This window comes from Sphingobium cupriresistens LL01, assembly GCF_001046645.1.
Classification (GTDB): domain Bacteria; phylum Pseudomonadota; class Alphaproteobacteria; order Sphingomonadales; family Sphingomonadaceae; genus Sphingobium; species Sphingobium cupriresistens.
Genome location: NZ_KQ130437.1, coordinates 1 through 230,686, shown reverse-complemented (window position 1 = coordinate 230,686; position 230,686 = coordinate 1). Strand labels below are relative to the sequence as shown.

The 230,686-nt window shown below is 62.3% G+C and carries 226 protein-coding genes and 3 pseudogenes (1 of these 229 cut by a window edge); 97 read left to right on the top strand and 132 right to left on the bottom strand.

What is annotated here, in order from left to right; all coding sequences use genetic code 11:
- The 6 genes from V473_RS19925 to V473_RS19900 form a co-directional block, all read right to left on the bottom strand.
- On the bottom strand, window positions 1-343 hold the beginning of the coding sequence (locus V473_RS19925; protein WP_066609059.1) for an efflux RND transporter permease subunit. The gene continues 2,759 nt to the left of window position 1, outside the view; 343 of the gene's 3,102 nt are visible here — the first part of the coding sequence; its start codon is at window positions 341-343; the stop codon falls past the left edge of the window.
- Complete coding sequence (locus V473_RS19920; protein ID WP_066609058.1) at window positions 343-1,332, bottom strand: efflux RND transporter periplasmic adaptor subunit; 990 nt, start codon at window positions 1,330-1,332, stop codon at window positions 343-345. The genes V473_RS19925 and V473_RS19920 overlap by 1 nt, the downstream gene beginning before the upstream one ends.
- Before the next feature lie 246 nt (window positions 1,333-1,578).
- A complete protein-coding gene (locus tag V473_RS19915; protein WP_066609057.1) occupies window positions 1,579-2,319 on the bottom strand; it encodes a phosphatase PAP2 family protein in 741 nt (246 codons plus the stop codon).
- Window positions 2,320-2,506: 187 nt separating this feature from the next.
- The gene (locus tag V473_RS19910) at window positions 2,507-3,772 is read right to left on the bottom strand and encodes a lipopolysaccharide biosynthesis protein (RefSeq protein ID WP_216628561.1); all 1,266 of its coding nucleotides are present in this window, start codon (window positions 3,770-3,772) and stop codon (window positions 2,507-2,509) included.
- Between the two features lie 175 nt (window positions 3,773-3,947).
- Window positions 3,948-5,129, bottom strand: coding sequence for a glycosyltransferase (locus V473_RS23160; RefSeq protein ID WP_082679248.1), 1,182 nt, complete (start codon window positions 5,127-5,129; stop codon window positions 3,948-3,950).
- Window positions 5,126-5,344 carry a hypothetical protein gene (locus V473_RS19900; RefSeq protein ID WP_066609055.1) on the bottom strand — a complete coding sequence of 73 codons (219 nt, stop codon included), beginning with the start codon at window positions 5,342-5,344 and terminating at the stop codon, window positions 5,126-5,128. Before V473_RS19900 ends, V473_RS23160 begins: the two co-directional genes overlap by 4 nt.
- Window positions 5,345-5,502: 158 nt before the next feature.
- Here V473_RS19900 and V473_RS19895 point away from each other — a divergent pair, with 158 nt between their 5' ends.
- Window positions 5,503-6,756 carry a hypothetical protein gene (locus V473_RS19895; protein ID WP_244884542.1) on the top strand — a complete coding sequence of 418 codons (1,254 nt, stop codon included), beginning with the start codon at window positions 5,503-5,505 and terminating at the stop codon, window positions 6,754-6,756.
- A gap of 728 nt (window positions 6,757-7,484) precedes the next feature.
- Here the strand turns inward: V473_RS19895 and V473_RS24470 are convergent.
- The 8 genes from V473_RS24470 to V473_RS19855 are packed head-to-tail and all read right to left on the bottom strand — an operon-like array spanning window position 7,485 to window position 12,740.
- A complete protein-coding gene (locus V473_RS24470) occupies window positions 7,485-7,703 on the bottom strand; it encodes a hypothetical protein (protein ID WP_244884541.1) in 219 nt (72 codons plus the stop codon).
- On the bottom strand, window positions 7,700-8,509 hold the full coding sequence (locus V473_RS19885; protein WP_066609054.1) for a TlpA disulfide reductase family protein: 810 nt from the start codon (window positions 8,507-8,509) through the stop codon (window positions 7,700-7,702). Before V473_RS19885 ends, V473_RS24470 begins: the two co-directional genes overlap by 4 nt.
- Window positions 8,509-9,291 (bottom strand): sulfite exporter TauE/SafE family protein, encoded by a 783-nt coding sequence (locus V473_RS19880; protein WP_066609053.1) that lies wholly within the window; start codon window positions 9,289-9,291, stop codon window positions 8,509-8,511. The genes V473_RS19885 and V473_RS19880 overlap by 1 nt, the downstream gene beginning before the upstream one ends.
- Window positions 9,288-10,511, bottom strand: coding sequence for an NAD(P)/FAD-dependent oxidoreductase (locus V473_RS19875; RefSeq protein WP_066609052.1), 1,224 nt, complete (start codon window positions 10,509-10,511; stop codon window positions 9,288-9,290). The genes V473_RS19880 and V473_RS19875 overlap by 4 nt, the downstream gene beginning before the upstream one ends.
- Complete coding sequence (locus tag V473_RS19870) at window positions 10,508-10,942, bottom strand: protein tyrosine phosphatase family protein (protein ID WP_066609051.1); 435 nt, start codon at window positions 10,940-10,942, stop codon at window positions 10,508-10,510. Before V473_RS19870 ends, V473_RS19875 begins: the two co-directional genes overlap by 4 nt.
- Before the next feature lie 18 nt (window positions 10,943-10,960).
- A complete protein-coding gene (locus V473_RS19865; RefSeq protein ID WP_066609050.1) occupies window positions 10,961-11,386 on the bottom strand; it encodes a DUF6691 family protein in 426 nt (141 codons plus the stop codon).
- On the bottom strand, window positions 11,386-11,802 hold the full coding sequence (locus V473_RS19860; protein ID WP_244884539.1) for a YeeE/YedE family protein: 417 nt from the start codon (window positions 11,800-11,802) through the stop codon (window positions 11,386-11,388). Before V473_RS19860 ends, V473_RS19865 begins: the two co-directional genes overlap by 1 nt.
- Window positions 11,803-11,822: 20 nt before the next feature.
- On the bottom strand, window positions 11,823-12,740 hold the full coding sequence (locus V473_RS19855; protein ID WP_066609048.1) for an MBL fold metallo-hydrolase: 918 nt from the start codon (window positions 12,738-12,740) through the stop codon (window positions 11,823-11,825).
- Window positions 12,741-12,825: 85 nt separating this feature from the next.
- On the opposite strand from V473_RS19855, the gene V473_RS19850 reads away from it, so the two are divergent.
- From V473_RS19850 to V473_RS19840, 3 genes are read left to right on the top strand one after another with little or no spacing between them, the layout of a single operon-like run.
- Window positions 12,826-13,449 (top strand): peroxiredoxin, encoded by a 624-nt coding sequence (locus V473_RS19850; RefSeq protein ID WP_066609047.1) that lies wholly within the window; start codon window positions 12,826-12,828, stop codon window positions 13,447-13,449.
- Window positions 13,446-13,856, top strand: coding sequence for an ArsR/SmtB family transcription factor (locus tag V473_RS19845; RefSeq protein ID WP_066609046.1), 411 nt, complete (start codon window positions 13,446-13,448; stop codon window positions 13,854-13,856). The genes V473_RS19850 and V473_RS19845 overlap by 4 nt, the downstream gene beginning before the upstream one ends.
- A 28-nt stretch (window positions 13,857-13,884) precedes the next feature.
- Window positions 13,885-14,430 carry a DsrE family protein gene (locus V473_RS19840; RefSeq protein WP_244884537.1) on the top strand — a complete coding sequence of 182 codons (546 nt, stop codon included), beginning with the start codon at window positions 13,885-13,887 and terminating at the stop codon, window positions 14,428-14,430.
- Window positions 14,431-14,622: 192 nt separating this feature from the next.
- Here V473_RS19840 and V473_RS19835 read toward each other — a convergent pair whose 3' ends face one another.
- The 4 genes from V473_RS19835 to V473_RS23710 form a co-directional block, all read right to left on the bottom strand.
- A complete protein-coding gene (locus tag V473_RS19835; RefSeq protein WP_066609045.1) occupies window positions 14,623-15,177 on the bottom strand; it encodes a cytochrome b in 555 nt (184 codons plus the stop codon).
- A gap of 87 nt (window positions 15,178-15,264) precedes the next feature.
- On the bottom strand, window positions 15,265-15,975 hold the full coding sequence (locus V473_RS19830) for a VIT1/CCC1 transporter family protein (RefSeq protein ID WP_244884532.1): 711 nt from the start codon (window positions 15,973-15,975) through the stop codon (window positions 15,265-15,267).
- A 247-nt stretch (window positions 15,976-16,222) separates the two neighbouring features.
- Window positions 16,223-17,152: an MlaA family lipoprotein gene (locus V473_RS23155; RefSeq protein WP_201785559.1), complete on the bottom strand. Its 930-nt coding sequence runs from the start codon at window positions 17,150-17,152 to the stop codon at window positions 16,223-16,225.
- 166 nt (window positions 17,153-17,318) lie between these two features.
- Window positions 17,319-18,482: an endonuclease/exonuclease/phosphatase family protein gene (locus tag V473_RS23710; protein ID WP_169793971.1), complete on the bottom strand. Its 1,164-nt coding sequence runs from the start codon at window positions 18,480-18,482 to the stop codon at window positions 17,319-17,321.
- On the opposite strand from V473_RS23710, the gene V473_RS23705 reads away from it, so the two are divergent.
- Entirely contained in the window at window positions 18,481-19,245 is a 765-nt protein-coding gene (locus tag V473_RS23705; protein WP_148648467.1) for a hypothetical protein, read from the top strand. The genes V473_RS23710 and V473_RS23705 overlap by 2 nt on opposite strands.
- A 99-nt stretch (window positions 19,246-19,344) precedes the next feature.
- Here the strand turns inward: V473_RS23705 and V473_RS19810 are convergent, their stop codons facing one another.
- The 5 genes from V473_RS19810 to V473_RS19795 all read right to left on the bottom strand — a co-directional run bounded on the left by V473_RS19810 (window position 19,345) and on the right by V473_RS19795 (window position 26,070).
- On the bottom strand, window positions 19,345-22,410 hold the full coding sequence (locus V473_RS19810) for an efflux RND transporter permease subunit (RefSeq protein ID WP_066609041.1): 3,066 nt from the start codon (window positions 22,408-22,410) through the stop codon (window positions 19,345-19,347).
- The gene (locus V473_RS19805) at window positions 22,407-23,444 is read right to left on the bottom strand and encodes an efflux RND transporter periplasmic adaptor subunit (RefSeq protein ID WP_082679246.1); all 1,038 of its coding nucleotides are present in this window, start codon (window positions 23,442-23,444) and stop codon (window positions 22,407-22,409) included. Before V473_RS19805 ends, V473_RS19810 begins: the two co-directional genes overlap by 4 nt.
- Window positions 23,432-24,667: a TolC family protein gene (locus V473_RS19800; RefSeq protein ID WP_244884530.1), complete on the bottom strand. Its 1,236-nt coding sequence runs from the start codon at window positions 24,665-24,667 to the stop codon at window positions 23,432-23,434. Before V473_RS19800 ends, V473_RS19805 begins: the two co-directional genes overlap by 13 nt.
- 375 nt (window positions 24,668-25,042) lie before the next feature.
- A complete protein-coding gene (locus V473_RS23700) occupies window positions 25,043-25,303 on the bottom strand; it encodes a hypothetical protein (RefSeq protein ID WP_148648466.1) in 261 nt (86 codons plus the stop codon).
- Between the two features lie 11 nt (window positions 25,304-25,314).
- Window positions 25,315-26,070, bottom strand: a complete 756-nt coding sequence (locus V473_RS19795; protein ID WP_148648465.1) for a hypothetical protein — start codon at window positions 26,068-26,070, stop codon at window positions 25,315-25,317.
- 361 nt (window positions 26,071-26,431) lie between these two features.
- Between V473_RS19795 and V473_RS19790 the strand changes: the two genes are divergently transcribed.
- The 11 genes and pseudogenes from V473_RS19790 to V473_RS23695 all read left to right on the top strand — a co-directional run.
- Entirely contained in the window at window positions 26,432-27,013 is a 582-nt protein-coding gene (locus V473_RS19790) for an RNA polymerase sigma factor (protein ID WP_169793970.1), read from the top strand.
- Window positions 27,003-27,959: a FecR family protein gene (locus V473_RS19785; RefSeq protein ID WP_066609036.1), complete on the top strand. Its 957-nt coding sequence runs from the start codon at window positions 27,003-27,005 to the stop codon at window positions 27,957-27,959. The genes V473_RS19790 and V473_RS19785 overlap by 11 nt, the downstream gene beginning before the upstream one ends.
- Complete coding sequence (locus tag V473_RS19780; RefSeq protein WP_169793969.1) at window positions 27,934-30,312, top strand: TonB-dependent receptor; 2,379 nt, start codon at window positions 27,934-27,936, stop codon at window positions 30,310-30,312. The genes V473_RS19785 and V473_RS19780 overlap by 26 nt, the downstream gene beginning before the upstream one ends.
- Window positions 30,299-31,078 (top strand): DUF2334 domain-containing protein, encoded by a 780-nt coding sequence (locus tag V473_RS19775; protein ID WP_066609034.1) that lies wholly within the window; start codon window positions 30,299-30,301, stop codon window positions 31,076-31,078. Before V473_RS19780 ends, V473_RS19775 begins: the two co-directional genes overlap by 14 nt.
- Before the next feature lie 34 nt (window positions 31,079-31,112).
- Complete coding sequence (locus V473_RS19770; protein ID WP_216628560.1) at window positions 31,113-32,291, top strand: glycosyltransferase; 1,179 nt, start codon at window positions 31,113-31,115, stop codon at window positions 32,289-32,291.
- Between the two features lie 56 nt (window positions 32,292-32,347).
- Window positions 32,348-33,292 (top strand): hypothetical protein, encoded by a 945-nt coding sequence (locus tag V473_RS19765; protein WP_066609033.1) that lies wholly within the window; start codon window positions 32,348-32,350, stop codon window positions 33,290-33,292.
- 32 nt (window positions 33,293-33,324) lie between these two features.
- The gene (locus V473_RS19760) at window positions 33,325-33,813 is read left to right on the top strand and encodes a DUF2141 domain-containing protein (RefSeq protein WP_066609032.1); all 489 of its coding nucleotides are present in this window, start codon (window positions 33,325-33,327) and stop codon (window positions 33,811-33,813) included.
- Window positions 33,814-33,817: 4 nt separating this feature from the next.
- Entirely contained in the window at window positions 33,818-34,993 is a 1,176-nt protein-coding gene (locus V473_RS19755) for a glycosyltransferase (protein ID WP_066609031.1), read from the top strand.
- Window positions 34,993-35,211 (top strand): hypothetical protein, encoded by a 219-nt coding sequence (locus V473_RS24205; protein WP_066609030.1) that lies wholly within the window; start codon window positions 34,993-34,995, stop codon window positions 35,209-35,211. Before V473_RS19755 ends, V473_RS24205 begins: the two co-directional genes overlap by 1 nt.
- A 65-nt stretch (window positions 35,212-35,276) precedes the next feature.
- Window positions 35,277-35,552 carry a metal/formaldehyde-sensitive transcriptional repressor gene (locus V473_RS19745; RefSeq protein WP_066609029.1) on the top strand — a complete coding sequence of 92 codons (276 nt, stop codon included), beginning with the start codon at window positions 35,277-35,279 and terminating at the stop codon, window positions 35,550-35,552.
- Between the two features lie 10 nt (window positions 35,553-35,562).
- A pseudogene (locus V473_RS23695) lies at window positions 35,563-35,703 on the top strand (cation transporter); the annotation flags it as partial.
- 62 nt (window positions 35,704-35,765) lie between these two features.
- Here V473_RS23695 and V473_RS19740 read toward each other — a convergent pair.
- Window positions 35,766-36,326 carry a recombinase family protein gene (locus V473_RS19740; RefSeq protein WP_004213255.1) on the bottom strand — a complete coding sequence of 187 codons (561 nt, stop codon included), beginning with the start codon at window positions 36,324-36,326 and terminating at the stop codon, window positions 35,766-35,768.
- 170 nt (window positions 36,327-36,496) lie between these two features.
- Window positions 36,497-36,919: a MerR family transcriptional regulator gene (locus V473_RS19735; protein WP_014072603.1), complete on the bottom strand. Its 423-nt coding sequence runs from the start codon at window positions 36,917-36,919 to the stop codon at window positions 36,497-36,499.
- A gap of 76 nt (window positions 36,920-36,995) precedes the next feature.
- On the opposite strand from V473_RS19735, the gene V473_RS19730 reads away from it, so the two are divergent.
- The 4 genes from V473_RS19730 to V473_RS19715 all read left to right on the top strand — a co-directional run bounded on the left by V473_RS19730 (window position 36,996) and on the right by V473_RS19715 (window position 42,250).
- Entirely contained in the window at window positions 36,996-37,391 is a 396-nt protein-coding gene (locus tag V473_RS19730) for a mercuric transporter MerT family protein (RefSeq protein ID WP_014072602.1), read from the top strand.
- A 12-nt stretch (window positions 37,392-37,403) separates the two neighbouring features.
- Window positions 37,404-37,733 carry a heavy-metal-associated domain-containing protein gene (locus V473_RS23145; protein WP_004213249.1) on the top strand — a complete coding sequence of 110 codons (330 nt, stop codon included), beginning with the start codon at window positions 37,404-37,406 and terminating at the stop codon, window positions 37,731-37,733.
- Between the two features lie 79 nt (window positions 37,734-37,812).
- Window positions 37,813-39,189 carry a mercury(II) reductase gene (gene merA / locus V473_RS19720; protein WP_021222959.1) on the top strand — a complete coding sequence of 459 codons (1,377 nt, stop codon included), beginning with the start codon at window positions 37,813-37,815 and terminating at the stop codon, window positions 39,187-39,189.
- Window positions 39,190-39,280: 91 nt separating this feature from the next.
- Window positions 39,281-42,250 (top strand): Tn3 family transposase, encoded by a 2,970-nt coding sequence (locus V473_RS19715; protein ID WP_014072601.1) that lies wholly within the window; start codon window positions 39,281-39,283, stop codon window positions 42,248-42,250.
- Window positions 42,251-42,357: 107 nt separating this feature from the next.
- Here the strand turns inward: V473_RS19715 and V473_RS23140 are convergent.
- Window positions 42,358-43,303 (bottom strand): IS630 family transposase gene (locus V473_RS23140; protein WP_161633889.1). Its coding sequence is split into 2 segments (ribosomal slippage): window positions 42,358-42,963 and window positions 42,965-43,303, totalling 945 coding nucleotides; the frame shifts between segments, so codons are not numbered across the junction.
- A 118-nt stretch (window positions 43,304-43,421) separates the two neighbouring features.
- Between V473_RS23140 and V473_RS19705 the strand changes: the two genes are divergently transcribed.
- On the top strand, window positions 43,422-44,444 hold the full coding sequence (locus V473_RS19705) for an IS110 family RNA-guided transposase (RefSeq protein WP_024018141.1): 1,023 nt from the start codon (window positions 43,422-43,424) through the stop codon (window positions 44,442-44,444).
- Window positions 44,445-44,901: 457 nt separating this feature from the next.
- Here the strand turns inward: V473_RS19705 and V473_RS19700 are convergent, their stop codons facing one another.
- Window positions 44,902-45,327, bottom strand: a complete 426-nt coding sequence (locus tag V473_RS19700; protein ID WP_024018143.1) for an Rrf2 family transcriptional regulator — start codon at window positions 45,325-45,327, stop codon at window positions 44,902-44,904.
- Window positions 45,328-45,442: 115 nt separating this feature from the next.
- Here V473_RS19700 and V473_RS19695 point away from each other — a divergent pair, with 115 nt between their 5' ends.
- The 11 genes from V473_RS19695 to ccoS all read left to right on the top strand — a co-directional run bounded on the left by V473_RS19695 (window position 45,443) and on the right by ccoS (window position 54,995).
- Window positions 45,443-45,892 (top strand): group III truncated hemoglobin, encoded by a 450-nt coding sequence (locus V473_RS19695; RefSeq protein WP_031308568.1) that lies wholly within the window; start codon window positions 45,443-45,445, stop codon window positions 45,890-45,892.
- The gene (locus V473_RS19690; protein WP_031308569.1) at window positions 45,885-46,160 is read left to right on the top strand and encodes a TehB family protein; all 276 of its coding nucleotides are present in this window, start codon (window positions 45,885-45,887) and stop codon (window positions 46,158-46,160) included. Before V473_RS19695 ends, V473_RS19690 begins: the two co-directional genes overlap by 8 nt.
- A 40-nt stretch (window positions 46,161-46,200) precedes the next feature.
- Window positions 46,201-47,412, top strand: coding sequence for an NO-inducible flavohemoprotein (hmpA, locus tag V473_RS19685; protein ID WP_024018144.1), 1,212 nt, complete (start codon window positions 46,201-46,203; stop codon window positions 47,410-47,412).
- Between the two features lie 11 nt (window positions 47,413-47,423).
- Complete coding sequence (locus V473_RS19680) at window positions 47,424-47,888, top strand: hypothetical protein (RefSeq protein ID WP_024018145.1); 465 nt, start codon at window positions 47,424-47,426, stop codon at window positions 47,886-47,888.
- Window positions 47,889-48,068: 180 nt separating this feature from the next.
- On the top strand, window positions 48,069-49,712 hold the full coding sequence (gene ccoN, locus V473_RS19675; protein ID WP_024018146.1) for a cytochrome-c oxidase, cbb3-type subunit I: 1,644 nt from the start codon (window positions 48,069-48,071) through the stop codon (window positions 49,710-49,712).
- Between the two features lie 3 nt (window positions 49,713-49,715).
- On the top strand, window positions 49,716-50,468 hold the full coding sequence (gene ccoO / locus V473_RS19670; RefSeq protein ID WP_066609028.1) for a cytochrome-c oxidase, cbb3-type subunit II: 753 nt from the start codon (window positions 49,716-49,718) through the stop codon (window positions 50,466-50,468).
- Window positions 50,469-50,483: 15 nt separating this feature from the next.
- Complete coding sequence (locus tag V473_RS19665) at window positions 50,484-50,654, top strand: cbb3-type cytochrome c oxidase subunit 3 (RefSeq protein ID WP_024018148.1); 171 nt, start codon at window positions 50,484-50,486, stop codon at window positions 50,652-50,654.
- The gene (gene ccoP, locus V473_RS19660) at window positions 50,645-51,523 is read left to right on the top strand and encodes a cytochrome-c oxidase, cbb3-type subunit III (protein WP_024018149.1); all 879 of its coding nucleotides are present in this window, start codon (window positions 50,645-50,647) and stop codon (window positions 51,521-51,523) included. Before V473_RS19665 ends, ccoP begins: the two co-directional genes overlap by 10 nt.
- A gap of 198 nt (window positions 51,524-51,721) precedes the next feature.
- Window positions 51,722-52,540 (top strand): DUF2189 domain-containing protein, encoded by an 819-nt coding sequence (locus tag V473_RS19650; RefSeq protein WP_031308570.1) that lies wholly within the window; start codon window positions 51,722-51,724, stop codon window positions 52,538-52,540.
- 20 nt (window positions 52,541-52,560) lie between these two features.
- Entirely contained in the window at window positions 52,561-54,798 is a 2,238-nt protein-coding gene (locus V473_RS19645) for a heavy metal translocating P-type ATPase (protein ID WP_235955077.1), read from the top strand.
- The gene (gene ccoS, locus V473_RS19640) at window positions 54,795-54,995 is read left to right on the top strand and encodes a cbb3-type cytochrome oxidase assembly protein CcoS (RefSeq protein ID WP_024018152.1); all 201 of its coding nucleotides are present in this window, start codon (window positions 54,795-54,797) and stop codon (window positions 54,993-54,995) included. Before V473_RS19645 ends, ccoS begins: the two co-directional genes overlap by 4 nt.
- Before the next feature lie 467 nt (window positions 54,996-55,462).
- Here the strand turns inward: ccoS and V473_RS19635 are convergent, their stop codons facing one another.
- On the bottom strand, window positions 55,463-56,023 hold the full coding sequence (locus tag V473_RS19635; RefSeq protein WP_011950653.1) for a recombinase family protein: 561 nt from the start codon (window positions 56,021-56,023) through the stop codon (window positions 55,463-55,465).
- A 131-nt stretch (window positions 56,024-56,154) separates the two neighbouring features.
- Here V473_RS19635 and V473_RS19630 point away from each other — a divergent pair, with 131 nt between their 5' ends.
- A complete protein-coding gene (locus V473_RS19630; protein ID WP_037555775.1) occupies window positions 56,155-59,169 on the top strand; it encodes a Tn3 family transposase in 3,015 nt (1,004 codons plus the stop codon).
- Here the strand turns inward: V473_RS19630 and V473_RS19625 are convergent.
- The 9 genes from V473_RS19625 to V473_RS19585 form a co-directional block, all read right to left on the bottom strand.
- Window positions 59,137-59,487 carry a hypothetical protein gene (locus V473_RS19625; RefSeq protein ID WP_066609026.1) on the bottom strand — a complete coding sequence of 117 codons (351 nt, stop codon included), beginning with the start codon at window positions 59,485-59,487 and terminating at the stop codon, window positions 59,137-59,139. The two genes, V473_RS19630 and V473_RS19625, sit on opposite strands and share 33 nt — an antisense overlap.
- Window positions 59,484-62,120, bottom strand: a complete 2,637-nt coding sequence (locus tag V473_RS19620) for an AAA family ATPase (RefSeq protein ID WP_066609025.1) — start codon at window positions 62,118-62,120, stop codon at window positions 59,484-59,486. Before V473_RS19620 ends, V473_RS19625 begins: the two co-directional genes overlap by 4 nt.
- Window positions 62,117-63,226 (bottom strand): metallophosphoesterase family protein, encoded by a 1,110-nt coding sequence (locus tag V473_RS19615; protein ID WP_066609024.1) that lies wholly within the window; start codon window positions 63,224-63,226, stop codon window positions 62,117-62,119. The genes V473_RS19620 and V473_RS19615 overlap by 4 nt, the downstream gene beginning before the upstream one ends.
- Window positions 63,223-64,425, bottom strand: a complete 1,203-nt coding sequence (locus V473_RS19610) for an ATP-binding protein (RefSeq protein ID WP_066609023.1) — start codon at window positions 64,423-64,425, stop codon at window positions 63,223-63,225. The genes V473_RS19615 and V473_RS19610 overlap by 4 nt, the downstream gene beginning before the upstream one ends.
- Before the next feature lie 183 nt (window positions 64,426-64,608).
- Window positions 64,609-65,409: a trypsin-like peptidase domain-containing protein gene (locus V473_RS19605; RefSeq protein ID WP_082679243.1), complete on the bottom strand. Its 801-nt coding sequence runs from the start codon at window positions 65,407-65,409 to the stop codon at window positions 64,609-64,611.
- Complete coding sequence (locus V473_RS19600; protein WP_082679242.1) at window positions 65,406-66,638, bottom strand: site-specific integrase; 1,233 nt, start codon at window positions 66,636-66,638, stop codon at window positions 65,406-65,408. The genes V473_RS19605 and V473_RS19600 overlap by 4 nt, the downstream gene beginning before the upstream one ends.
- 2 nt (window positions 66,639-66,640) lie before the next feature.
- The gene (locus V473_RS24200) at window positions 66,641-67,828 is read right to left on the bottom strand and encodes a hypothetical protein (RefSeq protein WP_169793967.1); all 1,188 of its coding nucleotides are present in this window, start codon (window positions 67,826-67,828) and stop codon (window positions 66,641-66,643) included.
- Window positions 67,829-68,001: 173 nt separating this feature from the next.
- The gene (locus V473_RS19590; RefSeq protein WP_006953933.1) at window positions 68,002-68,868 is read right to left on the bottom strand and encodes a recombinase family protein; all 867 of its coding nucleotides are present in this window, start codon (window positions 68,866-68,868) and stop codon (window positions 68,002-68,004) included.
- Window positions 68,869-69,010: 142 nt separating this feature from the next.
- Entirely contained in the window at window positions 69,011-71,920 is a 2,910-nt protein-coding gene (locus V473_RS19585; protein ID WP_048938210.1) for a Tn3 family transposase, read from the bottom strand.
- 235 nt (window positions 71,921-72,155) lie between these two features.
- On the opposite strand from V473_RS19585, the gene V473_RS19580 reads away from it, so the two are divergent.
- Window positions 72,156-73,181: a hypothetical protein gene (locus tag V473_RS19580; RefSeq protein ID WP_066609020.1), complete on the top strand. Its 1,026-nt coding sequence runs from the start codon at window positions 72,156-72,158 to the stop codon at window positions 73,179-73,181.
- Window positions 73,182-73,242: 61 nt separating this feature from the next.
- Here the strand turns inward: V473_RS19580 and V473_RS19575 are convergent, their stop codons facing one another.
- The 3 genes from V473_RS19575 to V473_RS19565 all read right to left on the bottom strand — a co-directional run bounded on the left by V473_RS19575 (window position 73,243) and on the right by V473_RS19565 (window position 76,793).
- Window positions 73,243-74,259 (bottom strand): ParB/RepB/Spo0J family partition protein, encoded by a 1,017-nt coding sequence (locus V473_RS19575; protein WP_066609019.1) that lies wholly within the window; start codon window positions 74,257-74,259, stop codon window positions 73,243-73,245.
- 46 nt (window positions 74,260-74,305) lie between these two features.
- Window positions 74,306-75,508, bottom strand: a complete 1,203-nt coding sequence (locus tag V473_RS19570) for an AAA family ATPase (protein ID WP_066609017.1) — start codon at window positions 75,506-75,508, stop codon at window positions 74,306-74,308.
- 190 nt (window positions 75,509-75,698) lie between these two features.
- Complete coding sequence (locus tag V473_RS19565) at window positions 75,699-76,793, bottom strand: replication initiation protein (RefSeq protein ID WP_066609071.1); 1,095 nt, start codon at window positions 76,791-76,793, stop codon at window positions 75,699-75,701.
- 750 nt (window positions 76,794-77,543) lie between these two features.
- Here V473_RS19565 and V473_RS19560 point away from each other — a divergent pair.
- The 18 genes from V473_RS19560 to arsH all read left to right on the top strand — a co-directional run bounded on the left by V473_RS19560 (window position 77,544) and on the right by arsH (window position 95,742).
- Window positions 77,544-77,864 carry a single-stranded DNA-binding protein gene (locus V473_RS19560; RefSeq protein WP_066609015.1) on the top strand — a complete coding sequence of 107 codons (321 nt, stop codon included), beginning with the start codon at window positions 77,544-77,546 and terminating at the stop codon, window positions 77,862-77,864.
- A gap of 82 nt (window positions 77,865-77,946) precedes the next feature.
- Window positions 77,947-78,846, top strand: coding sequence for a DUF7146 domain-containing protein (locus tag V473_RS19555; RefSeq protein WP_066609013.1), 900 nt, complete (start codon window positions 77,947-77,949; stop codon window positions 78,844-78,846).
- A gap of 69 nt (window positions 78,847-78,915) precedes the next feature.
- Window positions 78,916-83,133, top strand: a complete 4,218-nt coding sequence (locus tag V473_RS19550) for a strawberry notch-like NTP hydrolase domain-containing protein (RefSeq protein WP_066609012.1) — start codon at window positions 78,916-78,918, stop codon at window positions 83,131-83,133.
- 123 nt (window positions 83,134-83,256) lie between these two features.
- The gene (locus V473_RS19545; protein WP_066609011.1) at window positions 83,257-85,311 is read left to right on the top strand and encodes a ParB/RepB/Spo0J family partition protein; all 2,055 of its coding nucleotides are present in this window, start codon (window positions 83,257-83,259) and stop codon (window positions 85,309-85,311) included.
- A 139-nt stretch (window positions 85,312-85,450) separates the two neighbouring features.
- A complete protein-coding gene (locus V473_RS19540) occupies window positions 85,451-86,374 on the top strand; it encodes an ArdC family protein (RefSeq protein ID WP_066609010.1) in 924 nt (307 codons plus the stop codon).
- A gap of 131 nt (window positions 86,375-86,505) precedes the next feature.
- A complete protein-coding gene (locus V473_RS19535; protein WP_066609008.1) occupies window positions 86,506-87,141 on the top strand; it encodes a hypothetical protein in 636 nt (211 codons plus the stop codon).
- A gap of 25 nt (window positions 87,142-87,166) precedes the next feature.
- Window positions 87,167-87,778 carry a DUF6927 domain-containing protein gene (locus V473_RS19530; RefSeq protein ID WP_066609006.1) on the top strand — a complete coding sequence of 204 codons (612 nt, stop codon included), beginning with the start codon at window positions 87,167-87,169 and terminating at the stop codon, window positions 87,776-87,778.
- Window positions 87,771-88,694, top strand: coding sequence for a hypothetical protein (locus V473_RS19525; protein WP_066609004.1), 924 nt, complete (start codon window positions 87,771-87,773; stop codon window positions 88,692-88,694). The genes V473_RS19530 and V473_RS19525 overlap by 8 nt, the downstream gene beginning before the upstream one ends.
- 27 nt (window positions 88,695-88,721) lie before the next feature.
- Complete coding sequence (locus tag V473_RS19520; RefSeq protein ID WP_066609003.1) at window positions 88,722-89,168, top strand: hypothetical protein; 447 nt, start codon at window positions 88,722-88,724, stop codon at window positions 89,166-89,168.
- A 244-nt stretch (window positions 89,169-89,412) separates the two neighbouring features.
- Complete coding sequence (locus V473_RS19515) at window positions 89,413-90,360, top strand: DUF2493 domain-containing protein (RefSeq protein ID WP_066609001.1); 948 nt, start codon at window positions 89,413-89,415, stop codon at window positions 90,358-90,360.
- The gene (locus V473_RS19510) at window positions 90,302-91,216 is read left to right on the top strand and encodes a hypothetical protein (protein WP_244884521.1); all 915 of its coding nucleotides are present in this window, start codon (window positions 90,302-90,304) and stop codon (window positions 91,214-91,216) included. Before V473_RS19515 ends, V473_RS19510 begins: the two co-directional genes overlap by 59 nt.
- Window positions 91,217-91,698: 482 nt before the next feature.
- Window positions 91,699-92,112, top strand: a complete 414-nt coding sequence (locus V473_RS19505; protein ID WP_066608998.1) for a single-stranded DNA-binding protein — start codon at window positions 91,699-91,701, stop codon at window positions 92,110-92,112.
- Between the two features lie 98 nt (window positions 92,113-92,210).
- Window positions 92,211-92,543, top strand: a complete 333-nt coding sequence (locus V473_RS19500; protein WP_024020061.1) for an ArsR/SmtB family transcription factor — start codon at window positions 92,211-92,213, stop codon at window positions 92,541-92,543.
- 11 nt (window positions 92,544-92,554) lie between these two features.
- Window positions 92,555-93,082, top strand: coding sequence for an arsenate reductase ArsC (locus tag V473_RS19495; RefSeq protein ID WP_107125813.1), 528 nt, complete (start codon window positions 92,555-92,557; stop codon window positions 93,080-93,082).
- Window positions 93,082-93,513, top strand: a complete 432-nt coding sequence (gene arsC / locus V473_RS19490; protein ID WP_066608997.1) for an arsenate reductase (glutaredoxin) — start codon at window positions 93,082-93,084, stop codon at window positions 93,511-93,513. The genes V473_RS19495 and arsC overlap by 1 nt, the downstream gene beginning before the upstream one ends.
- Window positions 93,510-94,574, top strand: coding sequence for an ACR3 family arsenite efflux transporter (gene arsB / locus V473_RS19485; RefSeq protein ID WP_066608996.1), 1,065 nt, complete (start codon window positions 93,510-93,512; stop codon window positions 94,572-94,574). Before arsC ends, arsB begins: the two co-directional genes overlap by 4 nt.
- Window positions 94,547-95,002, top strand: a complete 456-nt coding sequence (gene arsN2 / locus V473_RS19480; RefSeq protein WP_244884519.1) for an arsenic resistance N-acetyltransferase ArsN2 — start codon at window positions 94,547-94,549, stop codon at window positions 95,000-95,002. The genes arsB and arsN2 overlap by 28 nt, the downstream gene beginning before the upstream one ends.
- A complete protein-coding gene (arsH, locus tag V473_RS19475; protein WP_024020066.1) occupies window positions 95,002-95,742 on the top strand; it encodes an arsenical resistance protein ArsH in 741 nt (246 codons plus the stop codon). Before arsN2 ends, arsH begins: the two co-directional genes overlap by 1 nt.
- A 174-nt stretch (window positions 95,743-95,916) precedes the next feature.
- Here arsH and V473_RS23130 read toward each other — a convergent pair whose 3' ends face one another.
- Window positions 95,917-96,345, bottom strand: a complete 429-nt coding sequence (locus tag V473_RS23130) for a thermonuclease family protein (RefSeq protein WP_082679239.1) — start codon at window positions 96,343-96,345, stop codon at window positions 95,917-95,919.
- A 28-nt stretch (window positions 96,346-96,373) separates the two neighbouring features.
- The gene (locus tag V473_RS19470) at window positions 96,374-96,634 is read right to left on the bottom strand and encodes a hypothetical protein (protein ID WP_148648464.1); all 261 of its coding nucleotides are present in this window, start codon (window positions 96,632-96,634) and stop codon (window positions 96,374-96,376) included.
- A gap of 170 nt (window positions 96,635-96,804) precedes the next feature.
- Between V473_RS19470 and V473_RS19465 the strand changes: the two genes are divergently transcribed.
- The gene (locus V473_RS19465) at window positions 96,805-97,200 is read left to right on the top strand and encodes a response regulator transcription factor (RefSeq protein WP_066608986.1); all 396 of its coding nucleotides are present in this window, start codon (window positions 96,805-96,807) and stop codon (window positions 97,198-97,200) included.
- A 42-nt stretch (window positions 97,201-97,242) separates the two neighbouring features.
- On the opposite strand, the gene V473_RS19460 is transcribed toward V473_RS19465, so the two are convergent.
- A complete protein-coding gene (locus V473_RS19460) occupies window positions 97,243-97,722 on the bottom strand; it encodes an RES family NAD+ phosphorylase (protein WP_066608984.1) in 480 nt (159 codons plus the stop codon).
- Window positions 97,719-98,153 (bottom strand): antitoxin Xre-like helix-turn-helix domain-containing protein, encoded by a 435-nt coding sequence (locus tag V473_RS19455; RefSeq protein ID WP_066609069.1) that lies wholly within the window; start codon window positions 98,151-98,153, stop codon window positions 97,719-97,721. The genes V473_RS19460 and V473_RS19455 overlap by 4 nt, the downstream gene beginning before the upstream one ends.
- A gap of 290 nt (window positions 98,154-98,443) precedes the next feature.
- Between V473_RS19455 and V473_RS24195 the strand changes: the two genes are divergently transcribed.
- Entirely contained in the window at window positions 98,444-98,608 is a 165-nt protein-coding gene (locus V473_RS24195; protein ID WP_169793966.1) for a hypothetical protein, read from the top strand.
- A 49-nt stretch (window positions 98,609-98,657) separates the two neighbouring features.
- On the top strand, window positions 98,658-99,191 hold the full coding sequence (locus V473_RS19450) for a hypothetical protein (protein ID WP_066608982.1): 534 nt from the start codon (window positions 98,658-98,660) through the stop codon (window positions 99,189-99,191).
- A gap of 106 nt (window positions 99,192-99,297) precedes the next feature.
- On the opposite strand, the gene V473_RS19445 is transcribed toward V473_RS19450, so the two are convergent.
- Entirely contained in the window at window positions 99,298-99,615 is a 318-nt protein-coding gene (locus V473_RS19445; protein ID WP_244884514.1) for a hypothetical protein, read from the bottom strand.
- Between the two features lie 335 nt (window positions 99,616-99,950).
- On the opposite strand from V473_RS19445, the gene V473_RS19440 reads away from it, so the two are divergent.
- From V473_RS19440 to V473_RS19410, 7 genes are all read left to right on the top strand, one after another.
- Window positions 99,951-100,346, top strand: coding sequence for a DUF3768 domain-containing protein (locus V473_RS19440; RefSeq protein WP_066608979.1), 396 nt, complete (start codon window positions 99,951-99,953; stop codon window positions 100,344-100,346).
- Window positions 100,347-100,400: 54 nt separating this feature from the next.
- On the top strand, window positions 100,401-100,694 hold the full coding sequence (locus V473_RS19435; protein ID WP_066608977.1) for a DUF7673 family protein: 294 nt from the start codon (window positions 100,401-100,403) through the stop codon (window positions 100,692-100,694).
- Between the two features lie 296 nt (window positions 100,695-100,990).
- Entirely contained in the window at window positions 100,991-101,170 is a 180-nt protein-coding gene (locus tag V473_RS19430) for a hypothetical protein (protein ID WP_066532566.1), read from the top strand.
- Between the two features lie 13 nt (window positions 101,171-101,183).
- Complete coding sequence (locus V473_RS19425) at window positions 101,184-101,948, top strand: ParA family protein (RefSeq protein ID WP_066608974.1); 765 nt, start codon at window positions 101,184-101,186, stop codon at window positions 101,946-101,948.
- Window positions 101,948-102,883, top strand: coding sequence for a ParB/RepB/Spo0J family partition protein (locus V473_RS19420; protein ID WP_066608971.1), 936 nt, complete (start codon window positions 101,948-101,950; stop codon window positions 102,881-102,883). Before V473_RS19425 ends, V473_RS19420 begins: the two co-directional genes overlap by 1 nt.
- A 304-nt stretch (window positions 102,884-103,187) precedes the next feature.
- Complete coding sequence (locus tag V473_RS19415; RefSeq protein ID WP_066608969.1) at window positions 103,188-103,724, top strand: plasmid mobilization relaxosome protein MobC; 537 nt, start codon at window positions 103,188-103,190, stop codon at window positions 103,722-103,724.
- Window positions 103,717-104,847: a relaxase/mobilization nuclease domain-containing protein gene (locus tag V473_RS19410; protein ID WP_066608967.1), complete on the top strand. Its 1,131-nt coding sequence runs from the start codon at window positions 103,717-103,719 to the stop codon at window positions 104,845-104,847. The genes V473_RS19415 and V473_RS19410 overlap by 8 nt, the downstream gene beginning before the upstream one ends.
- Before the next feature lie 126 nt (window positions 104,848-104,973).
- On the opposite strand, the gene V473_RS19405 is transcribed toward V473_RS19410, so the two are convergent.
- Genes V473_RS19405 through V473_RS19395 form a run of 3 tightly spaced genes read right to left on the bottom strand, consistent with a single transcriptional unit; the run spans window position 104,974 to window position 107,526 of the window.
- Window positions 104,974-105,630 carry a hypothetical protein gene (locus tag V473_RS19405; RefSeq protein ID WP_148648463.1) on the bottom strand — a complete coding sequence of 219 codons (657 nt, stop codon included), beginning with the start codon at window positions 105,628-105,630 and terminating at the stop codon, window positions 104,974-104,976.
- Between the two features lie 6 nt (window positions 105,631-105,636).
- Window positions 105,637-106,371, bottom strand: coding sequence for a type II toxin-antitoxin system PemK/MazF family toxin (locus tag V473_RS19400; protein ID WP_082679238.1), 735 nt, complete (start codon window positions 106,369-106,371; stop codon window positions 105,637-105,639).
- A 33-nt stretch (window positions 106,372-106,404) separates the two neighbouring features.
- Window positions 106,405-107,526 carry a hypothetical protein gene (locus V473_RS19395; protein ID WP_066608961.1) on the bottom strand — a complete coding sequence of 374 codons (1,122 nt, stop codon included), beginning with the start codon at window positions 107,524-107,526 and terminating at the stop codon, window positions 106,405-106,407.
- 371 nt (window positions 107,527-107,897) lie between these two features.
- On the opposite strand from V473_RS19395, the gene V473_RS19390 reads away from it, so the two are divergent.
- Entirely contained in the window at window positions 107,898-108,758 is an 861-nt protein-coding gene (locus tag V473_RS19390; protein ID WP_148648462.1) for a nucleotidyltransferase family protein, read from the top strand.
- Window positions 108,737-109,468 (top strand): DUF6602 domain-containing protein, encoded by a 732-nt coding sequence (locus tag V473_RS19385; protein WP_330219426.1) that lies wholly within the window; start codon window positions 108,737-108,739, stop codon window positions 109,466-109,468. Before V473_RS19390 ends, V473_RS19385 begins: the two co-directional genes overlap by 22 nt.
- A 117-nt stretch (window positions 109,469-109,585) precedes the next feature.
- Here V473_RS19385 and V473_RS19380 read toward each other — a convergent pair whose 3' ends face one another.
- The 17 genes from V473_RS19380 to V473_RS19305 form a co-directional block, all read right to left on the bottom strand.
- Window positions 109,586-110,416 carry a type IV toxin-antitoxin system AbiEi family antitoxin domain-containing protein gene (locus tag V473_RS19380; protein WP_066608953.1) on the bottom strand — a complete coding sequence of 277 codons (831 nt, stop codon included), beginning with the start codon at window positions 110,414-110,416 and terminating at the stop codon, window positions 109,586-109,588.
- A gap of 253 nt (window positions 110,417-110,669) precedes the next feature.
- On the bottom strand, window positions 110,670-111,620 hold the full coding sequence (locus tag V473_RS19375) for an LPD7 domain-containing protein (RefSeq protein ID WP_066608946.1): 951 nt from the start codon (window positions 111,618-111,620) through the stop codon (window positions 110,670-110,672).
- Window positions 111,601-113,613, bottom strand: coding sequence for a type IV secretory system conjugative DNA transfer family protein (locus V473_RS19370; protein WP_066608944.1), 2,013 nt, complete (start codon window positions 113,611-113,613; stop codon window positions 111,601-111,603). Before V473_RS19370 ends, V473_RS19375 begins: the two co-directional genes overlap by 20 nt.
- Window positions 113,579-114,583, bottom strand: coding sequence for a P-type DNA transfer ATPase VirB11 (virB11, locus tag V473_RS19365; protein WP_066608943.1), 1,005 nt, complete (start codon window positions 114,581-114,583; stop codon window positions 113,579-113,581). The genes V473_RS19370 and virB11 overlap by 35 nt, the downstream gene beginning before the upstream one ends.
- 2 nt (window positions 114,584-114,585) lie before the next feature.
- The gene (gene virB10 / locus V473_RS19360) at window positions 114,586-115,803 is read right to left on the bottom strand and encodes a type IV secretion system protein VirB10 (RefSeq protein WP_066608942.1); all 1,218 of its coding nucleotides are present in this window, start codon (window positions 115,801-115,803) and stop codon (window positions 114,586-114,588) included.
- Between the two features lie 5 nt (window positions 115,804-115,808).
- On the bottom strand, window positions 115,809-116,666 hold the full coding sequence (gene virB9, locus V473_RS19355) for a P-type conjugative transfer protein VirB9 (RefSeq protein ID WP_066608940.1): 858 nt from the start codon (window positions 116,664-116,666) through the stop codon (window positions 115,809-115,811).
- On the bottom strand, window positions 116,663-117,352 hold the full coding sequence (locus tag V473_RS19350) for a VirB8 family type IV secretion system protein (RefSeq protein ID WP_066609068.1): 690 nt from the start codon (window positions 117,350-117,352) through the stop codon (window positions 116,663-116,665). The genes virB9 and V473_RS19350 overlap by 4 nt, the downstream gene beginning before the upstream one ends.
- 2 nt (window positions 117,353-117,354) lie before the next feature.
- On the bottom strand, window positions 117,355-117,672 hold the full coding sequence (locus tag V473_RS23125; protein ID WP_082679253.1) for a hypothetical protein: 318 nt from the start codon (window positions 117,670-117,672) through the stop codon (window positions 117,355-117,357).
- A gap of 14 nt (window positions 117,673-117,686) precedes the next feature.
- Entirely contained in the window at window positions 117,687-118,631 is a 945-nt protein-coding gene (locus tag V473_RS19345) for a TrbL/VirB6 family protein (protein WP_024020098.1), read from the bottom strand.
- An 18-nt stretch (window positions 118,632-118,649) separates the two neighbouring features.
- Window positions 118,650-118,877, bottom strand: a complete 228-nt coding sequence (locus tag V473_RS19340; RefSeq protein ID WP_024020099.1) for an EexN family lipoprotein — start codon at window positions 118,875-118,877, stop codon at window positions 118,650-118,652.
- Window positions 118,874-119,584, bottom strand: coding sequence for a TrbJ/VirB5 family protein (locus V473_RS19335; RefSeq protein ID WP_024020100.1), 711 nt, complete (start codon window positions 119,582-119,584; stop codon window positions 118,874-118,876). Before V473_RS19335 ends, V473_RS19340 begins: the two co-directional genes overlap by 4 nt.
- A gap of 4 nt (window positions 119,585-119,588) precedes the next feature.
- Window positions 119,589-122,006 (bottom strand): VirB4 family type IV secretion/conjugal transfer ATPase, encoded by a 2,418-nt coding sequence (locus V473_RS19330; RefSeq protein ID WP_066608934.1) that lies wholly within the window; start codon window positions 122,004-122,006, stop codon window positions 119,589-119,591.
- Window positions 121,999-122,334, bottom strand: a complete 336-nt coding sequence (locus V473_RS19325) for a VirB3 family type IV secretion system protein (protein WP_056366786.1) — start codon at window positions 122,332-122,334, stop codon at window positions 121,999-122,001. Before V473_RS19325 ends, V473_RS19330 begins: the two co-directional genes overlap by 8 nt.
- A gap of 10 nt (window positions 122,335-122,344) precedes the next feature.
- Window positions 122,345-122,686: a TrbC/VirB2 family protein gene (locus V473_RS19320; protein WP_066608933.1), complete on the bottom strand. Its 342-nt coding sequence runs from the start codon at window positions 122,684-122,686 to the stop codon at window positions 122,345-122,347.
- Complete coding sequence (locus tag V473_RS19315) at window positions 122,683-123,357, bottom strand: lytic transglycosylase domain-containing protein (RefSeq protein ID WP_066608931.1); 675 nt, start codon at window positions 123,355-123,357, stop codon at window positions 122,683-122,685. The genes V473_RS19320 and V473_RS19315 overlap by 4 nt, the downstream gene beginning before the upstream one ends.
- A complete protein-coding gene (locus V473_RS19310) occupies window positions 123,354-123,716 on the bottom strand; it encodes a hypothetical protein (RefSeq protein WP_066608930.1) in 363 nt (120 codons plus the stop codon). The genes V473_RS19315 and V473_RS19310 overlap by 4 nt, the downstream gene beginning before the upstream one ends.
- A gap of 244 nt (window positions 123,717-123,960) precedes the next feature.
- Complete coding sequence (locus tag V473_RS19305) at window positions 123,961-124,719, bottom strand: autoinducer binding domain-containing protein (RefSeq protein WP_066608929.1); 759 nt, start codon at window positions 124,717-124,719, stop codon at window positions 123,961-123,963.
- Between the two features lie 264 nt (window positions 124,720-124,983).
- Here V473_RS19305 and V473_RS19300 point away from each other — a divergent pair, with 264 nt between their 5' ends.
- Window positions 124,984-125,550, top strand: coding sequence for a hypothetical protein (locus V473_RS19300; protein ID WP_066608927.1), 567 nt, complete (start codon window positions 124,984-124,986; stop codon window positions 125,548-125,550).
- A gap of 134 nt (window positions 125,551-125,684) precedes the next feature.
- On the opposite strand, the gene V473_RS19295 is transcribed toward V473_RS19300, so the two are convergent.
- The 18 genes from V473_RS19295 to V473_RS19215 all read right to left on the bottom strand — a co-directional run bounded on the left by V473_RS19295 (window position 125,685) and on the right by V473_RS19215 (window position 143,515).
- Complete coding sequence (locus tag V473_RS19295) at window positions 125,685-126,434, bottom strand: HAD-IIB family hydrolase (protein ID WP_066608924.1); 750 nt, start codon at window positions 126,432-126,434, stop codon at window positions 125,685-125,687.
- A complete protein-coding gene (locus V473_RS19290) occupies window positions 126,431-127,354 on the bottom strand; it encodes an NAD(P)/FAD-dependent oxidoreductase (RefSeq protein WP_066608922.1) in 924 nt (307 codons plus the stop codon). The genes V473_RS19295 and V473_RS19290 overlap by 4 nt, the downstream gene beginning before the upstream one ends.
- Window positions 127,351-129,891, bottom strand: coding sequence for a heavy metal translocating P-type ATPase (locus V473_RS19285; protein WP_066608921.1), 2,541 nt, complete (start codon window positions 129,889-129,891; stop codon window positions 127,351-127,353). Before V473_RS19285 ends, V473_RS19290 begins: the two co-directional genes overlap by 4 nt.
- Entirely contained in the window at window positions 129,891-130,496 is a 606-nt protein-coding gene (locus tag V473_RS19280) for a cation efflux transmembrane domain-containing protein (RefSeq protein ID WP_066608920.1), read from the bottom strand. Before V473_RS19280 ends, V473_RS19285 begins: the two co-directional genes overlap by 1 nt.
- Window positions 130,493-131,176 (bottom strand): ZIP family metal transporter, encoded by a 684-nt coding sequence (locus tag V473_RS19275; protein ID WP_066608911.1) that lies wholly within the window; start codon window positions 131,174-131,176, stop codon window positions 130,493-130,495. Before V473_RS19275 ends, V473_RS19280 begins: the two co-directional genes overlap by 4 nt.
- A gap of 31 nt (window positions 131,177-131,207) precedes the next feature.
- Window positions 131,208-131,579: a hypothetical protein gene (locus V473_RS19270; RefSeq protein WP_066608903.1), complete on the bottom strand. Its 372-nt coding sequence runs from the start codon at window positions 131,577-131,579 to the stop codon at window positions 131,208-131,210.
- 23 nt (window positions 131,580-131,602) lie between these two features.
- Entirely contained in the window at window positions 131,603-131,980 is a 378-nt protein-coding gene (locus V473_RS19265; RefSeq protein WP_066608900.1) for a hypothetical protein, read from the bottom strand.
- Window positions 131,981-132,084: 104 nt separating this feature from the next.
- Window positions 132,085-132,540 (bottom strand): MgtC/SapB family protein, encoded by a 456-nt coding sequence (locus V473_RS19260; protein ID WP_066608895.1) that lies wholly within the window; start codon window positions 132,538-132,540, stop codon window positions 132,085-132,087.
- The gene (locus V473_RS19255) at window positions 132,540-132,845 is read right to left on the bottom strand and encodes a hypothetical protein (protein ID WP_066608891.1); all 306 of its coding nucleotides are present in this window, start codon (window positions 132,843-132,845) and stop codon (window positions 132,540-132,542) included. Before V473_RS19255 ends, V473_RS19260 begins: the two co-directional genes overlap by 1 nt.
- 251 nt (window positions 132,846-133,096) lie before the next feature.
- Window positions 133,097-133,390, bottom strand: a complete 294-nt coding sequence (locus V473_RS19250; RefSeq protein ID WP_082679235.1) for a TFIIB-type zinc ribbon-containing protein — start codon at window positions 133,388-133,390, stop codon at window positions 133,097-133,099.
- A gap of 30 nt (window positions 133,391-133,420) precedes the next feature.
- A complete protein-coding gene (locus tag V473_RS19245; RefSeq protein WP_066608886.1) occupies window positions 133,421-133,924 on the bottom strand; it encodes an SRPBCC family protein in 504 nt (167 codons plus the stop codon).
- A gap of 144 nt (window positions 133,925-134,068) precedes the next feature.
- Window positions 134,069-134,416 (bottom strand): DUF190 domain-containing protein, encoded by a 348-nt coding sequence (locus V473_RS19240; RefSeq protein WP_066608884.1) that lies wholly within the window; start codon window positions 134,414-134,416, stop codon window positions 134,069-134,071.
- Window positions 134,416-137,670 carry an efflux RND transporter permease subunit gene (locus tag V473_RS19235; protein WP_066608879.1) on the bottom strand — a complete coding sequence of 1,085 codons (3,255 nt, stop codon included), beginning with the start codon at window positions 137,668-137,670 and terminating at the stop codon, window positions 134,416-134,418. Before V473_RS19235 ends, V473_RS19240 begins: the two co-directional genes overlap by 1 nt.
- A 3-nt stretch (window positions 137,671-137,673) precedes the next feature.
- Window positions 137,674-138,840, bottom strand: a complete 1,167-nt coding sequence (locus V473_RS19230; protein ID WP_066609067.1) for an efflux RND transporter periplasmic adaptor subunit — start codon at window positions 138,838-138,840, stop codon at window positions 137,674-137,676.
- Entirely contained in the window at window positions 138,840-140,192 is a 1,353-nt protein-coding gene (locus V473_RS19225; RefSeq protein WP_066608876.1) for a TolC family protein, read from the bottom strand. The genes V473_RS19230 and V473_RS19225 overlap by 1 nt, the downstream gene beginning before the upstream one ends.
- A 65-nt stretch (window positions 140,193-140,257) precedes the next feature.
- Complete coding sequence (locus V473_RS23120; protein ID WP_082679234.1) at window positions 140,258-140,608, bottom strand: hypothetical protein; 351 nt, start codon at window positions 140,606-140,608, stop codon at window positions 140,258-140,260.
- A gap of 241 nt (window positions 140,609-140,849) precedes the next feature.
- Window positions 140,850-141,515, bottom strand: a complete 666-nt coding sequence (locus tag V473_RS19220) for a cation efflux transmembrane domain-containing protein (RefSeq protein WP_066609066.1) — start codon at window positions 141,513-141,515, stop codon at window positions 140,850-140,852.
- Between the two features lie 89 nt (window positions 141,516-141,604).
- Window positions 141,605-143,515 carry a cytochrome c/FTR1 family iron permease gene (locus V473_RS19215; RefSeq protein WP_066609065.1) on the bottom strand — a complete coding sequence of 637 codons (1,911 nt, stop codon included), beginning with the start codon at window positions 143,513-143,515 and terminating at the stop codon, window positions 141,605-141,607.
- A 294-nt stretch (window positions 143,516-143,809) separates the two neighbouring features.
- Between V473_RS19215 and V473_RS19210 the strand changes: the two genes are divergently transcribed.
- Together V473_RS19210 and V473_RS19205 are read left to right on the top strand one after the other, a co-directional pair.
- Complete coding sequence (locus V473_RS19210) at window positions 143,810-144,223, top strand: MerR family transcriptional regulator (protein WP_066608873.1); 414 nt, start codon at window positions 143,810-143,812, stop codon at window positions 144,221-144,223.
- Between the two features lie 60 nt (window positions 144,224-144,283).
- Window positions 144,284-144,616 carry a YnfA family protein gene (locus V473_RS19205; RefSeq protein ID WP_066608871.1) on the top strand — a complete coding sequence of 111 codons (333 nt, stop codon included), beginning with the start codon at window positions 144,284-144,286 and terminating at the stop codon, window positions 144,614-144,616.
- 497 nt (window positions 144,617-145,113) lie between these two features.
- Here the strand turns inward: V473_RS19205 and V473_RS19200 are convergent, their stop codons facing one another.
- The 3 genes from V473_RS19200 to V473_RS19190 are packed head-to-tail and all read right to left on the bottom strand — an operon-like array spanning window position 145,114 to window position 150,766.
- Entirely contained in the window at window positions 145,114-148,350 is a 3,237-nt protein-coding gene (locus tag V473_RS19200; RefSeq protein WP_066608869.1) for an efflux RND transporter permease subunit, read from the bottom strand.
- The gene (locus V473_RS19195) at window positions 148,347-149,501 is read right to left on the bottom strand and encodes an efflux RND transporter periplasmic adaptor subunit (protein ID WP_066608865.1); all 1,155 of its coding nucleotides are present in this window, start codon (window positions 149,499-149,501) and stop codon (window positions 148,347-148,349) included. Before V473_RS19195 ends, V473_RS19200 begins: the two co-directional genes overlap by 4 nt.
- On the bottom strand, window positions 149,498-150,766 hold the full coding sequence (locus V473_RS19190) for a TolC family protein (protein ID WP_066608858.1): 1,269 nt from the start codon (window positions 150,764-150,766) through the stop codon (window positions 149,498-149,500). The genes V473_RS19195 and V473_RS19190 overlap by 4 nt, the downstream gene beginning before the upstream one ends.
- Before the next feature lie 196 nt (window positions 150,767-150,962).
- Here V473_RS19190 and V473_RS23690 point away from each other — a divergent pair, with 196 nt between their 5' ends.
- On the top strand, window positions 150,963-151,310 hold the full coding sequence (locus tag V473_RS23690) for a hypothetical protein (protein ID WP_140419430.1): 348 nt from the start codon (window positions 150,963-150,965) through the stop codon (window positions 151,308-151,310).
- Here V473_RS23690 and V473_RS19180 read toward each other — a convergent pair.
- Window positions 151,273-152,610, bottom strand: coding sequence for an MFS transporter (locus V473_RS19180; protein ID WP_066608855.1), 1,338 nt, complete (start codon window positions 152,608-152,610; stop codon window positions 151,273-151,275). The genes V473_RS23690 and V473_RS19180 overlap by 38 nt on opposite strands.
- Between V473_RS19180 and V473_RS24680 the strand changes: the two genes are divergently transcribed.
- Window positions 152,575-153,000 carry a metal-sensing transcriptional repressor gene (locus V473_RS24680; RefSeq protein WP_456242891.1) on the top strand — a complete coding sequence of 142 codons (426 nt, stop codon included), beginning with the start codon at window positions 152,575-152,577 and terminating at the stop codon, window positions 152,998-153,000. The two genes, V473_RS19180 and V473_RS24680, sit on opposite strands and share 36 nt — an antisense overlap.
- Window positions 153,001-153,324: 324 nt before the next feature.
- On the opposite strand, the gene V473_RS19175 is transcribed toward V473_RS24680, so the two are convergent.
- The 10 genes from V473_RS19175 to V473_RS19130 form a co-directional block, all read right to left on the bottom strand.
- Window positions 153,325-153,876 (bottom strand): YgjV family protein, encoded by a 552-nt coding sequence (locus tag V473_RS19175; protein ID WP_232016452.1) that lies wholly within the window; start codon window positions 153,874-153,876, stop codon window positions 153,325-153,327.
- A gap of 116 nt (window positions 153,877-153,992) precedes the next feature.
- Window positions 153,993-154,400, bottom strand: a complete 408-nt coding sequence (locus V473_RS19170) for a copper-binding protein (protein WP_066608853.1) — start codon at window positions 154,398-154,400, stop codon at window positions 153,993-153,995.
- A complete protein-coding gene (locus V473_RS19165; protein ID WP_066608849.1) occupies window positions 154,397-157,540 on the bottom strand; it encodes an efflux RND transporter permease subunit in 3,144 nt (1,047 codons plus the stop codon). The genes V473_RS19170 and V473_RS19165 overlap by 4 nt, the downstream gene beginning before the upstream one ends.
- The gene (locus V473_RS19160) at window positions 157,537-159,024 is read right to left on the bottom strand and encodes an efflux RND transporter periplasmic adaptor subunit (RefSeq protein ID WP_066608847.1); all 1,488 of its coding nucleotides are present in this window, start codon (window positions 159,022-159,024) and stop codon (window positions 157,537-157,539) included. Before V473_RS19160 ends, V473_RS19165 begins: the two co-directional genes overlap by 4 nt.
- The gene (locus V473_RS19155; RefSeq protein ID WP_066608845.1) at window positions 159,021-160,250 is read right to left on the bottom strand and encodes a TolC family protein; all 1,230 of its coding nucleotides are present in this window, start codon (window positions 160,248-160,250) and stop codon (window positions 159,021-159,023) included. Before V473_RS19155 ends, V473_RS19160 begins: the two co-directional genes overlap by 4 nt.
- A gap of 128 nt (window positions 160,251-160,378) precedes the next feature.
- Window positions 160,379-160,660, bottom strand: a complete 282-nt coding sequence (locus tag V473_RS19150; RefSeq protein WP_024018517.1) for a hypothetical protein — start codon at window positions 160,658-160,660, stop codon at window positions 160,379-160,381.
- 103 nt (window positions 160,661-160,763) lie between these two features.
- Entirely contained in the window at window positions 160,764-161,123 is a 360-nt protein-coding gene (locus tag V473_RS19145; RefSeq protein WP_024018516.1) for a hypothetical protein, read from the bottom strand.
- Between the two features lie 43 nt (window positions 161,124-161,166).
- Window positions 161,167-161,613 carry a DUF411 domain-containing protein gene (locus V473_RS19140; protein ID WP_031308719.1) on the bottom strand — a complete coding sequence of 149 codons (447 nt, stop codon included), beginning with the start codon at window positions 161,611-161,613 and terminating at the stop codon, window positions 161,167-161,169.
- Window positions 161,614-161,941: 328 nt separating this feature from the next.
- Window positions 161,942-164,626, bottom strand: a complete 2,685-nt coding sequence (locus V473_RS19135) for an NAD-dependent epimerase/dehydratase family protein (RefSeq protein WP_024018514.1) — start codon at window positions 164,624-164,626, stop codon at window positions 161,942-161,944.
- A gap of 127 nt (window positions 164,627-164,753) precedes the next feature.
- Window positions 164,754-165,344 carry a DUF305 domain-containing protein gene (locus tag V473_RS19130; RefSeq protein WP_024018513.1) on the bottom strand — a complete coding sequence of 197 codons (591 nt, stop codon included), beginning with the start codon at window positions 165,342-165,344 and terminating at the stop codon, window positions 164,754-164,756.
- Between the two features lie 612 nt (window positions 165,345-165,956).
- Here V473_RS19130 and V473_RS19125 point away from each other — a divergent pair.
- The 19 genes and pseudogenes from V473_RS19125 (at window position 165,957) to V473_RS19040 (ending at window position 182,139) form a co-directional block, all read left to right on the top strand.
- On the top strand, window positions 165,957-166,316 hold the full coding sequence (locus V473_RS19125; RefSeq protein WP_024018512.1) for a hypothetical protein: 360 nt from the start codon (window positions 165,957-165,959) through the stop codon (window positions 166,314-166,316).
- Between the two features lie 135 nt (window positions 166,317-166,451).
- The gene (locus tag V473_RS19120) at window positions 166,452-166,814 is read left to right on the top strand and encodes a hypothetical protein (RefSeq protein ID WP_024018511.1); all 363 of its coding nucleotides are present in this window, start codon (window positions 166,452-166,454) and stop codon (window positions 166,812-166,814) included.
- Window positions 166,815-166,988: 174 nt separating this feature from the next.
- Window positions 166,989-167,468 (top strand): MerR family transcriptional regulator, encoded by a 480-nt coding sequence (locus tag V473_RS23110; protein ID WP_082679233.1) that lies wholly within the window; start codon window positions 166,989-166,991, stop codon window positions 167,466-167,468.
- Window positions 167,469-167,470: 2 nt separating this feature from the next.
- The gene (locus tag V473_RS19110; protein ID WP_024018509.1) at window positions 167,471-167,686 is read left to right on the top strand and encodes a hypothetical protein; all 216 of its coding nucleotides are present in this window, start codon (window positions 167,471-167,473) and stop codon (window positions 167,684-167,686) included.
- Between the two features lie 86 nt (window positions 167,687-167,772).
- Window positions 167,773-168,111, top strand: a complete 339-nt coding sequence (locus tag V473_RS19105; protein ID WP_024018508.1) for a hypothetical protein — start codon at window positions 167,773-167,775, stop codon at window positions 168,109-168,111.
- Between the two features lie 102 nt (window positions 168,112-168,213).
- Complete coding sequence (locus V473_RS19100; RefSeq protein ID WP_024018507.1) at window positions 168,214-168,678, top strand: heavy metal-responsive transcriptional regulator; 465 nt, start codon at window positions 168,214-168,216, stop codon at window positions 168,676-168,678.
- On the top strand, window positions 168,675-169,139 hold the full coding sequence (locus V473_RS19095; protein WP_031308715.1) for a hypothetical protein: 465 nt from the start codon (window positions 168,675-168,677) through the stop codon (window positions 169,137-169,139). The genes V473_RS19100 and V473_RS19095 overlap by 4 nt, the downstream gene beginning before the upstream one ends.
- Window positions 169,139-169,510 carry a DUF1622 domain-containing protein gene (locus V473_RS19090; RefSeq protein ID WP_024018505.1) on the top strand — a complete coding sequence of 124 codons (372 nt, stop codon included), beginning with the start codon at window positions 169,139-169,141 and terminating at the stop codon, window positions 169,508-169,510. The genes V473_RS19095 and V473_RS19090 overlap by 1 nt, the downstream gene beginning before the upstream one ends.
- Window positions 169,511-169,650: 140 nt before the next feature.
- Window positions 169,651-170,031: a hypothetical protein gene (locus V473_RS19085; RefSeq protein WP_024018504.1), complete on the top strand. Its 381-nt coding sequence runs from the start codon at window positions 169,651-169,653 to the stop codon at window positions 170,029-170,031.
- A gap of 12 nt (window positions 170,032-170,043) precedes the next feature.
- On the top strand, window positions 170,044-172,023 hold the full coding sequence (locus tag V473_RS19080) for an FAD-binding oxidoreductase (protein ID WP_024018503.1): 1,980 nt from the start codon (window positions 170,044-170,046) through the stop codon (window positions 172,021-172,023).
- A gap of 1 nt (window position 172,024) precedes the next feature.
- A complete protein-coding gene (locus tag V473_RS19075) occupies window positions 172,025-172,708 on the top strand; it encodes an iron reductase (protein WP_024018502.1) in 684 nt (227 codons plus the stop codon).
- Window positions 172,705-173,400, top strand: a complete 696-nt coding sequence (locus V473_RS19070; protein ID WP_066608844.1) for a cytochrome c3 family protein — start codon at window positions 172,705-172,707, stop codon at window positions 173,398-173,400. The genes V473_RS19075 and V473_RS19070 overlap by 4 nt, the downstream gene beginning before the upstream one ends.
- A gap of 238 nt (window positions 173,401-173,638) precedes the next feature.
- Complete coding sequence (locus tag V473_RS19065; RefSeq protein WP_226949255.1) at window positions 173,639-174,964, top strand: NRAMP family divalent metal transporter; 1,326 nt, start codon at window positions 173,639-173,641, stop codon at window positions 174,962-174,964.
- A 465-nt stretch (window positions 174,965-175,429) separates the two neighbouring features.
- Entirely contained in the window at window positions 175,430-177,835 is a 2,406-nt protein-coding gene (locus V473_RS19060; protein WP_024018499.1) for a glycosyltransferase family 4 protein, read from the top strand.
- An 81-nt stretch (window positions 177,836-177,916) separates the two neighbouring features.
- Window positions 177,917-178,930: a phosphogluconate dehydrogenase (NAD(+)-dependent, decarboxylating) gene (gene gnd / locus V473_RS19055; RefSeq protein WP_119750000.1), complete on the top strand. Its 1,014-nt coding sequence runs from the start codon at window positions 177,917-177,919 to the stop codon at window positions 178,928-178,930.
- Complete coding sequence (locus tag V473_RS24465; RefSeq protein WP_244884511.1) at window positions 178,927-179,499, top strand: glucose-6-phosphate dehydrogenase (NADP(+)); 573 nt, start codon at window positions 178,927-178,929, stop codon at window positions 179,497-179,499. Before gnd ends, V473_RS24465 begins: the two co-directional genes overlap by 4 nt.
- 15 nt (window positions 179,500-179,514) lie before the next feature.
- Window positions 179,515-180,357: pseudogene (locus tag V473_RS24460) on the top strand (glucose-6-phosphate dehydrogenase); the annotation flags it as partial.
- Window positions 180,354-181,169, top strand: coding sequence for a Cof-type HAD-IIB family hydrolase (locus V473_RS19045; RefSeq protein ID WP_024018496.1), 816 nt, complete (start codon window positions 180,354-180,356; stop codon window positions 181,167-181,169). The pseudogene V473_RS24460 and the gene V473_RS19045, both read left to right, overlap by 4 nt.
- Window positions 181,170-181,371: 202 nt before the next feature.
- The gene (locus tag V473_RS19040) at window positions 181,372-182,139 is read left to right on the top strand and encodes an HAD-IIB family hydrolase (RefSeq protein WP_024018495.1); all 768 of its coding nucleotides are present in this window, start codon (window positions 181,372-181,374) and stop codon (window positions 182,137-182,139) included.
- A 100-nt stretch (window positions 182,140-182,239) separates the two neighbouring features.
- Here V473_RS19040 and V473_RS19035 read toward each other — a convergent pair whose 3' ends face one another.
- From V473_RS19035 to V473_RS19020, 4 genes are all read right to left on the bottom strand, one after another.
- Window positions 182,240-183,529: a glycoside hydrolase family 130 protein gene (locus V473_RS19035; RefSeq protein WP_024018494.1), complete on the bottom strand. Its 1,290-nt coding sequence runs from the start codon at window positions 183,527-183,529 to the stop codon at window positions 182,240-182,242.
- A gap of 181 nt (window positions 183,530-183,710) precedes the next feature.
- A complete protein-coding gene (gene adhP, locus V473_RS19030; RefSeq protein ID WP_024018493.1) occupies window positions 183,711-184,748 on the bottom strand; it encodes an alcohol dehydrogenase AdhP in 1,038 nt (345 codons plus the stop codon).
- A 57-nt stretch (window positions 184,749-184,805) separates the two neighbouring features.
- Complete coding sequence (locus tag V473_RS19025) at window positions 184,806-186,326, bottom strand: aldehyde dehydrogenase family protein (RefSeq protein ID WP_024018492.1); 1,521 nt, start codon at window positions 186,324-186,326, stop codon at window positions 184,806-184,808.
- 226 nt (window positions 186,327-186,552) lie between these two features.
- On the bottom strand, window positions 186,553-187,605 hold the full coding sequence (locus tag V473_RS19020; protein WP_082679250.1) for a retropepsin-like aspartic protease: 1,053 nt from the start codon (window positions 187,603-187,605) through the stop codon (window positions 186,553-186,555).
- Window positions 187,606-187,989: 384 nt separating this feature from the next.
- On the opposite strand from V473_RS19020, the gene V473_RS19015 reads away from it, so the two are divergent.
- The 7 genes from V473_RS19015 to V473_RS18985 all read left to right on the top strand — a co-directional run bounded on the left by V473_RS19015 (window position 187,990) and on the right by V473_RS18985 (window position 193,431).
- Window positions 187,990-188,352: a hypothetical protein gene (locus V473_RS19015; protein WP_024018490.1), complete on the top strand. Its 363-nt coding sequence runs from the start codon at window positions 187,990-187,992 to the stop codon at window positions 188,350-188,352.
- Window positions 188,353-188,577: 225 nt separating this feature from the next.
- On the top strand, window positions 188,578-190,296 hold the full coding sequence (locus V473_RS19010) for a copper resistance system multicopper oxidase (protein ID WP_031308709.1): 1,719 nt from the start codon (window positions 188,578-188,580) through the stop codon (window positions 190,294-190,296).
- Between the two features lie 44 nt (window positions 190,297-190,340).
- On the top strand, window positions 190,341-191,231 hold the full coding sequence (locus tag V473_RS19005) for a copper resistance protein B (protein ID WP_370569401.1): 891 nt from the start codon (window positions 190,341-190,343) through the stop codon (window positions 191,229-191,231).
- A gap of 48 nt (window positions 191,232-191,279) precedes the next feature.
- The gene (locus V473_RS19000; RefSeq protein WP_024018487.1) at window positions 191,280-191,729 is read left to right on the top strand and encodes a four-helix bundle copper-binding protein; all 450 of its coding nucleotides are present in this window, start codon (window positions 191,280-191,282) and stop codon (window positions 191,727-191,729) included.
- 312 nt (window positions 191,730-192,041) lie between these two features.
- Window positions 192,042-192,536, top strand: a complete 495-nt coding sequence (locus V473_RS23685; RefSeq protein WP_130752805.1) for a hypothetical protein — start codon at window positions 192,042-192,044, stop codon at window positions 192,534-192,536.
- Window positions 192,537-192,571: 35 nt separating this feature from the next.
- Window positions 192,572-193,009 (top strand): YeeE/YedE family protein, encoded by a 438-nt coding sequence (locus V473_RS18990; protein WP_024018485.1) that lies wholly within the window; start codon window positions 192,572-192,574, stop codon window positions 193,007-193,009.
- Window positions 193,006-193,431 (top strand): DUF6691 family protein, encoded by a 426-nt coding sequence (locus V473_RS18985; RefSeq protein WP_031308708.1) that lies wholly within the window; start codon window positions 193,006-193,008, stop codon window positions 193,429-193,431. The genes V473_RS18990 and V473_RS18985 overlap by 4 nt, the downstream gene beginning before the upstream one ends.
- A 52-nt stretch (window positions 193,432-193,483) precedes the next feature.
- Here the strand turns inward: V473_RS18985 and V473_RS18980 are convergent, their stop codons facing one another.
- The 27 genes from V473_RS18980 to V473_RS18850 form a co-directional block, all read right to left on the bottom strand.
- Complete coding sequence (locus tag V473_RS18980) at window positions 193,484-194,647, bottom strand: MFS transporter (RefSeq protein WP_161633892.1); 1,164 nt, start codon at window positions 194,645-194,647, stop codon at window positions 193,484-193,486.
- A gap of 226 nt (window positions 194,648-194,873) precedes the next feature.
- The gene (locus tag V473_RS18975) at window positions 194,874-195,293 is read right to left on the bottom strand and encodes a response regulator transcription factor (RefSeq protein WP_024018482.1); all 420 of its coding nucleotides are present in this window, start codon (window positions 195,291-195,293) and stop codon (window positions 194,874-194,876) included.
- Window positions 195,294-195,387: 94 nt separating this feature from the next.
- Window positions 195,388-196,014 (bottom strand): response regulator transcription factor, encoded by a 627-nt coding sequence (locus tag V473_RS18970; protein ID WP_031308706.1) that lies wholly within the window; start codon window positions 196,012-196,014, stop codon window positions 195,388-195,390.
- A complete protein-coding gene (locus tag V473_RS18965; RefSeq protein WP_066609063.1) occupies window positions 196,004-197,536 on the bottom strand; it encodes a PAS domain-containing sensor histidine kinase in 1,533 nt (510 codons plus the stop codon). The genes V473_RS18970 and V473_RS18965 overlap by 11 nt, the downstream gene beginning before the upstream one ends.
- A gap of 467 nt (window positions 197,537-198,003) precedes the next feature.
- On the bottom strand, window positions 198,004-199,482 hold the full coding sequence (locus V473_RS18960) for a multicopper oxidase family protein (RefSeq protein WP_031308704.1): 1,479 nt from the start codon (window positions 199,480-199,482) through the stop codon (window positions 198,004-198,006).
- 447 nt (window positions 199,483-199,929) lie between these two features.
- Complete coding sequence (locus V473_RS18955) at window positions 199,930-201,126, bottom strand: acetate/propionate family kinase (protein WP_031308703.1); 1,197 nt, start codon at window positions 201,124-201,126, stop codon at window positions 199,930-199,932.
- Window positions 201,123-202,544 carry a bifunctional enoyl-CoA hydratase/phosphate acetyltransferase gene (locus V473_RS18950; protein WP_066608841.1) on the bottom strand — a complete coding sequence of 474 codons (1,422 nt, stop codon included), beginning with the start codon at window positions 202,542-202,544 and terminating at the stop codon, window positions 201,123-201,125. The genes V473_RS18955 and V473_RS18950 overlap by 4 nt, the downstream gene beginning before the upstream one ends.
- Before the next feature lie 3 nt (window positions 202,545-202,547).
- The gene (locus tag V473_RS18945; protein ID WP_024018194.1) at window positions 202,548-204,305 is read right to left on the bottom strand and encodes a PHA/PHB synthase family protein; all 1,758 of its coding nucleotides are present in this window, start codon (window positions 204,303-204,305) and stop codon (window positions 202,548-202,550) included.
- A 158-nt stretch (window positions 204,306-204,463) separates the two neighbouring features.
- Window positions 204,464-206,845, bottom strand: coding sequence for a phosphoketolase family protein (locus tag V473_RS18940; RefSeq protein ID WP_031308588.1), 2,382 nt, complete (start codon window positions 206,843-206,845; stop codon window positions 204,464-204,466).
- A 213-nt stretch (window positions 206,846-207,058) separates the two neighbouring features.
- Complete coding sequence (locus tag V473_RS18935) at window positions 207,059-207,925, bottom strand: F0F1 ATP synthase subunit gamma (RefSeq protein ID WP_024018191.1); 867 nt, start codon at window positions 207,923-207,925, stop codon at window positions 207,059-207,061.
- Complete coding sequence (locus V473_RS18930) at window positions 207,922-209,442, bottom strand: F0F1 ATP synthase subunit alpha (protein ID WP_024018190.1); 1,521 nt, start codon at window positions 209,440-209,442, stop codon at window positions 207,922-207,924. Before V473_RS18930 ends, V473_RS18935 begins: the two co-directional genes overlap by 4 nt.
- Complete coding sequence (locus V473_RS18925; RefSeq protein WP_024018189.1) at window positions 209,423-210,175, bottom strand: F0F1 ATP synthase subunit B family protein; 753 nt, start codon at window positions 210,173-210,175, stop codon at window positions 209,423-209,425. Before V473_RS18925 ends, V473_RS18930 begins: the two co-directional genes overlap by 20 nt.
- 1 nt (window position 210,176) lies before the next feature.
- Window positions 210,177-210,419, bottom strand: coding sequence for a F0F1 ATP synthase subunit C (locus V473_RS18920; RefSeq protein ID WP_010405656.1), 243 nt, complete (start codon window positions 210,417-210,419; stop codon window positions 210,177-210,179).
- Window positions 210,416-211,120: a F0F1 ATP synthase subunit A gene (locus V473_RS18915; protein WP_066608837.1), complete on the bottom strand. Its 705-nt coding sequence runs from the start codon at window positions 211,118-211,120 to the stop codon at window positions 210,416-210,418. The genes V473_RS18920 and V473_RS18915 overlap by 4 nt, the downstream gene beginning before the upstream one ends.
- Window positions 211,117-211,383, bottom strand: coding sequence for an N-ATPase subunit AtpR (locus V473_RS18910; RefSeq protein WP_024018187.1), 267 nt, complete (start codon window positions 211,381-211,383; stop codon window positions 211,117-211,119). Before V473_RS18910 ends, V473_RS18915 begins: the two co-directional genes overlap by 4 nt.
- Window positions 211,380-211,661 carry an AtpZ/AtpI family protein gene (locus V473_RS18905; RefSeq protein WP_024018186.1) on the bottom strand — a complete coding sequence of 94 codons (282 nt, stop codon included), beginning with the start codon at window positions 211,659-211,661 and terminating at the stop codon, window positions 211,380-211,382. The genes V473_RS18910 and V473_RS18905 overlap by 4 nt, the downstream gene beginning before the upstream one ends.
- Window positions 211,658-212,068, bottom strand: coding sequence for a F0F1 ATP synthase subunit epsilon (locus tag V473_RS18900; RefSeq protein ID WP_024018185.1), 411 nt, complete (start codon window positions 212,066-212,068; stop codon window positions 211,658-211,660). The genes V473_RS18905 and V473_RS18900 overlap by 4 nt, the downstream gene beginning before the upstream one ends.
- Entirely contained in the window at window positions 212,065-213,483 is a 1,419-nt protein-coding gene (atpD, locus tag V473_RS18895; protein WP_024018184.1) for a F0F1 ATP synthase subunit beta, read from the bottom strand. The genes V473_RS18900 and atpD overlap by 4 nt, the downstream gene beginning before the upstream one ends.
- Before the next feature lie 114 nt (window positions 213,484-213,597).
- Window positions 213,598-214,555, bottom strand: a protein-coding gene (locus V473_RS23100; protein WP_408021521.1) for an IS630 family transposase whose coding sequence is annotated in 2 segments (ribosomal slippage) — window positions 213,598-214,234 and window positions 214,233-214,555 — 960 coding nt in all. Because the reading frame shifts where the segments join, the coding sequence is not laid out codon by codon here.
- Window positions 214,556-214,706: 151 nt separating this feature from the next.
- The gene (locus V473_RS18885; protein ID WP_024018183.1) at window positions 214,707-215,960 is read right to left on the bottom strand and encodes an ATP-grasp domain-containing protein; all 1,254 of its coding nucleotides are present in this window, start codon (window positions 215,958-215,960) and stop codon (window positions 214,707-214,709) included.
- Between the two features lie 197 nt (window positions 215,961-216,157).
- On the bottom strand, window positions 216,158-216,925 hold the full coding sequence (gene ppk2 / locus V473_RS18880) for a polyphosphate kinase 2 (RefSeq protein WP_024018182.1): 768 nt from the start codon (window positions 216,923-216,925) through the stop codon (window positions 216,158-216,160).
- Window positions 216,926-217,003: 78 nt separating this feature from the next.
- Window positions 217,004-219,412: a heavy metal translocating P-type ATPase gene (locus tag V473_RS18875; protein ID WP_024018181.1), complete on the bottom strand. Its 2,409-nt coding sequence runs from the start codon at window positions 219,410-219,412 to the stop codon at window positions 217,004-217,006.
- 102 nt (window positions 219,413-219,514) lie between these two features.
- On the bottom strand, window positions 219,515-220,264 hold the full coding sequence (locus V473_RS18870; RefSeq protein WP_024018180.1) for a Bax inhibitor-1/YccA family protein: 750 nt from the start codon (window positions 220,262-220,264) through the stop codon (window positions 219,515-219,517).
- Between the two features lie 162 nt (window positions 220,265-220,426).
- A complete protein-coding gene (locus V473_RS18865) occupies window positions 220,427-221,101 on the bottom strand; it encodes a methyltransferase family protein (protein WP_024018179.1) in 675 nt (224 codons plus the stop codon).
- On the bottom strand, window positions 221,098-221,361 hold the full coding sequence (locus V473_RS18860) for a DUF2933 domain-containing protein (protein WP_024018178.1): 264 nt from the start codon (window positions 221,359-221,361) through the stop codon (window positions 221,098-221,100). Before V473_RS18860 ends, V473_RS18865 begins: the two co-directional genes overlap by 4 nt.
- A gap of 2 nt (window positions 221,362-221,363) precedes the next feature.
- Window positions 221,364-221,693, bottom strand: coding sequence for a hypothetical protein (locus V473_RS18855; RefSeq protein ID WP_066608832.1), 330 nt, complete (start codon window positions 221,691-221,693; stop codon window positions 221,364-221,366).
- A gap of 98 nt (window positions 221,694-221,791) precedes the next feature.
- Window positions 221,792-222,514, bottom strand: coding sequence for a helix-turn-helix domain-containing protein (locus tag V473_RS18850; RefSeq protein WP_066608829.1), 723 nt, complete (start codon window positions 222,512-222,514; stop codon window positions 221,792-221,794).
- 93 nt (window positions 222,515-222,607) lie between these two features.
- Here V473_RS18850 and V473_RS18845 point away from each other — a divergent pair, with 93 nt between their 5' ends.
- Window positions 222,608-223,267 carry a class I SAM-dependent methyltransferase gene (locus V473_RS18845; RefSeq protein ID WP_024018175.1) on the top strand — a complete coding sequence of 220 codons (660 nt, stop codon included), beginning with the start codon at window positions 222,608-222,610 and terminating at the stop codon, window positions 223,265-223,267.
- A gap of 73 nt (window positions 223,268-223,340) precedes the next feature.
- Here the strand turns inward: V473_RS18845 and V473_RS18840 are convergent, their stop codons facing one another.
- The 4 genes and pseudogenes from V473_RS18840 to V473_RS18820 form a co-directional block, all read right to left on the bottom strand.
- Window positions 223,341-223,784, bottom strand: coding sequence for a DUF411 domain-containing protein (locus tag V473_RS18840; RefSeq protein WP_066608827.1), 444 nt, complete (start codon window positions 223,782-223,784; stop codon window positions 223,341-223,343).
- 366 nt (window positions 223,785-224,150) lie between these two features.
- Window positions 224,151-225,374, bottom strand: a complete 1,224-nt coding sequence (locus V473_RS18830) for a copper resistance protein B (protein WP_031308582.1) — start codon at window positions 225,372-225,374, stop codon at window positions 224,151-224,153.
- Window positions 225,371-226,894: pseudogene (locus tag V473_RS18825) on the bottom strand (multicopper oxidase domain-containing protein); the annotation flags it as partial. The pseudogene V473_RS18825 and the gene V473_RS18830, both read right to left, overlap by 4 nt.
- Window positions 226,895-226,948: 54 nt before the next feature.
- Entirely contained in the window at window positions 226,949-229,963 is a 3,015-nt protein-coding gene (locus V473_RS18820; protein WP_037555775.1) for a Tn3 family transposase, read from the bottom strand.
- A 131-nt stretch (window positions 229,964-230,094) separates the two neighbouring features.
- On the opposite strand from V473_RS18820, the gene V473_RS18815 reads away from it, so the two are divergent.
- Window positions 230,095-230,655, top strand: a complete 561-nt coding sequence (locus V473_RS18815) for a recombinase family protein (RefSeq protein WP_011950653.1) — start codon at window positions 230,095-230,097, stop codon at window positions 230,653-230,655.
- Window positions 230,656-230,686: the final 31 nt, after the last annotated feature.

Sequence of the window (230,686 nt, the reverse complement as noted above, 5' to 3'; positions counted from 1 at the left end):
TCACGCGCTCCTGCACAAGTTGCCGTGCCCGGATCACGTCGGTGCCGCGCTTGAACAGGATCTGGACCGACGAAAGCCCCAGCACCGATTTCGAGCGCAGCGTCGCCAGATCGGGGACACCGCTCACCGCCACCTCGATCGGCACTGTGACCAGACTTTCGACTTCCTCGGTCGACATGCCCGGTGCTTCGGTCTGCACCTCGACCATTGGCGGCGCGAACTCGGGGAACACGTCGAGGGGCACGTCGCCGCTCGCGCGCAGGCCGAGGACGACGAGCAGCGCTGCCATTGCGATCACCAGCACCCGCCGGGTCAGCGCGGCCCGGATCAGATAACCCAGCATCAGTGTGGCGTCCCGAACTCGGTGCCGAACAGTTCGGCAGCCCCATCGGTCACGACTTCGGCGCCGCGCCCCAGCCCTCGAGACAGCAAGGCCTGGCCACCCGCAACGCTCGCAACTTCAATGCGCTGACGGACATAAGTGTTTGGGGCGGTGCGTCGGTAAACCCACTCGCCACCGTAGATATCGCGGACGATAGCTGCCGCGGGTACGGACAGCCCGGCTTGCGTCCCGCCGAGCGGCAGCGCGACCGCCACGCGCTGCCCGACGCGATAGGCGCGGTCGCGATTATCGAGCGCGAAATACAGATCTACGGTGCCTGCTGTTGCATTCGCTGATGGCGGCGCCTGGACGGCGCGCGCGCTGCGCGGCAAAGCAGTAGCGTCGCCCAAGGGCCGGATTGATGCTGGGCGTGCGCGACCGACCTCTCCCATGTCGGTGCCAAACACCGGCACGCGGACCCACAGTGTTGCCTGATTGCTCATCGCGCCCACGGATGGCCCGAGCAATCGTCGTTGCACCTGCGCGGCATCTGCGGCAGCACGCGCTGTCGCAAGGCCCGCTGCGGCTTCGTCGCGTGCGCGCATGCTGCCCGCTTCCTCGCGGACCAGCGCGTCGGCTCTGGAAAGGGCGATCCGTGCCAGGCGCACGAGCGCCTGCGTGCGTGCCACTTCGCCATCGGCAGTGGCCTGGCTCGCACCAATGTGCGCGATGTTGCTCGTCGACCCCGTTGGCACGCCGCCCACGCCGGACGGTGGGACAACGACTTCGCCGCTCGTCTCGCGCGTTCGCGCCGCACTGCCGTCGCCGATCCGCACGACGCGTATTCCAAGCCGCTGCTCGGCCTGAGTGGTTAGCGTGAGTTTTAAGAGGTCGGCCTCATGTGCTACCGCTTCGGCTTTGGCGGGCGCAGAGGGTTTGGCCGAAGGTTGGTTCCCGCAACCGTGGAGCAGGATGATGGACAACAAGGTAGGGTGGATCGCGTGCCTCATCCTCCACCGCTAACGTAAAGCGATTGGGGCCAGCTTGGCAGCGCTATACAAAATCCCAATGTTGATCGAATCGCGACACCTAAAAATCTCCAGTCGTGGCCGATCACCAGCAATTTTTGGGATATATCTGGGGATTTAGGTATTTTTAGGGTTCTTGGGCTGAATCCCTGCAAAGAGTCAGCTTGCCAGGCGGCCTCATGAATTTGGCCTGTTTTTCGAATGACCCAATAAATCCGGACTTTCCGCCTACGACCGATCTATCTCCGAGACCGAGATTGATTCGGGTTCCTCGATCTTGTGGCCCCGTTGCAGGGCCCGAGCTAACAGCGAGCAAAGCGCTGCCCAGCTGGCGCCGACGCACCAACCCGCTAACACATCGCTTGGCCAGTGCACGCCTAAATATACGCGTGAGATGCCGATTATCAGGGTGAGAAAGATCGCCGTGGCCATAAGAAAGATCGTCACGCGCCGTCTGCCTTCGGTCCGCGCGAGCAGTGCGCCAAGCGTCAGATAGGTTATCGCCGAGTTCATAGCATGACCGCTTGGAAAGCTGAGACTCTGTACATCGACTAAGTGTGCGACAAGGTCGGGTCTGGGTCGCGCATACCCAATCTTCAACAGGCTGCTCAACATGGCGCCACTGGCGATGGCTAAGGCCAAAAAGATTGCTATTGCCGTTTTCCTTGACGCCAGCAGATACCCAGCGGTGAGCGCGGTCAGTAAAGTCAGAATCGTCACACCGCCCAAGGCCGTGATATCGATCATGGCCGCCTGTAGCCAAGCTGGCCCGATCGGGAGATCAGGATTGTTTGCCGAACGCAGCGCTTGCAACATTAGCCTATCTAGTGCGAAATTTTCGCCTTCCCGAATCTCTGATCCAAGACGCAGGAATATAAACGCCCCTAGAGTTGTGATGAGAAAAACCATCAAGATGCGGCTGTCGATGCGGTGGCGCTTTAAGATGTTGGCAAAAATTCGGGGGGCCATGATTCTCGCTCAATGTGCTGATTGGTCAGCACGATGTCGTTGGTGGAAAAATGCGGCGACTATACAAAAGCCCCAACCTTGGCAGCGAGGTTTGGTGATCCGTCGGTCGTACGAGGCACGGGCTCGCTCGATCGTGAAATGAGTGTCCGATGCGTATCGGTATAGTGGCCGGGTCCGTCGCCTGGTTTTATCGCGGCTCATGCACCGCCCGCCACGCCGCTGTACCGAGCAATAAAAGTGCGAGGAGGGACGCCATCAGCGTTGCTAAAGCTGCACCGATCGTCCCCATTTTCTCAAGAAATAGGACGAGGGCACAAAACAGAAAGGCGGTCGATACAAAGCGAAGGCGGAGCGCTAGCCATATTCGACCCGTTGCGAGAAGGGCAGGTTCAAAGCTGACACTTCCGGCATCGAGCGCTGCCGCAGTCCCCAGTATCAGAACCAACGGATAGACCGCAGCATAGCGCCCACCGGCAAGCAGAGCGAGCGTTGGTCGCCCGAACAGTAGCAACATTGCGATCATGATCGCTGCGGTGATCAGCGCAAGCAGCGAGGCGCTCCGGAACAGTCGCGCAAGTTCGGCCGCTGTATGACCGGCGCGTGCGCGCATCATCTCCGAAAATGTCGCGCGCGAGAGCATGTCGGAGATATTCGCGAGAGCCTGGCCGAGCTGATGAGCAATCCTGTAGCCACCGGCTGCGGCAGGACTAACGGAAGCTCCGACGAGCAGCACCGCGAACTGCTTGCCGACCAGCCCCATTGTGGCCCCCGCGTTGGTTATGGCGGCATATCGCCAGAGGCCGGAACACTCTTTGGGGACGGTCAGCAGGCCTTGCCAATGCCACCAACCTCGCCGCGGCGGTAGCACGCGGAAAGCGAGCGCCCAATGGGCTATGGCCGTTACCAATTCCGCGACTGCCCATGCGATTAACAGTCCGATGACTGAAGCACCCATGCCAATTACCAGCAGTGCCCCAATGAGACGCACCACAGGCGTCACGGTTTCGGCAAGAGCCGCTGCGCCGAAGCGATCGTGAAGGCGTAAAACCCCGGTGGCAGCGGATCGAAAAGAAACGAGTAGCACGAAGCAAAAGATCAGCGCCTGGGTTTGGGTTCCGCTTGACCAGCCGAACCGAGGACCAAGAAGCGCTACGCCGGCAACGGCCATGCAGGCGCCAATGATGGCCCCCGCCAAGTCCAATATTGTGCAAAAAGCTATCAGACGCCCCAGCGCCTCCGACTGTCCGGCACGAAGAAAACCCATGCCGTATCGCAGGAGCAACTGCCAGGTCTCGAAGCTTACAATCGTGGCGATCGCCTGACCGGTCCCCAAGATCAAGACAAACTGGCCGAATGCTGTTGGGCCGAGCGAGCGTGTTGCGAGCCCGAGGTAAATGAGGCTCAGGACTGCGCCTACAATTTTGCCGATGAGCAACCAGCCGGTGTTTCGCAAGATTCCGTGCCATGCACCATCGCGATGCGCGTCAGATTCTCGGTGTCGCAAGCGACGCAAGAGATTACGGCCATAATTCACGAAAATGTCGGTCCAATTCGTACTTGGAGGCGATCCGGCCGTACTAGACAGACCGAGCATTAGGCACGATAGCGAGGCTTGGTGGATGACACTATCACCCATCGGGCCGACAGGTTCGTCCGTCATCCCATAGCTCGCAGAGGGCTCTCACATGATCGGCTATCCCCGCTGCAACGGAGTGACCTTGCGCGATCGCCCGCAATGTCGTGGGCTTTTTGCTATCCAGCCGGTTATCTATCATCTGAGCGAGATATGCCGGATCGGCTTTGTCGATGATGCCGCAGCCCGTTGCTGAGCCCAGCAGGGAGCGCGCGGCCGCAAAGCAATCTGTGCTTAAGACCGGGCAGTTGGCCGCCATGGCTTCCAACGCCACGGCCGGTAGGCCTTCATAGCGCGACGGCAGAACGAATAGGTCGGCACGCTTCAACCATTCAGCGACATCGGGCACATATCCTGGAAGGGTAACCCGATCTGTCAGGCCAAGTGCCGTGACCAGTTGCTCCAGTCTTTTTCGATCTGGGCCATCGCCAAAGATGAGCAGCCGCGCGTCCTCTCGTCGGACCAGCGCGAAGGCGCTGATCAGGAGATCGAAGCGCTTCTGCCTGGTTAGGCGCCCGATACCCAGGACTAGGGGAGATGTCGTCGTCGAGGTGTCCGCGTCCGGCGACAGCATAGCATCAGTAACATACGGATTGATAACGGTCCTGATGCGTCGAGCTGCTTGGGGATAGCCAACCTCCAGCAGCCTCGTTTCGGCCCCGCTTAATGTCCATATGGCTGACGCATGAGAAAAAGCTTTGCCATAGCCCCAGCGTCGCAATTTGCGGATTGGGCCGCGATGGCGCGATCCGATGACAGGGTTGGTCGTTTTGAGAACCAATTTTGCCGTTTCCACCTGAGCAATTTTTCGGGCGTAGGTGCAAACCCACGCGGTATTGTTGGCTGTCGAAATAAGGACGTCCGGCGCAGCTGTTCGAAGCGCTCGCACGAGTGCAGGAAACAGCCTCACAAGATCTATTGTCCTCCAGGTGGATCGCTGACTGATATAGCGAACGGAGACGAGCGGACCGATCATATCTGAAAGCAAGGATTGTGCGGTGCCGCCTCGACACAGGACCAACAGCTCGACATCGAAACCCGCATCGGCATAGCCGCGCGCTAGCAGGGCGGTCACTCTGTCTGTTCCGCCTTGGCTCAACATGTAGGCGAACAGGACGACCTTCCTTCGCGTACCCGGCAGCCCGGTGATCAGGGATAAAGGCGAATAATAGCTCATTGCCACAGGACGACGTTCCAGCCGCTGAGAACGCGGTCCAGCATAGATTGGCTTTCTACCTGAACGAGCGTCTTGTCGGTTTGGGCAAACGCTATGGCAAGGGCATCAACGCCCGGCCGCTGTCCCGTCAGCACGACGGCGGTCCAGCCTTTGCCTGTCTGCCCTGAAGCCACGGTTGGGCATCCGCTCATTTTCGGCGACAATATTTGCTGCATTTGACCCGCTCTGCTGTCCTCCCACGCGCATGGGGCACCCCTAGGACGGCACGGATATTCAGGAGTCGCATCTGCACTGCGCAGATCAGCACCCTGGAGGTCACTCGCAGGTGCGACATTCCCGGAGTGTTGCCGTCCTAGCTGGAAAGGATGGGGCAATGCGCGACGAAGACCAAATTTCCGTCGCTGCTGGCCCTAATCCCGCAACGGTAAGCAAGCGAATCGGTCGGTTTGCGACCGGCCAGTCGAAACGGATCGGTTTTCTCTTCAACCACGACCAGATCCACCAGATCGCGCACAGCCTGCCGATTGCCCTTGCATTGGCGGCGCTGGGCGGCCCATTCGAGGTGGTCATTGCATCGACCAACGCGAAACTGCGACAGGAGATCGAGCGATTGGCGGGTTCGCTCAAGGGGCGGATTACGCTCGTAGACCTCGGTCTGACTTCGCCGGTATCGCGTTCGCTTGTCACGGTGCTCGGCAAGCTTTTGCCAGCACACAAAGTTCTCATTTACAGGGACAATCTGGATTTCTTCCGTTCACTCGATATTCTTGTCGTAAGCGAGCGCACATCGTTGCTGCTGAAATCCCGATACGGTCTTGATCGCCCGTTCATGATCCTTGCCGATCATGGCGCGGGCGACCGCGCGATTGGCTTTGGCCAAAAGACAGCCATGTTCGATCATATACTGGCTGCGGGTCCCAAGATTCGCGATCGGTTAGTTCGTGATGCGGGCGTCGATCCGGCGCGGTTGACGATCACCGGTTATCCAAAATTCGACGCCTGCCTTGGGGAAGCCTCTCCGTTACCGATGCAGTCCAATGGTAAGCCGACCGTCCTCTATAACCCTCATCTGTCGCCGCATCTGTCGTCGTGGTTCGGGATGGGCGCTCGCGTCCTCGAACATTTCCTCGACAGTGATCGGTACAATCTCATTTTTGCGCCGCACATGATGTTGTTCCAGCGCTCCGTTACCGTGACAATCGATAAGCTGCGGGTAGCGCGAACAGGGAGCATCGCTCCAAAATTCCGCGAAGCTGCCCATTTCCACATCGATACCGGATCGGTCGCATCGACTGACATGAGTTATGTAAGGGCAGCAGACATTTATCTGGGGGACGTAAGCAGCCAAGTGTACGAGTTCCTCAAAACCCCCCGGCCGTGCGTATTTCTCAATGCCCACCGCCATGCGTGGGAAGGGGATCCAAACTTCGCGCATTGGCAGGCTGGTCCGGTTATCGAAACCGTCGATCGGTTAGACGCGGCACTCGATCGGGCAGTCCGGGATCACGGTCATTTGTATCGTCCGATCCAGGAACGATTGTTCGGATACACCTTTGACCTTGCCGCCGAGCCATCGGCGCAGAGGGCCGCAAGGGCAATTCTCGAGATTGCCTCGACCCAGCTATAGGGTGTCGCAAGCCTCACCGCAGGCTTTGTGGCCGGACGGCGCCAGTTTCAGCGGGAGCAGCGTCGAAGCAACGCTGTCGGGGGAGAGATGGGTCGGATCAGACGTGGCTCGATTATCCCCATGCCGTCTGTGGTCGTATAATGCGTCAACAGCCAGGTAGCGCCAGCCATGCAGCTACATGCAGACCAAAAATGGTAGTGCGACGGACGGATGGACATCCTCGAACGCCGCGTTGATCCGGATGAAACGACAAACGAAACCAGGCCCAATGGCGGAAAGGGGAGCGCCTAGGCGGAAATTGCGAGGCCACAAGCAAGAAACGGCACGATGAGAGAACACACATTAATTCTGGCCGTCAGCGCTGCGATGGCGTCCACCGGGAGTTCGCCGATACTCCCGCCTCTTGATGCGTCATGGCCAGTAAAGTATCGATCCGCACAAAGGTCAGCCGTTCGCGCGTCGAAATGAGTGGTGGCGTAGACTTCCCAATGCCAACGGAAATTCGCGCTTGGCGAACTGACCAGAACTGGACCATTCGCCAGGCAGCAGCGGCCTTAACCTCGGCACTAGCGAGCTGTGCGGGCGAGGTAAGCAGCGCTTCGTGGAAGGCATGCCTGCCCTGCCATTGGCTAGCGATAGCCGCCCCTGCAGCCTCCCGAGAAGCTGGCCAAAGATCGGCCAGTCGCGGTACACGATCCTTACCTTCCGGTCGGAAGCGAGCAGAGCGTTCAACACGGGCTCATGCGACGGCAATAGGGGCAGTTGTAGTCGAATAACTCGACGACGGTGACATCGTAGCCGGCGTCGGCGCGCTTGGGCGCGACGGGATCGTCCACGACTGCCTTGCGCGACAGTTCGGACCGCTGTTGAGCAACCGCAGGCATCAGCGGCGACGCGATGGTGAACGCGGAGAGAAAGCCACGAGAGAGAAGGTTTCGGCGGTTCATCGGTGTTTCCTTGCCATGTCGATTCCATCGGCGAGCGCGGCGCGCGATAACTCGCCAAGCTGGAGCTGCACGATCGTACCGTCCGCAGCAACGAAGGCGGTTGCGGGATAACCGGCCACCTCCAGGGCCAAAGAGAGCCTACGTTCGCGATCGAGCGCGACGTTGCTGGCACCGATGCCTTCCCGCGTGAGGAACCCTGTGACGGTCGCTGATGCCTCGCCCTGATCGGCAAGCAGGATCGGCACTTTTCCGTTCCGGGACGCGGCGGTATCGAGCATCGGCAACTCGCGTCGACACGGGCCGCACCACGTCGCCCACAGATTGACCACGAAGGGGCGCCCCCGGAAGCGGTCGAGCGGGAGCGGTGCGCCGGATGTGGTTGTCAATGCGAGGTGATAGGGGAACGGGCCGTAGGTCACAGGTGGGATAAGCGCTTGGAGCGCAAACCAAAGACCGCCCGCTACTGTCAGCGCCGCCCAGCCTATTGCCAGAGCGCGCGTTCGACCCAGGCGGATAACCAGCGTTGCCGCCGCGCCAGCGAGGCCGGTGATGGCCGAGAAGCCCCCCTGCCATACGGCTAGGATGGAAAGCGGAGCATCGGCGTAGCTTGCCCAGTGCGTCGCGACATAGCCGATCCGGGCGGTCACCAAGCCCACGACGGTCGCACTGGTCGCGACCGCCGACACCCGCGGGAAGTGGAACCGTCCCGCCAACGCCGTCAATCCCAGGAACACGGCGACGCACAGCACCGCCAGTCCGCGATCGACCGCCAGCATGAGCGGACCGATGGCAATTGCACTCCCCATCAGACGAACGAGCCTGCACTCTTCCACAGCATATAGGCTGCGACCATGAAGATCAGCACAGCGAAGACCGTGGTGAGCGTGCTGCCTGTGCCCAGACGCTTGGCAATTCGCGTCCCGATCAACCCGCCGGCAACGCCACCACCGATAAAGGCGAACGCGAGCGGCCAATCCACGAGCCCGGAGAACGCATAGTTGGCCGCCGTCGTCAGCCCGAATGCTGTGACGGCGATCAACGACGTGCCGACAGCGTTCAGGATCGGCATGCCCGTCGATCCGATCAGCCCGGGAACGATCAGGAAACCGCCACCAATACCGAAGAAGCCCGAGAACAGCCCCGTTCCCAAGCCATAGCCCAGCACCTTCGGTGCCCTCTCGCGGTTGCACTCCGCTCCCGGATTACCCGCGTCTCCCCGCCCGCGCAGCATCAGCACGCCGACAACGACCATAACGAGCGCGAAGAGGAAGAGGAGCTTGCCGCCATCAACGGCCTTGCCCGCGGTGGATCCGAGCAAGGCCCCGACGACGCCGGCGGTCGCATACATGCCGCCGCACCGCCATTTGACGGTGTGCGCCTTGGCATGACCGATCAGACCGGTCGCTGCATTGGCCGCCACGGCGAACGCGCTTGTGCCGATGGCGAGGTGCGCGTTCGGAACGCGCACCAAGTATACCATAAGTGGCACGGCAAGGATCGAGCCACCCCCGCCAACGAGCCCGAGGGTGAAGCCCACCAGGCTGCCGGACAAGGCGCCCAGCAGATACTGGATCGGCTCAAGTGTCATGCCGCTTTGCCGATCTCGTATGGGGTGGCCATCCACTCGCGTCTCTTCGGCATGCCCTGCCAATAGATCGGGGGCAGCATCCGCTCCTTCAGGAACCAGGCGGCGCGGGTCGGGCGTGTTCCGTCCAACAGCCATGACGGGAAGCTCGGCAGCAGTTTTCCGCCATAGCCGAACTCGGCGAGAACGACCTTGCCGCGCTCCACGGTAAGGGGGCACGAGCCATAGCCATCATAGTCCGCCACGGGGGGCTTGCCGTCGAGCGCCGCCAGCGCGTTGACCGCGACGACGGGCGCCTGCTTGCGTGCTGCCGCTGCCGTCCTGGCATTGCTGGTGCCAGCGGCGTCGCCGAGAGCGAACACGTTGTCGTACCGCTTGTGGCGCAGCGTGGCCTCGTCGAAGCCGTTTGCGGCCGCGAGGGCGCTTTGCGCCACGACGTTGTGCGATACCTGAGGCGGCACGACGTGGAGCATATCGAACTCACGCTCGATCCGCTCAGAGACCACACCCTGTTTACGCTCGAAGGTGGCGATACGCCGATCGCCATCAACAGCGACCAGATTGGACTCGAACTTGAGATCGATCCCGTACTTCTCGACATACTCCATCAGCGCCGGAACGTAGGTGGCAACCCCGAACAGGGCGCCGCCGGCATTATGGAACTCGACGTCGATCGCCGGGAGCACGCCATCGTCCCGCCAGATGTCGCAGGAGAGATACATCGCCTTCTGCGGCGCACCCGCGCACTTGATCGGCATGGGCGGTTGCGAGAACAGCGCCCGCCCCCGCCGCAAGCTTTTGACGAGCTCGTAGGTGTAGGGTGCCAGATCATAGCGGTAGTTGGAGGTGACGCCGTTGCGGCCGAGAGCCTGAGGCAGCCCTTCAATCTTCTCCCATGCCAGGCGCAGGCCGGGCGCGACGATCAGGACATGGTAGGTCAGTGTGTCGCCGTTCCCCAATGTGATCGCGTTACGGTCGGGTTCGATGGTGATCGCGGGTAACCGTATCCACTCGACACCCTCCGGCATCACGTCGGCTTCGGCCTTACGAGTCTGTTCGAGGGTAAAGACGCCAGCTCCGACCATCGTCCAACCGGGTTGGTAGAAGTGGTCGGTCGCCGGGTCGGCAATCGCGATCGTCACCTTGGCGTTGCGCTTGAGAACGCTGGCGGCGGTGGCAATGCCGGCGGCTCCGCCCCCGATGATGACGATGTCATAGGTCATTTGCCTGCCCCTTCAGACCGGCGCTTCAAAGCGGGCTTTAGATCGGCAAGGTCGTATCCCGCCGTTTTTGCCTGGCCGATAATGGTCGCTGGATCAGCGTGATCGGCTTCTGCCAACGCCCACAAGGTGGCTGCCCGCATACCGCTTCGGCAGAAACCGAGCGTCGGCTGCGGGAGCGCATCGAGCGCCTCCTTCATCCGGTCCGCATCGGCGTCCGTCGCCTTGCCCGGTGCAATTGGGACATGGGCGAACGCCAGGCCGTGCTCGCCCGCCATTCGCGCCATCTCGTCCGCAGTCGCTTGGCCCGGCTCCTCACCGTCCGGTCGACTTGAGATGATCGAGCGATACCCCGCCTTTGCGGCAGCGGCGAAGTCGTCCTTGCTCAGCTGCGGAGCGGCAGAAAAGGACGGTGTGATCTGCTTGAAGGCCATGTGACGTCTCCTGTCTGTTCAAGCCGAACGGCTCGGCGAAAGCGCAAAGCGGTGGATGGCCGCGCCAAGAGCCATCGTGGCGATGAAGAACAGCGCCGGCAGCGGTTGGATCGCCAGCGCAGCAATGGCGGGGCCTGGACACAGCCCGACGAGGCCCCAACCGATCCCGAACAATGCGGCGCCTCCGATCAGGCGGCGATCGATCGGGGATATGGCGGGCGTATGGAACTGCTCGGCCGCAATCGGCGCGGAGCGGTGCCGCACGACGAACCACGCGACGGTCATCGGCAGGATCGCGCCGGCCATCACGAACGCCAGCGTCGGGTCCCACGCTCCGGCCACGTCGAGGAAAGTGCGCACCCGCGCTGGATCGATCATGCCCGATACGGCGAGGCCTGCGCCGAACAGCGTTCCGCTGGCCAGCGAAATAAGGTTCTGGCGCATCACAGGGTCATCCCGGTCAGCCGCATGACTGTAACCGTGGCGATACCCGTCGCCATGAACGTGACCGTCGCGGCGATGGACCGCGGCGACAGGCGTGACAGGCCACAGACCCCATGACCGCTGGTGCATCCGGCCCCGAGCCGCGTCCCAATCCCGACGATCAGGCCGGCGACCGCGATCAGCCCGAGCGATGTTGGAAAGCGAGCCGCCACATTTTGACTTGCCGCAACCAAGGCGGTCCCCAAGGGCAATCCGACCGTGAAAAGCAGCGCCATCGTCCATGGCGGACCGCCTTCGGACAGACTTAGCACACGCGCGAACATGCCGCTGACCCCGGCGATGCGGCCGTTGCCCAACAGCATGATCGCCGCGGCGATTCCGATCATCAGCCCGCCGATGAAGCCTTCGAGTGGCATGGCTTGCGGAAGGCCGGGCATTACAAGGCATCCAGCGGGATTTTGAGGTAGCGGGTGCCGTTGGCTTCCGGCTCCGGCAAATGACCACCGCGCATGTTCACCTGGATCGAAGGCAGGATCAGCTTGGGCATCGACAAGGTGGCGTCGCGACTGGTCCGCATCGACACGAAGTCGTCCTCGTCCACCCCTTCGTGGACATGGACGTTGCCAACCCGCTGCGCGCCGACGGTCGTCTCCCAGACATACTGGTCGCGGCCCACCGCCTTGTAGTCGTGGCAGAGGAACAGGCGCGTTTCGTCTGGAAGCTGCATGAGCCGGCGGATCGAGCGGTAGAGCTGTCGCGCGTCACCGCCGGGAAAGTCAGCCCGAGCGGTGCCATAATCAGGCATGAAGAGGGTGTCGCCGGTGAAGACCGCATCGCCGATCACATAGGCTATGTCCGCCGGCGTATGGCCAGGCACGTGCAGCGCCATGGCTTCGATATTGCCGATGGTGAAGCGGTCGCCATCTTCGAACAGTCGGTCGAACTCGGAGCCGTCCGGCTCAAACTCGGTGCCAGCGTTGAATATTTTTTCGAAGACGTTCTGCACACGGACGATCTCGCGGCCGATTGCGAGCTGGCCGCCTAGGGCCTGCTGGAGATAAGGCGCCGCGGATAGGTGATCGGCATGGGCGTGCGTTTCGAGCAGCCAGTCGATGGTCAGCCCTTCGCCTCGCACATAGGCGATCACGGCATCCGCGGACGCCGTCCTGGTGCGACCGGCCGCGGCGTCGAAATCGAGGACGCTGTCCACGATCGCAGCCTTCCTCGTGGCCGGGTCCCAAACGACATAGGTCGCGGTGTTGGTTGGTTCATCGAAGAAGGAATGGACCACCGGCGATCCAGCCGTCTTGGCTCGCCCGATCTGTGCGGTGGCTTCGGTCAAAACCGGGTCCATGAACTATCTCCATATGTCGATTTCAGTATTTATGTAGTCGTGTAATGTCCTTGCGTCAACCGGGCGGCTGTGCCATCTGGGAAGCATGGAAACGATGGATGGGAACATGCCGCGCTCGCTGCGCATCGGGGATGCGGCCCCGAGCTTTACGGCCCGCACCACGCAGGGCGAGATCAGCCTCGATCAATATCGTGGTCGCTGGGTCGTGTTCTTCTCGCACCCCGCCGACTTCACGCCGGTCTGCACGAGCGAGTTCGTCGCCTTGGCCAAGGCGGCACCCCGCTTCGAGGAGCTGGATTGCGTGCTGCTCGGGCTGTCGGTCGACAGCCTCTACTCGCACGTCGCATGGCTGCGCGCGATCAACGACGTCTTCGGGGTCGAGGTGCCGTTCCCGGTTATCGAGGATCCCTCTATGGCGGTGGGTTATGCCTACGGGATGCTCGACGAGCAGGCTCGCGACGCTTCGAACGTGCGCGCGACCTACTTCATCGATCCCGAAGGTATTATCCGCGCGCTCAGCTGGTATCCGATGAACGTCGGACGATCGGTCGACGAGATGCTTCGTACGGTCAGGGCATTGCAGCGTTCGGCCGATGGCGAAGCCTATACGCCCGCTGACTGGCAGCCGGGCGACGACGTGCTCCTGCCTCCTGCCTTGCCGGGCAGCGCGGGCGCCGACTGGTTTCACCAGACGCAGGCCGACCGGTGACGGCGATCCACCAGTCCCGCGCGCTCGCTGACGTCGCGGTCGAGAAGCTGCGCGTGTTCGCTCAGCCGCAGCGTCTCATGATCCTGTCCTATCTGCTGGGTGGCGAACGGCAGGTGGCGGACATCGAGGATGCCACTGGCGTGACTCAACCAGCGCTCAGCCAGCAGCTTGCCGAACTGCGGCGGGCCGATCTGGTGAAGACAAGACGCGAGGCCAAGCAGGTACACTACCGTCTTGCCGACGATGCAGCGGCACTGTGCGTGCGAACCTTGGAAGCGATGTTCGGCGCCGATGATTTCGCCTTGGCACAGGTCGAGCCAGTCCGCCGCCCGGTTCGACCCCGTGGCGCAATAGCTGCCGCTCGGTCGCAAAATATCGGCGCGGCCGTATTTGCGAGGATCGGCTGAGGATGCCGGTTGTGAAAGGAAAGCACAGATGCGCATCCCGGTTATTGCGGTCGCTGGATTAATGGCTGTCATGAGCGGCGTTGGGGCCGCGGCAGCCGCTCCGAGGCAATCTGTAATCTCGGACTTTGGAGCGATCACGCCCGTGAGCGGCGCCGCTGAGCGTCCGGACCGCTCACTGCGATATCGAGTGTTGTTCAGTGTGACGAAGGCTGCCGGGACGCCGGACAAGATCAACCCATCGCTGGAGAAGGTGGCGCGATTTCTGAATCTGCTTGATGCGGACGGAGTGAAGCCGGTCCCTGGTGACGTGGTTGTGATCGTTCACGGTCCGGCGACACCGATTGTGATCGAGGATGCCGCCTACGCGAAGAAAACCGGCAACGTTAGCAATCCGAACCGGCCTCTGATCGCTGCGCTGACGCGAGCGGGAGTTTCGGTTCGGGTGTGCAGCCAGGCACTGGTCGGAAACAAGATAGACCCCGCTGTGGTCGAGAAGGGGGTCGAGGTCGACGTATCCGCGCTGACGACGATGGCTGCGTTGCAGTTGCGCGGTTGGGCACTGATCCCCGACTGATGGTTGCCATTTCCGCTCTACCCTCCCAATCGAAAGGGGTGAGCCCGGATGCGACCGGGCATCTTTCCACATACCCCCGATCGGTTTGACACTGCTTGACCCTCCGAGGCTTATGTTGCGCTCGTTTTGAGGAAGGCTCTCACGTAATCCCGAAAACAAGAACGACGCCGTTCAGCGGTTTCCGGTCGACGCTCAACGCCTGAGTTCGCCACCCCCATCAGCCTTGGGCAGCATGCGGTGCAGCAGGCCGTCACGCCAGATATATTGATGAACCAAAGCTGCGGCGGCATGAAATAAGGCAAGGCCGAGCAGGATATTCGCCGCGAGGCCATGCCAGTTAGTTATCGGCTTGCGCCAAGCTCGGTCGCCAATCTGCGGGAGGTGCGCCAAGTCGAACAGGTTGTACCCCCGCACAAAGGCGTTGACGATACCGAGTGTCACAACGACGAGTAGCAGAGCGTAAAGTAGGTAGTGGGTTGTCCTAGCGAATATATGAAGGGTTCCTGTGTCGGCAGGCGGAAGGCCGCGTCCGTTCGTGCTGCGCCAAATAACCCGCCAGCTGACCACGGCGGCAAGCAAAAATCCCAGCGCTACATGAACGGACCAGTAGATCGTATTAGCGGAACCTTCAGGAAGCCAATCAGCGGTCTGGCCAATAATCCACAGCAATACGACCAAACCAGCGGTGATCCAATGCAAGGTGATCGTGATCGCATCGTATCTTAGATCGGGATAGTCTTTGCTCACCTTACTCTCCTTGCAAACCCATCATTAGCAATTGTTCGGCCCGATATTCCGGAAGGTCAACATTGCTCCCGCCTCAGGCAGAAGCGCCTACAGCGTTGCTCCGGCGAGACGACCGACAAACGCCGTAATGGCCATTGCCAGCGCGCCCCAGAACACGACGCGCACAGCCGCTTTCAACGGGGGCGCACCCCCTGCTCGCGCGCCTACGATCCCAAGCACGACGAGCACCAAAAGTGATGCCCCGGTCACTCCAACCGCGATATATCGGGCGGGCATGACGATCGCCGCGATTACCGGCAATATGGCTCCGGTCGCGAATGACCCGGCCGATGCGAACGCGGCCTGAACAGGGCGGGCGGCGGCCACATCTGAAAATCCGAGCTCATCGCGAGCGTGAGCTCCGAGCGCGTCAACCTCCATCAATCGGACGGCGACCTGAGAGGCGAGCTCACGATCCAATCCGCGGCCCTCGTAAATAGCTGTTAGTTCGCGCGTCTCTGCGGCAGCGTCACGTGAAAGCTCATCCGCTTCTTTTGTCAGATCCGCCTTTTCAGCGTCCGCATGAGAGGAAACCGAGACATACTCGCCCGCAGCCATCGACATCGCTCCCGCGACCATCCCTGCTAACCCCGTGAGCAGGATCTGAGGCGGCGACGCGGATGCCGAAGCCACGCCAATGATAAGACTCGCGGTTGATAGCACGCCGTCGTTCGCGCCGAGCACGGCTGCGCGCAGCCACCCGATCCGATCACCGACGTGGCGTTCGCGGTGCTTGCTCAGCCTTTGTGGCATCAACATCCTCCTTGCGTGCCGAGGTGAATAGCCGGAACATAATCAGCAAGTGCCGTCCCGCCTCCTACGTCCAAAGATCGAGCATGCGGGCCGCCATCCTCTCCCGCCATTGCCTGCTCGTCGGCAACGCGCGGGCGACGACGCCTGCGACCGCCGCCCGAAGCAACATATGGGAGGGATGACCCCAGCGATTGTCGCCAGCGAGCTCGAATTGGCTCTAGGGCCCTCATACTTCTCGATTCCACTTTCATCATCACGGAGCGGCAAGGTGAGATTTACGGAAGTAGCGTCGCAGCAGAGCATCAGCAATTGTAAACGACAAGAGGTGAGTTGCTTGTCTGCCGCGAAGGTCGTCGATTTCAGCCTCGCGTCTGCGAAGGTAGAAAGTGCGCGAGGCTTCATAGGGATTAGCGCTTCCATCCCGAATTTTCTGGAGTTGTTCATCAAACTCCGCGCGGCGATCCAGCGCGCCTACGAAACTCGTAGGGAGCGTGAATGTGGCCTGGTTAAATGGCTTGCCGAAAGCGAGTGGCAGGACGAGCCTGTCCAATCCGTCGCCGACAAGGTCCCGCAAGGTGGTGGGTCCGATCAAAGGCAAGAACAGGAATGGCCCCGGTTTAATACCGTAGTAGCCCATGCTGTCGGCAAAGCCATTTGCTCGTCGGGGAAGGGCAAAGGGGTGCCGTTTCGCGATATCGACCAAACCTGCGCCACCGATCGTTGTGTTGATGGCAAAACGCCCGAACGTTTCTGCGCTCTTTCCGGGTTTGAGCTGCACGAGGAAGTTAAGGAAAACAACTGGCTCTCGGAGGTTATAGAGAAAGTTGCGGAGGCCAATGCGTATCGGTTTGGGGACCCTGTGCTGATAAGAGAGTGCTATCGGGCCGACGAACGCCTTGTCGACGGATTGCGTGACCTCAAAGGACTTAACGTTAGCGTTTTCGAGTGGATCGCTAATGGCGATACGCGGCCGCGCTGTAACGACGATATCATTCTGATCGACCTCTTGGCGCGTCGCCGTTGCGGCCGGCGCCGCTTTTACGACTGCTGCCTCCTGGACGGGGGTCTCGTCGGCGCGCAGGAGAGCAACGGCGAGATTATCTATCGGTCGGGGCAGTTGTCCATCATGCGGGACAGGAGCAGAAACCAGATTTAGTGCAATGATGGAGGCGGGAACGTTCATATGTCTGTCCTCACGGTTTTTCGGTCGCATGCGTGGCCATCCCGCCGGGGACGTCGGTCTATTCCCGCCAGCGAAAAGGTTCGGCGTGTCGAAGTCGGTGCGAGCCCGATGCAGCGGCCAGTATAAATTCCAAAAACAGCTTTAATCGAAGGCCAGGGATGGCTCATCAGGAATGGTTAAGCTGGTAATCGACAGAAAATCCCATATGGTCCGAAAGCATCTCGGCACCGCCGGCCCGTCCAAACGGAACAGCGGCATGGGTGGCCTTCAAGCCGACATGTTCGCCATCGCTCATGAACTGCCAGTCACGACCGCGTTTCAGGATCCACCTGGCATCGGCCGATTGGGCGATCCTGTCCGCCGGATTGGATAAGCAGCTGCTCAGGCCATCGCGCACTATGGCGCGACCCCGGTCGTTGCTCATGCCGCGGACCGAACCAAGGAGGAGGCTGCGTCGCGATGGGCGCGGTCCCATATTGAAGTCACCGGCCATGATGAGGGGGGAGGCCGGGTCGTGATTGGTCGCGACAAAACGGCTCAGAAACTCAACCTGGCGCTGATAGGCATAGAGCGATCGATCATCCGATACACCGGACGCATGGCGGGAATTGAGGTGTGTGGTCAGGATCTCGACGGGCACGCGAACGCCAGGTACGGTAACAGCAATTAGTAGGATTCCCTTGTTGGCAAGGCAGTCATAGCCGGCACAAGCAAAGTTTGGGAATGCAGCGCGCCTCATACGCACTATCGGATAGTCCGAGAGAATCTGAAGGCCACTGTCGACGAACTTGCCTTGGGTTTCCCCCTTGATCCAACTTCCGGCCGCTGCGAAGCGTCGATCATCAACAGAGACCGGCCCATCTTCGTGCATCTCGGCGGAAGGGCCTGTGGCGATATGGGTATAGCCGGCAGCCTGTCCGATCGCCTTTGCTTCGTCTGTAAATGCTTCTTGCAGCGCAACGATGTGCGGTTGACGTCCACGCAAACGAAGCTGACCTAGTCGTTGTCCGATTGCATCGAGAGCACCATCGCGGCCCCATGCGACGGGCCAGGGAAGGCCTTTCACATTGTAGGTCATGACCGAAAGCGTGTCTGCGGCCCCCGCGCTATTTTGCTTAAGATCGAACGGCTGAGAGCGCAGCGAGGGAGAAATGCCAAGAAGGCTTAGGGCAACCAGCATCCAGCAGTTTCTCGTTCGCACTTGCAGCTCCCTCGCTCGGATCTTCAAAGCAATGACGCCGTAGGACTCCCAAAGTCGCAGCGGGTTGGGAGCAGTTTCCGCAGGATGCGATATTGCCGGATTGGCAACGTCCCAGAGGGGCCGGGACATGATGATGTCCCAATGTCACGGGAATTTCATCATGGACGAGAACTCAGGTCGTCAATGTCACTGGAAGCGGTGCGGGATGGCATTGGCCCTCTTCGCGATCCCGCAAATTGCGCAAGCCGACACGGCCCCAACAGTCTATGATCTACCCGGCATTAACCTCGTAACTGTCGTGAGACGGCCTGATCTGCATCGCAGTGACTGGAGCCGTACATTTGATCTTGGTGATCAGCGCTTCTCGATCATCGGCGCGCGTGCGAAATCGGCTAGAGCTGCCGATCGCTTCGCGCTCATGCCGGACAACAAAATCAAGTCATGGTCGCTGTCTGGCCGCTATGATCATGATATCGGGGCGCTCGGCACGATCGGCCTTGTCGGCACGGTACTGGTTGAAAAGCGACGTCCATGGGGCCTCATGTCCGGCGGACATGCGCTGGGTTCGCGAACCCTTTTCGCCGGATTGGAATGGACCGGTGAGGGTCGCGAACATATTGCGTTAGGCGCGTTCAAGGCCGGCAATAGCGGGACACGGCGAGGCTTCGATCGGTTGGCGGAATTGGCCGCGGGCGCTCCGCTCAACGCTTCGGGTCTGCGGTTTGGGGGCAACGTCCTGATCCGGGGTTCAAATGGCACGGGAGATCGCGAAACGGCGCTGGGCTTCGATGCGCGCCTTCAACGTATAGCCTTGGCGGACGCCACGATGATCGGTGGCCGCGCCAGTGGGACGGACAGTCGCTTGGCGTTAACGCTGCGTCATCGTTTCTAGCGATTCCAACGGCCATCGACCGGTTGCTTCGTATGGCCCACCTGGCGCGATCCGAAGTTGACCGCCGCTAGACCCGCCGTTTCATGCGTCTCCGACCGCTCAGGAGGGAGCATTAATCTCGCTCTGTGGTCTGCCGATACGTATCCTGCCCAGTAGCAAAATCAGTCCAGGCAACAGTGTCAGCACCAGCGGTGCGCCGATGGCGAGGCCGGCGATAATTGCGGTCGCCAATGGTCGCTGCAACCCGGAGCCGCGTCCCAGCCCTAAAGCAAGCGGCAGGAGCGTAAGGATTGCGATCAGCGCCGACATCAGGATTGGGCGCAATCGAGCACGCCCCGCCTCGATAAGAGCCTCACCGGTAATCGGAGCGTCCGGGACAAGCTCGGCGAGGTAGAAAATCGCAAGCTCTGTCAGCATGCCTACCACCATGGTCACGCCCATGAGCGCGGAAATGTCCAGTTCCGTGCCGGTAATCCACAGGCCGAACAACACGGCACAGATTGAGAGAAGCACCGTCCCCACAACTGCCACCGTAAAGGGCCAGTTTTCGTATAGAAGAGTGAGCAACAACGCGGACAGGAGCAACGCGGCAACGAAGACCGTCGTCAGATCGGTAAATGATTGTTTTTGCTGGGCGTAGAGGCCGCCATAGTCGACGCGGATTGTTGTCGGTAGCTTCAGTTGTCCGACCTTGGCCTGCACGGCCTTCATACCAGATCCAAGGTCAAGACCTTCCAGCCGAGCGGTCACGGCGATGAAGGGTGCCAGATCCTCTCGAGTGATCTGGCGCTGACCCGCAGCGATCATGACCTGTGCCACCTGCCGCAGCGCCACGGTCCGGCCATCGGGTGCCCGCAGGAGCAAGGCACCCAGCACATCGGCACGCTGACGCAGGGCGAGAGGCGCGCGGACGCGAACATCGATCACTGTTTCGCCGGAGAGCAGGCGCGTAGCAACGGTGCCGGCAATCTGGGCTTCGATCTGTTTGGCGACCATGTCGGGATCGAGACCAGCCAGCGCGGCGGCAGGACGATCGACCTTGACGATGATAGCGTCACCCGCGACGCGCAGACCATCCTGCACCTCTACGATGCCATGGATAGTACCGATACCTTGCGCCACCTTGCGAGCGGCAGCGGCGAGCGCCGCCGGGTCGTCGCCGAACAACTTCACCTCGATGGGTTGCGGGACGGCGGTGAGATCACCGATCAGGTCTTCCATCAGTTGCAGGAGTTCGACCTGCAGGCCCGGGACCTGCGCCTCAATCTTCAACCGGATTTCGGTCATGACCGCTTCGATCGGGCGTCGGCTACCATCTTTGAGACGGACGAAAAAATCGCCTTCATCGGCTTCGGTTAAACCTCCGCCCAGTTGGAAGCCGGTGCGGCGGGAGTAGCTTACGACCTCCGGGGTATCGCGGATTATCGTTTCAACCTGGCGCAGGAGTTGATCAGTGTCGCTGAGTGCCGCGCCGGATTTGGCCTTATAGTCGAGGATGAAACCGCCTTCATCCATCTTGGGCATGAAGCCAGATTGAACATGGGTCCATGAAAAGGCCCCAATCACCAGCAGAATCGCCGCGCCCAGGCCAACGAAGAGACCCGGCCGAATTAAGGCGCGATGGGCTGCACGATCATAGCTATCGCCGATCCGGCCCATGAACCCGTCAGCCTTCTCTGCCGCCTCGACGTCGCGCATCGTGAGCCAATGTGAGGCGACTAGGGGCAAGGCATAGCGGGCATAGAGCAAGGACACGACCAAGGCGGCGGTCATCGTCACTGCCAGCGCCTTGAAGAAACCACCCGTGACGCCGGTGATGAACGCAAGCGGCAGAAAGACAACGATCGTCGCGGCCGTTGATCCGAATAGTGGCCGTGCCATTTCCGCCGCAGCGTCCAGCAACGATGGTTTGGTACTGGCAGGCGCCTCCTGCATCCGGCGCATGAGATGTTCGAGCATGACGACAGCGTCGTCGACGATCAGGCCGACAGCCGCCGCCATCCCCCCGAGCGTCATCATGTTGAAGCTCATGCCCAGGACGAGAAGCGCGAGACATGTCGCGGCAAGCACGGCGGGCAGTAGAGCCGCCGTGATCACCATCAACCGCCAACTGCGTAGGAAAAGGAAGAGAACCAGACCGGCCAGGAAAGCACCAAGCAAAATTGCGTCGCGTACGGCACTGGCTGCGCCTGCGACCAGCTCCGACTGATCATAAAATGGGCTGACGGTCACATCGGCAGGCAACCCGGCGCTTTTCAGACGCTCGTCGATCGCTTTGACGAGTGCAACCGCGTCTGCTGCCGGGGTCTGGCGGATATTCACCAGCACAGCGTTGGTGCCGTTGGAGGTCACACGCGTCCAGGCCGGGGCAGGAGCACGACGGATCGTGGCGACCTGTCCGAGTGTAACGATTCCAGCTCCCGGATCAGTTGCAGCCTTGATTGGGACCGCCGCTATGTCAGCCTCGTTCGCGATGCGATTTTCGACGAGGGCAAGATAGAGCCTATGGCGGTCTTCGACCCTTCCCACGGCGGCGACGCTGTTCGCAGCGTTAAGGGCGGTCGCGACGTCGTTGATGGTCAGCCCCAGCGCCTGCATCCGCGCCGGGTTGACGTCGACGGCGATCTCCGGTGTTCCACCGCCAACGACATCGACGCCGGCAACGCCTGGAACCGTTGAAAGCAGGGGGCGTAATCGCAACTGAGCCAGTTGCTGGAGAGCAACGCCATCTCGGCGGTCCGATGTAAGCGAAAGACCGAGCACCGGAAAGATTGTTGGATCCGAGCGCCTCACATTGAATCGGGTGCCCGCGGGCAGATCGGGCAAGATGGTGGCCAGCGCTCCTTGAGTGGCGAGCGTTGCCGCCACCATGTCCTGACCCCAGTCGAAACTTAGCGAAATTTCGGCCGAGCCGCGGCTAGTGGTCGAGCGGATCCGCGTGACGCCAGGCACGCTTCGTAACGCAATTTCCCCCGGCCGTGTGATGTCGGCCGCCATCTGGGCAGCGTCGCGTTCGCCCGCATCAATCGCCACGACAACCCGTGGATAATTGATCTGCGGAAACAATGTGACCGGGAGCCGCGTCCCCGCGACAAGCCCTGCCAGCGTGACGAGAAAGACGCTGAGCCAGATAGACCGGCGATGCCGCTCGAGCAGGGGCCTCATCGCTTGCCTCGTTCGCGAACCTTCATACCATCCTCAAGTGCCGTGCCACCTTCGATGACCACGCGATTGCCCGCAGCCAGTCCATGAAGCACGGTTACCTGGTCGCCGGTGGTGTTACCCGGCACGATGTCGACTCGGTGGGCGATGTCCTTGTCGACGACAAACACATAAGGTTTTCCACCGTCGTCCAGTAATGCGCCATAGGGGAGTGTGATTCCTGTGGTCACGGCTCCCACCGAGATGCCCGCTTGGAGAGGCTGGCCAACCGCTATGCCTGAACCGGGCGGTACGGTCGCAAATACCGACCCAAGCCGCGTTGTAGCATCAGGTTGGGCGTCGATGCCGGCCACGACAGTCTCTTGGGCCTTTGGTGATCCGACTGCCTGGATTCGGATCCGCTGGCCAATACGAATGGTTTGTAGGGCGACCGCATCGACACCGAAGCGAGCGCGCGCATTGCCCAGGCCGGCAATGCTCGCGACCATCGTCCCGGCGGCTAACTGATCGCCCGCTTTGGCATTGAGATTTTGCACTGTTCCGGCGATTGGCGCGCGTAAGATCAGGCCAGCAGCCCGCTTGCTTAGACTGGCGCGCAAGGCGCTTGCGGACGTGGCTGCCGCTCGCGCGGTTTCGACATCGGCGTCGCTTGCCAACCCGTCGATGCGTAGTCGCGAAAACCGGGCCAGTGCTGCGTTGGCGGCCGAGGCATCGCTGGCGGCACGGGCGAGATCCAGGCGGCTAGCGGAACTCGCCTGAAGATAAGCGATGATCTGCCCACTTTGGACTTTCGTGCCCGTAGGGGCTGCGATGCGCGTGATGATGGCCTCGCTCGGGGTAACGAGATTCTGAATACCGCCTGGCCCCGCCTCGGCAACACCGTAAACAGTAAGTACTTCACTTGAGGTGCCCGCGTTAGCGACTACCGTGCGAACGCGCGCAATCGGATCAGGCGCCGCGCCGGTATCCGGTGCGCTGCCGCAGGCCGAAAGCAGTATCAATGACGCGAAGGCAGGGGCTTTTATCATCGATTCCATACTTCGCTGGGTCCACCTGATAGCAGTTCGAGGGAGATCAATGTCTCAGCAGCCTGTTGATCGAGCGCAGCCAAGGCGATCTGGCGGTCTCGCAGCGTTTGAGTTGCCGTCTGGATCGTGGCCTTAGAGAGATCGCCGCGCATCCCGGCGCGTGTGGTAGCATCTGCAAGACGTTCGAGGGCAGGCATGGCGGCACGCAGGGCGGTCCGTTGACGCTGGATGGTGGCTAGGGAGGCAGAAGCGGCAGCGATATCCGCCCGTGTCTGAAATAGGCGGGCGTCATATTCAGCGTGGAATTGCGCGCGTGTCGCCTGGGTGATGGCGATGCCGCCACGGTTGCGATTCCACAGCGGTAAGGAGAGTCCGATTTGAGGCCCAACAGTCACGTTACCGGCGGTATCGCGCGCGCTGGCCACGGTTAGCGACAGGTTCGGGAACTGATCGAGGATAGCCTTGCGTGTGTTTGCCTCGCTTGCATCATATCCTGCGCGCAGTGCTTGCAGATCGAGCCTGCGTGCGACCGCCTGGGCAAAGAGTATGTCTGTGGAAGGCGGTGCTGAAGGGGCTGCTGCTGGCGCCAGCCGCAAAAGGAATGAAGGCGGTAGGCCAAGTAAGCGGTTGAGTTCCAATCGAGCAGCGGTCAGGTCGCGATCGATCGTTCGCAATCGATCGCTTGCGTCCAGTGCGGCCAAGCGGCGTGCGTCAGTATCTGATGCCGAAATGTCGCCTCGTGTCGCTGCGCGAAGCGATCGCTGCAGAAGGTCGTCGGCCGATGCGGCGCTGGTCCTGACGAGGCCAAGTTGGCGCTCCAGCCCGACGATGCGAGCGCCCTGAAGCCGCGCGGCCGCGGAAGTCTGCCATTCTGCCCATGCCAGGTCGAGCCTAACTTGCAGTCGCGTCGCACGCGCTGACTCCGCTGTGACGTTGCGGGTGCGCAGTGCCGAGAGATCAAAGCCGATCTGCCCGGCAAGACCGTTGAGCATGTCTGGCCCCGATAAAAGCTTGTCAAACCCCAACTGCGCGGTCGGATCAGGGAGAAGCCGAGCGGCGAAGGCTTGCGCGTCACTGACCCCCGCCTTGAGGCGCAGAGCCTTCAAATCGGGGTTCTGGAGAACGCTGATTACCGCCAGCGCGTTGGGCGTTAACGGCCGGGAAAGATCGATTGCCTGTGCTGTGAGGAAGGGCCGGTCGAGAAGTGAGGCATCGCGGGAAAGAGCGGACAAATCGGATTTCTCTAATGCCATTTCGGGTGGTGAAAGCGGAGACGGGCGATAGGTGGCACAGCCTGCCAGAAGACATAGCGACACTGTCATCACGCAACAGCGGGCCGGTCCCATGGGCCAGTTGCGCGATCCAGAGACCGGCCTCGGACCAGTGGTCGAATATAAAATCCTCCGATCGGCGAGCCAGCGCTTCAAAACGGTCGATCCTTTACGTCGGCAAGAAACAAGAACAGGGAAGATCAACAGGCAACCTCGGTCACGCCGATCTCGAGTTAGACATCGCACAAGCGGAGCAATTGTGCGAGTTCATGTCGATCATTGGCATAGCCAGCAATCGACTGCTGCCTTTTCTCACTCCAGTAAAATCAAAAAACATCACTGGCCCACGAGAGCGACCTGCCAGTCGATTGTACCGGTGTTTTTTGAGTACGATGACCTCTTCGTCAGCCCAGTTTCGTCCCAAGGGATTGACGGCTTGGGAGACTTGCCGGTTATCGGCGAGGCGTGATTTAGCCAGGCGATGGCGACGCTGCGGGCCAGCGTATGCCGCGCCACTTTGAAACTGAGGCTTTCCGATCCCCATGCCGGGGTTTGAAGAAACATCGCCGCCAGGAAATGGATCGTGAGTCGATCCAAGCCTTTGAAGCTCAGCGCTTTGCACTACCCGCATGTTGGAAAGCCGTTTCGAGTTCATCGACCATATCAAGTTCGGCTTTTGCGCTTGCCCGTGCATGCGACAGATTGCGGGCTGATACTGCGGTCTCCATGTTGGCAAGAACCGTCTCGAAACGCGGTGCGAGGGACGCAACCGCAGGTTGCGACCGCACAGTGGACCAGCGATCACGCGCGAACACCATGGCGCGGGCCATATCCTCCCAGCGCACGGGCGCGGCTTGCGCGTCAGCGTCATAGCGAAACCCGGCATAGTCGAGCAAACTGACATCGACGGGGATGGCGGGACTCCCGGGGGCAGCGCTCACCAGCGTGCGGAAGCCTTCAATCGAGGCAAGAGCCACATCGGCAGATTTATCTGCCGCGTCGGCCCGGCGTATGGACATCAGATGGTCGGCGAGTTTGATCGAAACAGCATGTGGGACAATGCCTGCGACGCCCTTCGCGGCGCTCTCCGCGGCGTCGATGGCTTTCGAACGCGCGGCGGGCGTCGCGCTGAAGGCTGTCTCGGTCAGGCTTTCAAACGGTTCGGCTGCGGCAAGCAATTGAGCGGTGATCGCAGGATAATTGGATACGGCGGGTGTCGCCTGGTTCAAGTCGCTGTCCGACGAAGCGTTCGTTGTTTCCAATGGAGATTCCGGCGCTTTCGGAGGCGCGGCGCTGTTGCTCCCGCAGGCCGAGAGGGCGGTGACTGCAACGATTAGCGGGAGATAGTTTCGGGCGCGGGGCATGATATCTCCTAAAGGTCGGGCGAGACCAATTCAACGTGGGCCAGCGCGGTGCCAACCCGCCTTGGTCCCACCTCTGACGTCACGCCTTGCCCCAAGTCTCACTTTCCGCCCCAGAAATGTAGGGGCAGCCGATCTTAGCGGTGGCGGTACCTCAGGTGGACACGGCTGATCGACTGAGACCAGCGGTAGCCGACGCCTCGATCTTGTGCCAAAAGGCGCCGGGGTCGATTCAAGTCGCATCCCCGTTCGCGCCTCGATCGTAACGACACTGTCATCCGGTCGTGCCTCAAGGTGGCGGCGGAACCGGGAGACTCGCTTGCGCAAAAGCATAGCGTGACGTCAGATGGAGCAATGCAGGCGGATGTCGGTGGGCGGACTGAGAGGGCTATTTCTCGATCTAAGGCCAGCGTTAACGCGCTATCTGCTCGTGCGCGGACTGTCGCAGGACGATGCCGACGACCTTATCCAGGACATGTATCTTAAGATCGAGAGCTATCAGGGCGGCCCGGTTGGTGAACCACGAGCCTATCTGTATCGCATGACACATAATCTGCTGCTGGATCGACGCCGGTCTGCCGCGCGCCGCATCCGGCGCGAGGAGGAGTGGGCTGCCGGTGGAACTGGCGTAGTTTCCGAGGTCGACCTGCGTCCCTCGGCGGAAGAAGCGTTGATTGCCCGCGAAAGATTAAGCGTGATCACGGCTGCCCTGAAGGTTTTACCGGAGCGGACCCGCGACATTTTCCGGCGCTTCCGGATCGACGGACAAACCCAAAAGGCAATCGCCGGCGATCTGGGCGTGAGCAAGAGCGCGGTGGAGAAGCACCTCTATCGAGCCTATCATGTTGTCGCGGTGGCGAAGGCAGGCCTGGACGCTGAGTCCGGGGATGCGACATCGGAGGAAGGAGAGCGTCACAGGGACATGAGCAGTGACCATGACCGCTGATAGGATCGAGACTTTGCGCGAGGAGGCGATCTGCTGGCACGTCCGTATTGCGGACGGTTCGGCAGACGATTGGGAGGCGTTCGTCGTTTGGTTGGGGGCCGATTCGGCCCACGCGGAGGCCTATGATGCGATTGAAGCAGTAGATGCTGAAGCCGGGCCGGCGATCCTTGAGGCGCAACCGCCAATGCCGCGAGCCGCCAATGACGATAGCCCCAGCCTATCGCGGCGGTGGTGGTGGGGCGGCGGCGTGGCAGCCTCGGTTGCGCTCGCAGCAATCTTCGGCCCTGGCTTGGTCCAGCGTGGTGATCCCTATCAGGTAGCAACGCTCGCGGGCCAGACGCGGACTGTCGCGCTGCCATCGGGTGATCGCATTGCCCTCAACGGGAACAGCAGCATCACGCTCGATCATCAAAATCCCCGTTTTGCCAAGCTCGAGCGAGGGGAGGCCATTTTCACGATTAGACATGACCCTAAATCGCCTTTCGTCGTTCATGTTGGCGACGAGCGCATCCAGGACGTCGGCACGGTCTTCAACGTCATTCGAGACGAAGTTGGCGTGCGTGTAGCCGTCGCCGAAGGGTCGGTGCTTTATAACCCGGAAAGTGAAGCTGTGACCCTGGCAGCCGGAGAATCGCTGCGCGACCCAGGCGGCAATAGCGCAATCATCCGGACCGGCGTCGATCCCACCGCGGTCGGCTCCTGGCGTGAGGGGCGCTTGAGTTATACCGCCACCCCACTGTCGTTGGTCGCCGCCGATCTTGCGCGTGCGATAGGGGAGAAGGTGAAGCTGGATCCTGTCCTAGAAAACCAGCGCTTTACGGGCACGATCACTCTCGACACCGACCGGGCCCGCCTCTTTGCCGATCTGGCGGTTCTGTTGAATGTGCGCGCTGAGCACAGTGCCTCCGGCTGGAAGCTGGTTGCACGCAATCGTGCGGGGCGCTGATGTTCTGATCGCGCTCGCCGGTATTGCGCTTGCAATGCCGACGGTTGCAGCGGCCCAGACGAGATCATTCTCGATTCCTGCGGGTTCTCTTAGCGAGGCGATTGCGCGATTCGGCGAACAGTCCGGCCTCACGATCGGCTTGGCAGACGCACGCCTGGGGTCGCGCCGGACTGCGGGCATTCACGGTCGCTTCTCGGCACGCGCTGCGCTTGGGCTGCTGCTCACCGGGACGGGGGCCACCTTCGAATTCATCAATCCGCGCACCGTTCGGATCATTGATGCTCCGCCACCGCGCGCCAGGCGGACCGCTAGCCCGCGCCGGATCGCACCGCCGGAACCGAGACCGGTCGATACAGGCGAAATCGTGGTCACGGCGAGCAAACAGGGCATTCCGCTCGATCGCTATGCTGGGTCGGTCGATGTTGTCGATCTCGACCCTGACCGGAACGCCCGATCTGCTTCGCGGGGAACGTCGGCTATCGTAGCGCGCCTGCCCATGCTCGCTTCAACCAGCCTGGGGCCGGGCCGGGACAAATTGTTCATTCGGGGGGTGGCGGACAGCAGCTTTAATGGACCAACCCAAGCGACCGTCGGTCAGTATCTCGGCGATGTGCGGCTGACCTATAATGCGCCCGACCCCGATCTAAATCTTTATGACATGGAACGTGTCGAAGTGCTCGCTGGGCCTCAAGGAACCCTTTACGGCACCGGAGCCTTGGGTGGCATCATCCGGCTTGTTCCCAATATGCCCGACCCGTCGAGAGGGGCGGGCTCTGCGTCAGTCGGCCTAGGGACTACGCGGAAGGGAGGCACCAGTAGCGATACCGCAGCAATGCTCAACATCCCAATCGTCGATGACAGGCTGGCGATCCGTGCAGTTGGCTATCGGGTAATTGATGCCGGCTATATTGACGACCCGTTGCGGGGCCGGTCCAACATCAACCGGTCTATCAGCTATGGCGGGCGGCTCGACATACGCTATGCGCCTGGCAACGACTGGACCTTCGATGTGGGCGGCGTCGTTCAAAATATCGCCAGTCGTGATGGACAATATACGCTGCGCGGCCAACCCGACCTCACGCGCAATACGCTGCTTGCTCAGCCATTCGACAATGATTATCGTTTGGCGAAATTCCGGATTGCCAAGCGCTGGAATGATATGGAGCTCGTGTCCTCGACCGCCATTGTGCGGCACGACGTCGAGACGCGCTATGATGCAACGACCGCCTTTACAGGGGCGCCGGCGCGCTTGTTCGATGAAACGATAGGTATCTCGCTCATTTCCCACGAAACGCGGGTGTCCGGCCGGCGTCGGGGCACAGATGACTGGGTCGCTGGTGTCAGTGTTGTCCACGACATCGAGCAGCAGCGCCGCCGTTTAGGCGATCCCTTGGCTCCCGTAACGATCACCGGGGTGCGCAACGAGGTAACCGAGGCTGCTTTGTTCGGACAATATACGATCCCCATCACACCGCGCTTGGGCGCGACCTTAGGGGGCAGAGTTACCTATTCCACCGCTGTGGGTCAGGCGCTCGATACTGTGCTGCCCGAAAATATGGAGCCCAAGCGCACAGCCGTGCGCACCTCGCCTTCGTTGGCGCTATCGTGGCGCCCGGCCAATCGGTTGCTGGTGTTCGTGCACTATCAGGAAGCCGCACGGGCGGGCGGTCTGGCGGTCGGCCCGACAACCAGCCCCCAAAGCGTCCAGCGCTTCGAAAGCGACACGCTTAATATGATCGAAGGGGGATTCCGGTTCGGCCGCCCCGGTCGTGATCGGTTCGCTGCCAGTGCGACGCTCTCTTATTCGCGCTGGTCGGACATCCAGGCTGATCTCGTTGATGAAACAGGTCTGCCTTTTACCGTCAATATCGGCAATGGACGGATCATCGGCCTCGACACGAATATCGCGTGGATGCCGATTGAGGCCCTGCAGTTCGAGTTGTCCGCGTTTTTCAATCGATCCAACCTGAAGGATCCTGCCCCGGCCTACGTGGCTGCGGACGAACGCGACCTGCCCAATGTTGCAGAGTCCGGTGGCCGAGCAGCGATTACCTATCGTGTCACTCTGACGGCGTCCGCGTCTCTCGTGCTAGACGGAAGCCTCCGCTACGTCGGAACATCCCAACTAGGGATTGGTCCCCCAATCGATGTAAGTCAGGGTAAATATCTTGAAAGCAGCGTTGGTGGCAGGCTGGAGATTGGACGGATCGGGCTCTCGCTCGATGTGAGCAATCTGGGAGATGTGCGGGGGAACCGCTTTGCGTTCGGCAATCCCTTCGGTTTGGTCGCGCGGAACCAGATCACCCCATTACGGCCCCGTAGTATCCGGATTGGTCTTGATGCCAAATTCTAAACGCCTCCTGCTCGCCTCAATCCATGATGTCGGGCCCAGGTTCGAGGATGAGGTCGATAGGTTGGCGGATCGTCTCGCGCGGCTCCTGGGAGGTCCCCGCTTTGCGATGCTGGTGGTCCCGGATCATTGGAACGAAGCGCCGCTTAGCCAAGCCCCGGCCTATCAACGCAAGCTGCGTGCCTGGTCAGATGCTGGCGTCGAAATATTTCTGCATGGCTGGCGCCATCGCGACGACGGCGTTCGCGCTCATGGCGTTGCCCGTTTTCGTGCCAGGCATATGACGGCGGGCGAGGGCGAATTCCTTGGGCTTGAGCGCGAAGAAGCCCTGCGGCGCATGCGGGCTGGGCGAACCATCGTTGAGAATGCCATCGGGCGACCTGTTGCAGGGTTCATCGCGCCAGCCTGGCTCTATGGCGAGGGTACCCGCGCAGCGCTTTTAGAAGAAGATTTCGCGCTTGCTGAAGACCATATGCGCGTCTGGCGGCCAGCTGACGGGCGCATCCTCGCACGCGGACCGGTTATAACATGGGCGAGCCGCAGTAAGTCCCGCATCGCGAGTTCTCTTGCCTTTGCAAGGCTCGCAAGCGCGACATTTGGCGCATTGCCGACGGTGCGGATCGCGGTCCATCCTGGCGACACCGGTGTGCCGAGCCTGCTGAAGAGCATCGATAAGACCGTCATCCGCGTTGCCCGGGATCGGATGGTCGGACGCTATGGAGATCTGCTGGATTCAGTGCCGGCCGATGCGATTTCGCGTCGGACGTGACGTCAAAGGGGCATCCCTGACCGAGACCCCTCGCATGCAACAGCCTTTGCGCGTCATGACCTTTCTTCACAGTTTCGAGCCCGGCGGGGTTGAGAGGGTGGCGCTGCGCCTTACCCAGGCCTGGGGCGAACGTGCCATCGACAGCCAGCTCGTGCTCGGCAGGAGCGAGGGTGCCATGCGCTCGGAGTGGCCCGCGCTCTCCTACTCGTCGCTGGCCGTTCGCGGCCTCGCCACTGCGCGCTTCGAGACCCTCTGGATGATCCTGCGCTTACCCGGTGAAATCCGTCGGCAGCGCCCGGATATCTTGTTCTGCGCTGGTAACACCTACACTGTCGTAGCAGTAGCCATGAAGCTGCTGCTGGGCAACGACTGTCCGCCCATTGTCGCCAAGGTCAGCAACGATCTGACACGTCGCGATCTGGTTGGCCCTGCGCGCTGGGGATATCGGTGGTGGCTAAGGCTTCAGGGCCGCTTTATCGATCAATTTGTTGGTATGGCGTCGCCGATGTCCTCGGAGATTGCAAACGCGATGCAGCTGCCCGCGTCGGCGGTGGCGATCATCAACGATCCGGCAATCACGGTGGCGGATCTTTCGCAGACAGCGCGGACGCGAGCGCTGCGATATGGTGCACCCCAGGGGAGGCGCTACATTGCGGTCGGACGGCTGGTCGCGCAGAAAAACTTCGCACTTTTGATCCGGGCTTTCGCCGCCATGGCGGGACCGCAAGACTGCCTGACGATTTTGGGCGATGGCCCGGAGCGCGCGCCGCTTACGCGCTTGATAGCGCATTTGGGTATGACCGGGCAGGTGCATATGCCGGGCCATATAGGCCCTGTGATGGAACAGCTTAGGGAAAGCGATGTCTTTGTCCTGTCGTCAGATTATGAAGGCGTGCCGGCTGTGATCATCGAGGCACTAGCTGTCGGTCTCGTCATAGTCGCGACCGATTGCAGCGTCAGCATGGCCAGTTTGCTTGAAGACGGCGCATTGGGGGAATTGGTGCCTCGACGCAGCACCTGGTGTCTTGAACAGGCGATGCGTGCCGCTGCTGTGCGCATATCTGACGCGGGTCGTGCCAGGCGGCAGGCGAGCCGCTTTACCGTTGAGCACGCGGCAGATGCCTATGCCGCGCTTTTTGCGCGCACGGTCGCCGATGTGCGCAAAGCTCCAAATCCGAAGAATAATTCGCGCGTCGCCGATGCGATGTCCTGACGGCGGCGGCGTCCAAGAGACGATAAGAACGATGACGGATGTGAAGCGTGTATCGGATGAGCCAAACTATCGATTCTGACCTTGGTGCTTTGGACTGGAAGGAAATTATACCGGCACGGCCAGACCCAGTCATGCTCAAGGGCGGCGTCTCCCGTATCAGCCGTATGGCGGCACCCATCATCTCATTGGTCATCCTTGGCGTTGTTGTGGCGCAACTTGCTACGTTCGACCTTGCGAGCATCAGGACACTGATCCCTACGTCCGTGGGGTTTTGGCTCATCTTCGCCTGTTATTACGCTTCAGCGCCGTTTGCTGACTGGGTGATCTTCCGTCGCCTCTGGTCTATCCCGACCGCTGGGTTTTTCGCGCTTGTCCGCAAGCTGATCGGCAATGAACTGCTCCTCGGCTATGTCGGCGAACTATATTTCTACAGTTGGGCACGTAAGCGCTCGAAGATGGTCGGAGCGCCTTTCGGGGCGGTCAAGGATGTCGCTATCCTTTCGGCCGTCGTTGGTAATTGCGTGACGCTTGCAATGCTTGGCCTTGCCTATCCGCTCTTCGGGTCGCTCCATCTAGGGCTGGATAACAGGACGCTGGTCCTTTCGATCAGCGTGGTCCTGTCCACTTCTGCCGTGGCAATGCTGTACCGTAAAAAGCTGTTCAGCTTGCCGCGGCAGGATCTTTGGTTTGTCGTGCTGATCCACTTCGCACGGATCGTCGTTACGACGGGGCTTGCCGCCTGGATGTGGCACATCGCTCTCCCCAGCGTCTCGGTAAGCCTTTGGTTGCTGCTTTCGACGCTCAGGCTTCTCCTGTCGCGCTTGCCCTTCGTACCGAACAAGGACGTCGTCTTCGCGGGCATGGCGATATTTCTCGTCGGCCAGGATCATCAGGTCGTCGGGCTGATGGCGTTGATGGCCGGCATTATATTGGCGACCCATCTGTTAGTGGGCCTGGCGCTTACAGGTGCAGAGCTGGTCAGCTGGAGCCAGCCGAAGTGAGACGTTTTTTGTGGCTCGTCACGCTCTTGCCGATGACCGCGCACGCACAATTGCGCTCTAGCGCGGATCTGGGCATTGCGGAGGGCCGGTGTCGCGCTGGTGAACCGGGGCCGGCCTTTCTTGTAACGGCAGTCGGACTTAAGGACCGGCAGGGGCGGATGCGTCTGGAAGTCTACCCCCCGGATAACGATGACTTCCTGGAAGATGACAATGTGCTTCTCAATGAGGGCAAAACATTCCGTCGCGCGGATATGGTAGTCCCTCAAAAAGGGCCGGTGACGATATGCATCCGCATCCCAGCTCCGGGAACCTACACGCTATCGTTGCTGCATGATCGTGATAGCAACCGGAAATTCGGGCTGTCGATCGACGGGATTGGTTTCCCGAACAACCCGCGCTTGCGCTTTTCCAAACCTGCCGCCGCCGCCGTTCGCGTGACGGCCAGCGCAGGGATCACGCCGCTCACAATCCGCATGAACTATCGCCATGGCCTGTTGTCGTTCGGGCCTATCGGGAATTGATGCTATGAAGATCGTCGACGTCTGCGCCTTTTATTCACCCAAGGGCGGCGGGGTGCGCACTTACATCGATCGCAAGCTCGCAGAAGGTCCTAAGGCAGGACATGAGATCGTGGTGATCGCCCCCGGTCCCCGTTCATGCGTCGAGGAGCGGGGGCGCGGCGCGCGGATAGTGTGGTTGGCATCCCCCAAATTTCTCTTGGACGGCAATTATCACTATTTCGCCGATGCCAAGGTACTTCACGCCGAACTCGATCGCGAACAGCCTGATGTGGTCGAAGTGTCCTCGCCTTGGCGCAGTGCTTCGATGGTCGCGGCCTGGAAGGGAAAGGCGATACGTTCACTGGTGATGCATGCCGATCCACTCGCGGCCTACGCCTATCGATGGTTCGAGATGCTCGCAGATCGACCGACAATCGACCGTGGATTTGACTGGTTTTGGCGGCACTTGCGCCGACTCGATGCCAGCTTTGACAGTGTCATCAGCGCGAGCCAGAGCTTGTCGGCTCGGCTTAAGGGCGGCGGACTGCGCGGCGTTTCAACGATTGCGATGGGGGTCGAGCCCGGCATCTTCTCCCCCAACTTGCGTGACACTGCACTCCGGAGGCGCCTTCTGGAACTTTGTGGTCTCGATGTCACCGGTACCCTGTTGATCGGCGTAGGTAGGCACGGTCCCGAGAAGCGGTGGCCCATGGTCGTTGAAGCCGTCATGTCTGCGCAGTTCCAGGAGCCAGTCGGACTCATACTGATGGGCGATGGCCGGGAACGAACGAAGATCATCCGCCAGATAAGTGCTAACCCCCATATCCGACTTTTGGCCCCTATCACCGATCGACACGCACTTGCGGCGACGATGGCGAGCGCCGACGCGCTCATCCACGGGTGCGAGGCCGAAACTTTTTGCATGGTTGCAGCCGAAGCTGCCGCGTCAGGGTTGCCATTGATTGTCCCAAGCGATGGAGGCGCTTCCGATCAGGCAATTGTTCAGCGAGGCTGGCGCTATTCTTCGGGGTCTGCGGCGGGCGCCGCGAGTGCAATCCTGGATTGTGTTCGTTCGAGACAATTTGATGCGGCAGGCTCGGCCGCATTTCCTCATCGTGCTCCGCGCACGATGGCCGATCATTTCGATGATCTATTCGCACAATATGAAGCACTGCGCGCACCGCTTCGGATAGCGGCCTGATGAAAGTCTTGCACCGGAGCGCCAAGTTCGTCGATGCCGCCGAGTACGATGTCTTTGAGATGGGTGCTGACCACTTTGCGGCCATTCAATGTGTCTTCAATGAAACACCCCCTTCTTCTGAGCCCCGGATAATGCGTTCGCTCGGCAGCGTGGACGAATGCGGTTGCATGGCATTGATGGGCCGTTTCCTCATGTGGGCAAGCCGCAACGCGACTTAGATCGGCCTGAAACGCTTGCGAACAATGCTATCTATCCGATCCCCGATAGGATAGGGGGGTATGCTATGGGACATTTGACCAAAGGCAATGATGAACTCCTAAAGCGGATCCGCCGCATCGCGGGACAGGTCGCAGCGATCGAGAAAGCGCTAACCGCAGGAACCGACTGCACCACAACCCTGCATCTAGTCGCAGCGACGCGCGGCGCCATGAATGGCCTCATGGACGAGATCATCGAAGAGCATGTCCGGACTCATGTGGCGCATCCCGACCTCGCGGCCGATGATCGTGCCGCAGGGGCGGAAGAATTGATCGCGGTGATACGCCGCTACGCGAAATAGGGCCGAGATAATGACAACACTCCGCGACATAGACGATTTCGCGCACGCGCACGTGTATCTGGGAGCCTCTCACGATGAGAATGCGCGGCGAACCCTGTGGGTCGTGGGCCTGACGGCGATCATGATGGTCGGCGAGATATTTGCGGGATATGGCGTCACCTCAAGCTTTGTACGCTGAACAACGATTTTCCGGACATAATGTGAACATTGGTGTCAGGCAGCGGCGCGAAGGTACTGGTAGAGGGTTTCGCGGCTGATGCCCATGTCGCGCGCGATGGTCGCCTTGCGTTCACCGGCGGCAACGCGGCGGTGCAGATCGGCAATCATCTCATCCGAGAGCGACCGTTTCCGCCCCCGATAGGCGCCGCGCTGCCGAGCGATCGCAATGCCTTCGCGTTGCCGTTCGCGGATCAGGGCGCGCTCGAACTCAGCAAACGCACCCATGACCGAGAGCATCAGATTGGCCATCGGGGAGTCCTCCCCCGAGAAGGACAGGCTTTCCTTCTCAAACTCGATCCGGATACCTCGCTTGGTGAGGCCCTGGACCAGCTTGCGCAGGTCATCCAGATTGCGGGCCAACCGATCCATGCTGTGGACGACGACGGTATCGCCTTCGCGGGCGAAAGTGAGCAGAGCCTCAAGCTGGGGGCGGTTGACGTCCTTGCCCGATGCCTTGTCGGTGAAGGTCCGATCGAGCGACTGACCTTCCAATTGGCGATCCACATTCTGATCGAACGTGCTGACCCGGACATAGCCGATCCGTTGCCCCTTCACTGCGCACTCTCTCCATCAAAATGTCAGGTTGAAATCTATGATACGCAACGACATTCGTCAACAAATTCCGTTTAGTACCCTAATCTGACAGAAACCGCGGTAGCGCCCTGACGTCCGGTTAGGCTATACTCCAAGCTGACATCACAAAATCAAATCCCTCAAAGATGGCGTCAATTGCCTTGATGGGGTAAAAACTGGAGTGCTTCCAGGATGGGACATTCGGCAACGTCATCTCCAGTGCATCTGGCTAACGTGGTCGCCAGCGTCACCTCTATCTTCTGCAAATCTGCAATGCGGCGGCGGACATCTTCAAGGTGGAGTTCGGTTCTCGCCATAACCTCCGCGCAGGTTTGTGCACCGGTATCGGTGAGCGACAACAATGACCGTATCTCATCCATTGCATAGCCAAGGTCGCGCGCGCGCAGGATGAACTGCAACCTTTGCACCAGTTCCGGCGAATAGACGCGGTAGCCGTTGGAACTGCGAGGCGGCCCCGGCAGCAATCCCACCTTCTCGTAATAGCGGATGGTTTCGAGATTGCAGCCTGTTTTCCGGGCAAGCTGGGCACGCAAGATGCCGACCTGTTGCTCCATGAAAATACCTCTTGAGTCTGTAGTGGCTACAGAGCCTACACTGCGAATCACTCAGTTGGAACAAGGGATTCAAGCCATGGTCTCAACGCCGGAAGCGGGACAGCCAGCCCTCACCGAAAACCACGAGCCGAAGCAGGCAAACTGGGTTGCGGCGGGCGCATTGATCGGCGCGGGGCTCGCCTCGGCTTGCTGCGTCGTCCCGCTACTGTTGGTTATGCTCGGAATTTCCGGCGCGTGGATCGCCAACCTGACGGCGCTCGAACCTTACAAGCCCTATGTCGCAGGCGTAACGCTCGCGCTGCTCGGCTACGGCTTCTGGCATGTCTATTTCAAGCCGAAACCGCCCTGTGAAGACGGTTCCTACTGCGCTCGTCCACAATCGGCTTGGACCACCAAGGCGGTGCTGTGGCTGGGCCTTGCCGTCGCCATCCTGGCGCTCACCATCGACTGGTGGGCACCCTGGTTCTATTGAAAGGAAATACCCATGAAAAAGACAGTATGTATCGCTATGGCCGTGCTGGCTATGGCTGGCGGCGGGGTCGCCTATGCAGTTAGTGGCACGGCGCAAGATCGCCCCGCGGCTACCGCAACCGCTCAGAAGCAAACCACCTTTGCCATAGAGAACATGACCTGCGCCACCTGCCCGATCACCGTGAAGAAGGCGATGGAAGGCGTCGCCGGGGTAACGGCGGTCACGGTCGATTTCGCAGCCAAGACCGCGCGCGCAACCTATAACCCGCGCCGCACCAATGCTGCTGCGATTGCCGCTGCATCAACCAACGCGGGTTATCCGGCGCGCGCTATTCAAAACTGAGCGGGGCGCCGCCAGCGCCTCAAGAAAGCGATAAGCAATGAACGACTGTTGCAACCGCCCCGGGCAGGAAGGATTTGACGTGGCCGTCATCGGCGCGGGTTCTGCCGGGTTCTCCGCCGCGATCGCCGCTGCCGATCTGGGCGCGAAAGTGGCGCTCGTCGGTCACGGCACGATTGGCGGCACCTGTGTCAATGTTGGCTGCGTTCCTTCCAAGACGCTGATCCGCGCCGCCGAAGCGGTGCATGGTGGGCTTGCCGCCGCGCGCTTTCCCGGCCTTGGGGGCGCTGTCCAGATGGATGACTGGTCCGTATTGGCGGCGTCGAAGGACGATCTTGTCACGACGCTGCGCCAAAAAAAATATGTCGATCTGCTGCCCGCCTATGACGGTGTGAGCTATATCGAGGGCAAGGCACGCTTTGCCGATGGTGCGCTGATTGTCGGCGATGCGCCCATGAAGGTCGGCAAGGTCATATTGGCGATGGGTGCGCACGCCGCCGTGCCGCCGATTCCGGGGATGGACAGCGTGCCCTACCTAACCAGCACATCGGCGCTGGCGCTGGATCGCTTGCCCAAATCGCTGCTGGTGATCGGTGGCGGGGTGATCGGGGTAGAACTGGGACAGATGTTTTCGCGTCTGGGCGTTGATGTCACCATCTGCTGCCGAAGCCGCCTGCTCCCCGAAATGGACCCGGAAGTGAGTGCCGCGCTGAAAAACTATTTGGAAGCCGAGGGCGTGCGGGTTTGCGCAGGTGTCGGCTATCAGCGTATCGCCCAAACACAGAGCGGGGTCGAATTGACCTGCGAGGGGCATTGTGACACCGTCGCGGCGGAACAGGTGCTCATCGCCACCGGACGCCGACCCAATAGCGACGGGCTTGGGCTGGAGGAGCGCGGCATAGTGCTTGCCCGTAATGGTGGAATCGTCGTCGATGACCACCTCGAAACGTCGGTTCCAGGCATTTACGCGGCGGGCGATGTAACGGGACGGGACCAGTTCGTCTACATGGCCGCCTATGGCGCAAAACTGGCCGCGCGCAACGCGGTGACGGGCAACCAATACCGCTACGACAATTCCTCCATGCCATCCGTCGTCTTCACCGACCCGCAAGTCGCCAGCGCCGGCCTCACTGAAACGACAGCACGGGCGCAAGGCCTGGACATCAAGGTTTCGCTGCTCCCGCTCGATGCTGTGCCAAGGGCACTGGCAGCACGCGATACGCGGGGTCTCATCAAACTGATTGCCGACAAGGCGAACGACCGTTTGCTGGGCGGCCAGATCATGGCACCCGAAGGCGCGGATTCGATCCAGACACTGGTGCTGGCGATCAAACACGGCATGACCACCCTGGAATTGGGTGCAACGATATTTCCTTACCTGACCACTGTGGAAGGCCTCAAACTGGCGGCCCAAACGTTTGATAAGGATGTCGCCAAACTGTCTTGCTGCGCCGGGTGATTGCTCGGGGATCAACCGGCAACGAATGGCCTCCCTCCAGTGCAAGCCGCTTTGGTGTCAATTTTGTTATTCGCCTCAGCGGGAGAGCAAAATGGCACGACGCCGACTTCTGACCGGAGACGAGCGCCGGCGCCTGTTCGATCCTCCTGTCCAAGAAACCGCGATCATTGGGCATTATACCCTTTCTGCGGAAGATGTTGAATTGGTTGGGCGCCGCTATGGTCCAGCAAATCGCCTCGGTCTGGCTGCACAAATCGCTTTGATGCGACATCCCGGCTTTGGTCTGCAACCCGAGATCGGGCTTCCCGACGTCATTCTTCAGTACCTCGCGGCACAGTTATTCGTCGATCCTTCCTCCTTCTCTGCATATGGTCAGCGCGCGCAAACCCGTACCGATCATGCCGATCTCGTGGCGCGTTATCTTGGCATACGCCCGTTTCGACGCGGCGACCTGGCACTTGCCCTGAATCTTGCCGCGCAAGCCGCCGAGTATACAGACAGAGGTGAACCGATTGTTCGCGCCCTCATGGTTGGCCTGAAGGGTGAGCGGTTCATTCTTCCGTCAGGCGACACACTGGAACGCGCCGGTCTTGCTGGCCGGGCACGCGCACGCAAAGCTGCCGCAGCCGCAATCGTCGAAGGCCTCAGCTCTGCTGAACTGACACGGCTAGACGAACTCGTAATCAACAACCCGGATTTCGGCATGACACCGCTGGCGTGGTTGCGTAATTTCGAAGAAGCCCCGACTGCGGCCAATATCAATGGCTTGCTTGAGCGCCTGCGCTATGTTCGCGGCATAGGTATCCACCCGGTAGTTGGGGGCGCCATTCCGGAATTCCGCTTTGCCCAATTTGTCCGCGAGGGCGGCGTGGCACCGGCATTCCTGCTTTCGGATTACAGCGTCAATCGCAGGCGGGCGACGTTGACGGCCGCAGTGATCGACCTTGAGGCCAGACTTGCCGATGCCGCGATCCAAATGTTTGACCGACTTATCGGCGGCATGTTCACGCGCGCGCGGCGTGGGCGCGAGCGTCGCTACCAAGATAGTATTCAGTCGGTGGGGCAACTCATGCGGCTGTTTGGCGCCACGATTACAGCACTTGATGAGGCTGTCCAGAATGGCGGCGATCCGCTCGAATTGATTGACGAAGCGGTGGGCTGGCACCGGCTTGTTGCGGCAAAGGCCCAAGTAGATGCCCTTGCTGATCTTGCCGGCGAGGACGCACTGGTAACGGCAACCGAGCGTTACGCCACGCTACGGCGTTTCAGCCCGGCATTTCTGGACGCCTTCACCTTCAAGGCGTCTGGAACAGGGACGGCACTGATCAAAGCCATCGATGTCATTCGCGATGCGAACACACGAAAGTCGCGCGACCTTCCCGATGGCGTTCCACTGCCATTCCCCAATCGGCAGTGGAAGCGTCTCATCACCGAAAGCGGCCGTATCGACCGCCGACGTTATGAAATTGCGATCATGGCAACCTTGCGTGATCGTTTGCGCGCCGGTGATGTATGGATCGAGGGAACCCGCAACTATCAGCGCTTCGATGCCTATTTGCTGGGTCGGCGCGACGCCGCCAAAGTGGCGGATGTGCTTCCGTTCGATTCAAATGCTGCATCCTACCTCGCTGACCGGGCACGAAATCTTGACTGGCGGCTGCGCCGATTTGCCAAGCAGTTGAAAACAAACAAGCTTGAGGGAGTGTCGCTCGAACGAGACCGGCTCAAGCTTCAGCAAATGCCGCCTGTCACCCCACCGGAAGCTGAAGCCCTCGATCGCAAGCTCGATACCCTGCTTCCCCGCGTGCGCATCACCGAGCTGCTGCTTGAAGTCGCCGAACGCACTGGTTTTTTGAACGCATTCCGTGACCTGCGCTCAGGCAAGGAGCACGACAACCCCAGCACGGTACTCGCCGCAATTCTGGCTGATGGCACCAACCTCGGGCTGGAGCGGATGGCCAATGCCAGCGAAGGCGTCAGCTATGCCCAACTCGCATGGACCCACAACTGGTATCTTTCACCCGAGAACTATCAGGCCGCGCTGGCCATGATCATCTCAGCCCATCACGAATTACCCTTCGCGCGGCATTGGGGCGCTGGCACCAGTTCGTCGTCCGATGGCCAGTTCTTCCGGTCGGGGCGGAGCCGTTCAGGGGCGGCGGACGTCAATGCCAAATATGGCGCCGAACCTGGCGTGAAAATCTATTCTCACCTTTCCGATCACTTCGCATCATTCGGATCACGGATCATGTCCGCGACGGCAGGTGAAGCGCCTTACGTGCTCGACGGGCTTGTCCTGGGCGCCGGCAACCTTCCGTTGCATGAGCACTATACCGATACCGGCGGCGCCACCGATCATGTTTTCGCACTCTGCCACCTACTCGGGTTCCGCTTCGCGCCACGGCTGCGCGATATTGGCGACCGCAAGCTGGGTTCGATCGCTGCGCCATCGACATACAAGGGCATCGAAAATCTGATGGGCCGCACCATCAAAACGGCAGCGATCGAGGCCGATTGGGATGACATCGTCAGGATTGTCGCCTCAATCAAGGATGGCACGGTGGCGCCGTCAGTAATCTTGCGAAAACTTGCCGCCTACAAACGCCAGAACAGGCTGGATTTTGCATTGGCTGAACTGGGCCGTATCGAGCGCACTTTGTTCACGCTCGATTGGCTTGAACAACCGGAACTGCGACGTGCCTGTCAGGCCGGTCTCAACAAAGGCGAGGCGAGGCACACGCTTGCCGCCGCCATCTATACCAACCGGCAGGGTCGGTTCACCGATCGCTCGCTGGAAAATCAGGAATTTCGCGCATCTGGGCTGAACCTGCTGATTGCGGCGATTTCCTACTGGAACACGGTCTATCTCGACCGGGCCGCCCAGCACCTCAACGCTGTCGGCACGACGTTCGATGCGGCACTGCTTGCGCACCTTTCTCCGATGGGCTGGGCGCACATCAGTCTGACCGGCGATTACCTCTGGGAGCAGGCCAGGCGACTTCCAGCAGGTGAATTCCACCCACTCAACGAGCCAATGGCGCGGTTGAAGCGTGTAGCGTAGCCCATGTTCCGCTTATGTCCGAGAAATCGTTGTCTGGCGAACAAACCTTGAGGTGACGCCATATACCGGACAGGCTGTCCGGTGGAGAGAGCTAGAGTCTGTCCTGCTCATATTGAAGCATATCCGGAGTTTCGCAGGTAGCTTGCGCATTCGGCTGGAGGGAATGCGTCGAGGAGGGATCCGATCCGACGCCATGTGGCTTCGACCGATCGCTCAGCGGCCTTGCGGAGCAGGAGCTTGAGCTTCGCGAAGACCTGCTCGATCGGGTTCAGGTCCGGGCTGTAGGCTGGCAGGAAGAACAGCTTGGCCCCAGCGGAGCGGAGCGCCTTGCGGACTGCAGCGCCTTTGTGGCTGCCCAGATTGTCCATGATGACGATGTCGCCAGGCTTAAGTGTCGGCACCAGGAACTGCTCGACCCAAGCGGTAAAGATCTCCCCGTTTATCGGCCCATCGAGAACGCAGGGTGCATCGATCCGGTCATGCCGAAGCGCCGCGATGAAGGTGAGGGTGCGCCATTTGCCGAAGGGCGCCCGCGCCACCAGCTTCTGGCCGCGCCGGCACCAGCCCCGGATCGGCGTCATGTTCGTCTTGGCCCAAGTCTCGTCGATGAAAACGAGTCGTTTGGCTTCAAGCAGGTGCTGATACTTCTTCCACTGCTCGCGCCGTCGGGCGATCGACGGCCTCAACTGCTCGTCGGCGAATAGCGTTTTTTTTTAAGCTGAAACCGGCCGAGTGCAGCAGCGCCCAAACCGTGTTGTGACTGATCGTGCGGTATCCCCGCTCGCGCAGCTCGATCGCCAATGCCCGTACCGTCAGGTCCGGCTGCTCGGCCAGTCGGCCCAAAAGCCATGACTGCTCGGATGCTAGCAGCCGACCTGGTCGGCCAATCCTCGGCCGCGATGCCGCGGTGCCCGTCCCGCGCCAACGCTGAGACCATCTCACCGCGCTCGACACGCTTACCCGAAAGACACCAGCCGCCTCACGAACCGTTCGGCCTGACGCGACGAACTTCGCCACACGCTCCCGCAAGTCGTTTGAATAAGGTCTGGCCATTCCTGCTAGCCTCCACTCCAGCAGGAAGCTTGATGAGGTGGACGGCCCCTGACCCAGCGGCATCGATTCGTGCCAGGATGATGCTGTCAGCGACCATCAACGGGAAGGAGCCGTCCGGATGCAGATTACCACGATTGGCCTCGACATCGCCAAGAACGTTTTTCAGCTTCATGGCGTCGATGATGCAGGGCAGCCGGTGTTGCGTCGGAAAGTTCGACGGGATCAGTTGCTGGCGGTTCTCGGCGGCTTTGAGCCGTGCCTGATCGGCATCGAAGCCTGCGCGACAGCGCATTACTGGGCGCGGCAGCTCCAATGCCTGGGCCATGAGGTGAAGCTGATGCCGCCTGCCTACGTGAAGGCTTATGTGAAGCGGAACAAAAATGATGCAGCCGATGCCGAAGCGATCTGCGAGGCGGTGAGGCGACCGACGATGCGCTTTGTGGCGATCAAGTCGGCCGACGCGCAGAGCGTGCTGATGTTGCATCGCGCCCGTCACCTGCTGGTCCGGCAGCGGACCGCGCAGGTTAGTGCGCTGCGCGCGCATCTGGCCGAATATGGGATTGTGGCACCCAGAGGCCGCGCCCATGTCCGCGAGCTCGTCGGCGTTCTCAACGCGGGCGAAGCAGCGATCCCGGAACTGGCGCGGCAGACATTGCTGCTGATCGCCGGCATGATTGATGGCTTGAGCCAACAGATCCGTCAGATCGAGATCGAGTTGATGGCTTGGCATCGCGCCAATGCCGCGTGCAAGCGTTTGGAGACGATCCCCGGCATCGGGTTTATCACCGCCACCGCGCTCGTTGCGACCGTCGGCGACGCCGCTATCTTCCGTTCCGGTCGCCAGTTTGCCGCCTGGCTGGGGTTGGTACCCAAGCAACATTCCTCCGGCGGGAAGGAGCGAATGGGCGCGATATCGAAGATGGGGGATCGCTATCTGCGCCATTTGCTAGTCGTCGGCGCAACCGCCGTTGTCCGCTACACCCGGCGCAAGCAGACGACCGTCAGCATCTGGGCGAACCAGCTGCTCGAGCGCAAGCCCGCAAGGCTGGTGACCGTCGCGGTCGCCAACAAGATGGCCCGGATCGCCTGGGCCGTGATGGCGCGCGATGAAAATTACCGCGCCGGTCCGGTAACCGCCTGACCTGGCGCCAACCACTTTGGGCAGGAGAGAACGACACGCGTGATGCCGATCCGGGGCTTGCCGGGGATGGAAACAACCTGAGTGATTCAACGCGCATCACAGCGCGCCAGCTTGATGAGGATCCCATCCACCGACACCATCATGGCCAGCGGCCTTTCACGCCGCGCAAACAGGCCGGACACATGAATGAACCTGACCCGGCTCAGATCAACGCGTCAATTTCCCCCTTGCCCAACAGGGGCCGTCCACACATGAATCACATCTTACCCCGCTTGGGAATCCCGCAACCGATTCAAATCAGCCAGGACAGACTCTAGGCGCTGCGCACCTGGGTAACGGCGTCGGCCGGGTTTCGTTTCAGCTTGACCGAAGTATTGAAACTCCAAAACGGTGATCGGCGAGCCATCTTCTCCCTCACAACGATAGCGCGCGCATTCCTCCTCCATCGGCAGAGCCTCTATGCCGCTTCGGGTGCAAAGAGACTGAGCATATCGACCCGCCTCGCCAACAGGTCGTCGAGCGTGTAGCTGTCGAGCACGGCCATGAATGCGGCAAGCGCCTCGCGAAGAACGCCCGTCGCTCCGCACGCCGGCGCGATGATGCAGCTTCCGCAATCGACCAGATCGAACCCATCCTCCGTGTGCCGCACGACCGATCCGATGATAATCTCACCCGGCGGTCGCGCGAGGCGAATTCCGCCAAGACGCCCCCGAGCGCTCGCCACAAAGCCCGCTTTTCCGAGGTCGTGAACCACCTTCATCAAATGGTTTTGCGAGATCGCATAGGCACCCGCCATCTCGGAAATCGAGCATAGCCGATCAGGCCGCGCTCCAAGGTAAAGCAGCACCCTAAGGGCATAGTCGGTGTAGCGCGTCAGCTTCATGTCGCTTCCCGGTCACAGCGCCCAATCGACGCTGCACTAATATATATGCATTCTTGTTGCATGTTTCCAACCCGGTGATACATGTAGCGTAGATACATGATTTCGGAGTCGGTCAATGGATGACGATACGCAGGTTGACGAGGAAGGGCTAAGCCGTCTCGTGACGCTGTTCTATGCGCGGGTCCGCGAGGATGCCGAGCTGGGGCCGATCTTCAACGACGCGATCGCCGATTGGCCGGAACATCTCGAAAAGCTGGCGGCATTCTGGTCATCGGTGATGCTCACCAGTGGTCGATACAAGGGTCAACCGGTGCCGGCTCATTTGAAGCACAAATCACGAATTACGCCGGCGCTATTCGACCGATGGCTAACGCTTTGGGCTGAGGCGACCAACGAAATGATGTCGCCCGAAGCCGCCGCCGCTTTGCAAGCGAAAGCGAAGCGGATCGCCGAAAGCCTGCAGCTCGCCGTGTTTTTTCGGCTCGATCGGCAACGCGCGGAAGGCTCGGCAATCAATTCCGATACGCTGGATTGCCCAAGGCGGAGAGTGCAAAGCCATGCCTGACATCCTTCCCTATCGTTCCACACCGGTGTTTGATCAGGATACACTACCGGCTGCCTTGCGGGCGCGACACGATACCAAGGCCGGTGTCTGGGGCCTGATCCGCGTTTTGGAAGGCGAGCTTAAGCTCACCTATCTCGATCCGCCTTCGGAGATCGTGCTGACACCGAACCAGCCAGGATTGGTTCTGCCGCAGCAGCCGCATTTCGTGACGCCGATGGGGTCAATGAAGATGCAGGTCGATTTCTACGATCAGCCGCCCGCGCGCTGACATTGCCGGAAATTTCAACGCATTTCAGAAGGAGAAGTTCATGTCGCAACCTCTTAGCGATCAGACGATCGCGCTCGTCAAGGCGACCGTTCCCGCGCTGGAAGCGCATGGTCTGGACATCGTACACGAAATGTATTCCCGGATGTTCCAGAACCCGGAAATCCGCGACCTTTTCAATCAGTCGCATCATGGCGACTCCGGATCGCAGCCGCGTGCGCTCACGGGCGCCATTCTCGCCTATGCCAGCAATATTGAAAATCTCGGTGCGCTTGCGCCTGCTGTTGAGCGGATCGCGCAAAAGCATGTGGGCCTTCAGATTTTGCCCGAGCACTATCCGCACGTTGCCGAGGCGCTCCTTGGCGCGATCAAGGCGGTGCTGGGAGATGCAGCAACGGAGGAAATCCTTGCGGCATGGGGCGAGGCCTACTGGTTCCTCGCCAATATCCTGATCGCACGCGAGCAGCGGGTCTACACAGAGCAGAAGGACGCGGCGGGCGGATGGAATGGCTGGCGTGACTTCCGCGTCGAAGACGTCTTGCGCGAGAGCAGCGTCATCAATTCCTACATTCTCCGCCCGGTCGATGGCGGACCCGTCATGCAGCACAAGCCGGGGCAGTATCTGACTTTCTGGCTGGAGATTCCCGGTCATCCGCCGGTCAAGCGCAACTACTCGATTTCGGCGGCTGCCAATGGCGAAACCTATCGCATTTCGGTGAAACGCGAATCGCAGGGCCTGGCTTCGGGATGGCTTCATGACGAGGTGAAGCCCGGAACCGTGTTGAAGGTCGCCGCGCCGGCGGGCGAGTTCTTCCTTTCCGAGCACGTCGAACGTCCCGTGGTCCTCCTCTCCGGCGGTGTGGGCCTGACGCCAATGGTGGCGATGCTCGAGGCGCTTGCGCAGAGCGGCGCCGATGTGCCCGTTCACTATATTCACGGAACCCATGATCGCGACACGCATGCGATGCGCGATCATGTCCGCACCGTAGCTGGGCAGGGCAGCGCGGTGTCGGTTACCGATTTCCATCAAACTCCGCTGGAAGGCGAAGCGCAGGGCCAGGACTATGATGTCTCCGGCATCATCACCGATGAGTGGCTCGTCGCCAACACGCCGGTCGGTGAGGCCGACTACTATATTTGCGGACCGCGCCCGTTCCTGCGTCACGCGGTTTCGACCTTGTCGCTCGCCGGTGTGCCGTCCGACCGAATTCACTACGAGTTCTTCGGCCCGGCGGACGAACTTCTGGCAGCCTGACGGGAGACGTTATGGACGACATCACCATAGCTCGGGCGATCCATGTTCTCGCGGTTCTGCTCTGGATCGGCGGCGTGGCGTTTGTGACACTCGTGGTGATGCCGTCCATTCGCGCCGCGCATCCGCCAGCTGACAGGCTCGCGGCTTTCCACAAGCTCGAAGGCCGTTTCGCGGCGCAAGCGCGCATCTGGGTGCTGCTTGCCGGCGTCAGCGGCTTTTGGATGGTTGAGCGCGGGCAGATGTGGGATCGGTTCGCCGACCTGCGTTTCTGGTGGATGCATGCGATGGTTGGCCTCTGGGCGATTTTCGCTGCCATGCTGTTCGTGATTGAGCCGTTATTTCTTCATCGACGCATGGAGGATTCATCGCAGCCCGCCGCCGACTTCGATCGCATGGAGGTCGTTCATCGCGGGCTTCTGGGGTTTGCGGTGATCACGCTTCTCGGCGCCGTGGCAGGCAGTCACGGATTGTTGTGAGGGCATTGATTGGTGACCCCAATTGTGCCGTATGACTTGTCGGAAAGCGGGCGTGGCGGGAACCCGGAGCGGACTAAGGTGTTGCAGCTTATGCGCAAGTTCCGTGGCCCGCTCCCCGGAGTCAGTGCTGCGCTGAAAAAAAGCCGCGTGGCAGCGACCAAAGGGGGATATTGATCGGGCATGGTTAAAAGTTTGACCGAGGCCGAGCGGCAGATCGCGCTCGCAATTTCTGTTGCTGTCGCCTTTTGCGGTTTGGTCCTCGCCGCCGCAGGCACCCAGGACACGATAGAAGTTCACGGATGGCTGATCCTGATCTTCGGCGCCATTTGCGCAGTTGTTGTAATCCGAGACTTATGGGAGCCGGAGCCGCCAAAATCCCGCCTCGAAAGCTATTATGACGACCCGATCAAGGCCGGCATTATCGCGAGCATGGCCTGGGCAGTGGTCGCCATGTTCGTGGGAGTATGGGTGGCAGCCCTGCTCGCGTTTCCCGATCTGACATTCGATAGCGCCTGGGCGAGCTTCGGCCGCCTGCGACCGGTTCACACGAGCGGTGTGATCTTTGGATTTGGCGGCAACGCGCTCATCGCCACCTCGTTTCATGTCGTGCAGCGGACCTCGCGTGCCCGGCTCCCCGATCAGCTTTCCCCCTGGTTTGTCCTTGTCGGCTACAATCTGTTCTGCATCCTGGCCGCCAGCGGATATCTGCTTGGTGTCACCCAATCGAAGGAATATGCCGAAGCCGAATGGTATGCGGACATCTGGCTGGTGATCGTCTGGGTGACCTATTTCGTCCTCTACATCAGGACGCTGGCGCGCCGCAAAGAACCCCACATCTATGTGGCCAACTGGTATTTCATGGCCTTCATCCTCGTCGTCGCAATTCTGCATATCATCAATAATCTCGCTGTCCCCGTCTCGCTGGGGCACGCCAAAAGCTATACGATCTGGTCGGGCGTGCAGGACGCGATGGTGCAGTGGTGGTATGGCCACAATGCCGTCGCCTTCTTCCTCACGGCCGGCTTCCTGGGGATGCTCTATTATTATCTGCCGATACGGGCGCAGCGGCCGATCTTCTCGTATCGGCTGTCGATCCTGAGCTTCTGGGGCATCACATTTTTCTACATGTGGGCCGGCTCGCATCATCTTCACTATACGGCGCTGCCGCATTGGGTCCAGACGCTGGGGATGACCTTCTCGGTCATGCTTCTCGTTCCGTCCTGGGCCTCGGCCGGGAATGCCTTGCTGACGTTGAACGGCGCATGGCACTGCGTGCGTGACGATGCCACGCTGCGCTTCATGATGGTCGCAGCCGTGTTCTACGGCATTTCTACCTTCGAAGGATCCTTCCTGGCGATCCGCCCGGTCAATTCTCTCTCGCATTATACCGATTGGACCGTGGGCCACGTTCATGCAGGCGCACTCGGATGGGTCGCGCTCATTACCTTCGGCTCATTCTATACGCTGGTGCCGTCACTCTGGAAGCGCGAGAAGATGTATTCGTCGGCGCTGGTCGAGTGGCATTTCTGGCTCGCTCTGGCCGGGACACTTGTCTACATTTTCGCAATGTGGAATTCCGGCATTATCCAGGGCCTTATGTGGCGGACCTATACGGAGGAAGGCACGCTCGCCTATTCGTTCCTCGACTCGCTGCGCGCGATGTATCCCTATTACATCGCGCGTACCTTCGGCGGCCTGTTGTTCCTGATCGGAGCAGTGATCGGCTCTTACAATATGTGGAGGACCATTCGCGCATCGCCATCCAGCGCGGCGATAGAAGGCGACGTTCCTTTGAACGTCACCACCGCGGTGGTGAGGGGCTGAGCAATGGCGGAACTCTTTCATCGCAAGCTTGAGCGGAGCACCATCGGCTTCGTGCTCGCAATTGTCGCGGCTGCCAGTGTCGGCGGCCTTGTCGAAATAGCCCCACTCTTCACGATCGATGAGACAGTGGAGAAGGCGCCTGACATGCGGCTCTACACACCACTCGAACTGGCAGGTCGGAATATCTACGTTCGCGAGGGCTGCTATGCCTGCCACAGCCAGATGATCCGCACCTTGCAGGATGAGGTCGAGCGCTACGGGCCTTATTCTCTGGCGGTCGAGTCCAAGTATGACCATCCGATGCTCTGGGGCTCGAAGCGAACCGGCCCGGATCTTGCCCGCATCGGCGGCAAATATTCGGATTTCTGGCACGTCGCCCATCTGACCAATCCGCGCGAGGTCGTGCCCGATTCAAACATGCCCGCCTATTCCTGGCTGGCGCGCACCGCACTGCGGGTCGATGATCTGCCTTTGCATCTGAAAGCCCTGCGCGCTGCCGGCGTTCCCTACACCGACGCGATGATCGAAAACGCCAGCATCGATGCTTACGACCAAGCGACGCCGGAAAGCTCGACGTCGTCCGGTGTTGCGGATCGCTACGGCAAAGAAACGCAAGTGCGCGTGTTCGACGACGTGGCGACCGAAGTCACCGAAATGGACGGTTTGGTGGCTTATCTCCAGGTTTTGGGACGGCTGACCGATGCGCCGTATAAGAATACGGCAGCGCCGCAAAAGCCACCTGGGCCGGTGAAATGAGATGAGGAGAGACCCATGGATTTAAGCCACGACGCTCTCGTCGCATTCTCGAAAAGCTGGGGGCTGTTCTACCTCATCGGGCTGATGATCGGCGTGCTCATCTACACGTTTCGTCCTTCCAACCGAAAGAAGTTCGACAAAGCCAAGCAAAGCGTTCTCGATCAGGATGACAAGCCGTGGACGTAGAACGCGATCCCGTCAGCGGCCGCGAGACGACCGGCCATGTTTGGAACGGCATCAAGGAGCTTGATACGCCAGTCCCCAAAGGCGTGTTGATCTTTCTGATTGTCACCCATCTTTTCGCCTTTGCCTGGTGGATCCTCATGCCGACCTGGCCGGTGGGCCATACTTACACCAAGGGCATTCTCAACACGGACCAACGCACTTCGGTCGAGAAGCATTTGGTCGATGCGCAGGCGGGACGCGCGGCCTGGATGAAGCGGATCGAAAGCGAGAATCTCGAACAGATCGCGGCCGACCCGCAGCTCATGTCGATCGTGCGCAGCACCGGTCACCGGCTTTTCGGTGATAATTGTGCCGCCTGCCACGGCATCAATGCCAAGGGCGGTTATGGCTATCCCGATCTGACTGATGATGACTGGATCTGGGGCGGTGATCTTGAAACAATCGCGCAGACTATGCGCGTCGGGGTCAATGAACAGCATCCGCAGGGTCGGAACTCGCAGATGCCTTCTTTTGGTCGGGATGGCATTCTCGACGCCGATCAGGTCAGTCTGGCGGCCAATTACATCTATTCCTTGTCGCATCCCAAATTCGTGACGGCGGCCAACCGTGCCTCGGTTTTGTCGGGGCGCGAGGTGTTCATGTCGAATTGCGCGATTTGCCATGGCGAAGATGCGCGCGGCAAACGCGATGTCGGCGCGCCCAATCTATCGGACACGCGCTGGATCTATGGGGGCGACCTTGATCAGATTGTCGAGACTGTGCATGGCGGTCGCCAAGGCCATATGCCGACCTGGGATGAACGACTGAGCGCCGCCGATATCAAGATTTTGGCGCTCTATGTTCACTCACTGAGCTCGCCCGCGCCATGAATGTGACGCGAAGCAGATCGCGATGGATTGTTTGGAGCTTCGTAGCGGCCGGGCTGCTCCTGTTCGTTCTCGCCAATGCGCATTTGATTTACGTCGCGTTCCAATCGCAGCCCAATTGCGTTGGGCATTTGAAGGAGCGAGCGAGCGAGAGCGGCCAGTATCGCGCGGCGAAATCGGCATGCTGAAAGGTTGCTGGACATGACTGAGGAGAGCGCCTCTTACGGATTGCTGACCGAAACGTCGGGAATCGATGAAACCAGGAACGCCCGGCTTCAGCGCCACCTCCCGCCGCTCGTTGGCTTGCGCTGGCTTGGAGCGGGTTGGCGCGACCTAATGGATCGACCGGTGCCGAGCCTTCTTTACGGTCTGGGCACCTTTGTCCTGTCGGTCGCCGCGGTCGCGATCCTCGCCCTGTACGGGCGAGACTATATTCTTTTTCCCGCGCTCGCCGGCTTCATGATCGTCGCCCCGCTGCTCGCCGTAGGACTCTATGAAAAGAGCCGGGCTCGTGAGCAGGGCGAGACAATCGGCCTGCGCGGCATGCTTTTCGTGAAACCCGCAGCGGGCCCACAGGTCTATTTCACCGGGTTGCTGCTCAGTCTTCTCATGCTTTTATGGATTCGCTCGGCAGTCCTCATCTATGCCCTATTCTTCGGCGTCCGCCCGTTCCCCGGCATTTCGCATATTACGGCTTTCCTCCTGGCCGATCCCGTGGGCTGGATCATCCTTGGTGTCGGTACGGCAGTCGGTGGATTGTTCGCTTCCTTCGCCTTCGCGATCAGTGTTTTCGCGATTCCGATGTTGCTGGACCGAAAGGTCGATGCGCTCACGGCGATGGGGACCAGCATGGCGCTCGTATGGAACAACCTTGCGCCGATGATCGTGTGGGGAGGAATCGTTCTGGCGCTTTTCATTCTTTGCGCGGCAACAGGACTTCTCGGGCTCATCCTTATTTTCCCATGGCTGGGTCATGCCACCTGGCATGCCTATCGTGGGGTCGCCGAAGCGGACGCCTAGGAATGGCATCGCGTGCCGCTTTGAACGATATCGCGTTGCGACGAACACCGGCCCGCCAGTCGGTCGATGAACTCATCCTCGCCAGCAGAGTGCTGGATGATGGCCTCCTTCAGACCCAATTGTCGGTACCTACCGCGCACTGCGGCGGGTGCATGGCGAAGATCGAGCGGACCTTGGCTCAGCTCGATGGGGTGGTGTCGGCACGCGTCAACCTTTCGACGCGGCGGGCTACGGTTACGTGGAAAAGGACGGGGACTGCCCCCCCGCTGCTCGAAAGCTTGTCCAAAGCCGGCTTCGAAGCGAATCTGCTGAACAATCTCGAGGGCCAGCCGGATCGCGAAAGACGCAGGTTGATCGTTGCCATGGCGGTCTCGGGATTTGCGGCGATGAACATCATGCTGCTCTCGGTGTCGGTATGGTCAGGCGCTGACGCAAGTACGCGCCATCTCTTCCATGCGATATCGGCGCTGCTGGCGATTCCGACGGTAGCCTATTCGGGGCGCATCTTCTTTCAATCGGCATGGTCCGCCTTGCGTGCAGGTCGCACCAACATGGACGTGCCCATCTCGATCGGCATTCTCCTCGCGCTTGGCTTGAGTATCTTCGACACATTGCATTCCGGCCCGCATGCCTATTTCGACGCTGTCGTCACGCTGATCTTCTTTTTGCTGATCGGACGAACGCTTGATTATCTGATGCGCGACAAGGCGCGTTCCGCAGTGCTCGGCCTCGCGAAAATGATGCCTGCGGGCGCGAAGGTCATCGCCGAGGATGGTGCACGCACATTCGTGGCGCTCGACAGCATCGCGGTGGGCGATGCCATCGTCGTCGCGCCGGGAGAACGCGTGCCGCTCGACGGAGTCGTCATTGCCGGAGAGGGCGATGTCGACACTGCCGCTGTAACGGGCGAGGCGATGCCGACGCCCGTAATGGCTGGCAGCAAGCTTCTGTCCGGCATGCTCAATCTCAATGGCTCGTTGGAAGTCCGCGTCACCAGCACGAGCGCGCAGTCCTTTCTCGCGGAAATGGTCCTGATGATGGAGGCCGCCGAGCAGGGCCGCGCACGCTACCGGCGCTTGGCGGATCGCGTGGCGACCTATTATTCACCGATCATCCATTCGCTGGCCGTCGCCACCTTTGTCGGGTGGTTTCTGTCGACCGGCGATTGGCATCGGTCACTCACGATCGCGATTTCTGTGCTCATCATCACCTGCCCGTGCGCATTAGGCTTGGCCATTCCCATGGTGCAACTCGTTGCGGCGAAGCGCTTGTTCGAGCGCGGTATCGCCCTGAAGGACGGAAGCGCGCTCGAACGCTTGGCTGAGGTCGATATTGTCGTTTTTGATAAGACGGGCACGCTGACCATCGGCGATCTGCGCGTAACCGAAGCCGATATCGACAAGCGCTACCGCGAGGTCGCCTTGGCCATGGCGTCGCGATCCGACCACCCTGTGGCGCGCGCCATCGCAGCAAGTGGCGAGGGCCGTTCAGGCGTCAACCTGGAAAGCTTTTCCGAGCTTCCGGGAAAGGGGTTAGAAGCGCGCCGTGCCGGCCATGTATTCAGAATAGGCCGATCCGATTGGGCGCTGAGCACCAATGGCGATATCGACAGCCTCCACACGGTCTTTTCAGTTGATGGCGAACTGGCAGGCCATTTTCGCTTTTCCGACCGCGAGAAGGCCAGCGCGCGAGATGCGGTGCGTCAGGTGAGGGAACTTGGTCTGGAAGTGGAGTTGCTTTCGGGTGATGACCCGGGAGCGGTATCGGCGGTGGCGGGCTCGATCGGTATCGCGGAATTTCGCGCCGGCCTCCTGCCTCAGCAGAAAGTGCAGCGTCTCGAAGCGCTCGCCGATAAGCAGTGCAAGACCTTGATGGTGGGCGATGGATTGAACGACGGACCAGCTCTCTCCGCCGCGCATGTTTCCATGGCACCGTCCAATGCCGCCGATATCGGCCGCGCTGCCGCCGATATCGTGTTTTTCGGACAGGATCTCACAGCTATTCCGCAAGCCCTCCGGGTTTCCCGCGCTGCCCGTAGGCTTGTCCGGCAGAACCTCGTTTTTTCAGTCGGATACAACTTAGTGGTGTTGCCGATGGCCGTCACGGGTCATGTCAGTCCTTTGCTCGCGGCAATCGCAATGTCGCTATCCTCCATTTCAGTAGTGGCAAATGCTCTGCGCGTCCCTTCTCAGAGTGAACCCAGCCCAAATACGGCTCGTCGAGAGCGCGTGCTGGTTCCTACAGGGGGCGCGGCATGACGGCTCTCGCTTGGTTAGTGCCGATTGCGCTGGTAATGGGTTTGGTAGGCTTGGGCGCCTTCCTGTGGTCTATGAGCAGCGGGCAGTATGACGATCTTGATGGCGCGGCAGAACGCATCTTCATAGATGCCGATGCCGACATGCCCATGGTGAATACCCAGGAACAGGCGACCGAGCCGAAACCGTCCAGATCGTAGCGAGTTAATGAATGGGGATGATATTTGGCAAAAATGCGATCGAGGAAAATCTGATGACGCGCACACATGGTGGGAATTGGGTCGGCATCCTAGCCTTCGTCTGCGGTGCGGCGGTCATATTACCCAGCTTGGTCGCATTGGCGCTGAGTCTGCTTGCGGTTGTCCGAATTATATTTTGAAGCCCACTGAGGCCTCCAAATGACCCGTATTTCGTATTTATTCCGCCGTCAGAGCTTTTGGCACAATTCGAGGTTAAGTTAGTGGACTGCGGACGAGTTTGTCCCCCTAATCAGCGTCAGGTTTGTGGAGCCGTCGCCGAGCCGTTCCTGCATCACTGCGACGCTCAGGAAGCGCCGCTTCGGCAGGCGTTCTTTTCGGCGGCTGCTAGCGCGCGGTCCATCTCTTCAATTATGTCTTTCCGAGCCGGTTGAAATTTGGGTCGTGCGGCTGAGCGGAACAGGAAAGTGTCATAAGGCACTGTTTGGCTCGATACAGCGATAGATGGTGGCCGGGTGAACGTTGAAGGTCCTTGCGACGGCGCTAATGGACTTACCCTCGAGAACGAGTTGGCGAGCGAGCTCCGCCTGATCTGGGCGCATTTTCTTTGGGCGTCCGAAGCTCACACCGCGCGCCATCGCCGCCTTTCGCCCCTCCTCGGTTCGGCTCAATATGAGAGTCCGCTCGAACTGGGCGATCCCAGCGAATACGGTCATGATCATCACGCCAGACGGGGACGTGGTATCGGCCCAAGGTTCATCAAGCGATTGTAATCCTGCCTGCTTTTCCTTGATGCGTTCCGCGATGTGCAGGAGTTCGATGGTGGATCGCGCCAAACGATCGAGGCGGGCGACGACGAGAACATCGTCTTTGCGCAGGTGACCCATCAGCTTTTCAAGCTCGGGCCGGCCACGAGCGGCCCCCGATATTTTCTCTTCGAACATCATTTCACAGCCCGCCTCCGAGAGCCGACCGCGCTGGATTTCCAAGTTCTGATCCTCGGTGGAAACGCGCGCGTAGCCGAGCTTCATGCGACTGCTCCAGATATTGTGCGAAAGTTACTGCAAAACAATTTTGTTTCGCACATATGTTTTGCGAAGAAATTCGCCTTGTTTATCGGCATGGGCCGTCCCCTTCGCAAAAGTTGAAAGTTTCGCACGGTATGCCCACCCGTCACCTCACTGACGCCCAGCGTCAGGGCTTTGCCCGCTTTGATGGCGAACCGTCGGCCGATCAACTCGCGCGATATTTCCATCTGGACCAAACTGATCGCGACCTCATTGGAACTCTGCGCGGCGACCACAATCGGCTCGGCTTTGCCGTGATGCTGACGAGCGCCCGGTTTCTGGGCGCATTTCCAGTCTCGCCCGCCGAGATCCCAGCGTCGGTCCTGGCGGCCGTGATCGAACAACTCGCTCTTGAACCCGGCACGGACGTGGACGCCTATTTTGCGGGAAGCCGACGCATCCGGCACCTCGCGCTCATCCGGACGCACTGCGGCTTCACGGACTTTGGCGACAACGCGGTGGCACGTTTCCGGCTGACCCGATGGCTCTACGCCCTTTGCTGGAGCGGCGACGATCGGCCCGGCCCCCTGATTGATCGAGCTGCGGCCTGGCTGATCGCCAACAAGGTGCTGCTGCCGGGCGTCACGGTCGTCGAGCGCCTGGTTGGCAGGATCCGCGATCGTGCGCGGACCAGGCTTTGGCGCCATCTGGTCGCCAGCTTGAGCGATGACCAGCGCGTGCGCATCGCCGCGCTGTTTGACGATGGCGACACATCCACGTTCGCCGCCCTGGACGCGCTCCGGACCGTTCCCTCCAAGCGCATGCCGACCGAACTCTTCCGACACCTTGATCGGCTCGATGCGGTCCGGGCGTTCAATCTGCGGCCGGCGCCACCGCGGGGCGTTCCCGCCACAACCCTTGAGCGGCTCGCGCGGGTAGCGCGCGTCGGCAAGCCCTCGGCCATCGCCGCCCTTCAGGAGCCTCGTCGAACCGCGACCGTAGCCGCGCTCTTCCATACGCTCGAAGCGGCGGCCCAGGACGACGCCGCCGAGCTGGCCGAGGCTCTGCTCGCCGACTTGGTGAAAGGGGCTGAAGCCGCCGACAAACAGGCCCGCCTGCGCAGTCTGCGCGATCTCGATGGCGCCGCGATGCTGCTCCACGCAATGGGTCTGTTGGTTTTGACCGACGACGCCCTGCCCCTCAATGAATGGCGAGATGTGCTCTTCGAGCGGTTGCCCCGTCCCGACATCGAGGCCGCCATGTCCAAGGTGGAGGCGATCGCCAAGCCCGCGGAGACCAAGCCCTATGATCAACTGCGAACAAAATGGCGGAGCGCCCGGCGATTGTTCTTTGAAATCGCTACCCGCATCGAGACCGACGCTGCCCCAGGTGGCAAAAACGTCAAGGCCGCGATCAGCTACCTCAAGGGCGTGGACGACTGGTCCTCTCTCGTCAAGATGCGCGGCGCACCGATCGCTGCGGTCTCGAAGGCGTGGAGGCAACATGTCCTGGATGACGATGGCAGGATGCGCGACCCGAAGGCCTATGTCTTCGCGATCATCGATGCGTGGCGTCTGGCGATCAAGCGTCGCGATGTGTTCGCCAAGCCCGGCATCCGATACGGGGATCCCCGGCGCGGGATGCTCGAGGGCGAGTCCTGGCACAATTCCAGGTTGATGGTAGCACGCGCCCTGGGCCGATCTCTGGAAGCCGACATTGAGATTGACGGTCTCTCCCGCCTTCTCGACGAGGCATATCGACATGTCGTTGCGCGCGCCGGCGACAATCCGGACCTGCGTTTTGAGACGGTCGCCGACAAGATGGGGATTGTGGTCACGCCCCTCGACAAGCTTGATGAACCCGAGAGCCTTCGAGCACTTCGCGCCGCCGTCCAAACGCGCATGCCGAAGGCCGGAATGCCCGACATCTTTCTTGAAGTCATGGCGCGAACCGGATTTGCCAAGTCCTTTACGCATCTGAGCGAGCGTCAGGCCACCGTCGAGCACTTCGAGATAAGCCTGTGCGCGACCCTGGTCGGCGGCGCCTGCAACATCGGTCTTGAGCCGATCGTGCGCCCGGAATTTGCGGCTCTGCGTCGCGACCGTCTTTCTTGGGTCGGTCAGAATTTCATTCGGCCCGAGACCATCGCCGCGGCCAACGCCGCGATCGTTTCCGCTCACAGTCGTCTGGATATCGTCCAACATTGGGGCGCAGGCGAGGTGGCCAGCGCCGACGGCATGCGTTTTGTCGCTCCGTCGAGCGCCATACACGCCGGGCCCAACCCCAAATATTACGGCCAGGAGCGCGGCGTCACTTGGTACAACATGATTTCCAATCAGTTCAGCGGTCTGACCGGAGCGGTCATCCCCGGCACGTTGCGCGACAGCCTGGTCGTCCTGGCTCTCCTGCTGGAGCAGGAAACCGAGCTCGATCCTCTGGAGATCATGACCGACACCGCCGCCTATTCCGACGCCATTTTCGGTCTGTTCTGGCTCTTGGGCTACCGGTTCAGCCCCCGTCTGGCGGACATCGGCGACGCCAAACTCTGGCGTATCGACCGCCAGGCGAGCTATGGGCCGTTCGATCAGACCGCCTGGGGCAGGGTTAAAATCAATCTGATCCGGGAAAACTGGTCCGACCTTATCCGCTTGGCCGGATCGCTCAAGCTCGGCCACCTCAAGGCCGCAGGCGTCATGCGAATGCTGCAGGTCAAAGACCGCCCAACAACGCTGGCCAAGGCCCTGTCTGAACTCGGCCGCATCATCAAGACGCTGCATATCCTGCGATACATCGATGACCGGCCGTTCCGGCGACGAATATTGTTTCAGCTCAACCGGCAGGAATTGCGCCACAAGCTCGGTCGGCGCGTCCATCACGGCGATCGGGGCGAAATCAGAAGCCCTCTGCGTCAGGGCCAAGAGGAGCAGCTTGGGGTCCTCGGTCTGGCCCTCAACTCCATCGTCCACTGGAACGCTGTCTACATGCAGGAAACCGTGCGCCAACTCAGCGAGGCCGGGACGCCGCCGCTGCCCGCCGATATCGCTCGGCTCTCGCCGATATCTTGGCGTCACATCAATTTCCTCGGCCGCTACGACTTCTCCGTGCCTGACGCCGTCGCAAACGGCGGCCTCAGACCGCTACGCCAACCTAATTCCGAATGGGACTTTTGAAAGGAAATAATGCCCCTTACGACACTTTCCTGTTCCGCTCAGCCGCACGACCCGATATCGCAGAAAACCTTCGATCATCGGCACTATCGCGTCACGCAGCGTGGAGTCCGTGAGCTTCTGCGCCTCGTAATATTTGACCTGGCCGTATGTGTCCGCTTCGTCCGAGAGAACATCAAAATCTTCTACACCCTCTACGGTCACTTCCTGCCCACTGGTCGCGGCCAGCACCGCCAGGATGCTTGCGTCGAACTGGTAGATGTAGCCACGGATCGTGGCCGTTGCTTCGCGCAGAGCTTCGAGAGCGTCGTTTTCCGTCATCTGACGACGCCGGTCAGCGAGAGGCGTGTGGCCGGCACATGTCGAAATGTCCGATCGCGACAGGTCAGCAGAATGACCTGCATCCGCTCGGCAGCCTCGCTCAGTATCTCAACCATCACGTCGAGCCGCGCATCGTCGGCGTAGACGAGCGGATCATCAAGGATCAACGAAACCGGCTGCCCCTGCTCAAGAAGCATGTCCGCGAATGCGATCCGCGTCAGGACTGACAGTTGCTCCTGCGTGCCACGCGAGAGATCTCCGCAGCCCTCGCTGATCCCGCCTCGGACGACGGCTTCCAGCGTCAGATCTTCCGAAAAAGACAGATCGCAGCCTGGTAGCAGCCGCTCGATATGCCGTTTGGCCCGCTTCGCTACGGGACCGACAAACTTGGCGGATGTTTCGTCCCGCGCCTCGTCGAGAATTTCGCGCAGCAGCTTCAGGCTGGTGGCCTCGTCGACGATCCGTTGCAAGGCAGCTCGGGCCGCCTCCGCCTCCTCGCGAGCGGCCGCTTCCCGATCGGCCCAGCCCTTACCGCCTTCGCTTTCCGCCGTGCCTTCCAGTCGGGCAATTTCCATCTCGAGTTTCGTCCGCGTGTCCCCCGCTGCTCGACTCCGCGCATCGATCGTCTCAATTTTTCGCGTGATGACTGCAGTGTCGTGCGCCGCCGCGTCCCGAGTCGCTGCCTCCAATTTGACGGCGGCCGCGGCCGACTGCTCTCGCGCACGCAGCAGATCTGCCGCTAGGCTCGTAAAGTCCGGGCGACTCTCCATCGTATCGATCTGGGCTTTGGCATTTGCGAGATCGCTTCCAGCTCGCGCCTCAGCGGTGGCAAGCGGAGCATCCTCGTCCTCGGCGCGCCTCAGCGCATCAACCGCGCTGTCATGCGCGCCTTCGGCCCGCGCCAGCGCAGAGTCGGCCGACTCCATCGCTTTGCTAAGGGCTGCAATGTTCGGAGCGTCGCCTTCGGGTGCTACGGAATCGTGCCCGAGCTCGACGATGAAGAGCTTGAGCGCTGCGGCACCGGCCGCGAGGCCCACATGTTCGTCGGCCGGGGTTGATGCCTCGATCCGCGCGGCGATCGTCCGAAGTTCACTTGCCGCATCGCGGGCGGTGTCATTACGCGCCCGCGCTTCCGCAAGATCTGTAAGTGCGAGATCATCGAGTGCCGATTGCTGCCGCTTCAATGCCGACGACAATGCTTCCTCGGCACTCGCCGCCCCGGCCGGCGGGAAGACGACCAGCTCGGCATTACCCATACGGATATGCGTCTCGCCCGTCAGGGTCCGCTCACCAACGCTCACCGGCTCGCCGTTGATCAAGATGCCGTCGCTTACGCCCGACAGCGCAATGCGCGTCGCGCCGGCGCGCCGCAACGCACGAGCCTCGGCAACCGCTCGCTCGTTCGCCTCGAGCAGCGCGATCGCCTTCGTTGAAATCAAGGTTGCTACGAGGGCTTTGGCCTCAACCTGAAGCCGTTCAAGCTCGATCAGCTCTGCATGCCGTTTGCGCGCGGCCGCGATGCCGGTCTTGCGTCGCATGGCCCGCGCGCGATCCTCTCCGGCGCTGAGCGCTGACCGCGCGTCCAGACGCGCGGTTCGCGCGCTATCGAGCGCACCGCGCGCGTCGACAAGCCGCAACTTGGCACCGGCCAATCCCTCACTGTGGCCAGCCCTCCGCATCTGCGCCTGTTCCAGAGCATGACCGGCGTTGTCTCGCGCTTCCGTCGCGATGTGGTGCCGCTCGGCGAGATCTTCCAGTTCCCGCGCCTTGGCGCTGAGGGCCTCATGTTCCGCGCGGCGAGTGGCGAGAATCTGCGCTGCCGCCCGCGCAATCTCGAGCGAGGCAACAAACTCCTTCCGCGCCTGTACATCGGTATCGTCTGCGATTTCACGCTGGACGACTTTCAGCCTGGCTCGCGCCGTCTCCAGCTCGGAGAATGTCTTCTCCAATCCCGCTGCCCTCTCAGCAGCTTCGCGGGCTGCGGTCTCCGCAATCTCGACCCGCTCCATTGCTTCATTCTGGCGACCGCGCTTCTGACCGGTCGGTGACCAGTATCGGCCGAACTGCTCGTCGATCCTGGTTCGGACACGCTTGTATGCGGGGCCTCCCATGATAGAGCCGACCTCGGCTTCGAGCGTCGATCTCACCGTATCGCGGACAATCTGCCCAGGCCCGGTGACCGCGAGCGCGTCCGTTTGCGCCACCCACAGCAGACCCAACGCGCCATAGGTCGCGGCATCGCCCTTCTGGCTGGTGTCGCGCACGGACCCGAGGAGCGCGTGAAGCTGGGCTTCGGCATCTTCGCCCTGTGCTTTCCCCTGTGGCCCTGTGATCTCGATCGCGGCGCCTCTCAGGAACCGCTTGGTGATGGTCCAAGGCGCCCCGTTGGCTTCGAATGACACCTGGATCTCCGGGCCAACAGCTTCGCCGTAGGGTGCGAAGGATTGGGCGAGCTGATTCTTGGTGCCATGGCGGACGAAGAATGCAGCCCGCAGCGCTTCGAGCAAGGTTGATTTGCCGGTCTCGTTCGGCTCGATCACGATATTCAGGCCGTCGGTCAGGCCATCGATCGCCATCGGCTCGCGAAACTTGCGGAACCCGTCGACCGCGATCCGTCTGAGGCGCAGGCTCATGCCTTCTCCTCCCGGCTATATTCGACGAACAGACGCTCCAGCGCGCGTTTCGCGACGGCAGCGTCGGCGGCACCGGTTTCGATCCGCGCGGAAAGTTTTGCAGCGGCAAGCCCGAGCATGCCCTCCACAGCGAGCTGCGAAAGATCGTCGTCGCTGGGTCGCCCGACCAGGTCCGCGGCACGAACGCCGAGATAGCGCACCCGGTGGCTGACGTCGTTCTCAAGCCGGCCGAGCATGGCTATCCGATCAGTGAGGCTGGTGATGCCGGCAAGGGTTAGATCAAGGAGCGTTGCCGGCGGGTCGGTTGCCCCAAGCAGCTGACCACATTCCGCGTCGAAGCTAGCCTGATCATTCACCGTCCAGGTGCGTTTGATCCATTGGAACCGGCCGGTACGGATCGGCGTGACGATCGGCTCACGCCCTGCATCCACATCGACCAGCAGGATGTGCCCGGGATCGTCGCGTTGGAAGCGATCGGTTTCCGGCGTGCCGGAGTACCAGGTCCGCGCATCGACCTTCAGGGCGCCATGCCAGTCTCCGAGCGCCAGATAGTCGAGCGACGATCGCCGCGCGCGGTCAGGCGCGATCTGGTTCTTGGTTTCGCCCTGGTTGCCGAAATCGCGGATCGAGCCATGCGCGACGCCGATGCGCAGCCGCCCGCCCGGCGTCTCCATGCCGTCGAACAGCTCGGTCGGGTCCTCGAGATTGTGCCTATGCGTCAGCGGTGCCGGCAACAGCCAGACACCTTGCTCAATCTCGTGCGGCAGCGGCTCCGAGAGCATCGTGATCCTGTCGCCCGCGCGCTGACGCACCCGATCCCAAAGTCCGCCATTCCGAGCGAAATCATGATTGCCGGGAAGGAGCCACCAGCGGCACGGATGCCGCTCCATCCGAGAGATCGCCTGCACGATCGTACGGTCCTCGGGTCCTTCGGTATCGAAGACATCTCCCGCGACCAGCACATGGTCGGCGCCGTGAAGCGTCGCGGTCGTGCCGATGGCGTCGATCGCGTCGAAGCGCGCCTCGGAAAGTGCGGCGCGCACATCAGGCTCGAAACGCCCATAGGGCTTGCCGAGCTGCCAATCAGCGGTGTGAATGAGCTTCATGACGGATCCTGCCCCGCAGCGATTTCGCCGACGGGCATAGCCCGGCGCATGAATGCGCCGAACATCGGAACGGTGAATGCCGTTTCACCATAGCCCGGCGTGAAGATCATGCCCTTTGCGATCAGCGATGCACGGACCGGCCCAAAGCTGGAAGGCTTGCGGCCTATATGATCGGCGATGGCGGTCGAGGCGAAAGGCCCCTCTCCCAGATCAGCCATTCCGCGCAGGTAGCGCTTCTCTGACGGCGTCAGCCTGTCAAATCGCACGCGGAAAAAACTGTCATCTAGGGCAGCGATCGCCGTCGGGTGCGCAAGGTCGACATCAGCTGCGGTAATGGGAGATGCGCCTGCAGCATCCCAGCACTGCTTCCCCCATTCCTGAAGAAAGTAGGGATAGCCTTCGGTTACCTCGATGATCTTCGCGACAGCGTCCTTCTCGATCGCACATTCCTCTGCCTCGATCGGGTGAACGATTGCAGAGGTCGCCGCATCGGCGGCTAGCGGGCCGACGCTGGTGAAGAGAAACAATCGCTCGGCATAAGATTTGGCCTTGCCCATTTGCCCGGCAAGCTGTGGCAGGCCGGCCGCCACAAGCGTGATCGGGCGGTCATTCTGGCGCGCGCGGTGGAGCGCCGTGATCAGGGCCGCCAGCTCGCGTTCTGGCACATATTGCAACTCGTCGATGAACAGCACCAGCGCTGTCCCACGCTCGGCCGCTGCAGCTCCAGCCAAGTCAATGAGATCGATCAGGTCGGCTTCGAGGTCGCCATTATCGGCCACCCCTATTTCTCCAAGATCGAGCGAAGCCTCAAGCTCGCCATAGCTCAACTTGAACGCTTTCACGAACCGCGCAAGCGCTCCCAGGCCCCGCTTCGCCAGCGTCATCGCCGCCTGGCCGCGATCGAGCTTCAGCATGGCAGTGCGAAGCGCCGGGACCAACATGGCAGGCAATGACTGGCCCTCGGGCGCCTCGATCGGCACACTCAAGATGCCCTCGCCTTCTGCTGCCCTGCGCATCGCATTGAGCAGAACGGTTTTGCCTACCCCCCGCAGACCAAGCAGGATCATACTTTGCGCATGACGGCCGTTTCGAATGCGATCGAGCGCGACGGCGACCGTCTCGAGGACGTCTTCCCGGCCGGCAAGCTCGGGCGGTCGGCTGCCTGCACCAGGCGCGAAGGGGTTACGGCGTGGATCCATTCTAGGTTGTTTATACAGTTCTATCCCATTCGCATAGAACCATATAACCTTCTTACATGTCGGTTGCGGCGCGGACGCATCGGCAAATCACGAGAATGCGTCGAGCGACCTCAGATCTTCGGGGCTAACTGACCCGGGCAATTGGCCGACTCCCCTTCACAGCGCGATAGAAGAGATAGTGGGTCATTGGCGGCGCTCGACCCGAGCCTTCATCGCGGCGGCGACGACCTCTTCCACGAGGACCGCCGGCCACACGCGCCCGAGCTGCGCGTCCGTCGCATCGTTGGTGTGAAAACGCCCGGAGTAAATCCCGATAAAATTGCATGCCCCATCACCGCTGCTGATCCGTCCGTGGCCATCTTCCAGCTCGACCTGGCCATGAACGCGTTGAATGACCGGGGAGCCCGACATGCCAGGCCGAGAGGCTGTGTCCACGATCATGAAAAGGTGATCCATTCCGTTGCTCAGGAACGGCTCGCTGGCAAACGATCCCTGCTTCCACACGGGCATGCCGATGCCCAGCCTTCCGAACGGATACCCGAGAATGAAAACCGGCATGCCGATCCTCTGTTTGATCGGCAGGGTCTTGATCGCATTCATCGGCATAATGTCCGCCTCGCGAGGCGGCGGTAGATCGACCTCAAACGATACGACGTCGACCTTAGAACGGTGAATCGGATGCTCGACCCATAGCGGTTCTCCATCCACGTCGACGGTCGGCACGCGCACCACGAGCGGCGGCTTTGCTCGGTCCGGCAGAGGAACATGGACCCGCAGATGGTCCGGGATCCCGCCGAGCCTATGGGTGGGTTGCCCGGTCTCATTGTTGCGCCCGGATGCCACGTGCCAGTTGGTCAGCAGCGACAGTTTCAGGTCGGTGCGGAACCAGAGAAAAGCGGTTGCGCCACCCAGAAGCTGGTCTCCGAAATAGGCCTCTACGAACAGGGGCACCGAGGAGCAGGCATCAATACCTGGGGCTGTCATCCAAGCCTCCTCATCAAGCGGCCAACAGCGCCGGCCTCGGCGGCCAGGTTTCGATTATAGGCCAACGGCATACGAGGGCTTTTCCAGCGCAACGCGTCCATGATGCCAGCAAGATCCTCCCCCGCTGCGAAGAGGTCCTGATTGAGACCTATCCGCGTCGAGTGAGCGCTGATCCCCTTAAGCAGTCGCGCTAGATCCTCGGCGGTGAGATCGGGGAGCGATCCATGATCAAACGCGCGCTGAATGATCGTCCGAAAGATCGGTCCGATCGACCCAGCATGCAAGGGCGCCGAACCAACGTCATACTCGACGCGAGCCGGCACCGCGGGTTTGGACAATGTCTTGCGCAGGTCCCACGCTTCGCGGCTGGAAATGCTGTCGATCCGCCGGCCCTTCACCGCCGCACGTGCTTTGTAGCGCCGGACCTGCACCCGCCTGAACAGCGGACCCGCTGAAATGTCCGCCGCCCGCGTCCACGCCACAATTGCCGAGACGGTGCGCGGGCTCAGGAAGGCAGTCGCCCCCTGCCCGTCCTGGTCGCCCTTGCTGCGCAGGATCTGTAGAAGCCGGGCTTCGGGATCGATCGCTTCCTCGATCTGCTCGATCGCGACCGCCACTAGCTCGGACGCGCGCAACCCGGTGTCGTAAGCGGTCGACAGCAACGCCCGGTCGCGCAGGCCCGGCAGATCGTCCGGACAAGCGTCCAGCAGCGCGCGGATGTTCAGTCCGCGGGCCAAGTCGCGCTCGACATCGCGGACCGGTCCTTTGAAGCGCAGTGGCCGCGCTTGCTTTTGCGCCGTCCCTTTTTCGCGCCGCACGGCTGCCAACCGCAGCTTCACCAGCGGCGCCACCGTCGGGTCCTTCAGATCGAGCAGTTGGTGGATCTTCGCGATCGAGGCCTTGTAGCGGGCGAGCGAGGCTGGCTTGCTTCCCTTGCCCGCCCGGGCATCGAGATAATCAGCCACCACCTCAGGCGTCGCCGGCAGCGCGATCCGCTGGGTGCGCCGGCACCAGGCCTCGAACGCCTCGATATCGGATTTGAGCGCGCGGATGCTGTGCGGAGACGACGCAGCCTGATAAGCCGCGACCAGCGCTTGGTCGATGATGATCCGCTCGCCGGCGCGCATCTGGACAAGCGTCCAGGCAAGATCCTCCGGGGAAGCGACCAGAACCGTCGTTTCCCCAGGAGGGTACGGCCCTAGATGGTCGCCTGGCAGCGCTTGCTCCATCGCTAGCGCTTTGCCATCTCGACGATCTCGGCCAGCGTGAACGGTTCGAGGCCATACACCGCCGCCAGCCCGTTGAACGCGTCGACAACGACCTGCTGGAGCGCCTCGGTCTCGACCGACGTCAACGTCGCATCATATTGGTAGGACGGCTCGACCGCGCCGAAACCGTCCTCGCCGAAGTCGAACGACCCACGCGGCCACCAAGAGCCGGCCAGACCATTGACCCCCAAGCGGACATGGATCGGTAGCGATCCGCCATGATCGAGCGCCAGCTTGGCGTTGCGCTTGAGAAAATCCAGCCAGTGCCGGAAGAAATAGCCGGTCGCGAGCGTGATCCGACCATCCCGATCGAACAGGAATCCGCCTGCAACGCCCCAGAATTCGCCGGTCTTCTCGAACCATTGGGTGATGGCAACGGTCGGCGCGACGCCCGCCTCCTCCGTTCCCGGCCAGTAGATCGCCGTGCCGCCCCGGCTCGTACCGAAGCCGAGCGAGCTGGCGTCCGCCATCAGGTCGGGATGCCCCTCCCCGCTGGCGAGCAGGCGCTTCGCGTCAGCGTTGGCGCTCCATTTCGACGGGATCAGACGCGCATAGCCTGGAAAATGATCTTTCCAGCGATATTTGCTCGATCCATGACTGGGATGGGTGACGATCTGCGGCTCGGCGCGATCAAACCAGAGATCTGCGTCGCCGGCAAAATGGGGTTGCCAGTGCACCGCCTCGGGCGACGGAGACGGCAGCTGGTCGAGCGACAGCTTCAGCGCTGCCGCCAGCTGTTTGGCAAGATCGCCGCGCACGCGCCGCAACTCGGCCGTATCGGCGTCGACGGGCAGGTGGAAGCTGATCGGGCCTCGCCGTCCGCGCAAATCGAACGGCAGCTTCTCGAGCCTCGCGCCTTCAAACGCCGTATTCCAGACCTGGATCACTCGGTGCTCGGTGAGTGCCCGATTGGCGTACCCCATCTCGAGCAGCACGTTCGGGTTCGCACAAGCCTTGCGGTCCGCCGACAGGGCGATCGGCGTCACGTCGCCGACGAACACCGCCGCCTCGTCGATCTTGCGATAGATGGTGGCTACGATGTCGGGTGTGCCGGCGACGCCCTGGGTGTCCGATGTCAGGCTTGGCCGATCGGCCTCCTCGACGTCGGCCGACAGCATTGTGATCGCCGCATCGAGCGCGAAGCGGATCACCTCGCGGGTGACGCGGCTGTCGAGATCGCTCTGCCATGACCAAAAGACCGTCTTTTCCACCCGTGCTCGCCCTCGCCGCCTCGCCTCCCCGATAGCGGACCTTATAGGCCCAGTCGGCCCGAAGCTGCGATTTTGGCCAGGTTGAAGAACGAACACTGAACGCTTGATTGATTCTACCAGGACCGTTGCTGACCACCGACCTCGTAGATATCGGCTTCCATGGAGCAATTGTAGCTCTCTGCGATGTTGAACATCTCGGAGAGGAGGCTTTGGATTTCCTCATCAAGGGAAATGCCATCCGGATCGGGGTCATAGGCGACGGTCAGTTTGTAATCACAATTGCCGTTTTTTACCATGGCGTAGTCGCGTTCCAGCATCGCCTCAATCCGCTCCCGAGCGGGTTTTCTACCTCTTCCACGCTTGTTGAAGTTCTCGATAATCAGATGCAGGGCGATGCTGGCAGTGGGCGGCTTTTCCGGCAGTTTGGTCTGTGACGGAATAATGTCGAGCGCCCGATAGACGGTCATTCGTGAGACCTTCAGGTCGCGGGCAACGCGGGCCTTGCTGGCGCCGGCGGCAAGGCGACGGCGGATTTCATCGTCATCGACGTTCTTCTTCCGGCCTTTGTAAACGCCTTCGGCGCGCGCCGCTTCGATCCCGGCGCGCTGACGATCCTTGATGAACTTCAGCTCCATATCGGCGACCATGCCGAGTATGGTGATGACCATTCGCCCCATGTCGCCCGCCGTCGTCACCTCTGGCTCAAGGATGCGCAGCGAAGCTCCCTTTTCATCAAGCTCATGCACCAGGTTCAGGACATCGCGCGTGGAGCGGCCGAGCCGGTCGAGCCGCAGCACGACCAGCTCGTCGCCGGTGTGCATAAACTGCATGATCGTTTCCAGTTCCGTGCGCCCGCTCCGCGAGGCCCCCGATCCGGTCTCGGAACGGATAATTTCGCAACCTGCATTCTTGAGGCGGCCAATCTGGATATCCAGATCCTGGTCCGTGGTGCTGACGCGGGCATATCCGATACGAGCCAAGTGCAAAATCCGTCACATTAGGGTGGCTCTTGCAGTGTATCGTCACATTGAGCGCAAACCCACCCTTTTGTGACAGACGAATGGTGTCACTCGGCCCTATCACTCTGGGGTGTACCCAAATGTTATAGGCCGATCAGCCGCCTCACGCTGCAAGCCGTCCAAAATCAATCCGGTCGTTCAGGTCGAGGTCGAAGCGGCCATAAGGGTTCACATGACTGTAGATCAACGGCGTGAGACCACGATAATCTTCCGGCGTCATCCGCCCCGCCCACTTCGGCTCAACCAGTACGGTCTGAAGCATGCGGGTGTTCACATACACCAGCGACGCTTGCAGGAGGTGTAGCGCCAGAACGGAGATTTCCTGCTCATGGATGCGGTTGGTGGCGATCTCGCCGCCCTTGCCGAAGAACACGAAACCATTAGCGCCGTTCCAGTTCTCAACCACATTCAGCCCTTCGTGGATCTCGCGGCGGAATGCCTCCTGACGCAAATACCGGCATAGGAAGATTGTTTTGACCGCGCGGCCGAGTTCACTCAGCGCCTTGTAGGTCGGGTGCATCACTTCGGCTCTGGCAAACCGGAGCAGGATCGCTTCCGGATCGGCGGTGCGCGATTGCATGGCAGCGGCATATTTGACCATTTCGTCATATTGTTGCTCGATCTCGTCCCAGTCGATCGGGCTGGAGAGGATCGGCAGTAAATTGGAAAGCCGCGTGCGCATGCCGGCTTGGGGAAGGGCCAGTTTCTGGCGTGCCACTGCTTTCAGCCGCGGGGCAAGCTCAAATCCAAGGAGTCGGCAGAACGCAAAGCCGACTGCGCTCTGGCCGTGGCTATCGACGTACTGGCGCTGGATTTCCATGTCGGTGCAATGGCGTAGCACGCCTTCGATCATGGAGGCGACCTCCGAGGAAGAGCACCGCTTGAGCTGGGAATAAACGCAGGTCGCGCGCTTCTCCACATGCCAGTAGATCATGACGCCACGGCCGCCATAGCGGGCGTGCCATTCCGTCATCAGGTTGCGGTCCCACGCGCCGAACTTCGTTGAATCGGACGCGCATGCCGTGCCCGCATCTCCCCATACTGCGGCATTGCGGATTGCCAGTGTCGCGTTTGCTACCCGCGCGCACGCCTCCCTCAGCGCTGGCGCGTGGATGAAACGGCGATGGACATGCAGCAATTCCTCGTAACTGACATCGGGTGTTGCGCCAGCGACCCGCTTGAGCCCGGCGTTCGTGCCCAAGCCATAGAGACACAGCAAAAGACGCTGAGCCAAGGCTGCTTTCGACAGGGTAACCCGCGAGGCCGACGTTTCGAAAGCATCCATCAATCCCGTGTCCAGAGCAGCCTCTTTCAACACGTCCAGCAGTCCGGTCATCGGCCAGCGCTGACCGATCTCGCTTTTGATCGAAGCGAGACCCTTCGGTTCGGGCAAGGGCTTGAACGGTGTAATCGATATCCGGTTGTCGCCGCGCCACAGGAGCCGGACCTTGTCGTTTTGTGGAATATTGGCATTGAGGAGCAACAGTTCCCGTTCAAGCTCCTCCCGGATCGAGGCGCAAAACGCCTGCGCATCTGGCGTCAGGCTGAGGCCGGAATAGTACGCATCTCGCCTGATCTCGAAGTCCTTGGGAAGATCGTCATCGGGATTGCGATAGCGATCCGCCCCGACCACCCAGATTTCTTTGGAGCGGATGCGGTCGCGCAGTTGCGTCAGGACGCAAAGCTCATAGCTGATCCGGTTTACCCGCCCATCGTCATCAATGACGGAACTGCGCCATCGCGCTGGAATCACCTCATCGATCGGAACATCCTGCAATGGCACGAAGCGGCATCCGCCATCCACCTTGCTCCTGATCCAGTCGAGGGCCGCCAGGACCGGCCGCCACACCGCGTTGTTCGACCGGAACTCAAGTACGGAAAGCAGGCTTGGCAGCATGCGCCGGTAATGATTGGCCCAGGAACCACGCATCACCTTGTAGATGCGCCGGTCCAGAGCGCCCTTCGCATGGCTCTCCTTGACGATCGCCGCCAGCTTGGCCTTACCGGCGATCGGGAAAATGACATCGCAGATGCGCCCCGATGGTTCATTGATCGAGGCGCTGGCGATCTCGACCAGCAGGCGCTCCTTTCCATAGACCCGCTCGATGTCTTTCGCGATATCGCCCACCACCTTGCGTTTCGAGCGCGTTCCGATCTTGTGAACGGTTTCGATCAGCAGGTCGATCATCGCGTCAGTGAGTTGCGCCTCCCGCGACATTAGATAAATCGCATAAAGGCCGAGCTGTCGCGCCGGCGCATGCCGGCGCATCTCCGAGGCCTTTTCACCGGCAACGCGGCGAACAATCTGATCGACCCATGGCTTGCCCGTAGCCGTCAGGAGATCATGGGGAAGATCAAGTCTCTGGATAAAGGCGAGTTTCTCGGTCACGTCGAGAATGTTGTCGAGCGTTGCCTGTCCGGCGTCACCCTTCATCCTGTTGAATCCGGTCGAGCTGTCCGGATCGGCAAGCGAGGCTTCCAATAACGCCACCGCATCTGACGAAAGCCGATCACTGGTTCCGATCAGCCAGGTGTCCAGATAATCTTGCCGTTGTGAGCGAACGACACGTTCAAGCTCCTTGCGCGACGGCCCATAAATACGCCGGTCCCGGCACCACAGGAAAACATGCTCAAGCATGGCATTGATCGACTGGCCGCCCGGGCACAGCTCGCCAGCAATCCATTCCGTCAATTGCGCGCGATCCACCCGCTTCATGCGGTGATATCCAAGATGGATCAGGATCTCCGCACAATGCCGTCGTGCTGTCCGACTGGAAAAGTCATAACCGGCTATCTCGCCAGCCTCGACACCGAGTTGCTCGGCCAGATACGAGAGGCCATCGGTAGGGATTGAGCCGGGATCGATCGCGAAAAACCCCAGGGAAGCGAAGAATTTCAGCTGCGCGGCGAGGCCAAGGCGCGTCAGGGCCGGCTTCGAATTTACAAAATCAATATCGGCAAAGCTCAGGCTCCATCGTCCGATCAAATCCCCGCCCGGAATACTCCGATCCATCAACCCACTCCCTATGATGGAGCGAACTGTCCTCTTCTATGATTTCCATCGTCAATACCGAATGCCACGTTCCCAAAACGTTCTCCGACTTGGCCAAAATCGCAGCTTGGGGCCGACTGGGCCTTATAAAGCAGGGTCAATTACGCTTATGCGATAACTGCAATTATCGCATGTCTATATTTAAGGAGTAACAGCATGATAGACGCTAGGGCTACTTTGGGGATATGTTTATGCCATGCCCATTACCATCCCAGACCTCTCAGAGCCAATCTGGACTTCCCGGCTGGTCGCCCGTCTGGAACGGGCAGCAGCGGCAATAGGCCGCCTTGATGCCCGTGTTTCTGCCAGTCCTGCCGCCGCCCCGTGGCAGCGACGCGCCACCTGGACCGGCTATACCACGGCGCTGCGGGTGCAGGGCGCCGAGATTGACGAAATTGATATTTTCGGCCGGGAATGCGCCGTCAATCTGCCCGGTCGCCGGCCGATGCCGACCCATCTGGACGATCGTGATGCGCTGCCGATTTGGCAGCGGCAATTGGCCCAGCGCGAATCCCGTTATTGGCGAGACGAGCGCGCGATTTCAACGGACGTTCCAGAAGATTGGAGCCAGCGGCCAGCTCTCCTCCGCGCGCTTGAGATTACGGCCCGGCGCGCCCGCGCAGACCGCACGATCACGCCGTGGCTTGCCGTCCCCGCGCTCCTGCGATCGATGCAGATCACCCAGGCTGTGCTGCCGTGCCTGACGATTGGCGACAAAGCGCTTCGCCTCTCGCCGCGCGATACGCAGGCCATCGTCCTGCGCAACCTCCGGTCGCTCACCGATCGGGCGGAAGAGGGGCTGGTGAGGCTCCAGGCGCTCGAGGAAGACCGCTTACGGGCCGCCGCCGCCCTCCATGGCGCGCACCGTCCTGGCAAGCTCCTCGAGCTGCTCAGCCTTGTCCAGTTTGTTCCCGTCGTTAGTCCTCGGATGCTCGCCCGGCGATTGGACGTGACGATCTCTGGTGCCGGCAAGCTGCTTTCTCGCGCGGCAGAGCTGGACCTTCTGGTGGAGGTGAGCGGTCGTCAGGCCTGGCGGACCTATATGACGCGCGATCTGGCTATCGCCTTCGGGTTTGGTGTCCGTCCGGTAGGGCGGCCCCCTGCCCCGCCCCAGGCGCTCCCAGATTTTATACCCGCGCTCGCAGAGTTTGATCGTGAAATGGCCGAACTCGATTCGATGCTAGCTGGCCTCGGTATCGATGTCTCGGCTCACCACCACTGATTGAGTTGCAGCGGGGCGTGACCGCTCGATGTCACGCCTCCCGTTCTTGCGTCGGCCCACTTCAGGCCCAGTGGGCGTCAAGCACCTCGCGAATAGCTTTCTCGGCATCCTCACGAGAGGCCCCACCCCTGTTGAGAAGTGTCAGGCGAATTCCCTTGCGATCAGTGCCCTCGATGCGAAGCACGGCTTTCCCGGTCTCGCTCGATACAACCTGCGCCATTCCTGACTTCTTGGGGGATCCTGACCTTTTGGGGGGGTCGGCCGCCAGCGCCAATGCACGGACGATGTCGGGCACAGCAACGGGAGCGCCCTCCCCTCCCGATCGAGCGCTGAGCGCGGCCGCTTCAGCAAATACGCGTTGGCGACGATCATCGGGTTTCAGCAAGGGCTTGATCGCTGTGACATGCTTGATCCGCAAATCCTGCGGATTGGGAAAAGCGACCATCAATTCCACCGGAAGGCGGGCGAGATCAAGATAGCGGCTCAGCCAGCTTTCTGTGACATTGATCCGCTCGGCCATGACCTTCTGCCGGCCCTCATAATAGGCATCAAGCGCACGGAGATAGTCGCGTGCCCGCTCCAGGTCGCTAAGGTCTTCGCGCGCCCTGTTCTCGATATCCGCGATGCGGAATGCTTCTTCATCTGACAGTTCGCGGATGTCAACCAAGAACCGGAAGTCGGGGTAATTATGGCTACGCAGCCAGCTAATCGACCAATGACGCCGCGCACCGCAGATCACCTCAAAATCATAGTCTGGTTCGCCACGCACACGCCGCACAATTGCCGGCATTTCCTGGCGTCCCTGCGCCTTTATGCTCTCGATGAGATCGGCGCATCGCTCCTCGTTGAGGAGCGCATATTCCCGGTTGTGTCCCGCCCACATTCTGCATCGAGCGGGATCGACCAGTTCATGCGTGCGGCTAACAACCGATCCCGCTGCCAATTCGGCCAAGCGGTTCTCTCTCCCAGTCAGTACATTCGAACCAAGGCCGGGACGACGCGGGGCGGGCGCACCATCTTCAGGCAGATTTATTCCGGCTGCTAAGTCAGCCGCGAAACTCGCATTCTTTCTGCTCATAATGCCGCCCCTCTACCGGGAATTGCACCGGTGCAATTTTTGCTTTTCATGCCAAACCTTCCTTTCGCAAACGGCCTAAATGGCTGGGCCACATGGCGCGAATATCCAATTCCAGCTCAGCGTTGACGCCATCGAGATAAGTGAGGCAGCGGTTGCGCACCGCACTGCTTGTGACGGGGCCGTCGAGTTCATAAACCGTCATCAGACGAGCCGTCGCATTGTCGATCTCAGCAGAATCCTTAAGCGGCGTACGCACCATGGCGTGACCGAACAACGTCCGCATCAGATTGAGCAGTTCCTTCTGCATCGACTTGTTCTCGTCGACCTTCGAGGCAACAAAGCGCAGGAATTTGAGAGACGGCGCAAAGCCGCGTTCGGCCAGCGTCTCGATGGTCTCATCAAGCATCGCCAGAAACGCCGCGGTCGAAGAAAAGTCCATGACGGTTGGAGGCACCGGAACAACAAGAGCATTCGCCGCGCGCAAAACCGACAAGGATATGGCGCCAAGGGCTGGGGGCGGATCAAGGACGATGACATCGAAACGATCAGCAATGCTAGAGATGCCTTGAGAGAGGCGATCGATAAGCCCCCCCTGCCCGCGCGCCATCCGGGCGGCGATCTCATATTCCGACTGGAATAGCCGCAAATTGGCAGGGATTAGTTCAAGGCCGTCGAAATGCGTTTTGCGCAGGGCATAGTCGAGCGAGGTCATTTCCTCCTGGCGGAGAAACGGATAGAGCGTGTCGTCCTCGGCCAGGTCGAGATCCGGCACATAGCCGAACAGCGTCGTTGCGGAGGCTTGGCTATCGCAGTCGATCAACGCGACCCGATAGCCCTGGATGGCGAGATACTGGGCGAGATGCACCGACAGCGTTGATTTGCCGACACCTCCCTTGAAGTTCTGGACAGCAACGACACAGCACGGGTCGTCTGCTGCCCGCCAAGGTCTCGTGCCGAACAGGCCCCGCATATCATTGAGCTGCGCGAGCGTATAACCCACTCTGCGATTATTCTCGGTTCGCGGCGGCGGCGGAAGTCGCCCGTCCTTTTCCGCGTCGCGGATCGCTGCAGGCGTCCGCCCGACCAGGTCTGCCGCCTTTCCGATTGGGAAAGTGGGCTCACGACGATCATCCGCCCGCGCGCTGCGCGCCGAATCGCGAAGCCGCTCAAGCACCGAGGACGTTCGCTGGGCAAGCGTGGCCACCGATAGAAGATCGTGGGTGTCGTCGATGTCTAGTGATGCTGCCACAGGGCGCCCCTTTGCGAAACTCGGGGCACTGTAGCGCTACTTGCGCTTTTCCGTCAAATAGAAGCGGAATTTCGAAAGTCGCGGCGCATCATGGTCGGCATATCGCTTAAATTATCGCCCATCGCCGCTTATCCAAGGGTCTATCCTGACTCGGTGGGGGCGACGGAAAATTGCACCGGTGCAATTTCGCTCATGGACGACCCCTTCGAGCAACGAAACTCTCACAAAAACCCGTCCAAGAACTTGTCAGCTTTGCGCCTTTGAGCTTCGCCAGACGGTCTCCCATCTGCTGGCGATAAGCGTCGGCGATGAGATCGATGTCCCATCCGCCCCCATGCGTGCGGGCAATCGCGGCCAAGCCTTCCGCGTTGAACCGGATCGTTCCTTGCGGAAAGACGATCTCCGAACTTTTCTCCGGCGCGATAAGCGCGCTGATGGCAGCCTTGACGACCGATCCCACTTCCACCGTGTCGGCGACCGCTTCCACAGCCCCTTCCCGGCGCGCCTTGCGTCCCGTCGAGTGCCGCTCAATCTCATCGACGGTCGCGATCTGCGCTGGCGCATCCTTCGGTTCGAAACGGAACTCGATCTCGGTCACCGTTCGGCCTTGCCGTATCTCCCTCCACTCAACTCGGAAGTGAGCCAGCTGATCAATCTCAGCTTTTGCCTTTTCGAGCACCTTGCGACGGAGTTGCGCGAAATCCTTATACACGTCGGGCGATATGCCCAGCGCAGCACGCAGCGCTGCCATATCGCCCTTCCAAGTCGACTGGCGACGATGGAGCCGCAGCGATCCAATCTCATAGAGTTTGAGCGCATAGCTCGATCGGAAGCCCAGCACCGCCTGCCTATTAAGAACGGCATAGCTTTCGGATTCCTGGATGAGCTTGCGCGCATCAGGCGTAAACTCCCATTCGATCCAACCCGCATCCGCGCCGTCTGTATCTTCCGCCTCTTCGCGAGACGACGAGATTAGCGAAAAACGCAGCGTAGCTTTCTTGCCTCGCCAGGACCGGTCGTCGATCGCAAACAAGGTCCGGTGAAGTTCCTCCAACATGTCGGAGATACGTTCATTACCCTTATGACCGCGGCGAATATCGGCCTTGCGCATGCGATGCGGCCGATCTTGCCAGGCATCGCCGCCTGCGGTCAGAATCATCAACGCGAGCAATCGGGACGCCGTCAGGCTGAGCGACTGGCCTTTCACGAATTTGATCTCAACGATGCTGCCGGGCTTGGCAAACTCCTCGCCACCTTTCGCTTGCAAAGCCGCCGCGACTCGCATGGCACGGCCCGGCGCCGAATCGGCTTGCGCCTCTTGCGCTGCATCGGCGCTTAGATTTTCCGCATGTTCCATGTCATATAGGCCGAACGCATATTGGCAGATTCGCCTAGTTGCTGCCTGACCTGTCCTCTCTCGTCAAGTCAGGACAGGCAGCAACACTTTCTGTCGCCCCCATCCGGTCAGGTTAGAGCCGTATGGCAGTCCCGCAAAAGCACTGGGATCCTGCCGAGTCGCAATGCAATTCGCGTTCTCTTCGTTTTCGGCTCGCTGATGCTCGATAAACGCGGCAGAATGACATTATTCCCGAGCGCGGTGCCGCCAAAAGCCATTGCCCCCAATCGGTCAGGATAGCCCCAATAGGTCAGCTATCTACCCCCGACCGGTCAGGATGACGCCCCCGCAAGGTCAGGCAAAATCCCCCGCGCGGTCAGGGCAAACGCGGCAGATCATTGAAATTGCATGTCTTTTCGGCACCGAATCTGAATCACTTAGAATCATGAATCCTTCCGCTGCGAGCAGCGGCGTTGTTTTAGTTTGATTCTAAAAGAACAAGCAGGCGATTCGCTGACCCTCTAGGTCGGATAGCATAACCAGTTTCCCCCTAGCTGGGGGGATACCGCCAGACCAGTGTTCCACGATAGCATGCCGGTCTCGATCCTTGGCAGATCCGCCAGCGACGAGATCCCCGGCGATCCGACCGCAGCTGAATCACCGCTCGTCGCCGCTGGGCAGACGCAGTGAGGAGGTCGCATGATCAATTTTGCCAAATTCGAGATCATCGGACGGATCGGTGAGATCGACGCCAAGCCCAAGGTCACGAACATCTCGGTTTGCGCGAACTATCGCCGCCGCGCAGAAGGCGACCAGTGGATCGAGGATAGCTACTGGAACCGCGTCGTCATTTTCAGCGACGGCCAGCGGAAATATATCGATGAGAAGGCCCAGGTTGGCGATCTTGTGCGGATCGCCGGACGGCTCCGTGACACCTCCTACGAGCGCGACGGGACAACCCACTACACGACCGACCGGATTGTCGAAGAGTTCGGCGTGCTCGCGGCAAAAGCGGCATAGGTCGTAGGAGGCCGCGCTGATCGGGCAAGAGGGGAGGGGGCATGCGCGGAGCGAACCTAAATTTTCGATAGGAGTTTCGCTTATGCCAGCCACCATCGACGCGGCGGTTCGCGCCAAGCAGATCGTCGAGAGCCTGGGCGGACGCTGGTCTGGATCGCGCGGAGAGTGCCGTTGCCCCGCCCATGACGATCACTCCCCCAGTCTTTCGGTCCGCCTCGGCACCAAGGCGATCCTGTTCAAATGCTTCGCGGGATGCACATCGACCGATATCCTCAAGGCTCTCGATCGTCAGGGTTTGCACGATCGAGAGCCGGTCCATGTCGAACCGCGCGCGCCGTCACGCGATCTGAGTGGTTTGGCCAGGTCATTATGGCAGCACAGCATCCCCATCGCCGGCACACCAGCTGAAGCCTATCTTCATGCTCGGGGTCTTTATGCGGCAACGCCCGACCTTCGCTTCAATCCGCAAACGATCATAGGGAAGGGGAAGGATCGGCGCAGCCTTCCCGCAATGATCGCAGCGGTGAGAAATGAGCTTGGCCTGGTCGCGGTCCACCGGACTTTCCTCGATCCCACAAACATTTTGCGGCGGCCCTTCCACAAACCCAAGCTGGCGCTGGGCCTGCTCGGCTCGGGCAGCGTGCGGTTTGGTGAGCCGGATGACGTTCTGGGCATCGCCGAAGGGATCGAAGATGCCCTGTCCGCCATCGACTGGTTCCAATTGCCGGTTTGGGCTGTGCTTGGTGCCGAGCGCTATGCTCACGTCGGCATACCGTCCCATGTGAAGCGCGTCATCGTGTTTGGTCAGCGGAACAAGGCGGCGAAGATCTGCCTGAAGAGGGCAGGGGTGCACCTCAGCGGCAACGGGCGAAGGGTCGAGGAGTGGCTCCCATCCGAGCATGACGATTGGAACGATGCTCTGCGCGATCGGCTTGCCCGCAATGCCGTTCCTCGCACCGTGATCCAGACACACCCCCACTGAAGAGAGGAGAGGAGGCCTCCGGCTTATTGATCCGGTGATGGGCACCGGACGATACGATGGAGGCCTTCAATGCACACCTCAGCCGCTGCTCTCGAACTCGATTTCATCGAACCATCCGTTACCGCCGCGAACGCGGTCTGTGCCCTGCTGCGCAAAGGCGACGGCATGGACCGGCCTGGCCTGCTCCGGGCGATGGAAAGTTCCTATGGTTCAACCGCTGCTGACGGGCACTGGTCACTCCGCGACGCCTATGATGTGCTGGAGCTGGCCCAGGTCCTGCACCTTGCCAAGCTCGACCTGCCGCAAGAGCCCGCCGAGTGCCTGGCGGCCCTGACGGCGCTCACCGCATCCCTCCCGACGCATACTGTGCGCAGCGAAGAACAGATCGCGCTCCAGCAATTTTCGACACCGGCCGCGATTGCCTATCTTGCCGCGCTCGCCGTTCGCATTACCACAGCCGATACCGTTCTGGAGCCCTCCGCCGGCACCGGGCTCCTCGCCGTTTTCGCCGCGCGCGCTGGCGCCAAGCTTGTCCTCAACGAGATCGATCCGGCGCGCGCTGACATGCTCCAGGCAGCATTCCCCACCGCACCTGTCAGTCGCCACGATGGCGAACTCATCGACGATCTGCTGCCGCTGTCGATCCGCCCGACCGCCGTGCTCATCAACCCGCCCTTTTCTCGCAGCATCGGTCGGCATGCCGACCCGCTTGCCGCGTTCCGCCACTTGCGCGCCGCCCTGAAACGGCTTGATGCCGGGGGGCGCTGCGCCGCTATCCTTCCCGATCGCGTGGATACATCGAGCCGCGCCTGGGCGAAGGCGACTGAGGGCTGTGCGATCACGCTCCACGTCGAACTGCCCGCCAATGCCTATGCCAAACATGGCACCAGCCAGACCGTGAAGCTCATCGTTCTGAAAAAAGCTTTTCAGGATGACGTCGCAATCGTTCGGTGCAACTCACTCCCCGAAGCGCTCGCGACGATCAGCGCTTCCGCGGCCAGCTTCACGGAAACCCCGAGACTCTCCCCAGCGCGCCTTGCACCAACCCGTGCGCGCGCATCCCTGCTCGGCGGTCTCTCGAGCAGACCCCGGCTTTCGGCCCCGATCGCGACGGCCGCCCAATCCCTCAGCGCGCTTGATATCGGCTACACCGTCTTTGCTGAACCCGTACCTACTGGCGAGGCGGTCGGTGTTTACTTGCCGTACAGGCCGAGCCGCATCGCTATTCCCTGTGCATCCCCGCATCCGACCGCTCTGGTGGAATCGATCGCCATGGGCTCGATTACGGCACCGCGGCCATCTTACGTTCCGAAGCTGCCGGCCGGTGTAGTCGACAACCGGGTGCTGTCCGATGCTCAGCTCGAAACGCTGATCTACGCCGGTGACGCTTTCGAGCGCGACATCTCCGGTCTGTTCAAGGCGTCCGAGGAAGGATTGTCGCTCGCGCCGGACCAGGACGGTCGCCCTTATCGGACCGGATTCTTCCTTGGCGACGGCACGGGTGCCGGCAAGGGCCGTCAGGTTGCCGCCATCATCCTCGACCAGTGGCTACGCGGGCGCCGCAAGCACATCTGGATATCCAAGACCGAGACGCTGCTGGAGGATGCACGTCGCGACTGGACCGCGGTCGGCGGTCTCGCGCTCGACATCCAGCATCTCAATCAGTGGAAGCTGGGCTCGGCCGTAGGCGCGGCCGAGGGTGTGCTCTTCCTCACTTATGCGACGCTCCGCTCCAACCGGGGGGACAAGGGCACTCGCCTTCAGCAGATCCTCGACTGGGTCGGTGACGATTTTGACGGCATGATGGTGTTCGACGAGGCGCACGAAATGGCGGGTGTCGCCGGCGGCGAAGGCCGTTTCGGCACCAAGGACGGCTCCGATCAAGGCATCGCCGGCGTGCGCTTGCAAAACCTGCTGCCCCGTGCCCGCGTCCTTTACGTGTCGGCAACCGGCGCGTCGGACGTCAACAATCTCGCTTATGCCACCCGGCTTGGCCTGTGGGGTCCGACCACCGCCTTCGCCGATCGCCGCGCATTCGTCGACAGTTTGCGGCGTGGCGGGATCGCGGCGATGGAATTGATCGCCCGTGACCTGAAGATGCAGGGCCTCTATGTCGCCAGGGCGCTCAGTTTCGCCGGTGTCGAATATGACATCCTCGAACATCGCCTGACGCCCGATCAGGTCGAGGTCTATGACGCCTATGCCGATGCGTGGGCGATCATCCACGCCAATGTGCGCACCGCGCTCGATGCCACCCGGGTGACGGACAGTTTCTCCAACGACACCTACAACAGCGGCGCGAAGGCCGCTGCGCTGTCGATCTTCGAATCCACCAAACAGCGGTTCTTCGGCCAAATCCTGATCGGCATGAAGCTGCCCTCGCTGATCCCGGCGATCAATGCGGATCTGGCCCGGCGCGAGAGCGTCGTGATCCAGCTCGTCTCGACGTCCGAGGCGATGCTCAACCGGGCACTGGCCGCGCTGAATGCCGAGGACCGGGCGAATCTGGATATAGAGCTTTCACCCAAAGAGTTCGTCATGTCCTATCTGACGGCCGCCTTTCCCGTCCGACAGATGAAGACCTTCGTTGACGACACCGGCAAGACGCGCTCCGAGCCTATGTCCGACGAGGATGGGCGTCCCATCTTCAGCCAGGAAGCGCTCGAGATGCGCGACAATCTCGTCGAGCGGTTCTGCTCCCTGCCGATCGTGGGGTCCGCCCTTGATCATATCATCGGGCACTTTGGGACCGATGCGGTCGCCGAGGTGACGGGACGCAGCCGACGCATCGTCATCGACGCGCACGGTCGCCAGCGTATCGAGAGCCGTTCGCAGCGAGCAAACCTTGCCGAGACCGACGCCTTCATGCGGAACGAGAAGAAGATCCTGATCTTTTCCGATGCAGGCGGCACCGGGCGCAGCTATCACGCGAGTCTCACCGCCGAGAACCAGTCGCGCCGCAACCACTATCTGCTCGAGCCCGGTTGGCGCGCTGACGCGGCCATCCAGGGTCTCGGTCGCACGCACCGCACGCATCAGGCATCCGCGCCGCTGTTCCGTCCGGTATCGACTGACTGCCGCGGCGAGCGGCGTTTCATCTCGACCATCGCCCGCCGCCTCGACAGCCTTGGCGCCCTGACACGGGGTCAGCGCCAGACGGGTGGCCAGGGTCTGTTCGACCCGCGTGACAATCTTGAAAGTGACTATGCCAAGGAATCCCTCGAAACATGGTTCCGCCTGCTTGCCGACGGTAAACTGCGCTCGACCACGCTTGGCGAATTCCAGACGCTGACCGGACTTGAGCTCGAGGGCGAAGGCGGCGGGCTGAAGGAGGAGTTGCCGCCCATCCAGCGCTGGCTTAATCGCATTCTCGCGCTGCGCATCGCGCTGCAGAATGCGATCTTCGATGAATATCTCGGCCTGATTGAGGCCCGGATCGAAGCGGCGCGCGACGCTGGCACGCTCGATCTTGGCGTCGAGAGCATCAATGCCGAACGCATCACCATCCTCGATCGCACGGTAATCCGGCGCGACCAGACCAGCGGCGCAGAAACGGAGATTCTGCGCCTCGAAACGGAAGAGCGCTACAAGCCGATCCCGCTCGACCGTGCGTTGCGTATCCTGGGCGATGACGCGCGCCCGATCGTGAATCGCAAGTCCGGCAGGGCCGCGATCCGGTGCAGCACCTATTCGCTTACCGATGACGATGGAGAGATCGTCCGCCGCTACGAACTGGTTCGGCCGACCCGTTCCGAGCGGATGCGGCAGGATTTGCTACTCGAAACGAAGTGGGAAGAGACGAGCGAGGAGGAATTTTCGACGCTATGGCAGGCCGAGGTAGAGGAGATGCGGGACAAGACCCGCACCAGCACGCTCTATCTGGTCGCGGGCCTGCTCCTGCCGGTCTGGGATCGCTTGCCCGACGATCATGTTCAGGTCTGGCGCCTGAACACCGATGACGGTCAGTCTTTCCTCGGCCGGATCGTTCCAGCACCACTGGTATCGAAGCTCGCGGACGCCTTCGGGATCAACGCCGCCATCACCGTGTCAGGCGACGATACCGCAAAGCATGTGATGACGACCGGCGAGATATCGTCCGTCGGAGCCTACCGGCTCAAGCGCAGCCTGGTCGCCGGGCAGCAGCGCCTCGAACTGCTCGATTGGCCGCACACGCGGCTTGCCGAACTCAAGGCGGCCGGCTGTTTTACCGACATCATCCAGCACAGGACGCGGATGTTCGTTCCCGTCGCGAATGCCGCTGCCGTCATCGAGCGCATCGCCGCCTGACGATCGAGGTCCTCTCTCCGCGCCCAGCGCAGGAGAGGGGAGGGGGCCTTCGGCTTTGTGGGCCTGATGAGCAGGCTCGCGTGACCGTCGAGGCGGCGCGCCAGTTCCAGATGGAGACGAAAGATGATCCAGTCCGTGAAGGTCAAGAACCTCTCGCTGTCGAAGGACAATGTCCGCAAATCGAGCCGTGACGCCGGTATCGACGCCCTAGCCGCCAGCATCGCAACGCAAGGCTTGTTGCAGAACCTCATCGTTACCCCGCTCAAGAAAGCGGGCCATTTCACCGTCAAGGCGGGCGGGCGCCGGCTGCGCGCACTCCAGAGCCTGATCGAGCAGGGCATTCTGCGGGTCGACCATGTCGTGCCCGTCCTCGTCCTTACCGACGACGACAACTCGGTCGAGGCGAGCCTCACCGAGAATTTCCAGCGCGTTCCGATGAACCCGGCGGATGAAAGCACCGCGTTCAACTTCCTCATCCAGAAGGGGATGACCGCCGAGGACGTTGCCAAGCGACAGGGCGTCACCACCCGCTTCGTCGAGCAGCGGGTGCGGCTTGCCGAGCTTGCACCAAGCGTGTTCCAGGCTCTCGCCGCCGGCGAAATCACCCTGGGGGTCGCCCAGGCCTATGCCGTGACGAGCGACATCGATCGTCAGGCTCGCGTGTTCGCACAGATGAGTACCTCCTATTATGGCGATCAGCCCGACAACATCCGGCGTGCGATCCTCAACGGGACGATTAAGGCGAACGATGCCAAGGCGCGGTTCATCGGTCGCGATGCCTATGTCGCCGCAGGCGGCCGCATCGAGGGTGATCTCTTTGCCGCCGAGGGGGACGAGAACTGGATCGACGTCGATCTTCTTGAAGATCTTGCCGGCAAAAAGCTGGAGGCGGCCGCCGCCGAACTCGCGCAGGCCGAGGGCCTCGCATTCGTGACGCCGATTGCGGCCACCCACGTTCCCTACGATCTCGAGCGTCAGCTTCATGAGTTTCACGCGCCCGCGCGGCCGCTTAGCGAAGCGGAAAGCGCGCGCGTCGAAGCGCTTTCTGCCGAGAATGACCAACTCGTCGACCAGCTTGAAGGCGAACTGACCGATGGGACGGCGGAAGCCGAGGCCGCGAACGATCGTCTCGACGAAATCGAACGGGAGCTTGAAAGCATCGAGGAATCCCGTCGCGAGATCGATCCAGCGGTCCGGGCGCAGATCGGGACGTTTGTCTACATCGGCGGTGATGGCGAAGCCCGCGTTCACACCCGCATGTTCAGCGAGAAGCCCGTTGTCGATCCGAATGCTCCGCCCAAGGTGACGGGCGGTGGCAATGGTGACGACGGCGCTGGCGACATCGATCATGGACCCAAACTCAGCGCTACGCTGATTGACGAGCTGGCGACCCAGCGCCGGCAGATCCTCGTCGCGCACATCGCCAGTGATCCGGCGCTGGCGCTGGACCTGACCATCTTCCTGATGGCGCAGAATGTCGTCTTCGAGCAGAACTACGTCCGCAATCACTCGACGCTCAAGTCCAGCGGGGCGCAATTCCCGATCTTCGGCTTCCGTGACGAAGGGTCGATGGCGTCGCAGACCATCGAGGACCAGCGCCAGCGTCTCGATACGAGCTGGGCCGGTCACAAGACCATGACCGAACGGTTCGACGCCTTCCGCGCGCTCGACGACGAGGCCCGCGGCAATTGGGTGGCCTTCTCGATCGCTCGCACGCTGGAGCCGAGCCTGAATGTTGCCGAGGGCGGACGGTCAAACGGATTCCACGACCATCTTGGCCGCGCGCTCGACATCCAGGTCGAGCATTGGTGGCGCCCCACGGCCGAGAATTTCTTCGGCCGCGTCAAAAAGGACGTCATGCTCGACGCGCTCGAGGACATTGGCGGGCCGATCCTGCGCGGGCGCTACAAGGACGCCAAGAAGGGCGACCTTGCCGCGACCTGCGCCTCGCTCTGCAACGGGCAGGGGATCGTCGAGGCCGAGGTCCGCGAAAAGGCGGCGGCTTGGCTGCCGGATGCGATGCGCTTCGATGCCATCGAAACGCCAGAGACCATCGCGCTGCGCTCGACCTTCATCGACGAGGGCGATGACGTCGATCCCGGCGATGATGGTGACGAGGAGTCCGACCCTGATGATGCGACGCACGACGGTCAGGAGGATTTGAGCGAGGCGGCCTGACGCCCGCTTGCACAGTTCGAGGCGACTGGGGGCGGCACTCTTCGCGGAGTGCCGCCCCTCCTTTTGTGCCCCGACGGCGGCCTCTCAGAGGGGAGGGCGCTGCTCCGGGCTCGCCTCTACCAGATCAGGAGAAATTGCTGTGGCAAAGACCACCGATAAACCGTCGCCCGCCGACACCATCACAAACGCGATCATCGACAAACTCGAATCCGGCGTGCGCCCTTGGGTGAAGCCGTGGCGACCTGGCCTTGGCGGCCGTCCACTTCGCGCGACCGGCGACCCGTACAAGGGCATCAATTGCTTCTGGCTGTGGCTCTGCGCCGAAGGGGCGGGCTACCATTCGCGCACCTGGATGACCTACAAGCAGTCGCAGGCGCTGGGCGGTCAGGTGCGCGAAGGCGAGCGGTCGCAGATCGCCATCTTCTACAAATCGTACAGCAAGATCGTGGAATCGCCCGTTACCGGGGACACCACCGACGAAATGCGCCGGGTGCTGCGATCCTATGCCGTCTTCAATGCCGATCAGATCGAGGGGCTGCCGGAGAAGTTTTATCCATGCCCGGTCAACGTGGTCGCCCCTGACGACGAGTTGCCGGATCGCGCGGAGCGCTTTCTCGATGCCCTTCCGGCGAAGGTTCACCAGAGCGGCGATCGGGCTTTTTACGACCGCGTGGCCGATAGCATCACGATGCCGCCCGTCGCGTTGTTTTCCACCCGCGCGTATTTCGCTTCGACGTTGGCGCATGAGGCAGGGCATTGGACCGGCCATCCTGACCGGCTCAACCGGGAGTTCGGCAGGAAATTCGGCGACAACGCCTATGCTTTCGAAGAGCTTTGCGCCGAGATGACGTCCGCCCTGCTCGGCGCGGATCTTGGCCTCCCGACCGCCCATATCGACGATCATGCAGCATATATCGGCTCGTGGCTCGCGGTGCTGCGCAAGGATTCCCGCGCCATCATGACGGCCGCCGCAAAAGCCGAAGCGGCGGCCGCTTTTCTGCTCCGCGCAACGGGCCTCGCCACGTCGGACGAAGCCAAGGAACAGATCCGTGAAGCAGCATGATCGCGGCGATCGCCCGCCCCGACCCCGGCGCCTCCCGCCGGTTCGCCGTAGCGTTCCGCTGCCGCAAGGAGGGGGAGGAGAGGACGCCTTCGGCCTTTTGAGCGCGCCAGAGCGCTCAGAAGGAGGCTCCCATGTTCTACGATACGCTCTACCGCCACAATCAGGCCCTTTCCCCCGCCGGCCTGGACCATCTGCCGGCGGCGCTCCACGCCCTCAACGCCGCCGTCGAAGACTGTCAGCGTGCTGGCAAGCCAGTTGCCAGCGACGCGGCAACCCTTCTCCTCATCCGCCATCTGGCAGACGTTGCCGAACGCGATGCGCCCAGCGCGGCCGCCCTTCGCCTTCGTTGCGAAGCGGATCGCCTGGCGGTCGACGCCGCACCAGCGCTGCTCGACATTGCCGGAAAGAGCGTCGGCGGAAACTACCACGCCAAACGGACCTTCCACTATCAGGCGCGCCGCGCGCTTACACATCTCGTGACGGCAATCGGCCTCGACATGGACGACGCCCGTATCAACACCATCCTGGGGGCCGATCACGAAGACGGCACGACGGAGCTGCGCCACGCGGAACTCGCCGTTCGCGTGGTCCCGCGCGGCTTTCTTCCGGACAGCGAGGTCTCGATCAGCCGCTGTCGTGACGGGCAGGAGATCGGCAAGCCCCACCGCGCGCCGATCACCGAGTTACTCGACGTGGCCGCGTTCCAGCGCCGGCTTGCCGGCATGCTCGGCGATATCGGCGCGGTGCGTTTCGCGGCTGCCGCCTGAACCCCGCAATTGCAGGAGATCTCTCATGGGTTGGCTCTTCATGCGCGATATGGGTGGCTACGCCACTCCGCGCTCCTATCTCGACAACCAGTTCACCTATGCTCACGCAGACCATCGTCTCACGGTTCTCGCGTCTTCGATGGTCGGATCTACCTATTATGCGGCGTGCGAACGGATCGAGGCGTCCGGCGCTCGGGCCGTCTTCGCCGTTGTGTGCCTGACCCGGCAAACCACCGGCGCGCGCGACGGCTGCACGTTCGGCTACAAAGACATGACGGAAACGATGGGACCGTGCGAAAGCGACTGCCCTGCTGCCATTCTCGATGAACTGACCGAGACCGACAACGCCTATGCCTCCGAATGGCGCGCACGCTGCCGTGCCAACCTTGTTCGCCGCAAACTAGAACGCGCGAAGCCGGTCCCGAAGCCGGGACAGACCATCGTCTTCGACGAGTCCATCCGTTTCAATGACGGCGAGGAACGCGCCCGCTTCACGGTCATTGCCAATCCGAAGGGCAAGGCCCCGCTATTTCGCGATCCCATAACCGGCGCCGTGTGCCGGATTGCGAAGCTCAGGACGCGCGCATACCGGCTTATCAACCCGGCCATCGTCCCAAAGGATCCGACCGATGGTTGAGCGCGCGCCGGTGATCGCGGCCTGGGGTGCGGGGGTCGATTCCACCGCCATGATCATCGAGCTCGTCGAACGAGGTGAGCCGATCGATATGGTGCTGTTCGCCGATACCGGTTCCGAGAAGACCGACACCTATGCGTTCATCCCGGTCTTTCGTCGTTGGATGGACCGTCACGATGTGGCGTCCGATATCGTCCGCTACGAACCACGAAATTTCAAGCATTGGCCGCCCTATGATAGCTTGGGCACCAACATGCTGACCAACGCCACCCTGCCGTCCAAGGCATTTGGGCGGGGGTCTTGCTCGCTCAAATGGAAGGTGGCGCCGCAGGACAAATGGACGGCGCAATGGGCACCCGCGATACGGTGCTGGGGAGAAGGCGGACGTGTCGTCAAACTGATCGGCTATGACTGTTCCAGTGCCGATCAGCGTCGCTACGCCCACGCCGAGGGATATGCCGACCCACGCTATGACTATCGTTATCCCCTTCGCGAACTGGGCTGGACCCGGGCGGATTGCATTGCACGCATTGAGCGTGCGGGCCTGCCTGTACCGCCCAAATCCTCCTGTTTCTTCTGTCCCGCGATGCGGCCGCACGAAGTGGATGCACTCTCGAAGGATGAACTTCGCACCATCGTTCTGATGGAGGCTCGCGCAAAACCTCGCTTGCGCACGATCGATGGCCTCTGGCGCAAGCCCGTTGTCGGGCGCGGTGGGGCAACACCGAGACCGGGCAATATCACCGCCTATATCCGTCAGCACGGCCTTCTCTCGCCGAGCGAGGTTGATCGGATCGTGGCGGATGCACCGCTCGCGCTGGTCGCGTTCCAGGCGGCGCAAGCCTGCAAGCCCGTCGAGCAGCGCATGTCGATGGCGCGCTGGCTCGACGCATTCCACCGTGGTCAGTCCGCAGGCTGACCCCCCTCACTAGCTACGGAGACTCTCATGGCCGATCGCGCTTCTGTCGCGATCCGCATCGGCGGATCGCTGTCCCCTGACCTCCTTCCCGGCTTTTGCGCTGCCGTCGAGAGCGACGGCGCCTTCACGGATTGGGAGGGCACCGCGTTCGACCCGGACGATCTCGATCGGAGCGTTCCCCTGTACCTGGCCGACCATGAGGTCGCCTGGGGCCGGTTCGAAGCGATCGAGACTTTCTGTGTCGATCATGCGCTTGTCTTCGCCCGCTGGGCGGGCGGCGCTTCTGGGGCGTTTGGCCCGGAGCGGGTGGTCTTTGACGGCACGACCGTTCGGAGTTTCAGCGCCTCGGACGATGACGAGATCCTGATCTCGGCGGAAACGGTGCGCGGTCTCGGCAGCTACGCGGCGGTGCTCTCGCATCTCGCGGCGGCGGAATTGGAGATACCCCCGTTCCGGATCGACGGCACAGGCTGAGGACAAAGCGAAAACCGGTCTGTGACGACACCTCCCCGCCAGAGGATGCTGCATATGGGCGCCCGCGAGGCGCTGGCAACCCGCGAACGGCGGGCCGAGTTGCCGTGTGCCACGGCTGCCCGCACCACCCCTTGTTCGCGAGTTTCCCTCGGCTGTGCCTCGGTGCCAGCCCCTCTTTTGCGAGCGCCCGGAGGATGCGCATCCGGCGGAGAGGCCGCCGGCACAGACAGAAAGGCTCGCTATCATGTCCACATCGCTTGCAGCCGCACTCGCGGCACTGGAGCTAGGGCACCTCGAACCCCGCGCTGAAGACCTGAGTGGCATGGCGCCGCCACCAACCGAGGCGCTGGAGCAGACCGTTACCGCAATCTGGAGCGATCTCTTCACAACGATGAGCAACACATCGATCGAGCGTGACATCGAAGATTTGGGCTGGGGACTGGTGAACCTCTTCCACCGCGCCGCCGCCAAGAAACACGGGCTGGTCGACCGGTTGACCGACGACATTCGCTTGCTCCTCGCCGAACAGGACGGCTCCGAAATCAGCACGGCCAATCTGGAGGAAAAGATCGATCTCGCCAAGAAGGTCGAGGAATCCGCGGGTGCCTTCGAAATCATGCGCGATGTCGCCGCCGCGCACTATATCCGGGAAACTGGGAGATCGTGGGTGCCATCGTCCGGCAACCGCATTTCGCTCGGTGTCACCGCCGGGATCGTCGATGGCCACGCCTTCTTGCGGGCGCGCCGCGAGCGGGCTTTGAACGCCAACACCGCGCAGGGTACGCCCGTTGTGTTCGCCGGTGGCCGCCTCACCTTCGCCAACGATTTGGATATGAAGACGTTCGCCGCTAACCTGCTGGCCACCCTCAACAAGGTTCGCGCCCATGTCGGCGACATGTATCTCGTACACGGCGGCGATATGAAGGGTATCGAACGGCTTGCAGCGTCCTGGGCCGAGCAGAATGGCATCCAGCAGGTGCGGTTCGGTCTCGATCGCAAGCTCGGAGATCGCGCTGGCTTCCGTCGCAACGAGCAGATGCTCTCGCTCAAGCCGAGATTCGTGATCGCCTTCCAGGGCAATGGCGTGACGGAGCGGCTTGTCATCGAAGCCAAGGCTCGGGGACTCCGGGTCGTTGATCGCCGCGGCCCATTGGGAAGCCCTCCTTCAGCTGCTCGTCGCGGTGCGGGCTGAAGCCGCGGGCCGCCGGTTTGCCGGCGGCCCTTTTTTGGCTCTGCTTACGGTTGTCCCATCGGAATTCCCGCCAGCGAGAGGGGAGGATGCCGAGGCGTGTTTGGTTTGGCTGAATAGCGCCGGAATCCGTCGGTCGTGTCCGCAGCGCGGATCCATTTCAGTGTCGACCAGCCATCCGCGTTGCTCACGCCGCGCCGGCCGTCGCCTTGCCACAAATGAGAGAGAGATGATGATGCGCGATCTGCATGATGAAGAACTGCGCGCTCTGCTTGCATTCCGACAGCGCCATGGGCGCTGCTGGAAGGCCGCGTTGCTGTTGCGCTGGTCGGCTGGCACCGACGCCGATGAACCCGGTTCGGCGCATTTGCGCCATCTACGCAATATCGGAGGACCGCGCTGGCTGCTCGGGCTATCGGCCGCCACGCTCGATGACGCTGCGCGGCGTTTCGCCGGAAACGTCGATCCGGCGCTGATCGACATTTTCATGGAGAATGCCACGGGCTTTGCCCGCGGCGCGTCGGCAAGCGTCGGGATCGCTCCGGCGAGCGCTGCGCATTCACTGGCCATCGCGATCGAACTTAGCCTCAAAGCCTATCTGATGAAGGCGGGCTATGCCGACGACTGGAACCGCGTCCATATTCGGCATGACCTTGAAAAGGCCTTGGCGCTTGCCGTGGCGACGGGCCTGTCGGGCTTCCCACCGGAATTTCCGCAGCTCGCGGCTATTCTTTCGCCTGCCTATGGCCGCCATCAAATCGATGCGATGTTCCGGGGCGGGGCTTCACCTTTCGATGTGACGGACGCCTCGCTGTGCGTCGACCGTCTCCTTGCCGTAATCCGGGCGCAGATCGCGTAACCGGCGCTCCAATGGTAGCCTTGCGCGTTGGTCAAAGACGGGCTCACCGAGCCCGTTGAGGCCGGGGGTGACCCTGCCGTAACACGGACGACAGAGCCATCACCTCCTTTCTCGTACCGGGCATCGCCGCTTCGCTGGGGACGGGTCAGAAATGGGAGAATGTGCCGTTCAGTGGTTATGAGGGCTCTGCGGGGCGTAGATTGTCGCAGCGGTGGGGCGTGGTTTCTGCACCGGTTCCTGGTGTCATAGAACCCAAGCGACCATCCCTTCTTTTTGACCTGATCCCTAAGTCGGTCGTTCGGTGCCTCCAACCCGCTCCCCTTCGGGCCGAGTTGCCGTGTGCCACGGCTGCCCGCACCACCCCTTGTGTCGGGGTTCCCCTGCGCTGCTGACGCGCTCCGGTGGAAGCACCGCCCATGCCCGCCTTTTTCGGGGGTCAGTCGAAGGGACGGTCCCTTCGGCACTCAAAAAGGAACCTCGACATGCAGAACCTCGTCATCCTTGCCGGCAATGTCGGCGCCACGCCGGAAGCCCGCACCACCCAGGGCGGCACCAAGATCACCCACTTCAGCCTCGCGACCTCGCGGCCCAAGCGGGACAGCAACGGCAAGACCATCAAAGACGATAATGGCCGTCGGATCGAGGATACCGAATGGCACCGGATCACCTGCTTCAACGGCGTCGGCAAGACCGTCGAACAATATGTCGACAAGGGCATGAAGGTGATGGTGCGCGGTCGCATCCACTACACCCGCTGGACCGACAACGAGAATATCGAACGCTACGGTGTCGAGATCATCGCCGACGAGGTGACCTTCCTGACCCGCGCCAAGTCCGCGAGCGGCGGCCAGGGCGGCAACGACAGCTCGGTGGATGACGACGACATTCCCTTCTGAGAGCCGCAAAGGCCCGGTGGCATCAGCCACCGGGCCTTTTTGCTGTTTTCGGCTTTAGGGCGGTTGCAGGAAATCCATATATCCAATAATATCGATATATGGATAATGATTCTGCTATCGATGCTCTTGGCGCACTGGCGCAAAGTACGCGGCTCGACGCCTTCCGGTTGCTGGTGCGGCATGAGCCCGCCGGCCTCGCCGCCGGGGACGTCGCCCGCCAGCTCGACATCCCCCAGAATACGATGTCCTCGCATCTCGCCGGACTTGCTCGCGCCGGTCTGGTCCGAGCCGAGCGCCACAGCCGCCATATCATCTACCGCGCCGATCTCGACCAGCTCAAGGCGCTCACCCTGTTCCTCGTCAAGGACTGCTGCGGGGGCAGGGCAGAGCTGTGCGAACCGCTGATCGCCGAGCTTATTCCCTGCTGCTGACGGAGCTTCTCATGTCTGACCGCATTTATAATGTCCTGTTTCTGTGCACCGGCAATTCCGCGCGCTCTATCCTCGCCGAGAGTGCATTGACGAAATTGGGAGAGGGCCGGTTTCGCGCCTTTTCCGCAGGCAGTTTTCCCAAGGGTGCGATCAATCCGGACGCGATCGCTCTCCTCGAGCGGATCGAGTATCCGATCGCCGGTCTACGGTCGAAAAGCTGGGATGAATTCTCCGGCCCCGATGCGCCCGCCATGGATTTCGTATTCACCGTTTGCGACGACGCGGCCGGCGAAACCTGTCCGATCTGGCCGGGTCATCCGATGACGGCGCATTGGGGCATTGAGGATCCGAGCCATGTCCAAGGCCCGACGATCGAGCGCGAACGGGCGTTCGTGACGGCTCTGCGCTATCTGGAAAATCGGATTAAGCTGTTCATCGCGCTGCCGTTCGACCGGCTCGACGCCTTGGCGTTACGCGCCCATGTTCGGGAAATTGGCCAGGTCGAAGGCGCGAGCACTCGTCGCGGGGACGCTGCGTGATGCCGATCGACGTGATCATCTATCATAATCCCGATTGCGGAACGTCGCGCAACACGCTCGCGATGATCGAAAATGCCGGCATCGAGCCGCATGTCATCGAATATCTCAAAACGCCGCCGAACCGATCGCGGCTCGCCTCGCTGATCGGGCGCATGGGGATCACGCCCCGCGATCTGCTCCGCGAGAAGGGCACACCCTATCATGAGCTCGGCCTCGCCAATCCCGCGTTGAGCGATGATGAATTGCTGGACGCCATGATCGCCCATCCGATTCTGATCAACCGGCCGATCGTCGTCTCGCCGCTGGGCGTCAAATTGTGCCGACCGTCCGAGGAAGTGCTCGATCTGTTGCCGAGCCAACAGCGCGGCGCATTCACCAAGGAGGATGGTCAGCGGGTTATCGATGCCGCCGGCAAGAGGATCGAGGGATGAGCGCCGTTGGCGCGCCGACCAAACCGGCGATCAGCAGCTTCGAACGCTATCTCAGCCTTTGGGTGGCGCTGTGCATCATCGTGGGTATCGCGCTCGGCTATGCGCTGCCGGGCCTCTTCGCCGCTATCGCCGCGGCCGAGATCGCCCGTGTCAATCTCGTCGTGGCGGCGTTGATCTGGCTTATGATCATTCCGATGCTGCTCAAGATCGACCTTGGTGCTTTGGGGTCGGTGCGCCAGCACTGGAAGGGGGTCGGCGTCACCCTTTTCATCAACTGGGCGGTCAAACCCTTTTCGATGGCGTTGCTGGGCACGGTCTTCCTGGGGTGGCTGTTTCGTCCGCTGCTCCCTGCGGGCGAGGTGAGCTCTTACATCGCCGGGCTGATCCTGCTGGCGGCCGCGCCGTGCACGGCCATGGTCTTTGTCTGGTCCAACCTGTGCGAAGGCGAGCCGACCTATACGCTCAGCCAGGTGGCGCTGAACGACATCATCATGGTCTTCGCCTTTGCACCGCTGGTCGGGCTGCTGCTCGGCGTCGCCTCGATCGCGGTGCCATGGGACACGCTGCTGATTTCGGTGCTGCTCTATATCGTGGTGCCGGTCATCGTCGCCCAGATCGCGCGGCGCGTGCTGCTGGCGTCCGGCGGCGAGCCCGCGCTCGATCGCCTGCTCGCAATGCTCGGTCCCGTATCGCTGGCCGCCTTGCTGACGACGCTGGTGCTGCTGTTCGGGTTTCAGGGTGAGGCGATCATTGCCCATCCGCTCGTCATTGCGTTGATCGCCGTGCCGATCCTGATCCAGGTCTATTTCAATGCGGGCCTCGCCTATTGGCTGAGCCGCCGGTTCGGCGTGGCCTGGTGCGTTGCCGCGCCTGCCGCGCTGATCGGCGCGTCCAATTTCTTCGAGCTCGCGGTTGCCGCCGCGATCAGCCTGTTCGGCCTCAACTCGGGCGCTGCGCTGGCGACGGTCGTCGGCGTGCTGGTCGAGGTGCCGGTGATGCTCTCGGTCGTGCATATCGTGAAGGCGACGCGGCCATGGTACGAGCAGCGGGCTACGACATGATCGCTACGCGCGTCGAACTTCACCAGCTGGCCGCGCTCGCGCAGGTGCTGGCGGAAGCAGAACTGCCGGCGAGCGACATCGCAGCGCCTGGCCGTCATTTCTACAGGTTCGACGATGAGGACGGTCTGATTGGCTATGGCGGCGTAGAAGGCGCTGGAGCCGATCGTTTGCTGCGCTCCTTCATCGTCGTGGAGGCGCGTCGCGGCGCGGGTCTGGGCAGCGCCATGCTGTCCGCACTTGAACGCGCGGCCGCTGATGATGGCGCGACCCGCCTCTATCTGCTGACCACGACGGCTGAGTCCTTTTTCGGCCGCTTTGGATATGCCCCGAAACCCCGCGCCTCCGCGCCGGCGGAGATCACCGACAGCGCGGAGTTTCGCTCGCTTTGCCCTGCGAGCGCCGCCTTTCTTTTCAAACGGATTTGCTGATGTCCCGACTGCGTACACTTCCCGATCCCGATCTCATGCCGGCGCTCGATCGCGCGATGGTCCGGCATGATCTGGCGGCGGGTCTTGGTCCTCTCAATCCACCTCCGCGTATCCTGCTGCTCTATGGTTCGCTGCGCGCGCGTTCGTTCAGCCGACTTGCGGTGGAGGAGGCGGCCCGCCTGCTCATCCTGTTCGGCGCCGAGGTGCGCATATTCGATCCGAGCGATCTGCCCTTGCCCGATCAGGTCGAGGGTGACGATCATCCGGCGGTCCATGAGCTGCGCGAACATGCGCTGTGGTCGGAAGCGATGGTGTGGTGCAGCCCCGAACGGCATGGCCAGATCACCGGCATCATGAAGGCGCAGATCGACCATCTGCCGCTGGAGTTCGGCGGCAAGCGCCCGACCCAGGGGCGGACCCTCGCGGTGATGCAGGTGTCCGGCGGCTCGCAGTCGTTCAACGCGGTCAACACATTGCGGCTGCTCGGCCGCTGGATGCGGATGATCACCATCCCCAACCAGTCGAGTGTCGCCATGGCCTTCAAGGAATTCGGCGAGGACGGCCGGATGCGGGCATCCAGCTATTATGACCGGATCGTCGACGTGATGGAGGAGCTCGTTCGCTTCACGATCCTCACGCGCGGCCATGCCGATCAGCTCGTCGATCGCTATTCCGAGCGCAAAGCAGCGATACTCAGGCGCGATGCGGACAAGGATCTCGCGACGCAAGCCGTCGGCTGACCCGAAGCACGCCCTTACGGAACTGTCGTATTGAGCTGGTTCTGGAGGGTCGCGATGCTCTCGATGACAGCATCGAAGGCAGGCGCGGCGCAAATCAGGATGTCCGAAATATGTCGGTAGATTTCGGACACCCGAGGAGCGGCGGGATTTCGCTATTCGCCCTTCCGCATCACCTCAGCGACAGTGGCCTGCCGCATAGCGGTTCCAGCGCAGCACCATGCCGGTGGCAATCATGGCGCAACTGATATCGCCGATGACAGGTGCTGTGCACCAGGCGCCGGTGCGACTGCCTTTCGCATTTCCGTTCGATCGGCACTGGAGCCTTGGTCCTGCAACCAGGATGTGGCCGGTTCCGGTTCGGCCTCTCGCGCCGCCGAGCAGCCGCACCAGCGTGTCGCGCGCAGCAATGCCGCTGGCGCGCGGGCAGGGGTGCCCCCTGCGGCACGAGCCATCGATCTCCCGCGCCGCGATTCCAGCGAGCCGGATCCGTGGTCCCTCGCGACACCAGATCGGGCCATCGCCGTCCCAGACCCTGACGGGCGTGCAGATGAACGACTGGCCGCTTGGTACAACCGCCACAGCAAGCAGAAATACAGCGAGCATCAGCGCTCAATCCGGGATGTGACGTGCGTCATGCTTCAGGGAAGAGCGGCAATGTATCCGACCTCGCGGCGGGCTCGTCGGCGAGGATATCGTAGCAGCGCAAACGCACTGCCAAGTGTCGCGCCAACTCCGCCGTTGCACGGCGTCGTGCAACCGTATCGCCACACCCGATATTGGTGACCAGGGCCGGTTCGGCCGTGGCGAGCGACACCTCGAGGTGGAGGGCCAGGCTATCTTCATCGACTCGGAGCATGGCTGCAGAATAGAACAAAGAACGAACATCCATCAAGTGTCGAGATCCAGCGAGCCACCCGTATATGGCTTGGGTAACGCCGAGCATTGATTGCTCTGGAGATATCGCGACGATTGGGGATAATTTGCCGACCGAATGCGTTGGGCATCTGACGTCGTTTCGGGAAAGCGACACTGCGATCCCACTTACCAAGGCACGGACCGGTTTTGACCAACGACATATTCATATTGGTGGTGGAGGACGAGACGCTGATCGAAGAGATCGTCGTCTCGGGTCTGGAAGATGCCGGCTATACCGTCGTGGCAGCACACACCGCCGAGGAAGCCATCGCACAGTTGGAAAAAGGCGATCCTGTCATCCGGGCGATCGTCACCGATGTGAACTTTGCCCCTGAGAAACTGACCGGCTGGGACGTCGCACGACGCGCTCGCGAACGCACGGCGGATATTCCGATCATCTATATGTCGGGTGCGAGCGGCCATGAATGGACATCGCACGGCGTCCCCAACAGCGTGTTGATCGCCAAGCCCTTCGCGATCGGCCAGATCGTCACGGCGGTTTCGCAGCTGCTCAACGCCGGCGGACCGGCTGTCGGCGAATAAGGCAATTGAAAAATCTAATCCAAATATGCCGGTAAGGCACGATCAGCCGTAGAGCCGGTCATCCCACCAGATTGGTTCGGGCAGATCGAAGCTGATTGCTTGCGCGTCGGGATGTGCTGGATTGATCAGGATGTTGCGTTCCACCCGTGCCGGGATCGAAGGCACCAGCAACAGCGCCGAGCGCCCTGCCGCGAACCACGCCTCGCCAAAGGTCTTGCAGATGTCTTCGCGCTTGCCGTCCCACCCCGAGAATTTCGCGGTCGGGAAGACTTCGTAACTGACGCCGTTTGGGATCGTGATGCGGATATAATGCTGGTTGGCCGGCATCACCGTGTTCGCGTGGACGAGCTTTTCCAGCATCGCCGTCGAATAATGTTCCGACGTGTAGATGATCGGGCTGGCCGCGGTGTTCCACCGTCCCGGATAGAGCCGAGCGCCCTCGCTGTCATAGATCGGATGCGCGCCATCGGGATCGCCGATCCGATAACAGGTCAGCACGCGGTCGGTGATCTGGGCGCTCACGCCCCGCCGCCATACGCCGCCCGTCCCAGCAGGTTGATGACGACATCGGCTCCCGGACCCGTCGCCAGCGCCACGTCGAGCGGCGGCTTGTTGTCGAGCATGGGGTGCGCGCGGCCGAGAAAGTCGCGGACCTTGGCGGGATCCTTATAGATATCGAGCGCGAAGCTGAACACCTTGGCGATCCGCGCCAGCTTGTCGCCTTCCTCGCTGGTCAGGCGCTTGGACGCCGACTTCTTGCGGCGATCAAGCGTCGCCTTGGAAATCAGGCGGAACTTGAAGCGGCTGTCATTGGGCGCGACGGTGTCGGCGAGATGGTCGAGTGCGCCGACCGGCAGGCCTTCGAGAATCGAATAGCTCAGCCCCAGGCGCGTGTCGCCCTTGCGGGGCGCAACCCCAAGCAGGGTCTCGATCGTCACGGGCTGGCTCGCCATCTGCTGCTCCTGTATCATCTGATGCAGATATATGTCTCACATGAGGCAAGCGCAAGCAACGGTGATATCAGCCCGGTGGGGCCATGACTTCTTCCGGCCGGCAGCTTCACCCCGCTCTTTGAGGCGCAATCCTTGGTCTGGCGGGCGGCCTAATGCGATCAACCCGTAAAGGGTCCGGTCGCTTCGCTACGGCTTTTGGCCTGCGGCAAAAAGTGATCGCGGCCACCCACCAAACACTTCGGGCGCCAGTCGAGCGGGGATGAACCCGCCGGCTTTCAAGGAGCCTCGACATGTTCACCGACATCAAGATCGCCCGCCTGAATGCGCTCAGCCTCTCCAAAACCCTGATGATCGCAACGATGGTCATCGGGATCGGCAACCAGTTCGCCGTCATTACCGCCGACGACTTTGACGGCGACGTGGTCGTCATCAACGAATATGATCCGTTCAGCTGAAACCTTCCGGCGGGGGCTTCCGCCCCCGCCCTTATTATGCGAGCGCTGATTGGACGATCTTACCGAGGAAGCGAATCCGCACTTCATTCATTCGACCCTGCGGGAACGCATTGTCGAGCATGTCTTTGTCGGTGAAGCGCTGCGCCGCCTGTGGCAACTGGGTGTGACCGACGTCGAGGTATTGCGCTCCGAATTCGACGCGGGCGGCTATGACCTGGTCATGGCCCGCGGTCGCGTAACCCGCCATATCCAGTTCAAGACCAAAATCGTCGGCGGCAAGACCGACGAGGTCAAGATCAGCCTCAAGCTGATGGAGAAGCCGAGCGGCTGCGTGCTCTGGATCGTGGTGACGCCGGATCTCCTCTTCGATCATTATCTGTGGTTCGGCGCGGGGCCGGGTGAGCCTCTTCCCGACATCAGTGCGTTCGCCGTCGCCAAACATAGCAAGGGGACGACGCAGGGCGAGAAGAATGCGCGGCCGGGCCATCGCAAGATCCGGATAACCAGGTTTGAGCAGGTCTCAACCTTGGACGCGATATTGCTTCGTCTGTTCGGTGATCTCAAGGTTGCGAAAGCGGATTGAGCGGTCAGGCGGCCCCGGTTGCACCGGGCCGGGCTCTAGGCTGACGCCCCGAGCCCCGTGCCGGGTCTCGGCCCATCCGGGTCACGATCCCTGCCGTGGTAAGGTATCAACGGCGCTGCGGCACCAGCACCCCGGCGATATCGGCTGAAGGGGCTGCTCGCCCAAGGGCGAGATGCGCTGGTGGGCATATTGTCAGCCCCTCGCGCAGGGCCGCATCGTCCAGCAGGATGCGCCATGGTCCACCATAGCGCCGGGCGGCCAGGTAGAAGGTCGCGCCATCACACGCCACCATGCGGCATCGCTCCTGGCAATCGATCAACGACGCATTCCCGCCATAGCGGGCGACCAGCTCGTCGAGATCGGCGCGCATCAGGGCGCCGCAGCGGCGGCACTGGGTGCGAACCTGGATCTGCAGCTTTTGCATTCCGCTGACGCTCGATGTCCAGCGTGGCCATAGGGCAATGATCCGGGCGGTGTCTGTCATGATCGCAAGGATAGCGAAGCCCTCGCTCGCGCGTCCAGCAGCACGTCTGAAAAGTCGGCCATGCCGTTCCTTATTACCTCTGACCGCCGCACCAACGGCCCCTTCCTGGCTTGGCGTCCTCGCCGCGACACTTGCCAGCGCAAGCCCGGTGCCGGGCTTCTCCACATCCGTTGCGACCCTGTCGGGTGCGCGAGCGCGCTATGCCCCGGCGGTCCGGTCGCCTGTCGGAAGGCCCCGATCGGCGGGGTCTGACACAGCTTGGAAAGTCAAACGTCATGGCCGACCCCCAGAATGACAAAGTCCTATCCGCAGACCAGCGCATCACGACCATCGCGCGGCTCAATGACGGCCTGCGCCAGTCCATCCATAGCCCACGCGTCAACCAGGTGGTCATGACCACCGGGGTCGCCGATTTGATCGGCGATACCAGCCTGTTTCGCGGGTTCCAGCGCCGCGCCGAACTGCTGCGCACCGTGCGCGACTATGACGCCTTTGGTCCCGACGTCGATCCGCATGGGGAGCGTGATTTCGGCCGCTTCGAGTTCGCGGGCGAGACCCTGTACTGGAAGATCGATTATTATGATCGCGCGCTGACATACGGATCGCCTGACCCGACAGATCCCGACCTCACCACCCGCGTGCTGACGCTGCTTCTCACCCACGAATATTGAGCTATCATGGCCCCGACCCTGTCGGGGCCACCTTTTTACTGAAAGGATTCGCAGATGAGCGAGCCTGTCATCCAAGCCCTCGACCGGCTTTTCGATCTGGCGGCGTCCGATACCGGGCAAGCGCGCCGCGCCGCCAACTTCCTGCTCGCCTGGTGGAATGCGCAGGACAATGGCGGGTTTGATCTCGCTGACCTGTTCGGCGTCGACCATGCGGTCGCCGCCGACATGGCCGTCGTGTTCATCTATCTGGGTGGTCATCACGGCGCGATCTATCCCGACCAGCTTGGTTATGAGGACAAGATCATTGCCCTGGTCCACCAGTGGCGCCTCCACGAGACCGTCGACTGACCAGCGCCGATTGACCGGCATTTCCACCGAGATCGATGATCGCGTCGTGCCGACCGGGCTGCCGTAGTCGGCTGTCTGACCAGCTTCTCACCGATCGCTAGCAAGACCGGCCATCCCCCTGAGCGGGGGGATGGCCGAAAAGTCTGCTTGAGCAGACTGTCTGCGGTGCCGCCCGCACGTCCCATCGGGCCTTGCTCCCCGCGATGAGAGGGGAGGCTGCGCGGCGAGAGCGTCCGCGTCTTGCTGCGCGGTGAGGGGACCGATCGGTTTCCTGCAACAAGCCAAGGAGACCCGCTATGGCCGATTATTTTTCCCGTCATCCAGACCATGCGTTCGTGTTCGCATTCGTCTGCTTCGCGATCACCGTTTACCTGTTTCGCTATGTCGGACCCGGCATAGGCGGCGGTGGCGACTGGTCGTCGCGCGACCATTATGAGCGCAATCTGCGCGATGGTCCCCACGACTATGAATCGTAAGGGTCCGGCGCCCATGAAGACGATTGTCGTCAGCCTACTCAAGGGCGGGGTCGGCAAGACCTTTCTCGCCACCCACCTCGCCTGGTATCTCTCTGAGCAAGGCGGCAACCGCGTCGCCTTTCTCGACCTCGATCCGCAAGGGAGTTCCACCCGGCGGCTCGCTAGCGAGCGGACCGGGTGGTTCTCGGCTGATCTGTTCGATCCCGAGGCGCGGCTCGACCTGACCGATGGCCCCGGCATCACCGTCTTCGCCGCCGATTCGCGACTGCAGATGGTCAAGGCGGCTGCGGATGTCCGCGATTTCCTTGGCCGGTTCCCTGCGCTTGGTGCCCATTTCGATCATTGCGTCATCGACACCGGCCCCAAATGGGATGAGCTGACCTTGAGCGCCATGGCGGTCGCCGACGCGGTGATCGCGCCGGTCCAGGTCGCCGAGGATTCGATCGAATGCGCCAAGATGCTGCTCACCGCGCTCAAAAAGGCGGAAGGCGCGCGCGGCGGGCGCAAGGTCGATTTTCTCGGGCTGTTGCCCTCGATGGTCAATCCGTTCGACCGACGCGAAATGGACAATGCGGTCAAACTCGCCCGCGCCGTCGGCGAGAAACTGATGTTCCCCGCCTTCATCAAGGCGCGGCCGACCTACAAGCATTCGGCCGAACAGCATCATCCGGTCTGGCGCGAAACCGGTAGTGGCGCAAAAGCGGCGGCTGACGAAATCCGGCCGATCCTGGCCGAGATCGTTCGCCGGATGGACGACCGCCGCCAGAGTGCGGCGTGATGGGCAAGTTCGATCAGCGCGCCGAAGAGTTCGGGTTGCTTGTCGGTCTCCACGATAGCGCGCGTCGCGTCGAGGATCTGCCGCTCGACTGGATCATGGCCGACCCCGGAAATCCACGCCGCGTGTTCGACGAGAAAGAGCTCGATGACCTGGCGGCCTCGATCGCTGCGCGCGGCGTGCTGCAGCCGATCATCGTCGCCCCGAAAAATAGCGACGGCCTTCATGTCATCCGCGTCGGCGAGCGGCGCTTTCGCGCATCGCGGTTGGCCGGGCGCGAGACCATCCCAGCGATCGTGATGGCGGTGGTGAACAGGGCCGACACGCTCGCCGATCAGATCGTCGAGAATGATCAGCGCGCAGGCCTGACCCCCCATGATCTGGCGACCGGGATCGAACGCATGCTGGGCGCCGGCGTTACCCAGGCGGAGATCGCCCGCGCGCTCGGCCGTTCGAAGCAGTTCGTATCGCTCTATGCCGCCTGTGCCGACATGGCGCCCTGGCTGCGTGCGGCGATCGACCAGATGCCGATCCGGTTGCTCTACGATCTCCACCGGGCTGCCCGCACTCATGGCGACGCGGTGCGCGCCTATGTCGCGGGGCTTGGCGAAGAGAGCGTCACCCTGGCCGAAGGCGGCCGGTTCATCGCGGGGCTCAAGGCATCCGAGGCTCTGCCCGTCGCCGGTCGTCATGACGTGGCCGCGCTCCCGAACGGGCAGGGCACCGAGCGCGCTGCGCCGAGCCGGTCGGTTCGTGCTGGTGCCGGTTTACGGTCGATGTTCGAAACGGAGGTGCCGCCACAGCCTCGGCCGCTCGATGCGGTTCGGGTGACGGTGGGCGGGCGGACAGGGCGTTTGATCCTGCCGGAGCGCGTTCGGGTGGTGTTCGATGACGGCGAGGAGGTCGATGCGCCCGTTGCCGAGATCGCCATGGAGTAAACCATCGGCGGGGCAGGGCGGGGCGCTTACCCATTCACCCCCTCACTCTGCGTCGAAACGATCGAGCTTTTCAGACAATTTTGACAGCCGTGCCCCTTTCTTCAGGGGCGCGGCTGTCTTCATTTTGGCGGGCGGAGGGAATTAGTTCGCCCGGAGATACTCTCGTTTTCCACCGAGGCCAGATCGGGTTGGATACGTTGCTTGCAGAGGGGCGGAGTCTGTTTGAGCAGACTATAAGACGAGTGGTTTTAGGTGAGGGCCGGATAGGCTTGGCGCCGTCATTGTTAAACAATAGCAATGGGGTGTGGCGTTTTTCGGCCTCCGTCTGCCCGATGATCTCGCGGCGCGCTTCGATGCTAAGGCGATTGCCGCCGGCGGTCGCTCAGCACTCCTGCGCAAGCTGATCGACGGTGCGCTTGAGGATGCCGGGGAGGCGTCGAGCGAGACGGCTCTGCCTCGGACCCGCACGACTGACCGGCTGCAGCTTCGGCTCATGCGCGAGGATATCGTGCAGCTGGATGCGGCGGCCGATGCGCGCGGCCTCAAAAGGACGGAGTGGCTGGTGATGCTGTTGCGCCGACGGTTGCACGCGACTTCGCCGCCGCCGCGTGGCGACCGGGTGCTGATTGCGCAGTCCTGGCGCGAGCTCAACCGGATCGGTATCAATCTCAACCAGGCGGTCCATGCGCTTCACGCCGCGACCATGGTGGATTCTCGCCTAGATCTGGCGCGCGAGGCCGCGCGGGTCGCTTCCTTCCGGGATGAGGTGGCCGATCAGCTGCGCGTGCTCGGCCGCGCGCTCAAGGGTGACATGGCCTACTGGGATACGGCCGATGAATGAGGATGACGACGGCGTCCTGCCGCTCCCCAGCCTGATGGAAGCCTGGCGACCGCCGACCGGGGGCAAGCACAGCCTGCGCGGGGGGACACTGCGGATCCGGTCGGGCGGCAAGGGCAGGGGCGGGAGCAATGCCGGGCTGTCGGCGGCCGAGGCGCGGGCCAAGCTCGAGCGGATCGTGCGCAAGGCCCCCGAGGTCATGGTCAAGATCTCGGGCAAGCAGCGTGGCGCCAGGCATCTTGCCGAGCACTTCGGCTATATCTCGCGTCACGGGAAGCTCGAAATCCGCAGCAGTGAGGGCGAGATCATCAGAGAGGAAAAGCGCCTGAAGGCGATTGCTGCCGACTGGGACATGCTCGATCAGGCGATGAATGCTTATGGCAAGGACCGGCCGACCTCTATGTCGATGGTCCTGTCGATGCCCGGCGGTACGACCGATGCCGCGACCATCCATGATGCCGTCCAGGCGTTTGCGCGCGTCGAGTTCGAGGGGCAGTTCAGCTATATGGTGGCGCTGCACACCGACACCGCGCACCCCCATGTCCATCTGACCGTCGCGACTCAGGGCCAGGACGGGACGCGGTTCAATCCGCGCAAGGCGGACCTTCATCATTGGCGCGAGAGCTTCGCCCATGAATTGCGCCAGCGCGGCATCGCCGCCGAAGCGACGCCGCGCCGCGCGCGCGGCCACGTCCAGAAGCGGGTGCGTTCGCCGGCGCACCATCTGGAGGCGCGGACAGCGGGGCAGGGGAGGGAGTTGGATCTCAACCAGCTGATCGAAGAGCGCGCGCAGGCGTTCGCACGGTCACAGAACCCGGAGCGTCGGGTGGAGGATGTGCTGGCGCTGGGCCGACAGAAGCAGATCCGGCGGGCCTATGCAGATGCAGCAGCCGCGTTGGCGGCAACCGGGAAGGACGAGGATCTCGCGCTGGCCGAGGATATTGTCGGGTTCGTGGCCGATATGCCCGCAGCGGTGTCGCGGCGATTGGAGCGTGCGCGGGAGATCATGATTGCCGATCGGGCGGAAGGGGCGGCCGGCAGTCGATCGCGCGACACTCATGGCGATATTGCTGAAGGCCAAACGCCGATCCCGATCGAACGAAAGCCTCGGGACCGCGATCGTTAGAAGAAGAATTGAAATTTGAGCCAGCGACGTTCCGGCGTGGTCGGCATTCTGAATGATTAGTTCGGAAAACAAAGCAGGAAATGGCAAATGGCACCGATGATCTCGGTGCCATTTTCGTGATCGATGCTATCGCCATCTCTGCCCATTTTCGCTGAAATTAGCCTCGATTTCCGCAACGCGACGTCGCTGTGCGGGCGTGAGTGCAGCGATAACTCGCTTGAACGCTGCGGGCTTCATGGTGCGCAACTGGCGCCAGTCACTGTCGCGCCGCATCCGCACCTTCCAGTCCGCTGGTCGGTAATTGACACCGGCAGAGCCCATCCGCCAGAAAATCATCGCGACCTGGTTGGGCGTGAACGCGCCTTTGTCATCGACGAAATCGATGAAATCCCAGGCATCGAAATCGTCCACTTCCTGGCCGAGCTTCAGCAACGCCGTCATGACCCGCTGTTTGCGGGCATCTTCCACCAGTCCGCGGCGATGCCGGTCGACCAGCTTGCCCGTCGCATCGGCATCGAGCCGCTGTCCTTGCTCGTCGACGCCGGTGATCTCGAAGCGCTTGATGCATTCGGAGCCGACCAAAAGGCTCGACGCCGTGCCGGAATTTTCGATCTCGAAATGATAGCGCAGGTCCTGCTGCCCACATAGCTCGCAGATTCCGTCCCTTGCCTCCAGGTCGAAGAATCGGCCCGTATAGGACCATTCGCGTAGGGCTGGGCCAAGAGACGACGCCCGACTGAGCGGTAACAGGGTTGCAGCCGCCCTTTCCGCCCAACTCGACATCCGATCCTACTTCTTCTTCAGCGTGAGGGTGTTTGGTCCCAGCGGTTTTGCCGGTGCGGCAGGCATTGCAGCTGCTGTGGCCACTGCTGCGACGGCCGCGTGCGACGCCGCAGACGAGAGCGCCAGAACCTTTTCGACGATCGCAAAGATAGCCGTCATGTCGTGTGGCTCGACCTTCGGGTACACAGGCACATATTTCAGCGACAGTAACGGTCGCAGGCGGTTGACGTGAACCGTATAGAGATGGTCACAAACGACGTAGGCGATCCGCCCTTCAACATGGCCCCTTGGGTTGGGGTTTTTGGAAAGCTGGTGGAAGTGGGTTCCCGCCTTTTGCTGTGCACTGGTGACCGGCAGGATGATGCAGGTGTCACTCAGTGAGTTTGCAGCGCGGATGATGATGCCAGGATGCTCGTTGACGAACTCGGGCACATATGCGTCGTGCGGAAAATCGACCCAGTACATCTGGCCAACACGCGGACGGCTCTGAATTCGCCGCTCGCGGCGGCTGATTGGTATATATCCGGCCTTGATGATCTCGTGATGCTGCGGGAACGGATGCCCCAGCTCCGTGGTCATGTCCTCGACCGCCGGCATGTTTTTGAAATCGATCGGCACGAAGCCTCTCGCAAGCAAGTCCTCATCAGTCAGGATCCGCACATAGCCCGCCGCAAACAGCTCGGCCTCGCTTGGGAATGGCACTTCCATATTCTCGTTTGCTTCTGAATTATCGTTCGACATGGAAATGCTGCTTCTTCCCGGCGGTTGGTCGGCTCATTGCGGTGTCGCCGTATTCATCGGTCGACTATACTCCCCCCGCAGCGCATCGAGCGCGATTTGAGTGAAGCCTGCTTCGTAAAGTTCAATCTGCGTGCGGCGCTTGTAATAGGAGAGCCGACGGCCCGGTGTGTCCGCTTCGATCCGCATCCTTGCAACGCCTCGGATGCCCGGCGCGCGGCGGTGCTGCGCCAGCGTTACCAGCACGTCGAGGGCATAGCGACCGAGCAGGTCGCTGCGCTCCTCAGAGAGGTTAGCGGCCGCATCGAGCATGGTGCGGGTGAGCCGATAGACGTCGTCGCCTTCCGACTGGTGGTAGAGGGCCGCAAAATCGACCGGGAACAACGGTTCGGCGTCAGGCTCTTCGCTGTCGAAAATCCACGCCTCATACCAGATGGCCCCGATCTTCTCGATCATGGCGATGCGCGCCCAGAAATCCTCCCAGGCCGCATCCTTGTTATTGCTCTTGGAGCGATGGTAGCCCGCCCAATCGCCCTTTGCGGATTTGGACCCGCCGACAAGACGAAGTGCCCAGACAGAATGAACACCGATCTCGAACACCTTGCGGGCGGGATGGTCCATGGGCGGAGTCTGGCTCAGCGCGGAAATCGGCACGCCGAAAGTCGCGTCGAGCTGGATTAGGCCATAAAGATCGACCAACATCCGCAGCAACAATGCATCGCCGGTCTCACGGACCCGCCGAAGCATTGAGGCTTCGGCTTCGATCCCGGTTACCAACGCGACGGGCAAAAAGATCGGGTCGCTGTCGAGCGGGATCGGTTGCAGGCGATATTGCGGATATAGCTTCGTCGACCGCTCAGTGCGTGCGACAAAGCCGTGCTGGATCAGCTCGTCGATCGCCACCTTGGCCCGAGGTTTTCCCATGCCGGTGTGCTGTTCGCATGCCTTGGCCGACCACTTGGTGAGCTGGTGATCGCTACCCGTTCCCGCGAGGAGCACAATAAAGGCCGTGACCAAGTTCAGCCTGTTGCCGGTTTCGACCTGCCACAGGCGTTCCCACGCGGAGCGATCGATAGCGAGGAAGTTGCCCCCACGCCCTTTCCCTCGAATGCGATCGACACCGACTGATTCGGCTTCGGGGGACGCCGAACCGTCCAAGGGCGCATTTCTCGATCGTTCCACAGCGGCGCGTTAGCATGTGTTCCTGTCCCCATCAAGGGTATCAATGTTATCAAGGTATTCAAGGGCATCAAGAGCAATAGAACATATCAAGGTAATCAAGTAACAGCAGAGCATGCCGTTTTCCATCCGGTGTCATTAGAAATGGCTGGAATCAGGGCGTTAGCGCGCTGGCGTACATTGAATTTTAATACCCAGAGGGCTATATGGTTCTCACAGCTTCGGCTGCTTCGGCCTCACGGCCTTTTGGAATTACACCGCAAGGTGCTCGGGGAGAGTCTCGCAAGAGGCTCTCCCCTTTCCTCGTCCAGATTTGCCGCGCTCGCTCCGTTTTATACTCGCCGAGCGCAATGGGCGTTCAGCGTCATTGGCGGGATTACACGACCGGTCACGCGCTCTCTGCTGCTCGGGTTACTTGTGAATTTGGCTCCGCGGCCTACTCTGCCGCCATGGTAGGGATCGACGAACATCTGCGCGAAGTATTGGCGAGGCATCGGGTCGATACCGGCCTCTTTTCGCCGGTGCGCGGCGTTCAGCCGTTGATCGAGCCAGTCATCCAGACATGGGGCGGCCCGTTCATCGTCGATATCCGCACAAGCGGGTCTTTCGCGAAGGGGACCGCAGTTCACGGCGGCACGGATATCGATCTTTTCGTCTCGCTCACATCGACGCTGACTGACACACTGCAGCGGATATCCGACACATTGTTCAACGCTTTCTTGCAAGCTGGCTATGCGCCACGCCGTCAGAACGTGTCGACCGGTTTGACGGTGAACGGATGGAAAGTCGATGTGACGCCGGCCAGGCGGCAAGATCAGTACGGCAACTACCATAGCCTATGGAGCACTAAGACAGGTAGCTGGCTCCAGACCAACATTAGCGAACATATACGGGTTGTTTCTAACTCTGGTCGTCTCGATGAAATTCGGCTTATCAAGATTTGGCGCAATCACTTTGGCATCGACTGGCAGTCGTTTTATCTTGAGCTTTTTGTGCTTGATGCGCTCCGGGGTGCCCGGGTTGGGAATGTCCAGGAGAATATCGTCACTGTGTTTCGCGCCATAACGACTTCTCTTGCCAACAAACGGCTCGTTGATCCGGCAAACACCAACAACGTCGTTTCCAATGTGCTCACGGCAGATGCAAAGGGTGCCGTAATAAAAAGCGCGCAAGTCGCGCTTGAGAGCCCGTGGAACGTCGTATTCCAATGACGTCTGAATGGTCCCTCGCGGCGTTGTTCGCCGACTTCCACGAGAAGATACAAAGCGAGCTGGCTACAGCGCGCAAGCTCGGCCACCCTACCGACAAAGGCGACGCCAGCGAGCAGGTCTGGATTGACGTCCTGACCCACTATCTGCCCCGCAGATATGAAGCCCGCAAAGGATTTGTAGTCGATAGCCGAGGCGTCTTCAGCCAGCAGATCGACGTGATCATCCACGACCGACAATATTCTCCATTCGTGTTCACGTTCAAAGGCACCGATGTCGTACCGGCGGAAAGCGTATATGCGGTGTTTGAAGCCAAGCAGGAGTTGACGGCCGATTACATCCGCTATGCCGGAGAGAAGGCGGCTTCCGTGCGCCGGCTGCACCGCACAAGTCTGTCTGCAGAGACGATCGACGGGCCGTCCCGCGCGAAGCCGCTCCATCATATTCTTGCGGGCATTCTCACACTGAGCGCAGGCTGGAAGCCGCCTTTGGGCGACACGTTAGCAGGGCATCTTAGACGTGACCTGGACGAGGAATCGCTCGACATTGGATGCATTGCCGATGCTGGTTGGTTCACCAAGTGCGCAGACAGTTTTGAGCTCAACACGGTCGACAAGGCCGCGACCCGCTTTCTGTTCGAACTGATTGCGCAGCTCCAAGCTATTGGGACTGCGCCAATGCTCGACATTCGGGCGTATGCGAGCATGATCTGATGCCGAAAGTGGAAAGCTGATGCAGGACCAGTGAATGCTAACCGGATCTCATCAGGAGACACCGGCACCGCGCACGGAATCGCACGCTTTGCAGAGCTGTCATGGCCTTGGGAATTATCAACTGCTCCGAATTATATCGAGTTCGTCGGGCTCGATGTTGAGTCGGATGCGCCATCGCGCCAGCATCCTGCCCTCATTGGGAAACAGGGGATCGAGACGCTGATAGGTCGGGGTCAGCCGCGCGCGCAACGGCTCCAATGCGGCTGCATCGGCCAGTCCGTAAAATTCCAGCAGATAGCCCAAGCGGCGGATTACCGCGCCGACGCCGAGGCGAAGCGCGTAGTCGATCATCAGTGCGACCCGCAGCGTATCGCGCTTCATCCAGAGCCCCCTGGCGACCTCCGTGACGCCGCCGACAAATTGCGGATGGTCGAGACCATCGATGATGGTCCGCTCGGGATCGCTGACACGGACTTGCTCTTGGGATGTGATCCAGATCTCGGTCACGCCGAAGAAATCCTGCGGTTTGACGTCGACGAAACGGAACCCATATCCGTGGATGTGCTGCGGGCGCAGGCGTTTGGCGCAGGAGACGATGATGACCAACTGCGGTTGCGTGACCATGCGGTGAAGCTCAAGGGCGCTGCCGTGAGAAATGAAGTAGGGCGCGTCGCCAACCAGCGTTCTTGCGATGAGGTAGGGATCGCTCACATGCTCGGTGTCGCGGCCCCGCTCGAAAGGCACCAGATTGTAGAGGCCAGGCTTGAGGCGCGTGACGATGCCGCGTGCCTCCGTGTTCGCGACGAGACTGCGTGCCGATGATGGGCTCAGACCTGTGATCTCGGTGACGTCGGCGAGCGAAAAGATCGGCTGACGGCGTTCGTTGAGTTCAACGATCAGCTGGGCGGCCCGAGGTCCAAGCGTCTTGAGATTATATCCTTCGCGCAATTTGAGCCTCTGTGAGCGATGTCCGGCGCGTTCGATATAACGATGATTATACTATCTGGCAAGTTTGTCGCGTTCTGCGGGACGAGTCGCGCGCATAGTATATATTCGGCAGGCTCGAGTTGCACCCCTCGTGGTTTATCAGTCACGATCAATGACCGGCCAAGCCGAACAAATGTGCCGGTTCTTAAACCAGGAGGCGATCGCCGGACCCGTTTGTCGCAGAGGGGCTACAGCACAAAAGACCGATTCCCAGTCACCGGGAGCGGCTGCGTTCCTGAGGCTTGGGCTCGCGACCGGGACGAGGGTTGGGGGGCATAGCTGGGTCGCGGCCGCGGACCACATCCTGCCTGATGCTGGGGGCGGCATCCCTGACCATTGCCGGTCGGATGTTCCGCCCCGCCGCGATATGCGCATCGAGCTGCGTGCGGGCGACTGTCATCACCCGCGCAACCGCCTCGGGATTGTCGAACAACGTCCGTCGTATCACCGCTTCCATCACACGCATCTGGCTGTCGGCCGCCCGATCGTTCGGCGTGTTGCCACGATCGCCGCGCCGGGCATCCGGCCCTTCCAAAACACTGCCGTGGCTCTGGCGGCTTATCCCGCTTGACCCACGGGCGACATCGACGTCACGGGCTGCCATGGGCGCAATCGTATTACGGCTCGTTTCCCCGCGCAGCCGATCAAGCTCCTGGAGATCGCGATCGTTTGGCTTGTAGCCCCGTACCTCGAGCCCCTTTTGACTGGCCTCAATCCAGACCGATCGCCGAAATTCTTCCGAGCCCGTGACGTGAATCCGATCCCAATTGCGGTGTTGTGCGATCGCCACCAAATCCTTGACGACTTCCTGGCTCTCCGTCGCCGTGACCAGACGTCGGCCCTGATCGCGAAACGCGGGATCCTTTGCTTGTGCCGTCGTGAAAAAGGCGGGTTCGCCCGACCATTTCGCCTTGTCGGCATAATAGCGCTTCCGCACGCTCTCCGGCACGTCGCCCGCCTCGAGGGAATGCACTTTGGGCGCACTTCGGGACGCACGGATAGCGCCGACATGACCAGGTGCTTCGGTGGGCCCGTCCTTTAGTCCCCCGGGCGAGGACTTTTCTGGCGCAGCCGCCTTGCGCTGTTTGGCGTCGTCGAGGCCAACGCTGTTGGCACTAGTCCGCGCCTTACCGGGTTGCTTGGAATCATTCTCTGCCATGGTCATGCCTCTCGGTCGCAAATTCTGGAGATTGGGCACCGGCACCCGCGGGCTCGAGAACGGCCCGAGCTGTCATCGCCGTGACAAAGGCGATAGCGGCCTGTTCGTCGCCGGGCGGTGGTAAGTCCACCATGGTGCCCAGCACCAACATGTCATCGGTGATTTCGGCAAAACCCGACAGTTCATCACTGGTGAGCGCGCGCATGACAGGTTCCGCCCGCTCTGCCGGCGCGATCGCCTGACCGTCGCTCAACAAGGCGGCCTTCTTCGCGCTAAGGGCCTGCGCCAACGGATCGCTGCTGCTCGCCTCGCCTGCCAATTTGGCGGTAACCGGCGCTGCGCTGATCGTGATCGGACGGGGCGCGACCTTGGGCGGGTCGCTGATCCGGCTCGTGAAGCGTTTCGAGCGGAAATACTCGATCTTGCGACCCCTGACGGGCGGAATACCGCCGCGCATCAGCAGAAGGTCGCCCTTGGGCATCTGCATCAGTTCCTGCGGCATCATCAGCGCACGGCGCTGGTCTGATTCTGATATGCTGCGATTGGCGAGCAGGCCATGAATCGTCCGGCTCTTCGATTTGACGTTCATCGTGAAATAGCCAAGCCGCTCGGAGAGTTCGTTGGCGACCTTCAACTCCTTGGGCGTGAACACGATCTCCAGTCCGCAATTGGCGATGATCTCGTCGGTGACATCGACGCCATAGATGCCGCGGGGCTGGGACCGGCTCTGGATGACTGGCAGGAGGCGAAGTCCGTAGCCTGCGACATAGGAAAAGGCCGACGCGATGACCGGCGCCTTGCCGAGGCGGGCAAATTCGTCGAGCAAAATGAGCACCGGCACGCGGCCGCCATTCTCGGGTAGTTCCCGCGTATTGAGATCGATCAGCTGCTGGAGAAAGAGGTTATATACGGGCGCGATCCGGTCGATATTGTCGGGTGAAACCCCAAGGTAGATCGATATCCGTTCGCGTCGGACCTGTCGCAGATCGAAATCGGTCTCCGACGTCGCGGCATCGACATAGGGGTTGAGCCACAGATTGAGCTTCGACGTGATCGTCTGTTTGATGCCCGAAAAGGTGTTATCCGACGCGGAGGTGAAGTCGCTCAGCGCCGACACGCAGGCCTGGCTCAGCCGCTGGCCGCGGCGCTGGGCCTCTTCGACGACCTTGGGCAGTTCGACCTTGGGGTCGCCCGTCGTCAGTCGCCGATAGATTTCGCCAATCGTGAAGGGGAGGGCGGGATGGGCCGCGACGAGCGCGCCGACGCCGACAAAAGCGGCGCGCGCGGCTTCCGCCCAGAACGGATCAGCCTTTTCCGGTGCCGGAAACAGCATGCCGCCGATCTTCTGGAGTTCATTGATCACATCGGTGTCGTCGAGCCGGTCGATGAAGCTCAAGGGATTGTAGCGGGCGCTCCGGCCTTCGGGATCGAGCGGGTCGAACAGATAAACGGCCTGGCCATGCCGTGCCCGGAAACCTGCGGTGATGTCCCAATTTTCGCGCTTCACGTCGAGCACCACCACCGAGTCTGGCCAACTCAGAAGATTGGGGATCACCACGCCCACGCCCTTGCCGGCGCGCGTCGGTGCCTCGAGCAGGACATGCTCGGTGCCGCCGAAAACGAGATAGCGGCCGCCTTTCTGCCCGACGATGATCCCACTGTTGCTGCGCAGATGTTCGCGGCGGATTTCGCTTTCACGCGCGAACCGCGCCTCGCCATGGAGCGTGCGCCCTCGCTTCAGGATGATAAGCAGGATGACGAAAGCGATGGCGCCGCTGACCAGCGCGCCTCGCTCCAGCCACAGATGCAGGAGCGGATCGCTGCGGTAATACCAGAGCCAGGCGGGTATCGCCGAAATTTGCATATGCGGGCTGATCTGGTTCAGACCGACGAGGGCGACCAGCACCGCGCACAAGGCGCATGCCAAAAAGATTGCCGCGAGCACCCCCGCGACGATGGCGACCCTAGTGAGCGGTCGTGCGTCCGACAGCCGGATCAAAATACACCTCCTCGACTTCGAATTTTCCGGCGCGCTTGCGGGTCTGGACGACGACGTCGACGAGCATGTGCAATAGCCCACGGATATCGTCGCGGGCCAGATCGCGGCCGCCCTCGGATTCCTTCACCAGCAAGGTAAGCTGTTCAAATGCGCCCATGGCTGAACCAGCATGGACCGTTGTGATTGATCCGGGATGGCCCGAATTCACGTTGCGCAGATAGAAGAAGGCGGTTCCGTCGCGCAGCTCCTGCAAGAGGATGCGATCCGGCCGCATGCGCAGCGCACTCTCGAGCAGCTGCTTGGGGCCGACCTTTGCCAAACCCTGACGTTCGTTCGAATAGACCATATGCACGACATTGCGATGCTCGACGACGAGCTCGCGCGTATCCTCGATCGTCAGGAGCCGCTCGTCGGGCGGGATCAACTGGATCAGCGCTTTGGCGAACGTGGTCTTGCCCGAGCCGGTTGCGCCGCTCACCAGGATATTCTTGCGGGCGGCAACGGCCGTTCGAAAGAAAGCCGGCCAATCGCCGACATCGCGCTGCGCGATCAATTGCGCATCGACTTCGCCAAGGCCTTGCGCGGCGGCGCGCGTGCTCGTGAACAGACCCGAATCTGCGAGCTGGTCGATCGCGAGGGTTACGCGCGAAGGCTTGCGGACAGTGAAGGACGGCGCGCCAGTCGGCGTCACCGAGGGAATGACGATTTGACAGCGCTCGCCCCCTGGCAAGATGGTCGAGCAGATCGGCGTCTCCGCATTCACATCCTGCCGGGTGAAGCTTGCCGCTGCGACGGCGAGCGTCGCGAGCCATTCGCTATCGAGCTCGGCGACATTGTGCCAATGCCAGCCCAGATGGTCCTCGATGCCGACCTCGCCGGGCTTGTTGATGACAAGCTCAGTCACCTCGACCGGCTCCAGCAGCGGCAGGATCGGTGCGAGATAATGGCGCAGGACGGCGGTATCGCTCATCCTCAGCGCCGCAACTCGAGATTGTAGACGTCGGCGAAGTTGAAGTCCTTGGCCACGAATATCCCGACCTCTTCGCCTTGGTTCTTTTTCAGCACCGGGCGAATGTTGATGCTGTTCTGGAGCGCGATGCTTGCCCCCTCGCTCGGCGTGCGCGTGGTGTTGTTGAAATTGTTGCTCCCGCCGGAGACGGATTGCCCGGCGATATAGGCGGCGTCGTCGACCAGCGAGAGCAGCAGTGCGCTACCGAAGCGCGCCCAGAAGAAGGTGTCCACGGACCCGGCGATGCCTGCGCGGCCAAGGGCGTCCGACCCCGGCGAAGCCAGGTCGATTCGCACGCCCTGCGGCGTGACGGCGCGCGTCCACAACACGAACAGGCGGTTCTGCCCCTGCTGGATGCCGCCATGATATTCGCCGAGGACTTTAGTGCCCTTCTCCATCAGCACGACGCGGCCGTTCTCCGAATAGACGTCGCGCGGGATCAGGCAGGAGGTGTACCCTGGCTGCGCCGAATTCATGGCGGTCTGCAGAATGCAGGGGATCAGCGTGCCGGCGGTGACGAGATAGTTGCGATTGGGCAGCATCGAGGCGCGTGCCTCGCCAACGGCCGAACTCTGACGAAGCGCATCGAGCGCATTGGGCGCGCTACGGACCGCCGGATCGGTCGAGCCGTCGCCAGCTGTGCCCGCATTGCCGGTATCGGAGCCAGCACCGTTAGAGCCCGCTGGAGCTTGGAGCGCATCGCGGCCGCCATAGGCAATCAAGGTCGAACGACGTGCCTGATCGGCCAAGTTCTGGCGCGTGTTCTGCGGTGCCGCCGCTGGCTGCGCTCCGGGTTGTATTGCCGGTACGATCTGTCCATCGGGGCCAACGGTCGGCGGAGGATTGAGGACAGGCGCGTTGGGATCGGCGCTCACGGCGCCGAGCGGCTTGGGTTTCGCTGCGACAGCATCATATGCGACCGTTTCGCGCGCCGCGAGATCGGGTCGTTTGGCCATTGCCTCGGGCTTTCCCATCAAACTCGAGCCGGTCTTGCTCGGTCCCGAGTTCACCCACAGAATGCCGAGCACCATCGCCGTCCCCGCGAAAATCAGGGCGGTATTCCGCTTTGCCGCTGTCATCCCTCCAATCGGGTCGATGCCGCGCTCGCGGATGATTTCGTCGCGTTCAGGTGTTGGATCGCCCTGCGGGCGGCGAGTGGCCTCGGCCGAAGTCTCGTCCATCGCACTCACTCCTTCGGGTCTTGTATGGTGCGCTCGACATGCGGCGATGCGGTGTTGGTGCCGTGATCGACGCCATAAGGTGTTGGCGCGAGATTATAGATGCACAGCACCTCCCGGTTCCGGCGCAGGCGCAGTTGAGCCGCCACGGCGTGGACGACCACAAACTCGTCCCGGACATCGAACGGGACCAAGGACTCCGAGCCGTCCGGTCGCACCAGATAGATCGCCGGGATTTCATGGTTGCCGGGGAAACGCAGGACCGTGAACTGGCCGTTGTCGGAGATCTCCGACGGCTGAAGATCACTGTCACCCTGGACCTTGTAGTTCAGATTGCGCGGTCCATCGATGACACCGTGGTCAAGGGCTCCCCGAACGGCGTTCGCCTGCAGCGCGGCAACGCGCTGCGCCTCCTGGGTGGCGCGCATGCGAGCGGCGCGATCGGCTTCATCGCGCGGGTAGCGAAACCGCACCTGGAAGAATGTGTCGCGGCTCCCGCTGCTGATCGGTCCCCGGCGTGCGGTCAGTTCGAAGGCGTAGTTGCGCAGCTCGCCGCCGCGATTGGTCGTGACGATGAGGTTGGTCGGTCCCGCCCGCTCGCGGGGCTTCAGGAACAGGATATGTCCGGCAACCGCCACTTCCCATGAGATGGTGTCGCCAAGCGCAACATGTTCGATCGTCTCATCGGCGCCGAGCACCACCTGGGTCGCCGTCCGAAATGTGCCGACGATCCGGTAGACCTGGGTCTCCTGATATTCGACGAACTTCACGCGCGGATCCGCCGGTCCACCGCGCGGGGTGTCCTCCGCGAGGGCAGGTGTCGCTATTATGACGAGAAGACTCGCGATGGAGAGAAGGCGCTTCACCGCACCACCTCAGGGTCCGCGCGGTAATTCTCGACCTGGAAGCCCAATGGATTGCGATAGCGGTCGCCCTCCGCCATCGGCCCATTCGTGTACCGGAAGGTGACGGTCGCGATCCAGTCGCTGCTCTGCGTATCGGTGTCTGTCTGCACCGTCCGCGTGAAGCGGACGTTTGCAACCCGATCGTTAATGAAGGCAATATTGCGCACGCGGGCCTGGACGACCGCACCCTTGCCCCAGACAACCTGTGGGCTCGCGGCATTGTTCGAGCTGAAAAACCTGCCCCAGCGCTGCTGCTCGCCTGGTTCGGACAGGATGGTAACAGCGCGAAAATTCTCCTCGGCCGCCGCCGGCAACCAGCTCTCCCTCGCCCTGACATATTGTGCGAGGAAGAATTTCGTGACCGCCTCATCATAGCGCATCGGCTTCTGGGTGAGGGTAGTCTGCACATCAACCGCGCCCGTCGTCTGATTGACGCGAATGATGTACGGCATGACCGTCTTCAGCGGGGCGAGGCCCGCAAGAGCGAAGCCCTCCGCGGTCGTGGCAAGCAGCGCCAAGCCGGCCACGACCCAGGCGATGCGTTCGGATCGCAACGATTTGCGCTGACGGTCCTGATCCCAGGATCGGGCATGCCCGAAATAGAGTTCAGCGTCTTTTGCCGGCACGCCTTCGGTCTGGTTCCGCATGATCAGCAACTCCCAAAGGTGCCGGGGGTCGCGCGCGCGGACGTCTTCTCGGGAAGCGGGGCGGGAACGGGCGGGGGCGGAGTGCCGGCATCAACTGGCTGTTTGATCTGCGGCACGGGCGGCGGGGCAGGGGGTGCGACGATTGCCGGGATCGGCGAACCCGGCAGCACGCTCCCGTAGATGTTCACCTCGCGCAGATGTTTGCCGTTGCAGACGGGTAGTTTCTTCGGCCCCGATGCCCCTTGGGCGAGTGACGGGAGCAGGGCGATGATGACTGCCGATCGACGGAGCACGCGGATTATGGTGGATGGCCTCGTCAAAGATGCTTCCTTCGTCATGCGCGGCTCACCGAACCGCCCTGCTGAGCGGCCTTTTCGAGATTGCGACTGTTGCGGGCGACGCGACGTTGCTGGAACGGCGCCGCCACGGTCCCCCACGCCGAGCCGGCAAAGGCACCGACACCGGCGGAAGCCCCGCCGGCTATGCCGGTTGCGATCGAGGGGGCCTGAAAGAAGAAGATCGTTCCCAGAAAGATATAGACGGCGAACAGTACCGCACCCAGCGCCGCGTCTCCGACACCTTCCGACGCAGTGATCGCGGTCGCACCAAGGTCGGTAATCAAGGCCGTGATGGCGATGATCACGGCCATCAGAACGATGAAGTTGAATGCCTGCCCGAGCCAGCCGTGGAACAGTCTGCGCGTAGTCTCAAAGAGAGAAAGCGCGATAAAGATCGGTCCGAGCGCGATGATGATGGCGAGCGCTACTTTCGCGAAAACCGTGATCGAGAACCCGATCGCCGCAGACAGTCCGGCGAGCGCTTTCAAACCGAGGCTCAGGACGTACAAAACAAGCTTATAGGGGTTGATATCGCTGTACGTTGCCGCCTCGGTCTCGATCCTCGCGATGATGACGTCACACTGGCTGAAATAGTCGTCGAACACGTTGCCAACGCTCGTGACAGTATGCCCCGCCAACGCCTGCGAGATCGCATCAGGCATGCCGTGGAATAGGGGGTTTGTTACCCACTCCGTGTAGGCGACCGTCGTGGCCGCAACGTAAAGCAAACATAGTTTTACCATTCGGTAGACCAGCTCGCCCCACGGCTCGCTGATAATGCCGCGCATCACCATGTAGCCGAACAGCGCGATGTAGATGACCAAACCAAGCGCGAGTGGGCCGCGCACAACCTCGATGACATTGTTCAGTCGCTCGTTGAGGAACATGTCGAGCTTGCCGTCGATGTTCGTGTAAAGCGTGGTGAAGAGCCCGTCGGCCATCTCATGTTTCCATCACGGTCAATGGGCCGGCGACAGCGAGCGCAGCTTTTGGTTGAGCGTCTTCACACTCTCTGCGTTCGAGCATTCCTGCGCGTCGCGATGCGTGCCATCGGCGCACGCCTTCAGGACTTCCGCGAGCTCTTGCGGGTGAGCTTTGAGGTAATCCTTTCCGCGGGCGGGGGGTTGGCACGCCACCAGAAACGCCGGGACCAAAAGCACAAATGCCCTGAAGATGGTTGCCTTCATTGATGAAGGCTCCCAAGCTTACTTGCTAAGATTTGCTCGCTCTCCTGCTGCGATCGAATGCGCTGCTCCGCCTGCTGCCTCATTGTAAGAGCCTGGAGTTGCACCGAGTCGTTCTGGATATGAGCATTTTCCACCCCGACACGGGCTTGAATATCCATCACGTCCTTCGCGTCAGACGCAGTGTCCAGCGACGAGCGCAGTTCCTCGAGACCCGTCGTCCGCTGGGCGGTGACGCCATATGCTGCCTCGGCAATCGCCGCGTCACGCGCTGCCATTTCGCCATTGCGGGAGATTGAATCGCGGCTTGAACGCTCGAAAGCGGTCGCGTCAGGGCGGAGCACAGGAAGATCGACCCGATAGTTGCTGCGAATCCGATCTGCGGAAGATCCAAGACTGCCGAGGCCTGTCGTGTCCGAAGACATAAGGCGCTGAATGTCCCGTGCTTCGCTTGGCAAGAGGTGACGAACGGCGTCGGTGTTCAGAGACGAGGCAATCTGATTGACGTTCGTCAGCTTGTTGACGCTGTTGAACATGTCGGTGGCCTGGGAAATCTGCTGCTTCCCCTGTTCGATCATCGACAGGGTGTTCTTCACCGTCGAGAGGGTCTGCAGGAACGTGCTGGAATCATAGACCGGGATGCCCTGCGCGAACGCCGGCACCGAGATCGCCAATCCGCCGACAACCGCCAGCGCTCGAATTGCTCTCATGACCTTATCCTTTCCTTCTGGTGGTGGCACGGCGGCGCTCGTGAAAGACGGGCAGCCATTGGCTGGGATCGTCGCCATGTTCGCGGCGAACCTGATCGAGGATTCCGACGGTTTCGGTGGTGCCCGAGAGCACGGCCAGCTCGTCGGAGAGGCCGCCGAGATCCAGTTCCACCACAATGGAATCGTGACCCTGCTTGACCAGAAACCGCCGGCTTTCGGGGATCAGATCGTTTCTGATGAGCTTGAACTCGGCGCGGGTGAGGCCGAGTCCATCGATATAATCAACCTCCCGGCCATGGGGGTTGGGCAAGAGGATCTTGGTAGCGACCTGCTCCATGATGCTATGCGAGATGTCCGATCGCAGAGCGTCAGCCGGGCTTTGCGTCCCGAACACCAGAAAGGCATTCTGCTTTCGGTAGGTCTTCAGGCCATCCTGCGCGAAGGCGCGGAACTCATCATCGCCCAGCGCCTTCCAGAACTCGTCGATATCGATCACGAGGCGACGGCCATCGAGCAGCGCATCGATCCGATGGAACATGTACATCATCAGCGGCGTGCGGATCTCGGGATTGTCCAGAAAATCCGTCATGTCGAAACCGATGAATCGGGCCTCGAGAGTCAACTCATCCCGGTCATTGTCGAACACCCAACCAAGTGCGCCGCCGCGCGACCATTTCTCAAGCCGAGCGCCTATCCCTTCCGGATCGCGCTGTCCGAGCAATTGACGAAGCGCGAGAATGGACCGCTCCTCCGGTGGAAGGCGTCCGATCGAGAGTATGCCCTCGTCGATCATTCTCTCCTGCGTGACGCCGAGCTGGGTGCCAGAAGGGGTCACCAGATGACGGATCAGCCTGCCGAGGAAGACGATGTTGCCCGGGGTCTGGTCAAGCGCGCGCAGCGGCGCAAACCCGGTCGGCACCCCATTGCGCAGCGCCAGATAGGTGCCGCCGGATGACCGCACGTAGATCTCGGCCCCTCGGTCCTTGTCGATGAAGATCTGCTGCGCGCCGGTTTTCTCCAGCTGCGCCATCAGGAAATTCTGGACGACGGTCTTGCCGCCGCCCGATGGGCCGATAATCAGCGTGTGGCCAAGATCGTTCACATGAAAGTTGAAATAGAAGGGAGACTGGGCCGCGGTCTTCATCAACGCGATCGCAGCACCCCAGTGATTGCCATCGGGCTTGCCGGCGGGGAAAGTGTGGAACGGCGAGAGCGCGGCAAAATTGCGTGACGTGATCGCCGCTGGCCGCGCACGCCATGCGAAGTTGCCAGGAAGCTGCGACCAGAAGGCGGCCTCCAGCGCCGGACCCTCCCGAGCGGCTACCAGACCCGCGTCGGCAAGGGCGGCCCGTGCGGTCGAGAGATTTTCGGCCAGGCGCTTCTGATTTTCACCGAAGACCGCCAGCGAGAAATGATGTTCGCCCAGGACGAACCGATTGCTCTGCAGATCATCGGCCGCGTCGGCCAGTTCAAGCGCCTGGCTTGCAGCGGCATCCTCCGTCGAGGCCATCTGGTTCTGCCGACGGCGCAAGCGCTCCGAGGCCCGCGCTTTGCCCATGAACGCGAAGGACTGCGTCACGACGAATGCGAAATCTTGGCTCAGGAGCGCGTTCATCTGTCCTGGCCGCGTCATGGCCGGATATTCGCGGATGCCGAAAAGGCCGACGAATCGGCTCGCATCATGCGCCCGGACCTCGACCGTCTCGCGGCCAAAGATCACCCGTTCCCCATAGATGGCGGAGCCGAGATGGCCGCGGACCAGGGGCACCCTGCCAGCGCGGCCCATCATCACCAGTTCAAACACCTCGAGTGGCTGCGAGAACATCAGGCCATTATGCTCGTACAAGTGGAGGCGTTGGGGCCGGCAGCGTGCGAGGAGCTTCTCAATGTCACGCGCCTTGTCCTCAAAGCGGGCAAGCTCGTCCTCATCGACTTCGGTCCCCTCTTTGCGCGCCGATGCCAGGCGTCGAAGCAGTACGCCGGTACGATCAGCCGATCCGACCGACGGCCGCATGATGAGGGTCAGGTAGAGTTCGTTGACGAACATCCGCTTGGCGGTCACCCGCGCGCGGTATTTTGCATCGAGATCGGCCGCAAAGGCCGAGCGAAACTCGCCTTCGGGATAGTCCGTGATTGGCCGGCGCACGATATGGGTCCAGATCGCGAGGCGATCGTCGGCGATGTTGCGCAGCGTGCCGTTGAGCTTTTCGTGCCAGTCGTTGAGATGGATTGGGTCGGCTGTCTCGAATGCAAGGCCTTCGAGCTTGAACATCATCATGAGGTCGCGCCCGTCGAGCGCAATGATATTGTCGTCGATATGACGCGCATAGGGGAGATAGCGCGCGGGGTCGGCCTCGTTCTTGAGGATCCGCCACGGCGTCCGGGCGGCAGCGCCGCCCAACGAACTGGCCCGGCTAGCCATGTGCAAAGCCCCGGCGTTTCGCCCCATCGATCGGCAGGGGCGAGTAAGAGCTACCGCCCCACCATCCCCGGTTGCGACAGCGAGCCTTTGTCGTTGTCCAGAGCCACAAGAGGCGGAAGGCGTTTGCGTCGTGCCGCACGATCAGCCGGGCTATGGCCAGAAAGGCCCCGGCTAGCGCAAAAGCGTAAAGCGGGTTGCCGGTGACGATGAGCGTCAGGCACGCCGCCAGCGCGATCGGCAGCGATGCTTCGATCGGAACGCCCAACCACATCGTCGGCCGGGTCACGGCCAGGAAGAGCGTTTCTTCCCTGAGTTTTTCATCGTCCATCACAGCGCACTCACGCGCCGCCAGTGATGGTATCGACGATCCACTGTGCGCTGAACACGATGAAGATGCCGACGATGACGGTGACCAAGAGCCCCAGGCTTGCCCGCCCGGTGAAGAACATGAAACCCACGATGACGACCGCGATCACCGCGATCGTTTTCGCAAAAGTACCGGTCAGCCAGGTCTTGATATTCTCGGCCATCGACGTGACGCCGTCGGCCGCTTGGGCATGGGCCGGATCGGTGAGCAGGAGCGACACCGCAATGACCGCGAAAAACAGTGCCAGATATTGCGCGAAAGTGCGCCGCCGCGGCGTCAACCATATCTTGGAATTGGTCGCTAAGGCAGTCATTCGGATTGTCCTTTCGGTGAACTGTTGGATGCTCCCCCAAAGACCATCAATGATGCCGTCTGCGGCCCCGCAGTGGTGTCCCATGCCTCTTGGACGCGCGGCGAGCGAACCTCCGCCGAAGGCTGCGCGACTGTGGGTTCCGGCTTCACTGGCGCGGGCAAAGCGGCGGGTTCTGGGATCGCTTGGCGCCTGATCGCCGGCACGACGACACTCGACGACGCATAGACGCGGCCGACGTAGCCATTTCCGAACCCGCGCGAACGACTGCCCGTATTGTACATCGACATGGCGGTCGCGATGGCCACCTCTGTAGAAGGGCTGGAGCGCACAACGTTCAGATAGTTGGAAGCCAGCACGCGTGCGGCTGCGGCGAGATTACGGCAGGGATCGAAAGCGTCATCGACCGACAGGCCAAGCCACCTGAGATTTGCGCTGTTGATTTGCCCCAGGCCAAGATCGATGTTGTAACCGCGGGCAATGAGCGATCGCGCGGCTGCGGCGGCCGACACCCGATCGCTGGGATGGGGTGCGGCAACGCCCTTCGCATTCACGCCGATGGCATAGGGGTTGAAATGACTCTCGGTGTGGACGACCGACACAAGCGTTTCGACCGCAACCGATGGTGCGCATTGCTGCGCCAGTCCGACCACGGTTGCGAGCTCGAGGATCACTGTGGTGTGGTCCCTTGTTCGCTGGGAGAAGCTGGCAAGCTTTCAATATTCGCAAGCGAATAGGATTGCTGCCGCCCGTCGGTGAACGTCATCACCACCCGGCGCCGCGAAGCGGAATCGCGATCATAGACCTTGGTCTTCGCAACGCCGCCACCGGAGCAGCCGGGGAATGAACCGCCTAATGCCAGACGCTCCCAGAGCTTCACCATAGGCGGCACGCAGGCGGGGTACTGGGTCGCACCGCCCGGGTTCGAGAGGCAAAGCAAAACCTGGCAGCCCAGATCGTTGGCGGACGCAGGAGCCCCCTGGGCGGACATCGCCACGATCGGCACGGCAAGGGCAAGGCGCAGGCGCTGCATCTGATTTCTCCGCTTTTCAGCGCCGCTGCATTAAAATGCGCCGACCACTCTCCGTTGAAAATCACCTCTCTTTTGAACCCGGTGGGGCAATTTCGGGCAATCCCCCCACAAGGGGGGAGGGGAGGTAGAACGTCGTGCAAGACGGCAGGAATGCAGGGAGGGCGGCGTTGATCGCCAGCCACCTCTTGAGCCTCAAGTCGAAGAGACCTGAAGCGCCTATTCGCTATCGTGGGGAGCGACGCTTCTAGACGAGCGCGTCGATGTTCAGATGTCCGTCTCGGACCGCGCGAAGCACGAGCTGGGTCCGGCGACGCACGCCATACCGCCGGCGCGCACCTTCGACATATTCATGGACAGTGTCGCGGCTCAGACCCAGAATCTGTCCGATTTCCCAGTCGCTCTTGCCCTGTGCCACCAGATCAATGCAGTCGATCTGGCGCGGGCTGAGCGCTATCGGGACGTTTGCCAGTTCATCGGGACCGAGAAGGGCTCGAGCCTGGTCGAACGCAACCGTGCCAATCAATCGGGCAGAGAGAAGGTCCGGGCCTGAGATCGTCTCGTCGCCTTGCCGCGCTACTGTAAACATCGCGTCAGGCTCATCGCGCATCCTGATCGGCATAGTAAACCCAGATGCCAGTCCATGCGCGCGACCCCGTTCAAGGATCGAAAGCTGGCGGGCATTGGGCGCGATATAATCGCCGATTTGATCCCAAGTGAGCCCGGACACGGTCTTGGCGCAGGCGACGTGTACGGGATCGTCAAGATGGAGGCGCGCGTCTATTACCTCCTCGACCCAGCGCGCCGGATAGGTGGTTATCAGCAGGGCTTTTCGGGTGGTGCGTTTCAGGTCGACATTGTGCACCAATGCGAACCAGCGGAATCCGAACTGGCGCACAATCGCATCGAGCAAGGATTTGAGCTGATCGAGCGTCGTCGCCTGCCGACATTCGGCTTCGAATGCGGTGATATCGCCCAAGCGGCCGGCATCCTCGAGACTACTCATAGTGCGAACGATTCGCATTTCGATAGCGGTTTCGTCCAGTCACCGTTCGGCGAAGCCATTGAAAAACAAGACCGGATGCGTTCTGCGGGCAGCTCCCCGCAACAAATGCACAGGTCGTCCTAGCCGGAAGTTGCCCGGTGCGATGATGAAAGGGCGCGCGTGACACTTTACCTCCGGGCAAAGTGTCACAGCCGACAAAATGATGAAGCCACCGGCCAAATGGGATTCACTTCACCCCCCATATGTGCTTGATTCAATCCCGTTATGTTGCACGCTCCGATCATCGGCGACAGCCACCAGCAACTGGATATGCCGTCCTTGTTGGAGATGCTTGCGCGGTCCTCGTCTCGGCCGCGCTACGCCTTCATGGTGCTCAACCTGATTGCCCAAGTTTCCCGTTCCGACGGCAGCGCAGGGCCGTTGGTAGCCAAAGGCGGCGGTCTCATTCCCTTGCGTGACTGGCTTTGCGATGCGCTGACGCCAATGGGGCAGCGCGACCCCCGTCGCGTAACCCTGGAAGAGCGGATACGCAGCGATCTGGCAATGTCCGGCGCGTTGCCGATGGATGAGGGTCAGGCCACGGCTATGGTCGAAGACGCCATCCGTGAGCAGGTACGGGCTTCGGGCAAGACGAATGTGAGCCGGGCGGTGTCGGAACTGGTGCGCGCTGGCTTGCTCAAGCGTCACTATCAAGGCTATTGCGTCGATCACCATAATCGCGGCGCGCAGCGCCAAGCCGTTTATATTTTGGCAGGGTGCGCGCGCGGTCTGATTGGCGGCAGACAAGAACAGCCAAGAGCGGTTCCACGCCAGGCTGAACTCGTGTTCTGATAGCCCCGGAATCGGCAGAATTTAACATAACCATTATTATCAAACTAAGAATTTTGTAGGGGTACGTGCTTGATTATGATGCGTTTCGTGCTCAATCCTCGTCGCGTTCAAAGATCAGCTGAGCAACTGGCCTTTCAATGCTTCAAACAGGCGATGATCGCTGACACGACAGCCGCAGTTTCGGCAACATCGCGGACCCTTATCGTGTCGATCCCGAGTTCGGCGGCGGGATAGTCATTACCACCGGGATAAATCGCGTCACCGACAAAAAGCATCCCGGCCAGCGGCACGCCGCTTTCCTTGCTCAACCGCTTCAGCCCATAGCCCTTGTCGACGCCTGCGCGGGTGACGTCGATCGAGGTAGTGCCGCCCAGGTTGATCGAAAGGCCGGGCAGCGCTGCTTGTAGCGTCTTCTGGAGCGCAGTCCGCTTGGCACGATCGGGGTCCCAGCCCTCCTTCGCTTCCAGCGGCGCGTCCTGGCCGAGTCCGGAAAAGGTAATCTGGCTTCCCCGATCCTCAATCCGTTCTCCCCAAATGCGTTCGTCGGCAAGCCCCGCTTCCGACAGCGCACGGTCGAACGCTGCACGGATGCTCGCCTTCTCCGCGTCATCGAATAGCTCGGCATAGATCGCGCGCCACGCACCATCGACAAAGCGGTAAAGCTTCGTGCCAGTGGTCGGCATCAACCACAGCCGCTCGCGCTCGGCCTCGACCGGCAAGCGCGAGGCGACTTGCCGGTCGAACTGCGGCCAGTCGCCGCCCGAAATTACCGCGACGTCGACGACCGCCAGCAAGCGCGCAAGCGTCATCGCCATCTCGGCTGACAAGGGGCGCTTGCTCTCCGCAAGCGTCCCGTCGAGGTCGAACACGATCAGCCATTTCATGACTCGGTGCCCCCCCCTTCCCGGTTGCGCAGATCATTGTGGAGGGCGGTCGCGGCGATCGCCGCGTGGCCCATCGCGACGCTGATCTGATCGAGCGACATAACGATATCGCCCGCCGCATAGACGCCGGCGACGCTCGCGCGCTGCTTGGTATCGACGACGATGCAACGATCGTCGCTCAGATCGATGCCGAGCTGGCGCGCGAGCGCATTGTTGCTGTCCGACCCGAGTGCCGGATAAACGGTATCGAAGTGCAGCTCGGTGCCGTTGGTCAAGTGGAGCGCAACACGGTCGTCCGAAAAGTCCATCCGGGCCAGCGGCTTCGGTGCAATTGCGATCCCGGCCGCCGCGAGCGCCGCGCGATCGTCGGGACCAAGGTCGATCGTCTCCTGCGCAACAAGCGTGATCCGTTCCGAGAAGGTGCGCAGGAACAGCGCTTCGGCAACGCCGTGCGTGTTCGCGCCGATCACCCCAATCGCCTGCCCGCTCGCCTCGTAGCCGTCGCAGACCGGACAGTAGCGCAGCATCCCCCGCTGCAACGCGTCGCGGTGCGTATCGGCATCGAGCGCAGGGCGGCGATTCTCGACCCCGGTTGCGATCAGGACGGCGCGCGCGGCGATCGTCACTGTGGACCCTTGCGCTTCAAAGGCATCGGCCTTGCCGTCGATCGTCTCAATGCGGTCCGCCAGTATCGTGGCGCCGTAGCGTTCCGCCTGTTCGCGCATCCGCCGTAGCAGCTCCTCGCCAGCAATTCCGTCTGGAAAGCCGGCGTGGTTGTGGGAGAGCGGTATCCATTTCGCTCGGCTATGCCCTTCATCGACTACGACGACACGGCGGTGATAACGCGCAAGATAGATCGCTGCAGTTAGGCCCCCCGGTCCGCCGCCGACGATCAAGGCGTCATAGCGATCTGCCGTCACGCTACTTGCTTTGCCGGATCGCGGTAGGCGAGCAACCGCAGCGCATTAAATACAACCAGCAACGTCGAGCCTTCGTGCATCGCCACTGCTGGGCCGATGCCAAGGCCGAGGATCGTCGCGGGCACGAGAAACGCGACCACTCCGAGGCTGACGAACACATTCTGCCGAATAATGCCGCGGGTGTGGCGGCTCAGGCCCACCGCGAATGGCAGATGCGCTAGATCGTCAGCCATGAGCGCAACGTCGGCCGTCTCCAGGGCCACGTCAGAGCCGGCTGCGCCCATCGCGATGCCGACCGTCGCCGACGCCATTGCCGGGGCGTCGTTGACGCCATCGCCGACCATCGCGACCTTATCCTCGCCGGCGAGCTTCTTGATCGAGGCAACCTTGTCCTCCGGCATAAGGTCGCCCCATGCCTCGTCGAGCCCAACATCCTTGGCGATGGCGTCGGCGACCTTCTGATGGTCGCCCGAGATCATGATCATTCGGGTGATGCCCATCTCGCGCAGCCGCTTGAGCGCAACCTTGGCTGCTTCACGCGGCGTATCCATCAGCCCGATCGCGCCGATGTCCTTATCGCCCTTGCGCACCACCATCGTCGTGCGCCCGCCCTCGCGCAGGATGGCGATGGCGTCGGTCGCAGCGGCATTCAGCGTGGGGATACCCTCCACGCCGAACATCTCGGCCTTGCCGATCCATACCGTTTCGCCGTCGACGATCGCGGTGACGCCGCGTCCGGTCAGGCTCTTGAGATCGGTCGCGGTCGGCAGCTCGCGCCCGCCCAAGCGCTCGCGTCCATCCTTCACGATCGCCTGTGCCAGCGGGTGATCGCTCAACCCTTCGACCGCGATGGCGAGCGCCAACAGATCCTCTTCGCTCGCGCCGTCGACGGGGACGACATCGGTGATGCGAGGACGGCCTTCCGTCAGCGTCCCCGTCTTGTCGAACGCGATCGCTTTCAGCGAGCCGAGGTTTTCGAGCGGCGCACCGCCCTTCACCAGCACGCCGCCGCGCGCGGCGCGCGCGACGCCGGACAGCACCGCGCTCGGGGTAGCGATCGCTAGCGCGCAGGGGCTGGCGGCAACCAGCACCGCCATAGCGCGATAGAAGCTGTCTCGGAACGGCTCGTCGACCACGACCCACGCGAACAGCAGGATGAACGAAAGGGCCAAGACGGCCGGCACGAAGACGCGCTCGAACCGATCGGTGAACCGCTGCGTCGGCGATTTCTGCGTTTCCGCTTCGCTCACCATCTTCACGACCTTGGCAAGCGCGCTTTCGTTGGAACGCCGCGTCACCTCGATCTCAATCGCGGCGCCGCCGTTGATCGTGCCGGCGAACACCCGCGACGTCGCCTCGACCGCGTCGGGCTTCGCGCGCGCTGCCTCAACATCGGCGACGGGTTCCTTGTCCACCGGGATGCTCTCGCCGGTAACAGGGGCCTGGTTGATCGCGCTCGACCCCTTGATGACGAAGCCGTCGGCGGGCAGGCGCTCGTTCGGGCGCACGACCACGACGTCGCCGACCACGAGTTCCTCGACCGGAAGCTCCGTCGTCTGTCCGTCACGGCGAACCGTCGCCTTTTCAGGCGCGAGTTCCGCCAGCGCCTCGATCGCGCGCTTGGCGCGACCCATCGCATAATGCTCGAGCGCATGGCCGAGGCTGAACAGGAACAGCAGCAGCGCGCCTTCCGCCCAGGCGCCGAGCGCCGCGGCGCCGGCGGCCGCGACGAGCATCAGCGTATCGATCTCGAATTTCTTGAGCTTTAGATTGTCGATTGCCTCGCGCAGCGTGAAGAAGCCGCCGAACACATAGGCGCCGACATAGAAGGCGGTCGGCAGCCAGTCGGGGGCGCCCGCCACCAGCTTTTCGATCGCGAAGCCGATCGCCAGCAGCGCGCCGCAGGCGAGCGCGAAGATCAGCTCGGTATTGGGGCCGAGAAAATTGGCATGGGCGTGATCGTGGCCATCGCCCGGTCCGTGCTTTTCTGCGCCTTCGGCATGGCCGCCAGGCCCGTGATCGTGCCCGGCATGGTCGCCGGCGCCGTGATCGTGTCCCGCATGAGAGCCGGCATGATCGGAGCCCGTGCGCTTGCCCGGCTTGACCTTCAGCTTGCCGAGCGCCGCGACGATCGCCGCCTCGTCGACGCGCTCCTTGTCATATTCGACGCGGACGCTGCCCGAGGCGCTGGCGTCGGCCTGCAGCACGCCGGGCATCTGGCACAGGGTCTCGCCCACAGTGCGGGCGCGGCGCTCGTGCCCGATTCCTTCGACCTGCCATGTCGCATGGCCGTATCGCCCGCTGATATCGGCGCCCGCCGCCCGCACCATCTCGCGCACACGCGGCAGCGGCAGCGCCGCCCCGTCGAAATGGATGCAGAGCTTCGCCGGCGTATCGCCATCGGCAGGCAGGACGTGCGCGCGCTCGACGCCGGGCTTGGCGCTCAGTGTGGAGACGAGACGCCCGACACAGGCATCGGCCGCGTCGGGAACCTCCGGCAGCAGGACGGGAATATCGAGTTCGAGCTTTTCGGTCATCACGCCGTCTCCGCGTTGGTCTTGGTTTCTGCCCGCGCGTCGCGCAGGATTTCGATGCCGCCCTTGATCGCAATAAGAGCGGTAGCCAGGCCCACCAGCAGATCGGGCCAATTCGTCCCCAGCCAAAGCACCAGGGCGCCCGCGATCAGGATGCCGCCATTGGAGATGAAATCGTTAAAACTGAACGTGGTCGCGGCACGCAGGTTCACATCGGGCTGCTTGAGCTTCTGGAGCAGGCGCAGGCAGACATAGTTCACGACGCCTGCGATGGCCGACATCACCATCATCGTCGGGCCGATCGGATCGCTGCCTTGGACATAGCGGCGGCCGACGTCGATCAGGATGCCAACCGCGAAGATCAGCAGCATGACGCCCGACGCGGTTGCCGCCCGCGTCTTCCACATCCGCCCGTGGCTGAGCGCAATAAGGCTCAGCGCATAGACCGCGGTGTCCGACAGGTTGTCGACGCCGTTGGCGATGAGCGCGCTGGAATCGCCGATCAGGCCCGTCACGAAGAAACCAACGGCGATCGCCGCGTTGAGCAGCAGCACGATCCAGAGCGTGCGGCGCTCGGCCGCGACCTTTGCGTCGGGTGAAGCCGTCATGCCATGATTTCCTCGATCAGCAGGAGGATGAGGAAGCCGACGAAGAACATCGCGCTGATCAGCGGCGAATCCGGTTTCTCGTGGGCCTCGACCAGCAGCTCTTCGGTGACGAGATAAAGCAGCGCCATCAAGCCGAAGCTCAGGAATCCGGTGATCCATATCGGCGACAGCAACGCCACCGGCTGCGCGACCAGCGCGCCGATCGGCACCAGCACCCCCAGCGCGCAGGTCAGGCCGATCGCCTTCGCCTTGCGATACCGCCCCGCCAGATCGTTGGTGAGGGTCAGGGCCAGGAACAGCACTTCGAGGGTCAGTGCGACGGCCAGCAGCGTGCCCGCTTTCTCGCCGGCGATGAAGGCGAGGCCGAGGACCAAGCCGTCTATCGCCAGATCGAGCCCGATCGCGGCAAGCAGCGCCACCGGCCCTTCAAAACGGCTTTCCGCCGCCTTGAGGCCGAGCATCACCGCGACGCCTAGCGCCCCGCCGATCAGCGTCGCGGTCGGGGAACCGGCATGCATCACCAGCGGCAGAATCTCCGTCGCAGCAGCGGCGAATACCACGCCGGCCGCTAGATGCTGCATGGCCGCTACCAGCTTCTCGCCGGGGGTGCGCCATCCGGCGATCAGCGCGCCGATCACGATCGCGATCATGGGGATCAGGGAGAATTTGAGCGCCGCCATCGTCAGCGCCCCTCTGTGCCAGGTGGGTTGGTCACAAGCTCGTATCCTTCCTGCACAAGACAGGGGGCTTGTCCCCTTCCTCGATCTTGAGTTCGTTGCCCGAGAACATCGCGCTCATCGTGTCGCCGACATATTGAAGCCCGGCCGCGGGCGCGGTCAGCACAACCGGTGCAACGTTCCCGTCGCGGCGCAGTTCAAGCGTCAGGCCCTCATTTTTGAAGTCGACCAGGAGCGGGCGATCGTCGTCGCAACGATAGGGGTGGCGACCGGGGATGCCGCTGGCATCGCCGCTGTCGCCAGCGTGGATTTCCTGTTCCGTGGGTTTCGCCTTGCGAGGCTGTTCCGAACAGCCCGACGCCAGCACAAGGGCTATGCCGGCGAACCCAAACCGAACCGGCGTCATATTACCTCCCGGGAAGAGCCTGTTCATCCAAGCCATTGGGCAGCTCCCACGACACTGGCGATCATGACCATGACGCCGACCAGGATCAGTTTTTCAGGGCGCGGATCTGCCACGTTGCGTATGCGCGCCGCGACCTGCCAGGCAGGCCGCAGCGGGACGCGCCAGGACCCCGCTGCGATCCGGTCCAGCTCGGCATCCGAAAGCTGGAAAAACGCTCTCACGTCGCCCCGAGAGCGTCCCGCGAGACCCGTCACGCGAAACACCGGATCGGCCCAGGCCAGATCGATGGCACTTGGGCTCGCCGTCATCGGGGCGATGTCGTCGCCCGCTGCCCATGACGGACGCAGCAGCGCGACAAGCCGGTGCGGATCGCGTTCGAGCAGAGACGCCCACCGCTCCAAGCGCGAACGACGGTCGTCGCTTGGAGGCGACGACACCGGCCCGCATTGCCCGCCAGTCTTGGGCACTCGCCGCGTCGTGCGAGTTTCGGAGGGACGATTGTGCCTCATTGTCGATCAGCCGGCTCGGTGCGATCCTGGGAGGCGCGCTTCAGCGGATGAGAGAGGTGCAACGTCAGAAAGGTGGTCAGGCTGAGGGTCACCGCGATGTCGTAAAGACCATAGCCGACCGCAGCGCCCAGCGCTCCGGTCGCCCAAAGGCTCGCAGCGGTCGCGGTCCCGGATGCTTTGCCAGCGTGCTTCAATATGGCGCCGCCGCCGATGAAGCCGACGCCGGTAATCAATCCTTCGAGCAGGCGCGCTTGGGCAGGCGATGTGCGTCCGAGAATGGCGATACCGACGAGCACGAAACCGCAACTGGCGATGGCGACCAGCGGAAAGGTCCGGATGCCGGCGCTGCGTTCGTCCTTTTCCCGGTTCCAGCCAACCGGAAGCGCCAGCGCATAGGCCAGGGCGAGGCTGACGATATGGGAAAACGACTCCTCCCAGGACGAGATCGTCATCATGCGGCCGATCCTCCGGCCTGGCCGCTCGCGATCTCGTCCGCTGAATCCCGATAGGCCAGCACCCTGTTGCAGGCCAAAGCGCGCGCGCCGGGGCGCTTGAGCGTGATCCGGTCGCCGCCTGAGATCGACACGTTGAGGTTGCGGCCGACATAGGCCCGCCCGTTTGCCGGCGATATTACCCGTTCCGGAGCGGCGTTGGGGCGGGTCTTTATGTCGAGGGTCAGGCCATCGCCGAGGAAATCCACATCGAGGCGTGAACCATCAGGGCGGGCGTAGAAATGCTCACCGATGAAGTCGGGCATCTCGCGATCACGAGATGCTTCGGCCTCGCTCTTGTTGGTGACTGGCGAGCAGCCGAGCAGGCCCGGCGCCAGAGCAAGCCCGGTCGCGAGGATGATCCCCCGAACCGGGCCGCTCCGGAGGCGCCGAGCCGCTATTTCCCCGTCATTCCACGATCTATCGCCATGGGCGCTACAGGGGGCACGCCCATGGCGCGGGCCGTTCTCACACGGACACCCGAAGGACTCGTTGTGTGGCGGCCGATCCATCGCAGTCAGTCGAACAATTCGCTCAGAAAGCCCTTGCGGCGGCCCTTATGTTCCCGCTCGTAGCCGTGCTTCCTGCCATGACCGCGATCTTCGGATATTCCAAGACGAACGCCGCTCAACGGCCGCGCGCTGTCGTCTCCGACGCTGCGCTCGATGATCTTGTCGAGTTCGCCGCGATCGAGCCAGACCCCACGACATTGCGGGCAATAGTCGATCTCGATGCCCTGCCGCTCGCTCATGACGAGATCGACGCGGCATGTCGGGCACAGCAGCCCTTGGGGCGCACGGCTATCTACCATGATGGGTTTCTTCTTCCGAATATCGCCCCGTCAGTCGTTGGCGGCGCCGCGAGGAGGAGGCGGTGGTTTGATGGGGCGCCGATGATGCCGCGTGGACTGCCCCGGCAGTCGCGATTGCCGCCGCAGGAGAGCGAGAAACGCCGCATCCTGCAGCCGCATTGTCCGCCGCAGACCCTTGCGCATCATGCGGCCGACCAGGCCGCCAAAGATGCCCCGGCATTCCACCGAATGGTGAATTGAGACGCCGTTCGCGATAGGCTCGATCTCGTAGCGTTCGTCCAAGGTGAGAAAACCTCGCACACCCATCTGCCATCCGATGAGCTGGGGTTTCGTCAGCCGAGTGATGATCATTTGCGTCGTCATTTTCCGATCGCCGCCGAACAGGAGCCACGTCACATCGATTTCGGCACCACGTTCGGCCTCGCCCGCGATGCGATAGATCGGGTGCCATCGTGCAAAGCCCCTCAGATCGGAGATCAGCGACCACACTCGCAGTGCTGACATATTGAAATCGAAAATCGTCTCTTCCTTCATGACTGCCTGTCCTGCCGGGCCCCGACACAGCCGAACCGGATTCCGCGCAAAAGCGGCCTCCCCGATTAAGCGGGAAATTTATGGGAGCTGCGTGGACGCCAGGGGCTGGTACCGACCAAGCCTCGGCGCGTGCGGGGCCGATCCTCATTGGCTAGAGCTCTCCAGCGTTTTACTGGCCTTGCCCCCGATGACCTCTACGGCTTCGAGAGTGATGAGGCCGATGTCAGGTACATCTTCCAGACTGGCAACGAACGCGCGCAACGCATCCTCAAAATCGACGATCTCGATCACCACGGCTCGATCACTTTCGAGCACATGGCGGCGGTGGATGTGCGACGACGCCCCAAACCCGATCAGCGCCTCAAGCACCGTGAGACCCGCCATCTTCCGATCGCGCGCCAGCGAGGCGACATATTCGAAAACCTTGCGATCGCCGATATAGGCCGCTTCGTCTGTGTAGATCCGCAGCAATTTTCGAGCGGGTTGTCCCATTACGCTTCTCCTCTCAAAGGGGCAGTATCCTCGCCGTGCGGCGTGCTACCTTCTTGATCTTTTTGGTCCTCGGTACGCCCAAGGATCACTTTCGCGAGCGCCGGCAGCACGAGCAAGGTAAGGATAGTTGCCGCAATCAGGCCGCCGATCACGACCGTCGCAAGCGGCTTCTGGACCTCAGCGCCGGTGCCGTGCGCGAGCGCCATCGGCACGAAGCCGATCGCCGGCACGAAACCCGTCATGATGACCGCCCGCATCTTCTCGGCCATGCCTTCACGAATGGCCTGCGCGATGGGCAGTCCAGCTTCACTCCGGTCCCGGATCGCCGTCATGACGACAAGCCCGTTTAGTACTGCCACGCCGGCGAGGCAGATGAACCCCACCGCCGCCGACACCGAGAAGTTGATGCCGGTGAGGACGAGCGTGAAGACGCCGCCCGCGAGCCCTAGGGGAACCGCCAGGAACACCGCCGCCGCACGGCCGAATCCACCCAGTGCCATGTAAAGCAGCCCGAAGATGACCAGAAAGCACAACGGCACCACGATCGACAGCCGTTTCGATGCCGCGGCAAGGTTCTCGAACTGACCGCCCCATTCGAGGTAATAGCCCGCCGGCAGCTTAACCTGTGCGATCTTCGCCTGCGCTTCCTGAACGAACGAACCGGCATCGCGTCCGCCGAGATTGACCTGGACGACCACGCGACGCTTGCCGTTCTCACGACTGATCTGATTTAGCCCTTCGGTAAGCCGGATCTGCGCGACCTGTGCCAGCGGCACCTGGGCGCGCGGCCTCCCTTCCACCTCCGGGAGCAGCACCGGCATCGAGCGGATGTCGTCGAGATTGGCGCGGGTAGCCTCAGGGACGCGCACGGTGACGTCAAAACGCCGGTCGCCCTCGTACACAAGCCCCGATTCACGCCCGCCGAGCCCTGCCGCAACCGTATCCGCAACGTCGCGGACGGTGAGACCGAGGCGCGCGATCGCGGCGCGGTCGAGTTTCACATCGAGCGCTGGCGCGCCACCGACCTGTTCGGCCTTGACGCTGGCCGCACCGGGTATGGTCTGGAGTACTCGCACCATCTCATTTGCCGTCAGCGCCATCTTGTCGAGATCGTCGCCGTAGAGCTTGATCGCAACATCGCCACGGACACCCGCGATCAGCTCGTTAAATCGTAGCTGGATCGGCTGACTGACCTCGTAAAGATTGCCAAGAAGACCGCCGGTCGCCTTCTCAATCTTGGCGACCACATCGGCCTTGGTTGTACCTTCCGCCCACTGGTCCTTCTCTTTCAAGATAACGAAGCCATCCGAGACGTTCGGCGGCATCGGATCGCTTGCAACTTCCGCAGTGCCCGTCTTCGAGAACATTAAGGCGACTTCCGGAATTTTGATTACCGCCTCCTCGACCTTGCGTTCCATCGCCAGCGACTGATCAAGGCTGACCGAGGGCACTCGTGTCGATGCAAAGGCGAGGTTCTTCTCGTCCAACTGGGGAATGAATTCCGAGCCTAGCAGCCCAAACGCTGGTATGGCCGCCACGAAGAAAGCCAATCCGCCGAGGATGAATGGCCACGGACGCGCAATCGCCTGATCCAGCAACGGCAGATAGCGCTCTTTGGACTTGCGGATCAGCCATACGTCCTTCTCCGCAACCTTGCCGCGGATCAGGATTGCAACCAGCGCTGGCACCAGCGTGATTGCGAGCGCGAACGCGGCCACCAGCGCGAGCATAATCGTTATCGCCATCGGCGAGAACGTTTTGCCCTCGGTGCCCGTAAATGTGAGCAGCGGTGCGAACGCGAGCAGGATGATCGCTTGGCCGAAGACGGTCGGCTTGATCATCTCCTGCGACGCCCGCATCGTCTCCTCCAGTCGTTCGCGGAGCGAGAGCAGTCGGCCTTCATGTTCCTGCCGGTGCGCCAGTCTGGCGAGGCAGTTTTCGATGATGATAACGGCGCCATCAACGATTAGGCCGAAGTCGAGCGCCCCCAGGCTCATTAGATTGCCGGGGACTTTGAACGCGTTCATTCCCATGGCCATCATCAGGAACGAAAACGGGATGACCAGCACCGCGATCACTGCGGCGCGCCAGTTGCCAAGCAGCAGGAACAGCGCCACGGCAACAAGAATCGCGCCTTCGGTCAGATTGCGCTGGACCGTCGCCACCGTCGCGCCAACCAATTCAGCGCGGTTCAACACCACGTTGACCTGGATGCCCGGCGGCAGTGTTTTCGCAACCTGATCGAGCTTGGACGAGGCCTCCGTGGCGACAACCCGGCTGTTCTGGCCGATCAACATCAGCACCGTGCCGATGACCGCTTCCTCGCCGTTCATACTACCCGCACCCGTTCGCAGATCGCCACCAACGCGAACGTTGGCGATCTGGCCGACCGTGATTGGGGTTCCCCCGCGCGTCGCCGCGACAGCATTGCTGATCTCATCGACCGTGCGCACGCGGGAATCGACGCGCACAAGGTACGCTTCGCCACCACGGTTGTAGTAATTGGCGCCCACCGCGAGATTTGCGTTTTCGAGAGCCTCGCCGAGTTCGCTGTACGAGATGCCGAAACTGGCGAGTTTCGTCGGGTCTGGTTCGACCACAAACGTCTTCGCATAGCCACCAATGGAATCGACGCCGGCAACGCCTTTCACCGAGCGAAGCTGCGGGCCGATAATCCAGTCTTGGACAGTTCGCAGATAGCTCGCCTTGGCAACCGCATCCGTTAGTCGTTCGCCTTCGGGCGTCAGATAGCTACCGTCAGGCTGCCACCCTGGTTGGCCTGCGATTTTTTTGGCGCCCTTTCCGTCTGGATTGGCATAGCCCACTGTGTACATGACGATCTCACCGAGACCGGTCGAGACTGGTCCGACCTGCGGCTGTACACCGTCAGGCAAATTTTCGGTTGCCTGTCGCAGGCGCTCCCCAACCTGCTGGCGCGCGAAGTAGAGGTCGGTGCTGTCGGTAAAGATCGCACTGACCTGGCTGAAACCATTGCGCGAGATCGAACGTGTGGTTTCAAGGCCTGGAATGCCGGCTAGGGCGATTTCGACGGGATAGGTGACGAGTTTCTCGATTTCGACTGGCGACAAACGCGGGTCGATCGTGTTGATCTGAACCTGATTAGTGGTGATATCTGGCACTGCGTCGATTGGCAGCTTCGTAAGCTGCCAGAGGCCGAGGCCGCCGATGACCAAGAAAAGGGCGAGTACCGTCCAACGCATGCGGACGGAGAGCGCCATGAGATTTGCGATCATGGTCTATTCTTCCTCGCCCGCGCCCTTGCCGAGTTCGGCCTTGAGCAGAAATGCGTTTTTGGTTGCGACTTGGCTGCCTGCCGCGAGACCCTTCAGGATCTCGACCCTCCCGTTGCTGCGTTGTCCGATCGTGATGCTCTGAGCCTTGAAGCCCTGCGCGGTCCGCACGAACACGATGTCACGCCCTTCGAGTGTCTGCACCGCGTCCTCAGGCACCACGATCGCATTGCTGGTCGTGCCACCCCCGCTCGGTAGGAGCCGCACCCGCACTGCGAGTCCCGGCTGAAGGCTACCCGAAACGTCGAGGACCGCTGTCGCCGAACGCGTATCGTTGGCGAGCCCGGGTGTGACGGCGCGCACGCGCCCCTCCACCGTCCGCCCGTCGGGCAGCTCGATGATTGCCCGATCGCCGGGAGCTAGCCGCTGTGCGTCAGTCGGGCCGACCGCCGCCTCTATTTGAATCTTTGAGGCATCGGCGACGCGCATCAGCTCGGTCTCGGGCTGGACGAACGCGCCCAGACTGACATTCTCCGAAGTGACGCGACCCGAAATCGGGCTCGACACTGCCACGCCGCGGCCATCCGATGTCACGCGCGCGGCGCCTGCCGCCACGCTGGCGCGGCGCGCTTCGGCCGCGGCAGACGCGGCTTCCGCCTCCGCCTGTTCCAGCTCGACCCGCGCCGAAACCTTTTGGCGGAACAGATATTGCTCGCGGGCGAGCGCCTTTTGCGCCAGCGTCGACTTGGCCGCCGCAGCGGTGCGATCGGCGGCAAATTGCGCCGCGTCCCGGCTTTCGACTATCGCCAGCGTCTCACCGGCGCGCACTGGATCTCCAAGCCGCTTCATTAGCCGCGTGACTGCGCCGGCTGCGCGGGCGGTCACGATCGCTTCGCCTTGTGGCGATGCGCTCACCGTCGCCTGCGCGACGATTTCTGCGCCTAGCCCGCCGGGATTGATCGTCTCGGTGGAAATGCCGGCCTGCTGGATGGCCTGCGCGGTCATCGTCACCGTGTCGGGCGTCTTTTCCTCTTCTGCAGGGGCCGCGGCGTTGCCGCTTGCCGCTTCGGTCGCGGCAGGTTCGCTCGCGGTCCAGCGGGCGATCCCGAAGCCGCCAAGTGCGGCGACGATCGCGACAGCTGCCGCACCGCCAAGAAGGCGCTTATCGTTCATCATCGATCATCTCCGGAAATCATGGGGGCCGGCGTCGTGAGCCGGTCGAGCCGGGCCTGTGCGTCGTGATAGGCGGCGAGCGCATCGACGTAGGTCTGGCGCGTCTGTGACAGCGTGCGCTCGGCATCGAGGAGAGCGATCTGGTCGAACTTGCCCTGCGTCCAACCGATCCGCGCTATGCGGGCAGCCTCCTGTGCCGCCGCCAGTCCGGGTCCGCCGGCCGCTCGCGCGGTCGCAGCGGCGTTCGCCACTTCGGTTTGTGCGCTGGCGATCTGTTGCCGGGTATCGATCACGGCCAGGTTGCGCAGCGCGATCGCCTGCGTCTGTTCAGAGCGTGACTGCGCTACGAACGCGCTGCCGTTGTTAAAGAACGGGATCGGGATCGAAATGCCGACGACCGCGGCGGTGTCGTTGGTCGCCGCCAGTCGCCGTGCGGAGGCGCTTACCGTTAGGTCAGGAACCCGCAACGACCGGGCCACGCGAACCTGCGCATCCGCGGTGCGAACGTCCGCTTCCGCAGCAACCAAGGCGAGTGTCCCATCAACATCGACGGGCCGGGGCGGTCCGTAGCCATCGATCCGCTCGAACCATGCGCGATCGAGCGGCCCGGTCACTGGCGCCCCAAGTAGCGTCTCAAGGTTCGCGCGCGCCGCCTGTGCCTGCCGGGCCGCGCTATCGGCCGCGACCTGCGCATTGATGCGCAGCACATCGGCGCGCTGTTGCTCGATCGGACTGACATCGCCGGCTTTGACGCGCTCACTTGAGACCCGAAACGCATTGTTGGCGATCCCGGCCTGCTCGCTCAGCACCTCGGCACGGCGCTCGGCGGCTGCGGCTTCGATGTAGAGCTGCGTAATCCGCAAGCGGAGATCCGCTCGCGCAATTTCCGACTGGACCTGCGCCCGAGTGAGGCGGGCGGTCGCCAGCGCGACACGCGCCGGCCGCTTGCCGCCCAACTCCAGCGGCAGCGCTACGCCAACCGTCGTCTCGGAGCTTCGCAAACCCTTGTAGACACCGGTCCCCGCAAGATTCTCAACCTGCGCCTGCACTTCGGGGTTGGGGCGCAAGCCTGCAACACGCCGCGCCGCGGTCGCGGCATCGACGCCGGCCGTGGCCGCCGCGACCGACGGAAGTTGAGCCGATCCGCCCCCCCCTGAGGCCGCGCCGTTGTCTAGGACGGCCGATGGGATGGATGGCATGCCGCCCGCAGCGAGAGCGTTCTCGAGCGAGAACGCATCGGTCGATTGTGACGAAGTGGTCGCCGCCGGAATGCCGGGTGGCGTTGTTGTTTGCGCCCCGGCCGCACTGGCAATGGACGCCGCGACCATGACGGCCGCGATTGTACGATACATGGATGATAACTCCTGACGAACCGGATTCGCCCCGCGCGGCAATGCCCAGCGAGGTCAGCGGATTGTCAGGCTTGGGGAGGCCTCAGCGCCGGATCGGCGGTAGATAGCGGCCGCATGGAATGACTCGCGAAGATGGGGGCGAGCCGAAGATCGTGCGTCAGTGCTGTGTTGATAGCCTTGACCGGCGCTGCGACGTGATCGCCATGGCAACCACCGTGATGATGAGGATAGCCCTTATCGCTATCAGAGGGCACTTGGTCGGCGTCGCCAGGCACGTGGCCTAACGCAACTTCGTCCACGCGCGCCTCATGGGATGAAGCGCTAACATCCGGTCGCTCCAGCACATGTGCAGTCGCCGTCGTTCCCAAGGAGAGGGCGATCGTCAAATACGCAAGGATGTTCAGCAGGCGTCGCACAGATCACGCCCTAACAGGAACGCAGGTAACGGGCTAGTCCCGCTCGTCGCATGAAGAAATAAAGCCGTCATCGGAGAGTCTGCAATAAAACAGGACGCGCGTCGTGCCATGCCGAGATCGCCTCGGCCAGCGCCCACTCCCCGGGCGCAGCGAGATGATCGCGATGACACCGCAAACGATATCGGCTCAGTTTACCGGCGTCGCCGTGACTGCGGGCGGACATCTATGCTCCTTTTGGCAACTACAAGCTCGTGGAGGCCAACGTCTGTTGTGCCTCGACTAGACTTGCCGGTTTTTTCGGGCGTAGCTCTGCACGGGCCTGATTGATGATCTGCAGGCCGCCCCAGATGCCCAAGGCCGCCATGATCAAGGCGACAGCGAGATCGGGCCAGGCGGTGCCCGTGCCGACGACACCGGCGGCAGCCAGAAGGACCGCAAGATTGCCGATTGCGTCGTTGCGCGAGCATATCCAGACCGAGCGCATGTTGGCGTCGCCACTGCGGTAGCGATAGAGCATGAGGGCAACGCTGCCGTTCGCGACCAGCGCGATCACCCCGACGATTCCCATCGTCTCGGCGTGCGGCACCCCGCGGCCCAGCGCCGCAAGCACCGTCGTGACGAGGACATAAAGGCCGAAGGCGAGGATCGTGCCGCCCTTGAGCAGCGCGGCACGGGACCGCCAGCCCAGCGCCATGCCGGCGACCCCGAGACTGATCGCGTAATTGGCGGAATCGCCCAGGAAATCGAGTGCGTCCGCCTGCAGCGATCGCGATCCCGAAGCGATACCCGCGACGATCTCGCCCAGAAACATCGCCAGATTAATCGCGAGCGCCATCCAGAGCATGCGGCGCCAGCGCGGATCCGGCGTCGGCGGTGCGTCGGACTGGCAGTTGTTACAGACCATCATCATCTACTCGAACAAGCATCATGGAATCTCTATGCACCCTCTAGCAACTAGAGGGTCAAGGCAAATCGTCGTCGGTGTCGCAGGCTGCATCAGCCGACCGCCACAGCGGCACGGCGCCGGTTGAGGAGGAAGCCACCAAGCACCGCGATGAGCATCAGGAGCTGCGCGCCCATCGACTGCAAGGTCGGGAAGATTCCGAGCATGGAGACGCGGATGCCGCCGCCAAGCGGCGCGATATCGATGATGCCGGCCTCCTGTAGCGCCGACACGCCCTTACCGGCGAGGACGATGGTAAGGATCGCCATCAGCCAGGCGCTGTAGGCGAAAAATTTCGCGATCGGCAGGTCGCGACTGTAGCGCAGCACGGCCCAGGCGATAAGTCCGAGCAGCAGCACGGCCAAGCCCGCGCCAGCCAGCATCGCGCCGCCATTGCCCTGGGTCCAGAGCGCTGCGTAGAAGAGGATCGTCTCGAAGACCTCGCGATACACGACGATGAAGGACAGGCCGAACAGGAACCAGGCCGACTGCCGCGACAGTGCGCGCGACATCTTCTCCCTGATGTAGCGTTGCCATTGGTCCGCCTGCGCCTTGCCGTGCATCCAGATTCCCACGGAGAGTAGGACGACGGCTGCGAACAGCGATCCGAACCCTTCGGTAAGCTCCCGGCTCGCGCCGCTGATCCCGATCGCATAGGTCGCGATTCCCCAGGTCAAGGCTCCGGCCGCCAGCGCCCCGATCCATCCGCCATGGACGTAGCGCAGCACCTCGGGCCGCTCGGCCTTGCGCAGGAAGGCGATCATCGCGACGACGATCAGCAGGGCTTCGAGTCCCTCGCGCAGCAGGATGGTGAAGGCGCCCAGGAAGGTCGATGCAGTGCTCGCCGCGTCCGGGGACAAGGCCGCCTCGGCGTCGTCGAACAGACCGTCGAGCACCTGGATGCGCGTGGCGATCTCGTCGGCGGGGCGACCTTGCTGGAGCGATGCCCGGAACTCGCCCATGGCGCTTTCAATGTGCCCCATGAGCGTAGCATCGCGCGCGGTCAGCATCGGTTCGAGGGGCTCGAAGCCATCGAGATAGGCCGAAAGCGCAAGTTCCTGGGCGGCGTGACGGTCGCCACCGCGATAGGCGGCAAGGCTCTGCGCCAGTTTATCGCGCGCAATGGCCAACGAGCCGGGCGCTTGCTGGATCACCACGTCCGGGTGGCGGCGTAGATAGGCGATCACCGCGTCGGCCTTGGTAGTCCCGATCGACTTTGCCAGCACCTCGGGCGTCAGCCCCGCGAGTGTCGTCAGGTCGGGGATCATCTGCCGCAGGCCGGGATCGGATTTCCACAGCCGCTCGCCTTCGTGCGCGAGAGCGTCCGGAAAAGCAAAGCGACCGGCATAGAAGGCCAGCGCCCAGCGATCGTCGCTCGGTAAGGTCGCAAAGCTTTGCATCGCGGTGCCATCGATGCCCTGATCGATGACTTGATAGAGCGCGAAGGGGCTGCGCTGCCGCGCGCGCACGATCTCGCTAAAGGCGATCGGCGGCGTCGTCAGCTTTGCAGCGTCGGGGCCATGTCCATTCCCGGTCATGCCGTGGCAGCTCGCGCAGTTCTGCGCGAACAACGAGGCGCCGCGAGCGAGGTCAGGCGCCTTGCTCGGCGCGAGAGGCACCGGATAGGCCTTGAGCAAATCGGCGGCGAGGCCATGGGCGATGCGTGCGACCTCCTTGGGTTCGCCCTTGGCGGCAATCACACCCCGGAGCTGGGTTGCTCCCGTAATCAGCTGTCCGCGCGCCGGCGTGGGTGGCAGGGCCATAAGGCGGTCGGATACCGAAGCCGCGAATTCGGTCATCTCGGCATATTCCGAGGCGCTCTTCACCCGTCCGCCGCTGACGGCACCGCCATAGTCGACCGCCATATAGTCGAGCAGCCGCCAAGCCGTCTGCACGTCAGCAGTTTCGGCGTGGGCGATGGTGCTGACACCAACCAGACAGAGAAATACTGCCAGGACGGCCATAGCGCGGCGGATCAACGGCGCCGCGCTATGGCAGGCGGCAGAAATGGTGCTGCGCGATTCGGGATGATCGGGGAGTGACATCCGTATCAAATACACCCTCTAGCAGCTAGAGGGTCAAGCGTTTTGCGACTTAGTTGCAACAATGCCCTGTGCGGTATCGCGTCTCATTCCGGCCCCTCGCTCCGGCGCGATGTTCAGATCGTTCGGATCGGAAAGTGCAACTCGCAAATCGCGATCTCGACCGGGAGGTTTCGTCATCCTATATCCGCTCTATAGTAACTAGAGGGTTGTGTGATGCAGATCGGGGAATTGGGGCGGGCGACGGCCACGAAGGTTGAAACGATCCGCTATTATGAACAAACTGGCCTGCTGCCCCCGCCGGCGCGAACAAAAGCGAATTATCGCCACTATGGCGAGAACCATCTTGCGCGATTGTCGTTCATTCGCCGCGCGCGCGATCTTGGCTTTCCGATCGAGCGCGTCCGCGCGTTGTTGGACCTTTCGGACGACCGCGGTCGCGATTGCGCCACGATCGACCGGATCGCAACAGAGCATCTGCGTGAGGTTGACCGAAAGATCGCCGATCTCAGCGCGTTGCGGCGCGAATTGAGCACGCTCATCGCTTCATGCGAAGGCGGAACCGTAGCCGAATGCCGCATTCTGGAAGCGCTGGCTCCTGTCGTGGGAGACACTCATGCGGACGTTTGATGAGGATCTGCGCCGGCCCCTCCGGCTCATGGCGCATAAAATCAAGCAGAGTGACGTCTAATGCCTACAGCTTTCGCCTATATTGCCGCTGCCTTCGCGGAGATCGCTGGATGCTTCTCCTTCTGGGCATGGTTGCGGCTTGGCAAAACGCCGCTGTGGACGGTGCCGGGCATAGCCGCTCTAGCGCTGTTCGCCTGGCTGCTGACTCTGGTCGATAGCAATGCGGCCGGTCGTGCTTATGCTGCCTATGGCGGGGTTTATATCGCCACATCCTTGTTCTGGCTCTGGGCCTTCGAAGGAATCCGCCCAGATCGCTGGGATGTCATCGGCGCTGCGGTCTGCCTCTTAGGTACCGGCATCATCATGCTGGGGCCGCGCAGCCTTCCAGCCTGAAGCCATCGCTAAATGCGCGTGCCCATGCCGGTGGTGAAGTCGGCATAATGGGCGCGCTGAGCGTGCCGGCGATGATGGGAGACACGGCTTCCGACCCTGCGTGCCGAGGTGCCGGAAAGCGAGGGGAAACAGTTCCTGTCTGGCACCCTGTCGTGCGCAAATTCAGTCCATTCCGACCCCGCTACAAAGCTGGGTGGCTTCTCAATGCGAACCGTCGCGTCGAAAACGCGAACGCCGCAGCCCCGGCCAGCACATCTGCTCCGAGCATAATATCGGACAGCCAAAGGCGGCCGAGGCCGCCCCCAAGTCTGCGATTATCGCGAAGGCAGGACGCGCGCATAACCGCCCTGCGTCACCGCGACATCGCGGACCAGACGAACCGATGTCGAGCACCGCATCGATTGCTCGGCCGGACACCGTGGCCGGCACGATTAGAGTGTCGCCGGTTAGTCTGCCTTTCAGCCTAGCTATCCACCAAATTTATTGGAGACGCCCCCTCACGCCGCCACAACCTTTATCGGTGGCTCCTGGATACCTTTCCTTTTCGCCAATAACCGGAACATTAGCGCCGAGATCGCCGGTAGGACGAGCAACGTCAGCGCCGTCGACGTGATGAGCCCCCCGATCACTACAGTCGCAAGCGGTCGTTGCACCTCCGCTCCGGTTCCGGTGGCAAGCGCCATTGGGATGAAGCCCAGGCTCGCAACGAGCGCGGTCATCAACACAGGCCGTACTCGTTCCATCGCGCCACCAATGATCGCCCCGTCGATCCCCTCGCCATCGTCAAGCCGCTTGCGGATCGCGCTCATCATGACAAGGCCGTTGAGAACCGCCACGCCGGAAAGCGCGATAAACCCGACCGACGCCGTAATGGAGAAAGGTATCCCGCGCAGGGCCAGAGCGAACACACCTCCGGCCAGCGCCATGGGAACGGCCGTAAACACGACCAGCGCCGGCCAAGCGCCGCCCAGTGCCATGTAGAGCAGCGCGAAGATCAGGACGAAGCAAAGCGGCACGACGATCGCCAACCGCTCGGAAGCGGACTGAAGGCTCTCAAACTGGCCGCCCCATTCGGTGAAGGTTCCGGCGGGCAGCTTCACATCGGCGATCTTCGTCTGGGCTTCCGCGACGAATCCGCCAAGATCGCGGCCGCGCACATTGGCCTGGATGACGACCATCCGCTTACCGTTCTCGCGGCTGATCTGGTTGAGCCCCTCGGTGTAAGTGAAGCGCGCCACTTCGCTGAGCGGGATGGAACGCGCGTTCCCGGCACCGTTGGATGGTAGCATGACCGGGATCGATCCCAAGGTGTCGATATCGTCGCGCTGTGCGTCGGGCAGTCGCACCACCACAGCGAAGCGTCGATCGCCTTCGAACAACAAGCCCGCTTCGCGTCCACCCAGGGCGGCCGCGACCGTACTGGCGACCTCCTCGACCGACAGGCCGTAACGGCCCGCCGCCTGGCGGTCGACCTTGATGTCGAAGGTCGGCGCGCCGGATGTCTGCTCCGCCTGCACGTCCGCCGCGCCGGGAATGGTCCGCAGCGCGGTCGCGATTCGGCCTCCCGCCTCGCTCATCGCGTCCAGGTCGTCGCCATAGAGCTTGACCGCCACATCAGAGCGAACGCCCGCGATCAGCTCGTTGAACCGCATCTGGATCGGCTGCTGGATCTCGGTACGGTTGCCGATCAGCGGCTTCATCCGTTCCTCGATCCGCCGAAGGATATCCTCCTTGGATTTGACCTCGGCTGGCCACTCCTTTTCAGGCTTTGGGATGACATAGGTATCGGACGCATTAGGCGGCATCGGATCGGTACCCAGATCGGCATTGCCGTTCTTGGAAAAGACCAATGCCACCTCGGGCAATGTCTTGAGTGCATTTTCGATGTCGAGCTGCATCGCGGTCGACTGGTCGATCGAGGCGGATGGAATACGAAAGTTGGTGACCGTGATGTCCTTCTCGTCGAGCTGCGGCATGAACTCCTGTCCAAGCGTACCGAACAGCAGCACCGCTGCCGCAAACACGCCTGCGCCGCCGAGAATGAACGGCATTGGCCGCGCCACGGCGCGGGTGAGCGCCGGTTGATATTTCTCCTTGAACCAGCGGATCGATCTGACCTCGGTCTCGCTGACCTTGTCGGTCACCAGCAACGCGACCATCGCCGGCACGAACGTGATCGACAGGATGAACGCGCTGGCCAGAGCCAGCATCAGCGTGATCGCCATCGGTGCGAACGTCTTGCCCTCCACGCCCTGGAAGGTGAGCAAAGGTATGAACACGAGGAAGATGATGGCCTGGCCATAGACGGTTGGCCGGACCATCTCCTGCGCGGCGTGAGTGGTTTCGGTGAGGCGTTCGAGTCGGGTTAGGAGTCTTCCTTCCTTGTGCTGCCGCTCGGCGAGGCGCCGGAGCGCGTTTTCGACGATGATGACTGCGCCATCGACAATCAGGCCGAAATCGAGTGCGCCGAGACTCATCAGATTGCCCGAGACACCGAGCTCATTCATGCCCGCCGCAGTCATCAACATGGTGATCGGAATCACCGCCGCCGTGATGAGCGCGGCGCGGATGTTGCCGAGCAGCAGGAACAGCACGACGATGACCAGCAGTGCGCCTTCGACCAGATTCTTCTCGACCGTGGCGATGGTCGCATTGACCAGCTTGGAGCGGTTATAGGCTTGGCTTGCAACAACGTCCGGCGGCAACGTCTTGTTGATTTCGACCAGCTTGTCGGCGACGCGATTGGCAACGATGCGGCTGTTCTCGCCAGTGAGCATCAGGATAGTCGAGATGACTGCTTCTGACCCGCCGACGCTGCCAGATCCGGTCCGCACCGCGCCCCCGATGACGACCTGGCCGACGTCCTTCACGCGCACCGGGACGCCGGCACGCGTGGCGATCACCGCCTCTTCTATGTCGGCGACCGAGCGCAGCCGCGCGTCGGCGCGAACGAGAAAGGATTCGCCGGCACGGCGGACATAGTTGGAGCCCGCCGACAGGTTCGATCGTTCGAGCGCGTCGGCGAGGTCAGTGACCGAGACGCCATAGGATGCAAGCGCGGTCAGATTGGGCTCGACGACATATTGCTTCACATAGCCGCCGTTGGAATCGACACCGGCAACACCCTGCACGGTGCGCATCTGCGGCCTGATGATCCAATCCTGGACCGTTCGCAGATAAGCGGCCTTGGCAACCACCGTGGTCAGTTTCTCGCCTTCGGGCGTCAGATAGGAACCATCGGACTGCCAGCCGGGCTGACCGTCGACCACCTTAACGCCCTTGCCGTCGGGATGGTCGAACGCGACGCTGAACATGAAAATCTCGCCCAGACCCGTCGTGAGCGGCGCGAGTTTGGGTTGAACGCCGGCAGGCAGACTGTCCTTGGCCTGAGCGACCCGTTCGGTAACCTGCTGCCGAGCAAAATAGATGTCGGTGCTGTCCCTGAAGACCGCGGTGACCTGGCTGAACCCGTTACGCGTGAGTGAGCGGGTCGTCTGCAGACCGGGAATACCGGCAAGCGCTGTCTCGACGGGAAAGGTGACCTGCTTCTCCATGTCGACCGGTCCGAGGGTCGGCACGAAGCTGTTGATCTGGACCTGGCGGTTGGTGACGTCCGGGACCGCGTCGATCGGCAGCAGGGTGATCTGCCAGGCACCGAACAGGACGACGAGGAAGGTGATGAACACAACGGCCCATCGCGCTCTGACCGAGAGCCCTAAAATCCGCGCGATCATTCCGCCGACCCCTTGCCAAGCTCGGCCTTGAGCAGGAAGGCATTGGTGGTGGCGATCACCGTGTTTGCAGGGAGGCCCGAGGCAATCTCGACCATGCCGCCGCTGCGCGTTCCAACCCGCACGGTCTGCGCCTTAAACCCCTGGCGGGTTCGCACGAACACCACCGAGCGATCCCCTAGCGTCTGGACCGCATCCTGCGGCACATTCACGCCGGAGGCCGCATCGCCGCCGCTGGCGAAGATACGCGCCTGGACGAGTTGGCCGGGCGCGATCAGGCCGCCGCCTCCGCTTGGCGTCACGACCACCGTCGCTTGCCGCGTCTGCGGATCGACCACGCCGGTCGCCGAGCGGACCTGGCCTTCCACTTTCTGGCCGTTGTTGGTCGTCAGCTCGACCCTGTCACCCGCCTTCACACGCAATGCGTCCGCTGCCGGCATGCTCGCCTCGATCTGAAGGCGGCGCGGATCGGCGACACGGAACAGCTCGGTCTCGGCCTGCACGAAAGCGCCGAGATTGACGGGTGCGGATGTTATACGGCCGGAGATCGAACTGACCACCGCAACCGACCTGCCGTCGCGCGAGACCATTGCCGCGCTGGCGGCAGCGCTGGCTTGCCGGGCTTCGGCCTGAGCGACCGCCAGATTGGCTTCGGCGGTCTCATAGTCTGCCCGGGGCGACACCCCTTGATTGAGCAGTATTCGCTCGCGCGCCAGTTGTCGGCTTGCAAGCGTAACCCTTGCGGCAGCCGTACTGCGATCGGCGGCGATCGCCGACGCATCGCGGCTCTCGACAAGGGCAATCGTTTCGCCGGCGCTGACCGGATCACCGATCCGCTTGAAGATCCGGGTAACGGTGCCCGCTGCCCGGGCAGTGAGCACCGCTTCGGCATCTGGCGTTGCCTCAACGGTGGCACTGGCGAGGATGATGCCGGCGACGCCACCGGCTGCTGCGGGTGCGACTCCGATCCTCGAGGTCTTGATACCGTCCTGGGTGATCACGACGGTGTCGGTTTGAGCAGCATCGGCCGCCGCCTCCGTCTCGGCTGTCGGTGCGGATGGGCCAGTCATTCTGGCGACACCGAAACCGGCAAGGGCGGCGAGGAGGAGACCCATCGCGGCCCCGGCATAAAGCTTATTGCGTTCGGGGTTCATTGGATCTCACCTCCGGAAAGGGTGCGGCCCTGGAGGCGGGCGAGCTGCGCGCGCGCCTCGAAACTGGCCACTTTGGCGTCGAGGACGATCCCGCGTGCCGCGCCAAGGCCTTGGCGGGCGTTCAACAATTCGACGAGCGGGGATTTGCCAGCCTCATAGGCGATGCGAGCGAGACGATAGGTTTCTTCCGCGGTGCGTTGCGATGCCTCCGCTGCGGCAACCCGCGACTGTGCGGCCGCAATCTGCGCCCCGGCCGCGCGGGCTTCGGCAATCGCATCGTTACGCGCCATGGCCAATCTTGCAGCGGCGGCCTGTGCCTCTGCTTCCGAGGCGGCGATATTGCCGCGGTTGCGATCGAAGATGTTCAGCGGGATCGAGACGCCCGCCGTGAGAGCGGTCGCATTCTCATAATCGAGACGCCGCACGCCGACGATTGCCGTCACATCGGGGATTGCCCGCTTCTGTTCGGCGGTCAGGCGGCGCTCGGCAGCCTCCCGCTCTGCCTGCGCGGCAAGAAAGGACGAACTCGTCATCGGATCGACGGGGCCATAAGCCGGTGCCGCGACCGGCACGGTCAGGAGCGATTCCGACAAGCCGGTGAAGGTCTCGTCGACGCCGGCGAGTGCGGAGAGACGGGCATAGGCCGCAATGCGATCCGCTTTCGTCCCCTCAAGATCGGCGGTCACGGCGTTCAGCGCGGCCTCTGCTTGCAGGGCGCGCAGCCGCGCTTCCTTGCCGGCATCGACCAGCACGCGAGCGGCGCGCAGGATATTCTGCGCTTGCTCGACCTCGCCTTCGACGAGCATTATCCGCTGGTCTGCGACGTCCGCCGCTGCATAAGCGCGTGCAAGATCATAAGCGTAGCGGATCTTCGCATCATGATCGCGGGCGCGGGACGCAGCGACGCCGGCCTCTCCGGCTGCGATCCTCGCCGAACGCTTGCCGCCGATTTCGAGCGGCTGGCTATATTGCAGCGTCGTCTCGGCGCGATCGACCCCGCGATAGGGAGACGATCCCGCAACATTCTCGGTGAGCACGCCAATCGTCGGATTGGGTCGGGCGCGCGCCTGGCGTGCTAGACCCTCGTACCGGCGAACCTCGGCTTCGCTTTCGATGCGCCGGGGCGCATCGGCGGTCTGGCGTAGCAGTGTAGCAAACGGCGGCGCCACTTGCGCCTGTGCGGGTGCGCACAGCGCCGCGACGCAGGTCGCGCCCATCATGCCGGACACCACGCGACGCGGCAGCCGGCTTATAAAGGCTCTCATATTCTTATCCCCAAAAAAGGCTGCAATGACGGCACGCGCTACGCGCGTGAATTCAGCCTCGCGGGGGACGCAGAATTGACGAAGGTGCGATAGACCGCGCCGCTTCGGCAGGTTCGCGCGCCCAGATCGCCGCGACAGGTTTCAACAGCGCAACAACAACAGTCTGTGCAGGCATGTCGATTGTCTGGAGCACCGCATGAGCCGCCAGATGCATCAGGTCGGGTGTGTCCGGCTGCTCGGCCGGGGCGTGATCATGATGATCCCGATCGACGCTGATGCCATGCGCGGCATCATGGACGTGCGGCATAGCGTCATGCCAGGTGGCAAGCGCCAGCATCCCGAACAGCGCCAGAATCGCCGAGAGCGCAAAAAGGCGCAAGCGGGCACAGGCCCGCACCGAAGAGCGCAATCTGACCGACGATGCCGTCATGTCGATACGGGTATCGCGAACACGGCCGGTCCACAAGCGCGCCGCAAGACAGGGATCATGACAGTCGAGATGAAAGTCATCGGCGTGGCCAGCGCTGATGGAGATCGTCGATAACGAACGCATGCTCCCGCGCCTTGCCGTGATCACCGCGCAGATGGGGATGATCGGGCGCGAGATCCGCATGGTCATGGTTCACCGTATCGGGATCTGCGCTGGGCCAGAGCCACAAGGCGGCCAGGGTTCCGGCGGCCGCAATCGCCGCCATTGCCGCAAACGCCGCCGTCTGCCCGATACTGGCGCCCAACAGCCCCACCAGGGGATAGCAGATCAGCCAGGCGCAGTGGCTGAGCGCGAATTGCGCGGCGAACAAGGCCGGGCGGTCGTCGGCATTGGCCGACCGTCGAAGCAATCGGCCCGATGGCGTCACGCTCATCGAATAGGCGATACCGAGTATGAACCAGCCGATCAGGACCATGCGCCAATAACCGGGCGCTGCCCCAAAGCTTGCCGTGAGCATCGCCAGAAGGGCGAGACCGATCGTCATTGCTGCCGCAGCCCCAATCATGATCGTACGATCGGCGACCCGATCGAGGATACGTGGCAGGGTCAGCGCGGCAAGGATCGAGCCTGCGCCAAAAGCCGCAAGGGTGAAGGCAACATCGCGCTGCGTGAGGCCGAGATTACCACGCACGATTACCACCGTGTTGACGATGACCATCGAACTGGCCGCAGCTGAAGCGAGGGTCAGCGCCAGCAGCCCCCGCAGGCGCGGCGTCTTCAGATAGATGCGCGTACCCCGCGTGGTCTTGGCGTAAATCCCGCCACTTCTCGGTTCTGATTTCACCGCGCGCGGCAGGACCGTCGTCACGACGAGCAGTGCCGAGCACAGAAACCCGATCGCCGTTCCCGAGAATAGCCAGTGGAAGTTGATGACGGTCAGCAGCGCGGCAGCGAGGATCGGGCTGGTCAGGCTCTCCATGTCATAGGCGAGCCGCGACAGCGACAGCGCGCGGGTATAGTCGCGCTCCTCTGGCAGGATATCGGGGATGGTTGCCTGGAAGGTCGGCGTGAACGCCGCGGAGGCCGATTGCAGCACGAAGATCAGGACATAGATCTGCCAGACCTGGCTCACGAATGGCAGGCAGATCGCCACGGCCATCCGCACGAGATCCATGCTGACAAGAAACGCGCGACGTGGCAGGCGGTCGGCGAAGGCGCCAACGACCGGCGCGACACCGATATAGGCAACCATCTTGATCGCGAGCGCCGTGCCGAGCACCGCGCCCGCGCTGCCGCCGGCGATGTCATAGGCTAGCAGACCGAGCGCGACCGTTGCGAGCCCCGTGCCGATAAGCGCGATGACCTGAGCCATGAAAAGATGGCGATAGGTGCGGTTTGCCAGGACGGAGATCACGTCGCGTTTGTTCCGATTGATTTGCGACCCTATCCCCCATGGGGGATATCGGACGCGCTTGAGTTATCCTCCCCTGGAGGATATGTAAAGCCATGTAGCGCGTTGCAGGAGGTCTTGCGGATGACGGAACACAGGCACGAAAGTCATCCCGCGATCGTCAAGCGATTAAATCGCGCTGGTGGCCACTTGCGCAGCACTGTCGATATGATCGTGGCTGGTCGACCTTGCGTCGAGATCGTCCAGCAACTTCATGCAGTCGAAAAGGCAGTCGCCAGCGCGAAGAGAGCGCTTATTAACGACCATATCGATCATTGCCTCGTCCATGCCGACGGCACGGAGGCCGTTGGCTCGGCGGTAGAGGAGTTCAGGATAATATCGAAATATCTATGAGCGGCTACGTCTGACGTTGATCGGCTACTCGACCAGACGCAGTCTGCTAGCGTGTGCTAATAGAGCGGCACTTCCCCACCAAAATGCTTGTCCGACGAACGATCCTTTGACCTGCGTCCGCCAAACTTATCAGCGTTCAGGTATGGATGTCACGCCGCCCGCACACCGCCGAGTCTTGCCCGAATTCGGCGCCTTCAGCGCGTTACCCATGCGCAACCGTCAACCACTTTGATTCGGAAGCCCGCCGTGTACAGTCAGATCTGAAGGGCCTTTCAGATGGTTGTGGTTAGGTCATGATCCCACATAGGAAAAAGACCCGAGCGCTTAATAGCCTATGGCCGCTCTAGTGGCAGCGTCATGAAAGGCTGATTCGCGCCAACGTCTCACCGCAAACTTCAACAAATTCCCAAAGTTCGAGAGCAAAGAAACAACGTCGGTGCCCAAGGCGAAAAGGGCTCCAACGATCAAATTATGGGCGAGCCAAAATGGAGCCCCCACGAGGAACAGACCCTTCATACGCGTCGTCGATGTCTGCAAGCGGGCTAGACTACCCAGCGAACTGCCGGTCAACGCCAGCGCGGATGGTATTCCGTGCCATGTTATGACCGATAGGAAGGACAACACAATGAGGCTGGCCCCATAGAGTCGCACGACGACATAGCGGTCACGCACTGACGCTGAGACGAGGAGTTGCGCGCAAGAAATGAGGCATGCCACCGCCGCAGTGGGCGATCCCAACATTAGAAAATATGTCGCAAACGCAGCAGCGCCCGCGCTCTGAATTTTTACGACCGTCTTGTAGTCGCTGAAGAACGGCCAGATAATGACACACAGAAGCGCCACGCAACCGAAGGCGGTGGCAATCACGACTGCCACCGCTCGGTTCTTCCAATCTTGATCTGCGTTTCGCGCCCAGCTCGTTCTTTTTTCATCACTGAAGCGTGAAGGAACGAGGTTAATTAGCCTTTAATGGGCCTTATAAAATCCCCTGCTTAAGGCTTCTTTTGGATCGCTGTTACCTCACCGGCGCTGCCCACAAGCGTGACATCAAAATCGACCTTGTCGCCCACCTTCGCCGCGTCGGATATCGCAGGCGCGGCCTTGAACGCCATGGTCATTGCCGGCCAGTTGGCTTCCGGGATCGGGCCATGGTCGAGCGTGATCGTGCCAGCGGTCTTGTCGATCGCGGTGACCGTGCCATGACCCTTGGCCATGATCGGCGCAGTGGCAGCTGGTGCCATCGCCATATTGCCCATGTCACCGCTCATGGCGGCGGCGGGCGCCGCCTGGTTGGTCTCGGCCGCAACCGGCGTTTCCGCTTTCTTACCGCACGCAGCGGTCAAGGCGGCGAGGCCGAGGGCAATAGTCAGTCGTGCATGCTTCATGGTCTTCTCCTTCATGAAATAAGAGGTTGAGGTGTGGGCTTGCTCTTCGGCCGCCGGAGCAGAAGATAGGCCGCAGGAAGTACGAACATGGACAGGAGCGGCGCGGTGAGCATGCCGCCGATCATCGGCGCGGCGATCCGGCTCATCACTTCCGAGCCCGCGCCAGATCCCAATAGGATCGGCAGCAGGCCGGCGAGGATAACCGCGACCGTCATCGCCTTAGGCCGGACGCGGAGCAGCGCACCTTCGCGCACCGCAGCCTCGACCTGAGTAGCATCGGGACCGGCGCCGCGTTCTTCCAGTGCGTTCTTGAGGTAGATCAGCATCACCACGCCGAACTCGGCCGAAACGCCGGCGAGCGCGATAAACCCGACGCCGGTCGCGACCGATTGGTTGAAACCTAGCAAATAGAGAATCCAGATGCCCCCTGTGAGCGCGAACGGCAGCGTGCCCATGATCAGCGCGGCTTCATCGAACCGGCCGAAGATCATGTAGAGCAGCACAAAGATGATCAGCAGCGTTGCAGGCACAACCAGCTTCAGCTTGTCGACCGCACGCTCGAGATATTCGAACTGGCCGGAATAGGCGATGCTGACGCCCGGCGAGAGCTTGACCTGCTTCGCCACCGCGCGCTGGAGATCGCCGACGACGGAGGCGAGATCGCGCCCGCGAACATCGACATAGACCCAGGTGGAGGGGCGCGCATTTTCGGTCTTGAGCATCGGCGGCCCTTCAGCGATCGATATGTTCGCGACCGTGCCGAGCGTGATCTGCTGCCCCGATGGCGTCAGGACCGGGAGCGTGCGGAGGCCTTCCAGGCTGTCGCGCACCTCGCGCGGGTAGCGCACGCTGATCGGGTAGCGGGCTAGGCCTTCGACCGTTTCGCCAATCGTCTCGCCCCCGATCGCACCCGAAACGATCGCCTGCACATCGGTGATGTTGAGCCCGAACCTGGCGGCGGCAGCGCGATCGATGTCGACATCGACATAGCGCCCACCGGTCAGCCGCTCGGCCAGCGCCGAACTGACGCCGGGCACGGTCTTCGCCACCGTCTCGACATCATGGGCGATCCGGTCGAGCTGGACGAGATCGGACCCCGACACCTTGACCCCGATCGGGCTCTTGATGCCGGTCGCCAGCATATCGATGCGGTTGCGGATTGGCGGAACCCAGACATTGGCGAGGCCGGGGAGTTTCACCGTACGATCCAGTTCTTCAACAAGCTTGTCGGGTGTCATCCCCGCCCGCCATTGGTCGCGGGGTTTGAACTGAATGGTCGTCTCGAACATCTCCAGCGGCGCCGGATCGGTGGCGGTCTCGGCGCGTCCGGCTTTGCCGAATACGCTCTCGACTTCGGGCACGGTCTTGATCAACCGGTCGGTCTGCTGGAGCAGTTGCGACGCTTTCGCCGCCGACAACCCGGGCAGTGCTGACGGCATGTAAAGCAGGTCGCCTTCGTCCATATTGGGCATGAACTCACCGCCGAGGTGGGTGAGCGGCCAGGCCGTGGTCGCGAACACCAGAGCCGCGATAAGCAGTACCGTCTTGGGCCGCCGCATCGTCCAGTCGATTGCGGGCCGGTAGATGTTGGTGAGCCAGCGGTTGACCGGGTTGGATTGCTCGGGCGGGATCTTCCCGCGGATCAGCAGACCCATCAGGATCGGCACCAAGGTCACCGATAGGATCGCCGCCGACGCCATCGCGTAGGTCTTGGTGAAAGCGAGCGGCGCGAACAGCCGCCCTTCCTGTCCTTCGAGTGTAAACACGGGAATGAAGGAGAGCGTGATGATCAGCAGGCTGAAGAACAGGGCGGGGCCAACCTCTGCGGCGGCTTCGGTGATGACAATCCAGCGCATCTCGCCCTCGAGATGCTTGCCCGGATGATCCTGTTCCCAGTGCTCGATCTTCTTGTGGGCATTCTCGATCATGACGACGGCCGCATCGACCATCGCGCCGATCGCGATGGCGATGCCGCCCAAGGACATGATGTTGGCATTCACCCCCTGGAAGCGCATCACGACGAACGCCGCCAGCACCCCCAGCGGAAGAGTGAGGATCGCGACCAGCGCTGAACGGACGTGCCAGAGGAACAGGCCGCAGACGATGGCGACGACGATGAACTCTTCGACCAGCTTGTGGGTGAGATTCTCGACTGCGCGATCAATGAGCTGCGAACGATCGTAGACCGTCACCACCTCGACGCCGGGTGGCAGGCTCTTTTTCAGTTCGGTGAGCTTGTCCTTGACTCCGGCGATCGTTTCGCGCGCGTTCTTGCCCGAACGCAGGATCACCACGCCACCGGCGACCTCGCCTTCGCCGTTCAGCTCGGCGATGCCGCGTCGCATCTCCGGGCCGATCTGGATGGTGGCGACATCGCCCAACCGCACGGGCACGCCACCGGCGCCGGTCCTGAGCGGAATCGCCCGGAAATCGTCGAGCGTCTTCAGATAGCCCGAGGCGCGAACCATATATTCGGCTTCGGCCATCTCCAGCACCGAGCCGCCCGCTTCCTGATTGGCTTGGCTGATCGCCTGGACCGCTTGCTGATGGGTGATCCCATAAGCGGCCAGCTTCACCGGATCGAGCAGCACCTGATACTGCTTGACCATGCCGCCCATGCTGGCCACCTCAGCGACGCCGGTCACGGTCTTCAGCTCGTAGCGCAGGAACCAGTCCTGAATCCCACGGAGCTGCGACAGGTCGTGGCGGCCGGTGCGGTCGACCAGCGCATATTCATAGACCCAGCCAACCCCGGTGGCGTCCGGTCCGAGCGCGCTGCGGGCGCTTGCCGGCAGCCGTCCCTGCACCTGATTGAGATATTCGAGCACCCGGCTGCGCGCCCAATAAAGGTCGGTGCCGTCTTCGAAGATCACATAGACGAGGCTATCGCCGAAGAAGGAATAGCCGCGCACCGTCTTCGCGCCGGGAACCGACAGCATGGTGGTGGTCAGCGGATAGGTGACCTGGTTCTCGACGATCTGCGGCGCCTGTCCCGGATAGCTGGTGCGGATGATGACTTGGGTATCGGAGAGATCGGGCAGCGCATCGATCGGGGTCGAACGCACCGCCCACAGCCCCGCCCCGACCAGCGCAAGCATGCCGATCAGGACGAAGAACCGGTTACGGACCGACCAGCGGATGAGATGGGCGATCACTGGCCCGCGACCTTCGCCATGCGCCGCACAGTGGCTCCGGCGGAAGGTTGATCGAATCCAAAACGGACCCGATCGCCGGTCTTGAGGCCGCGCGCGATCTTAGGATCGGGTAGCTGGAAGGTCATCGTCATCGCCGGCCAACCGATCGCAGGCACCGGCTCATGGCTGAGCGTCACCGAATTGGCGGTGATCTGCTCGATCTTTCCAACGGTCTCGTAGAGTCTGCCAGTAGCAGCGGGTTTGGCGGCTATAGGCGCGCCACCCCCGATCGGCCGCGCCTGGACTCCGGACAGGCTCGCCTCGGAGTCTATCAGGAACTGGCCCGACGCGACGATCTTCTCACCCTCGCCCAGGCCCGCCAGGATCTCAGTCTGGCCCCCGGATTCCCGCCCGGTCTGGACCTCGGCCGGCCGATAGCGGCCCTTGTCGAGCGCGAGCATCACCAATGTCCGCTTGCCGGTACGGATCAGCGCTTCGGAGGGCACCAGCAGCGCCGGTTGCGTGGCTCCGCCAAACGACACGGTTGCGAACATGCCGGGACGCAGGCGTCCGCTGCGGTTGGGCAACTCGATCCGCACGGTCAGCGTCCGGCTGTCGGCTTGCGTCTGCGGCAGGATCGCTGAAACGCGGCCCGACAAGATCTCGCCGGGAAATGCCGCGAGCGTCGCCCGCACGGTTTGCCCGGGTTTGAGCGGTCCGGCGATCGCCTCGGGCACGGCGGCATTGAGCCAGACAGTGCCGAGACCATTCACCTCTGCGAGCGTCTGTCCTGCCGTCAGTGTCATGCCGGCTCGCACGTCCAATGTTTTGACAACGCCGCCGATCGGCGTGGAGATCGTGATGACATTGTGCGGACGGCCGCCGCGCTCGACCGACGCGATGGTGCCAGACGGCATGCCAAGCAGCATGAGTCGCTGGCGGGCCGCCTGGGTCAGTGCTGCGTTGCCGGTGCGGCGCACCGCGAGAAACTCGGCCTGCGCCCCGCCCCACTCCGGCACCAGGATATCGGCGAGCGGCGCCCCCGCGCCGACCACGTCACCCGGCGCGCGACCATAGACTCGCTGCACGAAGCCCCCGGCACGTGCCTGGACGATCGCGACATCGCGCTGGTTGAAGTCGATTGTACCGGTCGCGGTGAGGCTGCTAGCCAGCTCGCCGCGTTGCACCGTGGCGATCCGCAGACCGAGCGCCTGCGAGGCGGAAGCGTCGACCGAAATGCCCGGCACCTGCGCGCTTGCTCCGCCCTCGTCCGCATAACGAGGGATCGTCTGCATACCCATGGATGAGAGACCCGGACCCTCATGGTGCTCGGCCGGTATCATCGGATCGTACCAATAAAGAATCTTGCGCGCTGCCGGCTTTACGGCCCCACCATCTTTTGTGCCCTGGAAGCCCGCTAGAGCGAACCCGAGACCGCCGGCAGCAAGCGCAAGAGCAGCAGCTGCGCCAAAGAGCCACCCGCGGGCTATCATAACCTGGCTCATCGATTTGCGCTCCGGTAGGTGAGTGTCAGCCGCGCACCGTCCGCGGTGACCAGGGCTTCACGATCAAGAGTCGTGATGGTGGCATCGGCCAGCGCGGCATAGGCGTCGGCGATATCGACGAGACTGGCACGACCAGCCGCATAACTGGCGGTTTCCAATTTCACGCGCTGCTCAGCGAGCGGTTGCAGTGTGCTCTGCGCACGCATCCATTGCTCATGGTGCATGACATGGTCGGCGATATCCGCATCAAGGTCGGCGGCGAGCGCGCGCCGCGAGGCCTCGCGTTCAGCCATCACTCGTCCGGCATTTGCCTGGGCTGCCGCGATCCCGGCATTCTGGCGACTGCGCGTGAAGAACGGCAGGCTGACCGTCACACCGGCCGAGACATAGTCGCCGAACCGGGGATCGCGGCGCTGGTAGGCCAGGTTGACACCAAAATCGGAACGCCGGCCGGCATTGGCTACGCGCACATCGGCATCCGCCTGCCCGGCCTGGGCATCGATCATCTGGATGGTGGGGTGGCGGTCGAGTCCTGCGCGCAGACCCGCTGCGTCGACCGCAAAATCGGGGATCGGTCCGGCGATCTCCGGCGCGGGGTCTCCGGTCCACCGGGTTAGCGTCGCGCGTGCCCGCGCCACGTTCGAGACCAGTTCACTGCGGCGATCCTGCATCGCGGCGACGGCTTGGCGCCCTGCAAGGGTCTGCGCCGGGCGCGCGCCTCCCGATGCGACCGCACCTGGCGTCGTTCCCACCACACGCTCGAGACCGGACAGAATATCGTCGAGCACGGCGAGCCTGCGCTCGGCATAGGCCAAGTTGATCCAGGCTAGCGCGGTGCCAACCTCGACCGTGCGCGCCTGGACTGCGGTATCAGCCTCGGCCGCCTTTATGTCGCTGTCGGCGCGCGCCTGTTGCGCATGGCGCTTGGCGAGATTGGGAATGTCCTGGGACACGCCGACCCGCGCCATGCTGAAATTGTCGCGCTGCGGCTCGAACGCGAGCGGTCCCGATACCGGGAAACTGTCGATCCCAACTGCAAGCGTCGGATCAGGCAGGGCGCCGGCCGCGCCGCGCACGGAACGGGCGGCGTTGGCACCGAGCGCCTTCGCCTTGAGCGACGGCGCTTCCTGCCGGGCGCGCTGGAGGGCCGCGTCGAAGGTGAGCGGCTCGGCGAAGGCAATGCCGGGGATTGCCGCTAACAGCGGCATACACAAAAATAATCGCATGGAGATCTCCTGATCGGAGGTTCAGGCAAGCGTGGCACACCAGGCATGTCAGTGGCGGCAGGAAGGGGTATCCCGCCGCCACTGCTGGCCTAGCCGTCTATGCGACCTGAAGCGGCCAGAACCTGCTGCTAGCCAGCCGAGGCGCCGGACGGAGACATCATGCCATGCATCTCCTTCATACAATCCGCGGAGCTCATCTTCATCATGTCGCAGTCGCAGTTGGCCATCTTCGCGGTATCAGGCACCCAGACGCGCCGCTGAGCCGGTCCCGTGGCGCGCGGGCCATATTGGGGAACCGACTTCCACTCATAATGACCGGATTGTTGGCTGTGGTCGGGCTGGCCGGCGAATGCGGCGGCAGGCGCGGCAAGGGCTACGCCCAGCAGGGCGTAGAAAACACGGTTTTTCATGACTGTAATCCTTTGGCAAATCATCGTGGTAGCCGCAGATCGGACAGGATGTTTGAGTGCGCGATAGGCGCACCGATCCTGTCAGCCTGACGGCTGTGGTCGATCAGCCAAGGATAGTCGGTGGTTCAGGCTCGGGGGTCAGATCACTGCCATGCAGGGTCGACGTCGTGGTCCAGAATGCCATAGCTCCGTGAGCCACCGGCGATGCCGGGACGCGCGGCGCGTCGCGCAGAACCATCGGAACGACACAGCCCATTGATGCGACGCAGTCGAGCGTCAGCCCCTTGCAGGGCTTGCCCGAGGGCTGTTGTTTCTGAGCCATCGCATTCATGCAATCTGCGCTCATTCCCGAAATCGCCATCGGCGCGGAAACCGGGGCCGGGTTAGAGGCATAGGCCGCCGCTTGGCCCATGAGGCCAACCAAGGCTCCCAGCAGGAGGAAGAGATGCAGTACCCGTTTCACAGCCGTTACTTCTTACACCCGTCCTTATCGTAGAACAACGACATCATCGTCCGCCATGACGCGCAAAGACATGCTGTCCACCTGGACCGAAGGCGACGACATTATAGGGGTCCACGTGTTGCCCCGGGACTTCCATCCCCGGCGAGCCCATCGGCATCCCGGCAACCGCAAGTCCACGCACGCCGCGCGGCTTCTGGGCAAGGACGCGCTTCATGTCGGTAATCGGGACATGACCCTCGAATGCCATGCCGTCTACAATCGCTGTATGGCAGGATGACAGGCCCGAAGGAACGCCTTGGGTCCGCTGGAAGCTGGAGCGCTGGCGATCGTCGATGATGGTTACTTGGCGCCCGAACTGCTTACGCACCTGCGCCGCCCACTGCGCGCAGCAGCCACAGCCCGGATCGCGGTGAACCACGATAGGCGTCGCCGCCGCGCTGGCGACCGAAACCGACGCAAGGACCAACGACAATGCGACTTTGAGTTTCATATCGTCCTTCACCGCACCCATTCATCAAGGCTACCACTCTTCATAATACGCGCGACCGCCGCCTACCCCTCAAAAAGTGGCAGACGGTCGCAAGATTACCGTAGCGATCACGAACCGACATTCGTCGATGGGCAATCCAGGGTCGTTGCAGACCTCTCGCACTCGCGTCGATTTATGCAGTCGAAAAGCATTATTGCACCCGAGCAGGCCGCATTTCACATCTCAGCGACCCGGTCGCACGGCCGTAAGTTGACCGTTCGGAGTCCCGCATTCCCAACAGACGTGACGTATCTTTTCCTGTTCAATTCCACGTCGAGCAGAGCGACCCTCAGATCACATATTTGTCCCAGCTCGCATAATGTTCAGCGCTGCGCTTGCCGCGCGGAAGGCTGAGACCGACGAGGGCGAGCCCTATGATCACCGAAACGATCGTTCCCAGGTGGCCGGCCCCCGTCAGCAGGAAAGGGGCAGCAACCAGCCAGGCGCCGAGCGCGCCATTGATGAAGCGCACGGCGCGGGCAACTTCGGCGGTGGCGATGATCGCGACGGTGATGACCAGGGCACCAATGACATGGTCGCTGTTCGCCATGGCGCCCTCATTGCCCAGTGTCACCCGCGTGAGCATGAGGAATGCGCCGAGCGCGATACTGACCGCCAGCGTCCACGGCAGGGTCAGCCCCCGCTTTGCATCGGCCCAAAATGCGGCAGGCGACGACATCAGGTCGGAGGCGTCCTCACTGCCGGCCTCGCTCGCGTCGCCCTGGAAGAAGGTGCGAATCAGCGGCTTGCCGCGGCATTTCGCCCACACAAGGAACTGACCCATGGCGATGACCTCGTCGAGCGCGAAAGGGATCATGATCAGCATGGCGAGGGCGGCGATCAGCGCCAGCGTGCTCCAGGTGCCAATGACGATGGGCTGGCTGATGATGAAATAGATGCTGACCACGCCGAGTGGAATGACCAGGATGCCGAAGAAGGTCACCATCCACGGCATCGTGCGCCAGCGGTCGCGGGTGCCCATCACCGCCATCAGGATCTCGAGCACGTAGCTGATGGTGCCGAGACCGCCGTCGGGAATCGGCCACGCCTTTGACATGTTAGACGTGATGATCTCCTCGGTACCATTGCGCGGATCGCTCAACGAGCCGACAAAGAAGGGTTCCCAGACGCTATCGATGTGGCCCAGTTGGTATGCCGTCAGGATGCGCGAGGTAAGAAGACCTATCAGACCCATCACGACGATCGGCAGCCGCTGGGCATCGGTAGACGGGGAATAGGTCCAGCCGGGTGGGATGTTCTTGGGGTCCATCATCCCTGCCATGCTCATACCCGGCATCATCGGCACGAGCACCGACAGCGCGATCACAGCCGAGCCGATGAGCAAATCGTTGTTGTACTGCGCCGCGCTCGGGCTCCAAAAGATCAACGGCGCGAACAGCAGCCAGATCCCAACGAATGCGACCGCCCACTGAGCCCACGTCTTGGTGCGTGGTACAAGCGACAGCGCACCGAACAGCGCGATGGCAAGCCCGCTGACAAGATCGCTTACGGCCAGCGCGCTTGCACGCCACTCGATCGACGGCAGACCGCGATCGACCGTTACGAACCGCGCCGCCTCACCGACGCGCTGCGCGGTCATGGAGTCGTAGATGAGCGGGCTCGAGGCGAGCCACAGACCGAGGCCGATGTTGGCGTAGAGCGCCCAGCGCGCACGGCGCTCGTCGCGGTCCATCATGGCCATGTGATCGCCATGTGCACCGTGGCTGGACATCGCCATGTCCCCAGCCCCGTGCCCCACAGCGGCATGATCCATGTTGCCATGGTCCTTAGCTCCGTGCTCCATGCCGGGCATCGCGCCGGCTGCCGCTTCAGGCGGGTTATGGTCCAGCTCGGCCGGCTTCGGATCGGACTTGTCGTTCCAGGCGACGAGGTTTTCGTTGAGCTTGTTGTTCCGGTACCAGGCGCGCGGGTGGCGCTTCAACGCCGCAACGATCGTCGGAAGCGTTTCGCGAAGACTGTGCTTCGGCTCCCATCCAAGTAGCGACCGTGCGCGCGAGATATCGAGAATGTAGTGGTCGTTGCTGCTGTCGATCATCCAGGGCTGGATGAAATCGTCGTCGCCGAGTGCCTCGTTCTGAAGAACGATACCAGCCTTCGCGAGCGGCTGCGGGATGCGGATCGTCTTCCAGCCCTCGCCGTGGAGCGCCTCGCCGACGATGTCCTGGATTTCGGCGTAGCCGGGGGCATCGGGTTCGCCGATGAGCAGGGGCAGTTCAGACGGAAGATCGTGCCGCCGATCGACCAGGCGCACCACGGCTTCCGCCAGGTCATCGCGGTGCACCGATGATTGCGCCGCGCACAGCATGCCAGGATAGAAATGCGAGATCAGGCGGTGCTCGTAGATCTGCGATATCTGCTGTGCGAGGAACGCTGAGCGTCCCTCGTCGGCATAGACTCCTGCGGGTCGCAGGTAGACGACGGGTATCCGTCCGTGACGCTCGTGCAGCAGCGCCTCTGTGTCGACTTTGGACTGCGGGTACGCCCAGGAGGCACCGATCGGCGATTCCTCGTTGATGCGCTCCTGCGGAGTGGCGGTCGGTTTATGGACCAGCATCGTGCTGGCGAAGACGAATTGCTCGACATCGAACGACTGGAGTCCGTCGATCAGCCGCCGTGTCCCTTGGACGGTTACCTTGTCGTAGAGCGGATTGGGATCGCCAGAAATGTCATAATACGCGGCGAGATGAATGACGGAAGCAATGCGGTTGCCGTATCGCGCGCGAACCTCCTCGAGCGCAGCGTGAACCGCTTCATCCGAGCCGACATCAATGTCGATAGCGGCGGCGGGCGGTGGTGGCTCGGGCGGACCGGCGCGATCGAGACCGACGACCGTGTAGCGCTCGCCGAGCCGGGCGATCAGGGCCGCGGCGATAAAACCGCTCGCTCCGGTGACGAGGACGATCTCAGAAGCGCCTTTGGCGCCACTCGGACCGCTGCGCTCGATGTCGGTCATACTTCCACCATCCTGCTTCTTTCGCGAAGAGCGTCGATCGCTGGATATTTGAGCAAGATGCGCATGACGAAGCCTTTCCGACAGTACCCGATCATGTGCCCATCCTGTTTACTTCGAAGAACACACCTCAGGAAATCGGCTTTCGTGTATCTATTCCGGTGCTTTCGTCGGTTTGCGGTGGCGGGGGCGACGCACCGCGATCGCGATAGGAGGGCAGGTCCGGAGCGCCATCCGGCGCCGGGTTAGCTTGCAGGCGCGCGATCATCTGTTTCATTTGGGCGATCTCGCGTACCTGCGCGTCGATGATGCCATCGGCCAGCTTTCGAACCTCGGGGTCCTTGATGTGCGCGCGCTCGCTGGTCATGATCGCAATCGAGTGGTGCGGGATCATCGCCTTCATGTAGGAGACGTCGTCGACCGTTTCCTGGCTCCGCACCAGCCAAAGCGCTAAACCAAAAATGGCAGCGCTACCGAGCAGGATGCCGATATTGAGGCGGGTGTTCTTGTACATGCCCCACATGAAACTGAGCATGATCACCGCCATGACCGCGCCCATGACGAGCGCCATCCAGGTGCGCGTCTGGCTGAACTGGACATGGCTCAGCGCATAGGTGTTGAGATACATCAGCCCGAACATCACGACCGTAGACGTCGCAATCATCGCCACGAACCGGCCATAGCCCATGCCTATGCCCATGCCATTCTTCTTGTCTTCCATTGACCGACTCCGTCCTACCTCTAGGCTCCTCACCCTCCTCGGCTGCCAAGGGGGCATGCCTGCAACTCACTTCATACCCAAAGGGATCCAAGATCACCTGGAGTATGACCGGGAGGATGGACATTCAACTTTGATCATAGCCGGGTTTCCGCTGCGCCGTACCTCTGCATTGTTCAGCCAGGCTCTTGGGCGGCGACGCTTAACCGGCCAAGTTCTGAGGGCGCCCTGATGTCGACCGGCTTTGTCGCTATCAATTCCTTGAGCGGCCCGAGCAGCTATGATGATCCTGTTGCATACTGCGGGCGTGAGTGATTTGATCCTTGTACCGCCCGACGGCACCCTGGACCGCGAGAATCGCCCTAATTTACAGGCCATCGAGTACGCGTACCCCTTATCGCCAGAGCACAACCCGCTAGTAGCGGGAGCGTATCAAAAGATGCGATTAGTGCGACGACGTTTTGGCACGGGGTTTGCCCGGAGCTTTGATGGGGCTTCGTAACATTACGCATATTGAGTCGGGAGCCGGGTCCATAGTCTTGGTGGCGAAGAAAGGTTCTTCACCGCCAGTTTTCCTCGGCGGGTCTTGTAAACTCAGCCAAGGAGGCTTCCACCATGTTGCTCAAGAAGAAGATCACCATCGCGCTTGCAGGCCTCGCCGTGCTCGGCGCCGCGCCTACCTACGCCCAGGGCATCGGCCACAGCTTTTTCATGCGTGGATCGATCGTCGGCAAGGACACGACCGGAACGGTCGTTTGTGTGGGTAAGGCCGACGGCGCGACCGTAGGCCAGGTCCTCGAGGTCTACCGTGTGGAAAGCACACCTGGACCTTCGAAGACCCCCGGCGCGGGCTTCCGGCGCGTGGCCGTCGGGCACGTCAAGATCGATCACATTTTCGATGACCATTTCGCGCATGTGAGCATCGCCGACGGCACGCCGAAGGTCCACGACATCGTCGAACTCCGCAGGAAATAAGTCGGCAGCGGGGACGGCGACCGCCGTCCCCACCATCAACGCCACCTCGCTGCAGAACGAGACCGGCACGATCGCTCGCAACCAAGCGACGAACACCGGCCTGGGTGCACGAGACATGAATTGAAAGGAATCGAGATGCGCTTCAAGAAGTCAATATCGATGGCCATGGCGAGTATCGCCCTCGCCGGCGCGGTCCCCGCTCTGGCGACCGGCATCGGCCACAGCTTTTTTATGCGTGGATCGATCATCGGCAAGGACACGACCGGAACGATCGTGTGTGTCGGCAAAGCAGATGGCGCGACAGTCGGACAGGTGCTTGACGTCTATCGCGTGAAGACGCTGCCCGGCTCCGGCTACAAAGGAAGCGGCCCCGCTTATCGCCGAGACCTCATCGGCCACGTCAGGGTCGATCATATATTTGACGACCATTTTGCGCATGTGAGCGTCGCCGACGGCGCTCCCGCAGTTCACGACATCGTCGAGCTCCGCAAGAAATAAGGGCGTGCCGGGGAGGGGCTTGCCGCTCCCCATGATGCCTGATGGCGGCCGCAAGCGACGAAAAGTCGCGCGGCCTTTGAGCGGACAGGAGAGCGGCGATGATCGACCGACGTCCAAATATTTCTCTTGACCCTGGACCTAGGTCCAAGCGGCACTGTGCCTCCGAGACTTGCCATGTCACGGCTTAGAATCGGTGAGCTGGCCGAGGCTGCCGGCGTTCGAAAGGACACCATACGTTATTATGAGCGCACCGGCCTGCTCCCCGCTCCGCAACGGACCAGTGCAGGATACCGCGTCTATCATCCTGCAGACGTCGAACGCATCAAGTTCGTTCGCGCTGCACAGGGGCTCGGTTACACCCTCACCGAAACGCACGCGCTCCTGCTGGTGCGGGCCGGAGACGCCCTCGCCGGGTCGGATATCCTCGCCGTCACGCGGGTCAAACTGCGCGAAGCACTGGTCAGGGTGGAACAGCTCAAGCTTATCGAAACAGGCCTTGAGCAGCTGGGTGAAGCGCCCTCGCACGAAGCCGAAAGCGACCCTTGCCCGATCCTCTTTCTGGTTCGGGACGGGCGGCTGTCTCAATTGGCCGCAGATCAGCCAGAACAAATGTCCGTGGGAGAGGACCACACCACCTGCACAGGGAAGGACTGAACATGAAATACTCTATCTCGCTGGGATTGCTACCACTGGCGCTGCTCGGCGCTTGCGCGACCCTTCCGCCGACTAGCGCGCAGATCGCGAGCTGCAAGGCCATGGAAGACAATATGGGTCTCGCGACGCCCCATGATCACAACGAGATGAAGGGACAGGGGCGCAACCCGATGAATCTCTCGCACGATCGCTGCCTGCAGATTCTCAAGCAGCAATGACACCCTGATCTGTCGGTCGAGCACGCTTATCAAGCTCGTCCGACGGGATTTGCGTTCGACCGCTCACTCTCATTCGGAGACACATCATGAAGACTCACCTCACGAATACGTCCGGGAAGATCGTCTCGGGGCTCACAGCCCTTGCGCTTCTCGGAACGCTTGCTGCGTGCGGCAAGAAGACGGACGGCACGCAAAACCAGGCTGCCTCCAATGCCTCTGCAAGCGCGCCCGGCGCTCTTGAAAACGACACCGCCGCCGCCACGGACTCTGTCGGGACCGACAACACGGCGGCCGATATGGATGAGCGCCACCGTCAGGATATGGACCACAGCGACATGCGCCGGGGTGGGCCGATGATGCCCAATGGCGCCCCGCCTACGAGCACGCCCGACAACAGTCAGTCCGCCCCGATGAAGGATATGTAAGCCGAGCAGGCTGAAAACCCCGGCACTGCCCGACCTGAGCAAGACCAATTCGAAGGAATAATGCCGCGACCTTTCGAATGGTCGCGGCAACGGAGACGCGCCATGACATATTTCACGATCGGAAAGCTGTCGCGTGCGCTCGGCATCCGTCCCGATACCATCCGCTATTACGAGCGCAACGGTCTGCTTCCTCCGCCCGCCCGGTCTTCTGCCGGTTACCGCACCTATGGCGACGCCGATCTCGAGCGCGTGCGGTTCATTCGCAAGGGGCAGCAGCTGGGTTTCACGCTTCGCGAAATCGGAAGCCTGCTCGATTTGCGCGCGTCCGACACCGCGACAACCGCCGATGTCCTGGCCATCACCGAGAGCAAGATAAATGAAGCGACCACCCGTATCGATGATCTGACCCGCATCAAGACCGCCCTGTCCGCCCTGTCCGCCCAATGCTCGATCGACATTCCCATCGCGGATTGCCCGATCCTCGCGCATCTCGCGAGCATTCCCAGGGGAAGCCCACCTGGCGACGGCGACCCTCATGCCGCCCGCGCAGTGAAGGCGTCCATATGAGACCTGTTTTGCAGCGTTTGGGTTTACTGCTGCTTTGGGCAAGTCGGCGCCAAGCGCGCGCGCTCCTCAGCCGAGCAAGTTTAGCCTTGGCTGTTATCGCTGCGGTTGGCGGCCTGGCCCAGCCTTCTGTTGCCGAGCATCTGCCCGGTCAGCATTTGGGCTCGAAGACGGATCTCATCGGTATCTGGTCATTCGACGCCCGGTCCGGGTGCAAGACCGGTACAGCCTGGGAGTTCCGGGCGGATGGATCTTATAATGAGATCAGTTTGCCCGACCGTGCACCGCAGGCCACCGGGACGTGGTACGAACGCGGTGACATCATCTTTTATTCCCTGGCGCGGCCAGAGACAGTCGCCCCGGGGCGGCCTGACAAACGCATGGTGATCATCGAACGCGAACCCGATCGCCTCGTCGCATTGGGAGGTCGCAGAGTTCGCCACGTGATGCACAGGTGTCCGTGATGACCGAGAGCCTCATTGTGGAGGGCATCCACTGGATCACGCGTGCCATCGAAGTCACCGGGACGGCGATCATCGTCGTGGGCGCCGGTTCTTCGCTGATCAGATTCCTGCAGCAATCCCTGAAAGGTCCGATCGACCAACATGTCGTCGGCAACTTCAGGTCGAGCCTCGGTGAAGCCATTCTTCTCGGACTCGAATTCCTGGTTGCGGCCGACATCATCAACACTATCGCGATCCAGCCAACGCTTAGCAGTCTCGCGGTCCTTGCCGGCATTGTGCTGATACGAACCTTCCTGAGTTTCTCGCTAGAGGTCGAGATCAAGGGTCGTTGGCCCTGGCAGCGGGCGACGGGAACCCCGCGCGATGATTGAGCATCGGCGCCGGCTCCGGGCGCCCGGGCGACAACGCCGGGGAAACAGGAAACTACGTATATTGGCGAAAATCGATTTGTGGTCCCTCGGGGCCGTTGCCAGCCGGATGTTCGGCCGGTCATAGCAATGGAGTATTGATCATGATCATGACGCGTTCTTCCCGCTTGCGCGCGCTCGCCCTAGGGGGTGCAATCGTGCTGTCGCCCGCCATCGCCTCGGCCCAGGGGCAAACCACCGGCCATCCGTCGACCCAGTCTGCGCCCTCCGCCAACGGGTCGATGCCGGCAGGCGGCATGGAGAAGCACGACGCGATGCCAGGCATGGCCGGCATGCCGATGCAGGACGACAAGATGCCTGCGGCCATGCCTCCGATGGCAAAGAAGGCCGGATGCTGCGGCATGAAGAAGATGCCGATGGCCAAGCACAAGGCAGCCCCGCACCGCCGCCATGCGAAACCCGCCACCGCGAAGCCGGCGCCGATGCCCGCGGACAAGCCGATGCCCATGAAGGATGACATGTAAGGAAGTCCTCAGGTGACGCGCCCTCACAACAACATCACCGGCCTCAAGCTATCGCGGGCTTTGAGGACGAGCGGTATCGCACTCGCGCTGGCGATGATCTCCGGATCACCGCCAGCGTCGGCGCAGATGGCCGAGTCAGAGCACGCGTCGCATCATCCAGCGGGCGGAGCCGCCGCGCCAGCGGCGATGCCAGCGGGCAACGTGATGGGGGCAGCAGCTCCGGCCGCGGCGAAAGCTGCCGATCCCATGGCGGCGATGATGAAAGGGATGATGGTGCCGTCGCCGGGTACCAAAATGGGCGCGGGACCGGCGGGATGCTGTGGAAACGGCGGCGCCAAACCCTTCTACCCCTCGCTGATGGACTGGCCCGTCCTGACCGATGAGGCACGACGGACGGTACGCGCCGCGGCTCTCGCCCGCCTGGGGTCGGGCGCCGAGGTCCTGACCGCGGAGCAAGCCCGGCTTCACCACGCTCTCATGTCGAACGACACGAAAGGAGCCCAGGATGCGATCAGGGGCGCCCGCGAAGGCCTCGCACTCGCGGACAGCGGAGCAGGCGCGCTCAGGGGCCTCGAAGAGGGCCGCCCTCCCCGGCAGATTGCCCTGAGCTGGTTCAAGACCCAGTCGGGTTTTGCCGTCAGCGACCAGATGGCATACGGAAACGAGCTGGCGGGCCTTTCCTGGTGGCACCTGATCGCGATGGCGCTGCTGGCGGCGGCTCTGGTTGCGGCGCTGCTACTCCGATGGGCGCGGCTGCGCCGCATCGCAAGCTTGGTGGAGCGGCTCGCACCAGGCGGGGCTACACCACCGGCCAGTCCGGCCACCTCTCCGGCCCCGGCCCCCATCGTGCCGGCGCCCGCTGCTCCTGCAGGCGCAGCTACGCCCGGCAGCGCCACGCCGGCAGCGCCGCGCCTGTGGAAAGGCGTCCTGCGGATCACCGCGATCTTCGACGAGACCCCGAGCGTCAAGACGTTCCGGCTCATGGAACCGAACCGCGGGCCGATGCCGTTCACGTTCCTGCCCGGCCAATATGCCTCGATCACCTCGGAGATCGAAGGCCAGAAGGTCCGACGATCCTACACGATCTCGTCGTCGCCCACACAGCGCGACTATATCGAGCTCACGATCAAGCGCGAACAATATGGGCTGGAATCGCGCCATCTCCATGATCATGCCGCTACGGGCGACCTTCTCGAGATTGCGGCGCCCGCGGGCCGGTTCTTCTTCACCGGCAAGGAAGCCGAGGGGATCGTCCTGATCGCCGGCGGAGTCGGCATCACACCGATGATGAGTGTGCTGCGCAGCCTGACGGACCGCTCCTATGAACACGACATCTACCTCCTCTACGGTGTCAACACGCCGACGGATCTGATCTTTCGCGAGGAATGCGACTATCTGGCGCGGCGCCACCACAAGCTTCACATCGTCTCCATCGTCGCAAAGCCCGAAGGGACCGACTGGGCCGGGCCTTCCGGTTATTTGACGGCCGATTTCATCGCCGCTTCCGTTCCCGAAATCGCCAGCAGGCGCGTTCACCTGTGCGGCCCGCCGCCGATGATGGACGCGGTGAAGGCGGCGCTTGCGCAGCTCAAGGTGCCGGCGGAGCAGGTAAAGACGGAGGAATTCGCGCCCCCCAAGGGCGGACCCGTCCTTGAAGATGAACCGGCGGAGACCGCGACCGACAGCTCGGCATCGGCCGCCCCGCAGACGCCGCCCGCCATTCCTTCCGCGCAGGCGACGATCGCTTTTTCGAAGTCCGGCAAAAGCGGTGCACTCGCACCCGATCAGTCCGTGCTCGAGGCGGCGGAGGCCATTGGCGTGGCCATCGACTATGAATGCAGGGTCGGCATCTGCGGAAGGTGCAAGGTCCCGCTGCGGCAGGGCCAAGTGACGATGGAAGTGGAAGACGCTCTCGCCGCCGACGAGAAGGCCGACGGTATCATCCTCGCCTGCCAGGCAAAATCGGTGGGCGATCTCGTGGTGGACGCTTGAGATGACCGAAACCGAGAAAGTAACGGTCGGCGCTCTCTTGACCGCTCTTGCGCTGCTGGTCCCGGCCTTCCTGCTGCATTCCGCGCCGCGGTTCCCCGGGAGCCTGGCGGGAGGCCTGTTCGGCATCGCCGCCGCCCTGCTTTTCGTGCTCCTGCTCGTCTACAGCATCGTGAAGCGGCAGGCGTGGGTCAAGCAGCGCACGCAGCGTCTCGTCTCGCTTGGCGGACTGCTCAGTTTCCATGTGTATGCCGGCGCGATCGGCGCGCTGCTCGGGATTATCCATTCAGGGCACAAGTTTCAAAGTCCGATCGGCATCGCCCTCGTGATCGCGATGCTGACAGTCGTCGTCACGGGCTTCATCGGCCGATATTATCTGGCGCAGGTCGGCCAGGAATTGCGGTTTCAGCAAAAGGAACTCAAGGTCCTGCGCGACCGCTATGACGTCCTGGCGGCCGTATCGGCCGATCTGCACGGTCAGAACATCGTTGATCCATCAGGACTGCCGCTGGACTCGCTGCTCGGCGCGATAGCCGATCTCGAATTCACGATTACCGCACGCGACGTCATCAAGGCCACGCTCGACAGGTGGATCGTCGTGCATATCGTCGCGGCGATCATCATGTACGGATTGCTGACGATGCACATCTGGAGCAGCATCTACTTCGGCCTGCGGTGGTGGCCATGAACCGGACGACCATCGTCTATCTGATCCTTGCGACGCTCGCGGTGGCCTCCGCGATCGCCGTCCCCCTCACCATCTACCGCTCGGGCAGCACCGCGCTGCCGCAATGGGCGTCGTCGGTTCGACCCGGGCCGCTATCGAACGCCCATGCATTTCTCGAAGGCAAGTGCGAGAGCTGTCACACGCCCAATCGCGGGATCAAGGCCGAAACCTGTATTGCCTGCCATGCGTCGGCGCCGGAATTGCTTATGAAGCCGGAGACCGCCTTCCACGTTAACGTCACGGAATGCGCCGGCTGCCATGTCGAACATCAGGGGAGAGACATTCGGCCGGTCCGCATGGATCATGCCGTACTCGAGAAGATCGCCCAGCGTGGCATGAACCATCCCGCGGGGCTCGACTGCCAGTCCTGTCATGCCCCCCGGGACACGCATAAGGGCTTCTTCGGCACGGACTGCGCCAGCTGCCATCTCACGAGCAGCTGGAAGATCAGCGGATTTCTCCACCCCAGCCCCAAATCAACCGAATGTTCGCAGTGCCACAAGCCGCCGCCGAGCCATAACATGATGCACTTCGAAATGATGGACAAGACGATCACCGGCGAGAAGAGCGCCCGCGTGGAGCAGTGCTTCGCGTGTCACCAGACCGACTCATTCAACAATATCAAGGGTGTCGGCATGGTGAAGGTCCATTGACCCGTCATAGGGGTGTACCGGCAACAGTCGCTACGCGCGCTTTACTCCAGCCCGAAAGAGCAATTCGAGGATTTCCCGGAGTTGGAAAGGGCGCTGCCCGACAGCTTTTCCTCGCGCCACGTCCGTTCGCGCGAAAATGCCGCTGCCCGCAGACCACATTCACGAAACCGAACTCAAGGATCCGTAACCGGCCGACCAAAGAACTGGAAAAATGGGACCAGCGTGCACGAGAACCCCGTTGGCGCGCGAGCCGGATTCCCAACAGGACGGCCCTTTGATGAAAGCTCCACGCCCAAAGGCGTCTCGCACCCGCCGATTGCGACGCATCCGCCAAATATTTGGCCCAGGATTTATTGCCGGAGCCGCCGACGACGATCCCAGCGGGATTGCAACCTATGCGCAAGCCGGCGCGGCTTATGGATATATGCTTGGCTGGACCATGCTTCTCACCTGGCCGCTTGCCGCGGCCGTGCAGGAGATCTGTGGTCGAATAGGGCGAAGTACCCGCGCCGGGCTGGCTGAAACCATTCGTCGTCGTTGTCCATCACCCGTTCTAAGGCTCGTTGTCCTCCTCCTGTTCATCGCAAATATCATCAATCTCGGGGCCGACCTGGGTGCAATGGGCTCGGCGATGTCTCTCATAGGCGGCGGTCCCCCGCACCCCTGGGTGATCGTCTTTGCGCTTGCTTCAACATTGCTCGAGACGTTTGTGGACTATCAGCGATATGCCCGGCTCTTGCGATGGATGACCCTGGCGCTCCTGGCTTATGCGGCGACGGCATTTGTGGTGCATGTATCCTGGGGCTCGGTCTTGCGCGGGCTTGTAGTACCAGCCATGCCCGGCTCGGGAGCGTGGATGCTGGTGGCGGCGATCTTTGGCACCACGATCAGCCCCTATCTTTTCTTTTGGCAGGCCTCGCAGGAAGCCGAAGAAGCGGGCCTGGCCAGCGCTGGTGATGCGGAGCCAGGGCCAGACTGGCAAGTGCGCCGTATCCGACTGGACAGCTGGCTCGGAATGCTGTTCTCGAACGTCATTGCCATCTTCATCATCGTGACGACGGCCGCAACTCTGAATGTCGCTGGAACCACCCAGATTGATACGGCTGCTCAAGCGGCCGAGGCGCTTCGACCGCTTGCAGGCGATTTTGCCTTCGCGCTTTTCGCTGTCGGAATCATCGGGACCGGCATGCTCGCCATTCCGGTGCTCGCCGGCTCTGCGGCCTATGCCGTTTCTGAAGCATTTGGTTGGCGGACCGGCCTTGCGCAAAGCGCTGGGCGGGCCAAGGCCTTCTATGGCGTAATTGCTGCCGCGGGGTTGCTGGGTGTGCTTGTGCACTTCTCCTCGATCGATCCGATGAGGGCATTGCTATGGAGTGCTGTCGTCAACGGCTTTGTTGCAGCCCCACTTATTGCCCTGGTGATATGGCTCGGCTCGGATTCCGAAGCGATGAACGGCCAGCCCATTCCTCGGCGGCTGCAACTGCTCGGTGGCGCAGCCTGTCTGGTCATGGTCGGTGTTGCCATAATGACCACAGTTTCGTGGATCGCCCCGACCGCGCGATAAATGATGATGATCCCCTGGCGATCCAGCGCTCGCACGCACAGATCAAGCTTGGCACGAGATTGACGCGTTCCGCCCTCAGCAATTTCAGCATCGTGAATCCGGCCGACGCGCGGCCTGGCTCAGGCGACGCCGGTCAGCAAGTCCTGCGCACATTACGTAACGCGACGTGTGTGTGCTTGCCATAAATCGAAGAAATGCAAGCCAATCGCCCAAGTCACCGCGCCAGCATTAACGCCGTCAGGCCGGCGCGGCCGCGCAATCCTGTGTCCAAGCTGCTCAGGCGTGGAGACAGAATATTGGCCTTGACTCTGGACGGTGGTCGAAGCCCGACAACATGGTCGGATCATGAACCCCATTGCTCGGCAACCGTCGTCTTGCCGCGGCGCGAACACGAGGGAGCAGCGGACGCGGCCCCCAAGGCGGCATGAGCCGCTCTGAGAGATATTTTCATATTTGAGGTCGAGCATGAACCACTCTGTGATCATTCCCCCGCTCAAGCGTATCGCTGTCGTAGGAACCTGCATTCCAAGGCAGTGTGGCATCGCCACCTTCACCAACGATCTGCAGCAGGCGTTGAAGAACTGCGATTCCGATCTCTCTTCAATGACGATCGCGTTGACGGACGATGCCAACACTTACGCCTATCCGCCCGATGTCGCCCTGGAGATCCAGCAGGCCTCGCCCGCGTCCTATGCAGTCGCCGCCGACTTCCTCAACGTGTCGAACGTCGATCTCGTTTCTCTTCAGCACGAGTTCGGGATCTTCGGAGGTGAGGCCGGTGAATTCATCCTTGGCCTTCTCAGCGGCCTCAACGCTCCGATCGTCACGACGCTGCACACCGTACTGGCCAACCCCAACCCTGCACAACGTCGCGTCATGGATGGCATCATCAAACACTCATCCCGCCTCGTCGTCATGGCGGACAAAGGACGGCGCATTCTGCAGGACGTCTATGATGTCCCGACCGAGCACATCGCCGTGATACCCCACGGCGTTCCGGACCGCGCCTTTATCGATCCGGCGATGGCGAAGCACAAACTGGGACTTGCAGACCGGACCTTGTTGATGACCTTTGGCCTGCTTGGTCCAGGCAAAGGTATCGAAACGGCAATTCGCGCAGTGCCGGCACTCGTTCGCGACCATCCCAATCTGCTCTATATGATTGTCGGCGCGACCCACCCCAACCTCGTTAGGGATGAAGGCGAACGCTATCGCGATAGCCTCGTTGCACTCGCAACCGAACTCGGCGTCATCGAGAATATTTGCTTTGTCGACCGTTATCTCTCACTGGATGAGCTGCTCGACCATTTGGCTGCATGCGATATCTACCTATCGCCTTACCCCAATGAAGCGCAGATCGTTTCAGGAACGCTCGCTTACGCTGTTGCCCTTGGTAAAGCGGTCGTCTCCACGCCCTTCTGGTATGCGCAGGAACTGCTCGCCGACCATTGTGGCGTGCTGGTGCCTTTTTCGGAACCGGATGCACTCGGAGCTGCCGTCGCTCGATTGATCGTCGATGGCGCGTCGCGTAGCGAGATTAGAACCCGCGCGTACGAGCGCGGTCGCGCGATGATCTGGTCGAGCGTGGCGAAGCAGTACCTGAAAGTCTTCTCCGATGTCCGATTTGAAAGACGCTCCGGCGCTTCTCGGGCTATACGTCCTGTAAATGACGAAGCCTGGAACAGGGCGCTTCCACCGATAAACACGGACCATCTCGCCGCTCTTACCGACATGGTCGGCGTAACCCAGCACACAAAATTCGCGGTTCCGGACCGGAGACACGGCTATTGCCTCGATGACAACGCGCGCGCGCTGTTGCTTCTCTCCGAACTATCGACGCTGCGTTCTCTTACTCCACACGAGGAGCAGCTTGCGTTGACATATGCCGCATTCGTTGAGCACGCCTGGTCGCCAAAGGATAACCGCGTCCACAATTTCATGGGGTTCGACCGCACATGGCTCGACGATGCGGGAGCCGACGACGCGCATGGCCGCACGGTCTGGGCGCTGGGGGCGGTCGCAATGCGAAAAGACGATCGATTCCTGGACGGATGGGCCGCCGCGCGCTTGCTGGAGATGGCGCCGGCGTTGGTAGCGCTGACCACGCCGCGTGCCTGGGCCTACGGGCTGCTCGGCATCTCAAAGCTTCTCCGGCGCTTCCCGGGCCATCGCAATCTGGAACAGCTGCGAGGAGAACTGTCCAATCGCTTGTTCCAACGTTGGTCTGACGCCGCCGCGCCCGACTGGATCTGGTTCGAAGACAGGCTCGGCTATGACAATGCCCGATTGTGTGAAGCTCTCATCGAAAGCGGCCATGACACTGGCAACGAGTCTCACCTTGATGCCGGCCTCGATACGCTGCGCTGGCTGATGACGCTGCAGACGGCTGAAGCTGGGCACTTTCGGCCGATCGGAACCGAAACATTTGGAAGCGACAGGCGGCGCCCGCAGCCGTTCGACCAGCAGCCTCTCGAGGCTTGTGCAGCGGTGAGCGCATGCCTTACCGCGGCCCGAGTCACCAGCGACGTCCGGTGGAAGCGCGAAGCGCGCCGGGCCTTCAATTGGTTTCTCGGGGCAAACGACCTTGGCATCCCCGTCGTGGACGTCGAACGAGGCGCCTGCTTCGATGGTCTCCATCCAGACCGGCGCAATGCCAACCAAGGCGCTGAATCGACGCTCGCATATCTTTCCGCACTGACCGCGATCCTGAGCACGGCCGAACAGGATAGCTCGTCGAGCAGAGCGGCACGCGTAGTCGAACTCTGCGCGGCCGGTACTAAGCCTCTCAGGCGGGTACCCAACGGGGTCCGAACAGGTCTTCCCGAAGACCGCCCAGAAGCTCAGCTTTCCTGTGGATGCCCAAATCCATGACGACGGTATCGGCTCAGCCGGCTGAAAAGGCCCGAGCGCTCAAAAGGTCCGCGACCGACTCCATCGGTCCGTTGGCGATGGATGCCGTACAGAAAGCTGAGGCATGAGCAGATGCGTATAGCGATGATCGGCCTCGGCAGGATGGGTGCCAATATCGCGCGCCGTCTGATGCGCGGCGGTCACGAGATCGTCGCCTATGATCGGAACCCGCCGCTGGTGGCCATGCTGGCCGGCGAAGGCGCGACCCCCGCCGCTTCGCTTGAGGAGGTCGCAGCCACGCTGGAGGGGCCGCGCATCTTCTGGGTGATGCTGCCAGCCGGACCGCCGACGGAGAGCACGATCGAGACGCTGATGGGCCTCGCCTCCCCAGGCGACATAATCATCGACGGCGGCAACAGCTTCTACAAGGACGACATCCGCCGGGCGAAGCTGTGCGCCATGAAGGGGCTCCACTATGTCGATGTGGGCACCTCAGGCGGCGTGTGGGGCCTCGACCGAGGCTATTGCATGATGATCGGAGGCGATGCTGCGACGCTCGTCAGTCTCGATCCTCTCTTCGAGGCCCTGGCACCAGGCTTCGGGACGATCGCACGCACGCCGGATCGCGGCGATCCCAACGAGGATGCCCGTGCCGAGAAGGGCTATATCCACACCGGTCCCGCCGGCTCGGGCCATTTCGTCAAGATGGTGCACAACGGCATCGAATATGGCTTGATGCAGGCCTATGCTGAGGGGTTCGACATCCTGAAGGGCAAGTCATCGGCCAAGCTGCCGGAAGACGAGCGCTTCGACCTCAACCTGACGGACATCGCCGAAGTTTGGCGTCGCGGAAGCGTCATCTCCTCGTGGTTGCTCGATCTGACCGCAACGGCGCTCGCGAAGGACCAAATGCTGGAACAATTCTCCGGCCAGGTCGCGGATTCCGGCGAGGGTCACTGGACGATCGAGGCGGCAATGGAGGAGGCAGTCCCTGCCTACGTGCTCTCAGCGGCACTGTTCGCGCGCTACCGCAGCCGCGTCGACACAACGTTCGGCGACAAGCTGCTCTCGGCGATGCGGTTCGGCTTCGGTGGCCATGTCGAGATGCCGCAATGAGCGATGCTCCGACTGCGCCCTCTGCCACCTTCGTTATCTTCGGCGCACTCGGAGACCTCGCCCGCCGCTTGCTGATACCCGCGCTCGTCAACCTCGCTCGGGCCGACTTGCTGAAGGAGGATTTGGCGCTCGTCGGTGTCAGCCATCATGACATCGACGACGAACAGCTGCGCGCGGCGCTTGACGAAGGCGTGGAGGACGATGCCAACTGGCAATGGCTCCGCAGTCGTATCCGCTATTTGAAAGGCGATTTCGCCGACCCGGCAATGTATCAGGGTCTCGGCCGCCAACTCGCCGGCAACGCGATATTCTACCTCGCCACCGCGCCGACTTTCTTCGGGACCGTCGTCAATCAGCTCGGCGATGCAGGACTGCTCACCGAGACCGATGGTTTCCGCCGCGTCGTGATCGAAAAACCGTTCGGGACCGACCTTGTCTCCGCGCAGGCGCTGAACCGGCAAATCCTTTCCCGCGCCAGCGAGTCCCAGATCTACCGGATCGATCATTTCCTTGGGAAGGAGACCGTGCAGAACATCATGGTCACACGCTTCGGCAACACCATGATGTAGGCCGTCTGGAACAACCGCTACGTTGACCATGTCCAGATAACGGCGGCCGAGGCAGTGACCGTCGGCACCCGCGGCAGATTCTACGACGCCACCGGCGCATTGCGGGACATGGTTCCCAATCATCTCTTCCAGCTACTGGCGATGATAGCGATGGAGCCCCCGATCAGCTTCGATGCCGATGCGATCCGCACGGAGAAGGAGAAGGTGATTGCCGCCATCCTGCCGATCGACCCGGCCGAGGCCATTCGCGGGCGCTATTGCTCGGGCTCAGTCGCTGGCAAGGCCGTTCCCGCCTATCTCGACGAGCCCGACGTGGACCCTGCCAGCCGCACGGAGACCTTCGCCGCACTCAAGTTGCACGTAGAGACATGGCGGTGGTCGGGCGTGCCCTTTTATCTACGCACCGGGAAGGCGCTGGCGACCCGTGATACCGAGATCGTCGTCCAATTCCGCGACGTGCCGCTGGCGCTTTTCCAGGAGACGGTGGTGGACCGGCTGCCCCCCAACCGTCTTGTGGTGCAAATCCAGCCCGACGAGGGCATCAGCCTCGAGTTTGTGGTCAAGCGGCCTGGGCTCGTCGTGAACACTGCGCCAGTGGCAATGGATTTCCGCTACCGTGACCATTTCGACGTTGGCCACCAGACCGGCTACGAAACTTTGCTGTATGACGTGCAATCCGGCGACCAGACGCTGTTTCAGCGCGCCGCGCAAATCGAAGGTGGCTGGCGCGCTGTGCAGCCGCTCCTCGATCTGTGGACGCAGGGCACTCCCGAGGACTATGCCGCAGGCAGCGCCGGCCCAGAAAGTGCGGATGCGCTGATGCACCGCTCGCATCGACGCTGGCATCACCTGGGATGAGCAGCCCTATTCGCCTGATCGTCTCCGATATAGATGGCACGCTCGTCCGCCAGGACAAAAGCCTCTCCGAAGGCGTCATCTCTGCAGTTGGACGCGCCAGAGCAGCTGGTATTGCGGTGAGCCTGATCAGTGCTCGCCCGCCCAGCGGCATGCTTTGGATCGCGAGACGGCTGGAACTCCCGGGCGTCATCGGCGCTTTCAATGGCGGCACGATCGTCGAGACGGATGGGGCTGTCATCTCGGCCGACCAACTCGATCCCGAGTGCGCCGCGCGGACGCTCGCCCTGCTCGAGCACCCAGCCGTCACGCCCTGGCTGTTCACGGGCGGCCTCTGGTACGCACGCGCGGCCGACGATGTGTACGTTCCGCGCGAGCGCCGCGCGGCAAACATCGAGCCGATAATCAGGGACAACTTCGCGGGATTGCTCGCACACACTGACAAGATCGTCGGCGTCAGCAACGACCAAGCACTCCTCGCGCGACTTGACGGCGATATCGCGGCAGCGCTCGGACGCTCTGCGACTGTCGGCCGTTCACAGCCTTACTATCTCGACATTACCGCCGCCCAGGCCAACAAAGGTGATGGCGTCGCCGCCCTGGCAGCCGCGATCGGAGTGCCGCTCGCCAACGTTGCCGTCTTGGGGGACGAGCGCAATGACCTTCCAATGTTCGCGCGCGCTGGCCTCTCAATTGCGATGGGACAGGGTCCCGACGCGGTCCGCTCAGCCGCTGACCAGGTGACTGTGTCGAACGAGGAGGACGGCGCTGCCCAGGCGATAGACAATATCATCCAGACGGAGGCTGCGAGATGATCCAGCCATTGTCGGTCGCGCCATCGATGTGCGCGACGAGGTGGCGCGCAAAAAATGTGCAGCGCCGCACGAGCCGGGCCAAAGGCGGATCCGCTGCGGCATCTTGGAAAGGCGCATCGCGTTCGGAGATCCACCAGAGCCGGCGATCGTGCCTTAGCGCCGCCTACCTGCCGAGCGACCGCACCCTGATTGGAGTCCACCGATGAAGCGACTTTTCGCCTTCGATCTCGACGGCACGCTGGCTGAAAGCAAGCAGCCGATCGACCAGAATATGGTCGAGTTGCTTGCCGCGCTGCTCGATCTCGTCGGCGTCGCGGTTATCTCCGGTGGCGACTGGCCGCAGTTCGAAGCGCAAGTCGTGTCGCTGCTGCCGAGCAGTGCCAACCTCCGGCAGCTCTTCATTATGCCGACGACGGGCACCAAACTCTACCGTTTCGAGAGCAGCTGGAAACCAGTCTATGCTGATGTGTTCGACCCCGACGAACGCCAGCGCATTCTGCGCGCGTTTGAACAGGCTCTGGACGAGATGGACCTGGCGCACGAGAAGATATGGGGCGAGCGGATCGAGGACCGCGGAAGCCAGATTACTTTCTCTGGACTTGGACAGGAGGCGCCGCTCGATGCAAAGAAAGCGTGGGATCCCGACTTCGCCAAGCGCAAGGCACTGCAGGCGGCGCTTCGATCACGACTGCCGGAATTGTCCGTCAACGTGGGAGGATCAACCTCCATCGACATTACTCGCCAAGGTATCGACAAGGCCTACGGAATGCGCCGTCTTTCCGAGGAATCCGGCATTCCGCAGTCGGCCATGCTGTTCATGGGGGACGCGATCTATCCCGGTGGCAATGACGATCCCGTTCGCGCAGCCGGAATCGACGTAATCCCCGTGCGAGACGTGGCGGAGACCCGAACCGCGATCATGGCAATCCTCGCTTGCCTCGCGCCTGATCCCGCTCTGGCCGAGCAATAACCACAGGTGCGAGATGACCCGCCGCCCGGGCGCGTCTCACGCCGGCCGGAACAAGAATTCTCCACCCGGCGGCCGACTATTCCCTGTGAGCCAAAGTGACCTACTCCATCACATCGAGGAGATTGTCGATCGATGCCGTAGCGAAGGCAGTAAAGCTGTCCGCCACGCCATAAGGGAGCAACATCGTCCGACCCTGAACAATCGCACCGCAACTGTAGACGACGTTGGGCACGTAACCGTCTCGCTCGTGGGGACTGGGGAAGAGCACCGGGCGCGGCGTGCGGGCCAGCAGCTTCGATGGGTCGTTTTTGTCGAGCAGACACGCGCCGATGCAGTAGTTTCGCACCGTGCCGACACCGTGGGTCATCACCAGCCAGCCTTCGTCGAGCTCGATCGGCGACCCGCAATTTCCCACCTGCACGAATTCCCAGGGGAACTTTGGCGTAATGAGCTTTTCGCCCCCTTCCCAGTTCAGCAGCTCATCGGAAAAATGTAGCCAGATGTTCTTGCTGTCCTGACGCCCAAGCATTGCGTACTTGCCCGCGATGCGCCGCGGAAAGAGGGCCATACCCTTTCCGCTCGAGGCGCGACCGCTCAGAACGCGCATGTCGAACGACCGAAAATCGGACGTCGTCAGCAATTCCGATCGCACTTGGCCCCCGCCGAACGCGGTATAGGTTCCATGATAGATCATGCTGCCGTCATCTTCGCAGAAGCGGACGAGGCGCGTATCTTCGATGCCTTGCGTTTGGCTTGGCAGTACCGGGAACAGCACGGTCTCCGAAATCGACCTGCCACCAGCGCAGCAAAGGCGCGCCGCTACGCCCTCACCTCTCGGACAGGTATCGATAAGGGGCGCTACCGATGTCGGACTGGCATCATCGACGACGAGCGCTCCTCCCGGCGTCCAGGTGCCAGTGCGGAACGTCACGGACGACACATGTCCCTCGCCAATTCCCCGCAACGAGATCACGAAACGGATGGTGCCTTCGGCAAGACCCGACTGGTCGGGATGGAGTACCGCGCTTGGATTGAACAAGGCGGCCGCCTCATATGCAAATTCCTCGCTGCAATAGGCACCGATCAATCGTCGTTGCGCAGCGTTCGTCCGATCAGCGCCTTTAATCCGACCGGCGATATCGTCGAATTGGCGAAGCAGCATGGCATCAACATCACGATGGTTCTCGTCCAGCGACAGCGTCACGCCTTTCAACTGGCGGGCCAACTCAGCCTCGTCGAGACCCATGATCAGGTCGACTGTCTCCTGCGTGCGGGATGGACCGTCGTCGAAGCCTCTGGGGTAACTCGGCTCAAATGGCCGGACGACAGTGCGTGATGGATCGGGTCGAAGCACGCGGTCGTAAAAGGTGAGCTTGGCGCGTTCGGTCATGCCGGCCGGTCTCCACCCAGGGCGCTGCCGCGACCAAGGAGATCTATGACCGCTTTGTGCCGGTCCCACGGTACGAGAAAACTCGCCCCGGGGTCGCGGCACGTGACCCGCCGACGTCGAGAGCCGAGGCTAACTCGATGCGAGAGCGGTTGTTCCGCGCAGGCTTTGAGCGAGCGCGCCGTCACTGGGCGCCGCCCTCGAAGTCGATCACGATCCGGCCTTCGATTTCGCCATGATGCATGCGCGCGAAGATGTCGTTGATATTCTCCAGCGTGTCCGTCGTGACGGTCGCGTGAACCTTGCCCTCGGCGGCAAAATCAAGGGCTTCCTGCAGATCGAGGCGAGTGCCGACAATGGAGCCGCGAACGGTGATCCCGTTGAGGACCGTGTCGAAGATCGACAGCGGAAAGTCGCCTGGCGGAAGCCCGTTCAACGCCACCGTGCCGCCCCGCCTGACCATGCCGAGTGCCTGCTTGAATGCGATCGGCGACACGGCGGTGACAAGTGCGCCATGGGCGCCCCCGATCTCCTTCTTGATGAATGCCGCGGGGTCGACGTTGCGCGCGTTGACGGAGAGATCTGCGCCCAGTCGCTCCGCGAGCGCGAGCTTGGCGTCGTCGATATCGACGGCCACGACATTGAGCCCCATCGCCTTGGCATATTGCACGGCCATATGCCCGAGACCGCCGATGCCCGAGATCGCCACCCAATTGCCGGGCCGTGTGTCCGTGACCTTCAGCCCCTTGTAGACCGTCACGCCGGCGCACAGGATCGGGGCGATGTCGATGAACCCGATATTGGCCGGCAGGTGACCGACATAGTTGGGATCGGCGAGAACATATTCGGCAAAACTGCCATTCACCGAATAGCCGGTATTCTGCTGGGCCTCGCAGAGCGTTTCCCATCCGCCGAGGCAATGAACACAGTGCCCGCAGGCGGTGTAGAGCCAGGGGACGCCGACACGGTCGCCCTCCTTCACATAGGTCACGCCGCTACCCACCGCGACCACATGACCGACACCCTCATGGCCGGGAATGAACGGTGGATTGGGCTTGACCGGCCAGTCCCCCTCGGCCGCGTGAAGGTCTGTATGACAAACGCCGGTCGCCGCGATCTTCACCAGGATCTGGCCCGGGCCAGGCATCGTGACCGGCACTTCCTCGATCACCAGCGGTTGGCCAAATTCGCGTACGACCGCAGCTTTCATGGTCTTGTTCATCGTGGTGTTCCTTGCAGAGGCGGCCGCGCGGATTGGCCGCGGCCTGGGTGAGCCGGGTCAAAAGAGGCCGAGGGCCGTCTCGTCGTAGCTGACCAGCAGATTCTTGGTCTGCTGATAGTGGTCGAGCATCATCTTGTGGTTTTCACGCCCGAACCCGGAGGCCTTATATCCTCCGAACGCCGCGTGCGCGGGATAGGCATGATAGCAGTTGGTCCACACCCGACCGGCCTCGATCGCGCGGCCCAGCCGATAGGCATGATTGCCGTTACGGGTCCACACACCGGCGCCCAATCCGTAGATGGTGTCGTTGGCGATCGAGATCGCGTCCTCGATCGTCTTGAACGGGGTCACCGACAGGACCGGCCCGAAAATCTCCTCCTGGAAGATCCGCATCTTGTTGTTGCCGACAAACACGGTGGGCTCGACGAAGAAGCCGTCGTCGAGCTCGCCTCCCGGACGGGCGCGCTGCCCCCCCGTCAGGCACTCGGCGCCTTCCTGCTTGCCGATGTCGATATAGCCCAGGATCTTGTGGAGCTGGTCCTCCGACGCCTGCGCGCCCATCTGCGTGAGCGGATCGAGCGGGTCGCCGACCCGGATCGCCGCGACGCGCGCGACCGCCCTTTCGACAAACCGGTCGAAGATCGATTCGTGGACCAGCGCGCGCGAGGGGCAGGTGCAGACCTCACCCTTGTTGAACGCGAACAGGGCGAAGCCTTCCAGCGCCTTGTCGAGGAAATTGTCGTCCTCGTTCATGACGTCCGCCAGGAAGATGTTCGGGGACTTTCCGCCCAGCTCCATCGTCTGCGGGATCAGGTGCTCGGCGGCATAGCCCATGATCTGCCGGCCGGTCGTCGTTTCGCCGGTGAAGGACACTTTCGCAATCCGCGGATTGGCCGCGATCGCGCGTCCGACCGACCCACCCGGTCCGGTCACGATATTGACCACCCCCGGCGGCAGGATATCGGCGGTCAGCTCGGCGAACAGCAGCAGCGAAAGCGGCGTCTGCGAGGCGGGCTTGATGACCGTGCAGTTGCCGGCCGCGAGCGCCGGGGCAATCTTCCAGGCCGCCATCAGCAGCGGGAAATTCCACGGAATGATCTGTCCGACGACGCCCAGCGGCTCGCGGAAATGATAGGCGATCGTCTTCTCGTCGATTGTCGAGATCGACCCTTCCTCCGCGCGGACGCAGCCGGCGAAATAGCGGAAGTGATCGATGGCCAGCGGCACATCGGCGGCGCGGGTCTCCCGGATCGGCTTCCCGTTGTCCATGGTCTCGGCCAGCGCGAGCAGCTCGAGATTGTCCTCGAGCCGGTCAGCCACGCGATTGAGGATCCTTGCGCGCTCGGCGGGGCACATGCGCGCCCAGCCCTCCTTCGCCCGGTGGGCAGCATCCAGCGCTGCCTCCACATCCTCTGGCGAAGACTTCGCGATCTCGGCGAGCTGCCGGCCGTTGATCGGACTATGGTCCGTAAAATATTCGCCGCGTATCGGCTCCACCCATCGTCCACCGATGAAGTTGCCATAACGCGACGGTGCGTGACCCTTCGCCCGGACGGTGTCGATCGCTTGCTGGAACATGAAACATCTCCGCTATACATGGCCCGGCGCCCAGGTGTGCGGCACCGCGGACTCAATATTCTCCCTCGCAGGAGGGCTGCGTTGCGGATGTGCGAGATGACGACTTTGCGAAGTATTGGGATTGTTACGTAGCGGCTGATAGAGCAATCCGGGGCCGGTTGGATGCGGTGTCGATCGGCAACAAGAAGCCGTGCGTCGCGACCGAACGCCGACACGGGCGTCAACGTCAGTAATAATCTGCGAGCGTCAGCAGCCGCACGATACCGGATCCGTCGACGAGCCTGAAGTGGGTGCCGGCAGGAAGGAAGCGCCAGCGCCAAAGCTGCCCACGCGTGTAGCTTGCATTGATTGGCCGCCCGTCGATACGGACGATCCGATCGCCGACCGACCAGCCGCTCTTCTCGGCCGGACTATGGACCGCGACATGGGCGACGGTCAGGGCGGAAGGCGAAACCGCCAGGCCGAAGCCTGAACGGTCTTTCAGCATCGGGAGCCTGTGTTTTGGCGGCGCCGGACGCAGCCACAGGCTTTCCGCAGTGATATCCATGATCACATCGAATTGCGCGATGAGCGGCAATCCGATGCTCCCCACCGCGCTGTCGGATTGCCAATGATCCAGCCCCGCCACCGGCACCCCGGCAATGTGCACTTCGCCGATAACAATGTCGTCCAGAACAAAGGCGGTCACAATCTGGACCCCATCAAGGCTTCCCAGCGCCGCGGTCGACCGGGCCTTGCCGGCGAGGAGGTCCTGCGCAGCGACAAAGGGGGTAGAGAGCATGAGCGCATTTGCGCTCCCGAGATCGAAAATGAGTTGCACGGGGCTCCCGCCCCCGATCGACGCTGTGACCAGCAGTTCGCTGCGAGTCCCGTGCGTCAGAGGAAGGCGACGCCAGCCGCTCCCGCCGGCAAAACTCCCCGTCGGGGCGAAGCCGATCCGGTCCTGCGTGAAGTCGAGGGCGACACAGCGCCCCGCCAAGATGTCCTCCCCCAGGACCAGATCGATCGGGCGCCCGAATGCGGACGATATCGCCGCAAGGTCGCTCACGATGGCGAACGGCAAGCGCCTGCGATCGTCGGCGACGGTGAGGGCAACGTCGCTGATCTCGGTGACCTCGACGCGGCCACCGGTGCCGCGAATGATCCGTTTCCCGGATGGGGCGATATCCAGACTCTCCACCAGGCGCGTATTGATGATCGAAGCGGCGCTTCCGCTGTCTAGAATGGCGCGGACGGGACTGCCGGCCACCTCTGCCGAGACCATCAGCGTATCGCCCATCGCGATCTCCGCTGACGTCCAGGCAAAGGAACCCCACCCATCGCCTGCGCGGGCGAGAGACGTCAGAGGGAAGCCAGCCGACGAGGCGCCCAGGAGCGACGCGGCGGACAGGCCGCGGGCGAGAAGCGTCCGGCGATGCATCCTGTGATAAGCGTCCGCGTCGTTTTCCAATCTGCCCTGCCTGCTTCTGGAAAACCGCCCCGTTCGATCGACGCCGCACAGGCGGTCTCATTGCCCGGCATGATCGTTCGCATGCTGCGCCGGCGGCAGGCATCCGTAACAAAACGTATATTTCCCGAACGGCTCGAACGGCACTTCTGCTGGCATCTTCAAACGGATCGAAATCTTGCGGTCCCCACGTCCAATTCTTCGAGGAGCCAAGTCATGCAGAATATTTTCCGTAGCAAAGCTGGCCTGATCGTCCCCGCCATCGCTGCGCTTGTCGCGCTCTCGGCGACGCAGGCTTGGGCGGATGAGGCCCCGCCGGTGCCGGCAAAAGTCGTCAAGCACCAGAACCACGAGGCGCATCAGGCCCATCAGGCAGGGATGAAGCATGGCGCGAGACAGATGCATGACGAGATGATGCACGACCATCAGATGGGCGTGAACGCGTCGGGCGGCATGCAGATGGGATGTGGCGGGGCGGCCGGGTGCAAGGACAAGATGCCGATGGCGCCCAAAGCGAAGCCGGACCAGGCGCCGCCCGCCGCCAGCATGCCCGCCACGCCGATGAGCGACGACATGTAGGAAGCGCGGAAGTGAAGGGCCGACAGCGTTGGCGAGACAGATGCGAGGGTCCGGCAGATACGGATGTCTCCACCGGACGCTGATCCTGCGCGCCTTTCACTTCCTCGGCCGGGTTTCATGCGCCCCTGACCCCGCCTGCCCGGTCGGCCGTCTCTGCGACCATGCCCCCGCGGGGCAATCGGCTCCGCGGCGTCTCTTCAGGTCTGGTTCCGAAAGTTCAAATTGATGCGGACTCTACTTCCCCCGCTTGCCGATACGACCACCGGTCGCCGAGGCTTCGTGCAAGGTCTTTTGCTCGCGACAGCCCTTGCCACGCTGGGTTGGCCCGCGCACGCGCTCGCGGCACCGGCGGTGAAGACGCCGGACGTGCTGAGCGGCACCGAGATCGATCTCGACATCAGCCGGGTCACGGTCAACTATTCCGGAAAAGCGAGCGTCGCCACGGCCGTCAACGGGAGCGTGCCGGGCCCGCTGATCAGGCTGCGCGAAGGCGACGCTGTAACGATCAGGGTCAAGAACAGTCTGGATGAAATGACCAGCATCCATTGGCATGGCCTGATCCTGCCGACGGACATGGATGGCGTGCCAGGGATCAGCTTTGGCGGAATAGCGCCGGGCGAAACCTTTACCTACCGCTTTGTCGTGAAGCAGAGCGGCACCTTCTGGTACCATGCTCATACATTGGCGGAGCAGACGGGCCTTTATGGCCCGATGATCATCGAATCGAAGAGCGAGACGCCCCTCGCCGCCGACCGCGACTATACGGTCATGCTCAGCGACTGGACGGACGAGGCTCCGCTTCAGGTCTATCTGAACCTGAAGAAGATGAGCAGCTATTATAATTTCGCGCAGCCGACCGCCGGCGATTTTGCGCGCGATGCCGGCAAGCTCGGGCTGGGCGGTGCTTTGTCGAAGCGCGCGATGTGGAACAAGGCGCGCATGAATCCGACCGATCTGAGCGACGTGTCCGCCGCCACCTACACCTATCTCCTGAACGGCGCGCCCTCCGCCAGGCACTGGACGGGCATCGCGAGCAAGGGCGAAAGGGTTCGCCTGCGCTTTATCGGCGCCGGAACCGCCACCTATTTCGACGTTCGGATTCCCGGCCTGATGCTCACGGTCGTCGCCGCCGACGGACAACCCGTCGAGCCGGTCGACGTGGATGAATTCCGGATCGGACCCGGTGAAACCTACGACGTCATCGCGACCATCGCGGACGACAAGGCCTATGCGATCTTCGCCCAGTCCATGGATCGCACCGGCTTTGTCCACGGCGTGCTCGCGCCGCGTGACGGCATGAGCGCGGACATTCCCCCGGTCGATCCGCGCTCCTGGCTCGATCCGATCGACATGATGGGTGGGATGGCCGGGATGGCGGGGATGGGACCGGCCGGTCACGACCATGGCATGGTCGAGACGACACCCAAAGCCCGCCATGCGCGTACCGAATATGGTGCCAATACCGACATGCGCGTCGACTTTCCGCGTACCAATCTCGATGATCCCGGCGTCGGGCTGCGGCGCAATGGGCGCCGGACCCTGACCTATGCGGATCTGAAGACAGCAGGGCCGGCGGCAGACCCCCGCGAACCGCAGCGCGAGATCGAACTCCATCTGACCGGCAACATGGAACGCTTCGTGTGGGCATTCGACGGCGTGAAGCTCAACGATTCGAAGCCCCTGCATTTCACCCCGAACGAACGGCTCAGGATCATCCTCGTCAACGATACGATGATGACCCACCCGATGCACCTGCACGGGATGTGGAGCGATCTTGAATCGCCCGACGGACAGTTCCAGGTCCGCAAGCACACCATTTCGGTGCAACCGGCCCAGCGCGTGGCCTTTCGCGTGACGGCCGACGCGATGGGCCGGTGGGCCTTTCACTGCCACCTTCTCTACCACATGGCGGCGGGCATGTTCCGCGAGGTGGTCGTGGCATGACAAGCTCGCGCTCAACTTGGTTGCTGGCTCTCACCGGGCTCGCGATGACCACCATCACCGAACCCGCGCTCAGCCAGCAGGTGAAACCCGCGGGCAACGCCGAGGCCGCCAGCTCCAATGATCAGGCCATGCCGCCGGATATGCAGATGGGCGACCAGCAAAAAGATGGCAGCAGCGCGCCCCCGATGAACATGCCCGGCATGGACATGAGTGGCGGAAAGCCCGGCGCCGATGCGCGCGACCCGGACGCTTATTCCGACGGCTACAGGAATTCGACGCTGCCCGGCTATGAGATGGCCGACAAAATTTCGGTGGCCAAGGTGCTCGTGGATGAGCTCGAGTTCCTCACGAACAAGCAAGGCCAAGGCATCAGCTGGTCGGGTCAGATTACCAATGGCCCGGACAACGACAAACTCTTGCTGCGGAGCCAGGGCCTGAAACAATCCGGTGAGCGGCTTGATCCGGAATCCTCGGTCGAGGCGTTCTGGTGGCACGGACAGCGCCCGTTTTGGGGAACGATCCTTGGCGTGCGTCAGGACATCGGCCCGGGAGCCCATCGCTGGATCGCCGGGGGGATCGAGGGCCTGGCCCCCTATTGGTTCGATGTCCAGCTGACCGGCTACGTTGGAGACGATGGCCGTCTCGCGGCACGTCTGAAGGCATCCTATGACGTGCTGCTCACCAACCGCCTCATCCTCGTACCGCAGCTGGAATCGAACGCCTACAGCAAGGCGGCTCCCGAGCGCGGGCTCGGCGGAGGCCTGAGCAACCTCGAGCTCGGCTTGCGGATGCGCTACGAGATTCACCGAAAAGTCGCTCCCTATGTCGGCTTTGTATGGGAGCGCTCCTTTGGTGAGACGGCGGATTTTCGTCGCCTTGCTGGCGAAAATCCCACCGAACACCGGTTTGTGGCTGGCTTACGGATCTGGTGGTGAGACGCGCGCTGAACCGCAGCGGCTAAACTTTTTGGAAAGGACCAAATCATGCTTGATCGTCGCGCCGTCATCGGTTCGGGACTCACCTTCGCGGCGCTTACCGGGGCTGTCGCCGCGGCAGGCCCGGCCATCGCGGCGCCAAGGAAGCGTGGTGACGGCATGATGACGCTCGACGAGTGCGTCGACAGCTGTATCGCATCGCACCGCATGTGCCTGGAAACCGCGCGATACTGCACCGAGCAAGGCGCACCGGCTCATATCGAGGCGACGCACATCGCTTTGCTTCTGGACTGCGCGGAGCTCTGCCAGACAACCGCCAATTCCATGCTGCGCCGATCGCCGCAGCATGCCCTGTTGTGCGACGCCTGTGCCCGGATGTGCGAAGCCTGCGCGCGCGATTGCGCGAAGATCTCCGGCGACGCCCGCATGCAGGCCTGCGCCCAGACCTGCAGGGATTGCGCGGCGAGCTGCAAGGAAATGGCCAGTATGGGAATGTGATCTGGCCGGTCACCGCTTGCCTCCGGATCCGCACCCGACGTTCATTCCGCAAGCCACGCGACCGGCCAATCAGCCGCGGGCACGATCGTGCCAGATTTCCGCTGCGGACCGCATGTTTGCCGGCCCCAGGCCACCCGTCTGAGCCAGCAACAACTTCCCGGCGCTTTGCGTTCTGGCGCAACAGCATCTGGCATATCCGTCCCGCACTCATAGGGCGCCGCATCCGAGCCGGCATAAGCACGAGAAGCATTCGTATATTTCCGTAGAGACCCGGCGCGACCCAATTGCGACTTTCAATGCATGGAGGCGGTCATGAACGAGTGCGATATTCCTTACTTGCTACGGCGCGTGCGCGCCCACCGGTCACAGGCAGCGGCGGCGAATTGCCCCGAGGCGCGCTTGATCCACCGACGCTTCGTCGAGAATTATCAGCATTTGCTGGTGGGAATACGGCGGGACCAACTTCGTGAGCGAGGCGACCGGGGAAGCCAGCCTTGTGCTGAACGCGCCTGCCTTTGCGAAGGGCAAGACCCGGAAATGGCCCAGAGCCGTCGCGCAACATCCGCAGCCGCCGCAGCGGGTGAACGTGGAGAAAATGAGGCGGTCCCAGCCATTCGGTACAAGCCGGCCAGCGTACTGGTCCATCACGACCTGACCGCCCTTGGCCGACAGAGCGTTCCTGAAGCCCCTCAGCTTTTCAACGCGAACGTAACTGTCGCGACGGCCAGTGCTGCGACGGCGGCACACCAACGCATCAACCCTGCCGACCGCCAGGCTCAAGCGATGGCGATGGACGCCACAGCCTGAATGGCGCCATTGAGGTTGCCGCTGGATATGCTCTGATGGACTGGACCAACGCCACGCCGCTCGCTGCCTTGACGGGGGGAATATTGATCGGATTGGCGTGCGCGATCATGTTGCTCGGCCTCGGCCGGATAGCGGGCGTGAGCGGCCTCGCCGCGCGTGCCTTCGCCCTCTCACAGACTGGCCCGCCCTGGAGCATCGCTGCGGCTTTCATTGTCGGCCTGCCGTTCGGAGCGGGGATCGTGAACCTGATCTCAGGTCCGGTAATTGCCCGTTTTCCATCCTCGCCGGCGGTGGTCCTGATCGGCGGGCTGCTGGTCGGCTTCGGTACCCGGATGGGCAGCGGCTGTACCAGCGGCCACGGCGTGTGTGGCCTCTCCCGCCTGTCAGCGCGATCGATCGTAGCAACTTTGAGCTTCGTGAGCTTTGGCTTCGCGACCGTCGCGGTGATGCGCGTGCTAGGCGTTTCGTGGTGAGGGTCCGCATCCCTATCGCACTCATTGCCGGGCTCCTGTTTGGCGCAGGACTCGCCTGTTCCGGCATGTCAGATCCGACCCGCGTGCGTGCCTTCCTCGATCTGTTCGGAGGCCGCTGGGACCCTACGCTTGCTTTCGTGATGGGAGGCGCCATCGCCCCGATGGCCTTGGCCTGGGTGATCCGGCGGCGGATGGAGACGCCACTTGCCGACAGCCGCTTCTCGCTGCCGGATGCCCGCGAGATCACCGCGCGCCTGATCGGCGGTAGTGCAATCTTCGGGATCGGCTGGGGAATTGCCGGCCTCTGCCCCGGTCCGGCGATTGCGGACCTTGCCATCCGCCCGACGCTTGCCGCGCCCTTCGTGATCGCGATGCTGGCAGGGTTCGCGGTGCACCGCTTCATCGATCGCCCGAAGATCTGAATCGGAGCCGGCCCTTTGATGTACTTTGACGACGGAGCGAACGAGAGGCGCCTCAATCTTTCAACCGTAACGTCATCGCCGTGACCGCCAACGCGGCGGCAGCGGCAAGCCACAGCATCAAATGCTCCGACGCGCTTGCCCATCCAGTGACGATCGACGCCGCAGCCTGACTGGCGCTCACCGCCGCGTACTGGAGCGCAAGGCCCGAACCCTGCGTGCCCGGAGACGCTTTCGACGTCAGATAATTGGTGAGCAGCTTCAGCGTCGCGGTGCTCCAGCCGGCGAGCAGAAATACAGGCACGAGCACCCACAAGGTCCGGGCGAAGACGGCAATGATCAATGCGGCGGCCAGCCCGGCGAGCATTGGCCGCAACAGCCAGGCCGCGCCGACCGTGACTCTGCGCCCTGTGAACGGGACGAGCTGCGCCACCAGCATCGCTGCACCGCACAGAGCGAACAGCATCGAGACGTTCTCGCGGAACAGATCCCGCGCGCCCGATCCAAGCGACAACGTCAGATGCAGAACGGTGAGGCACCCGGACGCAATGGCCGAGATCAGGAGCAGCGGGACAAGCGCCTCACGCGCTTTCGGGCGTGGAACGCTGCCGACCGGACCAGTGGCACTTTCCCGTGAAACCAGAAGAAGACCGGGCATGGCGATCGCGCTCAATGCAGCTGGCGCCAGGAATGGCGACGTTGCTCCGAGCGCCACCGAAATTTCTCCAAGGAGCGGGCCGGTCAGGTCGCCCGCGAAGACCAGGGCGTTCAGCCAGGTGAACTGACGCGCTCGCCGAACCAGATCTGGTGAACGATCGGCGACCATCGCAAATGCCGTCGGCACGACGGCCGCCGCAAACACGCCATTGAGCAACCGCAAAACATAGAGTCGCTCGAATCCGACCGCGGAATACAACGCCATTGTCAGGCTGAAACCCAACAGCCCCACGACCAGGATCGGCCACCGTTTCCACCGGTCGGAAATCCAGCCCCATAACGGCGCCGAGAGACACCCTGCGATCTGGGAAACCGTGACCAGGGCGACGACAAGGCGCCCTCTCGCGAGGGCACTCGCGTCCGGAGACATTTGACCCACCATTTCTGGCAGGAATGGCAGGACGACGCTATTACCCAGGGCAACCGCCGTGGCCGCGAAGAGAAGAACGACGAAGCCAAGTTCGCCCCGATCGCGCGCCGCTTCGATGACCGTGGCGGGCAAGCTCGCCTCCATATGCTACGACCCGGCCATGAATACCCGGATCGCGCTGGCCCCGCCCTTGCAGTCACCAGGGCCGGGCGCGCCCGCGAAGAAGATCGCACGCGGAATCGCGCGCATATCCACCATCAGAAGGCGGCGGAGAAAATGCCTTGTGGGACGAGCGCCGGTCCCGGGAAGGTGCGAGGATGTCGCAGAGGTTCCGATCACGGCGCGATATTCCATTTCCCTAGCAGTGATCGCTGCCAACTTTCCGCCCGGCGGAGATTACTTCGCCGATGGTCTGTACCAGCACACCATCGCGCAGAGGTTTCTCGAGCACAGCGGCAAAGCCCGCTTCCTGCGCGCTTTCGGCGAGCTTATCGGCGTAATGCGCCGTGATCAGGATCGCCGGCCCACACCAGCCCGCCGACCGAAGCTTCCTCAGGATCGAAATGCCGTCGATGTCCGGCATAAGATAATCGACCACGAGGCAATCGCCCGATTGCGTTTGCGGATCGAGCAGCAAGGCAGTGCCACTCGCATAGGACAGGACGCCAAAGCCGCGGGACCGCAACAAGAGATGAAGGGACCTGCGTACCGAGACATCGTCGTCAGACAACAGGATCAGGGCCGCTTTCTCGCTCGTTTGGTGATCGATAACGCCCATGACCGACGATGCTGCCTCTTCGCTGATCCACCCTCGGATCCTGGGCATGCATCGCAAATGAACAGGAGGCCGTCGCTACGTAGTGATCCCAAGCTCACGATTCCGGCGCATCGCCCAATCCGGCCGAAAACGCGATCCTCAGCGCGTCCGACAGGCTATGCACTTCGAGCTTGGTCATGAGGTTCGCCCGATGAACTTCCACCGTTCGAGTCGATATGTCGAGATCATAGGCGATGGTCTTGTTGGGAAAGCCGTTGGCGAGGCCGATGAGAACCTCTCGTTCGCGAGGCGTGAGCACGGCGACCCGCACCCTCGCCTCCGCCTCTCGAAGCGACCGCGCGTCGGACTTATCGAGCCTCGAGAAAGCCACGCCGATCGAGGCCAGGAGCGCGGTCTTCTCGAACGGCTTCTCCAGGAAATCGACCGCCCCTGCCTTCATGACGCGAACCGCGATCCCGACATCGCCATGCCCGGTCAAAACGATCACCGGCATGGTGACACCACGCTCTGCAAGCACCTCCTGGACCTCGAGCCCGTCCATGCCGGGCATGCGAACGTCAAGCAGAATGCATCCCGGCTCAGCGGTCTTGACGGCTTTCAGAAACGCAATGCCGGAGGCATAGGTCTGGACGGCGAATCCCGATGTCTTCAGCATGAAGCCGGCCGACTTGCGGATGGATTCTTCGTCATCGACCAAATGGACAATACGTTTAGGCGTCATGCTCATCCTCCGGGCGGGCCTGCATCAAGGTGAAATGAAAAGCAGCGCCTCCGTTCGGCGCGCCGTCGGTCCAGATCCGGCCGCCATGGGCTTCGATGATCGTTCGACAGATCGAAAGGCCAAGGCCCATGCCGTCGGTCTTGCTGCTCACAAAGGCTTCGAAAAGTTGGGGCGCGACCTGCTCGGATATGCCTGGGCCCGTGTCCGCCACGGACACCTGAACCATTGCCTTCGGCCGCCGCCGCGTCGTGATCGTGAGGTCGCGAATGGCGACCTGCGCCATCGCCTCGACCGCATTGCGGATCAGATTCACGAGGACCTGCTGAACCTGTATGCGATCGGCGAGCACCGGCGAGGCCGCCGGATCAAAATCGAAAAAACTGCGAACGCCTCGTTCACGGGCGCCGACAAGGCCGAGAGCAGCGGCTTCCTCAATCAGCCGCGGCAAATCCTCGATCCGCTTCTCGGTCTCCCCTCGCGCCACGAAATCACGAAGTCTTCGGACGATATGCCCCGCGCGGTGGGACTCCTTAGCTGCCTCGTCGAGCGCGTCGCGCACGATCGCGACGGTCTCGGCATCGGGATCGACAAGCAGGTCGCGCGTCGTTTCCAGATAATTGGCGATCGCGGTAAGCGGCTGGTTCAACTCATGGGCCAGCGTCGACGCCATCGTGCCCATCGCGCTGAGGCGCGAGACGTGAATCAATTCGGCTTGCAGCTCCTTGAGCTGCAGTTCGTTGCGGTCGCTTTCTGTCAGGTCGTGAATGAAGCCCGTGAAGACGCGGTGGCCACGGTGACCGGCCTCTCCGATCGAGAGTTCCATCGGAAAGGTGGTACCGTCCCGCCGTTGGCCAACGACGATCCTGCCAATACCGATGATCCGCCGTTCGCTCGTCGACAGATATCGGCCGATATAGGAATCATGCCGTTCACGGTCCGGGGACGGCATGAGGCTGCTCACATTGGCGCCGAGCACCTCTGCTTCCGAATATCCGAACAAGCGCTCGGCCGCGGCGCTGAAGGACGTTATCAGCCCGCGCTCATCGATGATGACCATGGCATCGGGAACTGTATCCAGGATCGACTGGAGATGCTGCTCGCGGGCAACGATCGCTTCCTTGGTCGCGGCTTCATCGGTCGTGTCGCGCAGGATCTTGCCATAGCCGCTCAGCTGGCCGGCCTCATCGTGGAGCGCCGTCGTCGTCAGAAGGGCGAGGAACTCCGACCCGTTTTTCCGAACGCGCCAAGACTCTTGCTCGACCCGGCCAAGCTGCTCCACCTGCGCGAGGTGCCTATCCGCAACGCCCGCCGCGATATCTTCCGCGCAATACAGGAACGAATGGTGTTTCCCGATCGCATCGGAGCTGGCCCATCCCGTAATTTCTTCACAGCCGGCGGTCCAAACTGTCACGAGGCCCTTAGGGTCAAGCGCATAGACGGCGTAATTTGGCGCGCTCTTCACTACCTGAATGATCGTGCCCGAATCGGGATCGAGGCCATTCGCCTTTTGGCTCTCAATCATGCCCCCATCCATCTCCCCGTCATCCACAGTCAAACAAGGTTAGAATGGATTTGCGGACAGGCGCCGACAGCCGTCGGAGGCAGGGTTTCTGCCATCGTTCCCACCATGCACCCGGCGAGCGAAAATCGGCGTTGGCTTTCGAAACGAGACATCAAGCGTGGCTCCCCATAACTCTATACGCAGGAGCAGCGGTTACCCCTCACGCTCCGTTTCCCCGGTCACGGCGTCCGAGCTATCGGGCTGCGCCAAGATCATCATTGTGGACCTTGGACCATAGTCCTGGGTCAAGCGATATTGACGAGCCTAAAACGGCAGCGCCTGGAGAGTTCATGCTGTCACGAAGATGTCGCTGGACGAGAGTGGCACGGCCAGGCGTTGCCGTCCGAGCGACAGGGGCCACCGGCGTTGGCCGCGTCCGTGAGATGCACCCGCTCCTGGCAGGCTTTGGGCGACGCACCCGGATTGAATCAACCGACCGTGAATTGCCCCATCATGCCTTCATCCTCATGTTCCAGGATATGGCAGTGATACATAAAAGGTGCTTTGGTGGCCGGCTGGTCGAACCGGACCAACAATTCTACCGCCTCCTTCACGACGATCGTATCGCGAGGCCCCTGATCGAGAAGGTCCGGGTCGTCGCCATCGCGGCGTAGCACGTCGAAATGCACGCCGTGGATATGGAAGGGATGCGCCATCTTCTTCCCGGAGACTTTCCATATCTCGACGTCCCCGAGACCGACTTCCTCGTCGATGCGATCAATGTCGAACGGCCTGTCGTTGATCGCGTATGCGCCGTCATCGCTGTCCATCATACCGCCCATCGACATATTGAGCACGAAGCGCCGGCGCCTTACGGCCGCTTCAGGATCTGGTACGGTGCGTGCCGCCAGGAGCAGTGGTACAGCGGCTGCGGCCCGCCCGCCCAAGCCCGGGCGCGGTGAGAAGGTCAGCACCGTCTCCGTCGTTGAAGCGTCGTCTTCATCGTCGTGATGGTCGCCCATCATTCCCATACCTCCCATCATCCCCATCATCGACGCGCTCGCATCTTGAGCGGTGACCAGAGCGACCGGCTTGCCATCGGCGAAGCTTACCAATATCTCGGCACGCTGGCCGGGTGCCAGGGTGAGGGCCTGCAGTTCGACGGACCTCGCCAGGAGACCGCCCTCGGTGCCGATCCAATGAAACGTCCGGTCATCGCTGAACGAAAGCTCATAGATGCGGGCGTTCGAACCGTTCACGAGCCGCAACCGCACCAGGCGGTCCGGAACATCGGCCCGAGGCGTGGGTGCGCCATTGACCAGAATCGTGTTGCCACGGCGGCCCTGCGAAGCAACCATCATGCCGGTCGGCATGACCAGCCGGCCATCCTCGAATTGCCGGTCCTGAATCAGGACGGGCAGATCATCAACGCCATAGTCCGACGGCAGTCCAAGGCCCTGCTCTTCCTCATCCGTCACAACCAGCATGCCCGCGAGCCCCGAATAGACTTGCTCACCCGTCAACCCATGCGCATGCGAGTGATAGAAGAGGGTCGCCGCCGGCTGGCGGATCGGCAGCGTAGGACGCCAGGTCGCACCGGGAGCGATCAGCTGGTGCGGGCTACCGTCCAGTTCGCCCGGCACGAGCAGCCCGTGCCAGTGAACCGTTGTGTCAGCCGACAGGCTGTTGCCGACGGTCATCGTCACATCGTCGCCGCGGTGAACCCGCAGCGTCGGGCCGAGATAGCTACCATTGTACCCGAGCGTGGCGCTTCGCCGGCCAGGGAAGAACGTGGTCTCGCCTTCCTGTGCTCTCAGGTTGATCAGCTGGCCGTGTTGGCGCGCGTCGACCAGGCGCGGGATCGGAAGCGTCCCGGCACGCTCGGGCGAACCGAATTTTCGCGTACACGCCGCCGCCAGGAGCAGACCCCCGCTCGCCAGCAACGTCCGCCGGTTCAGTAACATCATGACCGCCTCCTGGTTGGCGCGGAGCGCCTGCTTTGCTAAATGCGAATTCAGCGAGCCACCAGCTGATCGAGGATCGGGCATCCCGACCGGTCGTCACCACCGCATCGATCCGCGAGATCGAGCAGCGGCACGCGCGTCGTCTGGAGCTTGCGAGCCTGACAGCTGTTCGGCGCGCGTGATGGGCAAGCGACATGACCTCGGCCTGGAGCGCTCGAAATCGCTCCAAAGGGAGAGGGAGACGAGATCCGCGATCTCCACGATAGGAAAACCGAGATCGCGAGCGATCGCGCGATAAAATGGCAACTGGTGGGCGGGAAACGAACAGTCGCGATAACCCGTTATCGCTGCGAAGCCTGGTTCGCATCAGGGCGATCTTCTCATAGTGCCGGATCACCCGCGGTGATACACTGCTCCGCCGGTGCGTGACCGAAGGATCAACACGCGGCCTCACCGCCGCCCCCTTCCATGGCGATTGATAAGAGCGACCGTATGATCGGCGATCACGCGCTCCTCATCAGTGGGAACGATCCGCACGATCACTCTGCTATCTGGCGCGCTGATGACAGGCGCATTCGATGCATTTGCGTCGAGATCAAGAATGACGCCAGTCCAAGCTAAGCGCTCGCAAATCGCAGCCCTAATCTCTGAATCATTCTCGCCAATGCCGGCGGTGAAGACGAGACCGTCGAGACCGCCGAGCGCGGGAATGAGAGCGGCGGCCTGACGGCCAGCTTGCTGGACGAAAAGGGCGACCGCCTCCTTCGCTTCCGGCGCGTCGCTTGCATGCAACGTACGCATATCGCCTGAAATCCCGGACACACCGAGTAAGCCCGACTGCTCATAGAGCAACGTCTCCACCGCCTGTGCGGCCATACCGACCTGAGTCTGAAGATGAAGCACCACGCCGGGGTCGATCGCGCCCGAGCGCGTGCCCATCATCAATCCGTCAAGCGCCGTGAAGCCCATCGTCGTATCGACGCTCGCCCCGGCACGCATTGCGCACATGCTCGCACCGTTGCCTAGGTGCGCGGCGATGACGCGGCCTGCGGCCAGAGCAGGGTCGATCTCGCGAAGGCGGCCCGCAATGTATTCATAGGACAAACCGTGAAAGCCATACCGGCGCACGCCCTGGCCGTGAAAAGCGCGCGGAATCGGCAGGCGCGTCGCCAACGGCGGCATGCCATGGTGAAACGCGGTATCGAAGCAGGCGATCTGCGGCAGCAAAGGCGCCAGCAGGCGCAAGGCCCGGACCGCGGCGAGGTTATGCGGCTGATGGAGCGGCGCCAATGGGATCAAGGCATCGAGCGCATCCAGCAAAGTATCATCGATGATCTGCGGCGCGGCGAAGCGCACGCCGCCATGGACGATACGATGGCCGATCGCGGCGACCTTGCGGTCTCCCAATTGGGTTGCCGCCCAGGCAAAGAGGTCCTCGAGCAGATTCTCGTGCGAGAGTGCGTCCCCGCCCGGCCACGTCTTTTCCACGATGGTCTCGCTGCCCGCGTCGCGCGCGACGAGCCGGGGGCTAGTGCCGATACCCTCGATCTTGCCGCCCGCATCGAAGTCGAGCTGTCCGCCCGACAAGCGATAGAGCGCGAACTTGATGCTCGACGAGCCGGCATTGAGACTGACGATCGCCTTCATGCCGGCTTCGCTATCGGGCCGGGCGTGGCTCTGGGGGCGGCCCGCGCCAGCAACAGCGCGATTGCGCATGACGCTACGCTGGTGCGGAGCGAATCCGCCCGGCTGGTGAGAATGATGGGTACCCGCGCGCCCAGCACCACGCCGGCCGCGTCCGCGCCGCCGAGAAAGGTCAGCTGCTTGGCAAGCATATTGCCGGCTTCCAGATTGGGAACGACGAGGACTTCGGCGCGCCCTGCAACGGGGGAGACGATGCCCTTGTCCTTTGCCGCCTTCTCGCTGATCGCGTTGTCGAAGGCGAGCGGACCGTCAAGGACGCCGCCGACGATCTGTCCGCGATCGGCCATCTTGCACAAGGCGGCCGCATCGAGCGTCGAGCGGATCGCCGGATTGACCGTCTCCACGGCAGACAAGATCGCGACCTTCGGACAGGCGATGCCGATGACATGCGCGAGGTCGATCGCATTGCGGATGATATCGGCCTTGTCTTCCAGGCTCGGATCGATGTTGATCGCCGCGTCGGTGATGATGAGCGGCGCCGGATGCCCGGGGACGTCCAGCAGATAGGCATGACTGATGCGGCGCTCGGTTCGCAGGCCCGTCGCAGCCGGAACGACAGCACCCATAAGTTCGTCGGTGTGCAGCGATCCCTTCATCAGCAGCAGTGCTTCGCCCGAGCGGACCAGTTCGACCGCACGCGCCGCGGCGGCATGGCTGTGGGGCACGTCGATCAGGCGGAGGGCACCGATATCCTTGCCGGCGTCCTTGGCAGCCACACGGATGCGAGCCTCGGGGCCGATCAGGATCGGCACGATCAGGCCGGCTTCGGCAGCGGCTGCCGCAGCCAGGATCGCGGCGGTGGTGCAGGGATGTGCGATCGCCGTGGGAACGGGCTCGACGCTTCTCGTCATCTCGATCAGCCGGCGGAAGCCGTCATGATCCGAGAGCTGGATATCGGGCAGCGCCATGCGCGGGCGCCTTACTTTCTCGGTTGGCGCTTTGACCTCAGCCTCGCCGTTGATCACCTCCTCGCCGGCCTGGTTGATGCAGCAACAGTCGAAGACGACGATATGATGCTTGGCGCGCTTCTCGCGTACCGTGACCGACGCGACAATCGTATCCCCCAACCCTACGGGTCGCTTGAACCGAAGGCTCTGGCTCAGATAGATCGCGCCCGGCCCAGGGAGCTGCGTGCCGAGCACGGCCGAGATCAGACCACCACCCCATAGGCCGTGCGCGATCACCCGCCCGAACATGTCGCCGGCGGCATATTCGGCATCGAGATGGGCCGGATTGACGTCGCCCGAAACCAGGGCGAACAGCTGAATGTCCTGCTCGCCCAAGGTCCGCGTGACGCTCGCCGTCTCACCCACGACGATCTCGTCGAAGGTCCGGTTCTCGATCATTTTGAGGCTGCCCATTGCTCAGCGCTCCAGCACATAATGGCCGGGTGCATCGCAGAGCGCTACGAGGCCCCTGTCCGGATTACCCATCGGCGGCGGGGCCTGCGGCGCGCCGGAATGATCGCCGAGCCAGGCCACCCAGTCCGTCCACCATCCCTCGCGCGCCTCGGCCTGGTCCAGCCAATCGTCCGGATCGAGCGCGGGGCGGTCGAGGACGCGGGTCGCGACATGATAGCTGCGGTGGCGATGCCCGGGCTCGGACACGATGCCGGCATTGTGGCCGCCGCTGGTCAGGACGAAGCGGATCTCGGCGCTGCTCAGCCAGTGCAGCTTGTGGACCGACCGCCACGGCGCGACAAGATCGCGCTCGGTCCCCACCACGAAGATCGGCTGACGCAGCGACGAGAGCGTGATCGTGCGCCCTTCGACCTTGAACCGGCCTTCGGCCAGATCGTCGTCGAGAAAGAGCGTGCGCAGATATTCGCTGTGCATGGCGTAGGGCATGCGGGTGCCGTCCGCATTCCATGCCATCAGGTCGGTCATGGGTTCGCGCTCGCCCATCAGGTAGGTGCCGAGGATGTGCGACCAGATCAGGTCGTTGGACCGCAATATCTGGAAGGCGCCGCCCATCTGGCTACTGTCGAGATAGCCACGGCTCCACATCATATTGTCGAGCAGGTTGAGCTGCGCCTCGTCGATGAACAGGCCGAGCTCGCCCGGCTCGCTGAACTCGGTCTGCACCGCGAACAGGCTGAGCGATGCGAAGCGTTCGTCGCCGTCGCGAGCCATGGCCGCCGCCGTGATCGCCAGCAGCGTCCCGCCCAGGCAATAGCCGACGCCGTGGACCTTGTCCGAGCCCGTGATCGCTATGACCGCGTCGAGCGCCGCCATCGGCCCGAGGCGAAGATAGGCGTCGATATCGAGGTCGCGGTCCGCGCTCTGGGGATTGTGCCAGGACAGGACGAACACGGTATAGCCCTCGGCCACCAGCCAGCGGATTAGCGAGTTCTCCGGCGACAGGTCGAGAATGTAATATTTCATGATCCAGGCGGGAACGATGAGGATCGGCTCGGGGCGGACAATCCCGGTCGTCGGCGCATATTGGATGAGCTCGACCAGCGCGTTGCGGAACACCACCTTGCCGGGCGTGATCGCCACCGTCTCCCCGGCGCGGAACGCCTCAGTCCCTACGGGCGGCTCGCCTCGGGCGCGCCGCTCCGCATCCTCCATCCAATGCTTCGCACCCTCGACCAGGCACTCACCACCGGACTCGATGATCTTGCGCTGGAGCACGGGATTGGTCGCGAGGAAGTTGGTGGGCGCGATGACGTCGAGCATCTGCCGTGCCGCGAACGCCACCATCTCTTCATGATGCCTGGACACGCCGCTGATGCCGGTGGTCGCCGCATGCCACCATTGCTGGGTGAGAAGGAAGGATTGCGAGATCAGGTCGAAAGGGAACTGCCGCCAGGCCGGATCGATAAAGCGCCGGTCCTGCGGTAGCGGCTCGATCGCCGGCGCGGCATCGACCTGCCCCACACGTCGCACGGCATAATCGGCAATCCGCTGGACCTTTCGCCCTGCCTTGCCGGCAAGCTGCAGCCGCTTGCCCGGCGATATGGTGAGATGAGCACACCAGTCCAGCCACGCCTGCATCATTGTCACCGGCGACAGGCCAGAGGTCATCTGCGCGATTGCCGCGGCCGAGGCATGGTCGAGCGTCCGAGCGATGCCGTCGAGTGGGTCGCACTTGGCACAGTCTGCGGACGTATCGATCATGCAGCGTTTCTCCGGGGGACGTCGCGGCATGCCCGGCATGGCTCGAAACAACATTACGTGATGTCCCCAGATGCTTGTCCGTTAACGAGCGCACGCGCATAATGCCTGCCATGTCTCTCGAGGCGGGGCTCTCCCAAACCGCCCGTCTCGGTGACCCCTCAGGCTCCAGAGGGCCACCGCCAGTCGCGAACGGCAGGCATATCGATCCCGTGTGCCGCGATGTACCGCTTGTGCTCGACCAGCTGATCATCGATCGTCTGCTTGGCGTAGGCGGCCGCGCTATCGGGCAGCTCCACATGGTCGATAACCTTCCCCATGAGATGGAAGCGGTCGAGATGGTTGCGGACCACCATGTCGAACGGCGTCGTCGTCGAGCCCTCCTCTTCGAACCCGTGGACGTGGATATTCTGGTGGTTGGTACGCTTGTAGGTGAGCCGATGAATTAGTGCCGGATAGCCATGATAGGCGAAGATGACCGGCTTATCCGTCGTGAAGAGCGCGTCGAACGCGCTGTCGCTGAGCCCATGAGGGTGCTGGCTGTTGGGCTGCAACGTCATCAGATCGACGACGTTGACGACGCGGACCTTGAGCTCGGGGAGTTGCACACGCAACAGGCTGACCGCGGCCAGTGTCTCCAGCGTTGGAACGTCGCCAGCACACGCCATGACGACATCCGGCTCTCCGCTGCGATCGTTGCTGGCCCAATCCCAGATACCGATGCCGCGCGTGCAGTGCTTGATCGCCGCATTCATGTCGAGCCACTGGGGCGAAGGTTGCTTGCCGGCGACGATGACATTGATTCGGTCCCAGCTGCGCAGGCAATGGTCGGTGACAAAAAGCAGGGTATTGGCGTCGGGCGGGAAATAGACCCGCACGATGTCAGCCTTCTTGTTGACGACATGATCGACAAATCCGGGATCCTGATGGCTGAAGCCATTATGATCCTGGCGCCAGACGTGAGAGGTCAGCAGATAATTGAGCGAAGCGATCGGGCGACGCCAGGGCACCTCCTTCGCCGTCTTCAGCCATTTGGCGTGCTGGTTGACCATCGAATCGACGATGTGGATGAACGCCTCATAGCAGGAAAACAGGCCGTGGCGGCCCGTCAGCAGATAGCCTTCCAGCCATCCCTGGCAGCAATGTTCGCTCAGCACCTCCATCACGCGTCCGCTGGGATCGAGATGGACATCGTCCGCGATCGTCTCCGCGTCCCAGCTCCGGTCGGTGGCTTCGAAGATCGTCTGCAACCGGTTGGATGCCGTCTCGTCCGGGCCGAAAACGCGGAAGTTGCGGGCCTGGGCGTTCTCCCGCACCACGTCGCGCAGGAACGTACCCATCACCTGGGTCGCCTCGCCGTCGCTCTCGCCGGGATGAACAACCGGGACCGCGTAGGATGCGAAGTCGGGTAACCGCAGAGGGCGCATCAGAGCCCCGCCATTGGCATGCGGATTGGCACTCATCCGCCGGTCGCCGCGCGGAGCCAGAGCCGCAATTTCGGGCCGAAGCCGCCCGCCATCATCGAACAGTTCTTCCGGATGGTAGCTGCGCATCCATTCCTCGAGCAGCCCAAGATGCTCGGGCTTGTCCATCGTGAACGGGACCTGGTGCGCCCGCCAGAAGCCTTCGCTCTTCTGCCCGTCGACGATCTTGGGTCCGGTCCAGCCCTTTAGGCTGCGCAGGACGATCATCGGCCAGAGCGGACGCGTCGTGACCCCACCGTCGCGCGCGGCCTTCTGGATCGCGTGTATCCGATCGACCGCGTCGTCTAGCGCGGCCGCTATCGCCCGGTGCATCGCGTCCGGCTCCTCGCCGTCGACGAAGATCGGCAGGTAGCCATAACCGCGAAACAGCGCGTCGAGCTCGGTGTGCGAAATGCGCGCAAGGACAGTCGGACTTGCGATCTTGTAACCGTTGAGATGCAGGATTGGCAGAACGGCCCCGTCGGTCGCGGGATTAAGGAACTTGTTGCTGTGCCACGAGGTCGCCAGCGGTCCGGTCTCCGCTTCGCCGTCGCCGACGACGCAAGCAACGATCAGATCGGGATTGTCGAAGGCGGCGCCAAACGCATGCAGAAGAGAATAACCCAGTTCACCACCTTCATGGATTGAACCGGGCGTATCGGGTGACGCATGACTGGGAATGCCGCCAGGGAAGGAGAATTGTCGGAAAAGCTGGCGCAGGCCATCTTCGTCGGGACCGATGGCAGGATAGACTTCGCTATAGGTGCCCTCGAGCCATGTGTTGGCGACGACACCTGGTGCGCCATGACCAGGCCCGGCGATGAAGAGCGCATTGAGGCCGCGCGCCTTGATGACACGATTGAGGTGCACATAGAGGAAGTTAAGCCCGGGGGTCGTACCCCAGTGTCCAAGCAGCCGCGGCTTGACGTGATCCATCTTGAGCGGTTCGCGGAGCAGCGGATTATCGAGCAGATATATCTGTCCAACCGAGAGGTAATTGGCGGCGCGCCACCAAGCGTGGATCAGGCCGATCTCATCGCTGGAGAGTGGCTGGCCTGTCGCCTCGGGCTGCGGGTCCATGGTCATTCTTCCTGAAACTGAAAAGGCATGGTTTCCCGGCCGCCGAGCCGGAGCTGGTGTTTGCCGGAGCGCTGATGCGCCACCGCGCAGCGCTCAAACTGCTTGCGCACCCATGAATGGCGCAGACTGCTCACAACATGCGTATTGATACGGATGGCAGTGCCGCACACTTATACCAGGCAATCACGTCGCTTCCGGCATCAGCTCGGCCCCCTACTCCGATACCGCCCTGGTTCGGCCGCGTGCGCGTGCCCCGGCCGCCAGCTCAACCACCTCGGCGGTGATTTCCTCCTGACGCGTCAGCCGTTCCTCGCGTTCAAGTGCCTGGAGTCTGGCGTCGATATTGGTTTTCGCGGCCGCCATCGTCGCCATGCGAGCCTCGTTTTCAGCGGCGAAGGCCTCGGTGGCCGCTTCGCACAGCTGGGCGAAGACATATTCCTGGGCCAAGCGCTCGACGAGGTCGCTTGCCGGCAGATTGATCAGGGGTATCGACCCAACTGGCTCCGGCGGAAACATATCGGGATCGAGCGGCAAAAGGCTGCGGCGGACGACCGACGCACCATGCCCTGCCGTCCAGACCGGATAGATCATTGCGACCGGGACCGCGCCGGCCACGGCCACATAATCGTAGAGGGCGCCAAGCAGTTCGGTTGCCATATTGGCAAGCGCAGCGGCGCGACTGGGAAGGCTGGTGGCCCAAGCGACGGGCAGTGACCGCTCGGCAGCAAGCGCGGCGGCACGGTCGCCGACGAGGAAGAAGTGCGCCGCTTGGGAATCGCTCGCAGCGGCGTTCAAGACCTGCTCTGGAAAGGCGCCCGCGAACCCCTGCTCTGCGCCGAAGACGATAAGACCTGTCTTGCCCTTTGCGCTGTTCAGCGGCGGTGCCGCAGGTCCTGTCTGTAGCTGCCGCGCCTTCCCAATCGCATGACCCGCCGTCGCGGCATAGGCGCGGATCGCGGGCAACAACGCGCGGCCCTGCTGGGCACGGGCGCCGGCGATGCCGCGCATCGCATTGACCACCGCACCGAGTTGCCGCACAGTGGCGATCCGTCGCCCGACAGTGGCCAGACGATCGCTCATGTCGCGGCGCCAGCGCTGGAACTGGCGATCATCCGTTGCACGGCCGCCAACAATGCGGCCCGCAACGTCGCATCCATTGTCCCCTTATCCTCGACCTGCCCTGTGAGCTCGGCGGCGTTGGCATCGAGCCATGACGGCAGCGTCGCGCGGATCGCAGTGATGTCGGGGATCGCCAGGGCATCCAGGAGGCCCTCCGTGAGCGCGATTGCCAGCGCCACCTGATCGACGACCCGCAGAGGCTGGAAGCGCGGCTGGGAGAGTAATGCGCGCAGCCGCCTGCCACGCTCGATCTGGGCCTTCACGCGCGGCTCTGGCTGCTCGCCGAAGCGGGTGAACATCTCGAGTTCGAGGAACTGGGCATAGTCGAGCCGCATCGTGCCGCTCGCGTCCCGCAGCGCCCGGGCCTGCGTCTTGCCGCCCACGCGGCTGACGCTGGTGCCGACATCGACCGCGGGTTTGTGGCCTTCGGCGAACAACCGGGTGTCGAGCACGATCTGCCCGTCGGTGATCGAGATCAGGTTGGTCGGGATATAGGCGCTGACATTGCCGGCATCGGTCTCCGCGATCGGCAGCGCCGTGAGCGAACCGCCGCCCTTTTCGGGCGACATGCGGGCGGCGCGCTCCAGCAGCCGCGAATGGAGGTAGAAAACGTCGCCTGGATAGGCCTCGCGTCCCGGCGGCTGGCCGGTCAGCAGCGCGATCTCGCGGTGCGTGGCGGCATGCCTGGTGAGGTCGTCGAGCACAACGAGCGCATGGCCGCCCTGATCGCGGAAATATTCCGCCATGGTGAACGCGGCAAACGGCGCGATCCATTGCAACCCCGGTGCGGAAGCCGGGCTCGCGACCACGAAGATGCAGCGTTCCGGCGCGCCATGGCGGCGCACCTGATCGATCACGCGCGCGACACTGGAGGATTTCTGGCCGATCGCGACATAGATGCATATCATGTCGCTCGACCGCTGGTTGATGATCGCATCGACGGCGAGCGCGGTCTTGCCGGTCGCGCGGTCGCCCAGGATCAGCTCGCGCTGGCCGCGGCCGAGCGCGAACATCGCGTCGATGACCAATATCCCGGTCTGCACCGGCTGAACGACGAGGTCGCGATCGATGATCGACGGCGCGGGGCGCTCCACCGACTCGAACCGCTCGGCGACGATCGCCGCCCCGCCATCGAGTGGTCGGCCGAGTGGATCGACGATACGGCCGAGCAGTCCTCGCCCCACCGGCGTGCGCACCACTGCGCCGGTGCCCGAGACGATGTCCCCCGCCTCGATGCTGTCAGCATCCTCAAGCATCACGCAGCCGATGCGATCGCGGTCGAGCGTTTGTACGAAGCCCGCCTGACCTCCGGCAAACTGCAGCAATTCGTCGAGCCGTGCCTCCGCCAAACCCGAGACCAGCGCTACGCCATCGCCGATTGATTCGACGCGGCCGATCTGGCGGACCTGTGCGCCGATTTCCGCCGCGGCCACGCGCGTCGCGGCCCGGGCAAGCCATTCATCCGCGGAGCCCGGCATGATCGTCCTCCTTGAGTGCCGCCAGCTGCGTGTCGAGATCGGCTCGCCAGCTGTTACGGACGAGCATGTGCGGTCCATGGAGCTCGAACCCGGCAATCAGCGCGGGATCGACGGTGAAGTTCGGTGCTGCAAGCCCCGGCAGTGCCTCTTCGAGCTTTTGCACGCATCGCGCTTGGGTCTCCCCATCGAGCGCGGCCGGCGTCACGATGGCGAGAGGAGTGTCACCGGCCAGGGCTCGGCGTTCCTCGACCGGCAAGCGTTCGACCCGTTCGAGCAGGGCAGTGAACATCATATCGGTGGTGCCCGCGGCCGGTAGCCGGCGCAGCAACGCAGACGCCATCTGGCCCGCGAGCACGGCCGCGTTTTCCTCTAGCTGTGTCGCCATGCCCTTTTGCGCGTCCTCGACAGAAGCAAGCGCCTGCTTCGCTTTTGCATCGGTCTCGATCGTGGCCGCATCAAGGAGGCGGCTGCGTTCGGCCTCTATGCTGGCCAGCAAAGCTGACCGGCGTGCCTCTCCATCGGCGGCGAAGGCGTCGGTCTGCGCCTTAAGATCCGCTTCCAGCTTGAGCGCAGCTGCCTTTGCAGACTCCGCATCGGCGAGCAGCTGGTCCATAGCCGTCTGGCGCGCGGTGATAGCCCCCATCACCGGACGAAAAAGGAAGCGTGCGAGCAGCCAGACGAGGATGACGACGTTGATCGCCTGCAGCGCCAGCGTCCACCAGTCGATACGCATGTCAAGCGAAGGGATTGGCGAAGAGCAGCAGCAGCGCGATCACGAGACAATAGATCGCCATCGTCTCGATCATGGCCAGGCCCACGAACAGGGTGCGCGAGACGGTGTTCGCCGCCTCAGGCTGGCGAGCGATCGCATCCATCGCTGCGGCGACCGCCTTGCCTTGGGCGAGTGCCGGCGCGATCGCGCCGATGGCGATGGCGAACGCCGCGCCGAGGATGCTGACGATGTGGATCCAGTTCATGAAGAGACCTCGTGGTTCGGCGCTTTCGGGGATGGGTTCGCTTCGCTGATGGCGCTGCCGATAAAGACCATTGCGAGCGCGCCGAAGATGTAGGCCTGGACGGCTCCGGTCAGCATCTCGAGCGCCATCAGCGGGATCGGTACGAGCAACCCGGCAAGGCTCAGCACGACGCCGATCATGAACACGTCGCTCATGACATTGCCGAACAGGCGCACCATCAAGGAGAAGCTGCGGGTGAACAGCTCAACGAGATTGAGCGGCACGAGCAGGATCGACGGCTGCGCGAAACTGCGCAGATAACCGCGCGCGCCAAGCGCCCGGACACCGAACCAGAGCGTCGCGCCGAACACGATCAAGGCCAGCGCCGCATCGGTTTCGAGGGCCGCCGTAGGCGGTTCGACGCCGGGCAAGAGCGATGACCAGTTTGCGACGAGCAGGAAGATGAAGAGCGTCCCGATCAGGGGCAGATAGGGCCGTGGCTCAGCGTCCATCGTCTCGCGAATCTGGCGCGCGATCACTTCGACCACCAGTTCCAGCGCCGCCTGGGTCCTGGTGGGACGAAGGCCGAGCCGCCGGGTCAGAAGCCAACAACCGATCGTCAGCACCGCCATGATGCCCCATGTCGTGACGACCGGCTGGCTGATCGGAACCGGTCCGATCGTGAACAGGATATGGCTTTCGAGCGGAGAGGCGAACTTCACGACACCGCTTTCAGTCGGTGCAGCACGACCTGTCGCGCCGCCATGAACCCGGCCGCAGCCGCGAGTAGGTCCACCCAGCCCTGCCTTGCGGCAACGAGCAGCACGCCGAGCGTCAGAAGCATCCGACCGAGCCGCAGGCCGAGCGACAGCATAATCGATCCGCCATGGACGAGCAGGTCAGCATCCTTCGCGATAGCCAGGTAATGTGCTGTTCCGGCAGCGGCGCCGAGCAGCAGAAACAGGAGGACGGCCCAGGGCGTCATTGCCGCCCGATCCACTTCCAGGCCGACCAGCAGCCGAGGCTCACGCCAAGGATCAGCAGCGGCGCGGTCCAGAAGATACCGCTGGACAGCCGATGGTCGAGCCAGCGGCCGATCGCGAGCGCAATTAACGCCGGCACGACGACCTGCCAGCCAAGCACGCCGATCTGGCCGAAATTGCGCGCAAAGGAGGGCAATCCCCGCGCCCTGCGTCGACGTTCAGCGCGCTGTTTGACCGCGTCCACGAGCCGTTCCTGCTCGGGTGGCAGATCCTGGGTCATAGACCGATCTCCGCCGGCACGCCCTGCAGCGCCTCGACCATGCGCCGGATCGCGCGCATGCGCAGCCGCGTCGCGGCGGTGCGACCGCTGCGTTCGGCATCGCCGCGCTCACGGTAACCCCTAAGCACTACCGTCTCGAGTTCGTCGAGATCATCGCCGACATGCGCCTCGCGCGTCGCGATCGAGACGTCATTGCCGCCACTCACCGTCAGAATGCCGTTGCGCACCGCGCAGTAGCCGGCGCGCCCGTCCATGTCGCGCCAGGAGACGACCGAGATATCGAGCGCGGTCAGGAAATCGGCGTGACCGTTCAGGATCCCAAAGCTGCCCGTCGCATCCTCGGCGCGGATTGCGGCGACCTCCCGGTCGACCATGATCGCGGTGGGATCAGTGATGCGCAGCCTCATGGCTTGGGCCCCACCTTGCCGCGCGCCTCTTCCAGGTCTCCGACCATATAGAAGGCACTTTCGTGCCAGTCGTCGGTCTCGCCACCGAGGATAGCGCGCACGCCATCGAGTGTGGCGTGGAGCGGCACCGATCGTCCGGGCTGGCCTGTAAAAGCCTGTGTTACGACAAAAGGCTGCGTCAGGAAGCGCTGGAGTCGGCGGGCACGGCCAACGATCAGCCGATCCTCCTGTCCCAGCTCCTCCATGCCGAGCAGCGCGATGATGTCCTGCAGCTCGCGATAATGAGCGATCGTCTCGCGGACCTTTTGGGCCAGCGCATAATGGTCCTCGCCCACGACCAGCGGATCGAGCAGGATCGAGGTGGAGGCAAGCGGATCGATCGCCGGGTACATGCCCTCCGCGGCCATCGTGCGTGACAGGAGCACATTGCTGTCGAGATGCGCCGAGATCGCCGTCACGGCCGGATCGGTGAAATCATCCGCAGGCACATAGACCGCTTCGATCGCGGTCACCGATGCGCCCGCGACCGAGGCGATCCGCTCCTGGAGCGCCGCGACTTCGCTCGCGAGCGTCGGCTGATAGCCGACCCGCGACGGCATCCGCCCTAAGAGCCCCGAAACTTCGCTGCCCGCCTGGACGAAGCGGAAGACATTATCCATCAACAGCAGCACATTGCGTTTCTGCTCGTCGCGAAAATATTCGGCGATGGTAAGCGCGGTCAGACCGACCCGCCAGCGCGCGCCCGGCGGCTCGTTCATCTGTCCGAAGACCAGCACGGTCTTCGCGATCACGCCGGAAGTGCGCATGTCGGTGAGCAGTTCATGCCCTTCGCGCGAGCGCTCGCCGATACCAGCAAACACCGACACGCCCTCGTAACGTGCGACCATTGCGTTGATCAGTTCCATCACCAGCACGGTTTTGCCGACCCCGGCGCCACCGAACATCGCCGCCTTGCCGCCCTGCGCGAGGGGCGCAAGCAGATCGATCACCTTGATCCCGGTCTCGAACATCGTCGTCGCTGTGCTCTGGGCATCGAGTGGCGGCGGTTGGCGATGGATTGGGCGAAGCGGAACGTCCACTGGAAGCGCCGCCCCGCCGTCGCCGATGACGCCGGTGGCATCGAGCAGGCGGCCCAGAACCGCATCGCCGACCGGGACCATGATCGCTGCACCCGTGGCCTCGACGTGGGCGCCGCGCGCGAGTCCGCTGGTGGTCTGGAGTGCGACCGCTCGCACGGTGCGCGCATCGACATGGCTCTGCACCTCGGCGATGTGCTTCCCTGTTGGGGTTACGATGCACAGCGCATCGTTGACCGGCGGAAGCGAGCCGGCGGCAAATTCCACGTCGAGCACGGGACCGCGGATCGCGCAAACGCGTCCGCTCGCCTTATCGATGTCGGGTGCCGCGCTGCTCATCTCAAGCTTCTCATGACGGGAGCTAAAGCGAGATCGGGCGGCATCGATATGCGGGACTATACGGATGCTCGTCTCTGCGCCGCGGCTTCGCCGGATCGCTAGAGCATCGAGCCATTAATCTGCAACATAGCCGGCATGTTTGAGATAATTCCAACACTCGTCAGGCGAGTAGAGTTCGCAGATTGATCCGACGGCTTGCCACAGGGCCTCGACGGTCCTTGCTTGAGCCGTTCTCAGATGGGCTTTGAGTTTGGCGAAGGCCATTTCGATGGGATTGAGATCGGGGCTGTAGGGTGGCAGGAACAGGAACCACGCTCCACGTTGCTTGAGGATCGCTGCGGCTTTTTCGCTTCTGTGGCTGGAAAGGTTGTCGAGGATGACCATGTCGCCGGGGCTCAGTGTCGGCGCGAGCTGGGTTTCGACATAGGCTTCGAAGATTTGGCGGTTCATCGGGCGGTCGATCACCCAGGGTGCGGTCAATCCGTCATGCCGCAAGGCAGCGATGAAGGTCTGGGTTCCCCAATGGCCGAAGGGCGCCTTCATCTTCAGCCGCTGCCCCCGACGAGCCCGGCCTCTGAGCCGGGTCATCTTGGTAGTCGTTCCAGTTTCGTCGATAAACACCAGCCGTTGCGGGCGTCGCTTCATCCACGGCTGACGGTGCGCCGTCCATATCCGGCGCTTTCGGACAATGTCAGCGCGATCTGTTTCGCTCGCCAGCAGCGTTTTTTTTGACAGTAAAACCATGCCGTATCAACAGCCGCGACAACGAGGCCGGGTGTGCCTTCACCCCGCGCTCAGCCAGAAGCCGGGCTGCCAGTTCCGGCATTGTGATATCGCCATCGGCATCCACCCAACCCACCAAAGTATCGACATGGGCATTGAGCAGGCCGCTACCCGCCGGGCGGCCCTGCCGGGCTGGAGACAATGATCCCGTCTGCGCCTTGCGCTGCGCAAGGCGAACCGCCGTCGCCGCACTCACCCCGAACCGCCGCGCCGCCGCACGGCACGACTGGCCGCGCTCGATCTCCCCAACAATTCGAACCCGAAGATCAACCGAACTGCTCTTGCCCATGATCCACCTCCAAAGAGGGTGAATCACAAAACTCTCGCCAGGGGAATCCCCAGCGATTCAGATTTCACGTCCGACGCTCTAATGCAATCCGGTCTGGCGAAGTCCGATGTATCCCGACTTTCAGGACGCCAGTTTCGCTGTTCTGTCCGGCTCACGCCTCGCCAGTGGCGCACCTGTCGCAGTCCTGCGGCGAATCGTCGGCGGCCATCAGCAGAACAGGCGCGAACCCACCACCGGCGGTGCGCATATTGGTGGTTTGGCCCTGATATAGTCGCGCTGCGGCAACAAGCGGCTCCCCATCATAGGTGTAGAGACGAACGTCGATCTTGCGCTTAACCGTCTCTCCATCCAGCCGGATGATCCGCTCGCTTGGTCGCACATAGGCTTGGGCGACATAGTCGCTCTCCAGGATCTCGGCCCACACCGATTTCGTCAGCTTGTCGCCACGATAGGCCGCTTTGCTCCCATACCCTCCGGCCGGCTTGAAGAAGAATTGCCTGCGGCCCGCCCAAAGCCGCTCGGCGGAAGCCTTGTCGACCCGTTCGGTTGCCGGAATCCCGGCAACAAGCGTGTCGACAATTGCCGGGTCGAAACCCCATTCCCGCAGCTGCGCGGTGTCGGACAGCAGGGTGAGATTGCGCTTGTCGGCGAATTTCGCGTGGACATGGGGATTGGGCGTTACGACCACCGAGCCGTCGAGATATGCCGCTCGCAATGCCGAGTGCTCGGGTCGATCGAGCGAGAAATCGACGAGCCGGTTGTAGATGAGATCCACATTCCGGTCCCCATAGCGAAGAGTGCCGGACGCATAGGCGAATTCAGAAGGATCGGCGATGCAGACGCTATGGCCGGCCCGCTCCAGCAAATGGCGGGTCAACAGAAACTCGGGAAACAGATATTGCGATACGGGATCGTCATCGACGATGGCGATGGAGACCGGTTCGCCGCTGCCGCGTTGATAGCGCCATTCCTTCGAGAACATGGCCGCGACCACGGACTCAAACGGATCTGCGCGAAGAAAATCTGTCGGCTCGGAAGGACAGCAGACTCGTTGTGCCCGCGCGAGCACGGCATTCAACATTGCTCCTCCTGCATTGGTATTTATTTCGATCAGGGCCGGGCCGCGCTCGCTCAGATGGAAGTCATAGCCCATGAAGACGCCGTGCGGACCAAAGTCCTGTCGGGCACTTACTGGCGCCCAGGCCATGGTGGCTGCCAGATAATCCGGGTGGCGGGCGACCGTCTCGATCGCGGCGATGATGCGCTGCATCCCGGCGAGTTGGGACACATTGATGAACACCGCGACGTCCGAGAATAGATGCGGACGCGTTTCCAGATATGACGCTCGCATTGCCAGATCGCCCGTCTCCCGGACGAGTGCGTCGCTCAGGGCGGCGCGATCCAAGGTTACGCAAACGCATTCCGAACGTCCGTTCTGGAGGTCTGAGACTCGGGCTTCCTCTAGGCTCGGCACGCTATCGAGCTTCCCTGGAATAGAAACTGGACCCAGAACATAGCCTGATCCTTCTTTGGCTCATGCAAATTTCATTTCACGTGAGCGGCAACGACTTCGCCCGCCGCGTGATGACGCAAGAGGCTCGCTCACGGCGCGATCAGCCCCTGTTCTCGGGCGGCATCGTCATAAAGGAAGGCGGTGTTGGGATCAGGGTGGCCATAGCGATCAGAATCCGTTTCTCCCAGCCGGGTCAGCAGATCCCTGATCAGCGCGAGGCGTGCCTGGTGCTTGTCGTCCCCGCGAACCACCGTCCAGGGTGCCGCGATGCTGTGCGTGCGGGCGAGCATTGCATCGCGCGCCTTGCTGTAGGCCTTCCAGCGCTTGTTCGCCTGGTCGTCGATCGGGCTGATCTTCCACTGTTTGAGCGGATCCTCGCGTCGGGCGGTCAGGCGTTTCTTCTGTTCCGCCCTCGAGATATCGAGATAATATTTTACCAGCGTGACCCCGCAATGTTCGAGCAACTGCTCGAACATTGGGACGGTCGTCAGAAACTCCTCATATTCCTTGTCGGTGCAAAAGCCCATCACGCGCTCCACGCCGGCGCGATTGTACCAGCTACGATTGAACAGGACGATCTCGCCGGTAGCCGGCAGATGAGGGACCCAGCGCTGGAAATACCACGACCCGCGATCGTGATCCGATGGGGGGCCGAGTGCCACCACCCGGGTTTCGCGCGGGCTCAGATGCTCGACGACACGCTTTATCGTGCCGTCTTTGCCGGCTGCGTCGCGCCCTTCGACGATGACCAGCACCTTGCGGCCATCCTCGATGATTCCCCGCTGCAGGGCGGTGAGCCCGATCTGGAGCGCGCGCAACTGCTCGGCGTAACGGGGTTCGTTCTTCGCCTTCACCACCGGTTCTTTCTCCTGTCGGCAATCATGCACACCAAGATAGCGGGCCGCGAGGGCCGGGGTCGCACTCGTGGGCCGGTCTCAAACAGCGGCACCAACGGCATTGTGCTCCACCGCTGAGGCCCGACTCATGCCGCCCCGACTGATACCCGCCAGCCGGGTCCGCTTCAGCAGCAGCGCGTTGACCGCGACGAGTGCGGAGCTGCCCGACATAGCCAGCGCAGCGACCTCGGGGCTCAGCAGCACCGGATAGAGCACACCCGCCGCGAGTGGAAAGGCGATCACATTGTAGCCGACTGCCCACCACAGATTCTGGTGCATCTTGCGAAGCGTGGCGCGTGAGAGCGCTATGGCACCGACAATATCATAGGGGTCGCTCTTCATCAGGACGACATCGGCGCTTTCCATCGCGACGTCGGTGCCCGCCCCGATCGCAAATCCTACGTCGGCCTGGGTAAGCGCGGGGGCATCGTTGACCCCGTCACCGACCATGCCGACACGCTGGCCCTGGGCCTGCAGCTCCTTGACCTTCTCCGCCTTTTGACCGGGAAGCACATCGGCAAGGACGATGTCGATGCCAAGCTCATCGGCGATTCGCTTGGCCGTGCCGGCGTTGTCGCCGGTAATCATCGCGACCTTGACGCCGCGCTCCCGAAGCGCCGCGACGGTCGCCTTCGCGGTTGGCCGCGCCGCATCCGCTATGGCGATCAACCCGAGAATCTCGCCGCCGCGCGCAACATGGACAACGGTGCGCCCCGCCCCTTTCAGGCGCTCGCCAGGTTCCTCGAGGGCTCCCAGCGCTACTTTTCCTTCATCCATGAGACGCCGGTTGCCAAGCACCACGGTTGCGCCCTCGACCTGGGCGCTGGCGCCCTTCCCCTCTATATTGGCAAAATCGCGCGTCTCGGGAAGGGTGATACCGGATGCACCTTCGAGGACCGCCAGCGCAAGCGGGTGGTCGGAGTTGCGCTCGATCGCACCGGCGATGCGAAGCACCTCGTCCCGGGTGATGCCTTCCGCTGTCACTACTTCGACAACATTGGGCCGGCCCATGGTGAGGGTCCCCGTCTTGTCGAACACGATGACGTCAAGCTTGGTCGCATCCTCGAGCGCGCTGGCATTCTTGAACAGGATGCCGTTCATCGCGCCAAGGCCGGTACCGACCATTATCGCCATTGGCGTGGCAAGGCCAAGGGCGTCCGGGCAGGCGATCACGAAAACGGTTATCGTCATGGTCAGCGCAAACAGCAATGTCCCACCCAGAATCCAGTACCAGATGGCGAACGTCGCGAGACCGATCAGAATTGCCGCGAGCACCAGCCACTGCGATGCCCGGTCGGCGAGCAGCTGTGCCGGCGCCTTCGAGTTCTGCGCTTCCTGGACGAGCTTGACGATCTGGGCGAGCGCGGTGTCGGCGCCAACCTTGGTCGCGCGATAGCGGAAGCTACCGCTGCGGTTGATCGTCGCGCCGATCACGGTGTCGCCGGCCGCCTTCGACACCGGCATCGATTCGCCCGTGAGCATCGACTCATCGACCTCAGATTTGCCTTCGAGGATTTCGCCGTCGACGGGAATCTTGTTGCCCGGCCGGATCAGCACAACATCGCCGGCCAGCACCTCGGCGGTCGGCACTTCGACGTCCTTTCCGTCGCGCTGCACGGTCGCCATGGGCGGCGCCAGATCCATGAGCGCGCGGATTGCCTGGGACGCGCCGGCGCGAGCGCGCATCTCCAGCCAATGGCCGAGCAGAATGAAGATGAGCAGGACCGCGGAAGCCTCGTAAAATTGCTGGCCCTTGAACAGGAATGTCGACGCCACGCTGAACAGATAACCGGTGCCGACGCTCAACAGGACGAGCACCGCCATATTCAGCACACCGTTCCGAAGCGCGCGGATCGCGGCGACCACGAAGGGCCAGACCGGATAGAGGATCGCGGCGCTGGCAAGCAGGAACAGGGTCAGGTCGAGACTGAGTCCGAACATCGGTTTCAGAAGGGGATGGTCCAGACCCATTGGCGACAGCGCAAAGATCGGCAGGCCAAAAACGAGGCTGACGATAAACCTGTTGCGCATGTCGCGCGCCATAGCCGCCATGTCCTTGCCGTCGCCATGGCCCATCTCGTGCGCCATGGCGTCGTGTTCGGCCGTCACCGGCTTGCGATCGGGAGCAACCGATCTTGCGGCGACACCATCGGAACGATGATCGGGAGGATGCGTCGCGTCGGGCAAGACAGAGGACTGGGTTGTGCTTCCGATCACGCACACGTGCCGCGGGACGAGCCGGCCGCCGCAATGGAAACCGCATGCCGCGATCTGCTCCTCTATCGCGGTTTCGCTGGTGCGCGCTTCATCAAAGCTGACGGTGACGCTGTCGGAGGCGGCGTTCGCGGAGACCTGCGTCACGCCGGGAACCCGCAGCAACTGCTTTTCGACGCCGAGATGGTCGAGCGATTCGAATGATCCACGCAGATCGAAGGTGGACGTCTTCAAGGCAGGTCTCCGAAATCGAGGCAAGCCGCCGCCGACGTGTCGGCAGCCATAGATGCGCCCGCCGCCAAGGCCTGCGCGTGTCGGCCGGTCATCCCGGCTGACCTATTGCCGCCGATCACCCATGAAGCGCAGCAGGAACAGGAACAGGTTGAGGAAGTCGAGATAGAGCGTCAGCGCTCCCATCACGACCGCCTTACCGCGAAACTCGGTACCGGCCACATCGAAGTAGACGCTCTTGATCTTTTGCGTGTCGAAGGCAGTCAGGCCCGCAAACAGAAGCACGCCGATCGCGCTGACGATGAGATCCAAAGTGGACGACCGCAGGAACATGTTGACGACCATGGCGATGAGCAGGCCGACGACGCCCATGATCAGGAAGGTCCCGAACGCCGACAGGTTCCTCTTGGTTGTATAGCCCCACAGGCTCAAACCTCCGAAGGCTGCGGCCGTAACGAAGAATGTGCGCGCGACACTCACGCCGGTATAGGCGAGGAGGATGGTCGACAGCGATACGCCCATCAGGATCGCATAGGTCCAGAACAGTGCCTTGACGGTGCTCTCGGACAGCCGATTGATACCGAAGCTTAGCGTAAAGACCAGGGCGAGCGGTGCGAAGACCGCTATCCATCCGAGCAGCGTCGGAGTGCCGCTCGCGGCGAAAAACACGGCGCGTATGGCGGCGCTGTTCGCAACCAACATCGCGACGATCCCGGTCAACAACAGACCGCTGGCCATGTAGTTGTAGACTGCGAGCATATATGTTCGCAGTCCCACATCAAAGGCGACCGCGGGGATTGCCGGATTCCTGCCAGCGGTAAGCGGCGATGTGGTCGGTTTCAGCGGATCTGCCATGGCCAGTGCTCCTTCTCGGTGTCGCGGTTTCAAGCTTCAGTCATTTCGGCGAGGCGACCGGCACGTACGTGCAGCCGCGCCGGCCTATACGCCACGCCCCGATGCCGGGCGGACGGCTGAGCGGTTCCCCTGGGATTTGCGCCGGTCCGGCTGGCAGGGAATTCATCGCTGATCCGCTCCTGCGTCACGCTTCGCCCCGAGCAGGCGCGCGAGGTGGGGCACGAACGGTGGAACGGTCTTTGCGTAGCGCCGATAGGCATCATCAAATTCGGCGAGAGCCTCACGCTCCTCGGTCCGCGCCAACCGCAAATACATGACGACGAGGACCGGAAACATCGCAAGCGTCAGGATCGTCGGCCACTGCAGCAGGAACCCGAACATCACCAGAATGAACCCGATATATTGCGGGTGCCGCACATAGGAATAGATCCCCTGGGTCGCGAGCTCGTGGACCTTCTGCGCGTCGTACAGCGCCTTCCAACCCGTCGAGATCAAGATGAACCCGCCGCCGATCAGGATAAAGCTCATGATATGGAATGGCCCGGCATGCGGGTTCGCCCGCCAGCCGAAGAGCATCTCGAGCAGATGCCCGGCATCATGCGAGAACCAGTCGATATTGGGATAATGGCTCTGCAGCCACCCGGACAGGACATAGAGAGTCAATGGGAAGCCGTACATTTCCACGAACAGCGCAACCAGGAAGGCGCTGAACGCGCTGAACGATCGCCAGTCCCGAGTGGTTCGCGGCTTGAAGAAACTGTAGGCGAACAGGATGAAGACCGCTGCATTGACGACGACGAGGCCCCACAGACCATAGGCTTGCGCATGGCCCGTCACTGGCCCTGACCCTCCCGGGGCGAACGACCGGCCCCCGGCTGCGGTGTTCCATCGTGACCATGCCCATGTCCGTGATGCATGAAGAGGTGCATCAGGGGACACGACAGCAGCAGCAGAAAGGGCAGCGCGCCAAGTACATGCGCGCGATGCTCCGTGAACAGCAGCACGAAACCGAGCGCAAGAAAGCCTATCATCACGATGCCCGCGCGCGACGTCAGGAAATTCTTTTTCCCAGTATGTGCCGGTCGTTGCCGTTCCATGATCACGTTTCCTTGAATATAGAACTCGTTAAAAATTGCTGATTGCTCACTTGCGCTGCGCCGTCCTCGGGACGCTGCCAATGACCGATCCAATTGTGGAATGCGGCGAAGAGACCTCCCACGGCTGCGCCGAAGACGATCGACCAGCACAACCCCGCCCCAAGCGCGACGAACGATCCCGGCGGAGCTGTCGTGAACATCGTCACGAACATGTGTGACCCGATCGGACCGAACAAAGTCGCCGCGAGCCAGCAAAGCACGAAGACAGTGGAAAGAGCGGCAGCGCTGCTCGCGGCACATCGTATCACACTGAGCTTGCTTGCATCGGTCATGACGGCTTCCTTTCCCCCCAAATTTGGGCCGGATCGAAGACAGCCACTATACGTATTCCACCCAAGGCTCGGTCGCTCGACCCTGGTCGATGCTGCCGTCAGCGGGAGGCCATCGCCAATGCCACGGTCCTTGGTGTGACGCCCATGAACCGCCGCATCGTACGAGAGAGATGCGCCTGGTCGCTGAACCCCGCATCCGCTGCGGCTGCCACAAGGGGCGCGCCCGCGCCAAGTGATCGCAGGCCCTGCTCGAGCATGAACCATAGCCGCCAGTGTGAGAGCGGTGCGCCCAACTGCTCCGCGGCAAGCGCACGCAACCGCGGTTCAGAGAGTCCGACAGCGCGCGCGATTTCACCTAGATCGGCTATGTCCACTCGTGCGTCCTTCAGGCGCCGCAATGCCTCGCAAAGGCGCGCGTCGATCGGCGGTGTCGGGCAGGCCGCTGCAAGCTCGTAAAGCGTTCCAGCGAGGTCATCGGAGCTGCGCAACTGCTCGGATAGCGCTGCCGGTGGCGACGCCGCGTCCTTACCGTCCCCAAGCCTGGACCAGGCAATACCCAGCGGGCTGAAGGATCGCGCATAGATCACCCTCGCATGCGTCGCGGTGGGACGAACCGCGTGAAGCGCGCCTGCGCGCACCAGCACGGCAGGTCCAGTCAACAAACCTGCGATCGTCTCGACATGGATCGGCTCGGACAGTCCGACGATCATCTGCGCGGCGAGATGGCGATGGGGTCGGGTGTCGCCGCAACGACCCTCGAACCACGCCCATCCGTCGCCCAGGCGGACATGGCCGGTCCACAAATCGCCATAGCTTGGCATCGGAGCTTACTCCCGTCGCGAAACTGAAGATGCAAGCGAAAGGTTCAAGACTCGGGGTGCTGCGATCGCCATGAAGCACATGGAGGCATAACGGTGAATGACAGTCCAACCTTCGTCCCCGCACTCGGGCTGTCTGGCCTGACGGGCGACTATGACCGGGTGATTGCGGTCATGACCCGCGAGCGTCGGTGGCGCAGCGCATTGCTCGAGTCGATTGCACCCGAGGCGGGCGATGTCATCGTCGATGTGGGCGCCGGCACGGGCTCGCAGCTGATCGCGATCAAACAGGCTGTCCCCACGGCACGCGTGATCGGGGTCGATCCGGATCCTGCCGCTCTCGCGCTGGCGCGGCAAAAGGCACAAACGGCCGGCGTAGAAAGCGAGTGGGTTCGAGGTTTCGGCGACCAGGTCGACGTCCTGGTCGGCACGATCGCCAACAAGATCGTGTCGAGCCTCGTGCTGCATCAATGCGACCTGCCGGTGAAATCGGCCATCCTTCGGGCCATGGCACGAACGCTTTGCCCAGGTGGCCTCGTGGCGATTGCCGATTACGGACTTCAGCGTACCTTGTTGATGCGAACGCTGTTTCGTCAGGTGCAGGCGCTCGACGGCTGGGAGCGCACCGGGCTCAACGCAAAGGGCATCCTGCCGGAGCTCATCGCCGACGCCGGCTTCGAAAATGTCGCCGAAGTTCGCGTCGTCCAGACGCCGACCGGCTCGATCTCGCTCTATACCGGGCGCAAGCCGTTCTGACACCGGGCGGCAAGACGAGACCAACACCCACCCGGCGATGGCTTCGGAATCAGCGAAGCGTCGATGCCTGCGATCAACTGTGGTGCGCAAAGACGCGACGCCCTTCGGGGCCAAAGGCGATGACATCGTAAGGCTGGCCCTTCATGCCTGCCATCTCCATGCCCGGCGATCCCATCGGCATCCCCGCAACGGCGAGCCCGGTGACGCCTTTGGGATGCTGGGCCAGCACGCGCTTCATGTCGGAGATCGGAACATGGCCCTCAAAGGTCATCCCGTCGATGGTGGCGGTATGACAAGAAGCCAGGTCTGAGGGCACGCCGCCACGCCTGCTCAAGCCGGCGCGGCCGGCATCGTCGATGATCTGCACCTGCCGGCCGAACTGCGCGCGTACCTGCGCCGCCCATTTCTCACAGCAACCGCAGCCAGGATCGCGGTGAACCACAATCGGGTTCGCCGCCATCGCTGCGACCGGAACGGCAAGTGCCAAAGCGGCGGCGAGGGTACGGATGCTGATCATGGTAGCTCCTTCGATTTCATGCAGGCGCGTTGCCGGTCGAGCCGATAGCACCACTCTTGCGACACTATATTGCGGGCAAGAAGCGCCTTCACCTGGTCAATTTCCTGTCTCTGGGACCGAATAAACTCATTGCACAGCGCAGCTTTATCCCTCTGGGCCAACATACGGCGCCTGGCGACCTTTCTCAGCGCAACCATCTCTGGGACATGCAGAACATGTTCAGATTGTTGTAGAGCTGCCGAGCCTGTCGTCCACGAAGAACATGACAAGATACATGGCCGTGCTGCCGACTATCGTCTGCACCGCGAGGCTCGCATCCACGTTTTCATCATGTTACGTCCCCTTCGTTGACTCCACTGACAACGCTCAAAACCAGGTCCTCACACCAATGACGAAGCTGGTCGCCTTAATGCGTTCACCATCAGCCCTTGCATAGTCGGCAGTTTTGCCCAGTTTTCGATCGTAGGATACGCCAATGTAAGGCGCAAACTGCCGTCGGATCTCATAGCGCAGGCGCAATCCGAACTCGGCGTTGGAGATTCCAGACCCAATCCGTGTCTCAGGCACGTCCTGCGCGGAGAGATTCAGTTCAATTCGGGGCTGCAGAATGATTCGCTGCGTGATGCGCTGGTCATAATAACCCTCAACACGACCGAGAACTTCACCCTTGTTGGAAAGGAATAGAGCCGCTTCGGTTTCAAACCAATAGGGTGCGAGGCCCTCCACCCCGACAGTAGCGTATGTTCGGGACGGATTGGGCTTGAAATCGTATCGAACGCCAGCTTGGAGGTTCCAATACGGATCGATCGCCCGGCTGTAGAGCGCCTGGACCTCGGCGGTCTCCATGAACGATCCGCCAGGACCGCCAAGGACACCCTCGCCCTCGCTCTTCAGCGTCAACCGATTGACGTCCCCGCCATACCAAGCCTCTCCATCCCAGCGGTAGCCGTCACGCCCATTGCGAACCTGATACTCCGCGATATTGAACATGATTTGATAGAAGGCTTGCCCCCCCTGCTCGTGCATCATAGCCATTCGCGACTGTGTCATCGCAGCGGGCGGGAACTGCCGATCGGCGTAGTGGTCCATGGGAGGCTTTGGCGCAGGGGCATTTCCGGCCGGGAGTGCGGTTCCGGTCATTTCCATGCCCGGCATGGCAGCCATATCGTGGCCACCATGATCCCCGGACATATTCATGCCGGGCATGCTGCCAGCCATCGGTGTAGAACCGCTGTTGCCCATATCCATGCCCGGCATCGCGCCATGGTCCATAGTCGGCGCCGTTGCCGCGGCTGCTGGTCCCGGCTGAGGCATCGCCATTCCAGGCATGGTCGAATGATCCATGCCTTCCATATCCTGGCGAGCCGCGGGCTTTGCCGGGGCCACTCTGACCGGCGCGGCCCTTTTAGGAGCCGGCTTCTTTGCCGCAGGCTTTTTGGCAGGCTTGGGGGAAGCCGGTTTTTTCGCGGGCATCGCCATACCGGGCATGCTGGAATGATCCATGCCCTGCATCGACTGGGCTTGCGCGGTTACCGGAATGGCGAGCAACATCGCCGACCCGCCGAGCAGTGTCGTCAAAACGCGCTTCATGCTGCGTCTCCCTTCGGCCGCACACTGACGACGCGCATCATCCCGGCGTGCATGTGGTAGAGAAGATGGCAGTGGAACGCCCAGTCGCCGACCGCATCAGCGGTAAAATCCCATGTGACCTTCCCGCCCGGCTGCACGATGACCGTGTGCTTGCGCGGCGCATGATCGCCATGACCCGTGACCAGTTCAAAAAAGTGGCCGTGGATATGGATCGGATGACCCATCATGCTGTCGTTGATCAGATTGATCCGAACCCTCTCACCCTCGATGAAGGGGATCGGGTCATGCACATCCGACATCTTCTCGCCGTCGAACGACCACATGAACCGCTCCATGTTGCCGGTGAGATGGATATCGAGACTGCGGTCCGGAGCACGCACGTCAGGATTGCGCTCCAGCGCCATGAGATCCTTGTAAACGAGAACCTTGTGGCCGACATTCTCGAGACCCTGACCGGGCTCTCCGGTGCGGTCCATCGGCATAGGCGAGATCGTCTGCACGCCCGGTGACTTTTTGACCTGCGGCGCTTTTGAAAAGTCACGCATGTTCATCGGCCCCATTTCCATGGAGCCCATATCCATGCCCGGCTGCCCCGCCATGGCGCTGTGATCCATGCCGGCCATCGCACCCCCGCCTGCCGCCATGCCCGCCATATTGGAATGATCCATGCCCGCCATGGCGGTCCCGCCAGGAGCCGCGCCCATGGCCATGGCCCCGGCACCAGCCACCGTCAGCTTCGCCGAGGCATTTTTCTCCGCAGTCGGGTCGACGCCCCGCATCGGCGACATGCCGCCTCCGGACATGTCCATGCCTTCCATGCCCGGCATCGATGACATGTCCATGCCCATGTCTTTCATCGTGGCGAGCGGCCGTTCACGCAGCGGCGGCACTTCGGCCGTCATCCCAGCACGCGGCGCGAGCGTGGCCCGCGCCATGCCTGAACGGTCGATGGCCTCACCGACCAGCGTGTAGGCGCGATCATCGGGCGGAGTAACGATCACGTCGTAGGTTTCAGCCACTCCGATCTGGAATTCTTCGACCATCACGGGCCGCACATTCTGGCCGTCAGCCTGCACCACCGTCAGCGGGAGGCCCGGTATCCGCACATTGAAGGTCGTCATCGCCGAGGCGTTGATGAAGCGCAGCCGGACGCGTTCGCCCGGCGTGAACAGAGCGGTCCAATTGTCTCGAGGCCCGTAGCCATTGACGATGTAGGTATAAGCCGAACCCGTCGCGTCGGAAATATCGGTTGGATCCATCCGCATCTTGCCCCAATCGAGGCGATCCTTCAGAGCCTGGTCGCGCTTGGACAGCAGACCGGCAAGCGTCTGGCGCTGGAAGTTGAAATGCCCGGGGTCCACTTTCATCGCCCGAAAGATCGCTTCTGGCGAAATGGCGCTGTGATCGGCCAGCACGATGACATGCTCGCGGTCATATTTCACCGGGTCAACACCGGCAGGGTCGATCACGATCGGACCATAATGCCCCAGCTGCTCCTGAAGGCCCGAATGGCTATGATACGGGTCGTGCGGCTGAGCGGAACAGGAAAGTGTCGTAAGGGGCATTATTTCCTTTCAAAAGTCCCATTCGGAATTAGGTTGGCGTAGCGGTCTGAGGCCGCCGTTTGCGACGGCGTCAGGCACGGAGAAGTCGTAGCGGCCGAGGAAATTGATGTGACGCCAAGATATCGGCGAGAGCCGAGCGATATCGGCGGGCAGCGGCGGCGTCCCGGCCTCGCTGAGTTGGCGCACGGTTTCCTGCATGTAGACAGCGTTCCAGTGGACGATGGAGTTGAGGGCCAGACCGAGGACCCCAAGCTGCTCCTCTTGGCCCTGACGCAGAGGGCTTCTGATTTCGCCCCGATCGCCGTGATGGACGCGCCGACCGAGCTTGTGGCGCAATTCCTGCCGGTTGAGCTGAAACAATATTCGTCGCCGGAACGGCCGGTCATCGATGTATCGCAGGATATGCAGCGTCTTGATGATGCGGCCGAGTTCAGACAGGGCCTTGGCCAGCGTTGTTGGGCGGTCTTTGACCTGCAGCATTCGCATGACGCCTGCGGCCTTGAGGTGGCCGAGCTTGAGCGATCCGGCCAAGCGGATAAGGTCGGACCAGTTTTCCCGGATCAGATTGATTTTAACCCTGCCCCAGGCGGTCTGATCGAACGGCCCATAGCTCGCCTGGCGGTCGATACGCCAGAGTTTGGCGTCGCCGATGTCCGCCAGACGGGGGCTGAACCGGTAGCCCAAGAGCCAGAACAGACCGAAAATGGCGTCGGAATAGGCGGCGGTGTCGGTCATGATCTCCAGAGGATCGAGCTCGGTTTCCTGCTCCAGCAGGAGAGCCAGGACGACCAGGCTGTCGCGCAACGTGCCGGGGATGACCGCTCCGGTCAGACCGCTGAACTGATTGGAAATCATGTTGTACCAAGTGACGCCGCGCTCCTGGCCGTAATATTTGGGGTTGGGCCCGGCGTGTATGGCGCTCGACGGAGCGACAAAACGCATGCCGTCGGCGCTGGCCACCTCGCCTGCGCCCCAATGTTGGACGATATCCAGACGACTGTGAGCGGAAACGATCGCGGCGTTGGCCGCGGCGATGGTCTCGGGCCGAATGAAATTCTGACCGACCCAAGAAAGACGGTCGCGACGCAGAGCCGCAAATTCCGGGCGCACGATCGGCTCAAGACCGATGTTGCAGGCGCCGCCGACCAGGGTCGCGCACAGGCTTATCTCGAAGTGCTCGACGGTGGCCTGACGCTCGCTCAGATGCGTAAAGGACTTGGCAAATCCGGTTCGCGCCATGACTTCAAGAAAGATGTCGGGCATTCCGGCCTTCGGCATGCGCGTTTGGACGGCGGCGCGAAGTGCTCGAAGGCTCTCGGGTTCATCAAGCTTGTCGAGGGGCGTGACCACAATCCCCATCTTGTCGGCGACCGTCTCAAAACGCAGGTCCGGATTGTCGCCGGCGCGCGCAACGACATGTCGATATGCCTCGTCGAGAAGGCGGGAGAGACCGTCAATCTCAATGTCGGCTTCCAGAGATCGGCCCAGGGCGCGTGCTACCATCAACCTGGAATTGTGCCAGGACTCGCCCTCGAGCATCCCGCGCCGGGGATCCCCGTATCGGATGCCGGGCTTGGCGAACACATCGCGACGCTTGATCGCCAGACGCCACGCATCGATGATCGCGAAGACATAGGCCTTCGGGTCGCGCATCCTGCCATCGTCATCCAGGACATGTTGCCTCCACGCCTTCGAGACCGCAGCGATCGGTGCGCCGCGCATCTTGACGAGAGAGGACCAGTCGTCCACGCCCTTGAGGTAGCTGATCGCGGCCTTGACGTTTTTGCCACCTGGGGCAGCGTCGGTCTCGATGCGGGTAGCGATTTCAAAGAACAATCGCCGGGCGCTCCGCCATTTTGTTCGCAGTTGATCATAGGGCTTGGTCTCCGCGGGCTTGGCGATCGCCTCCACCTTGGACATGGCGGCCTCGATGTCGGGACGGGGCAACCGCTCGAAGAGCACATCTCGCCATTCATTGAGGGGCAGGGCGTCGTCGGTCAAAACCAACAGACCCATTGCGTGGAGCAGCATCGCGGCGCCATCGAGATCGCGCAGACTGCGCAGGCGGGCCTGTTTGTCGGCGGCTTCAGCCCCTTTCACCAAGTCGGCGAGCAGAGCCTCGGCCAGCTCGGCGGCGTCGTCCTGGGCCGCCGCTTCGAGCGTATGGAAGAGCGCGGCTACGGTCGCGGTTCGACGAGGCTCCTGAAGGGCGGCGATGGCCGAGGGCTTGCCGACGCGCGCTACCCGCGCGAGCCGCTCAAGGGTTGTGGCGGGAACGCCCCGCGGTGGCGCCGGCCGCAGATTGAACGCCCGGACCGCATCGAGCCGATCAAGGTGTCGGAAGAGTTCGGTCGGCATGCGCTTGGAGGGAACGGTCCGGAGCGCGTCCAGGGCGGCGAACGTGGATGTGTCGCCATCGTCAAACAGCGCGGCGATGCGCACGCGCTGGTCATCGCTCAAGCTGGCGACCAGATGGCGCCAAAGCCTGGTCCGCGCACGATCGCGGATCCTGCCAACCAGGCGCTCGACGACCGTGACGCCCGGCAGCAGCACCTTGTTGGCGATCAGCCAGGCCGCAGCTCGATCAATCAGGGGGCCGGGCCGATCGTCGCCGCTCCAGCAAAGGGCGTAGAGCCATCGGGTCAGCCGGAAACGTGCCACCGCGTTGTCGCCAAAGTCCGTGAAGCCGCAGTGCGTCCGGATGAGCGCGAGGTGCCGGATGCGTCGGCTTCCCGCAAAATAGGCGTCCACGTCCGTGCCGGGTTCAAGAGCGAGTTGTTCGATCACGGCCGCCAGGACCGACGCTGGGATCTCGGCGGGCGAGACTGGAAATGCGCCCAGAAACCGGGCGCTCGTCAGCATCACGGCAAAGCCGAGCCGATTGTGGTCGCCGCGCAGAGTTCCAATGAGGTCGCGATCAGTTTGGTCCAGATGGAAATATCGCGCGAGTTGATCGGCCGACGGTTCGCCATCAAAGCGGGCAAAGCCCTGACGCTGGGCGTCAGTGAGGTGACGGGTGGGCATACCGTGCGAAACTTTCAACTTTTGCGAAGGGGACGGCCCATGCCGATAAACAAGGCGAATTTCTTCGCAAAACATATGTGCGAAACAAAATTGTTTTGCAGTAACTTTCGCACAATATCTGGAGCAGTCGCATGAAGCTCGGCTACGCGCGCGTTTCCACCGAGGATCAGAACTTGGAAATCCAGCGCGGTCGGCTCTCGGAGGCGGGCTGTGAAATGATGTTCGAAGAGAAAATATCGGGGGCCGCTCGTGGCCGGCCCGAGCTTGAAAAGCTGATGGGTCACCTGCGCAAAGACGATGTTCTCGTCGTCGCCCGCCTCGATCGTTTGGCGCGATCCACCATCGAACTCCTGCACATCGCGGAACGCATCAAGGAAAAGCAGGCAGGATTACAATCGCTTGATGAACCTTGGGCCGATACCACGTCCCCGTCTGGCGTGATGATCATGACCGTATTCGCTGGGATCGCCCAGTTCGAGCGGACTCTCATATTGAGCCGAACCGAGGAGGGGCGAAAGGCGGCGATGGCGCGCGGTGTGAGCTTCGGACGCCCAAAGAAAATGCGCCCAGATCAGGCGGAGCTCGCTCGCCAACTCGTTCTCGAGGGTAAGTCCATTAGCGCCGTCGCAAGGACCTTCAACGTTCACCCGGCCACCATCTATCGCTGTATCGAGCCAAACAGTGCCTTATGACACTTTCCTGTTCCGCTCAGCCGCACGACCC

Coding starts and splice junctions, on each gene's coding strand:
- V473_RS19270 (WP_066608903.1), bottom strand. CDS start 131,579: ATGACGCCGGTTCGGTTTGGGTTCGCCGGCATAGCCCTTGTGCTGGCG.
- V473_RS19580 (WP_066609020.1), top strand. CDS start 72,156: ATGCCCATTACCATCCCAGACCTCTCAGAGCCAATCTGGACTTCCCGG.
- V473_RS19620 (WP_066609025.1), bottom strand. CDS start 62,120: ATGAGCCTGCGCCTCAGACGGATCGCGGTCGACGGGTTCCGCAAGTTT.
- V473_RS19215 (WP_066609065.1), bottom strand. CDS start 143,515: ATGGCCGTCCTGGCAGTATTTCTCTGTCTGGTTGGTGTCAGCACCATC.
- V473_RS19535 (WP_066609008.1), top strand. CDS start 86,506: ATGTTCTACGATACGCTCTACCGCCACAATCAGGCCCTTTCCCCCGCC.
- V473_RS23110 (WP_082679233.1), top strand. CDS start 166,989: ATGTCACGGCTTAGAATCGGTGAGCTGGCCGAGGCTGCCGGCGTTCGA.
- V473_RS18965 (WP_066609063.1), bottom strand. CDS start 197,536: ATGATTGAGAGCCAAAAGGCGAATGGCCTCGATCCCGATTCGGGCACG.
- V473_RS19920 (WP_066609058.1), bottom strand. CDS start 1,332: ATGAGGCACGCGATCCACCCTACCTTGTTGTCCATCATCCTGCTCCAC.
- V473_RS19260 (WP_066608895.1), bottom strand. CDS start 132,540: ATGACGATCTCGTCCTGGGAGGAGTCGTTTTCCCATATCGTCAGCCTC.
- V473_RS19070 (WP_066608844.1), top strand. CDS start 172,705: ATGAACCGGACGACCATCGTCTATCTGATCCTTGCGACGCTCGCGGTG.
- V473_RS19505 (WP_066608998.1), top strand. CDS start 91,699: ATGCAGAACCTCGTCATCCTTGCCGGCAATGTCGGCGCCACGCCGGAA.
- V473_RS19285 (WP_066608921.1), bottom strand. CDS start 129,891: ATGACCGAAAAGCTCGAACTCGATATTCCCGTCCTGCTGCCGGAGGTT.
- V473_RS19885 (WP_066609054.1), bottom strand. CDS start 8,509: ATGGGGAGTGCAATTGCCATCGGTCCGCTCATGCTGGCGGTCGATCGC.
- hmpA (WP_024018144.1), top strand. CDS start 46,201: ATGTCGCAACCTCTTAGCGATCAGACGATCGCGCTCGTCAAGGCGACC.
- V473_RS19785 (WP_066609036.1), top strand. CDS start 27,003: ATGACCGCTGATAGGATCGAGACTTTGCGCGAGGAGGCGATCTGCTGG.
- V473_RS19410 (WP_066608967.1), top strand. CDS start 103,717: ATGAATGAGGATGACGACGGCGTCCTGCCGCTCCCCAGCCTGATGGAA.
- V473_RS19515 (WP_066609001.1), top strand. CDS start 89,413: ATGTCCACATCGCTTGCAGCCGCACTCGCGGCACTGGAGCTAGGGCAC.
- V473_RS19435 (WP_066608977.1), top strand. CDS start 100,401: ATGAGCGAGCCTGTCATCCAAGCCCTCGACCGGCTTTTCGATCTGGCG.
- ccoN (WP_024018146.1), top strand. CDS start 48,069: ATGGTTAAAAGTTTGACCGAGGCCGAGCGGCAGATCGCGCTCGCAATT.
- V473_RS19425 (WP_066608974.1), top strand. CDS start 101,184: ATGAAGACGATTGTCGTCAGCCTACTCAAGGGCGGGGTCGGCAAGACC.
- V473_RS19555 (WP_066609013.1), top strand. CDS start 77,947: ATGCCAGCCACCATCGACGCGGCGGTTCGCGCCAAGCAGATCGTCGAG.
- V473_RS19190 (WP_066608858.1), bottom strand. CDS start 150,766: ATGAGAGCCTTTATAAGCCGGCTGCCGCGTCGCGTGGTGTCCGGCATG.
- V473_RS18970 (WP_031308706.1), bottom strand. CDS start 196,014: ATGACGCCTAAACGTATTGTCCATTTGGTCGATGACGAAGAATCCATC.
- V473_RS19855 (WP_066609048.1), bottom strand. CDS start 12,740: ATGGACCCGGTTTTGACCGAAGCCACCGCACAGATCGGGCGAGCCAAG.
- V473_RS19690 (WP_031308569.1), top strand. CDS start 45,885: ATGCCTGACATCCTTCCCTATCGTTCCACACCGGTGTTTGATCAGGAT.
- V473_RS18945 (WP_024018194.1), bottom strand. CDS start 204,305: ATGATCGATACGTCCGCAGACTGTGCCAAGTGCGACCCACTCGACGGC.
- V473_RS19760 (WP_066609032.1), top strand. CDS start 33,325: ATGACCGCGCACGCACAATTGCGCTCTAGCGCGGATCTGGGCATTGCG.
- V473_RS19330 (WP_066608934.1), bottom strand. CDS start 122,006: ATGGCTAGCCGGGCCAGTTCGTTGGGCGGCGCTGCCGCCCGGACGCCG.
- V473_RS19630 (WP_037555775.1), top strand. CDS start 56,155: ATGCCCACCCGTCACCTCACTGACGCCCAGCGTCAGGGCTTTGCCCGC.
- V473_RS18830 (WP_031308582.1), bottom strand. CDS start 225,374: ATGAAGCGCGTTTTGACGACACTGCTCGGCGGGTCGGCGATGTTGCTC.
- V473_RS19735 (WP_014072603.1), bottom strand. CDS start 36,919: ATGGAGCAACAGGTCGGCATCTTGCGTGCCCAGCTTGCCCGGAAAACA.
- V473_RS19255 (WP_066608891.1), bottom strand. CDS start 132,845: ATGCCCGACTTCATCGGTGAGCATTTCTACGCCCGCCCTGATGGTTCA.
- V473_RS18940 (WP_031308588.1), bottom strand. CDS start 206,845: ATGGACCCGCAGCCCGAGGCGACAGGCCAGCCACTCTCCAGCGATGAG.
- V473_RS18960 (WP_031308704.1), bottom strand. CDS start 199,482: ATGATGTTACTGAACCGGCGGACGTTGCTGGCGAGCGGGGGTCTGCTC.
- V473_RS19345 (WP_024020098.1), bottom strand. CDS start 118,631: ATGGCCGACGGGCTCTTCACCACGCTTTACACGAACATCGACGGCAAG.
- V473_RS19715 (WP_014072601.1), top strand. CDS start 39,281: ATGGCACGACGCCGACTTCTGACCGGAGACGAGCGCCGGCGCCTGTTC.
- V473_RS19235 (WP_066608879.1), bottom strand. CDS start 137,670: ATGATCGCAAATCTCATGGCGCTCTCCGTCCGCATGCGTTGGACGGTA.
- V473_RS19915 (WP_066609057.1), bottom strand. CDS start 2,319: ATGGCCCCCCGAATTTTTGCCAACATCTTAAAGCGCCACCGCATCGAC.
- V473_RS19850 (WP_066609047.1), top strand. CDS start 12,826: ATGGAAACGATGGATGGGAACATGCCGCGCTCGCTGCGCATCGGGGAT.
- V473_RS19445 (WP_244884514.1), bottom strand. CDS start 99,615: ATGCAAAAGCTGCAGATCCAGGTTCGCACCCAGTGCCGCCGCTGCGGC.
- V473_RS19120 (WP_024018511.1), top strand. CDS start 166,452: ATGCGCTTCAAGAAGTCAATATCGATGGCCATGGCGAGTATCGCCCTC.
- ccoO (WP_066609028.1), top strand. CDS start 49,716: ATGGCGGAACTCTTTCATCGCAAGCTTGAGCGGAGCACCATCGGCTTC.
- adhP (WP_024018493.1), bottom strand. CDS start 184,748: ATGAACAAGACCATGAAAGCTGCGGTCGTACGCGAATTTGGCCAACCG.
- V473_RS19300 (WP_066608927.1), top strand. CDS start 124,984: ATGTTGCACGCTCCGATCATCGGCGACAGCCACCAGCAACTGGATATG.
- V473_RS19695 (WP_031308568.1), top strand. CDS start 45,443: ATGGATGACGATACGCAGGTTGACGAGGAAGGGCTAAGCCGTCTCGTG.
- V473_RS19160 (WP_066608847.1), bottom strand. CDS start 159,024: ATGAGCCAGGTTATGATAGCCCGCGGGTGGCTCTTTGGCGCAGCTGCT.
- V473_RS18950 (WP_066608841.1), bottom strand. CDS start 202,544: ATGGGCAGCCTCAAAATGATCGAGAACCGGACCTTCGACGAGATCGTC.
- V473_RS19810 (WP_066609041.1), bottom strand. CDS start 22,410: ATGAGGCCCCTGCTCGAGCGGCATCGCCGGTCTATCTGGCTCAGCGTC.
- V473_RS19895 (WP_244884542.1), top strand. CDS start 5,503: ATGCGCGACGAAGACCAAATTTCCGTCGCTGCTGGCCCTAATCCCGCA.
- V473_RS19035 (WP_024018494.1), bottom strand. CDS start 183,529: ATGACCGAACGCGCCAAGCTCACCTTTTACGACCGCGTGCTTCGACCC.
- V473_RS19225 (WP_066608876.1), bottom strand. CDS start 140,192: ATGTATCGTACAATCGCGGCCGTCATGGTCGCGGCGTCCATTGCCAGT.
- V473_RS23690 (WP_140419430.1), top strand. CDS start 150,963: ATGAGCCGCCAGATGCATCAGGTCGGGTGTGTCCGGCTGCTCGGCCGG.
- V473_RS19520 (WP_066609003.1), top strand. CDS start 88,722: ATGGCCGATCGCGCTTCTGTCGCGATCCGCATCGGCGGATCGCTGTCC.
- V473_RS23130 (WP_082679239.1), bottom strand. CDS start 96,345: ATGCTCGCTGTATTTCTGCTTGCTGTGGCGGTTGTACCAAGCGGCCAG.
- V473_RS19000 (WP_024018487.1), top strand. CDS start 191,280: ATGCTTGATCGTCGCGCCGTCATCGGTTCGGGACTCACCTTCGCGGCG.
- V473_RS19085 (WP_024018504.1), top strand. CDS start 169,651: ATGATCATGACGCGTTCTTCCCGCTTGCGCGCGCTCGCCCTAGGGGGT.
- V473_RS23705 (WP_148648467.1), top strand. CDS start 18,481: ATGATGATGTCCCAATGTCACGGGAATTTCATCATGGACGAGAACTCA.
- V473_RS18955 (WP_031308703.1), bottom strand. CDS start 201,126: ATGAAGGCGATCGTCAGTCTCAATGCCGGCTCGTCGAGCATCAAGTTC.
- V473_RS19400 (WP_082679238.1), bottom strand. CDS start 106,371: ATGTCGAACGATAATTCAGAAGCAAACGAGAATATGGAAGTGCCATTC.
- gnd (WP_119750000.1), top strand. CDS start 177,917: ATGCCGTACAGAAAGCTGAGGCATGAGCAGATGCGTATAGCGATGATC.
- V473_RS19680 (WP_024018145.1), top strand. CDS start 47,424: ATGGACGACATCACCATAGCTCGGGCGATCCATGTTCTCGCGGTTCTG.
- V473_RS19195 (WP_066608865.1), bottom strand. CDS start 149,501: ATGAACCCCGAACGCAATAAGCTTTATGCCGGGGCCGCGATGGGTCTC.
- V473_RS19010 (WP_031308709.1), top strand. CDS start 188,578: ATGCGGACTCTACTTCCCCCGCTTGCCGATACGACCACCGGTCGCCGA.
- V473_RS18855 (WP_066608832.1), bottom strand. CDS start 221,693: ATGACCGATGCAAGCAAGCTCAGTGTGATACGATGTGCCGCGAGCAGC.
- V473_RS23160 (WP_082679248.1), bottom strand. CDS start 5,129: ATGAGCTATTATTCGCCTTTATCCCTGATCACCGGGCTGCCGGGTACG.
- V473_RS19775 (WP_066609034.1), top strand. CDS start 30,299: ATGCCAAATTCTAAACGCCTCCTGCTCGCCTCAATCCATGATGTCGGG.
- V473_RS19340 (WP_024020099.1), bottom strand. CDS start 118,877: ATGAAGGCAACCATCTTCAGGGCATTTGTGCTTTTGGTCCCGGCGTTT.
- V473_RS19125 (WP_024018512.1), top strand. CDS start 165,957: ATGTTGCTCAAGAAGAAGATCACCATCGCGCTTGCAGGCCTCGCCGTG.
- V473_RS24470 (WP_244884541.1), bottom strand. CDS start 7,703: ATGAACCGCCGAAACCTTCTCTCTCGTGGCTTTCTCTCCGCGTTCACC.
- V473_RS23685 (WP_130752805.1), top strand. CDS start 192,042: ATGAACGAGTGCGATATTCCTTACTTGCTACGGCGCGTGCGCGCCCAC.
- V473_RS19045 (WP_024018496.1), top strand. CDS start 180,354: ATGAGCAGCCCTATTCGCCTGATCGTCTCCGATATAGATGGCACGCTC.
- V473_RS19020 (WP_082679250.1), bottom strand. CDS start 187,605: ATGGGCGATACGCTGATGGTCTCGGCAGAGGTGGCCGGCAGTCCCGTC.
- V473_RS19200 (WP_066608869.1), bottom strand. CDS start 148,350: ATGATCGCGCGGATTTTAGGGCTCTCGGTCAGAGCGCGATGGGCCGTT.
- V473_RS23155 (WP_201785559.1), bottom strand. CDS start 17,152: ATGAACGTTCCCGCCTCCATCATTGCACTAAATCTGGTTTCTGCTCCT.
- V473_RS19135 (WP_024018514.1), bottom strand. CDS start 164,626: ATGACCGACATCGAGCGCAGCGGTCCGAGTGGCGCCAAAGGCGCTTCT.
- V473_RS19600 (WP_082679242.1), bottom strand. CDS start 66,638: ATGGAGCAAGCGCTGCCAGGCGACCATCTAGGGCCGTACCCTCCTGGG.
- V473_RS19545 (WP_066609011.1), top strand. CDS start 83,257: ATGATCCAGTCCGTGAAGGTCAAGAACCTCTCGCTGTCGAAGGACAAT.
- V473_RS19205 (WP_066608871.1), top strand. CDS start 144,284: ATGCCTACAGCTTTCGCCTATATTGCCGCTGCCTTCGCGGAGATCGCT.
- V473_RS19705 (WP_024018141.1), top strand. CDS start 43,422: ATGCAGATTACCACGATTGGCCTCGACATCGCCAAGAACGTTTTTCAG.
- arsB (WP_066608996.1), top strand. CDS start 93,510: ATGAGCGCCGTTGGCGCGCCGACCAAACCGGCGATCAGCAGCTTCGAA.
- V473_RS19210 (WP_066608873.1), top strand. CDS start 143,810: ATGCAGATCGGGGAATTGGGGCGGGCGACGGCCACGAAGGTTGAAACG.
- V473_RS18930 (WP_024018190.1), bottom strand. CDS start 209,442: ATGCCGGGCTCCGCGGATGAATGGCTTGCCCGGGCCGCGACGCGCGTG.
- V473_RS19870 (WP_066609051.1), bottom strand. CDS start 10,942: ATGGCCTTCAAGCAGATCACACCGTCCTTTTCTGCCGCTCCGCAGCTG.
- V473_RS18935 (WP_024018191.1), bottom strand. CDS start 207,925: ATGAGCGATCGTCTGGCCACTGTCGGGCGACGGATCGCCACTGTGCGG.
- V473_RS18840 (WP_066608827.1), bottom strand. CDS start 223,784: ATGATCAGCATCCGTACCCTCGCCGCCGCTTTGGCACTTGCCGTTCCG.
- V473_RS19150 (WP_024018517.1), bottom strand. CDS start 160,660: ATGAAAAACCGTGTTTTCTACGCCCTGCTGGGCGTAGCCCTTGCCGCG.
- V473_RS19075 (WP_024018502.1), top strand. CDS start 172,025: ATGACCGAAACCGAGAAAGTAACGGTCGGCGCTCTCTTGACCGCTCTT.
- V473_RS19650 (WP_031308570.1), top strand. CDS start 51,722: ATGACTGAGGAGAGCGCCTCTTACGGATTGCTGACCGAAACGTCGGGA.
- V473_RS18910 (WP_024018187.1), bottom strand. CDS start 211,383: ATGACGCCCTGGGCCGTCCTCCTGTTTCTGCTGCTCGGCGCCGCTGCC.
- V473_RS19875 (WP_066609052.1), bottom strand. CDS start 10,511: ATGACCTATGACATCGTCATCATCGGGGGCGGAGCCGCCGGCATTGCC.
- V473_RS19495 (WP_107125813.1), top strand. CDS start 92,555: ATGTCTGACCGCATTTATAATGTCCTGTTTCTGTGCACCGGCAATTCC.
- V473_RS19095 (WP_031308715.1), top strand. CDS start 168,675: ATGAGACCTGTTTTGCAGCGTTTGGGTTTACTGCTGCTTTGGGCAAGT.
- V473_RS19245 (WP_066608886.1), bottom strand. CDS start 133,924: ATGAAGGAAGAGACGATTTTCGATTTCAATATGTCAGCACTGCGAGTG.
- V473_RS18860 (WP_024018178.1), bottom strand. CDS start 221,361: ATGGAACGGCAACGACCGGCACATACTGGGAAAAAGAATTTCCTGACG.
- V473_RS19730 (WP_014072602.1), top strand. CDS start 36,996: ATGGTCTCAACGCCGGAAGCGGGACAGCCAGCCCTCACCGAAAACCAC.
- virB10 (WP_066608942.1), bottom strand. CDS start 115,803: ATGGACGAGACTTCGGCCGAGGCCACTCGCCGCCCGCAGGGCGATCCA.
- V473_RS19500 (WP_024020061.1), top strand. CDS start 92,211: ATGGATAATGATTCTGCTATCGATGCTCTTGGCGCACTGGCGCAAAGT.
- V473_RS19250 (WP_082679235.1), bottom strand. CDS start 133,390: ATGGTAGATAGCCGTGCGCCCCAAGGGCTGCTGTGCCCGACATGCCGC.
- V473_RS19745 (WP_066609029.1), top strand. CDS start 35,277: ATGGGACATTTGACCAAAGGCAATGATGAACTCCTAAAGCGGATCCGC.
- virB11 (WP_066608943.1), bottom strand. CDS start 114,583: ATGAGCGATACCGCCGTCCTGCGCCATTATCTCGCACCGATCCTGCCG.
- V473_RS19130 (WP_024018513.1), bottom strand. CDS start 165,344: ATGGAAGACAAGAAGAATGGCATGGGCATAGGCATGGGCTATGGCCGG.
- V473_RS19310 (WP_066608930.1), bottom strand. CDS start 123,716: ATGCAGCGCCTGCGCCTTGCCCTTGCCGTGCCGATCGTGGCGATGTCC.
- V473_RS19840 (WP_244884537.1), top strand. CDS start 13,885: ATGCGCATCCCGGTTATTGCGGTCGCTGGATTAATGGCTGTCATGAGC.
- V473_RS19325 (WP_056366786.1), bottom strand. CDS start 122,334: ATGGACGATGAAAAACTCAGGGAAGAAACGCTCTTCCTGGCCGTGACC.
- V473_RS19615 (WP_066609024.1), bottom strand. CDS start 63,226: ATGAAGCTCATTCACACCGCTGATTGGCAGCTCGGCAAGCCCTATGGG.
- V473_RS18820 (WP_037555775.1), bottom strand. CDS start 229,963: ATGCCCACCCGTCACCTCACTGACGCCCAGCGTCAGGGCTTTGCCCGC.
- V473_RS19830 (WP_244884532.1), bottom strand. CDS start 15,975: ATGTTGATGCCACAAAGGCTGAGCAAGCACCGCGAACGCCACGTCGGT.
- V473_RS19420 (WP_066608971.1), top strand. CDS start 101,948: ATGGGCAAGTTCGATCAGCGCGCCGAAGAGTTCGGGTTGCTTGTCGGT.
- V473_RS19525 (WP_066609004.1), top strand. CDS start 87,771: ATGGTTGAGCGCGCGCCGGTGATCGCGGCCTGGGGTGCGGGGGTCGAT.
- V473_RS19440 (WP_066608979.1), top strand. CDS start 99,951: ATGGCCGACCCCCAGAATGACAAAGTCCTATCCGCAGACCAGCGCATC.
- V473_RS19575 (WP_066609019.1), bottom strand. CDS start 74,259: ATGAGCAGAAAGAATGCGAGTTTCGCGGCTGACTTAGCAGCCGGAATA.
- V473_RS19805 (WP_082679246.1), bottom strand. CDS start 23,444: ATGGAATCGATGATAAAAGCCCCTGCCTTCGCGTCATTGATACTGCTT.
- V473_RS19170 (WP_066608853.1), bottom strand. CDS start 154,400: ATGAAGGAGAAGACCATGAAGCATGCACGACTGACTATTGCCCTCGGC.
- V473_RS23710 (WP_169793971.1), bottom strand. CDS start 18,482: ATGTCCCGGCCCCTCTGGGACGTTGCCAATCCGGCAATATCGCATCCT.
- V473_RS19860 (WP_244884539.1), bottom strand. CDS start 11,802: ATGCCACTCGAAGGCTTCATCGGCGGGCTGATGATCGGAATCGCCGCG.
- V473_RS19790 (WP_169793970.1), top strand. CDS start 26,432: ATGTCGGTGGGCGGACTGAGAGGGCTATTTCTCGATCTAAGGCCAGCG.
- V473_RS19155 (WP_066608845.1), bottom strand. CDS start 160,250: ATGCGATTATTTTTGTGTATGCCGCTGTTAGCGGCAATCCCCGGCATT.
- V473_RS19110 (WP_024018509.1), top strand. CDS start 167,471: ATGAAATACTCTATCTCGCTGGGATTGCTACCACTGGCGCTGCTCGGC.
- V473_RS19390 (WP_148648462.1), top strand. CDS start 107,898: ATGGGCGTTCAGCGTCATTGGCGGGATTACACGACCGGTCACGCGCTC.
- V473_RS18900 (WP_024018185.1), bottom strand. CDS start 212,068: ATGAGGCTGCGCATCACTGATCCCACCGCGATCATGGTCGACCGGGAG.
- V473_RS19625 (WP_066609026.1), bottom strand. CDS start 59,487: ATGACGGAAAACGACGCTCTCGAAGCTCTGCGCGAAGCAACGGCCACG.
- V473_RS19275 (WP_066608911.1), bottom strand. CDS start 131,176: ATGGCGGCGCTCAAATTCTCCCTGATCCCCATGATCGCGATCGTGATC.
- V473_RS19295 (WP_066608924.1), bottom strand. CDS start 126,434: ATGAAATGGCTGATCGTGTTCGACCTCGACGGGACGCTTGCGGAGAGC.
- V473_RS18870 (WP_024018180.1), bottom strand. CDS start 220,264: ATGGCAGATCCGCTGAAACCGACCACATCGCCGCTTACCGCTGGCAGG.
- V473_RS19770 (WP_216628560.1), top strand. CDS start 31,113: ATGCAACAGCCTTTGCGCGTCATGACCTTTCTTCACAGTTTCGAGCCC.
- V473_RS24195 (WP_169793966.1), top strand. CDS start 98,444: ATGTTCACCGACATCAAGATCGCCCGCCTGAATGCGCTCAGCCTCTCC.
- V473_RS18920 (WP_010405656.1), bottom strand. CDS start 210,419: ATGAACTGGATCCACATCGTCAGCATCCTCGGCGCGGCGTTCGCCATC.
- V473_RS19765 (WP_066609033.1), top strand. CDS start 32,348: ATGAGCCAAACTATCGATTCTGACCTTGGTGCTTTGGACTGGAAGGAA.
- V473_RS18815 (WP_011950653.1), top strand. CDS start 230,095: ATGAAGCTCGGCTACGCGCGCGTTTCCACCGAGGATCAGAACTTGGAA.
- V473_RS19335 (WP_024020100.1), bottom strand. CDS start 119,584: ATGAGAGCAATTCGAGCGCTGGCGGTTGTCGGCGGATTGGCGATCTCG.
- V473_RS24680 (WP_456242891.1), top strand. CDS start 152,575: ATGGCGATAGGTGCGGTTTGCCAGGACGGAGATCACGTCGCGTTTGTT.
- V473_RS23145 (WP_004213249.1), top strand. CDS start 37,404: ATGAAAAAGACAGTATGTATCGCTATGGCCGTGCTGGCTATGGCTGGC.
- V473_RS19105 (WP_024018508.1), top strand. CDS start 167,773: ATGAAGACTCACCTCACGAATACGTCCGGGAAGATCGTCTCGGGGCTC.
- V473_RS19530 (WP_066609006.1), top strand. CDS start 87,167: ATGGGTTGGCTCTTCATGCGCGATATGGGTGGCTACGCCACTCCGCGC.
- V473_RS19900 (WP_066609055.1), bottom strand. CDS start 5,344: ATGCAGCAAATATTGTCGCCGAAAATGAGCGGATGCCCAACCGTGGCT.
- V473_RS19665 (WP_024018148.1), top strand. CDS start 50,484: ATGGATTTAAGCCACGACGCTCTCGTCGCATTCTCGAAAAGCTGGGGG.
- V473_RS19585 (WP_048938210.1), bottom strand. CDS start 71,920: ATGGATCGGAGTATTCCGGGCGGGGATTTGATCGGACGATGGAGCCTG.
- V473_RS19140 (WP_031308719.1), bottom strand. CDS start 161,613: ATGAAACTCAAAGTCGCATTGTCGTTGGTCCTTGCGTCGGTTTCGGTC.
- V473_RS19040 (WP_024018495.1), top strand. CDS start 181,372: ATGAAGCGACTTTTCGCCTTCGATCTCGACGGCACGCTGGCTGAAAGC.
- V473_RS19865 (WP_066609050.1), bottom strand. CDS start 11,386: ATGCGCCAGAACCTTATTTCGCTGGCCAGCGGAACGCTGTTCGGCGCA.
- V473_RS19550 (WP_066609012.1), top strand. CDS start 78,916: ATGCACACCTCAGCCGCTGCTCTCGAACTCGATTTCATCGAACCATCC.
- V473_RS18990 (WP_024018485.1), top strand. CDS start 192,572: ATGGACTGGACCAACGCCACGCCGCTCGCTGCCTTGACGGGGGGAATA.
- V473_RS19100 (WP_024018507.1), top strand. CDS start 168,214: ATGACATATTTCACGATCGGAAAGCTGTCGCGTGCGCTCGGCATCCGT.
- V473_RS19230 (WP_066609067.1), bottom strand. CDS start 138,840: ATGAACGATAAGCGCCTTCTTGGCGGTGCGGCAGCTGTCGCGATCGTC.
- V473_RS19795 (WP_148648465.1), bottom strand. CDS start 26,070: ATGCCCCGCGCCCGAAACTATCTCCCGCTAATCGTTGCAGTCACCGCC.
- V473_RS19060 (WP_024018499.1), top strand. CDS start 175,430: ATGAACCACTCTGTGATCATTCCCCCGCTCAAGCGTATCGCTGTCGTA.
- arsH (WP_024020066.1), top strand. CDS start 95,002: ATGTCCCGACTGCGTACACTTCCCGATCCCGATCTCATGCCGGCGCTC.
- V473_RS19430 (WP_066532566.1), top strand. CDS start 100,991: ATGGCCGATTATTTTTCCCGTCATCCAGACCATGCGTTCGTGTTCGCA.
- V473_RS19220 (WP_066609066.1), bottom strand. CDS start 141,515: ATGATGGTCTGTAACAACTGCCAGTCCGACGCACCGCCGACGCCGGAT.
- V473_RS19090 (WP_024018505.1), top strand. CDS start 169,139: ATGACCGAGAGCCTCATTGTGGAGGGCATCCACTGGATCACGCGTGCC.
- V473_RS18975 (WP_024018482.1), bottom strand. CDS start 195,293: ATGGGCGTTATCGATCACCAAACGAGCGAGAAAGCGGCCCTGATCCTG.
- V473_RS19240 (WP_066608884.1), bottom strand. CDS start 134,416: ATGGGACAACCCGCTCGAAAATTGCTGCGGATCTACACAGACGAAGCG.
- V473_RS19610 (WP_066609023.1), bottom strand. CDS start 64,425: ATGGATCCACGCCGTAACCCCTTCGCGCCTGGTGCAGGCAGCCGACCG.
- V473_RS19375 (WP_066608946.1), bottom strand. CDS start 111,620: ATGACCATGGCAGAGAATGATTCCAAGCAACCCGGTAAGGCGCGGACT.
- V473_RS19605 (WP_082679243.1), bottom strand. CDS start 65,409: ATGACAGCCCCAGGTATTGATGCCTGCTCCTCGGTGCCCCTGTTCGTA.
- ccoS (WP_024018152.1), top strand. CDS start 54,795: ATGACGGCTCTCGCTTGGTTAGTGCCGATTGCGCTGGTAATGGGTTTG.
- V473_RS24205 (WP_066609030.1), top strand. CDS start 34,993: ATGAAAGTCTTGCACCGGAGCGCCAAGTTCGTCGATGCCGCCGAGTAC.
- V473_RS19455 (WP_066609069.1), bottom strand. CDS start 98,153: ATGGCGAGCCAGCCCGTGACGATCGAGACCCTGCTTGGGGTTGCGCCC.
- V473_RS19305 (WP_066608929.1), bottom strand. CDS start 124,719: ATGAGTAGTCTCGAGGATGCCGGCCGCTTGGGCGATATCACCGCATTC.
- V473_RS18905 (WP_024018186.1), bottom strand. CDS start 211,661: ATGACCCAGGATCTGCCACCCGAGCAGGAACGGCTCGTGGACGCGGTC.
- V473_RS18850 (WP_066608829.1), bottom strand. CDS start 222,514: ATGCCAAGCTATGGCGATTTGTGGACCGGCCATGTCCGCCTGGGCGAC.
- arsC (WP_066608997.1), top strand. CDS start 93,082: ATGCCGATCGACGTGATCATCTATCATAATCCCGATTGCGGAACGTCG.
- V473_RS24465 (WP_244884511.1), top strand. CDS start 178,927: ATGAGCGATGCTCCGACTGCGCCCTCTGCCACCTTCGTTATCTTCGGC.
- V473_RS19635 (WP_011950653.1), bottom strand. CDS start 56,023: ATGAAGCTCGGCTACGCGCGCGTTTCCACCGAGGATCAGAACTTGGAA.
- V473_RS19700 (WP_024018143.1), bottom strand. CDS start 45,327: ATGAAGCTGACGCGCTACACCGACTATGCCCTTAGGGTGCTGCTTTAC.
- V473_RS19015 (WP_024018490.1), top strand. CDS start 187,990: ATGCAGAATATTTTCCGTAGCAAAGCTGGCCTGATCGTCCCCGCCATC.
- V473_RS19320 (WP_066608933.1), bottom strand. CDS start 122,686: ATGACTGCCTTAGCGACCAATTCCAAGATATGGTTGACGCCGCGGCGG.
- V473_RS19560 (WP_066609015.1), top strand. CDS start 77,544: ATGATCAATTTTGCCAAATTCGAGATCATCGGACGGATCGGTGAGATC.
- V473_RS18925 (WP_024018189.1), bottom strand. CDS start 210,175: ATGCGTATCGACTGGTGGACGCTGGCGCTGCAGGCGATCAACGTCGTC.
- V473_RS19280 (WP_066608920.1), bottom strand. CDS start 130,496: ATGACGGCTTCACCCGACGCAAAGGTCGCGGCCGAGCGCCGCACGCTC.
- V473_RS19025 (WP_024018492.1), bottom strand. CDS start 186,326: ATGTTCCAGCAAGCGATCGACACCGTCCGGGCGAAGGGTCACGCACCG.
- atpD (WP_024018184.1), bottom strand. CDS start 213,483: ATGAGCAGCGCGGCACCCGACATCGATAAGGCGAGCGGACGCGTTTGC.
- arsN2 (WP_244884519.1), top strand. CDS start 94,547: ATGGTACGAGCAGCGGGCTACGACATGATCGCTACGCGCGTCGAACTT.
- V473_RS19005 (WP_370569401.1), top strand. CDS start 190,341: ATGACCACCATCACCGAACCCGCGCTCAGCCAGCAGGTGAAACCCGCG.
- V473_RS19405 (WP_148648463.1), bottom strand. CDS start 105,630: ATGTCGAGTTGGGCGGAAAGGGCGGCTGCAACCCTGTTACCGCTCAGT.
- V473_RS19755 (WP_066609031.1), top strand. CDS start 33,818: ATGAAGATCGTCGACGTCTGCGCCTTTTATTCACCCAAGGGCGGCGGG.
- V473_RS19350 (WP_066609068.1), bottom strand. CDS start 117,352: ATGCGGAACCAGACCGAAGGCGTGCCGGCAAAAGACGCTGAACTCTAT.
- V473_RS19565 (WP_066609071.1), bottom strand. CDS start 76,793: ATGCGAGTCGCGGCGGCTTTGCAAGCGAAAGGTGGCGAGGAGTTTGCC.
- V473_RS19880 (WP_066609053.1), bottom strand. CDS start 9,291: ATGACACTTGAGCCGATCCAGTATCTGCTGGGCGCCTTGTCCGGCAGC.